At 61.6% G+C, this 181,699-nt stretch carries 163 protein-coding genes, 2 tRNA genes, 1 other RNA gene and 1 pseudogene; 75 read left to right on the top strand and 92 right to left on the bottom strand.

Annotated elements, in window-relative coordinates; genetic code table 11:
* Nucleotides 1-158: 158 nt before the first annotated feature.
* The 7 genes from ATY29_RS04645 to ATY29_RS04615 form a co-directional block, all read right to left on the bottom strand.
* A complete protein-coding gene (locus ATY29_RS04645; protein WP_097535344.1) occupies nucleotides 159-3,539 on the bottom strand; it encodes a DEAD/DEAH box helicase in 3,381 nt (1,126 codons plus the stop codon).
* A gap of 116 nt (nucleotides 3,540-3,655) precedes the next feature.
* Nucleotides 3,656-5,308, bottom strand: a complete 1,653-nt coding sequence (locus tag ATY29_RS04640) for a GNAT family N-acetyltransferase (protein ID WP_037092410.1) — start codon at nucleotides 5,306-5,308, stop codon at nucleotides 3,656-3,658.
* Between the two features lie 259 nt (nucleotides 5,309-5,567).
* A complete protein-coding gene (locus ATY29_RS04635; protein WP_003571334.1) occupies nucleotides 5,568-6,059 on the bottom strand; it encodes a hypothetical protein in 492 nt (163 codons plus the stop codon).
* A 124-nt stretch (nucleotides 6,060-6,183) separates the two neighbouring features.
* Nucleotides 6,184-7,533 (bottom strand): HlyD family type I secretion periplasmic adaptor subunit, encoded by a 1,350-nt coding sequence (locus tag ATY29_RS04630; protein ID WP_003571331.1) that lies wholly within the window; start codon nucleotides 7,531-7,533, stop codon nucleotides 6,184-6,186.
* Nucleotides 7,534-7,538: 5 nt separating this feature from the next.
* Nucleotides 7,539-9,836 (bottom strand): type I secretion system permease/ATPase, encoded by a 2,298-nt coding sequence (locus ATY29_RS04625; protein WP_097535342.1) that lies wholly within the window; start codon nucleotides 9,834-9,836, stop codon nucleotides 7,539-7,541.
* 14 nt (nucleotides 9,837-9,850) lie between these two features.
* Nucleotides 9,851-11,893 carry a hypothetical protein gene (locus tag ATY29_RS04620; RefSeq protein WP_097535340.1) on the bottom strand — a complete coding sequence of 681 codons (2,043 nt, stop codon included), beginning with the start codon at nucleotides 11,891-11,893 and terminating at the stop codon, nucleotides 9,851-9,853.
* Between the two features lie 143 nt (nucleotides 11,894-12,036).
* On the bottom strand, nucleotides 12,037-12,999 hold the full coding sequence (locus tag ATY29_RS04615; RefSeq protein WP_025417434.1) for a hypothetical protein: 963 nt from the start codon (nucleotides 12,997-12,999) through the stop codon (nucleotides 12,037-12,039).
* Between the two features lie 836 nt (nucleotides 13,000-13,835).
* Between ATY29_RS04615 and ATY29_RS04610 the strand changes: the two genes are divergently transcribed.
* The gene (locus ATY29_RS04610; protein WP_003571323.1) at nucleotides 13,836-14,618 is read left to right on the top strand and encodes a helix-turn-helix transcriptional regulator; all 783 of its coding nucleotides are present in this window, start codon (nucleotides 13,836-13,838) and stop codon (nucleotides 14,616-14,618) included.
* A 60-nt stretch (nucleotides 14,619-14,678) separates the two neighbouring features.
* Here the strand turns inward: ATY29_RS04610 and ATY29_RS04605 are convergent, their stop codons facing one another.
* The gene (locus tag ATY29_RS04605; protein WP_025417435.1) at nucleotides 14,679-14,999 is read right to left on the bottom strand and encodes a hypothetical protein; all 321 of its coding nucleotides are present in this window, start codon (nucleotides 14,997-14,999) and stop codon (nucleotides 14,679-14,681) included.
* Nucleotides 15,000-15,386: 387 nt separating this feature from the next.
* On the opposite strand from ATY29_RS04605, the gene ATY29_RS04600 reads away from it, so the two are divergent.
* The 5 genes from ATY29_RS04600 to ATY29_RS04580 are packed head-to-tail and all read left to right on the top strand — an operon-like array spanning nucleotide 15,387 to nucleotide 20,796.
* Complete coding sequence (locus tag ATY29_RS04600) at nucleotides 15,387-16,409, top strand: UDP-glucuronic acid decarboxylase family protein (protein ID WP_003571320.1); 1,023 nt, start codon at nucleotides 15,387-15,389, stop codon at nucleotides 16,407-16,409.
* Between the two features lies 1 nt (nucleotide 16,410).
* Entirely contained in the window at nucleotides 16,411-17,394 is a 984-nt protein-coding gene (galE, locus tag ATY29_RS04595; protein WP_097535337.1) for a UDP-glucose 4-epimerase GalE, read from the top strand.
* Nucleotides 17,391-19,259 (top strand): glycosyltransferase family 2 protein, encoded by a 1,869-nt coding sequence (locus ATY29_RS04590; protein WP_097535335.1) that lies wholly within the window; start codon nucleotides 17,391-17,393, stop codon nucleotides 19,257-19,259. Before galE ends, ATY29_RS04590 begins: the two co-directional genes overlap by 4 nt.
* A 37-nt stretch (nucleotides 19,260-19,296) precedes the next feature.
* Nucleotides 19,297-19,824, top strand: coding sequence for a DUF995 domain-containing protein (locus ATY29_RS04585; protein ID WP_097535333.1), 528 nt, complete (start codon nucleotides 19,297-19,299; stop codon nucleotides 19,822-19,824).
* Between the two features lie 3 nt (nucleotides 19,825-19,827).
* Entirely contained in the window at nucleotides 19,828-20,796 is a 969-nt protein-coding gene (locus ATY29_RS04580) for a glycoside hydrolase family 26 protein (RefSeq protein WP_003571312.1), read from the top strand.
* Nucleotides 20,797-20,865: 69 nt separating this feature from the next.
* On the opposite strand, the gene ATY29_RS04575 is transcribed toward ATY29_RS04580, so the two are convergent.
* On the bottom strand, nucleotides 20,866-22,152 hold the full coding sequence (locus ATY29_RS04575) for an ABC transporter substrate-binding protein (RefSeq protein ID WP_097535331.1): 1,287 nt from the start codon (nucleotides 22,150-22,152) through the stop codon (nucleotides 20,866-20,868).
* Nucleotides 22,153-22,296: 144 nt separating this feature from the next.
* Here ATY29_RS04575 and ATY29_RS04570 point away from each other — a divergent pair, with 144 nt between their 5' ends.
* Genes ATY29_RS04570 through ATY29_RS04560 form a run of 3 tightly spaced genes read left to right on the top strand, consistent with a single transcriptional unit; the run spans nucleotide 22,297 to nucleotide 26,197 of the window.
* On the top strand, nucleotides 22,297-23,328 hold the full coding sequence (locus tag ATY29_RS04570) for a LacI family DNA-binding transcriptional regulator (RefSeq protein WP_097535329.1): 1,032 nt from the start codon (nucleotides 22,297-22,299) through the stop codon (nucleotides 23,326-23,328).
* A 5-nt stretch (nucleotides 23,329-23,333) separates the two neighbouring features.
* On the top strand, nucleotides 23,334-25,190 hold the full coding sequence (locus ATY29_RS04565) for a DUF2264 domain-containing protein (protein WP_097535352.1): 1,857 nt from the start codon (nucleotides 23,334-23,336) through the stop codon (nucleotides 25,188-25,190).
* Nucleotides 25,187-26,197 (top strand): hydroxyacid dehydrogenase, encoded by a 1,011-nt coding sequence (locus tag ATY29_RS04560; protein ID WP_097535327.1) that lies wholly within the window; start codon nucleotides 25,187-25,189, stop codon nucleotides 26,195-26,197. Before ATY29_RS04565 ends, ATY29_RS04560 begins: the two co-directional genes overlap by 4 nt.
* Before the next feature lie 26 nt (nucleotides 26,198-26,223).
* Here ATY29_RS04560 and ATY29_RS04555 read toward each other — a convergent pair whose 3' ends face one another.
* The 5 genes from ATY29_RS04555 to ATY29_RS04535 all read right to left on the bottom strand — a co-directional run bounded on the left by ATY29_RS04555 (nucleotide 26,224) and on the right by ATY29_RS04535 (nucleotide 31,531).
* Nucleotides 26,224-27,501, bottom strand: a complete 1,278-nt coding sequence (locus ATY29_RS04555; protein WP_097535325.1) for a Gfo/Idh/MocA family protein — start codon at nucleotides 27,499-27,501, stop codon at nucleotides 26,224-26,226.
* 41 nt (nucleotides 27,502-27,542) lie between these two features.
* Nucleotides 27,543-28,373 (bottom strand): sugar phosphate isomerase/epimerase family protein, encoded by an 831-nt coding sequence (locus tag ATY29_RS04550; RefSeq protein ID WP_003571305.1) that lies wholly within the window; start codon nucleotides 28,371-28,373, stop codon nucleotides 27,543-27,545.
* A 29-nt stretch (nucleotides 28,374-28,402) separates the two neighbouring features.
* Nucleotides 28,403-29,566 carry a dihydrodipicolinate synthase family protein gene (locus ATY29_RS04545; RefSeq protein ID WP_003571304.1) on the bottom strand — a complete coding sequence of 388 codons (1,164 nt, stop codon included), beginning with the start codon at nucleotides 29,564-29,566 and terminating at the stop codon, nucleotides 28,403-28,405.
* A gap of 2 nt (nucleotides 29,567-29,568) precedes the next feature.
* The gene (locus ATY29_RS04540; protein ID WP_003571303.1) at nucleotides 29,569-30,717 is read right to left on the bottom strand and encodes a Gfo/Idh/MocA family protein; all 1,149 of its coding nucleotides are present in this window, start codon (nucleotides 30,715-30,717) and stop codon (nucleotides 29,569-29,571) included.
* 136 nt (nucleotides 30,718-30,853) lie between these two features.
* The gene (locus tag ATY29_RS04535) at nucleotides 30,854-31,531 is read right to left on the bottom strand and encodes a TetR/AcrR family transcriptional regulator (RefSeq protein ID WP_003571302.1); all 678 of its coding nucleotides are present in this window, start codon (nucleotides 31,529-31,531) and stop codon (nucleotides 30,854-30,856) included.
* Nucleotides 31,532-31,735: 204 nt separating this feature from the next.
* Between ATY29_RS04535 and ATY29_RS04530 the strand changes: the two genes are divergently transcribed.
* The 7 genes from ATY29_RS04530 to ATY29_RS04500 all read left to right on the top strand — a co-directional run bounded on the left by ATY29_RS04530 (nucleotide 31,736) and on the right by ATY29_RS04500 (nucleotide 40,515).
* On the top strand, nucleotides 31,736-33,022 hold the full coding sequence (locus tag ATY29_RS04530) for an ABC transporter substrate-binding protein (protein WP_025417442.1): 1,287 nt from the start codon (nucleotides 31,736-31,738) through the stop codon (nucleotides 33,020-33,022).
* A 6-nt stretch (nucleotides 33,023-33,028) separates the two neighbouring features.
* Nucleotides 33,029-33,988, top strand: coding sequence for a carbohydrate ABC transporter permease (locus ATY29_RS04525; protein WP_003571300.1), 960 nt, complete (start codon nucleotides 33,029-33,031; stop codon nucleotides 33,986-33,988).
* Nucleotides 33,981-34,868, top strand: coding sequence for a carbohydrate ABC transporter permease (locus tag ATY29_RS04520; RefSeq protein WP_097535323.1), 888 nt, complete (start codon nucleotides 33,981-33,983; stop codon nucleotides 34,866-34,868). Before ATY29_RS04525 ends, ATY29_RS04520 begins: the two co-directional genes overlap by 8 nt.
* Nucleotides 34,868-35,965 (top strand): Gfo/Idh/MocA family protein, encoded by a 1,098-nt coding sequence (locus ATY29_RS04515; protein ID WP_003571298.1) that lies wholly within the window; start codon nucleotides 34,868-34,870, stop codon nucleotides 35,963-35,965. The genes ATY29_RS04520 and ATY29_RS04515 overlap by 1 nt, the downstream gene beginning before the upstream one ends.
* Before the next feature lie 31 nt (nucleotides 35,966-35,996).
* A complete protein-coding gene (locus ATY29_RS04510) occupies nucleotides 35,997-37,073 on the top strand; it encodes an ABC transporter ATP-binding protein (protein WP_025417444.1) in 1,077 nt (358 codons plus the stop codon).
* 115 nt (nucleotides 37,074-37,188) lie between these two features.
* Nucleotides 37,189-38,064 carry a phosphotransferase gene (locus ATY29_RS04505; protein ID WP_097535319.1) on the top strand — a complete coding sequence of 292 codons (876 nt, stop codon included), beginning with the start codon at nucleotides 37,189-37,191 and terminating at the stop codon, nucleotides 38,062-38,064.
* A complete protein-coding gene (locus ATY29_RS04500; RefSeq protein ID WP_097535317.1) occupies nucleotides 38,065-40,515 on the top strand; it encodes a GcvT family protein in 2,451 nt (816 codons plus the stop codon).
* Nucleotides 40,516-40,589: 74 nt separating this feature from the next.
* On the opposite strand, the gene ATY29_RS04495 is transcribed toward ATY29_RS04500, so the two are convergent.
* Entirely contained in the window at nucleotides 40,590-42,047 is a 1,458-nt protein-coding gene (locus ATY29_RS04495; RefSeq protein ID WP_097535315.1) for a mannitol dehydrogenase family protein, read from the bottom strand.
* Nucleotides 42,044-43,459 carry a glucuronate isomerase gene (gene uxaC, locus ATY29_RS04490; RefSeq protein ID WP_097535313.1) on the bottom strand — a complete coding sequence of 472 codons (1,416 nt, stop codon included), beginning with the start codon at nucleotides 43,457-43,459 and terminating at the stop codon, nucleotides 42,044-42,046. Before uxaC ends, ATY29_RS04495 begins: the two co-directional genes overlap by 4 nt.
* Before the next feature lie 535 nt (nucleotides 43,460-43,994).
* Here uxaC and ATY29_RS04475 point away from each other — a divergent pair.
* On the top strand, nucleotides 43,995-44,204 hold the full coding sequence (locus ATY29_RS04475; RefSeq protein WP_025417449.1) for a SlyX family protein: 210 nt from the start codon (nucleotides 43,995-43,997) through the stop codon (nucleotides 44,202-44,204).
* A 45-nt stretch (nucleotides 44,205-44,249) separates the two neighbouring features.
* Here the strand turns inward: ATY29_RS04475 and ATY29_RS04470 are convergent, their stop codons facing one another.
* Together ATY29_RS04470 and ATY29_RS04465 are read right to left on the bottom strand one after the other, a co-directional pair.
* On the bottom strand, nucleotides 44,250-45,731 hold the full coding sequence (locus ATY29_RS04470) for an NAD-dependent succinate-semialdehyde dehydrogenase (RefSeq protein ID WP_097535311.1): 1,482 nt from the start codon (nucleotides 45,729-45,731) through the stop codon (nucleotides 44,250-44,252).
* A 64-nt stretch (nucleotides 45,732-45,795) separates the two neighbouring features.
* The gene (locus tag ATY29_RS04465) at nucleotides 45,796-47,076 is read right to left on the bottom strand and encodes a 4-aminobutyrate--2-oxoglutarate transaminase (RefSeq protein WP_097535309.1); all 1,281 of its coding nucleotides are present in this window, start codon (nucleotides 47,074-47,076) and stop codon (nucleotides 45,796-45,798) included.
* Nucleotides 47,077-47,242: 166 nt separating this feature from the next.
* Between ATY29_RS04465 and ATY29_RS04460 the strand changes: the two genes are divergently transcribed.
* The 3 genes from ATY29_RS04460 (at nucleotide 47,243) to ATY29_RS04450 (ending at nucleotide 50,662) form a co-directional block, all read left to right on the top strand.
* The gene (locus tag ATY29_RS04460) at nucleotides 47,243-48,055 is read left to right on the top strand and encodes a MerR family transcriptional regulator (protein WP_003571282.1); all 813 of its coding nucleotides are present in this window, start codon (nucleotides 47,243-47,245) and stop codon (nucleotides 48,053-48,055) included.
* 184 nt (nucleotides 48,056-48,239) lie between these two features.
* Nucleotides 48,240-48,866, top strand: a complete 627-nt coding sequence (locus tag ATY29_RS04455; RefSeq protein ID WP_003571281.1) for a ribonuclease D — start codon at nucleotides 48,240-48,242, stop codon at nucleotides 48,864-48,866.
* A 230-nt stretch (nucleotides 48,867-49,096) separates the two neighbouring features.
* Complete coding sequence (locus ATY29_RS04450; RefSeq protein ID WP_097535307.1) at nucleotides 49,097-50,662, top strand: hypothetical protein; 1,566 nt, start codon at nucleotides 49,097-49,099, stop codon at nucleotides 50,660-50,662.
* Nucleotides 50,663-50,730: 68 nt separating this feature from the next.
* Here ATY29_RS04450 and rpsA read toward each other — a convergent pair whose 3' ends face one another.
* Together rpsA and cmk are read right to left on the bottom strand one after the other, a co-directional pair.
* Entirely contained in the window at nucleotides 50,731-52,434 is a 1,704-nt protein-coding gene (rpsA, locus tag ATY29_RS04445; protein WP_003571265.1) for a 30S ribosomal protein S1, read from the bottom strand.
* A gap of 178 nt (nucleotides 52,435-52,612) precedes the next feature.
* Nucleotides 52,613-53,260: a (d)CMP kinase gene (gene cmk, locus ATY29_RS04440; RefSeq protein WP_025417452.1), complete on the bottom strand. Its 648-nt coding sequence runs from the start codon at nucleotides 53,258-53,260 to the stop codon at nucleotides 52,613-52,615.
* A gap of 327 nt (nucleotides 53,261-53,587) precedes the next feature.
* On the opposite strand from cmk, the gene ATY29_RS04430 reads away from it, so the two are divergent.
* The 5 genes and pseudogenes from ATY29_RS04430 to ATY29_RS04410 all read left to right on the top strand — a co-directional run bounded on the left by ATY29_RS04430 (nucleotide 53,588) and on the right by ATY29_RS04410 (nucleotide 56,328).
* Nucleotides 53,588-53,971 (top strand): TIGR02300 family protein, encoded by a 384-nt coding sequence (locus ATY29_RS04430; protein WP_003571261.1) that lies wholly within the window; start codon nucleotides 53,588-53,590, stop codon nucleotides 53,969-53,971.
* 152 nt (nucleotides 53,972-54,123) lie between these two features.
* A tRNA-Ala gene (locus ATY29_RS04425) sits at nucleotides 54,124-54,199 on the top strand.
* A 101-nt stretch (nucleotides 54,200-54,300) separates the two neighbouring features.
* A pseudogene (locus tag ATY29_RS04420) lies at nucleotides 54,301-54,547 on the top strand (GIY-YIG nuclease family protein); the annotation flags it as partial.
* 201 nt (nucleotides 54,548-54,748) lie between these two features.
* A complete protein-coding gene (locus ATY29_RS04415; RefSeq protein WP_097535305.1) occupies nucleotides 54,749-55,471 on the top strand; it encodes a YoaK family protein in 723 nt (240 codons plus the stop codon).
* Between the two features lie 68 nt (nucleotides 55,472-55,539).
* On the top strand, nucleotides 55,540-56,328 hold the full coding sequence (locus ATY29_RS04410) for a YdcF family protein (RefSeq protein WP_025417453.1): 789 nt from the start codon (nucleotides 55,540-55,542) through the stop codon (nucleotides 56,326-56,328).
* A 3-nt stretch (nucleotides 56,329-56,331) separates the two neighbouring features.
* Here the strand turns inward: ATY29_RS04410 and ATY29_RS04405 are convergent, their stop codons facing one another.
* Nucleotides 56,332-56,805, bottom strand: coding sequence for a hypothetical protein (locus ATY29_RS04405; protein ID WP_003571253.1), 474 nt, complete (start codon nucleotides 56,803-56,805; stop codon nucleotides 56,332-56,334).
* 111 nt (nucleotides 56,806-56,916) lie between these two features.
* Here ATY29_RS04405 and ATY29_RS04400 point away from each other — a divergent pair, with 111 nt between their 5' ends.
* Nucleotides 56,917-57,552, top strand: a complete 636-nt coding sequence (locus tag ATY29_RS04400) for a trimeric intracellular cation channel family protein (protein ID WP_003571250.1) — start codon at nucleotides 56,917-56,919, stop codon at nucleotides 57,550-57,552.
* Nucleotides 57,553-57,565: 13 nt separating this feature from the next.
* On the opposite strand, the gene irrA is transcribed toward ATY29_RS04400, so the two are convergent.
* Nucleotides 57,566-57,985, bottom strand: coding sequence for an iron response transcriptional regulator IrrA (irrA, locus tag ATY29_RS04395; RefSeq protein WP_003571248.1), 420 nt, complete (start codon nucleotides 57,983-57,985; stop codon nucleotides 57,566-57,568).
* 300 nt (nucleotides 57,986-58,285) lie between these two features.
* Here irrA and fabA point away from each other — a divergent pair, with 300 nt between their 5' ends.
* From fabA to fabI, 3 genes are read left to right on the top strand one after another with little or no spacing between them, the layout of a single operon-like run.
* On the top strand, nucleotides 58,286-58,801 hold the full coding sequence (gene fabA / locus ATY29_RS04390; protein ID WP_025417454.1) for a 3-hydroxyacyl-[acyl-carrier-protein] dehydratase FabA: 516 nt from the start codon (nucleotides 58,286-58,288) through the stop codon (nucleotides 58,799-58,801).
* A 44-nt stretch (nucleotides 58,802-58,845) separates the two neighbouring features.
* Nucleotides 58,846-60,078 (top strand): beta-ketoacyl-ACP synthase I, encoded by a 1,233-nt coding sequence (gene fabB, locus ATY29_RS04385; RefSeq protein WP_003571244.1) that lies wholly within the window; start codon nucleotides 58,846-58,848, stop codon nucleotides 60,076-60,078.
* Between the two features lie 4 nt (nucleotides 60,079-60,082).
* The gene (gene fabI, locus ATY29_RS04380; protein WP_003571243.1) at nucleotides 60,083-60,889 is read left to right on the top strand and encodes an enoyl-ACP reductase FabI; all 807 of its coding nucleotides are present in this window, start codon (nucleotides 60,083-60,085) and stop codon (nucleotides 60,887-60,889) included.
* A gap of 92 nt (nucleotides 60,890-60,981) precedes the next feature.
* On the opposite strand, the gene ATY29_RS04375 is transcribed toward fabI, so the two are convergent.
* The 10 genes from ATY29_RS04375 to rimP all read right to left on the bottom strand — a co-directional run bounded on the left by ATY29_RS04375 (nucleotide 60,982) and on the right by rimP (nucleotide 73,316).
* Nucleotides 60,982-61,998, bottom strand: a complete 1,017-nt coding sequence (locus tag ATY29_RS04375) for a class I SAM-dependent methyltransferase (RefSeq protein WP_097535303.1) — start codon at nucleotides 61,996-61,998, stop codon at nucleotides 60,982-60,984.
* Nucleotides 61,999-62,129: 131 nt separating this feature from the next.
* Nucleotides 62,130-64,268 (bottom strand): polyribonucleotide nucleotidyltransferase, encoded by a 2,139-nt coding sequence (pnp, locus tag ATY29_RS04370; protein ID WP_097535301.1) that lies wholly within the window; start codon nucleotides 64,266-64,268, stop codon nucleotides 62,130-62,132.
* 353 nt (nucleotides 64,269-64,621) lie between these two features.
* Nucleotides 64,622-64,891: a 30S ribosomal protein S15 gene (rpsO, locus tag ATY29_RS04365; RefSeq protein ID WP_003571238.1), complete on the bottom strand. Its 270-nt coding sequence runs from the start codon at nucleotides 64,889-64,891 to the stop codon at nucleotides 64,622-64,624.
* 151 nt (nucleotides 64,892-65,042) lie between these two features.
* The gene (locus ATY29_RS04360; RefSeq protein ID WP_097535298.1) at nucleotides 65,043-65,891 is read right to left on the bottom strand and encodes an alpha/beta fold hydrolase; all 849 of its coding nucleotides are present in this window, start codon (nucleotides 65,889-65,891) and stop codon (nucleotides 65,043-65,045) included.
* Nucleotides 65,892-65,987: 96 nt separating this feature from the next.
* The gene (gene truB, locus ATY29_RS04355) at nucleotides 65,988-66,920 is read right to left on the bottom strand and encodes a tRNA pseudouridine(55) synthase TruB (protein ID WP_097535296.1); all 933 of its coding nucleotides are present in this window, start codon (nucleotides 66,918-66,920) and stop codon (nucleotides 65,988-65,990) included.
* 13 nt (nucleotides 66,921-66,933) lie between these two features.
* Nucleotides 66,934-67,338, bottom strand: coding sequence for a 30S ribosome-binding factor RbfA (gene rbfA, locus ATY29_RS04350; protein WP_003571232.1), 405 nt, complete (start codon nucleotides 67,336-67,338; stop codon nucleotides 66,934-66,936).
* A 154-nt stretch (nucleotides 67,339-67,492) separates the two neighbouring features.
* The gene (gene infB, locus ATY29_RS04345; protein WP_097535294.1) at nucleotides 67,493-70,252 is read right to left on the bottom strand and encodes a translation initiation factor IF-2; all 2,760 of its coding nucleotides are present in this window, start codon (nucleotides 70,250-70,252) and stop codon (nucleotides 67,493-67,495) included.
* Between the two features lie 102 nt (nucleotides 70,253-70,354).
* Nucleotides 70,355-71,050, bottom strand: a complete 696-nt coding sequence (locus ATY29_RS04340; RefSeq protein ID WP_003571226.1) for an RNA-binding protein — start codon at nucleotides 71,048-71,050, stop codon at nucleotides 70,355-70,357.
* Nucleotides 71,047-72,651 (bottom strand): transcription termination factor NusA, encoded by a 1,605-nt coding sequence (gene nusA / locus ATY29_RS04335; protein ID WP_003571224.1) that lies wholly within the window; start codon nucleotides 72,649-72,651, stop codon nucleotides 71,047-71,049. The genes ATY29_RS04340 and nusA overlap by 4 nt, the downstream gene beginning before the upstream one ends.
* 59 nt (nucleotides 72,652-72,710) lie before the next feature.
* Nucleotides 72,711-73,316, bottom strand: coding sequence for a ribosome maturation factor RimP (gene rimP / locus ATY29_RS04330; protein ID WP_003571222.1), 606 nt, complete (start codon nucleotides 73,314-73,316; stop codon nucleotides 72,711-72,713).
* A 197-nt stretch (nucleotides 73,317-73,513) separates the two neighbouring features.
* Here rimP and ATY29_RS04325 point away from each other — a divergent pair, with 197 nt between their 5' ends.
* Complete coding sequence (locus tag ATY29_RS04325) at nucleotides 73,514-75,193, top strand: MFS transporter (RefSeq protein WP_025417460.1); 1,680 nt, start codon at nucleotides 73,514-73,516, stop codon at nucleotides 75,191-75,193.
* 22 nt (nucleotides 75,194-75,215) lie between these two features.
* Nucleotides 75,216-75,671: a GNAT family N-acetyltransferase gene (locus tag ATY29_RS04320; protein WP_097535350.1), complete on the top strand. Its 456-nt coding sequence runs from the start codon at nucleotides 75,216-75,218 to the stop codon at nucleotides 75,669-75,671.
* Nucleotides 75,672-75,677: 6 nt separating this feature from the next.
* Here the strand turns inward: ATY29_RS04320 and ATY29_RS04315 are convergent, their stop codons facing one another.
* Nucleotides 75,678-76,949: a lytic murein transglycosylase gene (locus tag ATY29_RS04315; RefSeq protein WP_097535348.1), complete on the bottom strand. Its 1,272-nt coding sequence runs from the start codon at nucleotides 76,947-76,949 to the stop codon at nucleotides 75,678-75,680.
* 185 nt (nucleotides 76,950-77,134) lie between these two features.
* Complete coding sequence (gene recR, locus ATY29_RS04305) at nucleotides 77,135-77,740, bottom strand: recombination mediator RecR (protein WP_097535292.1); 606 nt, start codon at nucleotides 77,738-77,740, stop codon at nucleotides 77,135-77,137.
* A gap of 57 nt (nucleotides 77,741-77,797) precedes the next feature.
* On the opposite strand from recR, the gene ATY29_RS04300 reads away from it, so the two are divergent.
* Entirely contained in the window at nucleotides 77,798-78,415 is a 618-nt protein-coding gene (locus tag ATY29_RS04300) for an MOSC domain-containing protein (protein WP_193550346.1), read from the top strand.
* 43 nt (nucleotides 78,416-78,458) lie between these two features.
* Here the strand turns inward: ATY29_RS04300 and ATY29_RS04295 are convergent, their stop codons facing one another.
* The 3 genes from ATY29_RS04295 to ffs all read right to left on the bottom strand — a co-directional run bounded on the left by ATY29_RS04295 (nucleotide 78,459) and on the right by ffs (nucleotide 80,823).
* The gene (locus ATY29_RS04295; protein WP_097535288.1) at nucleotides 78,459-78,782 is read right to left on the bottom strand and encodes a YbaB/EbfC family nucleoid-associated protein; all 324 of its coding nucleotides are present in this window, start codon (nucleotides 78,780-78,782) and stop codon (nucleotides 78,459-78,461) included.
* A gap of 20 nt (nucleotides 78,783-78,802) precedes the next feature.
* Nucleotides 78,803-80,680: a DNA polymerase III subunit gamma/tau gene (locus tag ATY29_RS04290; RefSeq protein ID WP_097535285.1), complete on the bottom strand. Its 1,878-nt coding sequence runs from the start codon at nucleotides 80,678-80,680 to the stop codon at nucleotides 78,803-78,805.
* A gap of 46 nt (nucleotides 80,681-80,726) precedes the next feature.
* Nucleotides 80,727-80,823, bottom strand: an RNA gene (gene ffs / locus ATY29_RS04285) — signal recognition particle sRNA small type.
* Nucleotides 80,824-80,912: 89 nt separating this feature from the next.
* On the opposite strand from ffs, the gene ATY29_RS04280 reads away from it, so the two are divergent.
* From ATY29_RS04280 to ATY29_RS04260, 5 genes are all read left to right on the top strand, one after another.
* On the top strand, nucleotides 80,913-81,323 hold the full coding sequence (locus ATY29_RS04280; protein ID WP_003571206.1) for an HIT domain-containing protein: 411 nt from the start codon (nucleotides 80,913-80,915) through the stop codon (nucleotides 81,321-81,323).
* On the top strand, nucleotides 81,320-82,279 hold the full coding sequence (nudC, locus tag ATY29_RS04275; RefSeq protein WP_097535283.1) for an NAD(+) diphosphatase: 960 nt from the start codon (nucleotides 81,320-81,322) through the stop codon (nucleotides 82,277-82,279). The genes ATY29_RS04280 and nudC overlap by 4 nt, the downstream gene beginning before the upstream one ends.
* A 4-nt stretch (nucleotides 82,280-82,283) precedes the next feature.
* Nucleotides 82,284-82,979, top strand: coding sequence for a helix-turn-helix transcriptional regulator (locus tag ATY29_RS04270; RefSeq protein WP_003571204.1), 696 nt, complete (start codon nucleotides 82,284-82,286; stop codon nucleotides 82,977-82,979).
* A gap of 142 nt (nucleotides 82,980-83,121) precedes the next feature.
* A complete protein-coding gene (locus ATY29_RS04265) occupies nucleotides 83,122-83,382 on the top strand; it encodes a hypothetical protein (RefSeq protein ID WP_003571203.1) in 261 nt (86 codons plus the stop codon).
* A 138-nt stretch (nucleotides 83,383-83,520) separates the two neighbouring features.
* The gene (locus tag ATY29_RS04260) at nucleotides 83,521-83,889 is read left to right on the top strand and encodes a VOC family protein (protein WP_003571202.1); all 369 of its coding nucleotides are present in this window, start codon (nucleotides 83,521-83,523) and stop codon (nucleotides 83,887-83,889) included.
* A 19-nt stretch (nucleotides 83,890-83,908) separates the two neighbouring features.
* Here ATY29_RS04260 and ATY29_RS04255 read toward each other — a convergent pair whose 3' ends face one another.
* Both ATY29_RS04255 and ATY29_RS04250 read right to left on the bottom strand, forming a co-directional pair.
* Entirely contained in the window at nucleotides 83,909-84,763 is an 855-nt protein-coding gene (locus ATY29_RS04255) for a prephenate dehydratase (RefSeq protein WP_097535281.1), read from the bottom strand.
* A gap of 10 nt (nucleotides 84,764-84,773) precedes the next feature.
* On the bottom strand, nucleotides 84,774-85,529 hold the full coding sequence (locus ATY29_RS04250; RefSeq protein WP_003571200.1) for a 3-deoxy-manno-octulosonate cytidylyltransferase: 756 nt from the start codon (nucleotides 85,527-85,529) through the stop codon (nucleotides 84,774-84,776).
* Nucleotides 85,530-85,683: 154 nt separating this feature from the next.
* Here ATY29_RS04250 and ATY29_RS04245 point away from each other — a divergent pair, with 154 nt between their 5' ends.
* On the top strand, nucleotides 85,684-86,250 hold the full coding sequence (locus ATY29_RS04245) for a c-type cytochrome (RefSeq protein WP_003571197.1): 567 nt from the start codon (nucleotides 85,684-85,686) through the stop codon (nucleotides 86,248-86,250).
* A gap of 71 nt (nucleotides 86,251-86,321) precedes the next feature.
* Here ATY29_RS04245 and ATY29_RS04240 read toward each other — a convergent pair whose 3' ends face one another.
* Nucleotides 86,322-87,269, bottom strand: a complete 948-nt coding sequence (locus tag ATY29_RS04240) for an AEC family transporter (protein ID WP_003571195.1) — start codon at nucleotides 87,267-87,269, stop codon at nucleotides 86,322-86,324.
* Nucleotides 87,270-87,685: 416 nt separating this feature from the next.
* Here ATY29_RS04240 and ATY29_RS04235 point away from each other — a divergent pair, with 416 nt between their 5' ends.
* Entirely contained in the window at nucleotides 87,686-88,678 is a 993-nt protein-coding gene (locus tag ATY29_RS04235; RefSeq protein WP_003571192.1) for an adenosine kinase, read from the top strand.
* Here ATY29_RS04235 and ATY29_RS04230 read toward each other — a convergent pair.
* Nucleotides 88,671-89,210 (bottom strand): SH3 domain-containing protein, encoded by a 540-nt coding sequence (locus tag ATY29_RS04230; protein ID WP_003571190.1) that lies wholly within the window; start codon nucleotides 89,208-89,210, stop codon nucleotides 88,671-88,673. The genes ATY29_RS04235 and ATY29_RS04230 overlap by 8 nt on opposite strands.
* A gap of 184 nt (nucleotides 89,211-89,394) precedes the next feature.
* Here ATY29_RS04230 and ATY29_RS04225 point away from each other — a divergent pair, with 184 nt between their 5' ends.
* The gene (locus tag ATY29_RS04225) at nucleotides 89,395-90,396 is read left to right on the top strand and encodes a 2-hydroxyacid dehydrogenase (protein WP_003571187.1); all 1,002 of its coding nucleotides are present in this window, start codon (nucleotides 89,395-89,397) and stop codon (nucleotides 90,394-90,396) included.
* A 12-nt stretch (nucleotides 90,397-90,408) separates the two neighbouring features.
* Here the strand turns inward: ATY29_RS04225 and ATY29_RS04220 are convergent, their stop codons facing one another.
* Genes ATY29_RS04220 through recF form a run of 3 tightly spaced genes read right to left on the bottom strand, consistent with a single transcriptional unit; the run spans nucleotide 90,409 to nucleotide 92,839 of the window.
* Nucleotides 90,409-90,897: a GNAT family N-acetyltransferase gene (locus ATY29_RS04220; protein ID WP_025417469.1), complete on the bottom strand. Its 489-nt coding sequence runs from the start codon at nucleotides 90,895-90,897 to the stop codon at nucleotides 90,409-90,411.
* Complete coding sequence (locus ATY29_RS04215; protein WP_003571183.1) at nucleotides 90,894-91,718, bottom strand: molybdopterin-synthase adenylyltransferase MoeB; 825 nt, start codon at nucleotides 91,716-91,718, stop codon at nucleotides 90,894-90,896. Before ATY29_RS04215 ends, ATY29_RS04220 begins: the two co-directional genes overlap by 4 nt.
* On the bottom strand, nucleotides 91,715-92,839 hold the full coding sequence (recF, locus tag ATY29_RS04210) for a DNA replication/repair protein RecF (RefSeq protein WP_003571181.1): 1,125 nt from the start codon (nucleotides 92,837-92,839) through the stop codon (nucleotides 91,715-91,717). The genes ATY29_RS04215 and recF overlap by 4 nt, the downstream gene beginning before the upstream one ends.
* 363 nt (nucleotides 92,840-93,202) lie before the next feature.
* On the opposite strand from recF, the gene ATY29_RS04205 reads away from it, so the two are divergent.
* Nucleotides 93,203-93,568, top strand: coding sequence for a helix-turn-helix domain-containing protein (locus tag ATY29_RS04205; protein WP_025417470.1), 366 nt, complete (start codon nucleotides 93,203-93,205; stop codon nucleotides 93,566-93,568).
* A gap of 45 nt (nucleotides 93,569-93,613) precedes the next feature.
* Here ATY29_RS04205 and ATY29_RS04200 read toward each other — a convergent pair whose 3' ends face one another.
* The 7 genes from ATY29_RS04200 to ATY29_RS04170 form a co-directional block, all read right to left on the bottom strand.
* The gene (locus ATY29_RS04200; protein WP_003544370.1) at nucleotides 93,614-93,814 is read right to left on the bottom strand and encodes a hypothetical protein; all 201 of its coding nucleotides are present in this window, start codon (nucleotides 93,812-93,814) and stop codon (nucleotides 93,614-93,616) included.
* 331 nt (nucleotides 93,815-94,145) lie between these two features.
* The gene (gene dnaJ / locus ATY29_RS04195; protein WP_003571177.1) at nucleotides 94,146-95,276 is read right to left on the bottom strand and encodes a molecular chaperone DnaJ; all 1,131 of its coding nucleotides are present in this window, start codon (nucleotides 95,274-95,276) and stop codon (nucleotides 94,146-94,148) included.
* An 85-nt stretch (nucleotides 95,277-95,361) separates the two neighbouring features.
* Nucleotides 95,362-97,281, bottom strand: a complete 1,920-nt coding sequence (dnaK, locus tag ATY29_RS04190) for a molecular chaperone DnaK (RefSeq protein WP_003571175.1) — start codon at nucleotides 97,279-97,281, stop codon at nucleotides 95,362-95,364.
* A gap of 281 nt (nucleotides 97,282-97,562) precedes the next feature.
* A complete protein-coding gene (locus ATY29_RS04185) occupies nucleotides 97,563-99,899 on the bottom strand; it encodes a transglycosylase domain-containing protein (protein ID WP_097535279.1) in 2,337 nt (778 codons plus the stop codon).
* Nucleotides 99,900-100,150: 251 nt separating this feature from the next.
* Entirely contained in the window at nucleotides 100,151-100,372 is a 222-nt protein-coding gene (locus ATY29_RS04180) for a hypothetical protein (protein WP_003571171.1), read from the bottom strand.
* 357 nt (nucleotides 100,373-100,729) lie between these two features.
* Nucleotides 100,730-101,437 (bottom strand): SH3 domain-containing protein, encoded by a 708-nt coding sequence (locus ATY29_RS04175; RefSeq protein ID WP_003571169.1) that lies wholly within the window; start codon nucleotides 101,435-101,437, stop codon nucleotides 100,730-100,732.
* 361 nt (nucleotides 101,438-101,798) lie between these two features.
* Nucleotides 101,799-103,187 carry a dipeptidase gene (locus ATY29_RS04170; RefSeq protein ID WP_097535277.1) on the bottom strand — a complete coding sequence of 463 codons (1,389 nt, stop codon included), beginning with the start codon at nucleotides 103,185-103,187 and terminating at the stop codon, nucleotides 101,799-101,801.
* Nucleotides 103,188-103,411: 224 nt separating this feature from the next.
* Here ATY29_RS04170 and ATY29_RS04165 point away from each other — a divergent pair, with 224 nt between their 5' ends.
* On the top strand, nucleotides 103,412-105,778 hold the full coding sequence (locus tag ATY29_RS04165) for a bifunctional diguanylate cyclase/phosphodiesterase (protein ID WP_097535275.1): 2,367 nt from the start codon (nucleotides 103,412-103,414) through the stop codon (nucleotides 105,776-105,778).
* 6 nt (nucleotides 105,779-105,784) lie between these two features.
* Here ATY29_RS04165 and ATY29_RS04160 read toward each other — a convergent pair whose 3' ends face one another.
* Nucleotides 105,785-106,201: a MarR family winged helix-turn-helix transcriptional regulator gene (locus tag ATY29_RS04160; protein ID WP_003571163.1), complete on the bottom strand. Its 417-nt coding sequence runs from the start codon at nucleotides 106,199-106,201 to the stop codon at nucleotides 105,785-105,787.
* A 426-nt stretch (nucleotides 106,202-106,627) separates the two neighbouring features.
* Between ATY29_RS04160 and polA the strand changes: the two genes are divergently transcribed.
* Nucleotides 106,628-109,627: a DNA polymerase I gene (gene polA, locus ATY29_RS04155; RefSeq protein ID WP_003571162.1), complete on the top strand. Its 3,000-nt coding sequence runs from the start codon at nucleotides 106,628-106,630 to the stop codon at nucleotides 109,625-109,627.
* A gap of 172 nt (nucleotides 109,628-109,799) precedes the next feature.
* Nucleotides 109,800-112,148: a DNA translocase FtsK gene (locus tag ATY29_RS04150; protein WP_003571160.1), complete on the top strand. Its 2,349-nt coding sequence runs from the start codon at nucleotides 109,800-109,802 to the stop codon at nucleotides 112,146-112,148.
* 30 nt (nucleotides 112,149-112,178) lie between these two features.
* On the opposite strand, the gene ATY29_RS04145 is transcribed toward ATY29_RS04150, so the two are convergent.
* From ATY29_RS04145 to phnG, 15 genes are all read right to left on the bottom strand, one after another.
* Nucleotides 112,179-112,682 (bottom strand): GrpB family protein, encoded by a 504-nt coding sequence (locus ATY29_RS04145; RefSeq protein ID WP_097535273.1) that lies wholly within the window; start codon nucleotides 112,680-112,682, stop codon nucleotides 112,179-112,181.
* A 20-nt stretch (nucleotides 112,683-112,702) separates the two neighbouring features.
* Nucleotides 112,703-113,296 carry a phosphonate metabolism protein/1,5-bisphosphokinase (PRPP-forming) PhnN gene (phnN, locus tag ATY29_RS04140; RefSeq protein WP_025417475.1) on the bottom strand — a complete coding sequence of 198 codons (594 nt, stop codon included), beginning with the start codon at nucleotides 113,294-113,296 and terminating at the stop codon, nucleotides 112,703-112,705.
* Entirely contained in the window at nucleotides 113,293-114,432 is a 1,140-nt protein-coding gene (locus tag ATY29_RS04135; protein WP_097535271.1) for an alpha-D-ribose 1-methylphosphonate 5-triphosphate diphosphatase, read from the bottom strand. Before ATY29_RS04135 ends, phnN begins: the two co-directional genes overlap by 4 nt.
* A 13-nt stretch (nucleotides 114,433-114,445) precedes the next feature.
* Entirely contained in the window at nucleotides 114,446-115,141 is a 696-nt protein-coding gene (locus ATY29_RS04130) for a DUF1045 domain-containing protein (protein WP_097535269.1), read from the bottom strand.
* A gap of 143 nt (nucleotides 115,142-115,284) precedes the next feature.
* A complete protein-coding gene (gene phnE, locus ATY29_RS04125) occupies nucleotides 115,285-116,628 on the bottom strand; it encodes a phosphonate ABC transporter, permease protein PhnE (RefSeq protein ID WP_025417478.1) in 1,344 nt (447 codons plus the stop codon).
* Between the two features lie 7 nt (nucleotides 116,629-116,635).
* Nucleotides 116,636-117,595, bottom strand: coding sequence for a phosphonate ABC transporter, permease protein PhnE (gene phnE / locus ATY29_RS04120; protein ID WP_097535267.1), 960 nt, complete (start codon nucleotides 117,593-117,595; stop codon nucleotides 116,636-116,638).
* A 67-nt stretch (nucleotides 117,596-117,662) separates the two neighbouring features.
* Nucleotides 117,663-118,568: a phosphonate ABC transporter substrate-binding protein gene (gene phnD / locus ATY29_RS04115; RefSeq protein WP_003571148.1), complete on the bottom strand. Its 906-nt coding sequence runs from the start codon at nucleotides 118,566-118,568 to the stop codon at nucleotides 117,663-117,665.
* Between the two features lie 85 nt (nucleotides 118,569-118,653).
* On the bottom strand, nucleotides 118,654-119,499 hold the full coding sequence (gene phnC, locus ATY29_RS04110; protein ID WP_193550345.1) for a phosphonate ABC transporter ATP-binding protein: 846 nt from the start codon (nucleotides 119,497-119,499) through the stop codon (nucleotides 118,654-118,656).
* A 117-nt stretch (nucleotides 119,500-119,616) separates the two neighbouring features.
* Complete coding sequence (locus tag ATY29_RS04105; protein ID WP_097535263.1) at nucleotides 119,617-120,234, bottom strand: DapH/DapD/GlmU-related protein; 618 nt, start codon at nucleotides 120,232-120,234, stop codon at nucleotides 119,617-119,619.
* Nucleotides 120,231-120,938, bottom strand: a complete 708-nt coding sequence (phnL, locus tag ATY29_RS04100) for a phosphonate C-P lyase system protein PhnL (protein ID WP_097535261.1) — start codon at nucleotides 120,936-120,938, stop codon at nucleotides 120,231-120,233. The genes ATY29_RS04105 and phnL overlap by 4 nt, the downstream gene beginning before the upstream one ends.
* A 31-nt stretch (nucleotides 120,939-120,969) precedes the next feature.
* Entirely contained in the window at nucleotides 120,970-121,746 is a 777-nt protein-coding gene (phnK, locus tag ATY29_RS04095) for a phosphonate C-P lyase system protein PhnK (protein ID WP_003571140.1), read from the bottom strand.
* The gene (locus tag ATY29_RS04090; RefSeq protein WP_097535259.1) at nucleotides 121,743-122,618 is read right to left on the bottom strand and encodes an alpha-D-ribose 1-methylphosphonate 5-phosphate C-P-lyase PhnJ; all 876 of its coding nucleotides are present in this window, start codon (nucleotides 122,616-122,618) and stop codon (nucleotides 121,743-121,745) included. Before ATY29_RS04090 ends, phnK begins: the two co-directional genes overlap by 4 nt.
* On the bottom strand, nucleotides 122,615-123,721 hold the full coding sequence (locus ATY29_RS04085; protein ID WP_097535257.1) for a carbon-phosphorus lyase complex subunit: 1,107 nt from the start codon (nucleotides 123,719-123,721) through the stop codon (nucleotides 122,615-122,617). The genes ATY29_RS04090 and ATY29_RS04085 overlap by 4 nt, the downstream gene beginning before the upstream one ends.
* A 4-nt stretch (nucleotides 123,722-123,725) precedes the next feature.
* Nucleotides 123,726-124,334, bottom strand: a complete 609-nt coding sequence (gene phnH, locus ATY29_RS04080) for a phosphonate C-P lyase system protein PhnH (protein WP_097535255.1) — start codon at nucleotides 124,332-124,334, stop codon at nucleotides 123,726-123,728.
* Nucleotides 124,334-124,810, bottom strand: a complete 477-nt coding sequence (gene phnG, locus ATY29_RS04075) for a phosphonate C-P lyase system protein PhnG (protein WP_097535253.1) — start codon at nucleotides 124,808-124,810, stop codon at nucleotides 124,334-124,336. The genes phnH and phnG overlap by 1 nt, the downstream gene beginning before the upstream one ends.
* 118 nt (nucleotides 124,811-124,928) lie before the next feature.
* On the opposite strand from phnG, the gene phnF reads away from it, so the two are divergent.
* A complete protein-coding gene (phnF, locus tag ATY29_RS04070; protein ID WP_003571130.1) occupies nucleotides 124,929-125,666 on the top strand; it encodes a phosphonate metabolism transcriptional regulator PhnF in 738 nt (245 codons plus the stop codon).
* A gap of 39 nt (nucleotides 125,667-125,705) precedes the next feature.
* Here phnF and ATY29_RS04065 read toward each other — a convergent pair whose 3' ends face one another.
* From ATY29_RS04065 to mepA, 6 genes are all read right to left on the bottom strand, one after another.
* On the bottom strand, nucleotides 125,706-126,341 hold the full coding sequence (locus ATY29_RS04065; protein WP_003571128.1) for a 2,3-bisphosphoglycerate-dependent phosphoglycerate mutase: 636 nt from the start codon (nucleotides 126,339-126,341) through the stop codon (nucleotides 125,706-125,708).
* A 21-nt stretch (nucleotides 126,342-126,362) separates the two neighbouring features.
* Nucleotides 126,363-127,187 (bottom strand): 4-hydroxy-tetrahydrodipicolinate reductase, encoded by an 825-nt coding sequence (gene dapB / locus ATY29_RS04060; RefSeq protein ID WP_097535251.1) that lies wholly within the window; start codon nucleotides 127,185-127,187, stop codon nucleotides 126,363-126,365.
* Nucleotides 127,188-127,203: 16 nt separating this feature from the next.
* A complete protein-coding gene (locus tag ATY29_RS04055; protein ID WP_097535249.1) occupies nucleotides 127,204-128,991 on the bottom strand; it encodes an ABC transporter ATP-binding protein in 1,788 nt (595 codons plus the stop codon).
* A 150-nt stretch (nucleotides 128,992-129,141) separates the two neighbouring features.
* The gene (locus tag ATY29_RS04050; protein WP_025417487.1) at nucleotides 129,142-130,167 is read right to left on the bottom strand and encodes a glucokinase; all 1,026 of its coding nucleotides are present in this window, start codon (nucleotides 130,165-130,167) and stop codon (nucleotides 129,142-129,144) included.
* 17 nt (nucleotides 130,168-130,184) lie between these two features.
* On the bottom strand, nucleotides 130,185-130,565 hold the full coding sequence (locus ATY29_RS04045; protein ID WP_003571120.1) for a methylglyoxal synthase: 381 nt from the start codon (nucleotides 130,563-130,565) through the stop codon (nucleotides 130,185-130,187).
* 85 nt (nucleotides 130,566-130,650) lie between these two features.
* Nucleotides 130,651-131,727 carry a penicillin-insensitive murein endopeptidase gene (mepA, locus tag ATY29_RS04040; RefSeq protein WP_003571119.1) on the bottom strand — a complete coding sequence of 359 codons (1,077 nt, stop codon included), beginning with the start codon at nucleotides 131,725-131,727 and terminating at the stop codon, nucleotides 130,651-130,653.
* A 273-nt stretch (nucleotides 131,728-132,000) separates the two neighbouring features.
* Between mepA and ATY29_RS04035 the strand changes: the two genes are divergently transcribed.
* The 7 genes from ATY29_RS04035 to pncB all read left to right on the top strand — a co-directional run bounded on the left by ATY29_RS04035 (nucleotide 132,001) and on the right by pncB (nucleotide 141,070).
* Nucleotides 132,001-133,833, top strand: a complete 1,833-nt coding sequence (locus ATY29_RS04035; protein ID WP_025417488.1) for an extracellular solute-binding protein — start codon at nucleotides 132,001-132,003, stop codon at nucleotides 133,831-133,833.
* Between the two features lie 150 nt (nucleotides 133,834-133,983).
* On the top strand, nucleotides 133,984-135,072 hold the full coding sequence (locus ATY29_RS04030; RefSeq protein WP_025417489.1) for a microcin C ABC transporter permease YejB: 1,089 nt from the start codon (nucleotides 133,984-133,986) through the stop codon (nucleotides 135,070-135,072).
* The gene (locus ATY29_RS04025; protein ID WP_003571113.1) at nucleotides 135,072-136,220 is read left to right on the top strand and encodes an ABC transporter permease; all 1,149 of its coding nucleotides are present in this window, start codon (nucleotides 135,072-135,074) and stop codon (nucleotides 136,218-136,220) included. Before ATY29_RS04030 ends, ATY29_RS04025 begins: the two co-directional genes overlap by 1 nt.
* Nucleotides 136,217-137,854 (top strand): ABC transporter ATP-binding protein, encoded by a 1,638-nt coding sequence (locus tag ATY29_RS04020; protein ID WP_025417490.1) that lies wholly within the window; start codon nucleotides 136,217-136,219, stop codon nucleotides 137,852-137,854. Before ATY29_RS04025 ends, ATY29_RS04020 begins: the two co-directional genes overlap by 4 nt.
* Before the next feature lie 8 nt (nucleotides 137,855-137,862).
* Nucleotides 137,863-138,822 carry a 2-hydroxyacid dehydrogenase gene (locus ATY29_RS04015; protein ID WP_097535346.1) on the top strand — a complete coding sequence of 320 codons (960 nt, stop codon included), beginning with the start codon at nucleotides 137,863-137,865 and terminating at the stop codon, nucleotides 138,820-138,822.
* 390 nt (nucleotides 138,823-139,212) lie between these two features.
* Nucleotides 139,213-139,578 carry a hypothetical protein gene (locus tag ATY29_RS04005; protein ID WP_172643043.1) on the top strand — a complete coding sequence of 122 codons (366 nt, stop codon included), beginning with the start codon at nucleotides 139,213-139,215 and terminating at the stop codon, nucleotides 139,576-139,578.
* Between the two features lie 187 nt (nucleotides 139,579-139,765).
* Complete coding sequence (gene pncB, locus ATY29_RS04000; protein WP_003571105.1) at nucleotides 139,766-141,070, top strand: nicotinate phosphoribosyltransferase; 1,305 nt, start codon at nucleotides 139,766-139,768, stop codon at nucleotides 141,068-141,070.
* On the opposite strand, the gene ATY29_RS03995 is transcribed toward pncB, so the two are convergent.
* Entirely contained in the window at nucleotides 141,052-141,294 is a 243-nt protein-coding gene (locus ATY29_RS03995; protein ID WP_003571104.1) for a CrpP-related protein, read from the bottom strand. The genes pncB and ATY29_RS03995 overlap by 19 nt on opposite strands.
* A 378-nt stretch (nucleotides 141,295-141,672) precedes the next feature.
* On the bottom strand, nucleotides 141,673-141,882 hold the full coding sequence (locus ATY29_RS03990) for a KTSC domain-containing protein (protein ID WP_003571103.1): 210 nt from the start codon (nucleotides 141,880-141,882) through the stop codon (nucleotides 141,673-141,675).
* A 261-nt stretch (nucleotides 141,883-142,143) separates the two neighbouring features.
* On the opposite strand from ATY29_RS03990, the gene ATY29_RS03985 reads away from it, so the two are divergent.
* Entirely contained in the window at nucleotides 142,144-142,902 is a 759-nt protein-coding gene (locus ATY29_RS03985; RefSeq protein ID WP_003571102.1) for a hypothetical protein, read from the top strand.
* Between the two features lie 234 nt (nucleotides 142,903-143,136).
* Here ATY29_RS03985 and ATY29_RS03980 read toward each other — a convergent pair.
* Nucleotides 143,137-143,226 (bottom strand) — tRNA-Ser (locus ATY29_RS03980).
* A gap of 230 nt (nucleotides 143,227-143,456) precedes the next feature.
* On the opposite strand from ATY29_RS03980, the gene ATY29_RS03975 reads away from it, so the two are divergent.
* The 9 genes from ATY29_RS03975 to deoA all read left to right on the top strand — a co-directional run bounded on the left by ATY29_RS03975 (nucleotide 143,457) and on the right by deoA (nucleotide 152,158).
* On the top strand, nucleotides 143,457-143,774 hold the full coding sequence (locus ATY29_RS03975; protein WP_003571101.1) for a hypothetical protein: 318 nt from the start codon (nucleotides 143,457-143,459) through the stop codon (nucleotides 143,772-143,774).
* Nucleotides 143,775-144,083: 309 nt separating this feature from the next.
* Entirely contained in the window at nucleotides 144,084-145,076 is a 993-nt protein-coding gene (locus ATY29_RS03970) for a BMP family lipoprotein (RefSeq protein ID WP_003571100.1), read from the top strand.
* Nucleotides 145,077-145,164: 88 nt separating this feature from the next.
* Complete coding sequence (locus tag ATY29_RS03965; RefSeq protein ID WP_003571099.1) at nucleotides 145,165-146,676, top strand: ABC transporter ATP-binding protein; 1,512 nt, start codon at nucleotides 145,165-145,167, stop codon at nucleotides 146,674-146,676.
* Nucleotides 146,677-146,683: 7 nt separating this feature from the next.
* The gene (locus tag ATY29_RS03960; protein ID WP_003571098.1) at nucleotides 146,684-147,787 is read left to right on the top strand and encodes an ABC transporter permease; all 1,104 of its coding nucleotides are present in this window, start codon (nucleotides 146,684-146,686) and stop codon (nucleotides 147,785-147,787) included.
* A 10-nt stretch (nucleotides 147,788-147,797) separates the two neighbouring features.
* A complete protein-coding gene (locus ATY29_RS03955) occupies nucleotides 147,798-148,769 on the top strand; it encodes an ABC transporter permease (RefSeq protein ID WP_025417494.1) in 972 nt (323 codons plus the stop codon).
* 2 nt (nucleotides 148,770-148,771) lie between these two features.
* Complete coding sequence (locus ATY29_RS03950) at nucleotides 148,772-149,161, top strand: cytidine deaminase (protein ID WP_025417495.1); 390 nt, start codon at nucleotides 148,772-148,774, stop codon at nucleotides 149,159-149,161.
* Nucleotides 149,158-149,958 (top strand): purine-nucleoside phosphorylase, encoded by an 801-nt coding sequence (locus ATY29_RS03945; protein WP_003571095.1) that lies wholly within the window; start codon nucleotides 149,158-149,160, stop codon nucleotides 149,956-149,958. The genes ATY29_RS03950 and ATY29_RS03945 overlap by 4 nt, the downstream gene beginning before the upstream one ends.
* Nucleotides 149,959-150,072: 114 nt before the next feature.
* On the top strand, nucleotides 150,073-150,849 hold the full coding sequence (gene deoC / locus ATY29_RS03940; protein WP_003571094.1) for a deoxyribose-phosphate aldolase: 777 nt from the start codon (nucleotides 150,073-150,075) through the stop codon (nucleotides 150,847-150,849).
* A gap of 1 nt (nucleotide 150,850) precedes the next feature.
* Nucleotides 150,851-152,158 carry a thymidine phosphorylase gene (deoA, locus tag ATY29_RS03935; protein WP_003571093.1) on the top strand — a complete coding sequence of 436 codons (1,308 nt, stop codon included), beginning with the start codon at nucleotides 150,851-150,853 and terminating at the stop codon, nucleotides 152,156-152,158.
* A gap of 6 nt (nucleotides 152,159-152,164) precedes the next feature.
* Here deoA and ATY29_RS03930 read toward each other — a convergent pair whose 3' ends face one another.
* The 7 genes from ATY29_RS03930 to ATY29_RS03900 all read right to left on the bottom strand — a co-directional run bounded on the left by ATY29_RS03930 (nucleotide 152,165) and on the right by ATY29_RS03900 (nucleotide 157,641).
* The gene (locus ATY29_RS03930) at nucleotides 152,165-152,734 is read right to left on the bottom strand and encodes a TIGR02281 family clan AA aspartic protease (protein ID WP_003571092.1); all 570 of its coding nucleotides are present in this window, start codon (nucleotides 152,732-152,734) and stop codon (nucleotides 152,165-152,167) included.
* 125 nt (nucleotides 152,735-152,859) lie between these two features.
* The gene (upp, locus tag ATY29_RS03925) at nucleotides 152,860-153,489 is read right to left on the bottom strand and encodes a uracil phosphoribosyltransferase (RefSeq protein ID WP_003571091.1); all 630 of its coding nucleotides are present in this window, start codon (nucleotides 153,487-153,489) and stop codon (nucleotides 152,860-152,862) included.
* Nucleotides 153,490-153,606: 117 nt separating this feature from the next.
* A complete protein-coding gene (locus ATY29_RS03920; protein WP_003571090.1) occupies nucleotides 153,607-154,575 on the bottom strand; it encodes an adenosine deaminase in 969 nt (322 codons plus the stop codon).
* Nucleotides 154,572-155,792, bottom strand: coding sequence for a phosphopentomutase (locus ATY29_RS03915; RefSeq protein ID WP_003571089.1), 1,221 nt, complete (start codon nucleotides 155,790-155,792; stop codon nucleotides 154,572-154,574). Before ATY29_RS03915 ends, ATY29_RS03920 begins: the two co-directional genes overlap by 4 nt.
* 107 nt (nucleotides 155,793-155,899) lie before the next feature.
* A complete protein-coding gene (locus ATY29_RS03910) occupies nucleotides 155,900-156,481 on the bottom strand; it encodes a TadE/TadG family type IV pilus assembly protein (protein ID WP_003571088.1) in 582 nt (193 codons plus the stop codon).
* A complete protein-coding gene (locus ATY29_RS03905) occupies nucleotides 156,481-157,116 on the bottom strand; it encodes a TadE/TadG family type IV pilus assembly protein (protein ID WP_025417497.1) in 636 nt (211 codons plus the stop codon). Before ATY29_RS03905 ends, ATY29_RS03910 begins: the two co-directional genes overlap by 1 nt.
* Nucleotides 157,117-157,230: 114 nt before the next feature.
* A complete protein-coding gene (locus ATY29_RS03900) occupies nucleotides 157,231-157,641 on the bottom strand; it encodes a pilus assembly protein N-terminal domain-containing protein (RefSeq protein ID WP_003571086.1) in 411 nt (136 codons plus the stop codon).
* 378 nt (nucleotides 157,642-158,019) lie between these two features.
* Here ATY29_RS03900 and ATY29_RS03895 point away from each other — a divergent pair, with 378 nt between their 5' ends.
* The 10 genes from ATY29_RS03895 (at nucleotide 158,020) to ATY29_RS03850 (ending at nucleotide 167,597) form a co-directional block, all read left to right on the top strand.
* On the top strand, nucleotides 158,020-158,208 hold the full coding sequence (locus tag ATY29_RS03895; protein WP_003571085.1) for a Flp family type IVb pilin: 189 nt from the start codon (nucleotides 158,020-158,022) through the stop codon (nucleotides 158,206-158,208).
* Between the two features lie 113 nt (nucleotides 158,209-158,321).
* Nucleotides 158,322-158,834, top strand: a complete 513-nt coding sequence (locus ATY29_RS03890) for an A24 family peptidase (RefSeq protein ID WP_003571084.1) — start codon at nucleotides 158,322-158,324, stop codon at nucleotides 158,832-158,834.
* A gap of 110 nt (nucleotides 158,835-158,944) precedes the next feature.
* Nucleotides 158,945-159,760: a Flp pilus assembly protein CpaB gene (cpaB, locus tag ATY29_RS03885; protein WP_003571083.1), complete on the top strand. Its 816-nt coding sequence runs from the start codon at nucleotides 158,945-158,947 to the stop codon at nucleotides 159,758-159,760.
* 12 nt (nucleotides 159,761-159,772) lie between these two features.
* Nucleotides 159,773-161,272 carry a type II and III secretion system protein family protein gene (locus ATY29_RS03880; protein ID WP_003571082.1) on the top strand — a complete coding sequence of 500 codons (1,500 nt, stop codon included), beginning with the start codon at nucleotides 159,773-159,775 and terminating at the stop codon, nucleotides 161,270-161,272.
* Entirely contained in the window at nucleotides 161,269-162,027 is a 759-nt protein-coding gene (locus ATY29_RS03875; RefSeq protein WP_025417499.1) for a CpaD family pilus assembly protein, read from the top strand. The genes ATY29_RS03880 and ATY29_RS03875 overlap by 4 nt, the downstream gene beginning before the upstream one ends.
* Nucleotides 162,028-162,041: 14 nt before the next feature.
* Nucleotides 162,042-163,319 (top strand): CpaE/TadZ family protein, encoded by a 1,278-nt coding sequence (locus ATY29_RS03870; protein ID WP_025417500.1) that lies wholly within the window; start codon nucleotides 162,042-162,044, stop codon nucleotides 163,317-163,319.
* Between the two features lie 77 nt (nucleotides 163,320-163,396).
* Nucleotides 163,397-164,872 (top strand): TadA family conjugal transfer-associated ATPase, encoded by a 1,476-nt coding sequence (locus ATY29_RS03865; RefSeq protein WP_003571079.1) that lies wholly within the window; start codon nucleotides 163,397-163,399, stop codon nucleotides 164,870-164,872.
* Between the two features lie 7 nt (nucleotides 164,873-164,879).
* A complete protein-coding gene (locus tag ATY29_RS03860; protein ID WP_003571078.1) occupies nucleotides 164,880-165,887 on the top strand; it encodes a type II secretion system F family protein in 1,008 nt (335 codons plus the stop codon).
* A gap of 15 nt (nucleotides 165,888-165,902) precedes the next feature.
* Nucleotides 165,903-166,889 carry a type II secretion system F family protein gene (locus ATY29_RS03855; RefSeq protein WP_003571077.1) on the top strand — a complete coding sequence of 329 codons (987 nt, stop codon included), beginning with the start codon at nucleotides 165,903-165,905 and terminating at the stop codon, nucleotides 166,887-166,889.
* A gap of 75 nt (nucleotides 166,890-166,964) precedes the next feature.
* Complete coding sequence (locus ATY29_RS03850) at nucleotides 166,965-167,597, top strand: LysE family translocator (RefSeq protein WP_025417501.1); 633 nt, start codon at nucleotides 166,965-166,967, stop codon at nucleotides 167,595-167,597.
* A gap of 20 nt (nucleotides 167,598-167,617) precedes the next feature.
* On the opposite strand, the gene ATY29_RS03845 is transcribed toward ATY29_RS03850, so the two are convergent.
* Complete coding sequence (locus ATY29_RS03845; protein ID WP_025417502.1) at nucleotides 167,618-168,448, bottom strand: tetratricopeptide repeat protein; 831 nt, start codon at nucleotides 168,446-168,448, stop codon at nucleotides 167,618-167,620.
* A gap of 145 nt (nucleotides 168,449-168,593) precedes the next feature.
* Between ATY29_RS03845 and ATY29_RS03840 the strand changes: the two genes are divergently transcribed.
* The 3 genes from ATY29_RS03840 (at nucleotide 168,594) to ATY29_RS03830 (ending at nucleotide 171,379) form a co-directional block, all read left to right on the top strand.
* A complete protein-coding gene (locus ATY29_RS03840; protein WP_025417503.1) occupies nucleotides 168,594-169,985 on the top strand; it encodes a leucyl aminopeptidase family protein in 1,392 nt (463 codons plus the stop codon).
* A 174-nt stretch (nucleotides 169,986-170,159) separates the two neighbouring features.
* Nucleotides 170,160-170,510: a MarR family transcriptional regulator gene (locus ATY29_RS03835; protein WP_003571073.1), complete on the top strand. Its 351-nt coding sequence runs from the start codon at nucleotides 170,160-170,162 to the stop codon at nucleotides 170,508-170,510.
* A gap of 11 nt (nucleotides 170,511-170,521) precedes the next feature.
* A complete protein-coding gene (locus ATY29_RS03830) occupies nucleotides 170,522-171,379 on the top strand; it encodes a C40 family peptidase (RefSeq protein ID WP_097535247.1) in 858 nt (285 codons plus the stop codon).
* Here ATY29_RS03830 and ATY29_RS03825 read toward each other — a convergent pair whose 3' ends face one another.
* The 8 genes from ATY29_RS03825 to ATY29_RS03790 form a co-directional block, all read right to left on the bottom strand.
* Nucleotides 171,380-172,243 (bottom strand): ABC transporter permease, encoded by an 864-nt coding sequence (locus ATY29_RS03825; protein WP_097535245.1) that lies wholly within the window; start codon nucleotides 172,241-172,243, stop codon nucleotides 171,380-171,382.
* Between the two features lie 3 nt (nucleotides 172,244-172,246).
* Nucleotides 172,247-173,194 (bottom strand): ABC transporter permease, encoded by a 948-nt coding sequence (locus ATY29_RS03820; RefSeq protein ID WP_097535243.1) that lies wholly within the window; start codon nucleotides 173,192-173,194, stop codon nucleotides 172,247-172,249.
* A 313-nt stretch (nucleotides 173,195-173,507) separates the two neighbouring features.
* Nucleotides 173,508-175,037 (bottom strand): ABC transporter substrate-binding protein, encoded by a 1,530-nt coding sequence (locus tag ATY29_RS03815; RefSeq protein WP_097535241.1) that lies wholly within the window; start codon nucleotides 175,035-175,037, stop codon nucleotides 173,508-173,510.
* Between the two features lie 132 nt (nucleotides 175,038-175,169).
* Nucleotides 175,170-176,090, bottom strand: a complete 921-nt coding sequence (locus ATY29_RS03810; protein WP_097535239.1) for a LysR family transcriptional regulator — start codon at nucleotides 176,088-176,090, stop codon at nucleotides 175,170-175,172.
* A gap of 108 nt (nucleotides 176,091-176,198) precedes the next feature.
* The gene (locus ATY29_RS03805; RefSeq protein WP_097535237.1) at nucleotides 176,199-177,194 is read right to left on the bottom strand and encodes a P1 family peptidase; all 996 of its coding nucleotides are present in this window, start codon (nucleotides 177,192-177,194) and stop codon (nucleotides 176,199-176,201) included.
* A gap of 128 nt (nucleotides 177,195-177,322) precedes the next feature.
* The gene (locus ATY29_RS03800) at nucleotides 177,323-177,517 is read right to left on the bottom strand and encodes a hypothetical protein (RefSeq protein WP_003544544.1); all 195 of its coding nucleotides are present in this window, start codon (nucleotides 177,515-177,517) and stop codon (nucleotides 177,323-177,325) included.
* A 520-nt stretch (nucleotides 177,518-178,037) separates the two neighbouring features.
* Nucleotides 178,038-180,959 carry an aminotransferase gene (locus tag ATY29_RS03795; protein WP_097535235.1) on the bottom strand — a complete coding sequence of 974 codons (2,922 nt, stop codon included), beginning with the start codon at nucleotides 180,957-180,959 and terminating at the stop codon, nucleotides 178,038-178,040.
* Nucleotides 180,960-181,082: 123 nt separating this feature from the next.
* Nucleotides 181,083-181,699 (bottom strand): formyltetrahydrofolate deformylase (locus ATY29_RS03790; protein WP_103671191.1); only part of this gene is annotated, 617 nt, incomplete at its 5' end.

Raw genomic sequence — 181,699 nt, 5'->3', positions numbered from 1 at the left:
GAGCAGCCCGGTAGCTCGTCAGGCTCATAACCTGAAGGCCGCAGGTTCAAATCCTGCCCCCGCAACCAACTTCCATACACACGCAAAAGCCCGCCTCATGGCGGGTTTTTGCGTTCCTGGGAGCGGTCGCGGGATTCAGCGCGCGGCCGCGGTATCCGTCAGTTCAACCCATTCCGCGCCAGGAATTCCGCCGCCTGCATTGTCTCCAAGGCGCTCGCTGTCTCCCTGAAGTACGGCAAGGCCTGCCAGAGAGTGCGGTCGCCGACGATATAGAAGCGGCGCTTGGCGCGCGTCAGCGCCACGTTCAGCAGGTTCGGCTTCGATGCCGCCCAAGCTGCTGCTCCGCTATGATCGGCATCGGTGCCGAGCACCATGAAAACAATATCTTCCTCCTTGCCCTGGAAGGTATGGACCGTGCCTATCCGCTCCCGCAGCCAACGCGACAGCCTCGGTGGGGGAGGTCGCATATTTCCGTGCCGATCGACCCAGGCTGCATGAGCCAGAGCCTGCCTCAAGCTGTTTTTGATCTCCTTGAAGGGCGAGATGATATAGAGGTTCGGCAATGCGCCATCGCGGCGATAGGTGGCAATGAGGACGTCGACGATGAAGTCCGTCTGTTCTGCAACCGCCTGTTTGCCCGATACCCTTCCCCTGACGTCGATCCAGGCGCTGTCGCCGTAAAAAGGCGGTGCGTCGCCGGCCGGCCGGCGCTTTTCCAGCCCGAATACCATCTTATTCTGATAGGCGATCCGGTTGGCGAGGCCGAACATCGGATCAATGCAACGCCGATGCACTCTGAGAGGGCAGCCGATCCAAAGCCCGTCCGCTGCCTCGCCGGGAACAGTCGTTCCATAGCGGTTGGCGGCATCGGCGAGCATCTGCACCGACGCCCTGTTCGGCGAATATTGTCCTGCCGCCGTGTGGGCCGAGAGGGCAGAAGCTGCGGTGATCAGCGCGCTCGGAAGGATAAAGACCGGTTCGATCTGCTGGGGATCGCCGATCGCCATGACGCGGCGCGCACGCAACAGGGCTCCGACGGCCGCTTGCGGCACCGCCTGACCGGCTTCGTCGATGAAGACCCAGCCGATCGAACCGGCTTCAAGCCCACGGAACTGCCGGGCGAAGGAGGCGAAGGTCGTCGAGACGATGGGAACGATCATGAAAAGGCTCTGCCAGATCGATGCAATGTGCTCGTCATCAACCGGACGGTTGTTGGAGAGCAGTTTGCTGATGGCGACGATGTTTCCGCCAAAACCTCCGCCCTTTCTGCCAACCTCCGCCAGCCATGCTTCGTGCAGCGCCAATGCTGCTTCCAACAATGCCGACCGCAGGCCCGCCAGTTCGTCCTGACGCCAGAGGCCATCGATCTGGAATCGGTCGGTCTCGAGATCGGCGAGACGCCCGGGCACGGCGGCATGACCGAAAATTTCCCCCAGACGCTCGAATTCCTCTCTTTTTCTCTCCCAGATTTTCTGTCGTGACCGCAGTGCCTGCTCGGCCCACTCATGTCCTCGCAAAGCCTGTTCCCGCTGAGGTCCGTGGGTTTTAGCAAGATGATGGTCACAGTCCGCCAATGCCTCGCGCAACTCCAGCTGCCGGCGCGCATTGACGCCGACATCCTGCCGGTGCTGCCGGGCGGGGCTGCTCGGCATCACCCGCTCCCACCAGGCAGGCGCGCTGCGGTCGAGCAGCTGTTCCACCTCCTTCAGATCCGACAATTCTTCCCTGATCTGGAGCATTTCCGCCGCCACCATATCGCAGCGCTCCTGCGCGCGCCGAAGTTCGGCGGCGGCTGCCGCCACCCGTTCAAGAGCGTCGCGGCAGAATGCATCCTGCGAAACCAGGGCGATGTCGTCTTGGAGATCGGCATAGCGTGCATATTGACCGATCCTGTCGCGAACCCGCTCATCGGCGGCACGAAAGGCCGCCGATGCCTCGGCGAAGCTCGGCCCCTCATAACCTTCTCGCCATTCCCAGATCGTCTGTGGCTTGGCCGCACCGGACCAGCCGGGGTTCGGCCTTTCGGGAATCTCCATGAAGGCGAAACGCTCCTTGAAGGCTCGCCGGTTCCTGGCGTTGCCGAGCGCGCAGGCAATTAGCCCCCAAGGGCGGTCGCCGTCGGAGAGCTTGACGGCGGCGCCATTGTCCTTTTGGCAAGCAATCTTGTGCGCGACGGTCTGCAGATATTGGAGTGAAGACGTCCTGGCAATCGAGCTTCGCTTGGGAAGGTCGCGCGAGATATTCTCCACGGCGGCATTGTTGGAGGAGGCGACGACCATTTCAAAACCGGCAAGGGCCGGGATCAGCGCCGATATCGAGGCGGTGCTGCGGTCTGCGAAGATGACGCGGCGCGGCGATCCGTCAAAAGCATCGCGCGCCGTCTTCAAGGAGGAGAGCACGCGGGCGCGCCGAACGATATTATCCGCGAACATGTCGCGAAGCAGGGTCGTCTTGCCCGTTCCCGGCGGGCCATTGACCGAGAAAAGTCCGGTATCCGAAAGCTCGCCGATCGCCGAGTTGATCGCGAACTGCTGCATGAGGCTCATCGCGTGATGTGGTTCGCCGAGCCAGCGTCCGCGGTTGATATTTCCTGGATGCAAGGCCCGAACGATCGCCCTCCGCCCGTCCTCCGAATAGAGGTCGATCCGCTTCTCCGGGGCAAGCGGGGTGAGATAGCGCCTGAGCGGCTCGGGAATATCGCCGTGTTTGACGCGCGTCATCGCCCGCTCGATATCCTCGATGAAGAAGCTGTTCAGGATACCGATCTCTTCCTCAACGCTTGCACTCTCATCCTCCTCATCGTCGGCATCGGGCGCATGGCTCTCCTGCTGCGGCGGCAGCGAAAGGACCTCAGGCCTTTCCGCCCGGTCTTTGTAGCGGATCTCAACGGCGGCGATGGGCTTCTCCTGACGCGAGGCAAAGCTCGCCCAATCGCAGAGCAATTCATGCAGCGTCAGGATTTCGCCGGCATCGAGTGGCTGACCGGCACCGTCGTCGAAGGATGAAGATCTCAGCTGTCGCTGCGCCCGAAAATTCTGAAGCAATTCCGTCAGTTGCCGCTTGCTGTCGGAAAATGCTTCGTGGCTGAGCGAGGAGAGGCCGGATTCGCGCAGGCGTCCCAAAGCCCATGGAAGCGTGGAAACGGAAAATGTTTCGAAGATCGGCTGTCCGAGGGGTGTCAGCTGCAGGCTGGCAAAGCAGGTATCGCCATCGAGATCGCCGCGTTCGACATCCTCATATTCGGCGATACCGGTCGCAACGCTATCGAAGTGCCTGCGGACAGCGGTCATTTCGGATTTGCTGAAAACGCCGAGGAACAGGGTAAAACCCGTGATTTGCTTCTCCTCGGGGATCGCTGGACGGCTGAGCGCGGCGCCGTCATCATCGAGCGTCCTTGCATGTAGCCAGAAGACGCTTCGTCCTTCACCTGCGACGATACGGCTGGAGAGATCATAGGGAATGAAGAACTCGATCTTGTGCCAGAAATCGAGAATGGCCAGAAGCCGTTCCCTTTCGGCGCCGTCCGCATGGGTCTGCATGAGGTTCCACTGAGGCGTTGCAATGAGGCTTGCGCCTCTTTTAACAATGATCGCAGCTCAAAATCAAAGACCACGTCCAGGAACTGCCCGAACGCATTGTCGCCGCCGGCGTTCCGTTAGTGCAGACGCGGCCGGCGCCGTTCGCTGAATTGTCGTGCCGGGTTCCAGCGGGCGATGGTCTCGGGCACGACACCCGTCTTCTGAGAGGCGGGCTCGGCACGCGCCTGGATCCTTTCGAGGGCGGCATTTGCCTTGACAACATAGTCGAGCGCGGCCGGATCGTCCGAATGCACCTCCCGGATCGCGGCGAAAGCCGCCTCCGCCTCGGCCAGCCGTTTGCTGGCTGCAAGAGCAACGCCGCGCTTATAATGCGCCTGGATCAGGTGCGGCCCGGCCTCGCCGACCCGGCGGAACGTCTCCGCGGCCTGGTCGTATTGACACAGGGCAAGCTGCGCGTCGCCAACCCGCATCTGGATAGGTGTCGGATCGGGCGCCTGCTCGGCGAGAACCTGATAGGCAGCCAGTGCCTCCGTCAGCTTGCCCCGGTCGAACAGCAGATTGGCGAGACCGAATCCCGCGCCGGTATGGTCTGGAGCCGATTGCAGGACCTGATTGAAGGCAATCTCCGCTTTGCCGCGGGCACCGTTGCGGTACATAGCGAGCGCCTGTTCGTAGACGAAACGAACGCTGCGCGGGTTGAGCGCGCCATGCAGGTTCTGGCCATTGCGGGTGCGGAACAGGGTGCAGCTGATCCGCTTTTCCTCGGCCCCGAACATATATTTATAGGGCTCGTTTCCGCGCAGGAAGTCATAGGTCTTGAAGCCGTGCTCGATCGCCCGCCGGATGCAGTAGCCATGCAGGATGAGACCGGGCGATGGCGTTTTCCAGGTCTCGTCGCGGCCGGTGACATAGAAGAGGATCGCCTTCTTCTGCCGGTCGACGATATTCGCCAGCGCGCCGAGCGGCTGATCGCCATGCCAGAAGACCGGTACCTCGAGATTGCCGCTGGTGAAGCAGTCCATCAGCATTTCGCGGGTGGTGATGATCAGCCGCTCGGTTCGCTCGGCGCCTTTGCGGGCGCTCCACTTGGTCCGCCAGAGATCGAAGAGAATGTCGAGGTCGCGATCAATGGTCACGGGGGTCGCCATCGTGATGCGGTAGATGTCGTCTCCTTCGACCTTGCGCAGGAACCTCCTGAGCTTCTGGCGCGTCTGGCTGCTCATGCGCTGTTCTAGATAATCGTCGAAGCTTGCCGGCAGGGGAACGATCGGGCAGATCGTATTGTCGATGTTCTCACTGTTTCTGGGCGAACTGTCGCGAAACATCACCTTCGGCCCCTTCAGCGCCTCGATCATCTTCTCGCGCCGCCCGGCGGGACCGCTGAAATATTCGAGCTTCAGATCGGTCCAGTTCTGATGTTTGAGAAACGAAGCAAAGCCGGCAATGGCATGATGCTCATAATCCGGCCTGACGATGAAGCCGGTATAATCGGCTGCAAAATTCCCGGCCATGATGATCTCGTCGTAGAAGAGCCCGGTCTTCTCGTTCAGGTGCGTAATGAGGCGCAAGGGAAAAAAAGCAACATAGGGTGCTTCGGGATCGCGTTCGCGGAGCGCCAGTATGAACCAGCGCCGCCGCCGCGAAAGATAATTCTTCAGCCATATCCAGGAGAGGAAATGCTGCGCATCGGGATCTTCCATGAAGACCTGATCCCAGTTGTCGCGCACCGCATCGAACCCGGCAATGGTGTCGATAATATCTATGCGCATGGCCGCCCCCCAATACCCCATACGTTACTCGGGAGCTTTCATTCTAATGGGAAACACTGATCTTCAAATAAACCGTCCGGATGATTTGCTGCGCTTAAATAGGATTAATTGTGAGCCGGCAAATAACCCACAATTGGAAACTGTTCCTGATGAAAATTCAAAGGCATGGATCTAACCGCGCTGCGTGGAGAGCGACGCTTCAATTCATGTCGCGTGAAAGTGTGCAACCGTTGGCAACACCCCATCCATACGGATTAGATCAGAGTTCGCCGGAAATCCGCGGGCTCGCATGGATGAAGGCCCAGAGCGCTCGGCTGATGTCGACGATTTCGGCAATCGACTTCTCCAGAAGGTCGATCTCGCGTGCATCCATCTGCTCGATCTTGCCGTAGCGGATCTCCTTGTCGTCCTCGACCAGCCGCATCAGCTGGGTGCTCGAGATCTCTCCCTTCTCGTCGAAGGAATAGATGCAGTGATTGTATTTGTTGCGGGTCTTCGATTCCTTCTTCAGCCGCGCCATGGCTGAAAGGATCGCCTTCCGGTCGGAAGCCGATGTCGAGGCGAGTTTTGCAAGCCGTTCGATCAGATCCATCCGTGCGCGGGTCGTGTTGAGTGTCAGGAAGACGACGATTGCCGCCTCCTTTTCGACCCGCAGGAGATGGGCAATGATGTAGATCAGCAGGCTTTCGGTGTTCGTCCAGACATAGTTCAAGCGCCCGACCCGCAGCAGAACATCGGACATCGCCGCCATGCTCACCCTCTTCTTCCCCTAAGGGGATGTTCCATCCCGAAGGAATGATAGATGCCGATATCATATCAGCATAACGCCCAAATATTTTCTCTCCAGCGGACCGCCGTCGTCTGCCGCGCTCCGATCAGCGTTCCTTGAAAGCCCGGGACATGCTGTCGGTGATCGGTTTGCTGATATATTCGAAGAAGGTGCGTTCCGACGTCTGGATCAGCACTTCGGCCGGCATGCCGGGAACGGGATGGAAATTATGCACCCGCGCAATTTCGGAATCCGGTATTTGGACGCGGACGATATAGACGTCCTTGACCGAAACCCCCGAACTTTCCTCGATCGAGTCGGCCGAAACGTAGAAGACCCTGCCCTGCAGGACCGGCGTCGTCCGCCGATTAAGCGCCGTCAGCCGGATCGATGCCGTTTCTCCCTCACGCAACTGGTCGATCGAGGTGCGCAGCACCTGCGCTTCGAGGATCAGTGGCACATGCGCCGGCAGGATTTCCATGATCGGCTTGCCTGTGGTGATGACGCCCCCGGCGGTATGAAAATAGGAGCGTACCACGGTGCCGCTCACCGGTGAGCGGATGGTGGTGCGTTCGAGCACGCCGGCCGCCTCGCGCATTTGTTGGCGCACGCTGTCCAGATCGGATTCGGCGGTCTCGAGCGCATCGAGCGCCGCCTGCTTATTGGAGTTGACGGCGATGATGGCTTCCTGGCGGAATTTGGCAACCTCTGCCTCGCTCTCATTGAGTTCGCCGTTCAGGCGAGAAATGTCGCCCATCGCATCGGCGATCGCCCGCTCGATCGCCAGCAGATCGGTTTTGCGCATATAGCCGACCTTGACCAGCCGGGCCTTGGAATCGCGTTCCTCGGTCAGCAGCGACAATTGCCTTTCAAAGGATTCTCGCTGGCCTTTATAGCCGGCGAAACGGTATTCCAGCGACTTGATGTTCTTCTCGATCAGATTGAGCTGCTCTTCGAGTTTGATCTGCTTGCTGTGGAAGACGACGTTCTGGCTCTGGATGATCGCGTTGATGTCTGGGTCACCTGCCTCTTTCGTCACGATGTCGGGAACGTGGAATTCGCGTAGGCCCTGCGCTTCGGCCCTGAGCCTTGCGACGACGGCTTCCAGGCGCAGGCGGCGAAGCTGCAGCATCCGTTCGTTCGAGCGGGATGCAGTGGGGTCGAGGGTCAGCAGGACATCGCCTTCCTTCACCGTGTCGCCTTCGCTGACGCGCATTTCCCTGATAATGCCGCCTTCCAGATGTTGGACGATCTTGTTGTTGCCCGTTGCAACGAAGCTTGCCTGGGCGATGACGGCGGAGGCAAGCGGTGCGGTCGCTGCCCAAAAACCGAAGCCTCCGAACGAGGTGAAGAGAACCGTCAGGCCGACGATGCTGTGCATCCGGATCGAGCGCGGCACGTCGCTATACCATTCGAGCTGCGCCGGAGCGGATGTCTCCTGATTTTTCCGTCCCATGTCGTTCACCCTTCGATGCGTGGTGCTTGTTGAGCACTATTGCCGTTGCTCTTGGAAAGCGCCTGCAGCACCTCGATCCTTTCTCCGAACATGGCGACAGTGCCGTCCTTGAGGACGAGGATCTTGTCGACGCATTGGAGGAGAGCCGGGCGCTGGGTGATGGTCACGGTGGTGATGCCCTGCTTCTTGGCGTGGATCAGCGCCTTGGCCAGCGCCGCCTCGCCCTGGGTATCGAGGTTCGAATTCGGCTCGTCGAGGACCACGAATTTGGGATTGCCGAAAAAGGCGCGGGCAAGCGCGATGCGTTGCTTCTGGCCGCCCGAAAGCGGAGCACCGTCGGCCGCGACGATGGTTTCGTAGCCCTGCGGGAAGCCCGCGATGAGTTCGTGCACGTCGGCCAGCACCGCGGCCTCGTAGATCTGGCGATCCTCGACGTCGTCGCGCATGCGGCAGATATTGGCCTTGATCGTGCCTGGAAAGAGCTGCACGTCCTGCGGCAGATAGCCGATGCTTTCGCCGAATTGGCGCTGGTCCCAATTGCGCAGATCCATCAGGTCGAGGCGCACATTTCCCGATGTGGGCACGATCGAGCCGACGAGCATCTTGCCGAGCGTCGTCTTGCCGGAGCCGGAATTGCCGATTATCGCCAGCGATTCTCCCTTCTTGAGCGAGAAGGAGATGCCGTTGAGAACGACCTTCTTCTGCGGCGGCGGGACGAAGAGAATGCGTTCGACATCAAGCCGGCCCTCGGGGTTGGGAAGGCGCAGGCGCGGGAAGTTCAACGGCGAGTTCAACAGCAGGCTCTTGATCCGGGAATAGGCGGCTGCCGACCGGTTGAACTGGTGCCAGCCTTCGATGGCGCCTTCGATCGGCGCCAGCGCCCGTCCCGAGATGATCGATGACGCGATCACCATGCCGCCGGTCAGCTCGCCGGAGAGCGAAAGATGCGCGCCCCAGCCGAGCAGAGTGACCTGAGTGATCATGCGGCAGGCTTTCGATATGCCGGAAAAGATGATGTTGCGGTCCTGCGCCTCGACCTGCGATTTTAGCGAACCCGCCGTCTCGCGGCCCCACATCTTCACCGCCTCGGGGATCATCGCCATTGCGTTGATGATCTGCGAATTGCGCGACATGGAATCGAGGTGGAAATTCGCCCGGCTGAGATAGCCGTTGGATTCGGCAAACTGTCGGGCGGTGAATTTCTGGTTGAGATAGGCGATGACGAAAAGCACCGCGCAGCAGGTCATGATGATGATGCCGAGATGCGGATGCACGAAATAGACGACGACGACGAAGAACGGCATCAGCGGCGCATCGAGAAACGCGATCAGCGTGCCTGACGTCAGGAAGCCGCGTAAGAGCTGCAGGTCCTGCAGCGTCTGATAGTCCTTGCCGCTGCCATGCAGCGAAGCCCGCGCCGCTGCGCTGAGGATCGGCGCGCCGAGCTGCACTTCGAGTTCCACCGCGGTGCGCATCAGGATGAAGCGCCGCACCGAATCCATGAAGGCCTGCAGCAGCACCGCGCCGAGCACGACGATCGACAGCATGACGAGCGTGTCGATCGAGCGGCTGGTCAGCACCCGGTCGGATATCTGGAAGAGATAGAGCGGGATCGCCAACAGCAGCACGTTGATGGCAATCGTGAACATCATGACGACCACCATGTTGCGTCGTACGGCCGCCATCCCGCGCGAGAGGCTGGCGGCGAAATTCACAGGCTCGCTGCGCTTGTGAAATCCGCCGCCGCTTCCGCCGCCCCCACCGCCCCCGCCGCCACGGGGATCGGAATCCTTGCCGTTTCCGCCGCCGCCGGTGCGCAGCCGCCGGTCGGTCTCGCTGATCGGGCCACTATCGCCTTCGATGGTCTTGCCGAAGGGTACCGTTGGGCTCGATTTGAGCTCGGTCGTCTCCTTCGGTAATTCGGGCACCGCCCGCGCTTCGGTCTGCGGCTGGGCCGCTGCGACCGGTTTTGCTTCTACCGCCGATGCAGGAGCCGCCGTTTCTGCCTTCAAGACGTTCGGCGAAGCTTCCGGCATCGCTGTCATTTGCGCGAGGGCCTGCACTGTGCCTGCGCGCGCCATCTCGGCAGCTGCAGCTTCGGTCGTCCCGCGGCGATCGGCAGAAGGCGATGCAGACGGAGCCGCGCCGCCGCTGAGCCGGCGAAGGTTCTCGACCGCCTCGTCGATCGCGGAGAGGCGCAGATCGGCCGTCTTTAGTTCCGAAGGAGCGGCGGCGGGAATATTGCCCGACTTGAGATCGAGGGCGCTGCCGGCTGCAAAGATCTGTTTGGATATCTGGTTCATCGTGATTCCTCCGGTCACGCGACCATGGCTTGCATGACGTCGGGATGCCCCGACGACCATGAAAAATCATGCCCGGCATTGATGATGCCATCAGCGGAATCGCCGCCCGCGAGATAGTCGTCATCGAGGAAGGCGATGATTTCGTTGGCAAGTCTGTCGCCGGCTGCTTGCGGTTGTGTCGTGTCGTGCTCCACCAGCCCGCCCTGAATGAGGATGGCGTCCGAATAGAGCTGGCCTGCCAGATAGGTCGTCGCGCCGAAACTGTCGTAGTCGACGATCTCGGCGATGTTGATGAGCGCATTGCTGCCGGAGTCGATCGTCACCGTTGCATTGGGATTGTTCTCGAGGAGCGTTGATGCCGCGAGGGTCACATCATCGGAATCACCGAGGATGCTCACCTGTTTAATAACAGTCATGTCGTAGAGATTGCCGGTGATGTAGAGCACGTTGAGACCGGCATATCCCTGGAAGTTCGCATCGAAGGACAGCCCTTCCGGCATATTGGGATCGCGGTCTTCGATCCCTTTCTGCGCTTCGACCATATAATCCGGCATCGCCTCGAACGGGCTGCCCGTCCCGACATTGTGGATCGAGGCGAAATTCCAGATCAGGTTGTTGCCGGTCTCGATATCGGCGGCGGGATCGGCGCCGTCTTCCGCCCGCACCCGGTCATTGTCGTAGAGCAGCGAGATCTGCGTGATGCTGTTGATGTCGAGCACATTGCCGCGGATGATCACCAGATCATACTGCATGCCCATGCCGAAAAAGGAGGAGAAGTTGATGGAGGTGTTGCCGCCTGTCAGAATCGTGGTTTCGGATCCCGAGGTGGTAACCGTCATCGTGTCGTTGTCGCTGACGAAGTGATACTGCTCGACCCATTGTACGAAGGAAACGTCGCCGTCGATGACGCTGACGCGCCAACTGGTGGGAAACGTCGGATCGGCCGCGTCAGGCTCGGCGTGGCTCGATGCTTCGAAGGTGCTTTGCTGGAAGACGGCGATATTCTTGGCGACTGTCCCGGCCTCCTCGGCCGAATAGCCGGAGGAGCGCAGCGCCGAGGCGATCTCGTCATTGTCGCTGTAGACAAAGGACTGGGAAACCGCGTCGACCTGGTGGTAATCGCCCATGACGGCGGTGACAGAGGCGATGACGCCGGTATTGATCACCGAGGCGACGTTGACGACGAAGTTCGCACCGGCGGTCACATCAAGGCTGTTGCCGCTCGGTTCGGTCTGCTCGACGGATGAACTGCTGTCGTCGGGCTCTTCCGGGATCTTGGCGAGACCGCGGTCGGGCAGCAAGTCATCGAGCACGGGGATATCGGCCTCGACCTTGCCGTTGATGTAGACGGCGCCGTTGACCTCGGGATCGATGCGGATGAAATTATGCGAAGCGTCGGAGCTAAGCGGCGTTGCCTCGGTAGCCCCGGTATCCTCTGTATTTTGAGCATTCCGGATATAGGTTTCGAGATCCTGGGCGATCTTCAGCGCGCCGTCATAGGTATCGGTTCGGTGGAGATCCGCAAAAGGCGTGAAGATCTCGGCCTTGGTGCTGAACTCCGCCAGTCGCTCGATGACGAAGCTCGTGTCCCGGGCAGCATGGATGCCGTCCGTCATGTCGAGATAGTCGTCGTCGTCAAGCACGTTGACCTGGAGGACATGACTGATTGCCGAGCCAGGCCCGGCAAAGACATCCAGTTCCGGCTCATCCGACAGCACGATATCCGTAGCTTCGCCGAAATGCGGTAGCGGGATATCCCTTGCGGCAATCGCCGCCAGCTTCTCCACGCTCTCTTCGAAGATGCGGCCCGAATGACGCGCCGGACCGCTGTCGATCTCGTAACTGCCGCTTTTGTAGGTGATCCCGGGATCGTAGTCCTTGAGCTGCAGATTGGAGGCGAAACCCGCGCTAGAGGCGTCCTGATCCGGCAGCACCGGTCGATCTTCGCCGGGCCCTGCGCCTTCGGTATATTTGGCGCGCGCCCTCATCTCTTCGGTGGTCATCTCGAAGAGACCGATGAAGTGCGCAATGATGTCCGAAATCTTCTCGATATGCATGGTTCGGCCTCCCATTCGAAATGACGATCGGCCTTGAAATCGGCCCCTCCGGGAGCCGTGGTGTGGTCGTCAGATCGTTTTCAAACAGTCAAACTGCACCAGCGCCAGCCGATGCAGTTCGTCTTGGTCGTTGGAGGTCAGTGTCAGGTGCCGGTATCCTCGCCGACGTCGGAGGCATGAGAATTGCCGCCGATGACGCTGGAGTCGACGGTATTGCTGAGCAGGTTCGCGCCCTGAACGAGCTCGAGGTGGAAGCCGGAATTGGCAAGGATCGCCGAAGCATCGGCTGTGCTCGAGCCGCTGGCATCGTCGCCGGCCTTGAGATCCCAGCCCCGGCCGTCCATCTCCATGCCTTCTGCGCTGTCGGCGGTGCCGGCATTGGCATTCAGGTAGTTCTGAGCGCCTTCGTTCTCCATCTTGATGTTCCAGGCGCTATCCTGGTCGGCCAGATGGTTCGCCTGAACGGCGCTGAAGCCGCTGTCGTTGCCCGCACCGCTCAGCGAATTGTTCAGAATGCTGTCGACGTCGAGTGTGAAGGAGAAATCGTCGCCGAGATTGAAGGTGAGGTCGCCGCCGGCAATGCCGAGATTGTCGAAGTCCTTGACGTCTTCGAGCACGGCGAAGTCGGTGTCCGTCTTGTTGAAGCTGTCAGCCGTGTTGTTGCTGTCGGAGACCGTCTTGGTGTCCGTATCGGTAACGGTCTTGATATCGGTGTCGGTGACGGTCTTCGTATCGGTGTCGGTGATCGTCTTGGTGTCGTTGTCGCTGTACGACTTGCTGTCATAGCTCCAGTCGTAATCGTTTCTGGTGTCGGTGATCGTCGTGGTCTTGGTGCTCGTGTCGTCGTCGGACTTGTAGCTCCAGTCGTAGTCGTTGTCGCGATTGTCGCCGTTGTTGGCGGAGAGTTCGGCCGTGATGTCGACGTCGACGCTGTTGTCGGTATTGCCACGATTGTCGCCATTGGCGACGCCGCCGACATAACCGGTCGAGCCGTCGTCGACTTCAGTTGAATTGATGGCGCTGTTGGCAAAGCCGTCGGCCAGTGCGCCGACCTTCGTGATATCGTCGCCCGAAGATTTCGGGTCGTGCTTGTAATCATCAGACATTCCGCGGAAACTCCAGAAAAAAACCGGAGCAGCTTTTCGAAATCCCTCTCATCTCAAATGGGATTTTGCTCGCGCATCGCTCCGATGCGGTTAACATCGGCAGATGTATTCGGTACCAGTCATCTGCGGTTACGTCGCGACTTGTTGGATCAAATCGTTAGTATTGGGAGCGCACGTACTCAGTACAAGGCCGCACATATCCAGCTCATCATCCTGGACGGGATAAGGAGTATTCAGGCGTTGTTTTTGTTGAGTTGCCATGAGTGGAGGCCGTGTATCAAAAACGCACGCCGATACCTGGCTTTTCCATGTCGCCACTTGGCCGACGATCAGAGATTGCTGTAAAAAATGTGGATCCGATAGATGCTAATTCGGGCTAAGGCGGACTGGCCCCGTTTGGGTAGCCCTATCGCTGGAGAGGCGAGACGCCTTGCCTGGGGCGTCGGTGAGCGCAAACAATCCAGAATTTCCAGCATTCTCGGCTAGGTTGAGGGGAGCCTTCCGTCGCTCGCCTGTCTCAAATCAGGCATTTCGCGCAGGCCGAAAATATAACAATCTGTACTTAAATATTACATTTGACTCTTATCTATAGTGAGAGCAAATATAACCTTGAAGTATTCATCCTGCCAAAAATACAACCAACGCTTTGTAACATATCGCTTTTTGCCCCCGAAAACTAATCACTTTGGGCCATTTCCTTCCTTCTCAATCCGTATTAACATTATTAAGAAATGTCTAAAAAATAAAAGCGGGACATCCGGGGCCGACATTTCATACTATCCAATACCCGCTATCGCTCCACGTTTGAGTAAAGTGTAACGCAAGGGGAGGCGTATATGTTCATGGCAGGCTCAGGAATTGAGAATACCGACCAAGGTACCAAGTTGGGTTCGTCAGGAAATACTATACTGGTAGTGGCCAAACCGGATCTGTTTTCGGAATGCATGGTGGAAGCACTGGCCAAGAAATTTCCGAATTGTGATGTAGCAAGCATAACGAGCACAAAGCCAATGCTGGAAAAAGATACCAGCGATATAAAACTCGTTTTATTCTATCATATACCTGCGCCCGAGCTTCATGAGGCGCTGCAGGCTGCCCGCGAAAACCACCCGGAGACCTCTGTCGGGCTTGTCGTCGAAGCGATCGACATGCTCGAACCCTATGTCAGCCGCCTGGTGGAGGCAAGGATCATCGATGGTGTCCTGCCGCTCAACCTGCGGCTCGATGTCTTCATGGCCGCAGTGGATCTGCTGATGAAGGGCGGCGAGCATTTTCCGTCAGCCCTTCTCAATCGTCTCACCAACAAGAACACCCAGCTGGAGCCTTCGCTCTATCAGACAAAATCGGTCGATGCGGCGCGCACCAATGCGCTGAAGCTGAGACGCGACAGCATCTCCTCTTTGACCACGCGCGAGGTTCAGATCCTGGATCTCATATGCAAGGGCACGCAAAACAAGATCATCGCCGACAAGCTGCATCTGTCCGAAAACACCGTGAAGGTTCACGTCCGCAACATCTACAAGAAGATGAACGTCCGAAACCGCACGGAAGCTGCATCCCGTTTCTTCAACGAGCATCCCGCCGGCGAAGACGACATGTCCGGCCGGTGGCGCAACTGAGCTAGTGCGCCGCGCGTCTATTCAGATGCGCAAACAACGCCGTAGCGGTTGATTGCTCCGTCAGATGGGCGGACGTGCAAAGCAGCGCGACTTCTGGCCGAAGCCGCTCGGAGAACAGATATAAGGCGCTGAGCCGTGATAGGCGACGCGAACCGTTGGCGCAGCCGGGCGTTCGGGCCGATTTGCCGGATAGGCAAAGGCTTTCGAGACACGCGGCGCCTCGACCACGACGACGTTCTTTTTCGCGACCAGGGCTAAGTCGTCGTTAACGACGGTACAGGCCGTCGTTCCGATCGCAAGAAACGTCGCCCCCCCGGCAAGCATCGCAAAATGAAATCGACGCCAGCCCTTCGGCCGCGCTCCAGCTTGTTTTTTCAACATGGCCAAAACCCCTCGCATATGGCGCTCCCGGATGCAAGGCCGGTCGCCCAGTCCAGCGCGGCCGATCTTCCCCATTACTTCTAGACCAGCTTCATTGAGTGAAGCTTGAGCAATATCCGGATACTCGTTCTAAGGGAAAAATAGATAGAAAATGATTAATCATTTGTTACTTTAAAGAATAATTGCGTAGTTATTTTGGATAGTTGCAATTTTTAAAGTTGACCTTGGCTGTTATCACCTTATCATTTAAATATTAATTCTCTTATCCAAAGAATAACTCAAAAGTTGTTCGTGATGTAATGGTCGGAAGACGAATATCAGCAACGATAAGAAAGGCATGCAGTGCATCAATAAATTAAAAGACTAAAACATGGGAAGGGGTTTGTAATGCGTAGTTTCGTTCCCAGCGAAGGCTATTCTGAAGTATCGGGCAAACCGGTGCCCCAGGGGTTACGCACCGTCCTGGTAAACGGTGGGGCCGGGTTTCTCGGCTCGCATCTCTGCGAAAGGCTGCTACAGCGCGGCGACAGAGTCATCTGCCTCGATAATTTTTCGACCGGCCGGCGCGTCAATGTCGATCACCTTGCATCGAACGCCCGTTTTCACCTCGTCGAGCACGATGTTCGCCAGCCCTTCGATATCGAAGCCTCGCTCATCTTCAACTTCGCCTCGCCCGCCTCTCCGCCCGACTATCAGCGGGATCCTGTGGGAACGCTGCTTACCAACGTGCTTGGCGCCGTCAATACCTTGGATTGCGCCTGCAAGACCGCTGCGGTCGTCGTTCAGTCGTCGACATCGGAAGTCTATGGCGACCCGAACCAGAGCCCGCAGCCCGAATCCTATTGCGGCAATGTCAATCCGATCGGACCGCGCGCCTGTTACGACGAAGGCAAGCGCAGCGCCGAAACCTTGTTCTTCGACTATCACCGGACTTACGGCGTCGACATCAAGGTCGGCCGCATCTTCAACACCTATGGGCCGCGCATGCGTCTGGATGACGGCCGGGTGGTCTCCAATTTCATCGTGCAGGCCTTGCGCAATGCAGATCTGACGATCTATGGCGACGGTCATCAGACCCGCTCCTTCTGCTATGTCGACGATCTCGTCGAGGGCTTCCTGCGTTTCTCGGCCGCCGGCAGTGCCTGCCACGGCCCGATCAACCTCGGCAATCCGGCCGAGATCACCGTTCGCCGCCTGGCGGAGATCGTTCGCGACCTCACCAATTCGCGCTCACGCATCGTTCATCTGCCGGCGGTTATCGATGATCCCCGCCAGCGGCGGCCGGATATCTCCAGGGCCATGGCCGAACTGGGCTGGCAGCCCCGCATCGGCCTTGAAGCCGGTCTGGCGCGCACCGTCGGTTATTTCGACAGCTTGCTTGCCGGCGCCGAGAAGGCGGAGGCCGTATGAGATGCCCCGCTACATTTTGGTTACCGGCGGCGCCGGTTTCATAGGCAGTCATATCTGCAAAACGCTGTCGCGCGCCGGCATGGTCCCGGTCACCTACGACAATCTCTCGACGGGGCATGCCGACAGCGTCCGCTGGGGACCGCTCATCCGGGCGGACCTCGCCGATGCAGCCACACTGCGCCGGACCCTCGCAGAGTTTTCGCCCGATTGCGTCATCCATTGCGGCGCCAATGCCTATGTCGGCGAATCCGTCGAGATGCCCAGGAAATATTACCGCAACAACGTCGTCGGCAGCCTGACGCTGCTCGAGGCCTGCCTCGACCAGGAGATCGACCGGATCGTCTTCTCGAGCAGCTGCGCCACTTACGGCGTCCCCGCCTCGTTGCCGATACGCGAGGAAACACCACAGCACCCGGTCAATCCGTACGGCCGCACCAAGCTGATCTTCGAGATGGCGCTCGAGGATTTTGCCGCCGCCTATGGCATCCGCTTCGCCGCGCTACGTTATTTCAACGCGGCCGGCGCCGATCCGGATGGCGAGCTTGCCGAACGCCACCAGCCGGAAACCCATCTTATCCCCCGCGCCCTTCTCGCCGCCGCAGGCAGGCTGGAGAGGCTCGATATCTTCGGCACCGATTATCGCACCGAAGACGGAACCTGCGTGCGTGACTATATTCACGTCAGCGATCTCGCGCAGGCGCATCTTGCCGCCGTCAATCATCTGATCGCCGATGGCGGCTCGCTCAGCGTCAATCTCGGCTCCGGCCGCGGCACCTCGGTGCGCGAGATCCTCGAAGCCATCCATCGGGCGACCGGCCGTGAAGTCCCCGTCCGCTATCGCCCCCGCCGGGCCGGCGATCCGCCGATCCTCGTTGCCGACACGGCAAGAGCGAAGGCGGAACTCGGCTTTGTGCCCGCTCTCTCGGATATCGATACGATCATCCGCACCGCCGGTCCCACTTTCGGGCTCGAGGTAAAGGCATGAGCATTGGTTCGCAAATCGGTCAGCGTGCCAGGACGGCGAAAGCCGCCTCCGCGGAGGCATTCGATCCTGTCTTCGCCGGCTGGAACCGCGTCGTTTACGGCTTCGGCATCCTCTGCTGGCTGGCGACACTCGGCAATTTCTGGATCTGGTGGTGCCAGTCGGCGCACATCATTTCCTGGACCGCCTTCGTGCTCATCACCCTCGTGCTGGGCTGGATCACCCTTGTGCCGGCCTATTTCATCCTGATTTTCCTCAACGCTCGGACCGTCAGCCCTCATGTGCGGCTGCCGGAAGGGCGGGTGGCGATGGTGGTCACCAAGGCGCCGTCCGAGCCATTTGCCGTTGTCCGCGCCACGCTGCAGGCGATGCTCGACCAGATCGGCGTCGATTTCGATGTCTGGCTGGCCGACGAAGATCCTTCGCAGGAGACCCGGCGCTGGTGCGCGGAGCACGGCGTGCTGATCTCCACCCGAAAGGGGGTGGCGGATTACCATCGCGCGACCTGGCCGCGCCGGACGCGCTGCAAGGAAGGCAATCTTGCCTATTTCTACGACCATTTCGGCTATGCGCGTTACGATTTCGTCGCCCAGTTCGATGCCGATCACGTGCCGACGCCGACCTATCTCCGCGAGGTCCTGCGTCCCTTCGCTGACCCTGGCATCGGTTATGTCTCCGCGCCCAGCATTTGTGATGCGAATGCCGCGACGAGCTGGGCGGCGCGCGGCAGGCTCTATGCCGAGGCCAGCCTGCACGGTTCGCTGCAGACGGGTTACAACAATGGCTGGGCGCCGCTTTGCATCGGCTCGCATTATTCGGTTCGCACATCGGCGCTTCGCGAGATCGGCGGCCTCGGTCCGGAACTCGCCGAAGACCATTCGACGACGTTGATGATGAATGCCGGCGGCTGGCGTGGCGTGCATGCCGTCGATGCGATCGCCCACGGCGACGGCCCGGCGAATTTTGCCGATCTCGTCGTCCAGGAATTCCAATGGTCGCGCAGCCTCGTCACTATTCTGCTGCAGCATTCCAGCCGTTACATCGCGCATCTGCCGTGGCGGCTGAAATTTCAATTCGTATTCTCGCAGCTGTGGTATCCGCTGTTTTCCGCCTTCATGGCGGTGATGTTCCTGCTGCCGGTCGCCGCCTTGCTGACGGGCCATGTCTTTATCAACGTCACCTATCCGGATTTCCTGCTGCATTTCTCGCCGATATCGATCGTGCTGACACTGTTTGCCCTCTTCTGGCGGGCAACGGGAACTTTCAGGCCGCATAATGCGAAACTGTTCGGCTGGGAGGGGCTGGCCTTCATCTTCCTGCGCTGGCCGTGGTCGCTCGCCGGAACCCTGGCAGCCTTGCGCGATCATATCTCCGGCTCCTTCGTCGATTTCCGGATCACGCCGAAAGGAAGGCAGCAGCAGCAGTCTCTGCCGCTGCGCGTGGTCGCGCCCTATATCGCGCTCGCCGGGCTTTGCGCCGTCGCCATGGCGCTGGCCAGCGAGGCCGCTGCCGCCCAGGGCTTTTATATTTTCACCGCGATGAACCTCTCGATCTATCTGTCGGTGACGGTGCTGATCGTCGTTCGCCATGCAATCGAGAACGGTCTGCCGATGCTGCCGCAATCGCACGGGCTGCGGCTCGCGACCGCCATGGGGCTAGCGATCTGGGTTACCGGCGGCATGCAGCTCGGCAGCCATGGTCTCCGCAGCCTCGAAGCGCTTTCCCATGGCCAGCCATTCGTCAGCTTCACCGAAACGCAATTCGCCGTGGCCGGCGCCGGCCTCGGCGGCGGCAAGACCAAGATTACGAAATTCCGTCTCAAATGGAATGGGTTCGGCAACATGGGACGGGACCAACAGGGTGTCTGAGCCGGCGCAACCGGCAAGTGTCGAACAGGAGGATGTAATGCGTATCGGACCGAAACGTTATGGAGCGGCGCTTGCTCTCAGCCTGTGTCTGCCAATGGCGGCACATGGCGCCGAGGCAGCCGGCAAGAAAGCGCCGGCGCCGACGCCGCTGAGCGCCTATGAGCTCTATCGCCTCTACGGCGACAAGACCTGGATCTGGAACACCGGCGGCGGCCGTTTCTCGGATGACGGCCGGCGCTTCGTCGCCTGGGTGAACGACAACGGCAAGCAGTCTTTCGCCGAAGGCAGATGGGTGGTCGACGATCTCGGCCAGCTCTGCATGCGTGCCACCTGGACCAATGCCGAGGGCGCGGCCCGCGCCAGCACCTGTTTCGGCCACCGCAAGATCGGCAGCACGATCTATCAGCGGCGCCAGCCGGACGGCAAATGGTACGTCTTCCGCCATGGATCGGGACGCGAGGATGACGAGGTCAGCAAGCTCGTTCCCATGGATACGGTCAGTGCCAAGGCGCATGACCTGAAACAGATCCTGCTCGGTCAGGAAGTAACCCGAAAAGGAGGGTGAGCCATGAAGAAGCTGGTGAAAAACAAACTCTCGACCGCTGCGATGGCGCTGCTTTTCTTATGCGTCGCGGATCTGCCGGGCCGCAGCGAAGTGCAATATGCCGGCATTGCCCCGAACCCGGCGGCGGGCGTGCGGTCGATCATCGATAAACGCCCGGTCCTTCATGCCGACGGCATCAAGTTCGGCGCCTACGATCCGCATGGCGATTTCGGCGCGCAGGCGAATGTCTCGACCGAAGCCCTGTTTCTGCCCTGGGAGGACGTCGACCTCGAAACCCTGCGTGTTGCCGACGCCTATGCGCTGGCCCGAGGCCGCAACCTGTTGATCTCAGTGGAACCCTGGTCCTGGGACGTCGACTGGCGACTGACCGCCGCCCAGCTTCGCGCAAAGGTTCTGCGCGGCGACTACGATGTCAACATGCGTGCGATCGCACAGATGATATCGCAGCTGAAAAGCCCGGTGATCGTCCGCTGGGGACAGGAGATGGAGGACAAATCGGGGCGGTTTTCCTGGTCCGGCTGGAACCCGCAGGATTATATCACCGCCTATAAGCGGATGATGGACATCATCCGTCAGGAGGCGCCCGGCGCCGAACTCATGTGGTCGCCGAAGGGAGAACCGGGCTTGCAGAACTACTATCCCGGCGACGATTATGTCGACCTAGTCGGGCTCTCAGTCTTCGGCCTACAGCGCTACGACGAACTTGCCTACAATGGGCACCGGACATTCTCGGAAGCATTGAAGCAGGGCTATGATCTCGTCGCCGGCTACGGGAAGCCCATCTGGGTGGCGGAGCTCGGTTATGAAGGCGGCGACGCCTATATCAGGCCGTGGATCGAAACTGCGACGCTGAAACAGGGCGCCTTCCCCAATCTGCAGGAGGTGGTTTATTTCAACGACCGGGATGTGCACGCCTGGCCCTTCGATCTCGGCCGGCCGGACTGGCGCGTGGCCCGGAACCTGGGCAACTGACAGCCTGAAAACGAGAAGGGCCCGCCGGGGTTTGCGGGCCTCTCCTCTCCTCTGCTGTCAGGCGATCGATCATCCCTTGATCGTCGCCTTACCCTCTTCGATGAGCCGGGTCGCCGCATCAGCGGGCGAAATCCGTTCGAAGGCGAGTTCGTCGCAGATCGGGCGCAGCACGCGCTGGTCGAACTGGGTCGCGCCCATCGGCACCGGCGGCGGATACTCGCCGACCTGATCCTTGAGAAGGTTGACGTATTTGACCGTTTCCTGCTCCGTCGGGTTGAGCTGCGGCAGGATGGCCGCGCGCACCGTCGGCGACATCGGCACGCCGCGCTCGACGCCGAGGATTTTGCCGGCCTCGATATCGTTGACGAAAAAGTCGATGAATTTCGCGGCCGCTTCGCCGTTCTTCGTCGTGGCGCCGAGACTCCAGATCAGCGCCGGACGGTAGTAGTGGCCCGACGGCCCGCCTTTATTTTCGCGCGGCAGCATGGTGATGCCGAGCTTGTTCTTGATGATCAGCTGATAGCCGATCATCTGGTTGGAATAGGCCATGCCGATCACCGATTTGCCGAGACCGAGGCAATTGGTGTCGATGGTGTTCTGATCGAGCGTCTGCACGTCGGCGGCAACGGTGCCGCCGGCCTTGCGCAGCTTCTCCCAATAGTCGAACCATTCGGTGGCGTCGTCGGCCGTGAAGCCAAGCCCGACGCTTTCCTTTGCAAAAAGGCTCTTGCCGCGCTGGCGCAGCCAGGCGTCGAACACATAGGCGTAGCGGGCCGCATAGGGGCCGCCGCTCTTGCCGGAAGATTTTGTGAGTTCCACGGCGAGCTTGGCGTACTCCTCCCAGGTTAGGTCGGGTGTCGGCAGCGGGATGCCGGCCATTTCGAATTCGACCGTGTCGAAAAACATCGAGAAGGAGTTGAGGCCGAGGCCGACACCATAGAGTTTGCCGTCGATGGTGGTCAGCTTCAGCATGTCGGGGCCGAAGGACTGGACCTTCAGTGCCGAGGGGACGAATTCGTCGAGCGGAAGGCAGGCGCCACGCTTGGAATAGTCGGAGATCGTTCCCGGTTCGAGTTGGAAGACGTCGGCGATCGAGCGGCCGGCCATCTGGGTTGCGAGCTTCGTCCAGTAGCCGTCGCCGGACAGCGATTCACCGACGATCGTGACGCCGGGTGTCTTCGATTGATAGAGTTTGGCGACGTCGAGTGTACGCTTGGCGCGGTCGTTCGACCCCCACCACATGGCACGCAGCGAGGCGTCCTCGGCAAAAGCCGGAATAGCGCTTCCCGCGCCAAGGGCAAGGCCGGCGGCTGCTCCGGCTGATCCCATCAGAAATGAACGGCGGTTGACCTGCATAATATCCTCCTTGTCCCAATATGCCTGCTGCCATCCTCCAACGGCGTTTGCGAGCATTTCGTCACAAAGAGTACGCAAAAAAAAATTTATTGCAAGAAATAAAGATTATCTTGCAAATTTGCATAAATTGCATAAACTTTACATATGAACGAACAAAAAAGCAGACGGCCGCGCCAGGCCGATATCGCCACATTGGCCGGCGTCTCCGTTTCCACGGTGTCGCGCGTGCTCGCCAACGAACCCGGCATCAGCGAAACCGTGCGCCGCCAGATCTTGAAGGTGGCTGCCGAGCACGGCTATCCCGTCAAGGCTGCGACTGAAGCCGTTGCTGGCGGGCTGGCGCTGATCGCCAGCGACGGCGTCACCGGCGGCCTCAGTGTCTTCTACGAAGCGATCGTCGAGGGACTGCGCGCCGGCGCTGCCGAAGCGGGCATGCCCTTTGAAATCCGTATGGTTCGCGAGGATCGCACTACGCCGGATGCTGTGCGCGACTATATGCAGGCCGCGGGCGCCGAAGGGCTCTTTCTTGTCGGCCTTGATCCGAACGAGATGCTGCGCGGTTGGCTGCGCGACACTCTGACGCCGGCGGTTCTCGTCAATGGTACCGATCCCATGATGCAGTTCGATGGCGTTTCGCCGGCCAATTTCTTCGGTGCTTATCAGGCCACCAACCGGCTGATGCAGGCTGGCCATCGTCGAATTCTGCATATGAGCGGTTCCCATCGCCAGACGATCCGGGAGCGCATCCGTGGTTTCGAGGCGGCGATTGCTGCCGTTCCCGGCGCCGAGGGCCGTTTCGTCTCGATGACGCTGAAGGGCAGCGCCAGCGGCGAGGCCCACGAACGCACGGCCGCGATCCTTGCCGAGAATGCCGGTTTTACCGCCGCCTTCTGCATGAATGATTTCATCGCGGTCGGTGTGCTCGAGGCGGTCACCGAGGCCGGTCTGCGTGTGCCGGAGGATTTTGCGATCGTCGGCTTCGATGATCTGCCCTGTGCGCTGATGACCAATCCGCAGCTTTCCACCATGCGTGTCGACCGCGCCGCCCTCGGGCGCGAGGCCGTTTCGCTGATGCTGTCCCGTTTCCGCAACAGGACGGCGCCGGCGCGCCACATCTGCCAGGCCGTCGTTCCCGTTCCGGGAGGGACCGTTCCGAATGCTGAAACCCGTGAGTGATGCCGATGACCTATGATCCCGCCAGCGCCAACCCGCTTGCAGGCAATCCGCTGGAAACCCGTGCGGATATGAGCCGTGCCCTGCTTGATCTCTTCGATCCGCTGCTTGCCTGTTTCTCAAAAGGCAATGCCCGCGTCAGGCTGAGCGGCGCCGCCGCCCATTTCGACCGGGCGGCGGCCGATCTCGAGGGCTTTGCCCGCCCGCTCTGGGGCTTGGCGCCGCTTGGCGCCGGCAAGGGCGACTTCGCCCATTGGCATCGCTTCGCCGAGGGCCTTGCAAACGGCACCGATCCCGCCCATCCGGAATATTGGGGTACGGTCAACGGTCGCGATCAGCGCATGGTCGAGCTTGCCGCTGTCGGTTTTGCTCTGGCGCTCGTGCCGGAAAAGATCTGGGAACCGCTTGATACGCGCGCCCGCAGCAATGTCGTCGCCTATCTCAAACATGCCAGGCAATTCGACTATGCCGACAACAACTGGAAATTCTTCCGCATCTTCGTCGACATCGGGCTCGACCGTCTCGGCGCCGATTTCGATCGCAGCCTGACCCGGCAATATCTGCAGGAGCTCGAAGGCTTCTATATCGGCGACGGCTGGTATCGCGATGGAAACGTCCGCCGCATCGACCACTACATTCCCTTCGCCATGCATTTCTATGGCCTGATCTATTCCAAGCTCGTCGACGACGACTACGCCAAACGCTACCGCGAGCGCGCGGTCCTCTTTGCCCAGGATTTCCGCCACTGGTTTGCCGCTGACGGCGCGACCATCCCCTTCGGCCGCAGCCTGACCTATCGTTTCGCCTGCGCCGGCTTCTGGTCGGCGCTTGCCTTTGCCGATCTCGAGGCTTTGCCCTGGGGCGAGGTCAAGCATCTCTGCCTGCAGCACCTGCGCTGGTGGAAGGACAAGCCGATTGCCGATCGCGACGGCGTGCTGTCGATCGGTTTCGGCTATCCGAACCTGCTGATGTCGGAAAGTTACAATTCCGCCGGCTCGCCCTACTGGGCGCTCAAGGCCTTCCTGCCGCTGGCAGTCGCCGAGGATCATCCGTTCTGGACCGCTGAGGAAAAGGCGCCGGAACCGGCGCCCTCTGTCATCCCCCAGCGTCATCCCGGCATGGTGATCATGCGGGCGGGCGGCGATGTCGTGGCGCTGTCATCAGGCCAGGAAAACCTGCAGATGCGTTTTGGCACCGAAAAATATGCGAAATTCGCTTATTCCACCCGCTACGGTTTCAGCGTCGAATCCGACGAACGCGGTTTTGCGCTGGCCGCCTTCGATTCGATGCTGGCCTTCAGCGATGACGGCCTGCACTACCGCGTGCGCGAAACGAATGAGGAAGCCCGGCTCGCGGGCGACGTGCTTCATGCGAGATGGTCGCCCTTCCCCGATGTCGACGTCGAAACTTGGCTCGTGCCCGCTGCCCCCTGGCATATCCGCCTCCACCGGATCACGTCGGGCCGGCCGCTGCGGATTGCCGAAGGCGGCTTTGCTATCGGCCGCCGCGACTTCGAGCAGGATAGGCTGTCGGCCTCGGAGGGGGCAGCCTATGCGATTGGCGAAGGTGATTTTACCGGGATTCTCGATCTCGGCTCTTCGGTCAAACGCGTCGGACTGACCCAGAAGGCACAGCCCAACACCAATGTGATCGTCGCCAAGACTATCGTGCCGCAGCTGCGCGGTCAGATTCCGGTTGGCGAGACGATTCTGGTGACGGCGGTGCTGGCGCTGGATGATCCGGCTGCCGCCTCGTCTGCCTGGACGCGTCCGCCGAAAGCGCCTGATATTGCGGCGCTGCAGGCCTTGGTGCGGGAAAAGGGCGTCACCGTCAGCGCCATCGAAGCGCCGGGACAGATGCCATGAGCCGTCCGGCCATCGTGCTTGCCATGGAGCCGTCGCGTACCGAGCATGTTCTGCCCGATGAGATCCTGGGCCGCCTCGACACGATCGGCCGCCTGCTGGATCCCGAGCCGCTGCAGCGGTTGGACGATGCGCGCGCAAGACGCCTGCTTTCAGAAGCGGAAATCCTGATCACCGGCTGGGGTGCGCCCTATGTCGGACCGGAGATTCCCGCTGCCGCGCCGCGGCTGCGCCTCGTCGTCCATGCGGCGGGCACGGTCAAGGGCATCATCGACGATGCCATTTTCGCAGCGGGGATAGCGGTCAGCCATTCGGCCGAGGCCAATGCCGTGCCGGTTGGCGAATTCACGCTCGCTGCGATCCTCTTCGCCGGCAAACGCGCCTTCCGTTTCCGCGATCTCTACGTCGGCGACCGCAACCGCGATCGGACCTATCCGATGCAGCGGGAAGCGATCGGCAACTATGGACGAACCCTCGGCATCGTCGGCGCCTCGCGCATCGGCAGGCGGGTAATCGAACTCTTGAAACCCTTCGACTACAGGCTGCTGCTGTTCGATCCCATGCTCGATGCCACTGATGCCGCCGGACTCGGAGCGGAAAAGGTCGATCTCGACGAGTTGATGCGGCGAGCCGATATCGTTTCACTGCATGCGCCATCGCTGCCGTCGACACAGCATATGATCGATGCGCGAAGACTATCGCTGATGAAGGACGGGGCGACGCTGATCAACACCGCGCGCGGCATCCTCATCGATGAGGCAGCCCTGCTTTCGGAGCTGAAGACCGGCCGCTTCGACGCGATCATCGACGTGACCGAGCCGGAGATCCCCGAGCCGGACTCTCCGTTTTACGATCTCCCGAATGTCTTTCTGACCCCGCATATCGCCGGCGCGATCGGGCTGGAACGGGCGCGTCTCGGTGCGATGGTGGCCGATGAAGTCGAGCGTTTTGCGGCCGGTCGGCCGCTGCTCTACCAGATCCGCCGGGAGAATCTTGAAAACATTGCCTGACGCGTGCCGCGTCGAGCTGCCGTTTGTCAGCGTGGTGTTCTCAACGAATTGGGCGAACCGTCATTGGCAAGTTCGGGCATCAGATCGGCGATGTCGACGACCTTGCCGGTGCGCGAACTCGTCAGCGCGGCAATGCCGCAAAGCACGGACATGGCGCCCGCCCGCGTGCCGGCGCGCTGGCCAAGCCGGTCTTCCATATCGGGTTTGAAGATCATGTTGCGCATCCGATCGTCGCCGCCGTAATGGCCGCCGGTGAAATGCGGAACGGTGATGCGTTCGACAGCTTCCTTGCCGTTCGGGAAATTGCGGATCAGCAGGATCGTGTCCTGTTTCGGCTCTTCCCAGGGCTGCGCCTCATATTGGCGAAGCTCGATGCGTCCCTTGGTGCCGTTGAAAGCAAGGTGATGGCCTTCGATCGGCTGGAAGGTATTCAGCGAATAGGAGACATGGACATTGTTGCGGTAGCGGAGACTGACCACCATCGTATCGGGAATGTCGATATCCTCGCGGAAGACGCAGCCGTCGCGGAAATAGCCGTCAATCTTCGAAGGGTCTTCGTAGAGCTGATCGAGGAAGGGATCTTTTTCCAGATCGAGATAATAGTCGCATTCCTGCGCATGCGGACAGAGCTTGCAACGCGGCCCGCGGAACGGGCCCTTGCGGCCGTAGTTCTGCAGGTCGGCGAAGGAGGTGACGGCCTCGGGATCGCTGTCGAGATACCAGTTCAGCAGATCGAAATGGTGGGTGGCCTTGTGGACGAACAGGCTGCCCGAATTTTCGGTATAGGCATGCCAGCGGCGGAAATAGTCGGCGCCGTGCTTGGTGTTGAGATACCAGTGAAAATCGACCGAGGTGACCCGGCCGATCTCGCCGGCATTCAGCAATTCCTTGATCTTCGCCGCCGTCGGCGCGTAGCGATAGTTGAAGGAGACGTCGACCCGGCGGCCGGTTCGCTTTTCGGCGTCGAGAATCCGGCGAATTTTCTCGATCGAGGTGGTCATCGGCTTTTCAGTGATGACATCGATGCCGGACTCCAAGGCCCGCACGATGATATCGTCATGCGTATGGTCGGGCGTGCAGACGATGGCGAGATCCGGCTTCTGCTCGGCAAGCATGGAATCGATATTTTCGTAGAGCGGCGCGTTGCTGCCGATCATGTTGCGGGCGCGCTCGCCGCGCAGCGAATTCTTCTCGACGATGGCGGTGAGGTCGACATGTTCGCGCCAGCCGGAAAGCAGATCCTTGCCCCACATGGTGGTGCCGCGGTTTCCGGTGCCGATCAGGGCAAAACGGCGTTTCTCCATCGAAAGATCCTCCTGCATGCGAGATGAAAAAATATTGAAAATCAGATCTGGCAGCAGCTCCGGAAGCGCTCGACGCAGGTGGCGATCACCTCGTCGGCCGGGCGTTTCCACCAGTTTTCGGCCGAAAAGATCTCCACTTCCTGTGCGCCGAAGAAACCGGCAGCCTCGATCATTCGTCTTATGCGTTTGAGGTCGATGACGCCATCGCCCATCATGCCGCGGTCGAGCAGCATGTCCCTGGTCGGCGCCAGCCAGTCGCAGATGTGATGGGCGAAGATGCGGTTCATCCGGCCGGCGCGGGCGATCTGGTTGGCAAGATCGGGGTCCCACCAGACATGATAGACATCGATCGCCACGCCGACATCCTCGCCGAGCGGCTCGCACATGTCGAGCGCCTGGCCGAGCGTGTTCACGCAGGCCCGGTCGGCGGCATACATCGGATGCAGCGGCTCGATAGCAAGCTTCACGCCGGCAGCCTGCGCATGCGGCAGCACGGCGGCAATGCCGTCGAACACCATCTGGCGCGCGGCGACGATATCCTTCGAAGCGCCCGGCAGGCCGCCGACGACGAGCACCAAGCAATCGGCGGAAAACGCCGCCGCCTCGTCGATAGCACGCCGGTTGTCGTCGAGGTTCTTCTGCCAGTCTGCATCGTTTGCCGCCGGAAAGAAGCCGCCGCGGCAAAGACCGGTCAGCTTGATGCCGTTCGATTTGACGATCCGCACCGCCTCGTCGAGGCCGACCTTCGCGACCTGGTCGCGCCAGGGCGCGATCGAGGTGATGCCATGCTTCAGGCAGATATCGACGGCTTCGGCAAAGCCGCATTGTTCGCGGATCGTCGCCAGATTGATCGAAAGTCCTTCGACCTGCATGTCATTCTCCTCCCAAGCCGAGTCGACGCTTAGTGAACGCCGTGGACGGCAAGCACCTGTTTCATCCGCGCTGTTGCGAGTTCCGGATCGGCCAGAACCCGCGCCTTGTCGGCCAGCCGGAAGAGCTCTGCCAGATGCGTCAGCGAGCGGGTGCTCTGCTGGCCGCCGACCATGGTGAAATGGTCCTGCAGGCCGTTGAGATAAGCGAGGAAGACGACGCCGGTCTTGTAGAAGCGGGTCGGCGCTCTGAAGATGTGCCGCGACAGCGGCACGGTCGGCTCGAGCAGATCGAAGAATTCATGGTTGCTCTTGCGGCCGAGCGCGTCGAGGGCCGCCGAAGCTGCCGGCGCGATGGCATCGAAGATGCCGAGCAGCGCGTCGGAATGGCCCTGTTCGTCGCCCGCAATCAGTTCGGCATAGTTGAAGTCGTCGCCGGTATACATGCGCACGGATTTCGGCAGTTTCCGGCGCATGGTCACTTCCTTCTCCTTGGAGAGAAGCGAGATCTTGATGCCGTCGACCTTGCCGGCATTGGCTTCGATCACCTCAAGGCAGGTTTCCATGGCCTTCAGATGGTCGCCATTGCCCCAATATCCCTCGAGCGCCGGGTCGAACATTTCGCCGAGCCAGTGGATGATGACGGGTTCCTTGACCTGACGGAGGATGCGGTCATAGACCCTGACATAGTCGTCAGGTCCTTTGGCAGCGACGGCAAGCGCCCGGCTCGCCATCAGAATGATGCGGCCGCCGGCCGCCTCCACCGTTTCGATCTGCTCTTCATAGGCCCTGAGGATGGTGTCGATCGTCACATCGGGTCCGGGCGTCAGATGGTCGGTGCCGGCGCCGCAGGCGATCAGCGCATCCTTGCGGCTGGACGCCTCAGTGAGCGCCCGGCGGATCAGGTCGCGAGCTTCCGGCCAGCCGAGGCCCATGCCGCGCTGCGCCGTATCCATGGCTTCGGCAACGCCGAGGCCAAGATCCCAGAGCCGGTGGCGGAAGGCGAGCGTCCGCTCCCAGTCGATCGCCGGCGTCAGCCAGGGATCGTTATCGGCGAGCGGATCGGCAACCACATGCGCGGCGGCAAAGGCGATACGCGGGAAGCTTTTAGCCTCGCGCTTCTTCAGCTCGATCGGCGTGCCGGTCAGCATGTAGGGAACGATCTTGCCGTCGAGGGGGAGATTGATCGTCGTCACGGCTAGAACTCCAATGCGGGAACGTCGAGCCAGCGGCGTTCGGCCCAGGATTTCAGGCCGAGTTCGGCAAGCTGCACGCCCTTGGCGCCGGCTTCCAGGCCATAGGGCCACGGCGCATCTTCGACGACATGGCGGATGAACATTTCCCACTGCGCCTTGAAGCCGTTGTCGAAGGCCTGCGTATCGGGAACCTCGTCCCAGGTCTTGTAGAAGTCGATCGTCTGCGGTTGGTCGGGGTTCCAGACCGGCTTCGGCGTATTGACGCGGTGCTGGCTCCAGCATTTCGTCAGGCCGGCGACGGCCGAGCCATGGGTGCCGTCGACCTGGAAAGTGACGAGGTCGTCGCGGCGGACACGAACGGCCCAAGAGGAATTGATCTGCGCGATCGCGCCGCCTTCGAGCTCGAAAGTCGCATAGGCCGCATCGTCAGTGTCGCAATCATAAGGCTTGCCCTGCTCGTCGATGCGCCGCGGAATATGCGTGGCGCCAAGGCAGGAGACGGCCTTCACCTCGCCGAACAGGTTGTCGAGCACATAGCGCCAGTGGCAGAGCATATCGAGGATGATACCGCCGCCGTCGCCCTTGCGGTAATTCCAGGAGGGGCGCTGGGCCGGCACGCCCCAATCGCCCTCGAAAACCCAGTAGCCGAATTCGCCGCGCACCGAGAGGATCTTGCCGAAGAAGCCGGAATCCCTGAGCAGCGCCAGCTTGCGCAGGCCGGGAAGGAAGAGCTTGTCCTGCACGACCCCGTGCTTAAGGCCGGAGCGGCGCGCCTTGCGGGCAAGGTCGAGTGCCACCTGCAGGTCGTCGGAGATCGGCTTTTCGCAATAGACATGTTTGCCGGCATCGAGCGCCTTGGACAGAAGCTCGGCCCGCATCAGCGTCGTGCCGGCATCGAAGAAGATCGTGTCGTCGGGATTGGCGAGAGCGGCGTCGAGATCGGTCGACCAGCGTTTGATGCCATGCTTCTTCGCCAGCTCTTCCATCTTGGCGCCGTTGCGGCCGACGATGATCGGATCGATCTCGAGTTTTTCGCCCGATTTCAGCGTGATGCCGCCCTGGTCGCGGAAGGCGAGGATCGAACGCACCAGGTGCTGATTGTAACCCATGCGGCCGGTAACGCCGTGCAAGATGATCCCCAAGCGTGCCATATTTTCCTCCCTGGAATCTTTTGCGGCGGGGGAGCGGGCATCCGGCCCGGCCCTCCCAAGCCGGTAACTAAACGGTTACTTGATGACAGAAGAGCGGCGAGCCTGTCAAGAGTCAAATCCTGCTTTCAGGATTAGTCTAACGCTTGATCGAAGCGAGCGTGACGTGGACGATATGCTTTTCCCAGGCATTGAGATGGGCCGGCTCGATCAGGTCGCGGCCGAAGATCGTCGAAAGCGTGTATTGGTTGGAAAGATAGAAATAGCCGAGCGAGGCGATCGTCAGGTAGACGTGCAGCGGATCGACCGTCTCGATGAAGACGCCCTGCTTCTTTCCCCGCTCGAGCACATCGGTAAGCTCGCCGATCAGATGCGAATGCAGTTCCTTGAGCCGGACGGACTGGCGCAGCCACCGGGCGCGATGCAGGTTTTCCGTCCCGAGCAGGCTGAGGAATTCCGGGTGCTGAAGAAAATAGCGCCAGGTGAAGAGCGCGAGTTCCCCAATGCCTTCCTCCGGGCTTCGGTCACCGATATGCAGCGCGCGCTCGGCGGTGCGGATGCCGACATAGGCTTCTTCGAGCACGCGGAGATAGAGCTGCTCCTTGTCGCCGAAATAATGGTAGAGCATGCGCTTGTTGGTGCCGGCGCGCGCGGCAATGGCGTCGACGCGGGCTCCACCCATGCCGTTTTCGGCAAACTCCCGGGTGGCCGCTTCCAGGATTGCGGCGCGTGTCCGCTCCGGATCGCGCTGCGCCGTGCGTTCCTGAGATGGGCGCCGGGATTTTTTCTGCTCCCCGTTTTCCTCGCTGTCGTTCATCGTTCCCCTCCGTCTCGCATGTTGCGCTCATAAGCCTTCAGTGCGAAATTGTAAAAACCGGAATTTAGAAGGGCGGTCAGCAAGAACCGATACCCCGCTTGACACGCTTGCCGCTTTGCTCGTAGCTTGTAACCAATTAGTTATTTATGCAAGTGTGACTGGTTCGGAAGCGTGTGGAGGCGCTTCCCTTTGGAGGAGGAAAAAATGAGCCTACGTGTAAGCAGACGTAATTTCGTTGCGGGAGGAGCCACGCTCCTTTCGCTCGCGGCGCTGGGAACCAGCGCTTTTGCACAGGAAGCGCGCCTGCGTCTCCTGTGGTGGGGCTCGCAGCCGCGCGCCGACCGCACCAACAAGGTCTCGCAACTCTATCAGACGAAGAATCCGGGCACGACGATTACCGGCGAATTCCTCGGCTGGGGCGATTATTGGCCGCGCCTTGCGACACAGGTCGCCGGCCGCAATGCGCCCGACGTCATCCAGATGGACTATCGCTATATCGTTCAATATGCGCGGCGCGGCGCACTCGCCCCGCTCGAATCCTATATGCCGGCAAAGCTCAATCTCGATGATTTCGACAAGGCGCAGATCGAAGGCGGCAGTGTCGACGGCCATCTCTATGGCGTCAGCCTCGGGGCGAATTCGGCAGCGACAGTCCTGAACACCACCGCCTTCAAGGAGGCCGGCGTCGATCTTCCGACCCAGGCGACCACCTGGGACGAATTCTCCCGTATGGGTGCGGAGATCACCAAGGCCGGCAAGCGCAAGGGCATGTTCGGCCTCGCCGACGGCAGCGGCGCTGAACCGCTGTTCGAGAACTGGCTGCGTCAGCGCGGCAAAGCGCTTTATACCGCCGACGGCAAGATTGGCTTCGCGGTGGAGGACGCCTCGGAATGGTACGACATGTGGGCGAAGTTCCGTGAGGCCGGCGCTTGCGTTCCCGCCGATATCCAGGCTCTCGATAAGAACGATATCGAAACCAACACCGTCTCGCTCGGCAAGTCGGCCGCCGGTTTTGCCCATTCCAACCAGTTCGTCGCCTATCAGGCCATGAACAAGGACAAGCTGGCGCTCACCAACTACATGCGCGTCAAGCCGGATTCCAAGGGTGGCCACTATCGCAAGCCTTCGATGTTCTTCTCGGTTTCGGCCCAGTCGAAATCGGTGGATCAGGCGGTTGATTACATCAACTTCTTCGTCAAGAACCCTGAGGCGGTGCTGCTCCTGGATGTCGAACGCGGCATTCCGGAATCGGCTGCCATGCGCGAGGTCGTTGCGGCAAAACTCGATGAAAACGGCAAGGTCGCGCTCGCCTATGTCAGCGGCCTTGGCGACCTCGCCGGCAAATTGCCGCCGCCGCCGCCGGCTGGCGCCGGTGAAGGCGAGCTGATGCTGCGCAACATCGCCGAACAGGTCGGCTTCGGACAGCTATCTCCTTCCGATGGCGGCAAACAGCTTGTCACGGAAATCACGCAGATTCTCGCAAGAGGCTGATCCCGTATGAGCAATGCGATGCGCACGCCCGCAGGGGCCATATCCGTGGAAAGCTATCAGGGGGCCGTGGCCGAAGGACGCTTCAAACGTCTCTGGAACGCCAATGCTCCCGGCTATCTCTTCCTGCTGCCATGGCTCGTCGGCTTTTTCGGGCTGACGCTCGGGCCGGCCCTCATTTCGCTCTATCTCTCCTTCACCGACTTCGACATGCTCCAGTCGCCGCGGTGGGTGGGTCTCGCGAACTACGTGCGCATCGCCACGGCGGATCCGAAATTCTCGGCCGCCATGCACGTTACCCTGACCTACGTGGTCCTCTCGGTGCCGTTCAAACTGGCATTCGCCTTGCTGGTCGCCATGGCGCTGAACCGCGGCCTGCGTGGGCTGCCGATCTATCGCGCCATATTCTATCTGCCGTCACTGCTGGGCGGCAGCGTGGCGATCGCCGTGCTCTGGCGTCAGCTTTTCGCCAGTGATGGCCTCGTCAACGCGGCGCTCTCGCATTTCGGCATCGAAGGTCCGAGCTGGATCTCGCATCCGAACTACTCGATTTACACGCTTGTGGCGCTGTCCGTCTGGCAGTTCGGCTCGCCGATGATTATTTTCCTGGCCGGTCTGCGCCAGATCCCGCAGGATATGTATGAGGCCGCAAGCCTCGATGGCGCCTCGAAATTCCGGCAATTCTACAAGATCACCCTGCCGCTGCTCACACCTGTCATCTTCTTCAACGCCGTCGTCCAGACGATCGATGCCTTCAAGGCTTTCACGCCGGCCTTCATCATATCAGGCGGCACCGGCGGGCCGATCAATTCGACGTTGTTTTACACGCTCTACCTCTATCAGGAAGCCTTCGGCAATTTCCGCATGGGTTATGCCTCGGCGCTCGCCTGGATCCTGGTGCTGATCATCGCCGTTTTCACCGCTTTCTCCTTCCTGACCTCGCGTTACTGGGTGCACTACGATGACTGAGATGACCGCTTCCGTCACCGCGGCCAGGCCGCCATCCGATATCACCAAACGCAGCCTGCCGGCGTCGCTCGTCATCCACGTCTTGCTGATCGCCGCTTCGCTGCTCATGCTCTATCCGCTGCTATGGATGGTTTCGGCATCGGTGAGGCCGGAAACCGAGATCTTCTCGTCGACCTCGCTCATCCCGTCGTCGATCGATTTCTCTTCCTATGCGCGCGGCTGGGTCGGCCTCGATGTCAGCTTCGGCCGGTTCTTCTGGAATTCGCTGGTCATCTCGCTGCTGGTGGTGGCCGGCAATGTCATCGCCTGTTCGCTGACGGCCTTCGCCTTTGCGCGGCTGCGTTTTGCCGGCCGGAACTTTTGGTTCGCGATCATGCTCGGGACGCTGATGATCCCCTACCATGTGACGCTGATCCCGCAATATGTGCTCTTCCTCGATCTCGGCTGGGTGAACACCATCCTGCCGCTTGTCGTGCCGAAGTTCCTGGCAAGCGATGCCTTCTTCATCTTCCTCATGGTGCAATTCTTCCGCGGCATCCCGCGCGAACTCGACGAGGCGGCGATGATGGATGGCTGCAGCGCCTGGCGCATCTACTGGAAGATCATGTTGCCGCTGTCGCTGCCGGTTCTGGCGACGGCCGCCATCTTTTCCTTCATCTGGACCTGGGACGATTTCTTCGGTCCGCTGATCTACCTCAACGACATGAACACCTATACGATCCAGCTCGGCCTGCGGACCTTCGTGGATTCCACCAGCGCATCGGATTGGGGCGGCCTGTTCGCCATGTCGACCCTAACGCTCGTGCCGGTCTTCTTCTTCTTCCTCTTCTTCCAGCGCTTGCTGATCGAGGGCATCGCCACGACGGGCATGAAGCGTTGATGGCGGCAATGGGAAAGAATGACATGAGCATCAAGACGGTCGCGATCGTCGGCTGCGGTATCGGCCGCTCGCATATCGTCGAGGGTTACCTGCCGCATTCCGACAAGTTCAAGGTCGTGGCGATCTGCGACCTGAACGAGCAGCGCCTGGCTGCAGTCGGCGAGGAGTTCGGCATCGAACGGCGCACCACCTCCTTTGCGGAGTTGCTGGGTGACGATACGATCGACATCATCGATATCTGCACGCCGCCCGGCATTCATCTGGAACAGGTGGTTGCAGCGCTCGCTGCCGGTAAACATGTCGTTTGCGAGAAGCCGCTGACCGGCTCGCTAGCCGCCGTCGATACCATCATGGAAGCGGAAAAAGCCGCTCCTGGCGTGCTGATGCCGATCTTCCAATATCGCTACGGCGACGGTATCCAGAAGGCGAAGCGGATCATCGACGCCGGTATTGCCGGCAAAGCCTATACGGCGTCGGTCGAAACCTTCTGGCTGCGCAAGCCGGAATATTACGCCGTGCCCTGGCGCGGCAAATGGGCCACCGAACTCGGCGGCGTGCTCGTCACCCATGCGCTGCATCTGCACGATATGATGATGCATCTGATGGGGCCGGCGGCAAGGGTGTTTGGCCGTGTCGCCACCCGCGTCAACGATATCGAAGTCGAGGATTGCGCCTCCGCCAGCCTGCTGATGGAAAACGGCGCCTTTGTCTCGCTGTCCTGCACGTTGGGTTCGCAGGAACAATTGAGCCGGCTGAGGTTGCATTTCGAGAATGTCACCTTCGAAAGCAGTCACGAGCCCTACACGCCCGGCAAGGATCCCTGGAAGATCATCGCTGCCAATGACGACGTGCGAGAGGAGATCGACCGGGTGATTGCCGACTGGCAGCCGGTCGCGCCGCGTTTCACCACCCAGATGGGCCAGTTCCACGCCTTCCTCAGCGGCCATGGGCCGCTGCCGGTGACGACGGTGGATGCCCGCCGGGCGCTGGAACTGGTGACCGCCATCTACCAGTCTTCCGACAGCGGCGCCGACGTGCCGCTGCCGGTCGGTCCCGACAGTCCGAAATACGCCGATTGGCGCGCAAGAACCAAGTAACCGATAAATAAAACGAGAGGGTTTTGGGAAGATGGCAACCAGTGTCGTTCTTCAGAAGGTCGAGAAGCGCTACGGCGCGATGGATGTAATCCATGGCATCGACCTGACGATCGATCCCGGCGAATTCGTCGTTTTCGTCGGTCCCTCGGGCTGCGGAAAATCAACCCTGCTGCGGATGATCGCCGGCCTCGAGGAGATCTCTGGCGGCGCGCTGCTGCTCGACAGCGAGCGCATGAACGAGGTGGCGCCGGCCAAGCGCGGCATCGCCATGGTTTTCCAGTCCTATGCGCTCTATCCGCATATGTCGGTCTACAAGAACCTCGCCTTCGGCCTGGAGACGGCCGGTTACAAGAAGGCCGATATCCAGCCAAAGGTGAAGCGCGCCGCCGAGATCCTGCAGATCGAGAAGCTGCTGGAACGCAAACCGAAGGCGCTCTCCGGCGGCCAGCGCCAGCGTGTCGCCATCGGCCGCGCCATCGTGCGCGAGCCGCGCATCTTCCTGTTCGACGAGCCGCTGTCGAACCTCGATGCCGAACTGCGCGTGCAGATGCGCGTCGAGATCTCCCGCCTGCACCGCAGCCTCGGCAATACGATGATCTATGTCACTCATGACCAGGTCGAAGCCATGACGATGGCCGACAAGATCGTCGTGTTGAACTCCGGCCGTATCGAGCAGGTCGGCGCGCCGCTCGATCTCTATAACAATCCGGCCAACCGTTTCGTCGCCGGCTTCATCGGCAGCCCGAAGATGAATTTCCTGAAGGCCCGCATCGAGCAGGTCGGCGAGACTGAGACCAGCATCCATGTCTGCGGCAATTCCGTCCACCTGCCGCGCCGGCTGAAAGGCGAAGCCGGCCAGGAGGTCACCTTCGGCATCCGTCCCGAGCATCTTTCGCTGGCCGAAGGCGCGATCACGCTCTCGACCGTCAACGTCGACCTTGTCGAAAATCTCGGCGGCGCCACCATGCTCTATACCACGACGCCGGATAACCAGCTCCTGACCGTTGCGCTCGACGGCCAGCAGAAGGTCGAGCGCGGCACCAACGTCACCACTTTCTTCGATCCGGTCCGCTGCCACGTCTTCGATGGCTCGGGCAAGACGATCTAAACAATTCAAAGTCCTACAGCGTCCTTTGCGCGTCTGGAAAAGACGCGCGGCGCTGTAGCTGCTTGACAGCCGATCCTCCTCTGCCCCATCATTTTGAGAAGGCGAGGGGGATAGCATGACGCCTGAAGATAGGATTCATGCGCTCGGCATCTGGCAGGGGTCGATCGAAATTTCGCCGATCTCAGGCGGCATCACCAATCGGAACTATCTGGTCAGCGATGCCGTGGCGCGTTGCGTGGTGAGACTCGGCACCGATATCCCGATCCATCACATCAGCCGGCAGAACGAGCTTGCCGCAAGTCATGCGGCGCATGCCGCCGGAATATCCCCCGCCGTCATCCACCATTCGCCCGGCGTGCTCGTGCTCGACTATATCGAGGCGAGGGCGCTTTCGCCGGAGGATATCAGGGCGCCGGAGACGCTCGCCCGTGTCATCCCGCTGGTGCGCGCCTGCCACCATGATATCGCAAGGCATTTCCGCGGCCAGGCGATGATCTTCTGGGTGTTCCATGTCATCCGCGATTACGCCGCCAGTCTGAAGGAGTCCGCCAGCCCCTATCTGCCGCTGCTGCCGGCGCTGATCGCCAGGGCCGAAACGCTGGAACAAGCGGCAGGGCCGTTCGAGATCGCCTTCGGCCACAACGACCTGCTGGCCGCCAATTTTCTCGACGACGGCAAACGACTGTGGCTGATCGACTGGGACTATGCCGGCTTCAACACCCCGCTTTTTGATCTCGGCGGACTGGCCTCCAACAACGAGTTCCCGGACGCGGCTGAGCGCAGCATGCTCGAGAGCTATTTCGACCGGCCGCTGACCGATGATCTCAGCAGACGCTACGCCGCGATGAAATGCGCCTCGCTGCTGCGCGAGACGCTGTGGAGCATGATTTCGGAGATCCATTCCACTATCGATTTCGATTACGCCGCCTATACGGCCGAAAATCTCGCGCGGTTCGAACGCGCCTATCAAGCCTTTGAACAGGATCGATAAATGACGAGACAATTACCGAAGACGGCGAAAGCCGTGGTCATCGGTGGCGGCATCATCGGCTGCTCGACAGCCTATCATCTCGGCAAGCTCGGCTGGACCGATACCGTCCTCTTGGAGCGCAAGAAACTGACCTCGGGTACCACCTTCCACGCCGCGGGCCTGGTCGGCCAGCTGCGCACCAGCGCTAATATCACCCAGCTGCTCGGTTATTCCGTCGATCTCTACAAGCGGCTGGAAGAGGAAACCGGCCTCGGCACCGGCTGGAAGATGAATGGCGGCCTGCGCCTTGCCTGCAACGAGGAGCGCTGGACGGAGGTCAAACGCCAGGCGACCACCGCCCAATCCTTCGGCCTTGAAATGCAGCTGCTGACGCCGCAGGAGGCTTTCGATCTCTGGCCGCTGATGACAACAGACGATCTCGTCGGCGCGGCGTTCCTTCCGACAGACGGCCAGGCCAACCCCTCTGATATCACCCAGGCGCTCGCCAAGGGCGCCCGTTTGTCCGGCGTTTGGATTTTCGAGGACACCGAGGTTCTCGATCTCGAAATCGACAAGGGGGAGATCCGCGCCGTCGTTACGGCGCAAGGCCGCATCGAATGCGAGCGGGTCGTCGTCTGCGCCGGTCAGTGGACGCGCGCCTTTGCCGCCCGCTTCGGCGTCAACGTGCCGTTGGTCTCGGTCGAGCATCAATACATCATTACCGAATCCTTCGGCGTTCCTTCCAACCTGCCGACGCTGCGCGATCCCGATCGCCTGACCTATTATAAGGAAGAGGTCGGCGGCATCGTCATGGGTGGTTATGAGCCGAACCCGATTGCCTGGGCGGAGAAAGGCATTCCCGAAGGTTTCCACTACACGCTGCTCGACAGCAATTTCGACCATTTCGAGCAGATCATGGAGCAGGCGCTCGGCCGCGTTCCGGCTTTGGAAAATGTCGGCGTCAAGCAACTGCTGAACGGCCCGGAAAGTTTCACGCCAGACGGCAACTTTATTCTCGGCGAGGCGCCGGAGCTGAAGAATTTCTTCGTCGGCGCCGGCTTCAACGCCTTCGGCATCGCGTCTGCCGGCGGCGCCGGCATGGCGCTTGCCGAATGGGTGACGAAGGGAGAGCCGCCCTATGATCTCTGGCCGGTCGACATCCGCCGCTTCGGCCGTCCGCATTTCGATACCGACTGGGTGCGCACCCGCACGCTGGAAGCCTACGGCAAACACTACACGCTGGCCTTCCCCTTCGAGGAATATGCGAGCGGTCGCCCCTGCCGCAAGTCGCCGCTCTATGACCGGCTGAAGGCGCAGGGCGCCTGTTTCGGCGAAAAACTCGGCTGGGAGCGGCCGAACTGGTTTGCCGATCTCTTCGCCAATGAGGAGCCGAGGGATATTTACAGCTATACCAGGCAGAACTGGTTCGAGGCCGTCGGCCGCGAACACAAGGCCGTGCGTGAGGCGGCGGCCATCTTCGACCAGACCTCCTTTGCCAAATTCGTGCTGAAGGGCAGGGATGCCGAGGCGGCGCTCTCCTGGATCGCTTCCAACGATGTCGCAAAGCCGGTGGGATCGCTCATCTACACCCAGATGCTGAGCGACAAGGGTGGCATCGAATGCGACCTGACGGTCGCCCGTATCGCCGAGGACGAATTTTATATCGTCACCGGCACCGGCTTCGCCACCCATGACTTCAACTGGATCGCACGCAATATTCCGGCAGACAGGCATGCCGAACTGGTCGACGTTACCTCAGCCTATTGCGTGCTGTCACTCATGGGGCCGAATGCGCGCACCGTGCTGGAAAAGGTGACCGGCAGCGACGTCTCGAATGCGGCCTTTCCCTTCAACCAGGTCAGAACCATCGGCATAGCGGGCTGCCCGGTGCGGGCGCTGCGCATCACCTATGTCGGCGAGCTTGGTTACGAACTGCATATCCCCATCGAATATGCGACCACGGTCTATGACCTGCTGATGGCCGCTGGCGGCGAGCTCGGCCTCGTCAATGCCGGCTACCGCGCCATCGAAAGCTGCCGCCTGGAAAAGGGGTATCGCGCCTGGGGTTCCGATATCGGTCCCGACCATACACCTATTGAAGCCGGCCTCGGCTGGGCGGTGAAAATCAAGAAGAACATTTCCTTCCGCGGCCGCGAGGCGATCGAGCGGCAGCTGGCGGGCGGTGTGAAGAAGCGCCTCGCCTGCTTCGTTCCCGACGATCCCGATGCCGTGCTGCTCGGCCGCGAAACCATCTATCGCGACGGTAAACGCGTCGGCTGGCTATCGAGCGGCGGCTTCGGCTACACGCTGGGCAAGCCGATCGGCTACGGCTACGTCCGCAATCCCGATGGCGTGACGGAGGATTTCATCCTCTCCGGCATCTATGAGCTCGATGTCGCCAGGGAGCGCATCCCCTGCAAGGTGTCGCTGGCGCCGCTCTATGATCCCGATATGGCGCGGGTGAAGGGCTGAGCACACAAAGTGACGCAAAGAGAGGGCGTGCCGTGTGGCACCCCCTCTCTTCTACTGAAAAGACCTCACGCTTCTTAAAACAACGGCAACCGATCGTCCTGAATCAAAATCTCCAGCTTGTCCGACACATCCTGCGTCCAAGCCCGATGTCTGGTCAAAGCCGCCGGGAAAAGGCCGGGGAGGGCAAACAGCGCCGCCGAAATCGCCGGGCCGGTGCGCGGCACATCGGCGATCAGCGCGGCGATCTCCGCCGCACGCGGATCGCGCAGTTCGTAGCGTTCGCCATTGCCGTGTTCGCCTAGCGCATAACGCATCCATGCCGCAACGGCGATCGCATAGGTTTCTGCCCGGTCGCCATGCGCCAGCGCCTCGCAGGCCGGCTCGAGCAGCCGCTGCGGCAGTTTCTGCGTGCCGTCCATGGCGATCTGATAGGTGCGATGGGCGATCGCCTTGTTTGCAAAGCGCGCTATCAATTCACTGGCGTAGGCGTCGAGATCGATGCCGGGGACCGCATCGAGCGTTCTTGCGGCCGCATGCATGTGCCGGTAGGCAAGGGCTGCCAAGGCTTCATCATCCATCACGTCGCGAATGAATTCATAGCCGCCGATATAACCGAGATAGGCGAGAAGCGAATGGGCGCCGTTCAGCATCCGCAGCTTCATCTTTTCATAAGCCGAGACGTCTTCGACCATCAACGCGCCGCGCACCTTTTCCCAGGCCGGCCGTCCATTGGCGAAATGGTCTTCGATGACCCATTGGGTAAAAGGCTCGGTCTCGATCGCCGCCAGATCGGTGCGGCCGGTCAGCCGTTCGGCATCGGCATAGGTCGCGTCGGTGCTGGCCGGCGTGATGCGGTCGACCATCGTCGACGGGAAGGGCACATTCGCTTCGATCCAGCGATGCAGCTCGGCATCGATGCGGGAGGTGAATTCCAGCACGAGACGCTTCAGCACGGCGCCGTTGCTCGGCAGGTTGTCGCAGCTCAGCGGCGTAAAGGGCGCAATGCCCTTCTGCCGGCGGCGCGCTAGGCCTTCGACGAGATAGCCGATGACGCCGCGCGGCGCATGCCGGTTGGCGAGATCGGCGACAATATCGGGATGTTTGAGGTCGAGGCCGCCGGTCGCCGGATCGAAACCATAGGCCTTTTCCGTCACCGTCATGCTGACGATGCGGATATCCGGATCTTCGAGCCGCGCCAGCAGGCCGGCGGGATCGCGCGGCGCCACATGCGCCTTCAGGATCGAGCCGATCACCTCAGCCTTGGTGCCTGAAGTGTCGCGGATCAACGTCGTATAAAGCCCGTTCTGGGCAGTCAGATTGTCGGCAACATCGGCAGTGCGCAGACTTGCCACCTCGATCCCCCAGTCGCCGCCTGCGGCTGCGAGCGCGCCATCCGTAAATGGCGCGAAGTGCGCGCGAAAGAAGGCGCCGGGACCCAGATGCAGGATGCCGCTCTTCAGCCGGCTGCGGTCATAGGCGGGAAGCTTCGCCGTCGGGGCGAGGCCGGAAAGGGTCTGCAGTCGTTCGGTCACAGCTTGTAGGCCTTCTTTGCATTGCCATAGGAGAGTTCGCCCGCCACGATCTCGGCTTCCCTTTTGGAAATCCGGTGCTCGGCGGCGAGCCCGGCGAGGAAGCGGCAGACTTCGCGTCGCCAGACGTCATGGCGTGCCGGGATCGAAAGCAGCGCCCGCGTATCGTCGTTGAAACCGGCCATATTGGCGAAGCCCGCGGTTTCCACCACCTGGTCGAGATAACGGCGAATGCCGAGCGGGCTGTCGTGGAACCACCAGGGCGGGCCGATCATCAGGCAGGGCCAATGGCCGGCCATCGGCGCGAGTTCCCGAGCATAGGTCGTCTCGTCGAGCGTGAACAGCAGGATACGCAGACCCGGCGCATGGCCGTACCGGGACAGCAGCGCATTGAGGCCGCCGACCCAGTCCGTGCGCGTCGGGATATCGGCGCCCATATTCGGGCCGCGGGTCGCAAACAGACCGCTGTCGGTATTGCGCCTCGAGCCGGCATGGATCTGCATCACCATGCCGTCCTCGGCCGAAAGCCCGGCCATCTCGGTCATCATCTGACCGCGGAAAAGCTCCGCGTCGGCAGCCGAGAGCGGTCCCTTCAGCGCCTTGTCGAGCAGCGCCTGTTTTTCCGCAAGCGGCAGATCTGATGTAAAGGCAGTCGGCACGCCGTGATCGGTCGCGGTGGCGCCGAACTGGCGGAAATAGGCGCGCCGGCGCCGATGCGCCTCGATCAGCCCGTCCCAGCGCGTCACATCGGCACCGGTGATCTCACCAAACTTGACGAGATTGTCGCGGAAGCCGACGGCGTCCGGATCGGTGACGCTATCCGGCCGGTAGGTGGTCCGCACCTTGCCGATCCAACCGTCGGCCGCCAGCTTCTGGTGATGCGCCAGCGGGTCGAGTGCGCCCTCCGTCGTCGCGATCGTTTCGATGCCGAATCGCTGATGCAGTGCCCGCGGCCGGAATTCTGGAAGGGCGAGCTGGGCATTGATATGGTCGTAGAGCGCATCGGCATTGTCTGCTGTCAGCGGCTCGGTGCAGCCGAGCACGGCCGACATCGCATGGTCGACCCAAAGGCTTGAAGGCGTTCCGCGGAAGAGGTGGTAATGTTTGGCAAAGGTTCGCCAGATCGCGCGGCCCGCCGCCACCGGCTTGCCATCCAGCTTGGGAACGCCGAGTTCGTCCAGCGTCACGCCGACGCTGTGCAGCATCCGGAAGAGATAATGATCGGGAATGACCAGCAGCGAGGCCGCGTCTTCGAAGGGCTTGTCGTCGGCAAACCAGGACGGTTCGGTATGCCCGTGCGGGCTGACGATCGGAAGATTGCGCACCGTCTCGTAGAGGTCTCGCGCGATCGTCCGAGTTGCCGGATCGGCCGGAAAGAGCCGGTCCGGATGAAGAAAGCCGTTGCCTGCATCCATCAGTATTCCTCCCTGATGGATAAGGGCCTACCCCACAACATCAGGCGCGGCAAGGTCTTTCAGTAACCAAACGGTTCAGTTTTGCGCGTGGGTGCCTCTGCCCTCGAAAGCATTGACGCGGTGGCCTATTTCCGCTTTGGGAGAAGCATCTGTTCTGCCGGTTTCGGCATAGGAGGATCTAGAGCTTTTCCGGGTTAGATTGTAGCATTCTGTTGGCTCAAGCGGAGTCGGATGGTCGACCGGCCGGCGCGCGTCGTAGCCAAGCTCTACGGCCAAGCCGGCCGGTCGATCAGGCGGCCCGTTTCAGCCAACCCTCCCGCAGATTTGCCTGGCAAATCTGCAAGACTTAAAAGTTGCCGGACGCACTTATCGCTTCGCCATGGCGAAGCGGTGCGGCCTGTGGGCCGGGCATCTCTAGCCAGGATCAAAGGCGATCGGCTCGGACGTACCTTGGGATATGCCCTTCGCCAATCGCCTCCGCCCTGACGAAAACCTGCTCCGGCAGAATGCTGCAATCTAACCCGGAAAGGCTCTAATGTCCGACGAGACGAACCGCATCACCCGGCTGGAGGAAATGCTGGCCCATCAGGCGAAGACGATCGAAGAGCTTTCCGATCAGCTTACCGAACAATGGAAGAGCGTGGAGCAGATGCGCACCAAGCTCGACCGGCTGACCGAACGCTTCCTGTCGCTCGAGGAACAGTCGCTGGACGCGCCGGCGATTACCCGCCCGCCGCATTATTGACGGCACGCGGCTGATGCCGCGTGCTTGTCCGGTTAAGGCGACGGATCAGACGCCACCGATGCAGAGATATTTCATTTCCAGATAATCGTCGGCGCCGTGGCGCGAGCCCTCGCGGCCGAGGCCGGATTGCTTGATGCCGCCGAAGGGTGCGGTCTCCGACGACATCAGGCCGGTATTGATGCCGATCATGCCGTATTCAAGCGCTTCCGCCACCCGCCAGACCTTCTTCAGGTCGCCGGCATAGAAATAGGCGGCCAGGCCGAATTCCGTGTCGTTGGCTTGAGCAATGACATCCTCGGCCGTCTCGAAGCGGAAGAGCGGCGCCACCGGCCCGAAGGTCTCCTCGCGCGCCACCGTCATGCCGCGGGTCACGCCGGTCAGCACCGTCGGCGCAAAGAAAGTGCCGGCGCCGTCGATACGTTTGCCGCCGGTCAGCACTTTGGCGCCCTTGGCAAGCGCGTCGCCGACATGGTCTTCGACCTTGGCAAGGCCCTGCTCGTCGATCAGCGGCCCGATCTCGACACCCGCCGTGAAGCCGTCGCCGACCGACATTGCGGCGACCCTGGCGGCAAGCTTGGCCGCGAAGGCGTCGTAGACGCTCGACTGGATGTAGAGGCGGTTGGCGCAAACGCAGGTCTGGCCGGCATTGCGGTATTTGGAGGCGATGGCGCCTTCGACGGCGGCGTCGAGATCGGCATCGTCAAAGACAATGAAGGGTGCGTTGCCGCCGAGCTCCAGGCTGACCTTCTTGATCTGGTCGGCGCATTGCCGCATCAGGATGCGGCCGACTTCGGTCGAGCCGGTGAAGCTGATCTTGCGCACCTTTTCATTGCCGCAGAGCTCGCGGCCGATCGCCGGGCCGTCGATGCCGACGATGACGTTGAAGACGCCGGCGGGAATGCCGGCCTGTTCGGCGAGAACGGCAAGGGCGATCGCCGTCAGCGGCGTCTGTTCGGCGGGCTTCGACACGACGGTGCAGCCGACGGCAAGCGCCGGAGCGATCTTTCGGGCAATCATCGCGGCCGGGAAATTCCACGGCGTGATCGTGCCGACGACGCCGACCGGCTGCTTGATGACGATCATGCGTTTATCGTTGGAAGGTGCGGGGATCGTCTCGCCGTAAATACGCTTGGCCTCTTCCGCATACCATTCGATATAGGCGGCGGCATAAAGGATCTCGCCGCGCGCTTCCGCGAACGGCTTGCCCATTTCGGCCGTCAGGATCGCCGCGAGTTCGTCGGCATTGGCGACCATCAGGTCGAACCATTTGCGCAGGATGACGCTGCGCTCCTTGGCCGGGCGGGCAGCCCAGGCCGGCTGGGCGGTATGGGCTGCATCGATCGCCGTCCGCGTCTCGGCAGCACCCATATCGGGCAGCGAGGCGAGCGGCTCTTGGGTTGCCGGGTTGAGCACGTCGAAAGTCCCGGCGGCATCACCTGATGTCCAGACGCCGTTGATGTAGCCGGCGTCGCGCAGCAAGGGAGAAGAGAAGGGAACGTGTTTCGTCAGTGCGCTGGTGAAAGCCATGTCATATCCTCATTGGGAATGCGGCTGCCGGTGCCGGCAGCCGTGGAATGCGGTTTCGATGCGGTCACTTGGACGCGCTCGCCTCCTGCATCGAGGCCTCGAGGATATCGAGCGCTTCGCCGAGCACCTCGTCCTGGATCGTGATCGGCGCGAGGAAACGGATGACGTTGCCGTGGACACCGCAGGTGAGCAGGATCAGGCCCTTGTCGAGCGCGATCAGCCGCACCCGGTTGGCGAAGTCGGCACTCGGCAATCCCGTCTTCCGGTCGTTGAATTCGACGGCGTTCATGAAGCCCGGTCCGCGGATATCGACGATTTCCGGCACCGCCTCGCGCAACGATTCCAGCCGCTGCTTCAGCCGCCCGCCGAGCTGGTTGGCGCGGTTGCAGAGATCCTCATCGGCGATGACGTCGAGGACGGCGTGGGCGGCCGCGATCCCGAGCGGATTGCCGCCATAGGTGCCGCCGAGCCCGCCCGGTCCCGGTGCGTCCATGATGTCGGCGCGGCCGGTGACGGCGGCGAGCGGAAAGCCGCCGGCAAGGCTCTTGGCCATCGTCGTCAGGTCGGCCGCCACCTCGTGATGATCCATCGCGAACATCTTGCCGGTGCGGGCAAACCCGGTCTGCACCTCGTCGGCGATCAGCAGGATACCGTGCTGGTCGCAGAGTTCGCGTAGCGCCTTCATGAAGGCGGCAGGCGCCTGGTAGAAGCCGCCTTCGCCCTGCACCGGCTCGATGATGATCGCCGCGACCCGCTGCGGATCGACATCGGCGGCAAAGAGCTTCTTCAGCGCTGCAAGCGACTGATCGGCGGTGATGCCGTGCAACTCGATCGGGAAAGGGACATGGAAAACATCGCCCGGCATCGCGCCGAAGCCGACCTTGTAGGGGACGACCTTGCCGGTTAGCGCCATGCCCATGAAGGTACGGCCATGGAAACCGCCGCCAAAGGCGATGACGGCCGAGCGGCCGGTTGCGGCCCGCGCGATCTTGACGGCGTTCTCGACCGCTTCGGCGCCTGTCGTTACGAAGATCGTCTTCTTCTCGAAGTCACCCGGCAGCAGCGCGTTCAGTCGTTCGGCAAGACTGACATAGTTCTCATAGGGGACCACCTGGTGGCAGGTGTGGGTGAAGCGGTCGAGTTGATCCTTGACCGCGGCGATCACCCGGGGATGGCGGTGGCCGGTGTTGAGAACGGCGATGCCGGCGGCGAAATCGATGTAACGGCGGCCTTCCTTGTCCCAAATCTCCGCATTCTCTGCGCGATCGGCATAAATCTGGGTCGTCATGCCGACGCCGCGTGAAATAGCGGCGTTCTTCCGGTCTGTAAGGCTTGTCATGGTCATCGATCCGCTCCTGCGTTGAAGGGTTTAGAATTATCTTGCATAAATTCTGCAAGGCATTTACAAAACTCCTACATTTTTCCTGCAAGAAAACAAGCGGGATTTTTTGCTTCAGACATCACGCGTTTTGATAAATGCTCGCGGCAATTGGAATCGGGGATATCTTCGGATGAACGACGAGAACGGGCCGGTACGCTACAAGGTGGCGGAGGCCGCACGGCTGGCGGGTGTTTCGGCCTCGACGCTGCGGCTCTGGGAAAGCCAGGGTCTGCTCGTTCCCGGCCGTTCGCAAACCGGTCACCGGCAATATAGCGCCGATGATGTGGCGCGCCTGAAGCGCATTTCCTGGTATCGGGTAGAGCGCGGCCTCAATCCGGCGGCCATCCGCGAAGCGCTGGAGGGCGAGGAGCCTTCCGCCGACGGCGCCGAGGCAGGCCAGGGCACCGGCCTCGGCCGCAAGCTGCGCAGCCTGCGCCATGCGAGCGGCAAGACGCTCGATCAGGTGGCCGGCGATATTGGCATCACCGCTTCGACGCTGTCGACGCTGGAGCGCACCTCGCAGGGCGTCAGCTTCAAGACGCTGCACGACCTCGCCGAATATTACGGCACCACCGTCTCCCGCCTTTCCGGCGATGAAAGCGATGAGGTGCCGGCGCTGGTGCGCGCCGGCGAGTGGCGCAGCTGGCCGGAAACGACGCCGGGGGTGACGGTGCAGCTTCTCGCTGAAGGCCGCAGAATGATGGACTGCCATCGTTTCGTGCTGGCGCCGGGTGCAGCCAGTGAGGGCGCCTATCGCCACGAGGGCGAGGAATTCATGCATGTCCTCTCCGGCCGGCTCGAACTGGTGCTCGACAGCGATCAGTTCTTCGATCTCGGCCCAGGCGATTCACTCTATTTCGAAAGCCGCCGTTATCATTCCTGGCGCAACCGTCACGATGGCGAAACCATGCTTTTGTGGATTAACACGCCGCCGACATTCTGACGGCCCGCATCGGCCCGAAAATCGGAATCGATTTTCCGAAAGCACGATACGGAGATTAAAAGAGGTAGAGCGTCCTTTGTGCGTCCGAGAGGACGCAAGGCGCTCTAGCAGCAGGAAGCGGTTTCGCGCTTTGCGCCTTTGCGCTATAGCGCAAGTGGACAGTATCCGAACGAAAGACAATCCGATGGCTGCCACCATACGTTATCACGAAGGCGATATTTCCGCAGCCGATGCCGCGCGCTACACTGGCGCGGTCGCCATCGACACCGAAACGCTCGGCCTGGTGCCGCGCCGGGATCGGCTCTGCCTCGTCCAGCTTTCACCTGGTGACGGCACCGCCGACATCATCCGCATCGCCGCCGGCCAGAAAGAGGCCCCCAATCTGGTTGCTCTGCTCGAAGATCCCACCCATCAGAAAATCTTCCATTATGGTCGCTTCGATATTGCCGTGCTCTTTCACACCTTCGGCGTCACGACCAACCCGGTCTTCTGCACCAAGATCGCCTCGCGCCTGATCCGCACCTATACGGATCGCCACGGGCTCAAGGACAATCTCAAGGAGATGCTCGACGTTGATATCTCCAAGGCGCAGCAATCTTCCGATTGGGCGGCCGAAACGCTGTCTCCGGCCCAGCTCGAATATGCCGCTTCCGATGTGCTTTATCTGCATGCGCTGCGCGACAAGCTGACGGAACGCCTGCTTCGCGACGGCCGCTTCGACCATGCGACGGCCTGCTTCGCATTCCTGCCGACCCGCGCCAAACTCGACCTGCTCGGCTGGGAAGAGGCCGATATTTTCGCCCATAGCTGAGGAAATCGCCCGCGACTTGCGGGGAACAACGGCCGTGGACAGGCTTGGTCGCGGCCGTTAGCGATTCGTTAACGCCTCTTTCCTAAAATTCCCATTAATATTTATGCATTTCGATGACGCCGGTATTGCGTCATGCGGACAGGAGGATCTGCTGGGATGCGAGGGGGCCGGATGAGCGCGGTCCTTTAATAGAGCCTGCTTTCATCGTCACTTTACGAAAGGAGCATGCCATGTTGACTCCCGTTCGTGCAGCGTCCAATGCAAGCTTTTCGTCTCAAGGCCAGACTGCGGCGATCGTCGCCGGCGGCCTCGGCCATTCTGTCATTGCCCCCGCGCCCGTCAACGCCGTCGAGGCCGCTGACCTGAATTCCGCCATTGCCGGCAAGCTCAATATCCTGCTGCTTGCCGCACGCGAGCGCATGGTCGAAGCCCTTTTGGATGCTATCAATTCCGCCGGCGCCGTGATCTCGCTGGATCGCGGCGAGGACGAGACCAATCTTGCCTTCGCCTTCCGGCTTGCCGATGCTATCCAGCGGCTGCCGGCAGCCAGGATCGACGAGTCCGAGCGCCAACTGACGGAGCAAGGCCACAGCCTGCCGCTTCGGATGATCGCCGCAGCCCTGAAGAACCCCGCAGGCCCGGAAGCAGCCCGCATCGTCGCTTATCTGGAAATCGTCCGCTACAAGGATCGCGATCTCGCCGCCCGCGCCGTCGTGCGCTCCTATGGCCAGAACGACGCTTCGCCGATGCGCGCTGAGGTCCGGCCGGAGATCCAGCTGCATGAGGATCATGCGTCTGCCGCCCTGCGCCCGCCGGCAGACAAGCAGTCCGCGCAGGCCAGTCCGCCGATCGAGGCCGCGGCTCTGGCGACCGCCGAGGAAGCCGCGATCGCCGAAACCGTGGACGCTGCCGATCCGGAAACGCCGCAATCTGAAAACCGGGCTCAGGCCGCGTCGGTAACGGCAAGCAAGGTCGCCCCGGAAGAATATGCGCCGCAGGAAATCGACGCCGCGCAGACCCTGCCGGCCAAAGCCACAGCCGCCGAAGACGCGCCGGAAACGCCGGCGATCCAGCCACGCGCTGTGTCGGAAAGGGGCGATCCCGTCATTCCCCGGAACTGGACAGGAATTGTCGCTTCGATGACCGAAGAGGTCTCCGAGATGATCGTCACCATCATCCGCGAGCAGGATATCGAAACCGTGCCGGAGGATGGCCCCGTCGAAGCGGCCGTGGAGATCGATGCGATCCTCGACGATGCCGTCATCAGCGATGCGGCCGAAACCTTGACTCGGCAGCCACCGGAGTTCGCCGCACCCGATGCGCGCCCGGCCGCTGCACCTCGCTCATCGCCGATGGAAACGGACATCGCGGCTGCGGCTGCCCGCCAGCCGAAAGAAACCGCCGCGCCGCCGCCAATGATGCCGATCTCCGAGGTGACGGAGGCTGCCTATGTACCGCTCGCGGCAAGGATGCCGGACGGGCTTGCCTATACCCAGCTGCCTTATCAGTTTGCCAAGGATGTCCCGTCGAACGAGACGGCGGGCGAAACCAGCCACCAGCATCAGCACCACCACGATGGCGCGCCGCCGGATCAACAGCAAGAGGATCAGCAGCAGCAAGATCAGCAGCATGCGCAGTCCGGCGCTGGGGATGCTGCGGCCGGCGCCGAAGCAGCCAATGCGGCGCCTGAGCGCAGGACGCCGAGAATGATCGATTCCGAGCCGACGCCATATCAGCCGGGTGCGGCCGCCGACCCGGTTTATGCGCTTTATCAGCGCATGGTCGGCTGGGAATAAATAAGCTGAAAATGAAGAACCCGCCGGATCGCTCCGGCGGGTTCTTCAATTCAAAGCGGATGCGAAGCTTATTCGCCGCCGCGGTTCTTCAGGGCTGCGCCCAGGATGTCGCCGAGCGAAGCGCCCGAGTCGGACGAACCGAACTGAGCAACGGCTTCCTTCTCTTCCGCAATCTCCAGAGCCTTGATGGACAGCATGATCTTGCGGTCCTTCTTGGAGAAGTTGGTGACGCGGGCGTCGAACACCTGGCCGACCGAGAAGCGCTCGGGGCGCTGCTCGTCGCGGTCGCGGGCGAGATCGGCGCGACGGATGAAGGAAGTGATGTCCTCGTGGTTGACGAGCTTCACTTCGACACCGCCGTCGTTGACTGCGATGACTTCGCAGGAAACGACTGCATTCTTGCGCAGGTCGCCGGAAGCGGCAGCATCGCCGACCGCATCCTTGCCGAGCTGCTTGATGCCGAGCGAGATGCGTTCCTTCTCGACATCGACGTCGAGAACGACGGCCTTGACGACGTCACCCTTGTTGAACTCCTCGATGACCTGTTCGCCCGGACGGTTCCAGTCGAGGTCGGAGAGGTGAACCATGCCGTCGACATCGCCATCGAGGCCGATGAACAGGCCGAATTCGGTCTTGTTCTTGACTTCGCCTTCGACTTCAGTGCCGGCCGGATGGCTGCGGGCAAATGCTGCCCACGGGTTTTCCAGCGTCTGCTTAAGGCCGAGCGAGATACGGCGCTTGGACGGATCGACTTCAAGAACGACGACTTCGACTTCCTGGCTCGTGGACAGGATCTTGCCGGGGTGAACGTTCTTCTTGGTCCAGGACATTTCCGAGATGTGGATCAGGCCTTCGATGCCCGGTTCCAGCTCGACGAACGCACCGTAGTCGGTGATGTTCGTGACGGTACCGGAAATCTTCTTGCCTTCCGGATACTTGGCCTGGATGCCATCCCACGGATCGCTCTCGAGCTGCTTCATGCCGAGCGAGATGCGGTGGGTTTCCTGGTTGATGCGGATGATCTGAACCTTGACCTGCTGGCCGATGTTCAGGATTTCCGACGGATGGTTCACACGGCGCCATGCCATGTCGGTGACGTGCAGCAGACCGTCGATACCGCCGAGGTCGACGAACGCACCGTAATCGGTGATGTTCTTGACGACGCCGTCGACAACCTGGCCTTCTTCGAGGTTCTGAACGATTTCAGAACGCTGCTCGGCACGGGATTCTTCCAGAACCGTACGGCGCGAAACCACGATGTTGCCGCGGCGCTTGTCCATCTTGAGGATTTCGAAGGGCTGCGGGTTGTGCATGAGGGGGGTAACGTCGCGGATCGGGCGGATATCGACCTGCGAACGCGGCAGGAAGGCGATCGCGCCGTCGAGATCGACCGTGAAGCCGCCCTTGACCTGGTTGAAGATCACACCTTCGACACGCTCGCCGGCTTCGAACTTGGCTTCGAGCTTGACCCAGCTCTCTTCGCGGCGAGCCTTCTCGCGCGACAGAACTGCTTCGCCGAGCGCGTTTTCGATACGCTCAACGTAAACTTCGACTTCATCGCCAACCTTGAGCTGGCCATCCTTGGCGCGGGCGCCGAATTCCTTGAGCGCGATGCGGCCTTCGACCTTCAGGCCGACGTCGACAACGGCGACATCCTTTTCGATGCCCGTGACGATACCCTTGGTAACATAGCCTTCGGCCAGATCGTTCTTGGCAAAGGACTCTTCCAGAAGGGCCGCGAAATCCTCGCGAGAGGGAGTAGCTACTGACATAAAATCTCCTGCGTGTCCTGGATAGGGAAGCGGACACGTATGCGCCGGTTGGTTTGCGTTGAACGGGCCTGAACCCAGTCCGCCCTCTTTCACGAAGGCAATCCGGCGCTTGGACGGAATTTCAGGCTGCTGTATTAAGAAGCGATCCATGCGTCAGCGCATGTAAAATCGCTTGAATTTAGGCATTTCGGCTCAAGGCCGCATCGATGATCGATTGTGCGGCTTGAAACGCGGCTTCTATACTCATTTCCGACGTATCTAGCAAGTGCGCATCATCAGCTGGTTTCAAAGGGCTGTCGGCCCGTCCCATGTCGCGTTCGTCACGCCGCTTGACGTCTTCGAAAATCGCATCGAAATCCGCCGTCGCCTCCTTGCCGAGGATCTCGTCGTAACGCCGTCTTGCGCGCACCTCTGCCGACGCCGTCACATAGAGTTTGACCGGCGCATCCGGGCAGACGACCGTGCCGATATCGCGCCCGTCGAGTACCGTTCCCGGCGTCTTTGCCGCGAATCTGCGCTGCGCCTCGACCAGCGCCCGGCGCACCGTCGGCATGACCGCTATTTTCGAAGCGGCTTCGCCGATCTCATGCTTGGAAAGTATATCGCGATCCAATCCGGCGAGTTCAACCTCCCGCGCGATCTTTTCGGCCACCACCTCGTCGTTCAGCGGCAGGCCGGCGTCGAGCAGCGCCTTGGCGGTGGCGCGGTACGTCAGGCCGGTGTCAAGATGATGGAAGCCGTATTGCTCGGCGATGCGGCGGGAAAGCGTGCCCTTGCCGGCAGCAGCCGGGCCATCGATGGCGATGGTGAATGTCTTGGTGGTCATGCGTTCATCCTGGATCTGCGGGCTTAAAGGCCCCCCGGCGAAGCCGTGCATCGCGTAATCCTTTGTAAAGGCGAAGCATTTGCTTCGCAAGGCCGTCCTTTCCGGCGACGGTCTTCGCTCGGTTCTGCGGCTGCCGCGGCTCGGTATCATAAACCCACCGGCCGGTCATCCGGCGGCGCCGGAAATACACGGCGCTCCGATCGTAAAGTTTGGCTTTGACATGGGAAGCCACAGCGATTAAGGGGACCGGCTTATAAATTCCGATGGAACGCCGGCTTGAACGGCATTTGCCGAATCTTGCATTCGGCCATTCTCACGAGGCTTATAGTGGCGAAAGCGGAACTTGGAACCAAGCGTACCGATCCGGAAACCGGGAAGAAGTTTTATGATCTGAACCGGGATCCGATCGTTTCTCCTTATACCGGCAAGTCTTACCCCCTGTCCTTCTTCGAGGAAACTTCGGCAATCGCTGATGTTGCCGAGGAAGACGAGGTTGCGGAAGTCGATACCGAAAACACCGAAGTCGAACTGGTTTCGCTTGAGGATGCCGACGAAGCTGCTTCCGGCGACGACATCCCCGATATGGGCGATGACGATGTCGAAATCGAAGGCGATGACGACGACGATACCTTCCTCACGCCTGACGAAGACGATGACGACGACGACATGAGCGACATCATCGGCGTCACCGGCGACGAAGACGACGTCTGACGACTGCATTTCGGCCCGGTGAGGAAAAAATTCTCCGGGCCGGATTTTTTAGGCTTGCTATCTCCGAAAACCGGAAGTAATAAGCCGCCACTCCGAAGGGCGCACGCCTTGAGGAGCATCCCAGGACCGGCCCTGAGCCGGACCACCTTGATGGGGCTATAGCTCAGCTGGGAGAGCGCTTGCATGGCATGCAAGAGGTCAGCGGTTCGATCCCGCTTAGCTCCACCACGCTTCGCCCTTACGGGCTTCGCGTGGCGCAGCCGCGAGAAACCGTTAGGCCGAAGCAGTGCCCGGCATAGCCCGAAGGGCGACGACGGGCTGAAACGCTGATGTGGTACGTCTATAATTCTCCGCAGCATCGATTTTCCCGATCAGGAATACACCGGCTCTACTGCCGATCTGAAACAGCGGCTTGCCGCTCACAACGCCGGAAAATCCATCCATACTTCCAAATTCGCACCATGGACCCTGCTCTGGTATTGCGCTTTTCCCGACAAGCAAAAAGCGTTTGAATTCGAAAAATACCTGAAATCGCATTCCGGCCGAGCTTTTGCCAGCAAGAGACTGGTCCAGCCGAATCTGGATCCCGGTGGCCGCGCCAGCCGGATTCCGAATAAGCGCCGGTGCGTAGGAACCCGAACTGCTGGATCGCGGCGAAAATGCCTTGCCATTCAAGGCCAGCTTCATCCCCTTCCGATCGCCTTTGCCAATTCCTCAATGAAGCGGATGTATCCTTGCCGCCGCAATCCCAGTGATTCGGCTCCAGGACCTCGACCCATGACCAGAGCAAGACGCCGCCGCCTCATCCGCACCCGACGAACCCTGATGGGGGTCGCCCTCGTCGGTTCGATCGCGTTTCTGGCCGGCATGACCGACGCGACGGGCTTGCTGCTGACCGGCGATTTCGTTTCCTTCATGACGGGGAATACGACGCGAGCCGCACTCGCCCTGAGCGAGGGCAACCTTTATCACGCGGCGGTGCTGATCTCGGCCATCATGGTTTTCGTGCTCGGCAATGCTGCCGGCATCGTCGTTGCCCATATTTCGCAACGTCGCATTTTCGTCGTGCTCGGCTGCGTCGGCCTCGTCCTGGCGCTCGCCTCGGTGATGACGGTGCAGGACATGCTATTTGCCCGGTTTTATTTGATCGTTTTTTCGATGGGCATGGTGAACGCCGCCGTCGAGCATATCGAGGGCCTGCCGATCGGGCTGACTTATGTCACCGGCGCCCTGTCGCGCTTCGGCCGCGGCATCGGCCGCTGGATCATCGGCGACCGCCGCATCGAATGGACGATCCAGATCGTGCCATGGGGCGGCATGCTGCTCGGCGCCATCGTCGGCGCCGTGCTGACGCGACTGACCGGAGCCTATGCAGTGTGGCTGGTCTCCCTCTTTGCCATGGCACTGGCGCTTGCCGCCATGTTCATCCCCCGGCCGCTTCAGCGGCGCTTCAACCAGAAGATCGCGCCGCATCGATCCTCGCTATCGAGGGCGAAATAGAACCGTCGCATTCCTGTCACCGTCGAATCGGATAGGAAGGACCGCCGCCAATCCCCAAGGAGCAGGTCTTGTTCGTCATTTCGAAGCTTGTCTGGATTTTCGCTCAGCCGCTGTCGCTGGCCTTCTTCCTCGTCTTCCTTGCTCTGCTTGCTGGCCTGCTACGCTGGCGTATCTTGAGCGTTCTTGGCGCTGCGGCTGGGGCTCTCATCCTCTTCGTCACGCTCTACACTACGGCCGGCAACCTGATGATGCAGGGTCTCGAGCAGCGTTTCGCAAGGCCGGCCGCCGATCCGCAGAACCTGCAATGCATGATCGTGCTCGGCGGCGCCTTCGAAAACGAGGTGAACACGGCGCGCCATGGCATAGAATTCAACGCCGCGGCGGACCGCTTCGTCGAAGCCCTGCGGCTCGCGCAGAAATTTCCGCAGTCGCGCATTCTTGTCTCGGGCGGCGACGGTTCCCTCTCGGGCATCTATGAAGGCGATGCGGCGGCCTCCGAGCGTTTCTTCCCGCTCTTCGGCGTCGGCAAGGATCGCCTGATCGAGGAGAGGCAATCGCGCACCACCTTCGAAAACGCCGTCAACACCAAGGAATTCCTGGCAAGCCAAGGGCTTTCCAATTGCCTGCTGATCACCTCGGGTTTCCACATGCCGCGTTCCGTCGGCATCTTCCGCAAGCTCGGCATCGATATCGTGCCCTGGCCGACCGATTATCGCACCGATGGCGAGGTGAGGCCGGGTTTGGATTTCACCCAGCCGAACCTCAATGCGCAGAACATGGCGACGGCGATCCGCGAATGGTACGGGCTGGCCGGCTATTATCTCGCCGGCCGCACGTCGGAACTTTATCCGCGGTAAGAGCTATTTCTTTGAGATGGTGACGAATTTCGTGCCGCGCACGCGCGCGGTCACGATGCAGGGATCACCTTCGGTGCGGTCGCAGAAACGCGGATGCATCTTCATCGCCAGCACCATGTTGCCGAAGCGCTGGACGAAGTCGTAGCCGTAGATCTGCGCCGTCGCGATCATGAAATAACCGCCTTCGGCCACCTGCAGATAGAAATTATAGGTGCAGCCGTCGTCATTGCATTGCGGCCCCTTCTGCCCGTCGCAGGTCAGCAGGCCCTCGTTGACCACCGCATCAATCAGCCCGTCATTGTTGATGTCCTGCCGGGTGACGAAGCCGTCGGCGAATTCGGCCGCCTTACACTGCTGCTGGAAATGTTTCTTCTCGTAGATCTCCGGATCGGAGATCAGCGATTGCTGGCCGAAGGCCACAGCCGGCATGATCACCAGCAGGAGAATATTCAGAACGGCGAGCACCAGCGTTTTCACGGCTTTCCTCTTTTGGATAAAGCTCTATCGGCTGGCTTTATGGCCGCACCGCCTTGCGCCGCCCTTGCCGCCGTGGTTTTTGGTGAAATATTCCGCGGTTCCGGGGCTCGCATGTCTCTGCTCGTCTATCTCGATTATGCCGGCATTGCACTGTTTGCCGCAACAGGCGCGCTCGCCGCCTCGCGCAAGCAGCTGGACCTGATCGGTTTTCTGTTTTTCGCCATGGTGACGGGAACGGGCGGCGGCACCATGCGCGATATCGTGCTCGGCCGCGTGCCGGTCTTCTGGGTGCTGAACCCCGCCTATATCCTCGTCTGCTGCATCATGGGCGTCGTTGTTTTCTTCACCGCTCACCTGCTGGAATCGCGTTATCGTCTGCTGATCTGGCTGGATGCGATCGGCCTTGCCGCCTATTGCGTCATCGGCGCTGCCAAAGGACTTGCCGCCACCGGCTCACCAACCATCGCGATCGTCACCGGTACGCTCACGGCGACCTTCGGCGGCATCCTGCGCGATCTGATGGCAAACGAGCCGTCGGTGCTGTTGCGCCCGGAAATCTACGTGACCGCAGCGCTTATCGGCGCCGGTGTGTTCACGCTCGCCAATGGTCTGGGAATGCCGCTCTATCTGGCCTCTGCCTGCGGCGTCGTGGCGGCCTTTGCGGTGCGCGGCGGCGCCCTGTGGTTCGGCTGGACCTTCCCGACCTACCGGCACAAGCCCGGCCGGCACCCGGACGACGTCATGTGAAAGAGCGCTGTCGTCAGCCCTGCTTCGCCCGCAGGCGGATCACCACGTCGACATGGGCAATCTCCATGCCTTCGGGCGGCTCCGGCAGATTGGCGATCGTCAGGTTGCTGACGGGAATGTCGAGCACCTCGTTGTCGCCTTCGATGAAGAAATGGTGATGGTCGGAAACATTGGTGTCGAAATAGGTCTTGGCGCTCTCGACAGCGAGAACGCGGATGAGGCCGGCTTCGGTGAACTGGTGCAGCGTGTTGTAGACGGTTGCCAGTGACACCGGCACACCGGCGGCAACCGCCTCCTCATGCAATTCCTCAACCGTCAGATGCCGGTCGCCTTTGGCAAACAGGAGGTCGCCGAGCGCGACACGCTGGCGGGTAGGGCGCAGGCCCGCGCCGCGCAGCCTGACCTCTATGGCGATCGGGAGTATACCCGTCATCAACACCAACTCCGGTTATTCCTGCATAAAGCAATCATGTTTCTTCAAGCGGTATAACTTTTGCATCGGAGCCTTTCAATAGTTCAATGGGGACAAGAGCCTGATAAACGCGGCAAAAACGGGCTTTTGGCGTAAATAGGTCTGGTCGCGGCCCTGGCCTTCCTGTATTCGACCACCAAATAATGGCGTAAGCCTGGTCCGGGACGATGAATGGAGCTGCCTTGCTCGTGCTTCATTTTCTGAGGAACTTGGACTAAACGTTGACATCCATCGGCTTCTCGCGGGGGGAAAAGAAACTTTATGACGACCAGACAGTCCAGCTTCTCGTATGACGAACTCATTGCCTGCGCACATGGCGAGCTGTTCGGCCCCGGCAATGCGCAGCTTCCCCTGCCGCCCATGCTGATGGTCCACCGTATCACCGATATTTCCGAAACCGGCGGCACCTTTGACAAGGGCTACCTCAGGGCCGAATACGACGTACGTCCCGACGACTGGTATTTTCCCTGCCATTTCGAAGGCAATCCGATCATGCCGGGCTGCCTTGGCCTCGACGGCATGTGGCAGCTGACCGGCTTCTTCCTCGGCTGGCTCGGCGAGGAAGGCCGCGGCATGGCGCTTTCGACAGGCGAAGTGAAATTCAAGGGCATGGTCAAGCCGCATACCAAGCTGATCGAATATGGCATCGACTTCAAGCGGGTCATGCGCGGCCGTCTGGTCCTCGGCACGGCCGACGGCTGGCTGAAGGCGGACGGCGAGACCATATACCAGGCGGCCGACCTCCGCGTCGGTCTCTCGAAAGACAAGACGGCCTGAAACCGCATCTCAAGCGGTTCACGAAACAAAAAGGGTTTGATCAGATGAGACGGGTAGTTGTCACGGGTCTGGGTGTCGTGTCCTCGATCGGGAACGACGCCGCCGAAGTCACCGAATCATTGCGGCAGGCAAAGTCGGGTATTTCCTTCTCCAACGATTTCGCCGAGCACGGCTTCAAGTGCCAGGTTTGGGGCAGCCCCAAGCTCGGTGCTGCGGAGCTGGCCGAACTGGTGGATCGCCGCGCCATGCGCTTCCTGTCTCAGGGCGGTGCCTGGAACCATGTCGCCATGAAGCAGGCGCTTGCCGATTCCGGCCTGGAAGAGAAGGACTATGCGCAGAATGAGCGCGCCGGTATCATCATGGGGTCCGGCGGCCCGTCCACCCGCACGCTGATCGAGGCGGCTGACATCACCGTGAAGAACAACAGCCCGAAGCGCATCGGCCCTTTTGCCGTACCGAAGGCGATGTCTTCGACCGCATCGGCCACGCTTGCCACCTGGTTCAAGATCCACGGCGTCAATTACTCGATCTCATCGGCCTGCTCGACATCGGCTCATTGCATCGGCAACGCCGCCGAAATGATCCAGTGGGGCAAGCAGGACGTGATGTTTGCCGGCGGCCACGAAGATCTCGATTGGACGATGTCCAACCTCTTCGACGCCATGGGCGCCATGTCCTCCAAGTATAACGACACGCCGGACAGCGCCTCGCGCGCCTATGATGTCAACCGCGACGGTTTCGTCATCGCCGGCGGCGCAGGCGTGTTGGTGCTCGAGGAACTGGAGCGCGCCAAGGCCCGCGGCGCCAAGATCTACGCCGAAATCGTCGGCTACGGCGCGACCTCGGACGGTTACGATATGGTCGCTCCCTCGGGCGAGGGCGCCATCCGCTGCATGCGCCAGGCGCTCGCCACCGTCAAAGGCGATGTCGACTACGTCAACACCCACGGCACCTCGACGCCGGTCGGCGACAGTAAGGAAATCGGCGCCATCCGCGAGGTATTCGGATCAAAAATCCCGCATATCCAGTCGACCAAGTCGCTGACCGGCCATTCGCTCGGTGCGGCCGGCGTGCAGGAATCGATCTATTCCCTGCTGATGATGCAGCAAGGCTTCATCGGCGAAAGCGCCCACATCACCGAGCTCGATCCCGAATTCGAAGGCGTGCCGATCGTGCGCAAGCGCATCGACAATGCGAAGATCGATATCGCCCTCTCCAACTCCTTCGGCTTCGGCGGGACGAATGCCACGCTCGTCTTCCAGCGCTATAACGGATAATAATATGACTGGAATTATGCAGGGTAAGCGCGGCCTCATCATGGGCGTCGCAAACAACCACTCGATCGCCTGGGGAATTTCAAAAGCTCTTGCCGCACAGGGTGCGGAACTGGCCTTCACCTACCAGGGCGATGCGCTGGGCAAGCGCGTCAAGCCGCTTGCCGCCGAAGTCGGCTCGGATTTCGTGCTGCCCTGCGACGTCGAGGATATCGCATCGGTCGATGCCTTGGTCGATGCGATCGAGCAGCGCTGGGGCAAGCTCGATTTCATCGTCCACGCCATCGGTTTCTCCGACAAGAACGAGCTGAAGGGTCTCTACGCCGATACGACGCGTGAGAATTTCAGCCGTACCATGGTCATTTCCTGTTTCTCCTTCACCGAGATTGCCAAGCGTTGCGCGCCGTTGATGGAAGACGGCGGTGCGATGCTGACGCTGACCTATAATGGTTCGACCCGCGTCATCCCGAATTACAACGTCATGGGCGTCGCCAAGGCGGCGCTCGAGGCTTCGGTGCGTTATCTCGCCGCCGATTACGGTCCGCGCGGCATCCGCGTCAACGCCATCTCGGCCGGCCCGATCCGCACGCTTGCCGGCGCCGGCATCTCGGATGCGCGCGCCATCCTCTCCTGGAACCAGCGCAATGCGCCGCTGCGCAAGACCGTGACCATCGATCAGGTCGGCAACTCGGCGCTCTACCTGCTCTCCGACCTGTCCGCCGGCGTCACCGGCGAAATCCACTTCGTCGACGCCGGCTTCAACATCACCTCGATGCCGACGTTGGACACGCTGCGCAGAGCGGACGTGGAATAAAGGCTGTTCCCATCAAAATAAAAGGCCGTGCGCAGATGATGCGCACGGCCTTTTTATTTTGATCCACGAGAGGGAACGGTTCGAGCCGAACCTTATTTCTTCGCCCACAGCACCTTGAAGCGGGCGTTGCGGCAGGTTTCGCCGCTTTCCCGGAAATTCGCGACCAGGACCGGCTCGTAGGGCAGGCCGCGATTGGCGACCAGCATCAGGCGGCCGCCGCCGCGGAGCGCGGATGCGGCTGTCTTGATCATCGCCTGGCCGAGTGCCGGCTCGGCTGCGTGTCCTTCATGGAAGGGCGGGTTCATGATGACGAGATCGTATTTGTCCTTGACCGGCTCGCCAGCCAGATCGTGCCAGAAGAAGCGCGCAGGCGCGCTCGGGCAGTTTTCCGCCAGATTGTCCCTGGCGGCCTCCAGAGCCGCGTGATCGGCCTCGTAGAGGTCGAGACGGGTCAGTGCACGCGATCTCTGGGCCAGTTCAACGGAGAGATAACCCCATCCGGCGCCGAAATCCGCAACGTCGCCGGCAAAATCCTGCGGCAGGCGCGAGGCGAGCAATTCCGATCCGGCATCGATCCGATCATGCGAGAACATGCCGGCGGTGGCATTGAAGCGGCCGTCGACGCGGACCGGCGTCTTTGCCAGCTTGGAAATGATGTCGCCGGCATCGGCCGGCCGGCCGAACCAGAAGGCGACGCCGTGATATTTCGGCATGTGGTCGATCGCGAGACCGAACCCTTCGAGGCGCTTGCGCAGCGGCTGGATGCCGTCTTCCTTGGCGCCGGCAACGACGATCAGGCCGCCGATCTCTGTGCGCGCGATAGCCGCGGCGAGATTGGCCTCGTTCTCGCCCTTGTGCTTGGTGCAAAGCACCAGGGCGGCATCGTAGTCCTCACCGTCGATCTCCGGCTTTGCTTCGATTCGCTGCGCCAGCAGCTGCCGGTAGAGCGGCCGGAAGCCCTGGACGGCGCTGAGCGAGGCGGCAAAACCATCAGGCAGCGCAAAGCCTGCCTCGGCGCCGAGGAAGAGCACGCGCTCGCCCTCACCGGGCGCCTGGACTGTGCCGCTGGCAAAGGGATGGAACAGGGTCTTCAGCGTCTCACGGCTCATGGGTCTCGTCTCGTTAAAGCATGTCGCGCAAAAGTGTGTGAGCGGTTTTGCGGCCACGACATGCGCAAAACCAGGATACAAAAAGGGCGCGGAAGATTCCCGCGCCCGGAATGAAATCTGAAAGACGCGGCTTATTCTGCCGCTTCTTCCTTCTTCTTCTCGTTCGGGATTTCCTGGCCGGTGGCCTGGTCGACGACCTTCATCGACAGGCGAACCTTGCCGCGTTCGTCGAAGCCGAGCAGCTTGACCCAAACCTTGTCGCCTTCCTTGACGACGTCCTGGGTCTTGGCGACACGCTCGGAAGCAAGCTGCGAGATGTGGACGAGGCCGTCGCGGGCGCCGAAGAAGTTGACGAAGGCGCCGAAGTCGGCGGTCTTGACAACCGTGCCTTCGTAGATCTGGCCGATTTCAGGCTCGGCGACGATCGAGTGGATCCACTTGCGGGCCGCTTCGATCTCCTTGCCGGAAGAGGAGGCGATCTTGACGGTGCCGTCGTCCTCGATGTTGATCTTGGCGCCGGTCTTTTCGACGATTTCGCGAATGACCTTGCCGCCGGAGCCGATGACTTCACGGATCTTGTCGACCGGGATGTTCATGACTTCGATGCGCGGAGCGAATTCGCCGAGCTGGCCGCGGCTCTCGGTGATGGCCTTGGCCATTTCGCCGAGAATGTGGGCGCGACCGCCCTGGGCCTGGCCGAGCGCGACCTTCATGATCTCTTCGGTGATGCCGGCGATCTTGATGTCCATCTGCAGCGAGGTGATGCCGTCGGCGGTGCCTGCAACCTTGAAGTCCATGTCGCCGAGGTGATCTTCGTCACCGAGAATGTCGGAGAGGACGGCGAAACGATCGCCTTCGAGGATCAGACCCATGGCGATACCGGCAACCGGCTTTGCCAGCGGAACGCCGGCATCCATCAGAGCAAGCGACGTGCCGCAGACGGTCGCCATCGAGGACGAGCCGTTCGACTCGGTGATCTCGGAGACGACGCGCAGCGTGTAGGGAAACTGCTCTACGGTCGGCAGCATCGGACGGATCGCGCGCCAGGCGAGCTTGCCGTGGCCGATTTCGCGACGGCCCGGGGAGCCCATACGGCCGGTCTCGCCAACCGAGTAGGGAGGGAAGTTGTAATGGAGCAGGAAGCGCTCCTTGTACATGCCCGTCAGGCTGTCGACATACTGCTCGTCTTCGCCGGTGCCGAGCGTGGCAACGACGATCGCCTGGGTTTCACCGCGGGTGAAGAGCGCCGAACCATGGGTGCGCGGCAGAAGGCCGACTTCCGAAACGATCGGACGGACGGTTTCCAGGTCGCGGCCGTCGATGCGGCTCTTGGTGTCGAGGATGTTCCAGCGAACGATCTTCGCCTGCAGGTGCTTGAAGACAGCGCCGATGACTTCGGCGGTGTACTTCGGTTCAACACCTTCAGGGAAGAAGTGAGCCTTGACCTTTGCCTTGACGGCGTCGACGGCGGCGTAGCGATCGGCCTTCTGGGTGATCTTGTAGCCTTCGCGCAGTTCAGCTTCGAAATGCTTCAACATTTCCGCTTCGAGCTCGGAGTAATCCTCCGGCTGAAAATCGCGCGGCTCCTTGGCGGCAACTTCGGCGAGCTTGATGATTGCGTCGAGAACCGGCTGGAAGCCCTTGTGGCCGAACATGACGGCGCCGAGCATGATCTCTTCGTTGAGTTCCTTGGCTTCCGATTCAACCATCAGCACGGCGTCGTAGGTGCCGGCGACGACGAGGTCGAGGCTCGATTCGTCCATCTCGTCGAGATGCGGGTTGAGAACATATTCGCCGTTGATGTAGCCGACGCGCGCACCGCCGACCGGGCCCATGAAGGGAACGCCGGAGAGCGTCAGCGCTGCCGAGGTGGCAACCATCGACAGGATATCGGGGTTGTTTTCAAGGTCGTGCTGGATGACGGTAACGACGACCTGGGTGTCGTTCTTGTAGCCTTCCGGGAAGAGCGGGCGGATCGGGCGGTCGATCAGGCGGGAAACGAGGGTCTCGTTCTCGCTCGGACGTCCCTCGCGCTTGAAATAACCGCCGGGGATCTTGCCGGCTGCGTAGGTCTTTTCCTGGTAGTTGACGGTGAGCGGGAAGAAGTCCTGGCCGGGCTTCGGCGCCTTGGCGGAAACGACGGTAGCGAGAACCACGGTTTCGCCGTAGGTAGCGAGAACGGCGCCGTCGGCCTGACGGGCAATCTTGCCGGTTTCGAGCTTCAGCGGGCGGCCGGCCCACTCGATTTCGACGGTGTGTGTATCAAACATGACTTGTCCTTCAGTGCGGGAGCACGCGCCATCGCCGATATCAGGGCGCAGCGCACAGTCGACCGCAAACAATGTGACGTATCACGGGCAAGACAACGAGAGGCTTTTATCTCAATTTCCTCCAGGGAACCCAGTTCCCGGGAAACTGGGCCAAAGCCTCAAGAAGCCTTGGCCGAAAGCATCCGGCAATCCTGCCCCATGACAGGTCAACGGTTGGTTTGGCAGAACCGGCCCATCCGGGTCCGCCGATCTTTCCACCGCTTGGAGAATAGGGCGCGGCTGGAACATTTCATCGGGAACCGTGTCCCGAAACAGGATCCGGCGGGCGCTCGGAAAGCGCCCGCCGGACAATCTTAGCGGCGGATACCCAGGCTGGAGATCAGCTTGGAATAGCGGCCTTCATCCTTCTTCTTGAGATAATCAAGAAGCGAGCGGCGGCTCGAAACCATCGTCAACAGGCCACGGCGGGAATGGTTATCCTTCTTGTGGTCCTTGAAGTGTTCGGTCAGGTTGTTGATGCGTTCGGTCAGGATCGCGACCTGGACTTCCGGAGAACCGGTATCGCCTTCAACGGTTGCGTATTCCTTGATCAGCGCAGACTTGCGCTCAGCAGTGATCGACATCGGGTGATCCTTTCTAAGAGAGGAAATAAAGGTCGCCAAAAGCCGGGATGCCGTCCAGCTTTGGCCGTGAATGCAAACGGGCGTACCCGATGCTGGCGCTGCCTATAAACCAAATATGGGTCGATGGAAAGAGGGGTCGTCCCTGGCGACTTCAACGACCCGCCATGGCACCCCGGATCATCCCGTCATAGGCTGCAGGATCCTGCAACATGGCGAAATGGCTGACATCTTTCAGGATGACGAGTTTGGCGCCCGGAATCTGCTTTGCCATCATTTCGGTATGGTCGAGCTTGACGGCTTCATCATGATCGCCGATGGCAAGCGTGACCGGCACCGAGATCTTGGTAAGATCGGCGGCCGTCCAGGCCGGCTGGGTCGCCCACATCGCGGAGACCTGCTTGACGAAGGTCTCGTATTCATTCGGCGTCGGCGAAAGCTTGCGATACTGCTCGCCGGAGACGTTGATGTAGTCGTTGAAGGTCTTGTTGTGCGTGATATCTTTGACGCCGTCGGTCGTGACGTTGGCCGCCTGGGCAATGACGCGGGTCAATTTTTCCGGGTGCTTCATCGCCATGTCGATGCCGATGATGCCGCCGTCCGACCATCCCACAAGCGTCACCTTGTCGATCTTCAGATAGTCGAGAAGGGCGACATAATCCGATGTCATCAGGTCATAGCCGAAGGGTTGCTGGCTGCGCGTCGAACGCCCATGGCCGCGGCTGTCGGCAACAATGACCAGGTGGTCTTTGGCGAAATCGGCGACCTGATGACCCCAGACGTCGGCATTTCCAAGCCCGCCATGGATGAAGAGGATCGGTTCGCCTTGACCATATTCGGCGTAATACATCTTGATGTCGTTGACATCGGCCATGCCGCTGGTCTTGGCCGCCGGCATCGGAGGAAAGGCGGGAAGCTCGGCCCAGCGCTCGGCGGATTGAGCGCCGGCAACGGTCAGCAACAGTGCAAAGAACGTCAGGATTCCGATAGCGGTTGTGCGCATATTCTTCCTCTCGGGCGGCACTCGCCCCTCGGGCGGTAATCGCCCGAAAGGAAGATATCGCATCGTTACCGTCTGACAATCGTCAGCTGTACAGACTCAGCCGAAAACCCGCTTCGGGCGAAATTCGCCCTCGCCGATCTCGCCGATCGCGATCAGCCGGCCGCGAGCCGTCGCATAGGCTTCGCTTTCGGCAACCGGCGCATCGCGCCCCCGCACGAGGATCGGGTTGCCCATCTTCAGCCGGTGCGCCTGGTCGTCATTGATGACGAGATGGGGCAGGGCCGTTAGCGCCTCGCAGGTATCGATCAGCAGCGCGTCGAGGGCGGCAAGCCGCTCGTCCATATCTTCGAGCGCCTCCAGCGCCACGAGGTTGGCGAGCGGCACCATGGCCTCTTCCGCAAAGGGCGCGACGAAGGTGCGCCGCAACCCGGACACGTGGCCGTAGCAGCCGAGCTCCCGGCCAAAATCGCGCGCCAGCGCCCTGACATAAGTGCCCTTGCCGCATTCCACTTCGAAATGCGCGGTATTGGCATCCGGGCAGGCGAGCAATGTCAGCCGGAAGATTTCGACTTCGCGCGAGGGGATTTCGACGGTTTCGCCTTCACGCGCCAGATCATAGGCGCGTTCACCCGATATTTTGATCGCCGAAAACTGCGGCGGCACCTGGCTGATGGTGCCGATATATCCAGGCAGGATATCGCGGATCTGCTGTTCGCTCGGGCGCTTGTCCGAGCTTTCGGTCACTTCGCCCTCGAGATCGTCCGTGGCGCGCTCCTCGCCCCAGCTGACGGTGAATTCATAGATCTTGCGGCCGTCCATCACATAGGGAACGGTCTTCGTCGCATCGCCGAGCGCGATCGGCAGCATGCCGGAGGCGAGCGGGTCGAGCGTGCCGGCATGGCCGGCCTTTTGCGCCTTGTAGAGCCACTTGATCTTGGAAACGGCTTCCGTCGAGCCGAAATCCACCGGCTTGTCGAGGATCAGCCAGCCGGAAATCGGCCGGCCCTTGGGTTTGCGTGGTTTGGACATGCGTCTCTTCTGGTTATTGGTCGTCATTATCGCCGTCGAGGTCGCGGCTCACCTCGGGCGAACGCAGCAGCTCGTCGATTTTCTTGTAGTTGTCGAAGCTGGTATCATCGCGGAAGCGCACCTCCGGCATGTATTTCATCTGCCGAAGCTGCTGCCCGAGCCTGCCGCGGATATACCGCGCATGACGGTTCAACGCCTCGATGACGATGCTGTGGTCGGAAACGCCGAGCGGCGTCACGTAAGCCGTGGCGATCTTGAGGTCGGGCGACATACGCACTTCCGAGATCGAGATCACGGTCGCCTCGATGACGTCGTCGCGCACTTCGCCGCGCTGCAGGACCTGGGTGATCGCGGCGCGAACCTGTTCGCCAACGCGCAGCATGCGCTGCGAAGGCGCGGAAGAAGTTGCTCTGGTCATAGTTATCTCTATTTGCCGATGCGGCTGGGAATCGAACCCGTCAAAGGAGAGCGTCCATGACTCTTTTGGTCGAAAAGGTCAAGTCGGCAGATACCCGAAAGCCATCCGCCGGCTGGCGAATGGCTTTTGGAACGTCATGCTCAGACGCAGCAGATTAGAGCGTGCGCGTGATATGCTCGACGCGGAAGCACTCGATGACGTCGCCGGCGCGCATATCCTCGTAATTTTCGAAGGCCATGCCGCATTCCTGGCCCATCGGCACTTCGGACACTTCGTCCTTGAAGCGCTTGAGGGTCTTGAGCTTGCCTTCGTGAACGACAACGTCGTTGCGGATGAGGCGGACGCCCGCACCGCGCTCGACCTTGCCTTCGACGACACGGCAGCCTGCGACCTTGCCTACCTTGGTGATGTTGAACACCTCGAGGATTTCGGCATTGCCGATAAAGGTTTCGCGCCGTTCCGGAGACAACAGGCCCGACATCGCTGCCTTCACGTCATCCACCAGGTCGTAGATGATGTTGTAGTAGCGGATTTCGATACCTTCGCGCTCGGCGAACTGGCGTGCTTGCGTATTGGCGCGAACGTTGAAGCCGATGATGGCGGCGTTCGAAGCTTCGGCCAGCGAGATATCCGACTCGGTGATGCCGCCGGCGCCCGAATGGACAATGCGGGCGCGGACTTCGTCGGTGCCGAGCTTTTCCAGTGCGCCGGCAATCGCTTCGATCGAGCCCTGCACGTCGCCCTTGATAACAAGCGGGAACTCCTTGATGCCGGCGCTCTGGCGCTGCATCATCATCTGTTCCAGCGAGCCGCGCTGTCCCGACTGGCGGGCAGCCGCCTTGTCGCGGGCAAGACGCTGACGATATTCCGAGATTTCGCGCGCGCGGCTTTCGCTTTCGACGACGGCGAATTTGTCGCCCGCCTGCGGCGTGCCGGAAAGACCGAGAACCTCGACCGGGGTGGCGGGACCCGCTTCCTTCACATGGTCGCCCTTGTCGGTGACCAGGGCGCGCACGCGGCCCCAGACGTCGCCGGCGACAATGATCTGGCCCGGACGCAGCGTGCCCTTCTGGACGAGCACGGTCGCGACCGAACCGCGGCCACGATCGAGCTGGGCTTCGATGACGGTACCTTCGGCCGTCCGGTTCGGATTGGCCTTGAGGTCGAGAATTTCCGCCTGCAGCAGGATCGCCTCGAGCAGCTTGTCGAGGTTCTTGCCTGTTTTGGCCGAAACTTCGACGTCGAGCACTTCACCGCCCATGGATTCCACGAAGACTTCGTGCTGCAGCAGCTGGTTGCGGACCTTCTGCGGATCGGCCTCGTGCTTGTCGACCTTGTTGATCGCCACGATGATCGGAACACCGGCCGCCTTGGCGTGGTTGATCGATTCGATCGTCTGCGGCATCACGCTGTCGTCGGCTGCGACGACCAGGATCGCGATGTCGGTCGCTTGCGCGCCGCGGGCACGCATGGCCGTGAAGGCGGCGTGGCCGGGCGTGTCGATGAAGGTGATCTTCTGACCGCTCTGCTCCACCTGATAGGCGCCGATATGCTGCGTGATGCCACCGGCTTCGCCGGAGACCACGTTGGCATGGCGGATGGCGTCAAGCAGCGAGGTCTTGCCGTGGTCGACGTGGCCCATGATGGTGACGACAGGCGGACGCGAAACCAGTTCGCCATCCTCGTCGGACACGTTGAAGATGCCAAGCTCGACGTCGGATTCCGAAACACGTCTGACCGTATGGCCGAATTCGCCGGCGATGAGTTCGGCAAGGTCGGCGTCGATGACATCGCCCGGCTTCATCATCTGGCCTTCCTTCATCAGGTACTTGATGACGTCGACGGCGCGTTCTGACATGCGCTGCGACAGTTCCTGAATGGTGATGGTCTCGGGCAGAATCACCTCACGCGAGATCTTCTCACGGGTTTCCTGCATCTGGCCGCGGCGGAACTTCTCCTGCCGGCGGCGCATCGCCGAGAGCGAACGTCCGCGAGCATTGTCCTCGCCGTCGACATTGGCGGTGGAGATCGTCAGCTTGCCGCGACGACGTTCTTCATCGGTCTTCGGACGTGTCGTGACCGGCTTGGCTGGTTCCGGGCGAACGACGCGGCCACGGACAGGACCGCCGCGCGCTGCGGCGCCGCCACGATCATCCTCTTCCTTTTCGTCGCGACGACCGCGAACGGCGCCGGGGGCAGCAGCGCCCGCTGCCGGGCGGGCACCAGCCGGTGCTCCGGCGGCATCGGGCCGGCGGGCGGCCGGTGCAGACGATGCAGGTTGCTGCGGCCGCGGGGCGTCGGAGCGCGCTTCGGCCGGAGCCGGTGCTGCGGCTGGTTCAGCAACAGCGGCGGGTGCCTCAGCCTGCCGGATAGCCTCTTCAGCGGCCCTGCGGGCAGCTTCTTCGGCTTCGGCTGCCTTACGGACAATCTCTTCGGCGGCGCGGCGCTTATCTTCCTCGGCGCGGCGGATCGCATCCTGGGCATCACGCGCCTGGGCGTCGGCCAGCGCGCGGCGGCGGGCGTCCATTTCCTCAGGCGACAGATGGTTCAGCACCACCGGGCGCGGACGATCATTCTGGCGCGGGGCCTGATGGGACTGCTGCGGACGCTGGTTCATCTGGCCGTTGTTGCTCTGCTGAACCCGCGGTGCCGGCGTCGGCTGCTGCGGGCGCGCCGGCACGGGTGCGGGCGCCGGCTCGGCTGCACGGATAGGGGCCACCGGAGCGGCTGGCGTGATCGGCTTTTCGTCTTCCGGGCGCATGGGGCGCCGCTTACGGGTCTCGACGACGACCGCTTTGGTGCGACCTCGACCCATATCCTGGCGAACGGTGCCCTGGCTCATCCCCGATGGTTTCAGGGTAAGCGTCTTTTTGCCCGTCACGCTGATTGTCTTGTCGTCGTTACTATCGGTCATTCGTTCCCGTTCCTTCGGACAGGGAGCGATGACTAGATCAGACCCTGTCGTTCAATACTTGTCGATCAATGAGGATGCGACCGGCCGATGCCGGTGACCACCTCATTGTTTTTGCCGGCCAGCGCCGCCCGCTGCCCGGGACTGACCGCCAATACGGTACTGTTCGAGCATCTTTGCGCGCTTCACTACACCCTCACCCGCCTGCCCTGCAAGCACTGCGGCATGGATAAAAGCATTCTGGCCCATCAGGCCTTCCATTTCGCTCTCCGAGAAGAGACGGAAGGAAGGTATCTCCTCCTCGGTCTCCATTCCGAGGTGCCAGGCCTTGCGGGCCTGGTCGATTTTCCGGACACCGTCGTCCGCTGCATCAGTCGCATGGAACACCGCAATGGCTGCTCCGCTTCTGACTGCGGCATCCACTTTCGAGGACCCGCTGACGAACTGGCCGGCTTTCCGCGCCATGTTCATCATCTGCATCAATTGTGCCGAAAGCAGCCGGTCGACGCTCGCGCCGAGATCGTCCGCCGCCTTCACATCCATTTTCAGCGCGCGGGCGAAGAGTTTCTTCGCCACTGCCCTGTCGACCAGCGACCGGTCGATCTTCACCCAGCATCCGCGTCCCGGAAGCTCACGCTTCAGGTCGGCGACGATAGTTCCATCGGGAGCGGCAACGAAGCGGATCAGCTCTTCCGGCGATCCGCTTTCGCGCGTCACGATGCACATGCGTCCGTTCACGTCATAACCTGCAAGATCGTCGTCCTCATCAGGAAGAGCGTCCGGCTCATGCGCGGTCATCATGCTTCTTGTTCGGCTTCGGCTTCAGTGACCTCTTCGGTCCCCTTTGCCAGGTCCTCTTCAGTGATCCAGCCAGCCGAGAGGCGGGCCTGGACGATCATCTGTTCGGCCTCGACGCGCGAGACGTCGAACTTCGAGAACAGGCCTTCGAACTTCTTGGTTTCGCCGTTCTTGCGTTCGCTCCAGCCGACGAGATCGTCGGCGGCGCAACCGGCAAAGTCCTCGATCGTCTTGATGCCGTCTTCGCCGAGCGCCACCATCATCTGGGCGGTCATGCCGTCGATTTCGCGTAGCTCATCCTGAACACCGAGCGCCTTGCGCTTCTCGTCCATCTCGGCTTCGAGACGCTCGAGGAACTCGCGGGCGCGCTGCTGGATTTCCTGCGCCGTCTCTTCGTCGAAACCGTCGATCGAGGAGATCTCGTCGAGATCGACATAGGCCAGTTCTTCGACGGCGGCAAAGCCTTCGGAGGCCAGAACCTGGCCGACCATTTCGTCGACATCGAGCGAATCCATGAACAGGTTGGTGCGCTCGTTGAATTCCTTCTGACGGCGTTCCGATTCCTCGGCCTCCGTCATGATGTCGATGTCCCAGCCGGTCAGCTGCGAGGCGAGGCGGACGTTCTGGCCGCGGCGGCCGATCGCCAGCGACAGCTGCTCGTCGGGAACGACGACTTCGATACGCTCGGCATCCTCGTCGAGAACGACCTTGGCGACTTCGGCCGGCTGCAGGGCGTTGACGACGAAGGTCGCCGGGTCTTGGCTCCACGGAATGATGTCGATCTTCTCGCCCTGGAGTTCGCCGACGACGGCCTGGACGCGTGAGCCGCGCATACCGACGCAGGCGCCGACCGGATCAATCGAACTATCGTTCGAGATCACGGCGATCTTGGCGCGCGAGCCCGGATCGCGGGCGACCGACTTCACCTGGATGATGCCGTCGTAGATTTCAGGCACTTCCATGGTGAACAGCTTCACCATGAACTGCGGATGCGTGCGCGACAGGAAGATCTGCGGGCCGCGCTGCTCGCGACGGACGTCATAGACGTAGGCGCGGACTCGATCGCCATAACGCACATTTTCGCGCGGGATCATTTCGTCGCGGCGGATGATGCCTTCGCCACGGCCGAGATCGACGATGACATTGCCGTATTCGACGCGCTTGACGGTGCCGTTGACGATTTCGCCGGTGCGATCCTTGAATTCGTCGAACTGGCGGTCGCGCTCGGCTTCACGCACCTTCTGCACGATCACCTGCTTGGCGGACTGTGCGGCAATGCGGCCGAAATCCATCGGCGGCAGCGGATCGGCGATGAAATCGCCGAGTGCGGCGTCCGGGTTGCGGTCGCGGGCCAGCTCCAGCGGGATCTGCGTCGAATAATCCTCGGCCTTGTCGACGACTTCGAGCAGGCGCTGCAGACGGATTTCGCCGGTCTTCGGATTGATGTCGGCCCGGATGTTGGACTCGGTGCCGTAACGGGAGCGTGCCGCCTTCTGGATGGCGTCGGCCATTGCGGCCAGCACGATCTCGCGGTCGATGACCTTTTCGCGCGCCACTGCATCTGCGATCTGCAGAAGTTCGAGCCGGTTCGCACTGACTGCCATTGTCTTGTTTCTCCGTCTTAACCCCGGGGTTCCCGTCCCTGGAGCGGTCTGTTGATCGGTTATTCCTGGTCGTCCGCTTCGTTCTGGTTGGCGGCCTGGGCTTTCGCCAGCTTGTCGGCGCGCAACGCGTCGCGGATCAGGTCGTCGGTCAGAATGAGCTTCGCATCGCTAAGCGCCGTGAAGGGAATGGTGACCTTTTGCTCTTCCCCGTAAGCGACCTGGTCACGCTCGAGCGTGAAACCATCTACGCCTGCTTCGACGATCTTGCCGCGGAAGCGCTTGCGATTGTCGATCAGGATCGACGTCTCGCATTTCACAAGGTGGCCCTGCCAGCGGACGAAATCGGATTTCCGAACCATCGGACGGTCGATGCCGGGCGAAGACACTTCGAGATGATACTCTTTATCGATCGGATCTTCCACATCGAGGACTGGAGAAATCGCCATCGAGACTTCTTCGCAGTCCTGAACCGTCATCGTCCCGTCGTTGCGCTCGGCCATGACCTGCATCGTTGCGCCGTTCTGGTTCATCATACGGACGCGGATCAGCCGGAAGCCCAGGCCGACGAGAACGGGTTCGATGATATCGGCAAGACGCTGGTCGAGCCCGGTTTCGGTAATCAGCCGCGGCTCAACTTCGTTGCCTGCGTTTGTCATGTCCGACAAGCGGTGCGCTCCTCGCAATTTCATGCTTTTTAGCGATCGCGCTAATAAAAAAGAGCGGGTCCTTGCGGCCCACTCTTCATCAAGCGATCAAGAATTTGAGAGCCATATAGTCGGGTTTTTCTGAAATTGCAAGGTCTGCGACCGATTCGGTCAATTCGCGCCGGGCGACGTCGGCGGGCCTATGGCCAGCGCCTCTCTTGCGCATATATTGCCGTTCGGGCGCAATAACAAAAGCGGGAGAAATCGTGGCCTACACTTCGTCGACCTTGGCGCCTTTGCGGCACGATACTTACCGTACCATCTGGTTCGCCAGCCTGTCATCGAATTTCGGCGGACTGATCCAAGCGGTCGGTGCTGCCTGGATGATGACGACGATCACCGCCTCGGAGGATATGGTGGCGCTGGTGCAGACCTCGACGGCGCTGCCGATCATGCTGTTTTCCTTGATATCGGGCGCCTTGGCCGACAATTATGACCGCCGCCGGGTCATGCTGACGGCACAATGCATGATGCTGACCGTCTCGGCCCTGCTGACGGCCACAGCCCTACTCGGCTGGATCACCCCCTGGCTGCTGCTCTTCTTCACCTTCCTGATCGGCTGCGGCACCGCGCTCAACAATCCCTCCTGGCAGGCCTCGGTCGGCGACATGGTGCCGCGCGCCGATCTGCCGGGCGCCGTCACCTTAAACAGCATGGGTTTCAACATCACCCGCAGCGTCGGCCCGGCGATCGGCGGCGTCATCGTCGCAGCCGCAGGTGCTGCAGCAGCTTTCGCGGTAAACACCGTGAGCTACTTCGCCCTGATCTATGCCCTCATGCGCTGGCGCCCGAGCACGCCCGTCTCAACGCTGCCGCGGGAAGCGCTGGGCAGCGCCATCTTCGCCGGCCTGCGGTATGTCTCGATGTCGCCCAATCTCGAAAAGGTTCTCGTCAGGGGACTGCTCTTCGGCATCGGCGCCAGTTCCATCTTGGCGCTGCTGCCGGTCGTCGCGCTCGATCTCGTCGGTGGCGGTCCGCTGACCTATGGTTTCATGCTCGGTGCTTTCGGCATCGGCGCGATCGGCGGCGCCGTGCTGAATGCGCGGCTGCGCCAGATGCTCTCAAGCGAGATGATCATCCGCCTATCCTTTACCGGCTTTGCGCTGAGCGCCGTCATCGCCGCCTTCAGCCCAAGCGCCGTCCTCACCTCTGCCGGGCTGCTCGTCTCCGGCGCCTGCTGGGTTTCGGCACTTTCGCTCTTCAACACCATCGTCCAGCTGTCGACGCCGCGCTGGGTGGTCGGCCGGGCGCTGTCGCTCTACCAGACCGTCACCTTCGGCGGCATCGCCGGCGGCAGCTGGTTGTGGGGTATTGCCGCCGATCGTTATGGCGTCGCCGATGCGCTGCTGATGTCATCCGTCGTCATGCTGCTCGGCATCGCCATTGGCCTGCGTTTTTCCATGCCGGCCTTTGCCTCGCTCAACCTCGATCCGCTGAACCGCTTCACCGCGCCGGCCTTGAGCCTCGACATCACGCCGCGCAGCGGCCCGATTGTCATACAGGTCGATTACGACATCGCCGATGCCGACCTTGCCGAGTTCATGGCGCTGATGGTCGAGCGCCGTCGCATCCGCATCCGGGACGGCGCCCGTCACTGGGCGTTGATGCGCGATCTCGAAAACCCCGGCCTGTGGACGGAAAGCTATCATACGCCGACCTGGGTCGAATATATCAGACACAATCAGCGCCGCACGCAGGCCGACGCCGAAAACATCGACAGGCTCCGCGCGCTGCACCGCGGCGAGGGTCCCCCGCATGTCCATCGCATGATCGAGCGCCAGGCCATTCCGCCGGATGACGACGTCTTTCACAAGGCGCCGATCGATCTGCATCATTGAGACGACTATGCATAGATCAGCCATCTATCGCTTCAGGCGCGCCCGCCGATCCGATCTCGCCGCAATCGTCCGGCTGCTCGCCGACGACGATCTCGGCGTTACCAGGGAGATCGTTTCAGACCTCGTCGATGCGCGTTATCTCTCGGCCTTCACTGCGATCGAGGCGGACGTCAATCAGCTGCTGGCCGTCGCAAGCGACGCTTCCGATCGGGTCGTCGGCTGTCTGCAGCTGAGTTTTCTGCCCGGTCTGTCGAGAACGGGCATGTGGCGCGGCCAGATCGAAAGCGTGCGTGTCGCTGGAGATGTTCGCGGCTCGGGCCTCGGCTCCCAGTTTATCGAATGGGCGGTCGCCCAATGCGCCGCGCGCGGCTGCGGCCTCGTGCAGCTGACAACGGACAAGACACGGAAGGACTCGATCCACTTCTATGAGAAGCTCGGTTTCGTGGCGAGCCACGAGGGGATGAAGCGCGCACTCTGAAGCCGCCTACTTCAGCTTGCCCTTCATCGTCGCTTCGGGAAAACAGGTCGGCTTCATGCCGTTCTTGGCCTGCCACTGGCCGATCGAACGCCGCGTCTTGTAGCCGGGCAATCCGTCGGAGCCGCCGACATCGTAGCCCTGCCGTTCCAGTGCCTTTTGCATGGCGGCGACATCCGAGCGCAGCATTTTGCCGACATCGCCCCATCGGCCCTCAAAGGCGCCGCCATTGGCGGCGATCCGGTCGGCGAGATTGCCGATATAGAGCGCGTAGAGGTCGGAGTTGTTGTACTCTTTGATGACGTAGAAATTCGGCGTGACGATAAACTCCGGTCCGTCGCGGCCGGCCGGAACCAGCATCATCCCTTGAGCCTTCATCTCTGCTGACGGAAAGTCCTTGCCCGAGATGCGCTCGATGCCGAGCGAGGCCCAATGCGAAAGCGGTTTCGCCAGATCGGGTCCCTCCTGGGCGCAGGAGACCGCCTGAGGTATCGACACCTCGAAGCCCCAGTCGCGATCGCGCTGCCAGCCTTTCTTGACCAGATAATTGGCGATCGAGGCGAGCGTATCCGGCACCGAGGTCCAGATATTGCGGTGGCCGTCGCCGTCGAAATCGACGGCATATTTCAGATAACTCGTCGGCATGAATTGCGGCTGGCCGAGCGCGCCGGCCCAAGAGCCCTTGAATTCGGCGGGCGTCACATCGCCGCCGTCGAGAATATGCAGGGCCGCCACCAGTTCGGTGCGGAACATCTCCTTGCGCGTCGACATGAACGCCTTGGTCGCCAGCACCTCGACCGCCGAATTCGGGATCTTCGCGGCACCGAAGCCGGTCTCACGACCCCAGATGGCCAGCACGATCGAGCCCGGCACGCCATAGGTCTTTTCGATCCGTTTCAGCGTCGAGCCATATTGCGCGGCAAAACCACGCCCCGTTGCGGCAAGCCGCTTCAGCTGGTCCTCGTTGAAATAGGGACCGGGCGAGGAAAATTCTGCCTGCGTCTGCCTCTGCTCCTTCGGCGGCGGGAAGCCGGGCGGGGCGAGATCGGGCAGGTTCCAGTTCAGCGTGACGCCGGAGAATGCGGCCTGGAAGGTTTTTTCGGAAATACCGCCCGCCTTTGCTTCGGGCCAAAGGTCCTTCTGCACCCAGCTTTCGAACTGCGCCTCGACATCGGCTTTCGATGGGGCTGCGTAGGCGGAGAGCGGGAGGAGACTGGCCATCAAAGCAAGTGTGAAGAGTCGGAGCCGTCGTGGAACACCCCCCTCTGTCCTGTCGGACATTTCCCCCACAAGGGGGGAGATCGGCAAGACGCGCCAGCTTCGCGAATTCTTGATTGTGTGCCAAACGGCTCCGAACATCTGCGGCGTTTGACCGGGGCAAGAGGGCGCCCCCAGCTGATCTCCCCCCTTGTGGGGGAGATGCCCGGTAGGGCAGAGGGGGGAATCTTCCGGCATACGCAAACCTCTCATATCACCGTCCGCGCCCGCAATGCCGCGGCAAGTGTGCCCTCGTCGAGATAGTCGAGTTCGCCGCCAACCGGCACACCATGCGCCAGCCGGGTGATCTTCACGTCGAGCCCCTGCAACTGATCAGTAATGTAATGCGCCGTCGTCTGACCCTCGACGGTGGCATTGACGGCGATGATCAGTTCCCGGATGCCGCCTTCGCCGATCCGGTCGATCAGCCCGCGAATATTGAGATCGTCAGGCCCGATCCCGTCGAGCGGCGACAGCGTGCCGCCGAGCACGTGATAGGCGGCGTTCATCGCGCCCGCCCGCTCCAGCGCCCAAAGGTCCGAGACGTCCTCGACGACGATGATGATGGATTGGTCGCGCTGGGTGTCGGTGCAGACGGTGCAGGGGTCGACCGTATCGACATTGCCGCAGTGCGAGCAGATCTTCACCTTGTCATAGGCCTCGCCCATCGCATTCGACAGCGGGCCGAGCAATTGATCCTTCTTCTTGATCAGATGCAGTGCCGCCCGGCGCGCCGAGCGCGGCCCGAGGCCCGGCACCTTTGCCAGTAGCTGGATGAGTTTTTCGATTTCGGGGCCGGTGACTCGTTTTGCCATGCGCCGTTCTTAACTGATATGGAACGAAAACGGAATCGCGGAAGGATCGGCAATCCCATGAAAATCCTGGCGCTCTGCACCGGCAATCCGGAAAGACTGCCCGGCAAGAGCTACAAGACCGGCATCTTCAAACATGCCGTCAACGGCGCGATGATGATCGATGCCGAAGGCCTCGTCGGTGATGCCATCTGCAACCGAAAGCATCATGGCGGCATCGATCAGGCAGTCTATGTCGAGGGATCGCTGACACTCGACTGGTGGAGCGGCGAGCTCGGCCGGCCCTACGAGCCCGGCACCTTCGGCGAAAACATGGTGATCTCGGATCTCGACAATCGCGACGTCTCCGTCGGTGACCGCTTCATCTCAGGCGATCTCATCCTCGAAGCCACATCGTGCCGCATCCCTTGCGCCACCTTTGCCGCCAGGATGAACGATCCGAAGTTCGCCAAACGCTACACCGCCGCCGCCCGCCCCGGCATCTATTGCCGGGTCATCAAAGCCGGCGTGGCCGAGGCCGGAATGCTGGTGGCGCATCGGCCGTTTTCCGGAGTGAAGGTGACGATGTCGGAACTGATGGAAACATTTGGCCGACGGCTTCCGGAGCCGGACCGGGCGCGATACCTTGCCGCCCCTATTCACTACAAGCTGCGTGCCATGCTGGAATCCCAGTACTGAGCGCTGCGCCTATGCGCGGTGCATTGACCAGCTTGCGTCTAACTCAGAACGGCAGCTTGAAGCCGGGCGGGATCGGCAGGCCGGCGGTGAGCGCCTTGGTCTTTTCGGCGGCGAGCGCTTCGGCCTTGTCCTTGGCGTCCTTGTGGGCGGCGACGATCAGGTCCTCGAGGATCTCGACATCGTCTTCCTTGAACAGCGACGGGTCGATTTTCAGGCTCTTCAGTTCGCCTTTGCCGGAGATGATGACGGTGACGAGGCCGCCGCCTGCCTTGCCTTCGGCGGCGAGCTCGGCGATCTCCGCCTGCATCTGCTCCATCTTGGCCTGCATTTCCTTGACTTTGCCCATCATGCCCATGATGTCGCGCATCGTCTCACTCCTTCTTGAGATCAGAATTCTATGTCGTCGCCGGGCAGGATATCACCGTCTTCCGATTCGGCGGCGGCTGGCGGTGTCGCCTCTTCCGCTTCCTCCTCCGGCGTCGGCGCCCTGACGCGCACGTCAATGATCTTGGCGCCTGGGAACTGCGCAAGGATCGCCGCGACATCAGGGTCCTGGCGTGCATCGCTGACGCGCTGTTGCTGAGCCTTGGTTTCCGCCTCCACCATCGTCGGCCGGCCTTCTTCGCGGCTGGTGCTGACGATCCAGTGGATGCCCGTCCATTCCTTGAGCTTGACGGCAAGTTCATTCAGCAGCGTGCCTGGCGCGCCCTCGGTGAGGTTCACATCAAGCCGGCCGGGTTCGATGCGCACGGGCCGCACGAAGTTGCGCACCAGCGCCTTCAGCTTGACGTCCCGCTTCTCGGCGGCAAGATCGACGATATCGCCGATCGAATTGACCGATACGAGCGGCTTCGGTGCTTCGGCCGGCTTCGTCTCGATCCGCCCGACAGGCATCGTCTCGGGCTGGCTGCTCGGCACGGCGCGCAGCATCGTTACGGGCGCCGAAGGCTGCGGCTTGCTCGGCGCGATTTCAGGCGCGCGCGCCGCGACACTGCTTTGATAGGGAACACGCGTGCCGCCGCCGCCATTGCCGGAAGGCGGCGAGGAGGGCCGCGAGCCGGCATTGTCGCCGGAAAATTCGGCAAGCCGCCGTGCCGCGTCCTCAGGCGCCGGCAGATGCGCCGCATGCGCAAGCCGGATCAGCACCATTTCGGCAGCACCCGCCGTCCGCGACGAGCCTTCCGTTTCCGGAATGCCCTTCAGCAGCATCTGCCAGATGCGCGACAGCGTCGTGACCGCGACGCCCTTGGCGAATTCCGCCGCCTTGGTGCGCTCGACTTCGCTGAGCGAAGGGTCGCTTGCCGCATCCGGCACATATTTCAGCCGTGTCACCAGATGGGTGAAATCGGCGAGATCGGTCAGCACCACCACCGGATTGGCGCCGGCCTCGTACTGGTTCTGGAATTCGCCGAGGGCAGCGGCGACATCGCCCTTGATGACATGCTGGAAGAGATCGACGATCCGGGCGCGGTCGGCCAGGCCGAGCATGCCTCGCACGGCCTCAGCCTGCACGGCGCCTGCGCCATGGGCGATCGCCTGGTCGAGCAGCGACAGGCCGTCGCGTGCCGATCCTTCGGCGGCGCGCGCGATCATCGCCAGCGCGTCGCCTTCCGCCTCGATGCCTTCCTTGGCGGCGATCGTCGAAAACAGCCCGACGAGATCCGACGCGCTGATGCGGCGCAGATCGAAGCGCTGGCAGCGCGACAGCACGGTGATCGGCACCTTGCGAATTTCGGTGGTGGCGAAGATGAACTTCACATGCTCCGGCGGCTCTTCCAGCGTCTTCAGCAGGCCGTTGAAGGCCTGCGTCGACAGCATGTGCACTTCGTCGATGATATAGACCTTGTAGCGCGCCGAAACCGGGCGGTAGCGCACCTGCTCGATGATCTCCCTTATATCGTCGATGCCGGTATGGGAGGCGGCATCCATCTCGATCACGTCGACATGGCGGCCTTCCATGATCGCCTGGCAGTGCTCGCCGGGCACGCGCAGATCGATCGTCGGCTTGTCGATATCTGATGTCTTGTAGTTCAGTGCCCGCGCCAGGATGCGCGCCGTCGTCGTCTTGCCGACGCCGCGTACACCGGTCAGCATATAGGCCTGGGCGATGCGGCCGGTCTCGAAGGCGTTGGTGAGGGTGCGGACCATCGGCTCCTGGCCGACCATCAGGTCCGTGAAATCCTTGGGGCGGTATTTGCGAGCCAGCACCCGGTATCCGGTGCCCGTCGAGGCGGCATCTTTTGACTGTCGCTCGGTGTCGCTCATCGCCCTGCTTGTCGCCCGGGATCGTCGGGCATTTCGTGGAGAGAAGGTGGGAGGCTGGCACGATGACCCGTGCCGGGCTCGTTAGGGCTGCTTCCTTCCGGACCTGACCCGGTTGGCGAGTGGCTCGTCCACCACCAACCTCCCGAATGCACATATCGGCAATATCGTCATCAAAAGCAAGCCAACATCCAAAAAAACTGCTAGTCGTAGGAAAAGACAGGAGGAATGCCCTTTGAAAGGTTTCGCGCTCGATCCCCGGCTGGAAAACGACAGCACCAGCATCATGGTCACGGGTCTCTGCGATCTGAGATTGTCGAAGGATGCCCGCTGGCCCTGGCTCATTCTCGTGCCGCGCCGGGCTGAAATTACCGAAATCTTCGAGCTGACGCCGCTCGACCAGGTGCTGCTTGCCTTCGAGACGGAGCTCGTCGCCAATGCATTGAAGAAGATCACCGACGCGACAAAAATCAATATCGGGGCTCTTGGCAATATCGTCCGCCAGCTTCATGTTCATGTCATTGCCCGCTTCGAAGGCGATGCCAACTGGCCGGGTCCCGTCTGGGGCTTCGGGCGCGCGGAGCCATACGAAGACGGAAAGAGAGACGAATTCATAGCGAAGCTGCGGGAAGCCCTTTCATCATGAGTCATTCGCTTTTCTATTCGGACGTGCCGCATCCCGAACCCAGCAATCTCACGGCCTTTGCCGCCAACGATCTCAATCGCGATTCCGAGCATCGCGACGAACACTCCGTCGAAAAGGCGCTGGCGAGGGAAGGCACCCATATCTTCGCCTTCGCCAGAGACAAGCTGGTGTTGAAGCATGACGGCCAGGTGCTCGATCCGCTTTTTGCCCGCTACGAGCTCAAGGAGTTGCAGCCGGATTGGGACGAGACCGTGCTTCTCGGCTACCGCAAATCAGGCGAACCGCGCCTTGCCGTTCCCGTCGCCATCGACGTCGATGATCTGACCAGCCACTACAAGCCCGCCGACGGTCGTACGCTGTTTCGTGAAATGCTGATCGACGAGGTGCTGCTCGGCGAATTCGCCCAGGCCGCAAGCCTCATTCGCTGGAATGGCGACAACCGCTTCTGCGGCCGCTGCGGCTCAGCGATGGAGATCCACATCGGCGGCTACAAACGTGTCTGCACCGCCTGCGAACACATGATCTTTCCCCGCACCGATCCGGTTGTCATTATGTTGACGATCGATGAACAGCGCGACCTCTGCCTCCTCGGCCGCAGCCCGCATTTCGCGCCCGGCATGTATTCCTGCCTTGCCGGCTTCGTCGAACCCGGCGAGACCATCGAGAATGCCGTGCGCCGCGAAACGCTGGAGGAATCCGGCATCCGCACCGGCCGCATCCGCTATCACGCCTCACAGCCCTGGCCGATGCCGCATTCGCTGATGATCGGCTGTTATGCCGAGGCCAAATCCACCGAAATTACCCGCGACGAGACCGAGTTGGAGGATTGCCGCTGGTTCACCCGCGAGGAAACCATCGAAATGCTGGAACGCCCGAGCGCGACAGGCAAGGCCTCGCCGCCGAAAGGGGCGATCGCCCACCGCCTGATGCGCGACTGGGTGGAGTGGAAGCGGTAACGCCATGCCGGTCGCGCGCTCGGAACGGCTGCTGACGCTGCTCCAGACGCTCCGGCGCTACCGGCGCCCGGTGACAGGCATCGTGCTTGCAGAGGAAACCGGCGTCAGCCTGCGCACGCTCTATCGCGATATTGCCAGCCTGCAGGCCCAGGGGGCGATGATCGAGGGCGAAGCCGGCATCGGCTACGTGTTGAAGCCGGGCTTCATGCTGCCGCCGATGATGTTTTCCGAAGAGGAACTGGAGGCACTGGTGCTCGGCTCGCGCTGGGTCGCCCGCGCCGCCGAACCGCGTCTTGCCGGCGCCGGCGCCGATGCGCTGGCCAAGATTGCCGCCGTGCTGCCGGCCGATATGCGCGAGATGATCGATTCAGCCGCCCTCTTCGTCGGCCCCAAACGCCGGGACGAGGACAGCGCAGATGTCTCGGCCATCCGCAGGGCGATCCGCCTCGAGCGTATCCTCGAACTGCACTACGGCGACGAGCAGGGCCGAATCTCGCGCCGCCGCGTCTGGCCTTTCGCGCTCGGTTATTTCGAACATGTGCGGGTCGTCATGGCCTGGTGCGAACTGCGCCAGGATTTCCGCCATTTCCGCACCGACCGCATCATCGACATGGCGCTGCACGAAGTGCGTTATCCGCGCCGCCGCACCGTGCTCCTCAAGGAATGGCGCGAAACGCAGGACGTGCCCGTCGAGAGCTAATGCTGCTGCCATAAATTGTCAGCAGGTGGGGTTATTATCAGTACCAATCCACTACAGCGCCGCGCGTCTTTGGACGCGCAAAGGACGCTGTAGCACTAAGTTTCGCGCATCGTGCCGATGCGCTGGGAAAGGAGTACTGATCATGGCAACGTCTCTAGTCTTCCATCAAGACAGCGACCGTTTTGCAGTTGACACCTTTGCCGATGTAATTTCGGCCGAAACTTTTGCCGATGTCGGGCAGTCCGGGCACCGCGGTCTTCTGCGCCGGGTCATGGGCGTCTTTCGGATTCGCAGTGCAAACCACACCAGCCTCGATATCGAGGCGGCACCAGATTGCCGGAAGCGCGACCTCGGCTTCATGGATGGGCGCGGCCCGCGCCGCGAAGACCGTTTCCCACTCTAATCCACTTCATCACCATCGACATTCCGCCAGACGAAACAGGGGCGTTGCTTTGCTAACGCCCGCTGCATCCTGCTGCCATGAATTGGCAGCAGATGATCACTCGTCCCGGCTTCATTGACAGCAAAAGGGAGAGCCGAAATGACCAGCCCCAATCTGATAATTCTCTACGTCAAGGACCCGGCAGAAAGCGCCAGCTTCTATCGGAACCTGCTAAATCGCGAGCCGGCCGTGGAGGCGCCGAATTTCGTCGCCTTCCCACTCGAGGGCGGCTTCACCCTCGGCCTCTGGCGGCGCAGCAAGGTCGAGCCGCAGCCTTCCGCCATCGGCAATCGCGGCGAAGTAGCCTTCATGGTCGCCGGTGAAAATGCCGTCGCACGGCACTATGACGATTGGCGCGGCCGCGGCCTGCCGATCGCCCAGGAGCTGACCGAACTGGACTTCGGCCCGACCTTCGTCGTGCTCGATCCGGACGGCCATCGCCTGCGGGTTTGTGAACCGGACAAATAATGCCGGAGGGCGAGGCCTGTTATAGCAGGCCTCGCATCGCATGCCCTTTGTAGACGCCGAGGATGCGGACTTTCTCCGAGAAGAACCGTAGTTCCTCCAATGCCCGGCGCACATTCGGATCGTTCGGATGGCCTTCGATATCGGCATAGAACTGCGTCGCCACGAATTTTCCGCCGAGCTGGTAGCTTTCCAGCTTCGTCATGTTGATGTTGTTGGTGGCAAAGCCGCCGAGCGCCTTGTAGAGCGCGGCCGGAATGTTGCGGACGTTGAAGACGAAGGTGGTAACGACTTTTTCCTCAGCCGAATTGCGTTGCGCCCATTCCTCGTCGCGGGAGAGGATGACGAAACGGGTGACGTTGTTTTCGGTATCCTCGACATTTTCGGCGATGATCTCGAGCCCGTAGAGATCGGCGGCAAGGCGTGGCGCCAAGGCGGCCATCGAGCGGTTGCCGGTTTCCTTCACGAGCTTGGCCGCGCCTGCCGTATCGCCGGCAATCACAGGCTTCCAACCATTGGCGCGAACGATCTTGCGGCACTGGCCGAGCGCGTGGATATGGCTGTGCACCGTGCGGATTTCGTCCTTGGTCACCCCCGGCAGAACCATCAGCTGGAAGCGGATCGGCATGAAATACTCGCCGATGATGTGGAGACGCGATTCCGGCAGCAGATGGTGGATATCGGCGACGCGCCCGGCGATCGTATTCTCGATCGGGATCATCGCGATATCGGCGTCGCCGTTGTCGACCGCCGTGAATGCATCCTCGAAAGTCTGGCAGGGCAGCGGCTCCATGGTCGGGAACATGTCCCGGCTGGCCATGTCGGAATTGGCGCCGAATTCGCCCTGAAAGGCGATCCTGTTGGTCTTGATGTTCATGATGGTTCCGTCAGTTCGACTTTGCGGAGAGGATGCGCCGCGCTATTTCGAGATCGGCGGGAGTATCGACACCGAGCGGAACCGTGTCAACGATCTCAGCGTCGATGCGCATGCCGGCCTCCAGTGCCCTCAGCTGCTCCAGCGATTCGCGCCTTTCGAGCGTCGATGGCCCGAGCGAGACGAACCGTTCGAGCGCGGCGCGCCGATAGGCGTAAAGGCCGATATGATGATAGAGCGGACCCTTGCCGTAAGGCGCGGTGGCACGGGTGAAATAGAGCCCGCGCAGTCGGGTGTCGGAAACGGGCGAACCGACGACCTTGACGATGTGCGGCGCTGTTTTGTCTGCCTCATTGTCGATTTCGGTTGTCAGCGTGCCGATATCGACCGCCTCGTTCTCCAGAGGGCGCAAAGCCGCGCGCACGGTTTCCGGATCGATCGTTGGCAGATCGCCCTGGACGTTGACGATGAATTTCGCCTTCCCGTCCGGATCGACCTTGGTCAGCGCTTCGAAGATCCGATCGGAACCCGATTGATGATCGCTGCTGGTCATGACGACTTCAAAGCCGGCGGCAGAAACCGCATCGAACACCCGGTCGTCGTCGACGGCGACGACGACGCGGCCGATGGCTGCCTCTTTGGCGCGCAACGCCACCTGGACGATCATCGGCAGCCCGCAAATATCGGCGAGCGGCTTGCCCGGCAGCCGGGTGGAGGCCATCCGCGCCGGGATCAATACGAGCACGCCGTCTAAATTTGAATCACTCATGGGTCGGGCCTTCTATTCCGGGCTGAAAAGTGTCAAAAAGTCTCACGCTCAAGACCATTTAGACAGTTGCAACGATCAGCCAAAAGACATAGGTTCCGCGCGATTTCAAGATGGTCCGGTTTATGGTCTGCCGGCTGCAAGGGGAGCATTGCAGATGAATTCATACGTCAATACGGCCGTGGGGGCACTGCTCGGGACGATTTTCGTTCTGATGTCGGTCTCCATCGCGTCCGAGGGGATCTTCCATTCCGAAGCACCGGAAAAGGAAGGTTTCGCGATCGTTGCCGAAGAGGCGCCCGCCGCTGGTGGCGAAGCTGCGCCTGCCGCTGCTGCCGTTCCGATCGCGCAATTGCTCGCTTCTGCCGATGCCAAGGCCGGTGAAACGGTCTTCAAGAAGTGTCAGGCCTGTCATGACGGCACCAAAGGGGGACCGAACAAGGTCGGTCCCAACCTCTTTGGTGTCGTAGATCGCCCGATCGCCTCGCATGAGGGCTTTGCCTATTCCGCTGCCATGAAGGATTTCTCCAAGGGCAGCAGCGAGAAGTGGACCTTCGAATTTCTGAACAAGTTCCTGCTGGCGCCGAAGAAGGACGTTCCCGGCACCGCCATGGGCTTCGCCGGTCTGGCGAAGGATCAGGACCGCGCCAACGTCATCCTCTACCTGCACACACTGTCTGATTCGCCGGTGCCGCTGCCGGATCCGAAGACGGCGACGCAGTAACGCGGACGGAATAATCGCATCTCATGAAAGCCCGGCCCGCGAAGCCGGGCTTTTTGCTATGCGGAGTCTGTTCAGGCACCCAGGAAATAGGCCCAGAGCGAGACCGTGATGGCGCCGAGCGCCGTCGTCACGGTGATCGTCGAGGCGGCAATGCTATGGCCGACGCCGAATCGGTTGGCGATCAGCCAGGCGTTGACGCCCGTGGGGACCGAGGACGTCAGCACGATTGCCGCCGTCCATTCCGGACTGAGGCCGAGGAGATGGCTCGCCGCCCATACGCAGCCGGGCAGCAATAGCAGCTTCAGGCTCGAGGTGACGCTGGCGATGCCGAGATTGCCTGAGATGCCGTATTTCTCCAGTGCCATTCCGAGCGAGATCAGCGCCGCCGGGCCGGCAATGCCGGCGATCTGCTTGACGACGGTTGCCAGGGTTACCGGCATGGTGAGGCCGGAAAGGTGCATGGCCATACCGGCCGCAAGCCCGATCACCAGCGGATTGCGCACGAGATTGACGGCGATCTGGCGAAGCACGAGCACCATGCTGCGATCGCTTTTGCCGGCGATCTTGCGCTCGGCATGCTCCATCAGCACCGTGCCGGCGACCATCATGACAGGCAGATGCACGGCAAGCAGGATCGACAGCGCCACCAGCCCCTCGTCGCCGACGGTGCGCTCGACGAGCGGCAGGCCGATGAAGATATTATTGGCGAAAGCCGAGGAAACGCCGGCCAGCACGCCGATCCGCTCGTCGCGGCCGAAGAGGCGTGTCGCGGCGATATGGCCGGTCGCCCAGGTAATGGCAACGCCTGAGAAATAGACGATCCACAGTCGGAAGGGCGAGGCGCCGTGAAAATCCGCCTCGGCGATGGTGCGGAAGAGCAGCAGCGGCACGGCGATCTTGAAGACGAATTCGCTGAGCGCTTCGCCGACATTCGATGCCATCAAGCCGCTGCGGACGATCACCCAGCCGATGAGGATCAGGATGAAGATGGGAAGAACGTCGAGAATGATGGCTGACATGAGGAGGGCTGCTCTGCGCGGGGGAGTATCCGACCTCTAACAGCAAACCGTCTGGATTGAAAAGGCAAACCAGCCTGATCCGGCAGCCGTGGTATCCGAGAAACAAAAAAAGCGGGCATCGCCCGCTTTTCCGCTCCGGCCTTGCCGGAGCAATCGCGAAGCTGCCAGTTCATCCGTGGTCAGCATCGCGCCGTCAAGATCGAGGGGATCATCCCTCGTACGCCCGGCTGCAACTGAAAGCTGCTCATGCCGGTCTTCTTGCGACTATTTCTAGATTTCGAAAATGACAGGGGCATGACGAAGAGACGGCAGTTTTGCGAAGAAATAGAGGTGCCATCCACCATTTATCCTTCCAAACCGCGGAAATTTCGCTAAGACCGAACCCCGGCTATCACTAATCCGGGACTCCCCTTTTCATGACAAGATTCGACGTTCTGACAGTCGGCAACGCAATCGTGGACATCATTGCCCGTTGCGACGACCAGTTCCTCATTGATAACAAGATCACCAAGGCGGCGATGAACCTCATCGATGCCGAGCGTGCCGAACTCTTGTATTCGCGCATGGGGCCGGCGCTCGAAGCCTCCGGCGGCAGCGCCGGCAACACGGCGGCCGGCGTTGCCAGCCTCGGCGGCAAGGCCGCCTATTTCGGCAACGTCGCCACCGATCAGCTGGGCGACATCTTCACCCACGACATCCGCGCCCAGGGTGTGCACTACCAGACAAAGCCCAAGGGCACCTTCCCGCCGACGGCGCGCTCGATGATTTTCGTCACCGAGGACGGCGAGCGTTCGATGAACACCTATCTCGGCGCCTGCGTCGAGCTCGGCCCTGAAGACGTCGAACCCGACGTCGTAGCCGACGCCAAGGTCACCTATTTCGAGGGTTATCTCTGGGATCCGCCGCGCGCCAAGGAAGCCATCCTCGATTGCGCCCGCATCGCCCATGAAAACGGCCGCGAAATGTCGATGACGCTGTCCGACAGCTTCTGCGTCGGCCGCTATCGCGGCGAGTTCCTCGATCTGATGCGCTCCGGCAAGGTCGATATCGTGTTCGCCAATCGCCAGGAAGCGCTGTCGCTCTACGAAACCGACGATTTCGAAGAGGCGCTGAACAGGATCGCCGCCGATTGCAAGATCGCCGCCGTGACCATGAGCGAGGATGGCGCCGTCATCCTGAAGGGCCGTGAGCGTTATTACGTCGATGCGATCAGGATCAGGGAAGTCGTCGACACGACGGGCGCCGGCGATCTCTTCGCCTCCGGCTTCCTCTACGGCTATACGCAGGGACGCTCTCTGGAGGATTGCGGCAAGCTGGGCTGCCTGGCTGCCGGCATCGTTATCCAGCAGATCGGCCCGCGTCCGATGACCTCGCTTTCCGAGGCCGCCAAACAGGCTGGGCTTATTTGAAGGCTTCGCCGGGATAGGCGCCCCAGATCTCCGACTGCGCCACCCAACCGGCGGCGCCGTCGGTTTCGGCGCGGCACCAGTCGCCGTTGCATTCGCCGATCGTCAGCATCACGCCGGGTTCCAGCTTGGCAACGACCGACGCGGAGGGCTGCGCCTCGCGGCGCAGATTGACGAAGACGCCCTTGGCCTTCGTCTTCATCCACGGAGCGGCGATCGCCGCGCGCTGGCCTGAGAGCAGCGACTGGTTGACCCAGCCTTCGGTGCCGTCGGCATCGCGGATGCGGCGCCAGTTGTCATATTCCTGGATGATCTCCACCGGCAGGCCGGATTTCAGATACATCCATGACACCGCATAATCCGTTCCCGGGCCGATGCGCAGGTTGACGCGCTTGGATTTCAGCGTGACAAAACGCGGCAATGGCAGTCCGCTTGGTCCCTTGGCAGCCTGCGCATGGGCAAATTCGACGGTTCCCAGGGATGCGGCCAGAGCGATGGCAAGGGCAAGGCAGGACTTCAGGACTTTGCTGCGCATGGAAGTTTCCGTTTGCTCGAATTCGCGGGCAGGCCCGGCCTGTTCGCGGTCCGGGCTCTGACATTCCCCACCTGCAGCGCGAGTTTTGTTTGTCTTCGCGTGCGGGTCTGGTAGAAAATGCCCGGATGGGAAAATTATCACCCCTCTTGGTTAAAGACCTCTGAACAAGGCACCACAGCCAGCCATGACAGCGAAGAAAAAACCGAAGGTCTATATCACCCGCAAGCTGCCCGATGCCGTCGAAACTCGCATGCGCGAGCTGTTCGACGCCGAGCTCAACATCGACGACGCGCCGCGTTCCGTTCCCGAGCTTGTCGCCGCGGTCAGGACCGCCGACGTGCTGGTCCCGACCGTCACCGATCGAATCGACGCGGCGCTGATCGATCAGGCCGGGCCGCAGATGAAGCTGATCGCCAGCTTCTCCAACGGCACCGACCATATCGATGTCGAGGCGGCGGCGCGCAGGGGCATCACCGTCACCAATACGCCGAACGTCCTGACCGAGGATACGGCCGATATGACGATGGCGCTCATTCTCGCGGTTCCGAGACGGCTCGGCGAGGGTGCCCGCGTGCTGACCGACAATCCCGGCGAATGGGCCGGCTGGTCTCCGACCTGGATGCTCGGCCGGCGCATACACGGCAAGCGCATCGGTATCGTCGGCATGGGCCGCATCGGCACGGCGGTCGCCCGCCGCGCCAAGGCTTTCGGCCTGTCTATCCACTACCACAACCGCAAGCGCGTCAATCCCGCTGTCGAAGACGAACTGGAAGCGACCTATTGGGAAAGCCTCGACCAGATGCTCGCCCGCGTCGACATCGTTTCAGTCAATTGCCCGTCGACGCCGGCGACCTTCCACCTGATCTCGGCACGCCGGCTGGCGCTGCTGCAGCCGACCGCCTATCTCGTCAACACCGCGCGCGGCGACGTGGTCGATGAAGCTGCGCTGATCAAGGCTCTGAGGGAGGGCCGGATCGCCGGCGCCGGCCTCGACGTCTTCGAAAACGAGCCTGCCGTCAACCCGAAGCTCGTCAAGCTCGCCAATGATGGTAAGGTCGTTCTGCTGCCGCATATGAGTTCGGCGACGATCGAAGGCCGCATCGACATGGGTGACAAGGTCATCATCAATATTCGCGCCTTCATCGACGGCCACAGGCCGCCGAACCGGGTGCTGCCGGGGCGCTGAAGCCGGGCTGGTTCAGACGACCGGGATCTGAGGCGGAAGGGCCTTGCGCATCTCGACGAAGGTCGTCCTGGAAAAGCCGGGATGCGCCTTTTCGGCGGTTATCGAAAAACCCCATGCGGCGAAGACGGCGTGATTGTCGGTGAGCTCGATGCGTGTTTCCAGCCGCAAAACCGGAAGTCCGAGCCTTGCTGCCGTCTGTTCGGCAATCGCCAGCAGCCGTTTGCCGAGGCCCTTGCCCTGCAGCTCCGGCAGAACGGCAAGCTTGCCGACATAGAGACAATCGGCCTCCGGCCGCAGGAAGAGGCAGCCGATCAACCTTTCGCCGTCGAGGGCGACATGGCCGATCTCCGCCCTGGCCTTTTCGGCCAGCGACTCCGCCGTCAGCTTGAGCGCCGAGGAGGGCGGATCGATCCGGCCGTTCATCGAAGCGAAGGAGGCGAGGATCAGTGCGAGCAGTTCGTCCCAGCGCGTGAAACTATGATCGAGAGGAATAATCGTCATCCGGCCTGTCTTTGTGTTGTGCGGCTTCGTCTGTAGCGGACCGTGTCGAAGCGGGCCTTCAGTGCGTCGTAGAGCAGCAGCCGTCCGACCAGCGGTTCGCCGGTGCCGGTGACGAGTTTGATCGCCTCCATCGCCATCATTGTGCCGATGACGCCGGTGAGCGCGCCGATGACGCCGGCCTCGGCGCAGGCGGGAATGAGCCCCGCCGGCGGCGCTTCCGGAAACAGATCGCGATATCTGGGGTTGGGCGTCCCGTCCGCGGCACTTTCATAGGGTTTGAGAACCGTCAGCGAGCCGTCGAACCGCCCGACAGCGCCGGTGACGAGCGGAATGCGCGCTTCCTCCGCCGCATCGGCGGCGGTATAACGCGTGTCGAAATTGTCGGAACCGTCGATCAAGAGATCGAAGCCGGACAGTTGCCGGCGGGCGCTCTCCTGGGAAAAGCGTTCCTCGAAGCGGATCAGCCGGACATGCGGATTGAGCCTGGCGATGGCGGACGCGGCACTTTCCGTCTTCAACTCGCCGATCGTGCCGGAATCATGGATCACCTGACGCTGCAGGTTCGACAGCGACACCCGGTCGTCGTCGACGATACCGAGCGTGCCGATACCGGCTGCGGCGAGATACTGCAGGATCGGCGCACCGAGGCCGCCGGCGCCGATCACCAGCACCCGGGCGGCCTTCAACCTCTGCTGGCCGGCGCCGCCGATCTCGGGAAGCAGGATGTGGCGGTGATAACGGGCGATTTCGTCGGGGCTGAGCGGTTCCATGGCGCCGATCTTATCATGGCGCCCGACATCGGGAAAAGCCGCCTCCGTCATTCGAACACCCTTCCGTCGGCCACCGTGAAGAACTGCGCCCTGTCGCCGAGCGCCGAAAACATCACGCGATCCGTGCCGGTCATGAAGGCCTGGCCGCCGAGCCCGTCGATCAGGTCGAACAGCGCGGCGCGTCTGTTCTCGTCTAGATGCGCCGCGATCTCGTCGAGCAGCAGGATCGGTGCATGGCCGGTGAGATTGCCGACGAGGCGTGCATGCGCAAGCACCAGGCCCACAAGCAGCGCTTTCTGCTCGCCGGTGGAGCAGCGCTCCGCCTCCATCGCCTTTTCCCGGTGATGGACGATCAGATCGGCCCGGTGCGGCCCTTCGAGCGTACGCCCGGCACCCGCGTCGCGGTAGCGGCTCTCGGCCAGCATCGCCGCATAATCGTCCTCGAGGTCGACCGAGGGGCGCGAAAACTGACCGTCCATGAAGCCCGAGAGCTGCAGCGACGCTGAAGGAAAAGGCGAGTTCTCGCGAGTTTCCTCGATCAGCCGGGTCAGCAGGCCGAGCATTTCCTGCCGGGCGAGCGCCATGGCGATGCCGAGGCTGGCCATCTGTTGCTCGATGCCGGCAAGCCAGGAGGGGTCGAAGCGACCTTCATCCAGCAATTTGTTACGGCTGCGCATGGCACGCTCGAAATCGCTGGCGCGGCGCCCATGGGCGGGATCGAGCGACAGCACCAGCCGGTCAAGAAAGCGACGCCGGTCGGAGGAGGCGCCGGTAAACAGGCCGTCCATCGCCGGTGTCAGCCAGAGGAGGCGCAGATGGTCGGTGAGTTCGTCGGCTGTTTTGGCCGGGGTACCGTTGATCCGCAGCCTGCGGGCGGTGGCTTCCTCGCTTGTTTCGATACCGGTGCCGATTTCGACTTCGCCTTCCATGCCGTCGAGCGCGGCGAAGATCGAAAAACCGCCGGCTGCACCGACGCGGGTGATGTCGCCATAGGCGGCGCGGCGCAGCCCTCGGCCCGGCGAAAGCAGTGACACCGCCTCCATGAGATTGGTCTTGCCGGCGCCGTTGTCGCCCGTCAGCACGGCGTGCCGGCCGTCTAGGGCAAGGGCCGCCGCCGCATAGTTGCGGAAGTCTGTCAGCCTCAAACGGGAAAGAGAAACCTTGTGCGGCATCGAATGTCCGGATTCGTGAAGCGTGACAGCTAAGCCTAAGCGGCGTTGATGGCAAGGCTCGCAGCTTCGCGGGCGTGGATGGCTGCTGCTGCCGGTCGCGCATCAGGCACGATGCCGCAAGGAACAGAATGTTCAGTAAAAATACAACCTGAAGACGGATGTCGCGACGTCATCGGCGCGCGATGGACACCAGCATGTTCAGTGACTGCGAGGCCATACAATCGGCTTATTGCGACAATATTTCACGCCGCTGACGTAACGTAAGGCCCAAAAAAAGTCGGTTGAATTTTGCAACTGTAGGGTTGAGTTATCTGATGAAATCGATATGGTTAACGCACTGTTTATGTATCAGAGAGTGATGAAGTGCCAGATCCGGTTGATATTATCGTTGGTCGCAACGTAAGACAGTTTCGCGCCCTTCGCCGTGTTTCCCAGCTCGAGCTTGGCGAAGCACTCGGACTGACATTCCAGCAGATTCAGAAATACGAAAAAGGCGCGAACCGCGTTTCCGCCAGCAAGCTGCATCAGATCGCAGTTTTTCTCGATGTCGATATCGCTGCTCTTTTCGAGGGAGCCGGCATTTCGCAATTCGGCGGCCGTATCGAACTCAGCCCCGACGCCTATGCGCTTGCATTGAGCTACGACAGACTGAATTCACCGGCAGGCAAGGAAGCGGTCAAAACCATCGTTACGATCATGAGTGGCGAAACGACCGAAAGCGCCGCCTGATCTCGCCGGGATAGCGTGCTTGCTCGTGGTCTCAACGCTGACATTTTAGTGGATCTCGCATTCGTGCAGTGCCATCAGCAGATCATCCTGCGTCTGGTGGCCGGCGTGATAGAGGTCGATCGCGATACTGGCGATGGAAAGCCCCTGCTGACTGCGAAGCTTGATGTTGCGTTCAGCGCACCATGTATAGATGGCGCCGGCGAGAACGTCGACGTCTTCGGACTGAGAGGAAAAGGCTGGCGCCATGGCAGATACCCTTGGTTTGGTTGTCCCGCGCGTCTGAGGACGCTCTATCATTTTGAATCCGCATAGTCCTTGCCGGATATCGGTTCCGATTTCGGGTTATGCGCTGACGGCAGAGACTGAATTCATTTCGAAAACTTGCAAGCGCCATCATCTGGCGGCGTTAACGCAAGTCTTGTTCCGCCTGGGCGACGTGCCAAATCCGGACATGTCGCCCAGCATGAACGGCCGATGTTGCAGATCGGGACAATTCCAGAAGCGTCGGGCGCGCGGAAACAAAAAAGCCGGAGACGTTTCCGCCCCCGGCTTTCGAGATGGACCTGTCGAACGCGGCTCAGCCTTCGAAGAATTCCTTCATCCGGGCAAAGAAGCCCGTCGATTCGGGATTGTTCTCCTTGGAGGACAGCTGTTCGAATTCCTGCAGCAACTCGCGCTGGCGCTTGGTGAGCTTTTGCGGCGTCTCGATCTGGATCTGGATGTAGAGGTCGCCCGTCTGCGCCGAACGCAGCACCGGCATGCCCTTGCTCTTGAGGCGGAACTGTTTGCCGGCCTGCGTGCCCTCGGGCACGCTGACGCGCGATTTGGTGCCGTCGAGCGTCGCCACGTCGAAAGTGCCGCCCAGGGCGGCCGTCGTCATTGAGATCGGCACGGCGCAATAGAGATCGGCCCCGTCGCGCTGATAGAATTCATGCGGCTTCACCGACAGGAAGATATAGAGGTCGCCTGCCGGCCCGCCACGGGCGCCGGCTTCGCCTTCGCCCTGCAGGCGGATGCGTGTGCCGTCCTCGATGCCAGCGGGGATATTGACCGAGAGCGAACGCTCTTCCGTTACCCGGCCCTGGCCGTGGCACTTCGGGCAGGGATCGGGAATGATCTGGCCGCGGCCGTGGCAGGTCGGGCAGGTCCGCTCGATCGAGAAGAAGCCCTGTGCCGCGCGCACGCGCCCCGATCCCTGGCAGGTGCCGCAATTCTTCGGCTGGGTGCCGGGCTTGGCGCCCGAACCCGAACAGACATCGCAAGTGATCGAAGTGGGAACGCGGATCTGCGCCGTCTTGCCGGAGAACGCCTCTTCCAGCGTAATTTCCATATTGTAGCGAAGATCGGCGCCGCGTTCGCGGCCGCCCGACGAGCGCTGGCGCGCCCGCCCGCCACCCATCATCTCACCGAAGATATCCTCGAAGATGTCGGAGAAGCCGCCGCCGGCAAAGCCGCCGCCGCCACCGCCGCCCATGCCGCCATGCTCGAAGGCCGCATGGCCGTAGCGATCATAGGCCGCCCGTTTCTGCGGGTCCTTGAGCATCTCGTAGGCTTCGTTGATTTCCTTGAACTTGCGTTCGGCGTCCTTGTCATCCGGGTTCTTGTCCGGATGGTATTTCATTGCCAGTTTGCGGAAGGCGCTTTTCAGCTCTTTCTCGTCCGCCGTCTTGGCTACACCCAGAGTTTCGTAAAAGTCCGCTTTTGCCATTAAGGATTAAACCCCGGAAATGGATTTCCGGCTGCCATGGTGAGCAGCCGGATCAGATGTTGAAGCATAACCACGCCGTCGCGGATTACGCGGACTTTTTGCGGTCGTCGTCCTTGATTTCCTCGTAGTCGGCATCGACGACATTGTCGCCGCCTTCCGCGGAGGCATCGCCGGCCGCAGCGCCGCCTTCGGCTTGCTGCGCTTCATAGATCGCCTGGCCGAGCTTCATCGACACTTCCATCAGGGTCTGGGTCTTGGCCTTGATGTCTTCGGCATCGGCTTCAGTTGCCTCGGTCGCCGACTTCAGCGCGGCAATCGCATCGGAAATCGCGGTACGGTCGGCTTCGGAAACCTTGTCGCCATAATCCTTGAGCGACTTTTCCGTGGAGTGGATCAGGCTTTCGGCCTGGTTCTTGGCCTCCACGCCTTCGCGGCGCTTCTTGTCCTCGGTGGCATGGGCTTCGGCATCCTTGACCATCTTTTCGATGTCGGCGTCGGAAAGACCGCCGGAAGCCTGGATGCGGATCTGCTGCTCCTTGCCGGTGCCCTTGTCCTTGGCCGAAACCTGCACGATGCCGTTGGCGTCGATGTCGAAGGTGACTTCGATCTGCGGCATGCCGCGCGGCGACGGCGGCAGGCCGACGAGATCGAACTGGCCGAGCAGCTTGTTGTCGGCAGCCATTTCACGCTCGCCCTGCGAAACGCGGATGGTGACGGCCTGCTGGTTGTCTTCGGCAGTCGAGAAGGTCTGGCTCTTCTTCGTCGGGATCGTCGTGTTGCGTTCGATCAGGCGGGTGAAGACGCCACCGAGCGTCTCGATGCCGAGCGACAGCGGCGTCACGTCGAGCAGCAGCACGTCCTTGACGTCGCCCTGCAGAACGCCGGCCTGGATAGCGGCGCCGAGTGCAACGACTTCATCCGGGTTGACGCCCTTGTGCGGCTCCTTGCCGAACAACTGCTTGACGACTTCCTGGACCTTCGGCATGCGGCTCATGCCGCCGACGAGAACGACTTCGTCGATTTCGGCCGCGGTAACGCCGGCATCCTTGAGAGCGGCCTTGCAGGGTGCGATCGTACGCTGGACGAGATCGTCGACCAGGCTCTCGAGCTTGGCGCGGGTCAGCTTCAGCGTCAGATGCTTCGGGCCGGAGGCATCGGCGGTGATGAACGGCAGGTTGATTTCGGTCTGCTGCGAGGAGGAAAGTTCGATCTTCGCCTTCTCCGCAGCTTCCTTGAGGCGCTGCAGGGCAAGCTTGTCGTTCTTCAGGTCGATGCCGTTGTCGCGCTTGAATTCGCCGACGAGATATTCGACGAGACGCATGTCGAAGTCTTCACCGCCGAGGAAAGTATCGCCGTTGGTGGACTTCACTTCGAAGACGCCGTCGCCGATCTCGAGGATCGAGATATCGAAGGTACCGCCGCCAAGGTCGTAGACGGCAATCGTCTTGCCTTCTTTTTTGTCGAGGCCGTAGGCCAGTGCGGCCGCGGTCGGCTCGTTGATGATGCGCAGAACTTCAAGGCCGGCGATGCGGCCGGCATCCTTGGTTGCCTGGCGCTGCGCGTCGTTAAAGTAGGCGGGAACGGTAATGACGGCCTTCTCGACCTTTTCGCCGAGATAGGATTCGGCGGTTTCCTTCATCTTCTGAAGGATCATCGCGGAAATCTGAGCGGGCGAATAGCCCTTGCCATTGGCTTCGACCCAGGCGTCGCCATTGTCGCCCTTGACGATGGTGAAGGGAACGAGGTGCTTGTCCTTCTCGACGGTCGGATCTTCATAGCGGCGGCCGATCAGGCGCTTGACTGCAAAGAGCGTATTCGTCGGGTTAGTGACCGCCTGGCGCTTGGCCGGCTGGCCGACGAGGCGTTCGCCATCATCGGAAAAAGCCACCATGGAAGGGGTGGTGCGTGCACCTTCCGCATTCTCGATAACCTTCGCGTCCTTGCCGTCCATGACTGCGACGCAGGAATTCGTCGTTCCAAGGTCGATACCAATTACTTTTGCCATGTCATTCTCTCCTTGAAGCAAGCTGTCTGAACCCCGGGAAGGCATTCCGTGACAGCCCCTTACGGGATGGGTCTACTTAAGATTACGCAATCGTGATTGCGGTGATGCGGCGTATATAAGGAGCGGTTTTCTGGACTGCAAGGCGAGAAATGGCCCGGAATCCAGCAAAACGAATGTGTTGCATTCAATTTTTGCAGTCATCACGAAAGCTGCCGCCCGCCGTCCGCAAAGCGTCCGATTTCTAAGCCCTCCGGCTTGTGCCGGCCATGCAGCAAAAGATCTCACTGGCCCATGATCAGATCGAGCAGGGTGGTGCGCCGCGGCTGGACTGAGGACGTCGACTGTGGCGCCCCGACATCGCCGGGCGGCACCATGCCGTCGTAGCCGGAGCCACCGCCTTCGGCAACGTCGGCGGGAGGAACCGGCCCGTTGCCGGAGCTCACATTCTGTTGCCGAACGGGCGCCTGCGGATAGCGGTTGGCACTGTCGTCGCCGCCGAAGACGCCGGAAATGATGCCGCCGATCGTCGAAGGCGGCGCCTCGGCCGTCATCGGTTGCCCGCTGCTCGCTTGTCCATTACCAGAAGCTGTCTGCGCCATCGGCTGACCATTGTTCGGATCGCCGATCAACTGGCCGTTGCCGAACAGCGGCGCCGGCGAAAGACCCTTGTGGGCGGCGATCATGAATTCTTTCCAGGCTTTGGCCGGAAGGCCGCCGCCGGTGACCTTCTTCATCGGCTTGCCGTCGTCATTGCCGAACCAGACGCCGGTGGTGAGGTTGCTGGTGAAACCGACGAACAGCGCGTCGCGGGAATTCTGCGTCGTGCCGGTCTTTCCGGCCGCCTGCCAGCCGGGGAGCTTGGCGCTCTTGCCGGTGCCGTTGTCGATGACGCCCATCATCATAGTGTCCATCTCGGCGGCGATCTGCTCGGACAGCACGCGTGGCGGGCTGTCATAGGTATTTTCGTAGAGAACCTTGCCTTCGGCGGTCGTCACCCGCCGAATGACGTGCGGCGTCGCCTTATAGCCGCCATTCATGAAGGCGGCATAGGAGGCGGTGAGTTCCATCAGCGACACTTCCGAAGTGCCGAGCGCAATCGAGGCGTTCGGCTGCAGCTCGCTTTCGATGCCGAGCCGGTGGGCAAGTTTGATCACCTGATCCGGCCCGTCATACATCACCAACTGGGCGGCCACCGTGTTCAGCGATTTGGCAAGCGCGGTCGCCAGCGTCACTTCGCCATTGTATTTCTTCTCGTAATTTTCGGGCGTCCAGTCGCCGATCCGGATCGGCGCGTCATTGAACACCGAAAAAGGCGTCAGCCCCCTTTCGAGGGCTGCCGCATAGACAAAGGGCTTGAAAGAGGAGCCTGGCTGGCGTTTGGCCTTGACGGCGCGGTTGAACTGGCTCGTCGCATAATCCCTGCCGCCGACGAGCGCCCGGATCGCACCGGTACCGTCGATCGAGACGAGGGCGGCCTGCGAGGCATCGAGCTTTCCGCCCTCCTTGTCGAGCACGTCGACCAGCGATTGCTCGGCCTTCTTTTCCAGCGATTTGTCGATGGTCGTATCGACGATGACGTCTTCCTTGACATCACCGATCAGGCCCGGCAGCTCGTCCATCACCATGTCGGCGACATAGTGCCCGGCGCCGGACCAATAGCTCTTGGCCGAAGCCGGGGTCTGCGACATCGCGGTCTTGACCTCGGAATCGGTGATGAAGCCCTGCTCGCGCATAGCCGCAAGCACGAGCTGGGCGCGCGCATTGGCGGCGTCGGCGTCGCGGGCCGGCGAAAGCCGCGACGGCGCCTTGAGCAGGCCGGCCAGCACCGCGGCTTCGCCAAGGTTCACGTCACGCGCCGATTTGTTGAAATAGCGACGTGACGCCGCCTCGACGCCATAGGCGTTCGACCCGAAGAACACCCGGTTGAGGTACATCGCAAGGATCTGGTCCTTGGTGTATTTCTGCTCCAGCCACAGCGAGAGCAGCACCTCCTGCACCTTGCGTTCCAGCGTTCGTTCGGGAGAGAGAAAGAGGTTCTTGGCAAGCTGCTGCGTCAATGTCGAGCCACCTTGCACCATGTGGCCAGCCGTGAAGTTGGTCACCACAGCCCGGCCGAGGCCGAGCGGATCGACGCCGAAATGCGAATAGAAACGCCGATCCTCGATGGCGATGACGGCTTCCGGAATATAGGGCGACATATTTTCGAGCGACAACGCCTCGCCGCCGGTGGCGCCGCGATTGGCAATGACGCTGCCGTCGACGGCGGTGATCTTGACGTTCGGCGGCCGTTCCGGGATTGCCCATGTGCTGGCGCTTGGCATGCGTGAGCCATAATAGACCACGAGCCCGGCAATGCCGATGCCGGCCCAGATGAACAGTACGACGCACCAGTAGATCACGCGGCGGAGAAAACCGAAAAGGCCGCCGCCTTCGCGCTCTCGCGGCTCGCGCCGCCGCCGGGGGGCGGGGCGCGGCGGCGGTTTTGAGCCGCCGCGCAGCGTGGATCGGCTTCCGGCAATGCGGTCATCGGCATCGAGGAAAAACGCGCCATCGTCGCGCGCCGGGCGGCCGCTGAAGGACGGTTCGATTCTGTCGCCTGATCTGCCTCTGCCTGCCATCGCCGACCGGTCACACCCCATGTTCGATCGCGAAGCCCGGCTTCGCCCAACTGCGCTTCTACAGTGTCGCGCTTCTTTAAGACGCGCAAAGGACGCTGTAGCTCATTGGACTGCTGCACAATTTCATCCTTAAACCGATTCCGGTCTAGGGAATTGTGCAGCAGGCGCGCCGTGATCACCCGACTGAACTGTAAATGCGGCGATTTAACGGGGTGTTAACAATGGAAAGCATAGCGGCGCGCCGGGTGCGCTCAGAACTGGCGGGCCTCGTAATCGTCGAGCGTTTCCGGGTCCTGCTTATATTCCCACTCGCCCAGATGAAAGCGGCGCCAGATCTGGCCGGAAGGATTGAGGCGCGCCCCATCGGTAAGCCGCACGGGAAGGAATGAATTGTGTTTATGCCAGACGGTAACATCGATAGTGACTGACCGAGCGCCGAAAAGCCTTGGGAAAGCCAGGTAGTCTTGCGTCATTTGGGGTCCAGCCTCGAACGGATAAAATCGATCCGCAACGTCACGAAAGTGCAATAAAGAATCCCGCAGCACAAGGGCATCACGATGCTTTCACATCAAATTGTCGAGGATCGCATTTTAGGGCGGAAACCGGCGCCGCGCATCTTCTATCCGACCGACGGAACCAATAAGCTTCACGATTGTTTATAATGAAGCGGGACAACCCCTCACGTCTCGCGCAAGATCGGCCGTCTCCCCTCAACACGCGCCGATCGACATCAGGCCCGGTGCATCCCTCATGGGAGCGCCGGGCTTTTTCTTGGCTGTCCGCCGGTGGCAGTCAGGCCCCGGAAGGGGAAGGCGCCGCCACCTTATAGCTCATTGGTTGCAGGAGGGATCGCCGGGCCGGCAATCGAAATCCCTTCGATCAGGCCTGCGATCCCCATCTCTCCGGTCGTCTCGTCGATTGTCGTTGCGCCCGTCCTGGTCGCGATCTCGATCGCGCCCGTCGCGATCCCGATTGCGCCAGTCGCGATCCCGATTGCGCGAATCTCTGTCGCCGTCCCGGTTGCGATCCCTGTCGCGCCAGTTCCGATCGAGGTCCCGGCCGTCTTGATCGCGATCCCGCCAATCCCGATCGCGATTGTCACGGTCCCGATTGTCGCGGTCGCGATAATAGTAGTCCGGGCCGCGGCTCCAGCGATCGCGCTCGCGATAGAAATCGCGGTTGCGGTAGTAACGATCCCAGTAATTGTCGACGCTGAAGCGAATGACCGGAATGCCGAGCGGACGGTAATATTGCGGACCGACATAGATGCGGCGCTGCTGATAGAGGACCTGCACATATTGGCCGGAGACCCAGCCGCGGCCACCGTAGAACTCTACGTCGCACCAATTGAGGTCGGAAAGGCACCCGCGGATCTCGACGGAAGAGCCTGCAGGTATGACCGCGACGGCGGGATATCGGGTGCTTGGGCCGGCGCGCATGTTGACGTTCGCCGTCGAATAGCCTTCGGCAGCCTGCGCGATCACAGGCGCCAGCATGAAGAGGCCGGCGGCGGCGATTTTAGCAAACAGATTTTTCACGCTTTCTCACTCCTCGTAGGCGCATTTCGAGGCAGCGCCAGGCTGCACTTGCCCGGCATCTGCGGTCTGAAAGGAAAGGTGAAACGACCGCCCGCCCTCGCGAGAGCGTTATCATTCACCTTGTCTTTCAACGGCTTATACGCAGCCCGCCATGAACGTAGCTTGAACGGGGAAATTTCTGCCGAAGTGGTGCTACGCTTTGGATATCAGGTAAGCCCGTGCGCTCCGAGTGCCGTTAACGATTCGTTAACCTTTCGGAGGCAGTCTGACTGCAATATCCGCTTCTCCTTGACCACGGATGAACTGGCACTGAGCGAGCGGATGACGAAAGGCCGGTTTCAACCGGCCTTTTTGTTGCACTTCAGCCGGCAAGCGCCTGCAGAATCCGCACCCAGGAGCGGATACCCTTGTGATAGGAGACAAGCTCGTATTTCTCGTTCGGCGAATGGATGCGGTCGTCGGCGAGGCCGAAGCCGACGAGCAGCGATTCCATGCCGAGCATCTTCTGGAAATCGCCGACGATCGGGATCGAGCCACCCATGCCGATGACGATCGCGGGTTTCGGCCACTCGTCGGAAAGCGCGGTCTTCGCCTTGGTCAGAACCGGCGAATCATAGTAGAGGTGGATCGCCGGCGAGCCGCCATGCGGATGGAACTCGACCGAGCAATCGGCAGGAATTCTCGCGCTGATATAGCTGCGGAAAGCCTCGCGAATGGCGGCCGGATCCTGGGTGCCGACAAGCCGGAACGAAACCTTCGCCGAAGCCTTGGCGGCGATCACCGTCTTGAAGCCTTCGCCGGTATATCCGCCCCAGATGCCGTTGACCTCGGCGGTCGGCCGCGCCCAGGTGAGTTCCAGCACCGAGCGGCCCTTTTCGCCGGAGGGAATGGACAGGCCGACGTCGCCGAGGAAACTCTCGGCGGTCTTCCCCAACGTCTCCCATGACGCCTTGATATTGTCGGGAGTTTCCTCAACGCCGTTGTAGAAGCCGTCGAGCGTGACGCGGCCGGTCTCGTCATGCAGGCCGGCGAGAGCCTCGACGAGGATGTGGATCGGATTGGCCGCAGCTCCTCCGAAGAGGCCGGAATGCAGGTCGCGGTCGGCGGCGGTCACGGTGACTTCTTCACCGACGAGGCCGCGCAGCGCTGCGGCGATCGCTGGCGTGTCGCGGTCCCACATGCCGGTATCGCAGACCAGCGCATAATCGGCCTTGAGCTCGGCGGCATTGGCTTCGAGGAAGGGCTTCAGCGACGGCGAGCCGGATTCCTCCTCGCCCTCGAAAAGGATGGTGATCCGGCAGGGAAGCGCGCCATTGATTTCCTTATAGGCGCGGCAGGCTTCGACGAAGGTCATCAACTGGCCCTTATCGTCGGAGGTGCCGCGGCCGGTCAGGATCTTGCGGCCGTCGCCGACATCCTTGATCGACGGCTCGAAGGGGTCGTTTTCCCAAAGCTCGATCGGGTCGACCGGCTGGACGTCGTAATGGCCATAGAACAGAACGTGCGGCGCTTCAACGGACGCGCCGGCATGGTGGGCGACGACCATCGGATGGCCTGGCGTGTCGCGAACGGAGGCTTCGAAGCCGAGCGTCTGGAGATAGGCGACGAGCCATTCGGCGGCCTTGCGGCATTCGGCTTTGTAGGCGGGATCGGTGGAAATCGACTGGATGCGCAGCAGTTCGAACAGTTTTTCGAGGCTCGATGAAAGATTCTCGTCCGCACGCGAAAGAACCGGTTGTATGTCGGCCATTTTCGACTCCTTTTCGAAATTTTGCGGGACGATAGACCAAACCGGGAAAGCAGGCGAGGCGGAAAAAGTAAAAATCGCCGGCGCGCAAGCATGCTGAAACAACGCAATTCGGTTTTTGTGTAAGGGCGTGTCGCGATAATAAAGAAAGACCTAATTCAATTTACCGTTAATTAGCATAACCTAAATAGCATCGGCCGAAAATAAGCTGTTCGGGGGGCGCGCAGATGTTTTCGGTCATTGCATGTATTCGCGACAATCACGATTGGCGCCTGATTATCGTGGCGGCCGCAGTCTGCCTGGTTGGCGCCATGGCGGCGATGCTGCTGCTTTCCCGTGCCCAGGAGTGCGACGCCGGGCAGCGCAAGGTCTGGATCGGCGCGTCGGGCTTTGCTTTCGGCACCGGCGTATGGGCAACGCATTTCATCGCGATGCTTGCTTATGACGGTGGCACGCCGATCACTTACGCGCTCGACCTGACGCTGCTTTCCTTTCTCCTGTCGGTCGCAGGCTCGTGGCTGGCGATGCTCGCCGGTTCGCAACGTGACGGAAGGTTTTCCAATATCCGCGGCGGCGTCCTGATGGCGATCGGCATCGCTTCCATGCACCTGACCGGCATGCAGGCAATCGAGACACAGGCGGTCATCCTCTACGATCCCGCAATGACACTGACGGCAGTCGTTGCCGGAATGCTTCTGTCGAGCGCCGCCTTCCATATTTTTTTCAATCTGAAGGGCATGAGGCGTCTCCTCAGCTCATCGCTGGTCTTCGTTCTCGCCATCTGCACCCTTCACTTCATTTCGATGGGCAGCATTACGCTCGTGCCGGACCCCGGCAAGGCGGTTCCCACATTGGTGCTCGACACCCGGGTTCTAGCCGCGATCGTCGTGGTCGCGGCAACGGCTCTTATCCTGGTCGCACTTGCCGTGGTCTTCGTCCAAAGCCACTTGACGGATTTGCGCGGGCTTGCCAATGCCTCGCAGGAGGGATTGCTGATCCTGCGCGAAGGCCGGATCATCGATGTCAACGAGCGGTTCCAGGCCTTGTCCGGCTGGAAGCTCGCCGATCTCTCGGGCAAGGCGCCCACCGATGTGCTGACGGTCGTTCAGGCGCCCCGGGAGAACAGGCCCGGAGAGACGCTGCTGAATACCCGCACCGGCAGTGAGATTGCCGTAGAAGCAAACTCCAGCAAGATTGTTTATCGTGGCCGCAATTGCGAGGTGCTGGCGGTGCGCGATCTCACCGAGCGCAAGCAGGCCGAGGAGATGATCGAGCATCTCGCCCACCATGACGTGCTCACCGATCTGCCGAACAGGTCGCTGTTCGACACCCGCATCCGGCAGGCGCTGCAAGTGGCGGAACGCAAGAACACGGAGATCGCGCTGTTCTGTCTCGATCTCGATCGATTCAAGGCCGTCAATGACATCTTCGGCCACGCCGAAGGCGACCGGATCCTCCGCAAGGTTGCCGCTATCCTGCGCCGCGTGGCCGGTGAAAACGATACGATCGCCCGGCTCGGCGGCGACGAATTCGCCATCATCCAATCCGCTGGGCAGCAGCCGGCGTCGGCGCAAAAACTTGCGGCTGATATCATCGACGAATTTGCCGCCGAGATGGACACCGCCCGTGACCCCACCGCCGTCGGCGTCAGCCTCGGCATCGCGCTCTATCCAAGAGATGGGCGCTCGGCCGAAGAACTCTGCAACAACGCCGATACCGCGCTCTACCGCGTCAAGCATGATGGCCGCGGCAGGGCCTGTTTCTTCGACGCGGAAATGGACGAAGCGGCGCGGAACCGCCGCCAGATCGAAAGCGACCTGCGCCACGCGATCATCCGCAACCAACTCCATGTCAGCTATCAGCCGATCCTCAACGCGCAGAACGGCGAGATCAGCGGCTACGAGGCCTTGATGCGCTGGCACCGGCCGGGCCACGGCATGACCGAGCCCGAGATTTTCATCCCGATCGCCGAGGAAAGCGGTTCGATTGTTCCGCTCGGCGAATGGATATTGCGGCAGGCCTGCATGGAGGCGGCGCGCTGGCCGCAGCCGCTGACGATTGCCGTCAATGTGTCGCCGGTGCAGTTCATGCTGCCCAACCTGTGTGAGCGGGTCGAGGCGATCCTCACTGAGACGGGGCTTGCAGCCGATCGGCTGGAACTTGAGATCACCGAGTCAGCCCTGATCCGCGATCGCGACCGGGTGCTGGCAACGCTGCAGCGCCTGTGCAAGCTAGGGGTGCACATCGTCATGGACGATTTTGGCACCGGCTACTCCTCACTCTCGAATCTGCGCTCGTTTCCCTTCGACAAGATCAAGGTCGATCGCAGTTTCACTGGCGTGCTGGAGCATGACGCAGCGGCGCGATCGATCGTGCGCGCTATTATCGGTCTCGGCCACAGCCTCGGCATGCCAGTGGTCACCGAGGGGGTGGAAACGGAGATGCAGCGCCGGATCGTCGTCGAGGAAGGCTGCGCGCAGGTGCAGGGCCTGCTGCTTGGCAAGCCGGATATCGAGCCGAGCTTGAAGCCGGCTGCGCTTGAAAACGTCCTTTCGGGGCCGCCGCGACGGCGCACACGCCTTGCCAGCGAATGATCCCGGTCAGAGCGCCTTGGCGTTTTCCACAAGCCGGCGGATATATTCGAGCGTCAGTTCGCGCTCGAAAACCCGAAACCCTTTAAACAGCGCAAGGTCGGCCTCGCGTGCCGTCTCGATCGCCTCGGCCTCCATGGCCCGGGCCTTCGGCGTCAGGAAGAGCAGTTGCGCCCGCTTGTCGGATGGATGCGGGCGGCGTTCGATCAGCCCGTCGCGAACCATGCGCGACAGCGTATTGGCCATGGTCGCCTGCTCGATATCGACCCGCTCGAGAAGCTGTTTCTGGGTCAGCCCGTCCTCGGCCCAGAGTTCCAGCAGAATGGGGAACTGGCCCGGAGAAAAACCGAGCCCGACCGCGCGCTGGTGCAGCGAGCGGGCAAAACCCTTCGCCAACTGGCTGGCTAGGTAGGCTCCCGAATCCATGCGGTTAAATCCCATGATTGCAAGTTAGGCTCAAAACCATGCCGGAGACAATGCAGCAAATCGCATGCGATGCTTCAAAATATGCGAGCAGCAATGATAATTTCGAGTGCCCTGGAAAAACAAAAGTCGCCATGGCCTGGAGGTTGGCCACGGCGACCTTAAAGTGGGGACAAAGGCCCGGAGAGGGGGATAAGGCCTTTGTCCAAGCCTGACGCGGCGGGGGACAAGCCGGTGATCAGACCCGCGGCGCGATCAAGCGCCGGTGACATCGATTTGTGTCTGCAAATGTGGTTTTTCAAGGGAGGATGATCGTTACAAATCGGTAACAGTTTGGTGAGCGGACTGCTGAACGCCGCAGGCCAGAATCGGTTTGGCGCGCTGAACTTTATATGGACCTCGTCCCGAGCCCGCGCTATCCATGCAGCCATGAAAAAAGGCGATCACCTCTTCCTAGTCGACGGTTCCGGATTCATCTTCCGGGCGTTTCATGCACTGCCACCGCTGACCCGCAAGACCGACGGCCTGCCGATCGGCGCTGTTTCCGGTTTCTGCAACATGCTGTGGAAATTGTTGCGGGATGCGCGCAATACCGATGTCGGCGTGACGCCGACACACCTTGCCGTCATCTTCGACTATTCCGCCAAGACTTTCCGCAAGGATCTCTATGACGCCTATAAGGCGAACCGCTCCGCCCCGCCGGAAGAGCTCATTCCGCAATTCGGCCTGATCCGCGAGGCGACCCGCGCCTTCAATCTGCCCTGCATCGAGACCGAAGGCTTCGAGGCCGACGATATCATCGCCACCTACGCCCGCCAGGCCGAGGCGACGGGCGCCGATGTCACCATCGTCTCTTCCGACAAGGACCTGATGCAGCTCGTCAGCCCGAATGTCCATATGTATGACAGCATGAAGGACAAGCAGATCGGCATTCCCGATGTCATCGAGAAATGGGGCGTGCCGCCGGAAAAGATGATCGACCTGCAGGCGATGACCGGCGATTCCGTCGACAATGTTCCCGGCATTCCCGGCATCGGCCCGAAAACCGCCGCCCAGCTGCTCGAAGAATATGGCGATCTCGACACGCTGCTCGAACGCGCCACCGAGATCAAGCAGGTCAAGCGCCGCGAAACGATCCTCGCCAATATCGATATGGCAAAACTCTCGCGCGACCTCGTTCGGCTGCGCACCGACGTGCCGCTCGATCTCGATCTCGACGCACTGGTGCTGGAGCCGCAGAACGGCCCGAAGCTGATCGGCTTCTTGAAGACGATGGAATTCACGTCGCTGACCCGCCGTGTCGCCGAAGTCTGCGATTGCGATGCAAACGCCATCGAACCGGCGATCGTCCAGATCGAATGGGGCAAGAGTGCCCACGGCCCTGATCTCGATGCGGCCGAGCCGGCCCCGGTTGCCGGCGGCATCCCCGAGGTCTCTGGCGCCTCGGTGCCGGTGCCGCAGCGTGCGAAGGCCAAGGCCGCCGTCGAAGGCGCCTTTTCTCCCGCCGATCTGGCCAAGGCGCGAGCTGAGGCCTTTGCGGCGCTGCCCTTCGATCATTCGGCCTATGTAACGATCCGCGATCTGGCCACACTCGACCGCTGGATCGCCGATGCGCGCGCTACCGGCCTCGTTGCTTTCGACACCGAAACCACATCACTGGATGCGATGCAGGCCGAGCTTGTCGGCTTCTCGATGGCGATCGCCGACAATACGGCCGACCCGACAGGCACGAAAATCCGCGCCGCCTATATACCGCTCGCGCACAAGAACGGCGTCGGCGATCTGCTCGGCGGCGGCCTTGCCGACAACCAGATCCCGATGCGCGATGCCTTGCCGCGGCTGAAGGCCTTGCTGGAGGACGCGGCTGTTCTCAAGGTCGCCCAGAACCTCAAATACGACTACCTGCTGATGAAGCGCTACGGCGTCGAAACCAGGAGTTTCGACGACACGATGCTGATTTCCTACGTGCTCGACGCCGGCACTGGCGCCCACGGCATGGACCCGCTCTCGGAAAAATTCCTCGGCCATACGCCGATCCCCTACAAGGAGGTGGCGGGCAGCGGCAAGGCGAACGTCACCTTCGATCTGGTCGATATCGACCGCGCCACCCATTATGCCGCCGAAGATGCCGACGTGACGCTGCGGCTGTGGCTGGTCCTGAAACCGCGGCTGGCGGCGGCAGGGCTGACCAGCGTCTATGAACGGCTGGAGCGGCCGCTGCTGCCGGTGCTGGCGCGAATGGAAGCGCGCGGCATCACCGTCGACCGGCAGATCCTGTCGCGCCTGTCGGGCGAGCTGGCCCAGGGCGCCGCCAGGCTGGAAGACGAGATCTATGTGCTCGCCGGCGAACGGTTCAATATCGGCTCACCGAAGCAGCTCGGCGATATCCTGTTCGGCAAGATGGGCCTTGCCGGCGGCAGCAAGACGAAAACCGGGCAATGGTCGACCTCCGCGCAGGTGCTTGAGGATCTGGCCGCCGCCGGTTTCGAGCTGCCCCGCAAGATCGTCGACTGGCGCCAGCTCACCAAACTGAAATCCACCTATACCGACGCGCTTCCCGGCTATGTCCATGCGGAGACCAAGCGGGTCCATACCTCCTATTCTCTGGCATCGACGACGACGGGGCGCCTGTCCTCCTCCGAGCCGAACCTGCAGAACATTCCGGTGCGCACCGCCGAAGGCCGCAAGATCCGCACCGCCTTCATCTCGACGCCTGGCCATAAGCTGATTTCTGCAGATTACAGCCAGATCGAATTGCGCGTGCTTGCCCATGTGGCCGAGATCCCGCAACTGACCAAGGCCTTCGAGGATGGTGTCGACATTCACGCCATGACAGCGTCGGAAATGTTCGGCGTGCCTGTCGAAGGCATGCCGGGCGAAGTGCGCCGCCGCGCCAAGGCGATCAATTTCGGCATCATCTACGGCATCTCGGCCTTCGGCCTTGCCAACCAGCTGTCGATCGAGCGTTCGGAAGCCGGTGACTACATCAAGAAGTATTTCGAGCGTTTTCCGGGCATCCGCGACTATATGGAAAGCCGCAAGGCCATGGCGCGCGACAAGGGTTATGTCGAGACGATCTTCGGACGGCGAATCAACTATCCGGAAATCCGCTCGTCCAACCCATCCGTGCGCGCCTTCAACGAGCGTGCGGCGATCAACGCGCCGATCCAGGGCTCGGCCGCCGACGTCATTCGGCGGGCGATGATCAAGATGGAGCCGGCACTGGCTGAAGTCGGTCTTGGCGATCGCGTCCGCATGCTGCTGCAGGTGCATGACGAACTCATCTTCGAAGTCGAGGACGAGGATGTCGAGAAGGCAATGCCGGTTATCGTTTCGGTCATGGAAAACGCCACCATGCCGGCGCTCGAAATGCGCGTGCCGCTCAGGGTCGACGCGCGCGCCGCCAGCAATTGGGACGAGGCGCATTAACGGCTTCCCCGAAAAATGAGAAAGATTTTTCCGCCGAACACAACTCATTGAAATAGCGGCAACTTACGTCCGGGAGCCGTATCGGAACGGTACGGCGGGAAGGAACTTATTAACCTTCCTTTTCTATCCCGATAGGGTCGTAATTTGTTAGGCATGAGTGAGTAGCGGACGCATGCGTTTTCCCAGAACCAATTTGACGGACGCCGGGGACTTTTCCAGCGGGATTGAAACGGACCTTCCGGAGGTACATCCAGGAGAAAAGCCGGCGGCGCCGATCTGGCAGAGCAATTTTTCCCTCGCGCCGAATGTCCGTTTCACCCGCACGCCGGAAACGCTGATCAGCAAGCGGCGGGCGCCGGATGAGCCCGCGCGCGATGATTCGCAGATTGGGCAGCAGGCGATACGGATCGAGCCGGTCGCCGTCGACGTGCCCTTCGATATCTATCTGCCGGAGCCGGACGAACTTGCCGCAGCACAGCAGATCGAACTGCAGCCGTCACTCGTTCCGGACGAGCCGGCCTTCCGCGCCACCGCCGAGCTTGCTTCCATTTCGGATTTCGCCTTCTGGGAAGTCATGGCCTTCGAAGAGGCCGTGCCGGTTCGTGCGCCGGCCCTGATCTCGTTCCCGAAGGCCGAGATCGCGCCCGAATCGATCACGTCGCTGTTCCGCATCATGGAATGGCGCCCCGGCCGGCCGGCCGCAGCTCCCGTCGCCTCCCGCCCGGTTTCGCCGGCCGCCACGATCTCCGCAAAGCCCGCCGTGCGCCCTCCCGCGGCCATATCTCTGGAACGGCCCCGGCGCATTGCCGTCCAGGCGGCGGTCGCACCAGCCCCCCAGGCTGCGCCGGCCCCTCAGATTGCGCCCGCGCCTCACGTGGCGCCAGCTCCCGCAGCATCAGTCACTCAGGCCGCGCCGGAGCCTCAGCGCACGCCGCCTGTCGCCGCGGTCCTGCCGTCGCCGCGCCGCGTCGCAAAGCCCGAAAGGATCGACGCCTCCGGCTATGAATTCCCGCCGCGTGCCCTGCTGCAGGAGCCGCCGGAACGCCTGGGCGAGATCATGTCGCAGGAGACGCTGGAGCAGAATGCCGGCCTTCTGGAAAGTGTGCTCGAGGATTTCGGCATCAAGGGCGAGATCATCCATGTCCGCCCTGGCCCGGTCGTCACCCTTTATGAATTCGAGCCGGCACCGGGCGTGAAATCGTCGCGCGTCATCGGCCTTGCCGACGATATCGCCCGCTCGATGTCGGCGCTTTCGGCCCGCGTCGCCGTGGTGCCCGGCCGCAACGTCATCGGCATCGAATTGCCGAATGTCACCCGGGAAACCGTCTATTTCCGCGAGATGATCGAGAGCCAGGATTTCGAGAAGAGCGGTTACAAGCTGGCGCTCGGTCTCGGCAAAACGATCGGCGGCGAGCCCGTCATTGCCGAACTCGCCAAGATGCCGCATCTGCTCGTTGCCGGCACCACCGGCTCAGGCAAGTCGGTTGCCATCAACACGATGATCCTGTCGCTGCTCTACCGCATGACGCCGGAACAGTGCCGTCTGATCATGGTCGACCCGAAGATGCTCGAGCTCTCCGTCTATGACGGTATCCCGCATCTGCTGACGCCCGTCGTCACCGACCCGAAGAAGGCGGTGATGGCGCTGAAATGGGCCGTGCGCGAGATGGAGGAGCGTTACCGCAAGATGTCGCGCCTCGGCGTGCGCAATATCGACGGCTACAATGGCCGCGTCAGCGAGGCCCGCGAAAAGGGCGAGACCATCCACATCATGGTCCAGGTTGGCTTCGACCGGCAGACCGGTGCGCCGATCGAGGAGAGCCAGGAGCTGGATCTTGCGCCGATGCCTTACATCGTCGTCATCGTCGATGAGATGGCCGACCTGATGATGGTCGCCGGCAAGGAAATCGAAGGCGCGATCCAGCGTCTCGCCCAGATGGCCCGCGCCGCCGGCATCCATTTGATCATGGCGACACAACGCCCGTCGGTCGACGTCATCACCGGCACGATCAAGGCGAATTTCCCGACCCGCATCTCCTTCCAGGTGACCTCGAAGATCGACAGCCGCACGATTCTCGGCGAACAGGGTGCCGAGCAGCTGCTCGGCCAGGGCGACATGCTGCATATGCAGGGCGGCGGTCGGATTTCCCGCGTCCACGGCCCCTTCGTCTCGGATGCCGAGGTCGAAAAGGTCGTTGCCCATCTGAAAACGCAAGGGCGCCCCGAATATCTCGACACCGTCACCGCCGACGAGGAGGAAGAGACGGAAGAGGAAGAAGCCGGCGCCGTCTTCGACAAGAGCGCGATGGCCTCCGAGGATGGCAACGAGCTCTACGAACAGGCGGTCAAGGTCGTCATGCGCGACAAGAAATGCTCGACCTCCTACATCCAGCGCCGCCTCGGCATCGGTTACAACAGGGCCGCGTCCCTCGTCGAGCGCATGGAGAAGGAAGGCCTCGTCGGCCCGGCCAACCACGTCGGCAAGCGCGAGATCGTCTCCGGGCGGGGCGACGGCGATTGATTGGGCACGGCGTGCGCTACGCACTCCGATTCATGTCCTCAAGCTTGCCAGCCGCACCGTCTCGCTGACGAACCCGGTCTTTCCGCCGGTGTAGAAATCCCAATCGCCGCCTGCCTCCACAGCCAGGCGGCGTTTCAGCTCAGCATAGGCCTGGGCTCTTGCCGGGTGATTTCGGAGATAGTCGCGAAACAGGATGCGCTCGCGATGCGCATGATTGTCGGGTCCGCAGAGATAGAGCTTGAATCCGTAAACCTGGTGATCCCGGGTGAAGGCCCAGCGTTTCACTCCCCGATCGCCGTGGAAGACGAAATCGGCAGAGCGCACCGCATCGATCGCCGTCGGCAGAACGTCGTCGGAGATCGTGACGATATCGAGGTCGATCTTCGGCTTTGCGGCCAGGCCGGGCACCGACGTACTGCCGATATGATCGATGGACAGCACGAGGTCGCCGAGCAGGGTCCAGAGCTCGGCGCTGATTTCGGCAAAGAGCCGCAGCCAGGAGGGATCGTAGTCGACCACTTTGATGGCGCGCATGCCCTTCCTCTCGATTGCGCTCAGCGCGCCTCGGCCAGCAACCCCTCGAGGATCGCGATCATCTTCTGTTCGGCCTCTTCGAGCGAGCCGCTATTGTCGAGTTCAGTCACGTCATAGTCGCCGCGCACCGTCAGCGGTCCGCGGGCGAGCCGTGCCATGATATCCTCATGCGTTTCGCGTCCGCGCGCCTCCAGCCGGCCGGCAAGCACTTCGGCGCTGGCGGTGACGTTGATGACCTTCAGCCGTGGGAAGGCGGCCTGGAAACGGTAAAGCGCCGAGCGCGAGCCGTTGGCGACGACGACATGGCCCTTGGAAAGGGCGACGGAGACCTCGGCCGGAATGCCGTATTTCAAGCCGTGCGCTTCCCACCAGACCGCGAAGGAGCCTGACTGCTCCATGGCCGCAAAGCCTTCGAGAGAGACCGAAAGATGATTTTCGCCACCGGCATCGCGGTGGCGGGTAATGACGCGGCGGATGAAATGCACGTTGTCACGCCCGGAAAAACGCCGGGCAGCGAGATTCATCAGCGTGTCCTTGCCGGCGCCGCTCGGTCCGACGACGACGACCATGATTCCGCGCTCGGCGCCAGCTCCCGGATGAGGTTCATGCGTCATGCGACACGGCGTCCCTGGCGCCAGACGGAGCGTGTCACCGGCACGCCATGCGAACGGTGGACGCGGACGAGATCAGCGCGCAGCCCGGTGGCGATCCGGCCGCGATCGTCGAGGCTGACGGTTCGGGCGGGCGTCGACGTCACCATGGCGATCGCCTTCGGCAGTGTAATGCTTTCGACTTCATCGGCAAGGATGAAGGGCGCATGCAGCAGGCTGAGCGGCACGTAATCGGAGGACAGCACGTCGAGCACGCCCATCTCGGCAAGGTCGCGGGCGGCGATATTGCCGGAGTGGGATTTGCCGCGCACGATGTTCGGTGCACCCATCAGCACGCTCATCCCATGTCCGTGCGAGGCCCGCGCTGCGTCGAAGCTGGTCGGGAATTCGGCGAGCCGCACGCCGTTGTCGATCGCCTCGTCGACATGAGAGAGCGTCGCATCGTCATGGCTCGCCACCGTGATGCCGCGCTCGGCGCAGACCTTGGCGATGGCGTTGCGATGCGGCGTCGAATTGCGCGCCGATTCTGCCTGGCGCTTGGCGACGAAACGGGCGAAGACCTCGTCGCTCAGACCGCGCTTCTTCTGATAGTAGAAGATATATTGATCCATCGTTTGGAACTGCCGCTGGCCGGGCGCATGATCCATCAGCGAGACCAGCCGCACATGCCGGTCGTGTTCGAAATCGGCGAAATGTTCGAGCACATTGTCGGCCGAGACCTCGCAGCGCAGATGCAGCAGGTGTTCGGCGCGCAGCCGGCCTTCATTCTCGGCCGACTGGATGGCGTCGGCCATGTCGCGCATCTCGCCATGCTCGAAGCCGCCGTCTTCATCCGCACCCATGCGCAGGCAGTCGAACACCGTGGTGATGCCCGAGGTAACGATCTGGGCATCATGCGCCTGGACTGCGGCGGTCTTGTTCCAGCGAATGCCGGGGCGCGGCTGATAATGGCCTTCGAGATGATCGGTATGCAGCTCGACGAGGCCGGGAATGACATAGTCGCCTTCGAAATCTTCACCGGCTACCGAATTGCCCTCGGAAATATCGGCGATCTTGCCGTCGCGAATGAGGATCGAGCCGGAGAGGATATCATCCTCGAGAACGATGCGGGCGTTGGAAAACACGGTCTCTTTGCTCATGTCGTCAGGTCTTTCAGCTTTTGGCGCCGGTAAGCGGCAGCCAGGAATGAACTTTGAACGGGGCGCCGCGCGTCTCCTCGGTGAAGACCGCAAGGCCGGTAATCGAAAGCGGCCGGCCGATGAAATCGGCAAAACGCTCGGTCAGAATGGCTTTCATCATCTCGGCGCGTGTCTCGGGCACCTGCCCGGTGAGCGTCATGTGGAAGCCGAAATCCTCCATCACATAGGGATAACCCCAGCGCTGCAGATTGGCGCGCTGGCCGTCGCTGAGCTTCTCCGGGTTGCGCCGCGCCATATCGGCCGGAGAAAGCGCTGCGCGGAACGGCTCGAATGACTTTACCACCTTCGCGGCAAAATCCTGAAGCGGTTGATGAAGAGATCCGGGAACGAGAGCAAAAAAACGGCCGAGCTGGCCGAGCACCAGCTCGGGGATCTCGAAGGCTGGCGTGCGCGCGGCAAAATCCTCGACGACGGTCATGAAATCCTTTTCGGTGACGGAGGCGGCGAGCGAAAACGGCGCCTTGATCGTCGCGTGAAAGCCGTAGCGGCGCGGATCGGCGGTCAGCTCGAACTGCTCTGCCGCGCCGAGCATCTCATGCTCTGGTGCCGGATAGGTTTCGCCGGAAAACGCATCGCGGCCGAGCCAGAGCGAGGCCGCGCCGGTCAGGGGATGATCCTTCGACGGCGTGAAATAGAGAGCGTAGCGCAAGGCTTTTATCCTGGGGATCGTCGAAACAGGGAGCGCAATGTGCAGTGATTTGGCGGCGAACCGCAAGCAGGTTCCCGGCTAAAAGATTTCCGTGACAGAATGATGATGGCGGCAGCGCCGCCATCGCATTTCGAGCGGCGGGATCAATGCGCCTTCGTGCCCATCAGCCGGTGGCGCAGCGCGTTCGAGGCGGCGTCGAACAGGAAGACGACGATCAGGATCAGAATGACCATGTAGGCGACGTTTTCCCAGTTGGCATTTGTGCGCATCGCCTCCCACAATTTGAGGCCGATGCCGCCGGCGCCGACGGCGCCGATGATGGTCGCGCCGCGCACGTTCGATTCCCATTGGTAGAGCGTCTGGCTGACGATGACGGGAACGATCTGCGGCATAATGCCGTAACGATGGACAAGCACGGTCTCAGCGCCGGTCGATTTGATGCCTTCGCGCGGCTTGTTGTCGATATTCTCCAGCCCTTCGGAATAGAGCTTGCCGAGCGTGCCGGTCTCGGTGAGGAAGATTGCGCCGCTGCCGGCAAGCGGGCCGGGGCCGAAGGCGCGGGTCAGGAACAGCGCCCAGATCAGCATGTCGACCGAGCGCAGGAAATCGAAGAAGCGCTTGAGGATCTGGTTCAGGAGGCGGTTCGGTGTGATGTTGCGCGCCGCCAGGAAGGCCAGCGGGAAAGCGGCGAGCGAGCCGAGCAGCGTTCCGAGGAACGCCATGACGATCGTCTGGAAAAGCTTGGTCCAGACGTCGCCATGCTGCCATTCGCTGTTGTTCCATATGTCGTCGAAGGCGAGCGACAGGTTGGACTGCTCGGGCTTGATGCGCGAGCCGGAGACGATGAGGCCGATGACCTCGCCGACCGGCTTGTCGAAGAAGGAGGATTGCGTGTCGAAGATGAAATTCGCCCAGCCGATGAAACGCTTGCGGATTTTCACCCGGTCGACGGAAATGCTGACATTGCCGGCAGAGCCGAGATCGGCAAGCACATTGTCGTCATAAACGGTCATCCAGCCGGGCACCGGTCCGACCACCTTGGGCGCACCGCTCGAAACCTCGACGGGCACGCTGATGCCGTACGCAGTCACGATCGTCTCGCTTTTCGAGACGGTGACGCTCCGGCTCGTGCCGCTGATCGAAACGGTGATGCTGCCGTCGGGATTGTTGACCAGCCAGTCCGGATGCGGATTGTCGCCGAGCGGCGAGAAACGCGGATAGCGGATGTCGATCGAACCGTCGTCTTCGATGCGCAATTCCGGCTGAACCTCGTAGCTCACCCATTGGCTGAGATAGATGCCGACACGTTCCCAATGGGCCTCGGCGAAGAGCTTCGGCAGGTCGAAGAACCATACGGCATAGAGGCTGTAGAGCAGCGTTGCGATCAGGATCATCAGCCCGCCGAAACGCTGGCGGAACGACCGGTGGAAATATTCCGGATAGCGCGCTTCTATCTCACGCATGCGGTTTGCGTCGATCACCGTCATGGCGGCCTCAATGTTGCAGGAGGAAGGCGTGCTCGCCGACGAGACGGCGGCGCAGCCATGCGGAGAACTGGTCGACGGCGACGATCGTCACGAACAGCAGCAGAACGAGCGCCATCGTCTTGGCGCCGAAGCCGCGCGAGATCGATAGCTTCAGCTCCTCGCCGATGCCGCCGCCGCCGACGGCGCCAATGATGGTCGAGGCGCGCACGTTGATCTCGAGGCGTAAGAGCGCATAGGAGGTAAAATTCGGCAGCACCTGCGGCAGGGCGGCGAAGCGCACGCGCTCCCACCAGTTGGCGCCGACGGCCTTCATGCCCTCATGCGGCTTCATGTCGATATTCTCGGCCACTTCGTAGAAGAGTTTGCCGAGCGCGCCGATCGTGTGCAGGGTGATGGCAATGATGGCGGCGACCGGCCCGATCGACAGGATCGCCGAAAACAGGCCGGCAATGACGATTTCGGGGAAGGCGCGCAGGAATTCCATCAGGCGCTTGGTGAAGATGCGCAGCGGCCATGAACTCGTCAGGTTTCGTGCGGCAAATAAGCTCAAGGGAACGGCAAAGACGAAGGCGATGATGGTCGAAATCAACGCCACGTTGATGGTGACGATCATCAGCTCGAAATATTCGGGAATATAGAAGGCGCCCCAGATATAGACGCGGCCTTTGTCGAAATTGAATTCCTCGCCGCCTCTGTCGTTGACGCTCGTTATGTCGAACAGTGCGCGCCAGACATCGTTCCAATCCTTGGGGATGAGCCAGCTCAGGAAGTCGAAGAGATGCGGCAGCCGGTCGAAGAAATGGCCGGCATTGCTCTCGTCGGCGAAGCGGACGGAGCTGACGAAAGCCGCAATCAGGATCACCAGGCCAAGCACGGTGTAGAAGTGGCGCCTGGCGACCATCCGGCCCCAGGCGGTGCCGATCTCCTGGGTGCTCTGCATGTGCGGCTGTGTATCGGCAATAGTCATGGACCCCCCCGCCGGTTACAAAAGAAGGGACGGCCGTTGCCGGCCGCCCCAGCATTCACGAGGCCGATCAGCCGCCGATGGCAGCCTTGCGGACTTCGACGACGGCCTTGTAGAAGTCGTGCTTGACCGGGGCGTAGCCCTTGTAATCGCCGCCTTCGACAGCTGCGAAGCACTTGTGATCCTTTTCCGGCAGAGCCGTGAAGAAGGCTGCAAGCTTCGTCTGCCAGTCTTCGCCAAGCGCGTTGCGCACGACGAGCGGGCCGTTCGGGATCAGCGGCGAACGCCAGACTTCAACCAGCTTGTTCGGATCGACGGCGCCCTTGTCGACTTCCTTGCGGAAGGTGCCGGAGGTGTAGCCGTCCTTGAAATCGCCGATGCCGGAGCTGTCGTCGACGGCAACGTCGACCTTGCCGTCATAAGCGGCGAGCAGGTTGTTCTCGTGGCCGCCGTTGAACTGCGTCGAGGCGAAGAACTTGTCGTTCGGCATGCCCGTGTCCTTCGGGATCTGGGTCAGCGGAACGAGGTAGCCGGAGGTGGAGTCCGGGTCGGCATAGCCGAGCTTCTTGCCCTTGGCGTCCTTGATGTTCTTGATGCCGGAGGACTTCAGCGCCAGGCCGATCGAGTAATAGCCCGTCGAACCATCCTTCTGCTGCGTCGTCAGGATCGGTGTAACGGCCTTCGGGTCCTTGAGGTAGACGGAAGCATAACCTGAGGCGCCGAGTTCGGCGAAATCGAGCGTGCCGCCGAGCAGGCCCTGGATGACGCCGTCATAATCGGCGGCCGGGAACAGCGAGACCTTCTCTAAGCCGAATTCCTGCTTCAGATGGTCGGCAAGGCAGGCATAGTTGCGCAGGCGGTCGGTTTCGTTTTCGCCGCCGAGGATCCCGATGCGGAATTCCTTGAGGTCTGCAGCATGGGCGCCGCCGGCGAGCGCGAAGAGCGCCGTTGCCGCAAAGAGTGCTTTCTTCAACATGTGTCTCTCCTATTGACCGGTGTCCCCGGCCTCCCGTTACGAAGAAGTTGCCCTTGACGCGGGCGCTCGATCGCGGCCGCCTCTCTCAGAGACCGGCCAGCGCCAGCGGTTGGGTGCCGGCGGATTGATTGTCTGCCCGCTCGGGAGCGATCGTGATGGAGGTCGAGGTCATCGTTTCGTCGATGCCGGCGCCATCCTTGTCCGTCCCGTAGATTTCCTTCACCGCCTCGGCGGTCAGTTCCGTCGGCTTGCCGTCGAAGACGATGCGGCCGCCGGCCATGCCGACGATGCGCTCACAATAGTTGCGGGCGGTGTCGAGCGTGTGCAGGTTGGTGATGACGGTAATGCCCTCGCGCTCGTTGATATCGCGCAGCGCATCCATGACGATCTTGGCGTTGAGGGGATCGAGCGAGGCGATCGGCTCGTCGGCGAGAACCATTTTCGGGTTCTGCATCAGCGCACGGGCGATCGCCACGCGCTGCTGCTGGCCGCCGGAAAGCGTGCCGGCCGGCTGCAGCGCCGTCTGCTCGATGCCGAGGCGTTCCAGCGCTGCGATCGCATGCACACGTTCCTCGCGGGTGAAGATATTGAGCAGGCTCATCAGCGTCGAGCGGTGGTTGAGACGGCCGAGCATGACATTGGTGAGAACATCGAGGCGCGGCACCAGGTTGAACTGCTGGAAGATCATCGCGCAATCGCGCTGCCAGTTGCGCAGCGCCTGGCCGCGAAGCCCGGAGACCTCGATGCCGGCGAAATGAATGGAGCCGGAGCTCGGCTCCTGCAGCCGGTTGATCATGCGCAGCAGCGTTGACTTGCCGGCGCCGGACCGGCCGATGATGCCGACCATCTGGCCCTGCGGAATGTCGAGCGTGACGGAATCGACGGCGAGCTTTTTTCCGAAGCGACGTGTGACATTCTTCAGCTCGAACATCATGCTTTCCCCCTGCACTCCAGGCCTTGGTCAGCATCGCATTAGTCCCGCTTGATGAACCTCAAATGTCATATTTGTGTAAGTCGTGTCACAATTCTCCGAGCCTATATCGGAGGTTTAATCGTCGTAGCGGGCCAAGAAGTCTTCCGCGCTCAGGTTGCGAAAATCCTGCAGCGCCAGGCGCAGCCGGTCGTGTTCCCAGTCCCACCAGGCGAGCCTATCCATGCGTTCGCCGACCGCTTTCGAAAACCGCTCGCGGATGAGCTTGGCCGGCACCCCGCCGACGATCGAATAAGCAGCGACGTCCTTCGACACCACGGCGCCGGCGCCGATGACCGCGCCGTTGCCGACGTTGACGCCGGGCAGGATGGTGGCCCCGTGACCGATCCAGACGTCGTTGCCGATCGTCACGCGGTTTGCGCGCCGCCAGGCGAAGAAATCCGTCTCCATGTCGCCGTCCGGCCAGTAGTCGGCGGCGCGATAGGTGAAATGATGCAGAGTCGCCCGCCAGGTCGGATGGTTGGTGGCGTTGATGCGCACGGCGGCAGCGATGTTGACGAACTTGCCGATCGTCGCGCACCAGACGGAGCCATCCTGCATGATATAGGAATAGTCGCCGAAAGTGGCTTCGCTGATGCGGCAGCGTTCGGAGACCTCGGTATAGCGCCCGAAGCTGGAGTCGCTGATATCAGCCGTCTCATGGATATAGGGCTCGATATCAAGCTTGCGGCTCATGCGGCGATCTTTCGAGGAGAAAACTGCTGGACGTCGAGGATGCGGTCGGCGGCCGCCTCGCGCACTTCCTCGTCGTGGAAGATGCCGAGAAGGGCAACGCCGGCCTTCTTCTTCTCGGCAATCATGGCGACGACGACGGCGCGATTCCTGGCGTCGAGCGAGGCCGTTGGTTCGTCGAGAAGCAGGATCGTGTGCTCGGTGATGAAGCCGCGGGCAATGTTGACGCGCTGCTGCTCGCCGCCCGAGAAGGTGGCGGGCGGAAGCTGCCACAGCGCTTCCGGCAGATTGAGCTTGGCGAGCAGCGCGCCTGCCTTTTCCCGTGCGGCGCCGGCGTCTTCGCCGCGCGCCGTGAGCGGTTCGGCGACCACGTCGATCGCCGCCACACGCGGCACGGTGCGCAGGAACTGGCTGACATAGCCGAGCGTATTGCGCCGCACATTGAGCACGGTGCGCGGGTCGGCAGAGGCGAGATCGACGACGCGGCCGTCGTGGCGCATGAGGATCTGGCCGGTGTCGACGGCATAATTGCCGTAAATCATCTTGAGCAGCGAGCTTTTGCCGATGCCCGAGGGGCCGCCGAGCACGACGCATTCGCCTGATGCGACCGAAAAGGCGACATCGGAGACGACGGGCAGCTTGATGCCGTCGCGCAGGTGCATGGTGAAGCTCTTCGAGACTTCGGAAACGACGAGGGGCGTTGGCATGATGTCTTCTTTCTTGGTTCCGAACCCGTTGTCAGACCTGCAGGATCGAGGAGACGAGCAGCTGCGTGTAGGGTTCTCTGGGATCGTCGAGCACCCGGTCGGTGAGCCCGTGTTCGATGACGTAGCCATCCTTCATCACCATCATCCGGTGCGACAGAAGGCGGGCGACGGCGAGATCATGGGTGACGATGATGGCGGACAGGCCGAGATCATTGACGAGGCCGCGCACCAGATCGAGCAGGCGCGCCTGCACCGAAACGTCGAGACCGCCCGTGGGTTCGTCCATGAAGACCAGGCGCGGGCCGGTGACGAGGTTGCGGGCGATCTGTAGGCGCTGGCGCATGCCGCCGGAAAAGGCGCGCGGCTGGTCGTCGATGCGGTCGGCGTCGATCTCGACGCGTTCCAGCCAGTCGATCGCCGAGGCGCGGATCTTGCCGTAATGCCGGTCGCCGATCGCCATCAGCCTTTCGCCGACATTGGCGCCGGCCGAGACCGCCATACGCAGGCCGTCGGCCGGGTTCTGGTGCACGAAGCCCCAGTCGGTGCGCATCAGGAAGCGCCGCTCGGCCTCGTTCATGCGGTAAAGGTCGCGGTAAGTGCCGTCGCGCATGTGATATTCGACGCTGCCGGTGCTCGGCAGCAGCCGGGTGGAAAGGCAGTTCAGCAGCGTCGTCTTGCCGGAGCCGGATTCGCCGACGACGGCGAGCACTTCGCCGGGCCAGAGCTCGAAGGAAACGTCGCGGCAGCCGATACGGTTGCCATAGAATTTCGAAACGTCATGGACTTTGAGAAGCGGGATATCGCTCATTCTGCAGCCTCCCGGGCCAGCATCTCGCCGGCATGCCCCTGCGCGCGGCGGTCTTCGCAATGATCGGTGTCGGAGCAGACGAACATGCGCCCGCCCTTGTCGTCGAGGATCACCTCATCGAGGTAGACCTCCCCTGCGCCGCAGAGCGCGCAGGGCTTGCCGAAGCGCTGGATCTCGAAGGGATGGTCTTCAAAATCCAGGCTGACGACGTCGGTATAGGGCGGCACCGCATAGATGCGCTTCTCGCGTCCGGCGCCGAAGAGCTGCAGCGCATCCGACATGTGCATCTTCGGATTGTCGAATTTCGGCGTCGGCGACGGATCCATGACATAGCGGCCATGCACCTTGACCGGGTAGGCATAGGTCGTGGCGATGCGGCCATTGCGGGCGATATCCTCGTAGAGCTTGACATGCATGAGGCCGTATTCCTCGAGCGCATGCATCTTGCGCGTCTCGGTTTCGCGCGGTTCGAGAAACCGCAGCGGCTCGGGGATCGGCACTTGGTAGACGAGTACCTGGCCCGGTCCGAGCTTTTCCTCGGGGATGCGGTGGCGGGTCTGGATGATCGTCGCCTCGCTGGTATGCGTCGTCACCGCCACATTGGCGACCTTCTGGAAGAAGGCGCGAATCGAAACCGCATTGGTCGTGTCGTCGGCGCCCTGGTCGATCACCTTCAGCACGTCATCAGATCCGATGATCGAGGCCGTCACCTGCACGCCGCCGGTGCCCCAACCATAGGGCATCGGCATTTCTCTGCTGGCGAAGGGCACCTGGTAGCCCGGAATGGCGATCGCCTTCAGGATGGCGCGGCGGATCATCCGCTTGGTCTGTTCGTCGAGATAGGCGAAGTTGTAGCTGGCCAGATCGCTCATTCGGCGGCTTCCTTCATGTCTTCGCCACCGTTGCGGGCGGCTTCGAATTCGCGGCGCATGCGGCGGACGAGATCGAGTTCGGCTTGGAAGTCCACATAATGCGGAAGCTTCAAGTGCTCGACGAAACCGGTCGCCTGGACGTTGTCGGAGTGCGAGATGACGAATTCCTCGTCCTGGGCCGGCGCGGTAATGTCCTCGCCGAGCTCGTCAGCACGTAATGCGCGATCCACCAGCGACATCGCCATTGCCTTGCGCTCGCTCTGGCCGAAGACCAGGCCGTAGCCGCGGGTAAATTGCGGCGGCGCCTTGGCGGACCCCTTGAACTGGTTGACCATCTGGCACTCGGTGATCTGGATCGTGCCGAGCGAGACGGCGAAGCCGAGTTCCGGCACCTCGAATTCCACCTCGACTTCGCCGATGCGGATCTCGCCGGTGAAGGGATGGTTGCGGCCATACCCGCGCTGGGTGGAATAACCGAGCGCCAGCAGGAAGCCTTCGTCGGCGCGGGCGAGCGCCTGCAGGCGCAGATCGCGGGTCATAGGAAATTCCATCGGCTCGCGGGTCAGGTCGCCGATCTGGTGATCTTCGGGCATGTCGCCGTCGGCCTCGATCAGCCCCTCCTCGCCGAGAATCTCGGAGACGCGCATGACGCGGCCGGTCTCGGCCTCGCGCTGGGCGGGTTCCTCGACCGCCTCGTCGGATAGCAGCGAGGGATCGAGCAGCCGATGGGTATAGTCAAAGGTGGGCCCAAGCAGCTGGCCGCCCGGCAGATCCTTGTAGGTCGCCGAGATGCGGCGTTCGATCGTCATGTCAGCCGTATCAAGCGGCTTGGAATAACCGAAGCGCGGCAGCGTCGTACGATAGGCGCGCAACAGGAAGATCGCCTCGATCATGTCGCCGCGCGATTGGCGCACGGCCAGCGCTGCGAGCCTGCGGTCGAAAAGCGAGGCCTCGGCCATGACGCGGTCGACGGCGAGGGCAAGTTGTTCGACGATCTGCTCGATGCCGATCGCCGGCAGCGAACGGTCGCCGCGGCGGCGGTCGGCAAGCAGCCGGTGGGCATTGGCGATGGCGGCCTCGCCACCTTTGACGGCAACATACATGAGCTCAGATCTCCGTTGCTGTGATCTTGGTGGTGCGCGGCAGGCAGATGAAGCGTCTGCCCGAGGTCAGCACGATGTCGATGCCGCGCGGAAAGAGAGCGCGGTTCTCGGTCCAGAGCCTGAGGAAGGTCTCCGGCAAGCCGACAGGCGCGATCTCCGCGACGGTCTGGATACCGGGACCCATCAGCGCCAGCCTGCGCCCGCCCTCCAGTTCGGCAAGCTCGACGATCAAGGTCGTCGAACGGTCGGGATATTCCTGCGTGCCCGATGCAAACAGCCCGAAGGGGCAAAGTGCGGTGCCGGCTTCCGTAAAGGCGAAACGCGCCTCGGCCTTTTCGGTGGTCAGCGGCGCGCCGGTGTGGAAGCCGAGCCATTCCGGCACGGCGGATTTCGCCAGCCCCTGGGAAAGCCAGACTGATGTGTCGTGGTCGCAAAGCGTCAGCGCGATCGCGCCGGCGGCGATGCCGAGCGGTGCCGGCGGCGCGGCATCGGGCTGAACCGTCTGGATCGTGCCGGGCCGGGCCATGCCGTCCATCAGCATTTTGAAGACACTCTGGGCGTGGAAGACCGGTTCGGCAAAGCCGCCGGTCAGAGCTTCCGTCTTCAGAACCATCAGTTGTCTCCCCGCACCATGGTGAAGAAATCGACGCGGGTGGCGGCCGTCTCGTCGGCCTTGCGGCGCTCAGTAGCGGCGATCCGCTCGGCGATCGGCAAAAGCAGCGCCTGCTCGACGAAATCCTGCGTCGCCTCCTCTTGCCAAAGGGCGTCGAAGATCGCCGCAAGCCGGGCCTTCTCGCGGTCGGTGCCGAGCGCCTGCGCATGGCCGATCGAGCCGGAGTCGAGCCGGACGGTCGCCCGTGTCACCGTCACCTCGCCGAGATTGAAGGACGCTCCGCCGCCGCCGATGCGGCCGCGGACCATCACCAGCCCTGTCTCCGGTACGCGCACCGCATGCGCCGCAGGCTTTTGCGGCAATGCATCCCAGACCGCCTGGAGTTCGCTGCGTTCCGCGCGCGCCAGCAGATCGGCGGCGCGTTTGCGCCCGGATGCCGTCTGTGACGCAGCGTTTTTCCTGTCCACTGAGATCATCGCCGCTTTCCTTTAAATGTCTATTGATATAGACAACCATACAAGCTATGTTTAGTCCTAAATCGATGTCATGACAAGCGTGTGACGCCGTCGGTTGAAATGACGGGGCAGGGGTGGAATGGCAGGATTGAAGCAGGTGCAAAGACAGACCGGCGTGGCGCTCTGGCGCCAGATCGCCGACCGGATTCGCGAGGCGATCAGCACCGGAACCTATGACGAGGCGGGAATGGTGCCGCCGGAAACGATCCTGGCGCAGCAATTCGGCGTCAACCGGCATACGGTGCGCAGCGCTTTGGCGGCCTTGGCGCAGGAGGGAATCGTGCGTGCGGTACAAGGTCGCGGCACGCTGATCGAGCGTAAGGAGCGGCTGAATTTTCCGATCACCAAGCGCACGCGCTTCACCGCCGGCATCGGCGATCAAGCGCGCGAAATGCGCGGCCTTCTGCTTGATGATGTCACGGAGGAGGCGAGCGCCGAGATCGCCCGCTGGCTCGGCCTGAAGCAGGGAGCGCAAGTCATCCGCCTGGAAACATTGCGCCAGGCAGACAAGCGCCCGGTTTCAAAGGCGACGAGCTGGTTTCCTGCCGCACGCTTCGCCGGCATCGGTGAGGCCTACCGCAAGCACGAATCGATCACCAAGGCCTTTGCCGACCTTGGCCTGCCGGACTATGTGAGGGCGACGACAGAAGTGACGGCCGCCCATGCGAATACATCAGACTTGGCCGACCTGGAGCTCACCCCCGGTGCGATCCTGCTGATCGCCAAGGCGATGAACACCGATCTCGACGGTGTGCCGGTGCAGTATTCGATCAGCCGCTTCGCAGCCGACCGGGTTCAGTTCACCATCGAGAATTGAGGGCAGCCTTCCCCGTCGGGACAGGGAAGGCCACTGGATTCAATGTGCGCCGGACATATCGCCGAGCACTTCCTTGGAAGCCACGGTGGAATCAGCCTTCAGCTTGTAAACCATCGGGACGCCGGTCGCGAGGTTGAGGGCGAGCACGCCTTCCTTGGTCAGCTTGTCGAGCACCATGACCAGCGAGCGCAGCGAATTGCCGTGTGCGGCAACCAGAACCTTCTCGCCGCGCAGCACGCGCGGCAGAATCTCGGTGAGGTAATAGGGCCAGACGCGGGCGCCGGTGTCGCGCAGGCTTTCGCCACCCGGAGGCGGCACGTCGTAGGAGCGGCGCCAGATATGCACCTGCTCCTCGCCCCATTTGGCGCGCGCATCGTCCTTGTTGAGGCCGGAGAGATCGCCATAGTCGCGCTCGTTCAGCGCCTGGTCGCAAATCGTCTCGAGATCGGGCTGACCGACCTTGTCGAGGATGAGCTTCAGCGTGTGCTGGGCCCGCACCAGAGCCGAAGTATAGGCGACGTCGAATTTGATCCCGTATTCGGCCAGCGCCTTACCACCGGCATTGGCTTCCTCGATGCCGAGCTCGGTCAGATCGGGATCCTTCCAGCCGGTGAAGAGATTCTTCAGGTTCCAGTCGCTCTGGCCGTGGCGAACGAGGACGAGGGTACCGCTCATGAATTAGCCTCCGTGATATCGTTATGAAGAAGAGAGCCCGAGCACGTCGAGCATGGAATAGAGACCCGGCTTCTTGTCGCGCGCCCAGAGTGCGGCCTTGATGGCGCCGCGCGCAAAGATCGAGCGGTCGGCCGCGCTGTGCGACAGCGTGACGATTTCGCCTTCGCCGGCGAAAAGCACCGAATGCTCGCCGATGACGGAGCCGCCGCGCAGCGTCGCAAAACCGATCGTGCCGGCCTCGCGGGCGCCGGTATGGCCGTCGCGCACTCGGACCGATTTCGAGGCAAGATCAATATCGCGGCCCTTGGCCGCCGCTTCGCCGAGAAGAAGGGCGGTGCCGGAAGGCGCATCCACCTTGTGCTTGTGGTGCATTTCCAGGATCTCGATATCCCAGTCGGCGGGCTCGAGCGCCCGTGCGGCCTGCGCGGCGAGCACGCCGAGCAGATTGACCCCGAGGCTCATATTGCCCGACTTGACGATGCGGGCATGGCGGGCGGCCGCCGCGATCCTGGCATCGTCGTCGGCCGAACACCCGGTCGTGCCGACGACATGGACGATGCGGGCCTGGGCGGCGAGCCCCGAGAATTCCACGGTCGCGGCGGGCGAGGTGAAGTCGAGCACGCCTTCGGCATGCAGAAAGGCGTTGAGCGGATCGTCGCCAATGATGACGCCACTGGGGCCGAGGCCGGCAATCTCGCCGGCATCCTTGCCGATAAAGGGCGAGCCGGCGCGCTCGACTGCGGCATGCAGTGTGGCGCCCTCGATGGAATCGATGAGGCGGATCAGCGTTTGGCCCATGCGCCCGGCTGCGCCAACCACCACCAGTTTCATCGCAGCATCGCTCATCTCAGGTCTCACCAGGTCAGTTTGAATCGGAGGCTGAAGGCCTCTGCAGATTGTTGAGGCGAGCGTAAAGACCGTCGCTGACCTTCGCAAGCGTCTCGTGATTGCCTTGCTCGACGACGCGGCCCTGCTGCATGACGACGATCTTGTCGGCGCGCACCACGGTCGAAAGCCGGTGGGCGATGACGACGACGGTGCGGCCGGTCATCGCCTCGTCGAGCGCCTTCTGCACCGCCGCCTCGGATTCGGTGTCGAGGGCCGACGTCGCCTCGTCGAGCAGCAGGATCGGCGCATTGCGCACCAAGGCGCGCGCAATCGACAGTCGTTGGCGCTGACCGCCCGACAGCGTCACGCCGTTTTCGCCGACTGCCGTCTCGTAACCCTGCGGCTGTGCCGAGATGAAGTCATGCGCATAGGCAAGCCGCGCCGCTTCTTCCACCTCGGCGTCCGTCGCTTCCGGCCGGCCGTAGCGGATATTGTCGCGGATCGTGCCCTCGAACAGGTAGGGCTGTTGCGAGACATAGGCGAGCTGCTGGCGCAGCGACTTCTTGGTGATGTGGGCGATATCCTGTCCGTCGATCAGGATTTCGCCTTCACGTGGATCGTAGAAGCGCGGAATGAGGCTGATGACGGTGGATTTGCCGGCGCCGGAAGGACCGACCAGCGCGGTGGTGGCGCCGCCGTCGGCGATGAAGCTCACGCCGCTCAGCACGCTCTCATTGCCGTAGCCGAAGGAAACATTGCGGAATTCGATTCTTGCTTGCGTCACCGTCAGCGGCTTTGCATCCGGCAGGTCGCGCTGGCGCGGTTCCATGTCGAGCAATTCGTAGATCATCCGCGCATTGACGACGGCACGCTCCATCTGGACCTGCAGGCGGGCAAGCCGGCGGGCCGGGTCATAGGCCAGCAGCAGCGCCGTGACGAAGGAGAAGAAGGCGCCCGGCGGCACATTGAAGTAGATCGAGCGGTAGGCGGCATAGGCGAGCACGCTGGCGACCGCAAAACCTGCAAAACTCTCTGTCAGCGGGGAGGTGCGTTCGGAAAGCCGGGCAATCCGGTTCGCCCGGCTTTCGGCGCCGGTGATGAGTTTGTTGACCTTGCGCTCCAGTTCGTCTTCCATCGTGAAGGCTTTGACGATGGCGATGCCCTGGATCGTCTCTTGCATGGCGCCGAGCACGTGGCTGTTCAAATGCACCGCCTCGCGGGTCGCCGAGCGCAGCCGCTTGGAAACATAGCGCAGCGCATAGAGCAGCGGCGGCGCCATGATGAACACCGCAAGGCTGAGCAATGGATCCTGGAGGATCATCACGCCGAGCAGCGAGATGAAGGTCAGAAGGTCGCGTACCGTCGAAGTGATCGTCAGGTTGAGCACGTCGCGGATGCCGCTGACGTTCTGGCTCACCTGCGCGGCGATATGGGCGGAGCGCGCCTCGCTGAAGAAGCCGACCGAAAGCGTCATCAGATGCGAATAGAGCCGGCGCTGGTAACGCGCGACGATATTGTTGCCGACCTTGGAAAGCGCCACCGCCTGGCCGTAGCTCGCAAAACCGCGCAGCACGAAAGCGATGAAGATCGAAAGGCAGATGATCCAGACGACGTCGGCGCGGCGGTTGGCGAAGGCCTCGTCGATGATCGCCCGCATGATCCAGGCGGTAAACGCCGTCGAAAGCGCCACCACAATGAGACAGACAATCGCAAAGACATAGCCCCAGAGATGGTCGCGGCCGTTTTCAGCGATGATGCGCTTCAGGATGCCGGTTACGGTATCGCTGCTGACGCTCTGCGTTCTGCTTTCCGCCGCTTCCAAAAATGAGGTTTCCTGTCTCGGACCAGCGTCCCGCGAAGGCGAGGCGCACTTTTGCCGGGGTCTATAAAGAGTTGGGACCGGTTTGGCTAGAGCGCCGCGCGTCCGGACAGGACGCGCTTAGGGACGCTCTGTTTGCCGTGCGCGCCGCGCCTAACGCCGCCAGCGGCGCCCCTCCGTCGAGACGCCGAAATTGGCGGGCATGCGGGCATAGGAGGAAAGCCCGGCAAGCGCCGCCAAAGGATGCGTCACCACATAGGTCGGGATGGTGCGAAGGAGGCCGGTATGCGGCGCCTTGTCCTCGAAGGCCGTGCGGAATTCCGGTCTCTTCAGCGCCGGCAGGATCTTCTGGGAGATGCCGCCGGAGAGATAGACGCCGCCGCGCGCCATGAACACCATCGCCATGTCGCCCGCCACGCGGCCGAGATAGGTGGCAAACAGCGCGACGGTCTCGACGGCCGCCTTGTCGCTGCCGGCTAGCGCGTGCGAGGTGATGTCGGCCGGATCCTTCATCGTCGGCTGGATGCCGTCGACGACGCAGATGGCGTTATAAAGATTGACGATACCGCGTCCGCAAAGGATCTGCTCGGCCGAAACACGGCCTTCGATCGTTTCGATATGCGGGAAGAGCTGATAGTCGCGTTTGCTGCGCGGTCCGAGATCGATATGGCCGCCTTCGCCGGGGACCGGGATCCAGCTGTGCTGGGCATGCACCAGCCCGCCGACACCGAGTCCGGTGCCTGGTCCGAGCACGACGCGGGAAGCGATCATGTCGCCGGTGGCCTCGCCGATGCGTTCGCGGTGCTCGTCCGAAAGGGCGGCGACTGCCAGCGCCTGTGCCTCGAAATCATTGACGACGAGCACGTCCTCCATGCCGAGGCCCTCGATCATCGTCTTTGGCCGCACCACCCAGTCGCAATTGGTTAGCGGGATCTCGTCGTCGTTGATCGGGCCGGCGACAGCAAGGATCGCCGAGCGCGGCTGCACGGCGGTCTTGTCGAGCACGCCCTTTTGGATCGCTTCGTCGATCGTGGCAAAATCCGCCGTGCGCACGTTCGGAAACTGCTTCGGCTCGGCATAGGCATCGGTCAGGATGGAGAAGCGGGCATTGGTGCCGCCGATATCGCCGATCAGGATCGGGAAAGGCAGCGGAGCGGTGCTGTGGTTCGGTTTTGGCATGGCCGGTTCCGTGCTGATCAGGCTTCGAGTGTGGGAAGAAGTTTTATAGCGGTCGCGTGGTTGAGCGCCATCGGAATATCGTAAACGATCGCCAGCCGCATCAGCGCCTTGACGTCGACATCGTGCGGCATCGGCGTCAGGGGGTCGACGAAGAAGATCAGGGCGCCGACCTCACCGGTCGAAATCAGCGCGCCGATCTGCTGGTCACCGCCGAGCGGTCCGCTTTTCAATCTGGTGACGTCGAGATCCGGGGCCGCGTCAAGGACGCGCCCGCCAGTGGTGCCGGTGGCGACGATCTTCCAGCGGGAGAGCAGGTCCCTGTTGGCGCGGGCGAAGTCCGCCATGTCGTCTTTTTTCTGGTCATGCGCAATCAATGCTAGGCATTTGCCGCCGGCCATCAAGCCCTCCGCCCGAACAATTCAATCGATTTGACCGCTTCTATACCAACAGTTTGCGATTTGAAAGACAAGGCACCGGCGCTCCTTACTGGATCGCCGGCTTGTCGTTCGGGACTGGGCCGACATCGGGCAGTTCTCCGTCGGCATCGGCGGCGGGTTCCGCAGCTGGAGCTGCGGTGAGCGCGCTTGCAGCGGAAGGCCCACCATAGGTGGCGGCTTGCATCGAGGCGACGGAAGCGGCATCGAGCACGGCGGCGCAGGCCTTCGGCAGGTCGGAGACCATCATCTCGCGCGGCGGCTTCGGCGGCTTGGCGCCGGGCTTAGGCGGCTTCGGTGGCGCCCAAGGGGCCGGCGTAAACCAATAGGCAAGCGACTTGTCGCAGCCGTCTCCTGAGGCGACAGGCGCTTGCGGCGTGCATCCGGCAGCACCGGGCGGACATTTGATGCGGATATGGAAATGCGAGTCGTGGCCGTATATCGGCCGGAGCTTACCAAGGTTGGTGCGGTCGCCGGTCCAGGTGTCGCACATCTTCTTCTTGATCGCCGGATTGACGAAGATGCGCTCCACTTCAGGATAGCTCGCCGCCAGCATCAGGAGCCGCGCCCGCGATTGCGTCCACACCTTGGGATCGACGGTCAGGAACTTGTCCTTCTGCAGCATGCTGGTGAAGGGCATGTCCTCGCGCTCCTGGGCCGTCATGCGGCGCGCCGGCATCGGCGTGAACCAGATATCTGCGTCGAGGCCGATCTGATGTGAGGAATGGCCGTTAAGCATCGGGCCGCCGCGCGGCTGCGCGATATCGCCGACGAGGATGCCCGGCCAGCCGGCATATTTGACCGCATCCTGCGAAAACCGTTCCAGGAGCGCGATCATCGCCGGGTTGCCCCAGCGACGATTGCGCGAAAGCCGCATCGCCTCCCAGGTCGGCCCGTCGGCCGGTAATGCCACCGCGCCGGTCATGCAGCCCTTAGCATAAAAGCCGATCGGCTGCGCCGGTCCCTGCGTCGGCAGCCCGACGGCGCCGAACTGGCCCTTTGCACTGCCGGGGCTCGGCGTCTTCTGCTCGGCGCCGACATCGCCGGCGGCAAGGCTTGCACCGATTGCGCCGGCAAGCGTCAATTTGCCGAATGTCCTGAAAGCCTGAGCGAAGCCGAAAGCCATACTGTTTCCTTGAAGCGCTGCCGAAGTGATTTGCCGCGAATCTACCGTGAAAAGCAATTTTGGTGAATCGATGTTTTGGCTGGCGGCGATAGGCGGCGGCGGTGACGGATCGCCGCAGCGTTGCGGCCGCCTGCAATTCCGATGAGGTCTTCAACCTTGGCGCGGCCCAGCAAGGTCAAAATTTCGCGAGCCCGGCAAAAACCAAACTCTCTCCTGTTTTTCGCCCGTATTTTTCGTATTGTCGAACCCACCAATAATTAGGGGAAAGCGTGAATGACGGCTTTGTGGTCGAAGATCGGTTTGGTTCTGACGCTTGCGGGAGCCTTAGCGCCCATGACGGCAACAGCTCAGGACCAGCCCTTTCAGATTGGCAGCTCGGTCATCAGCGAGATGAAGTACAAGCCGGGCTTTGCGCATTTCGACTACGTCAATCCCGATGCTCCAAAAGGTGGAGATCTGCGTCTTTCCGCAAGCGGCGCCTTCGACACCTTCAACCCTCTACTGGCAAAAGGCCAAACGGCGATAGGCCTGTCTCTTGCTTACGACACGCTGATGAAGCCGGCCGATGACGAACTTCTCGTCTCCTACGGCCTGCTTGCCGAGGGGCTATCCTATCCCAATGACGTCTCCAGCGCGACCTTTCGCCTGCGCAAGGAAGCAAAATGGGCGGACGGTCAGCCGGTAACTCCGGAAGACGTCATTTTCAGCCTGGACAAGACGAAGGAATTGAACCCCGTCGCCGGGAACTATTACCATCACGTCGTCAAAGCGGAAAAGACCGGCGATCGGGATGTCACCTTCACCTTTGATGAGAAGAACAATCGCGAATTGCCCAACATTCTCGGCCAGTTGATGATTGTGCCGAAACATTGGTGGGAAGCGCCCGGAGCGGATGGCAAGCCGCGTGACATTACCAAAACAACGCTGGAGCCCGTAATGGGCTCCGGGCCTTACAAGATTGCTTCCTTCTCGCCTGGCGCAACCATCCGTTATGAACTGCGCGACGACTACTGGGGCAAGAATCTCAATGTGAATGTCGGCCAGAACAATTTCCGCAATGTCATCTACACCTATTTCGGTGACCGCGATGTTGAGTTCGAAGCCTTTCGCGCCGGCAATAGCGACTATTGGCAGGAGACAACGGCTGCCCGCTGGGCAACTGGATATGATTTTCCTGCAGTGAAGGAAGGACGCGTCAAGAAGGAAGAGGTTGCAAATCCCCTGCGCTCCACTGGCATTCTGCAGGCTCTTGTCCCGAATATGCGGCGTGACCTCTTCAAGGATATCAGGGTCCGCGAGGCGCTGAACTACGGCCTCGATTTCGAGGAGTTGAACCGCACCGTTGCCTTTAACAGTTACAAGCGCATCGACAGCTATTTCTGGAATACCGAGCTCGCCTCCTCCGGTCTGCCGCAGGGGCGGGAGCTGGAAATACTGCAAGACCTGAAGGACAAGATTCCACCGGAGGTCTTCACAACGCCTTACACCAATCCCGTCGGCGGCGATCCGCAGAAGAGCCGGGACAACCTCCGAAAGGCGATTGCGCTTCTGAAAGAAGCCGGTTGGGAGCTGAAGGGCAATCGCATGGTCAATACCAAGACCGGCCAGCCGATGAGTTTCGAGATATTATTGTCGAGCCCCATGTTGGAGCGCTGGGCAGTGCCTTATGCCAGCAATCTCAAGAAAATCGGCATCGATGCGCGAGTTCGGACAGTCGACGCTTCCCAAGCTGTCAACCGCGAACGCAGCTTCGACTTCGATATGATCTGGAATGTCTGGGCGGAGACAATGAATCCGGGCAACGAGCAAGCCGACTATTGGGGATCCGGCTCGGTCAACCAGCAGGGTTCTCGCAACTACGCCGGCATTGCCAACCCAGCCGTCGATGAGCTCATCCGCATGATTATCTTCGCGCCGAACCGCGATGAACAGGTCGCTGCGATCAGGGCAATGGACCGGGTATTGCTGGCAAATCACTACGTCATCCCGCTATTCTACCGCGATACCGTTAATCTCGCCTATTGGAACACTGTCACGCATCCTGCCGAGTTTCCGGCCTACAGCCTGGGCTTCCCCGATGCCTGGTGGTCGACCTCGGCAAAATGAGCGGGCTTGCAATACAGGGGCCCTCGGCTCCAAATGGCACGGGCGAATCACGACAAGCCGGCAGCGCCGGCAAGGAAAGGCTGGCGGATTGAGCGGCATTGGACTGGACGGCAGGCAGGCAAGAAGAAGATTTCCGGAGGCTGAGGGCTGATGGGTGCTTATGTCCTTCGCCGGCTGCTTTTAATGATCCCGACCATCATCGGCATCATGGCGATTTCCTTCACGGTCATTCAGTTCGCGCCCGGCGGCCCGGTCGAACAGGTGATCGCCCAATTGACCGGCCAGGCCGATAGCGCCGATCAGCGCCTGTCCGGCGGCGGCGATCTCCTCGGCGGCGGCGGCAGCGACGAAGGCTCTAAATATCGCGGCGCCCAGGGGCTCGATCCGGAACTGATCGCCAAGCTGGAAAAGCAATTCGGCTTCGACAAGCCGCCACTGACCCGTTTCGGCGAGATGATGTGGAATTACATCCGTTTCGATTTCGGCGAGAGCTTCTTCCGCAACACCTCGGTGCTTGAACTCATCAAGGAGAAGCTGCCGGTGTCGATCTCGCTCGGCATCTGGATCCTGATCTTCTCCTATGCCATCTCCATCCCACTCGGCATCCGCAAGGCGGTCAAGGATGGATCGACCTTCGATGTCTGGACATCGGGCGTCATCGTCGTCGGCTACGCCGTGCCGAGCTTCCTCTTCGGCATTCTTTTGATCGTGCTGTTCGCCGGTGGCTCATTCTATGACTGGTTTCCGCTGCGCGGCCTCGTTTCCGACAATTTCGACCAGCTGGCCTGGTGGCAGAAGCCGCTCGATTATTTCTGGCACCTGACCTTGCCGTTGATTTCTCTGTCGCTCGCCGCCTTCGCCACGACGACCCTGCTCACCAAGAATTCCTTCATCGAGGAGATCAAGAAGCAATATGTCGTCACCGCTCGCGCCAAGGGGCTGAACCAGCGGCAGGTGCTCTACGGCCATGTCTTCCGCAACGCCATGCTGATCATCATCGCCGGTTTTCCCGGCGCCTTCATTTCCGCTTTCTTCACCGGCTCGCTGCTCATCGAGAACATTTTCTCGCTGGATGGCCTCGGCCGCCTTGGTTACCTCTCGGTCGTCAACCGGGATTATCCGATCGTCTTCGCGACCCTCTACATCTTCTCGCTGCTCGGCCTCGCCGTCAGCCTGATCTCTGATCTGATCTACACCTGGATCGATCCGCGCATCGATTTCGAGCGGAGGGATGTCTGATGGACGCCGCCGCAAATCCTGCCGTCGCAACTCCCGTCAAGCCGCCGCGCAAGGGGCTGTTGTCGCCGACCAACATCCGCCGCTGGCAGAATTTCCGGGCAAATGGCCGTGGTTACTGGTCGTTGTGGCTGTTCCTGCTGCTTTTCGTGCTCAGCCTGTTTGCCGAATTGCTCGCTAACGACCGACCGATCATCGCCTCCTACAAGGGCGAAATCCTTTTTCCCGTGTTGATCAATTATCCCGAGGAGAAGTTCGGCGGCTTCCTTGCCGAAACCGACTATCGCTCCTCGGTGATATCGGACGAGATCAACGCCAATGGCTGGATGATCTGGCCGCCGGTGCGCTATTCCTACCGTTCGGTCAATTCAAATATTCCGCATTCGGCGCCGACCGCTCCCTTCTGGCTGATGACCAAGGAGGAGCGCTGCTCCGGTTATCCGCAAGGGGTGAACGATCCCGGCTGCACCTTCGGTAATCTCAACTGGCTCGGCACCGACGACCAGGCCCGCGACGTGCTGGCGCGCGTCATCTACGGCTTCCGCATATCGGTGCTCTTCGGCCTGGCGCTGACCATCTGCTCGGCGGTCATCGGCGTGACGGCAGGGGCCGTGCAGGGTTATTTCGGCGGCTTGACCGATCTGCTGCTGCAGCGCTTCATCGAGATCTGGTCGTCGATGCCGGTGCTTTACATCCTGCTGATCATTGCCGCCATCCTGCCGCCCGGCTTTTTCGTGCTGCTCGGCATCATGCTGCTCTTCTCCTGGGTCAGCTTCGTCGGCGTCGTACGCGCCGAATTCCTGCGCGCCCGCAATTTCGAATATGTTCGCGCCGCCCGCGCCCTCGGCGTCAACAACCGCACCATCATGTGGCGCCACCTGCTGCCGAACGCCATGGTCGCGACGCTGACCTTCCTGCCCTTCATCCTCTCCGGCTCGATCACGACGCTGACCTCGCTCGATTTCCTCGGCTTCGGCATGCCGCCGGGCTCCCCCTCGCTCGGCGAGATGATCGCCCAGGGCAAGTCCAACCTGCAGGCGCCATGGCTTGGGCTGACCGCCTTCTTTGCCATGTCGATCATGCTGTCCCTGCTGATCTTCATCGGCGAAGCCGTGCGCGATGCCTTCGATCCGAGGAAGACGTTTCAATGAGTGACACGACAGCACCGCTCCTTTCCGTCCGCGATCTCTCCGTTGCCTTTCATCAGGGCGGCGAGACGTCGCTTGCCGTCGATCATATCTCCTTCGATATCGCCAAGGGCGAAGTCGTGGCGCTGGTCGGCGAATCCGGCTCCGGCAAGTCGGTGTCGGCGAATTCGATCCTGCGGCTTTTGCCCTATCCCTCGGCAAGCCATCCTTCCGGCGAGATCCTATTCAAGGGCGAGGACCTCTTGAAGGCATCGGAGCGGGCGCTGCGCGAGGTCCGCGGCAACGACATCACCATGATCTTCCAGGAGCCGATGACCTCGCTCAATCCGCTTCATACGATCGAGAAGCAGATCGCCGAGATCCTGGCGCTGCATCAGGGTCTCAGCGGCCAGGCGGCGCGTGAGCGGGTACTGGAATTGTTGAACCAGGTCGGCATCCGCGAGCCGGAAAAGCGATTGAAGGCCTATCCGCACGAACTGTCAGGTGGCCAGCGCCAGCGCGTCATGATCGCCATGGCGCTTGCCAACCGGCCCGAACTGCTGATTGCCGACGAGCCGACCACCGCGCTCGACGTCACCGTGCAGGCGCAGATCCTCGAATTGCTGCGGCAGCTGAAGACCGTGCACGGCATGTCGATGCTGTTCATCACCCATGATCTCGGCATTGTCCGCAAATTCGCCGATCGCGTCTGCGTCATGACCAAGGGCAGGATCGTCGAAACCGGAACGGTTGACGAGGTCTTCGCCAATCCCAAGCACGAATATACCCGCCATCTCCTTGCTTCCGAACCGCGCGGCGAGCCGCCGCTTGCCGATCCGTCGAAACCGGTGGTGATGGAAGGTTCGGACATTCGCGTCTGGTTCCCGATCAAATCAGGGCTGATGCGCCGCGTCGTCGACCACGTGAAGGCGGTCGACGGCATCGACCTTTCGCTGCGCGCCGGCCAGACCCTCGGCGTCGTCGGCGAGTCCGGTTCCGGCAAGACCACGCTCGGGCTGGCGCTCACCCGGCTGATCTCCTCGCAAGGCCGGATTGCCTTTGTCGGCAAGGATATAGCCGGCTATTCGTTCAATGAAATGCGGCCGCTGCGCAATCAGCTGCAAATCGTCTTCCAGGATCCCTACGGCTCGCTCAGCCCCCGCATGTCGGTCGGCGATATCATTGCTGAAGGCCTGAAGGTGCATGAGCGCTCGTTGACCTCGGAAGAACGCGACCAGCGCGTCTGCTGGGCGCTGGAGGAAGTCGGTCTTGATCCGCTGACCCGCTGGCGATATCCGCATGAATTCTCCGGCGGCCAGCGCCAGCGTATCGCCATTGCCCGCGCCATGGTGCTGAAGCCGCGTTTCGTCATGCTCGACGAGCCGACCTCGGCGCTCGACATGAGCGTGCAGGCCCAGGTGGTCGATCTGCTGCGCGATCTGCAGCAGAAGCACGATCTCGCCTACCTCTTCATCAGCCATGACTTGAAAGTGGTGAAGGCACTGGCCAACGACGTCATCGTCATGCGTTTCGGCAAGGTGGTGGAGCAGGGGCCGTCAGCGGAAATCTTCCGCGCGCCGAAGGACGATTATACCAAGGCGCTGTTGGCGGCCGCCTTCAACATCGAGGCGGTGCCGACGCCCGCCGTGCAGCAGTGAAGATGATCATGCCCAAACCTCCTCCCGTTCTCGTCGATATCAAGTTCAATCCCGAAGGCGTCGCCCGGGTGCTGAAGACGGCCTTTGCCGATCGCGGCAGCATCAATCTCGCCGATCCGACCGATCGGACGCGCGATCTCCGCGAGGCCGAATATGCGCTGCTCTGGAAGCCGGACGCCGACCTCTTTACGCGGGCGCCGAACCTCAAGGTAATCTTCTCTGGCGGCGCCGGCGTCGACCATATTATCGGGATGGATGGCCTGCCGGAGATCCCGATCGTCCGTTTCGTCGACCGCAGTCTGACGACCCGCATGAGCGAATGGGTGGTCATGCAATGCCTGATGCATCTGCGGGGGCAATATGCCCATGACATCCACCAGCGGCAGCGCCAATGGGCCAAGCTGATCGCGCCTGAAGCGGCGGAGGTAACGGTCGGCGTCATGGGCCTCGGCATTCTCGGGCTGGATGCGGTCGCCAAGCTGAAGGTCATGGGTTTTAACGTCATCGGCTGGTCGCGCACCCGCAAAGAGATCGCCGGCGTCGAAACCTTCGATGCCGGCGAGATGGACAGCTTCCTCGGAAAGACCGACATCCTCGTCGGCCTGCTGCCGCTGACGCCGGAGACGACAGGGTTCTATGATAGCGGGCTATTCAAAAAGCTTCGCAGCAACGGCGCGCTCGGGCGGCCGGTCTTCATCAATGCCGGCCGCGGCAAGAGTCAGGTCGAGGCCGATATCGCTTCCGCCATCCTGAACGGCATCCTCGGCGGTGCTTCCCTCGACGTCTTCGAGGTGGAGCCGCTTGGCCCCGACAACCCGTTGTGGGAATTGGAGAATGTCTTCATCACGCCGCACGACGCGGCGGTCTCCGAAGAAAACGCCCTGTTTCGCCACGTCGAGATGCAGATTGCCCGTTTCGAGCGCGGCGAACCGCTGCAATTCGTGGTCGACCGCGCTGTCGGCTATTAGAGCCTTTCCGGGTTAGATTGAAGCATTCTGTTGGCTCAAACGGAGTCGGCCGGTCGATCAGCCGGCCCGTTTCAGCCAACCCTCCCGCAGATTTGCCTGGCAAATCTGCAAAACTTAAAAATCGCCGGACGCAGTTATCGCTTCGCCATGGCGAAGCGGTGCAGCCGGTGGGCCGGGCATCTCTAGCCAGGATCAAAGGCGATCGGCTCGGACTTACCAAAGGGTATGCCCGTCGCCAATCGCCTTTGCCCTGACGAAAACCTGCTCCGGCAGAATGCTGCAATCTAACCCGGAAAGGCTCTAAGCCTCCCGGAACCTTCCAGACGGCCACCCGTTTCCTCTGCTGAGTTCTTCATGGCTGGATGGCCGTCAAGACGGCGGAAGGAGACGATGATGGCGCATCAGACGGAAACACGCTGGGAAAAGTCCGACGGCAAGCTTCACAAGGAAGAGCAAATCGCGCCGGTGAAGGCAAGACAGGGTCGCACGGGTTATCGTATCCTGCTGGTGCTGCTGGCCGCACTGGTGCTCGCTTTCGTGGTCTGGATCCCGGTCGAGATCTGGGGCAAACGCGAAGCGGATCAGGTGGCTCCACAGCAGCCCGGTCAGCAGCTTCAGTCGCAGCAGCCTGGCGCCGCACCTGCGCCGACGCTTGAGAACGGCAAAGCCATTCCGACCGAGACTGAGAATACGACGCCGGCCGCTCCGAACGTCGCTCCTGCAGCACCGGCCCAACCCGCAGCGCCAGCGCAATAAGTGTTAGGCAGGTGACTTTCGCATCTCGCCGCCGTGCGACGGCGGGGTGCCTATTGTTTTGTCTGGACTTTCTCTGCCGATTTTTCGATAAGAAGGCGCACGAGCCGGTTTCGTGCGCCGGCCCCGCACTTGGCAGCACTCGGGAACTGGGCAGCACCTGACCGGAGTGGACAGGGGCGGGAATTTCATGGCCAGGACCGATATCGCAAGACGCGTCTACAATCACGCTTGGAAGCTCGATCCGATCGTCCGCAGCCTGATCGATACCGACTTCTACAAGCTGCTGATGCTGCAGATGATCTGGAAGCTCTATCCCGAGGTGAACGCGTCCTTTACCCTCATCAACCGCACCAAGCGCGTGCGCCTCGCCGATGAGATCGACGAAGGCGAATTGCGCGAGCAGCTCGATCATGCCCGCACGCTGAAACTCTCCAAGAAGGAGATGATCTGGCTGGCGGGTAACAGCTTCTACGGCCGCGCCCAGATCTTCGAGCCGGAATTCCTCGCCTGGCTCTCCAACTTCCAGCTCCCCGAATACGAGCTGTCGAAAAAGGACGGGCAATATGTGCTGGATTTCCATGGGTCCTGGAAGGAAACCACCATGTGGGAGATCCCGGCGCTCGCCATCGTCAACGAGCTGCGGTCGCGCTCGGCGATGAAGGCGCTCGGCCCCTTCACCCTCGACGTGCTCTATGCCCGCGCCAAGGCGAAGATGTGGTCGAAGGTCGAACGGTTGAAGGAACTGCCGGGTCTGCGCATCTCCGATTTCGGCACCCGCCGCCGCCATAGTTTCCTCTGGCAGCGCTGGTGCGTCGAGGCGCTGAAGGAAGGCATCGGCCCGGCCTTTACCGGCACCAGCAACGTCTTGCTGGCGATGGATTCCGATCTCGAAGCCGTCGGCACCAATGCCCACGAATTGCCGATGGTGGCTGCCGCCCTTGCGCAGACCGACGAGCAGTTGCGCAATGCGCCCTACAAGATCCTGCGCGACTGGAACAAGCTCTATGGCGGCAATCTTCTGATCGTCCTGCCGGATGCCTTCGGCACCGCCGCTTTCCTGCGCGACGCGCCGGAATGGGTCGCCGACTGGACCGGCTTTCGCCCGGACAGCGCGCCCCCGATCGAAGGCGGTGAAAAGATCATCGAATGGTGGAAGAAGATGGGCCGCGATCCGCGCCAGAAGCTCTTGATCTTCTCCGACGGTCTCGATGTCGACGCCATCATCGACACCTACCGGCATTTCGAAGGCCGTGTGCGCATGAGTTTTGGCTGGGGCACCAATCTGACCAACGATTTTTCCGGTTGCGCGCCGACCGAAATCTCCGGCCTCAACCCGATCTCGGTCGTCTGCAAGGTCAGCGACGCCAACGGCCGCCCGGCGGTAAAACTCTCCGACAATCCGCAGAAGGCGACCGGCGAACCGGCGGAGGTCGAGCGCTACCTGAAATTCTTCGGCGCAGAAGACAGGATCGATCAGACCGTTCTGGTGTAGCTCCGCGACAAGGCAGCGCCGCCATCGCGTGGCGCATTGCCATGGCCGGCCATTGCATCCTCGATCGACCAACCGAAGCGCCAGGCGTCGAACATCGAATACCATTCCTGGAAATCGGTGATCGGCAGGATATCCGGCTTCGACATCGGATTGTCGGCCAGGCTGCGGCCGCGTGCACGATCCCGTACACCACGCTCCTGCATCTCAAGCAGAGTCTCGAACATCATCACCCTCCGATCCTATTCGAATACTTTATGCAAGCATCCTAATAAAGCATTGTCGAGTCCGGATGTGATGATTCCGGTTTTTCACAGGATTAGCCCCAATGCGCTAGTACAGGAAATAATGAAGACCGGAATGGCTAGGTATCATGCGATTACGATTAACAACAGCGTGACGGGGAGGCTCGGCTTCCTGGCTGGGGTCCGCCGCCAAGCCTCCCGGCTGGCCGACCTTGAACAAGCCGGTAGCGTCGACACGTTGCCGCCTTCCGGCCGTTGCGATCCAACCAAGATGATAGCGAAGGTTAAAGGACCGTTAATATCCACCGGACCCGTCCCGATCCCGCACACTACCGTGGGCCGGCGGCATTCTCCGGCTGGTCAGGCAGCCAGTCTCCGAAACCGGGTTCTGATCCGGTCGAGGTAATAATGGCCGGGAGACGGCGCCACTGTCATCGCATGGGCTTCCGAGGACGGCACGCCGTCGAACAGACGTTCCTCGCCATTCTTGAAACAAATCCTGAGCCGCCCGTCTTCCTGGCTGAAATAGACGGATTTGATGATCTTCGACTTCACCGAAAGTTCTTCCACCTGTTTAGTCTCCGTTTTTTACTTTGGGCAGAAGATAAACCAAAACGTGCAAAGACGCGGTGAAGCGGCATGGTAAAAATTCTGGAATCCTGCCCAGGTTATGGGGACGTCAATCGCCACCGTCGCCACACTCGACACTACCGATTGCCGGCTTCTGCGGGGGTTCGGTGGGAACTTGCTGAAAAAGAAAGATCGACGTTTGACAGCACCATGTTTTAATGACGATATCTTCCATCCAGAGGTGAGGTATGGCAGGGTGCAATGTTAGGTGAAGCGATTTCCTTTGTAAGACGTAATCTGTCGTTTGTGTGTGTTGTTGTTGCAGCCAATTGCGCACTGGTTGCTTTTGATGACTACAGCGGTGGAAACAAAAGTAATTCAGCGCAATTTTTCGTTGCTTTGTCTTTTGGATTCTTCATTCAGAAAGCAATATTAAATGGAGATGAGAAAGTTTCAAACCTGACCGACAAGCGTGGGTTTGGCGGCTACATCTGGAAGAACTTGCTTATCATGCTGGTCGTCATTGGAATCGGGATTGGTGCCCCTGTCGCATTCGGCGCCGCTTCCCTGTCAAAGAACGTATTTCTACTCTTATGCCTTGCGGTGATCGCAATCATCCTTCCGCTGCTGCTTGCGCTTGTCGGAACCTGGCCTATTGCCGGAATTGCGGGCTCTAATAGCGGACTTTCAGCCGCCTTCAGCCGAGGGAAACGCGGTTTGGCTCCCACCTTTTTGCGGCTGTTTGCCGGACTTTTTCTTCCCTTCATCGGTGCTTTGATATTGATGACGGCAGCAACATCGATGTCATACGAAGCCGATAGCATCTTCTCGGACGGAAAACTGAACCTCATCGCTTTGGCAATACTGGTGATTTGTCAATGGGCGTCGATATTCGGTCTGTGCTACGTTTCGATCGTCTTGGCTCGCAAACTGCTGAGTTCCGAGGCTCCGCGGCCTCCATTCGGAGGACGTCAAGGGAATGCGATCGCAGCGACGAGCGTCTCGGAAATTTTCGAATAGGACCTACAGCGCCGCACGTCTTTTTAGACGCGCAAAGGACGTTGTAACACTCTGAATCTACGCGTCGGCCCGAATCGATTCCGATTTTTGGGCCGACTCGCTGGTCGCGATTATGCTGAGCCGCTGACAGGCGTCCAATATCTGCAAGAATCAGGGGCGTTGAGCTGCTGCCACACGCAATGGATAAGGCTGGCACGGCCCTGCGAAGGAAAGAAGCGGAGGTTTTAACGAATATGGCGGACAGGGTGGGATTCGAACCCACGGTACGCTTTCACGTACACACGCGTTCCAGGCGTGCGCCTTAAACCACTCGGCCACCTGTCCTTCTTGGGCGTTCGCGCCTGGATAGGAGCAAATCGTCGGAACGGCGCGATATATACCGATGAATTTTTGTCGATCAACCGAAATCTAACAGTTTTTTGACTTCTTCAGATAAAACTCGCCTCCGCCCGTCCATTGTGCTTCACATCATCGACGACTATGTAATTCTCAAGGTGAGGAATGGCGCGGGTTCGCCGGAATTGTCCCGGCATATCGAAGCGTCGGAGGAATTGATGCGTTTCCTGTTGCGTCTGGCCAGCCTTGTCGCGCTTGCGGCGGCCGTTATTGCCGGGACCATCGATTCGATCCAATCGGTTGCGGCGTCAGCAGTGGTGGTGACGCCCATTTCCGATGCCTGGCAGGATGTCAGCCCGACAACCCTGACGTCGCTGCAAACCTCCCTTTCCTATTATATTCACCCACGTTTCTACGCCTTCATCTTCCAGTGGCTGATGCTGCAGCCGGCCTTTGCCGTTTTCCTGGTGATCGCGCTGCTTCTCTGGATGATCGGCTACAAGAAGCCGCCGATAGCCGGTCGCTTCACCGCATAGGCAAGCGGGTCCCGCCGCCACGGCCCGGCCGGGATCTGGCCGGCCGCCGTATGGCCTCGACACGACTGTCGGATTGCCGTGAAATTTTGCATCCCGGCAGCGGAAATGTCTAAAAATCAGCCCCAGGGAATGGATTTTCAGCAATCGCTGCAAATCTTTACCGCCTGAAAAATTTCTGGTGAATTTTTCCGTGAGCCATGCAAGGATGCGCGCAGCCAGGCCTCCGGGGGGAGGTCGGTGGTTCCGCAGACATGTCCGAAAAGGGCTTGCGGGAGGACCCCTAACGAATAGCAACAACAGGGCTGCACAATGAAAAAATCCCTTCTCACTCTCCTTGCCGTGGCTGCCATGTCGACGACGGCGCTTGCCGCCGATGTCAAGCCGGCGCTGGTTTACGGCACCGGCGGGAAGTTCGATAAGTCTTTCAACGAAGCGGCCTATAACGGCGCTGAGAAGTTCAAGGCCGAGACCGGCATCGCCTATCGCGACTTCGAGCCGACCGGCGACACCCAGGGCGAACAGGCCATCCGCAACTTCGCAAGCCGCGGTTTCAATCCGGTGGTTGCCGTTTCCTTCGCCTGGACCTCGGCGATCGAGAAGGTTGCAGCCGAATTCCCTGATACCAAGTTCATCATCGTCGACTCCGTCGTCGACAAGCCGAACGTCCGCTCGGTGGTCTACAAGGAAGAAGAAGGCTCCTACCTCGTCGGCATTCTCGCTGGCATGGCATCGAAAACAGGCAAGGTCGGCTTCGTCGGCGGCATGGATATTCCGCTGATCCGCAAGTTCGAATGCGGTTACGAACAGGGTGCGCGCGCCGCCAAGGCCGATGTCGAAGTTTTCCAGAACATGACCGGCACCACGGGTGCAGCCTGGAATGACCCGGTTCGTGGCGGCGAGCTCACCAAGAACCAGATCGATCAGGGCGCCGACGTTATTTACGCGGCAGCCGGCGCCACCGGCCTCGGCGTTCTGCAGACCGCTGCCGACAACAAGAAGCTGTCGATCGGCGTCGATTCCAACCAGAACCATCTGCATCCGGGCTCGGTGCTGACCTCGATGGTCAAGCGCGTCGACCTCGCCGTCTACAACGCCTATAGCGACACCAAGAACGACAAGTTCACCGGTGGCGTCCAGGCGCTCGGCGTCAAGGAAGATGGTGTTGGCGCCGCGATCGACGACAACAACAAGTCGCTGATCACGCCGGAAATGCAGGCGGCCGTCGACAAGGCAAAGGCCGATATCATTGCGGGGACCATCAAGGTTCACGATTATACCTCGGACAATGCTTGCCCGAAGTGATCCGCGCCCTGATGTAATCGACGATTGAGATCGGGCGTATGGCGGAGGGGATTTTCGCCATACGCCCTTATCTTATTTGGAGCCTGCCGTGACAGATAAGCCCGCTATCGAGCTTGTCGGCATCGATAAGAAATTCGGTGCCGTCCATGCCAACAAGGACATCAACCTCACCGTTGCCAAGGGGACGATCCACGGCATCATCGGCGAAAATGGCGCCGGCAAATCGACGCTGATGTCGATCATCTATGGTTTTTACCACGCCGACAGCGGTGAGATCCGCGTCAACGGCAATCCCGTCACCATCCGCGACAGCCAGGCAGCGATCGCCACCGGCATCGGCATGGTGCACCAGCATTTCATGCTGGTCGACAATTTTACGGTGCTCGAGAATATCATGCTCGGCGCCGAAGGCGGCATGCTGCTGGCGAGAGGCGTTGCATCGGCCCGCGCCGAACTCAAGCGGCTGGAAACGGAATACGGCCTCGAGGTCGATCCGGACGCGCTGATCGAAGAACTCCCGGTCGGTCTGCAACAGCGCGTCGAAATCCTGAAAGCCATGTATCGCGGCGCCGAGATCCTGATTCTCGATGAGCCGACGGGCGTGTTGACGCCGGCTGAAGCCGATCACCTTTTCCGTATCCTCAAGGTGCTGCGCGACCAGGGCAAGACGATCATCCTCATCACCCACAAGCTGCGCGAGATCATGGCGATCACCGATACGGTCTCGGTCATGCGCCGCGGCGAGATGGTCGCCACCCGCAAGACAGCGGAAACGACGGTGGAAGAGCTTGCCGAACTGATGGTCGGCCGCCGCGTGCTGTTGCGCGTGCAAAAGGGCGAGGCGAATCCAGGCGCCGCCGTGCTCTCCGTCCGCAATCTCTCGGTCAAGGACAATCGCGGCGTCACCATGGTCGATAACGTCTCCTTCGAGGTGCGCGCCGGCGAAATCGTCGGCATTGCCGGTGTCGCCGGCAATGGCCAGTCCGAATTGCTGGAGGCAATTGCCGGCATTCGCAAGCCCGCCTCCGGCGAAATCCTTCTCGACGGCCAGACGATCGACAAGGCCGATCCCGCCCGGCTGCGCGAACTCGGCCTCGCCCATATTCCCGAGGACCGCCATCATATGGGCCTGGTCCTGAAATTCGAGGAATACGAAAATTCCGTGCTCGGCTATCACCGCCGCCCGGGCTACAGCCGCGGCCCGCTGCTCGATCTCGAAGCGATCCGCAGGGATGCGATGGAGAAGATCGAGAAATACGACATCCGCCCGCCGAACCCGCGGCTGAAGACGGCGAATTTCTCCGGCGGCAACCAGCAGAAGATCGTCGTCGCCCGCGAGATCGAACGTGATCCGAAGATGCTGATCATCGGCCAGCCGACGCGCGGCGTCGATATCGGCGCCATCGAATTCATTCACCGCCGGATCATCGAAATGCGCGATGCGGGTAAGGCGATCCTGCTCGTCTCCGTCGAACTCGATGAAATCCGCTCCCTTTCAGACCGTATCCTTGTCATGTTTGCCGGCCATGTCGTCGGCGAGAAGACGCCCGATGCCGGTGAACAGACCCTCGGCCTGATGATGGCCGGCATTGCCGCGTGAGGCCTTTATGAGCACTGCTTCCGTTCCGCTGCCAAACTGGATCAATTACGGTCTGATCCCACTCTTGAACCTCATTGTCGCCTTCCTGATCTCAGGCTTCGTCGTCTGGCTAATCGGCGAGAGTCCGCTCGGTGCGCTGTCGCTGCTGATCGAAGGCGCCTTCGGCAGCGGTGAGGGCATCGGCTTCACGCTGTACTACGCAACGAGTTTCATTTTCACCGGCCTCTCCGTGGCTGTCGCCATCCATGCTGGCCTGTTCAACATCGGCTCGGAAGGCCAGGCCTATGTCGGTGGGCTGGGCTGCGCACTGGTGGCACTGGCGCTCGATCGTTACGTGCCGTGGTATGTGACGATGCCGATCGCCGTTGTCGGAGCCGGCCTCTTTGGCGCCGCCTGGGCCTTTATCCCTGCTTTCCTGCAGGCCAAGCGCGGCAGCCATATCGTCATCACCACGATCATGTTCAACTATATCGCCGCCGCCCTGATGGTGTATCTGCTGGTGCACGTGCTGATCGTGCCGGGTAAGATGGCGCCGGAAACCCGCACTTTTCTCGAAGGCGGGCAATTGCCGAAGCTTGGTTGGATCATGCAGATGTTCGGCGCCAAGCTGGGTGCTGCGCCGTTCAATGTTTCCTTCATCATCGCCCTTCTTGCCGCCTGGTTTGTCTGGGTACTCATCTGGCGCACCAAGCTTGGATTCGAGATGCGCACGCTGGGCGTGAGTTCGACGGCGGCAGCCTATGCCGGCATTCCCTATGCGCGTATCGTTATCATTGCCATGCTCATTTCCGGCGCGCTCGCCGGCATGATGGCGCTCAATCCCGTCATGGGTTCTTCTGCCCGCTTGCAGGTGGAGTTCGTCGGCGGCGCCGGCTTCGTCGGTATCGCGGTCTCGCTGATGGGCCGCAACCATCCGCTCGGCATCATCTTCTCCGCCATCCTTTTCGGCATTCTTTATCAGGGCGGCGACTGGATCTCCTTCGAGATGCCGAACATCACCCGTGAGATGATCCTGGTCATCCAGGGTCTGGTGATCCTGTTTGCCGGCGCTCTGGAATACATGTTCCGGCCAGCCATGGTGCGCATCTATCAACAGTTCAAGCGAGCCTGAGGAGCGGACGATGGATTATTATGACATCTTCATCAGCGTTCTGAGCTCGACGATCCGCCTGTCGATCCCGCTGATCTTCACCGCCCTTGCCGGCCTGTTTTCAGAACGCGCCGGCATCTTCGACATCGGTCTCGAGGGCAAGATGCTGGGCTCGGCCTTCGCCGCCGCCTGTATTGCCTATCTCACCGATTCGGCCTGGCTGGGTCTCGGCGCCGGCATCGTCTGCTCGGTGGCCCTCAGCCTGGTGCATGGCTTCGCCTCGATCACCAACCGCGGCAACCAGATCGTCTCGGGCGTGGCCATCAACTTCTTCATCGCCGGCATCACCATCGTCCTTGGCCAGGCCTGGTTCGGCCAGGGCGGGCGCACGCCGCAGCTCTCGCCGGATGCTCGCTTCGCGCCGATCATTCTGCCGGGAGCCGATGCCATCCGCGACATACCGATCCTCGGCCCGCTCTATGCCAATGTCATTTCAGGCAACAATATCCTCACCTATCTCGCTTTCCTCGCCGTGCCCTTCTCCTGGTGGGTGCTTTACCGCACGCGCTTCGGCCTCAGGCTGCGCGCCGTCGGCGAAAATCCGGGCGCTGTCGATACGGCTGGCATCTCGGTCGCCTGGCTGCGTTATCGAGCCGTCATGTGCGCCGGCATCCTCTGCGGTTTCTCCGGCACGTATCTAGCGATCGCTCAGTCCGCTGCCTTCATCAAGGACATGTCGGCCGGCAAGGGCTATATCGCGCTCGCCGCCCTCGTCTTCGCCAAGTGGAAGCCGGTGCCGGTGATGTTTGCCTGCCTGCTCTTCGGCTTCCTCGATGCGCTGGCGAATTTCATGCAGGGCAAACAGGTGCCGCTGATCGGCGAGGTGCCGGTTCAGGTCTTCCAGGCGCTGCCCTATATTCTGACCTGTATCCTGCTTGCCGGCTTCATCGGCGTCGCCATCCCGCCGAAGGCCGGCGGCGTGCCCTACACGAAGGAACGTTGATCATGTCCCACGACCTGTTCGAAGCCGCCCGCGGCGCCATGGCTTTTGCCCATGCGCCCTATTCGAAATTTCCCGTCGGTGCCGCGATCCGCGCCGAGGATGGCAAGGTCTATAGCGGCGCCAACATCGAAAACCTCTCCTTTCCGCAAGGATGGTGCGCCGAACCGACGGCAATCAGCGCCATGATCATGGGCGGCGCCAGGAAGATCGTCGAGATGGCCGTTATCGCCGAGAAGCTGCCGCTCTGCCCGCCCTGCGGCGGCTGCCGCCAGAAGATCTCGGAATTCGCCTCGAAGGACACGAAGATCTATCTCTGCGATGAGGCGGGCGTGAAGAAGACCATGACGATGGAAGAGCTGCTTCCCTTCAGCTTCGAGACCGAACTCGGATGAAGGCGACGGTCAGCCTGCTCGCCGCATTGCTCGGCGGCATCAAGCCGCGCCATGGCATCGTGCTCGGCTCTGGTCTCGGCTCGCTCGTCGGAGCGGTGGACGGTGCCGTCCGCGTTCCCTATCGCGACCTGCCGGGCTTTCCCGTCAGCGCCGTCTCTGGCCATGCGGGCGAAGTCGTCGCCGGCCGTCTCGGCGGCGAACCCGTGATCATGCTCTCCGGCCGGGTGCATTATTACGAGAAGGGCGATGCCAATGCCATGCGACTGCCGCTCGAGGTACTGAAGGCGCTCGGTGTCGAAGCGTTGATCCTGACCAACTCGGCCGGATCGCTGCGCGACGACATACCGCCCGGTTCGGTGATGCAGATTACCGATCACATCAATTATTCCGGTATGAATCCGCTGATCGGCGAGGAAAGCGATCATCGTTTCGTCGGCATGACCAATGCCTATGATGCCGGCCTGGCCGCGGCAATGCAGAAGGCAGCGGCAAAGCTCAAGATCGAGCTGGCGCAAGGGGTCTATATGTGGTTTTCCGGTCCGAGCTTCGAAACGCCGGCCGAAATCCGCATGGCGCGCATCCTCGGCGCCGATGCCGTCGGCATGTCGACGGTGCCGGAGGTCATCATTGCAAGAATGCTGGGTCTGAGGGTTGCCGCCGCTTCCGTTATCACCAACTATGGGGCGGGCATGACCGGCAACGAACTCAGCCATGAAGAAACCAAGGACATGGCGCCCGTCGGCGGCGCCCGTCTCGCCGCCATATTGAAAGAGATGATTGCGGCCAGTACAGGATGATTTTAGGCCGGGTCGGCCTAAAATCTGAATCCTGTTCTACATCAAACAGCGAGAGCATGATGTCGTGAGAAAACCGCCCACACTTTTCGGCATGATGCTCTAGAGGAAGTGAAGATGAATAGCCATTCCATCCGGGAAACGGCGGCGGTCGCCCTTTCCCTACTCGATCTCACCAATTTGAAAGATGATTGCACTGCGGCGCAGATCGACGTGCTTTGCGCCCGCGCGCAGACCCCCTATGGCAATAGTGCGGCGATCTGCATCTGGCCGCGCTTCGTCGCTCAAGCCCGCAACATCCTCGGCACCGACCATGCCGTGCGGATCGCCACCGTCGTCAACTTCCCCTCGGGTGACATGGAAGTGGCCGATGTCGCCGCCGAAACCCGCGAGGCGATTGCCGACGGCGCCGACGAGATCGATCTGGTTATCCCCTACCGCAAGCTCATAGCCGGCAATGAAAAGGCCGTGACCGATATGGTCAAGGCGGTGCGCGCCGAATGCGCCGGACCCGTCCTGCTGAAAGTCATCATCGAGACCGGCGAGTTGAAGGAGGCGGCATTGATCCGCCGCGCCTCCGAGCTTGCCATCGACGCCGGCGCCGATTTCATCAAGACCTCCACCGGCAAGGTCGCCGTCAACGCGACGCTCGAAGCCGCCGACATCATGATCCGCGCCATTCGCGAAAGCGGACGCAAGGTCGGCTTCAAGCCGGCCGGCGGTATCGGCTCGGTGGCCGATGCCGCCCTCTATCTGAGCTTGGCCGAAACCATCATGGCGCCGGACTGGGCGATGCCGTCGACCTTTCGCTTCGGCGCGTCCGGCCTGCTTGACGATATCCTGGCGGTTCTGAGCGGAGCACAGTCTGCATCAGCCGTGGCGTCGAGCTATTGAGATGATTCCGCAGGAAATCATCCGGCGTAAACGCGATGGCGAGGAATTAGGTCTCGCCGATATCAACACCTTCATCGCGGCGCTCGCTGCCGGCCATCTGTCGGAAGGCCAGATCGGCGCATTCGCCATGGCCGTCTGGTTCAAGGGCATGTCGCGGGCCGAAACCGTCGCCCTGACGCTGGCGATGGCCAATTCCGGCGATCGGCTGAAATGGGCTGACATCGACCGCCCGATCGCCGACAAACATTCGACCGGCGGTGTCGGCGACAATGTTTCGCTGATGCTGGCCCCGATCACTGCCGCCTGCGGCCTTGCCGTACCGATGATATCGGGGCGCGGCCTCGGCCATACCGGCGGCACGCTGGATAAGCTCGAATCCATTCCAGGCTATAGGATCACCCCGGATGCGGACCTGTTCCACAAAGTCGTGAAGCAGGCGGGATGCGCCATCATCGGCCAGACCGGGACCCTGGCGCCAGCCGACGGCAGGCTTTATGCCGTGCGCGATGTGACCGCCACCGTTGATTCCATTCCCCTCATCACCGCCTCGATCCTCTCGAAGAAGCTTGCTGCCGGGCTTCAGACGCTGGTGCTCGACGTCAAGGTCGGCAACGGCGCCATCATGGCCGACCGCGCCCAGGCCGAGAGCCTGGCGCGATCGCTGGTCGAGGTTGCCAATGGCGCCGGCATCAAGACCTCGGCGCTGATCACCGACATGAACCAGCCGCTCGCCGATAGCGCCGGCAATGCCGTTGAAATGCGCAACTGCCTGGATTTCCTGGCGGGTGGGAAGGCGGACACCCGGCTTCAGACCGTCGTACTTGCCTTCGCCGCCGAAATGCTGGTGAAATCAGGCATTGCCACTTCACCTGACGAAGCTCAAGGGATGGCGCGTCGGGCCCTGTCATCGGGAAAGGCGGCGGAGGTCTTCGGGCGCATGGTCTCCATGCTCGGCGGTCCGGCCGATCTCGTCGAAAATCCCGACAAATATCTGGCCAGAGCGCCGGTGGAAAAACCTGTCCTGGCCGGCCGGCCCGGCTGGCTTTCCGCCTGCGATGCCCGCGGTATCGGCGTCAGTGTCATCGATCTCGGCGGCGGAAGGCGTCATCCCCAGGACCGGATTGATCACCGCGTCGGCTTCTCCGGATTGCTGCCGCTTGGCACCCGCGTAGAGGCCGGCGAGCCGATCGCGGTGGTTCACGCCGCCGATGAAGCGGCGGCGGAAAAGGCAGCAGCCGCGATTGCAGCGCACTACCGCATTACCGAGGACAAGCCGCAGCAGTCGCCGGTAATTTCGGCCAGGATCTGATGTGGTTTACTGCTTGAGGCTGAGCGAACCGTCGGCGACGGAATAGGAGGCGAGTTTCCGCAGGAAGCTCATGCCGACCAGCGTCGTCGTCAGCGCATCGTCCTTGAGGACAAAGGCCTCGACCTCGCGCACGCGGATGCCGCCGATTTCGACCCGGTCGAGCATCACATGCGCCGCCTTCGTCTGGCCGTTGGCGGTGTTCACCCCATAGTGGAAATCGAGCTGGTTGCCAGTGTAGCCGAGCCGGCGGGCAAGCGTCTCGTTGAGTGCGACATACGTGGCGCCGGTATCGATCAGGCCCTGCACCGGCTTGCCGTTGATCTTGAAGCTGCCGGTATAGTGACCCTGCGCATCTGCCTGCAGACGGATGGCATTGCTGGCGGAGACCGGCGCGGTGGCGGCGGGCTTGTCGCTTTCGGTCGATAGGTAATTGGCGGAGAGGGCGTCGGCAGGCTGCTGGCCGGTGTTCTCGAAGAAGGAAGGCGCCTGTGTGGCCAGCACCGCGGCGATGCTGGCGAATATGACGGTACGCACGAGCATGAAACAGAAATCCTTCCTGTATAAACCCGGCTTCATGCAGGCCTCATGCTTCCAGCTTGCTAAGCCTCAAATCGTGATAAGTCGCTAACATCGATAGAAAAAAGGCCCGGACGAACGATCCGGGCCCTAAACTCTTTCGATTTGGTAAAGGAAGGCTGAAACTATTTGGTGCCGTACATGCGGTCGCCGGCATCGCCGAGGCCGGGCATGATATAACCCTTCTCGTTGAGGTGGCTGTCGATCGAGGCGGTGAAGACCGGAACATCGGGATGCGCGGCGCGGAAGTTGCGGATCCCTTCCGGGGCGGCGAGCAGGCAAAGGAAGCGGATATTGTGAGCGCCGCGCTCCTTGAGTTTGTCGATCGCCGCAATCGACGAATTTCCGGTTGCCAGCATCGGGTCGACGACGATGATCAGGCGCTCGGCCACATCCTCCGGCGCCTTGAAGTAATATTCGACCGGCTGCAGTGTCTCGTGGTCGCGATAGACGCCGATATGCGAGACCCGGGCGGAGGGCACGAGATCGAGCATGCCTTCGAGCAGTCCGTTGCCGGCGCGCAAGATCGAGGCGAAGACCAGCTTTTTGCCCTCGAGGATCGGCGATTCCATCGTCTGCAGCGGCGTCTCGATCGTTGCCATCGTCAGTTCGAGATCGCGGGTCACCTCGTAACAGAGCAGCGTCGAGATTTCGCGCAGCAATCGCCGGAAACTTCCCGTCGATGTCTCCTTGCGCCGCATGATGGTGAGTTTGTGCTGCACCAGCGGGTGATCGATGACTGTAACGCCGTCCATGGGGAAGCCTTTCATTCTTTCTATCGAATGTTTCTCCACGGAAATCGGCCCGACTGCAAGAGTGGAGGCCAATTTGCGTCGATCATCCCCAGCCTCTTAGGGCCCCACATTTAGCCCTTAAAGCCGGGCGAGCAGGGCCTTGCGCGTGTCTTCGTCGACGAAGGCCGCCTCGATCGCCGTGCGCGTCATGGCATCGATCTCGGTGTTGCTGAAGCCGAAGGCCCCCGCGGCGAGTTCATATTCCCGCGCGAGCGAGGTGTGGAAGAATGGCGGGTCGTCCGAGCTGATCGTCACCCGGACGCCTGATTCCTTCAGCCGGCGCAGCGGATGCGAAACGAAATCGGGAAAGACCTTAAGCGCAATATTGGAGCCCGGGCAGACCTCGAGCACGGTGCCGAGATCGGCAAGCCGCTTCACCAGATCCAAATCCTCGATGGCGCGCACGCCATGACCGATACGCTGGGGGCGCACGGCATCGAGCGCGTCGGCGACACTGAAAGCCCCGCAGACCTCGCCCGCATGGATGGTGAGCCCCAGGCCGGCATCCCGGGCGATATCGAAGGCCCTGATATAGTCGGCGACACGCCCCATGCGCTCCTCGCCGGCAAGGTTGAAGCCGGTTATCAAAGGATTGCCGGCCTTGGCCGCGTATTCGGCCGCACCGATGACACTCTCCGGACCAAAGTGCCGCTCGCCGGTGACGATCAGCCGGGCCTCGATGCCGCTCTTTTCCCTGGCTCGCCGGATACCTTCGCAGATGCCTGAGATATAGGCATCGGCACCGAGCCCGATGCGTTTGCCATGGTCGGGGGAAACGATGAGTTCACTGTAGATCGTATTGATGCCGGCAAGTTCGTCGAGATAGGTTTCGGTCAGAAGCGCATAATCCTCCTCGGTCCTGTAGACCTCGGAAACCTTGTCGTAACATTCGAGGAAGCTCGCGAAATCATGCCAGACATAGGCGCCATCGCGAAGCTCGCCGCTGATGTCGACGCCGTATTTGCGTGCCTGGGCGTCGGTCAGAGCTGGAGGAGCCGCACCCTCCAGATGGCAGTGCAGCTCGACCTTCTTCAAATGCGATGTCACAGAAAACTCCTTCCATGCGGTCCGGCCGGAATGCCGAGATGACGCGCGATGCTCTCGCCGATATCGGCATAGCTGCGGCGCACGCCGATCGACCGCGACCGGATGCCGGGGCCATAGGCGATGACCGGTACGCGCTCGCGCGTATGGTCCGTGCCGCGCCAGGTCGGGTCGCAGCCGTGGTCGGCGGTGAGCACGACGAGATCGCCCGGCTTGAGTTTCTTGTGGACTTCGCCCAGGCGTGCATCGAAGGCTTCGAGTGCCGCGGCATAACCCGGCACATCGCGACGATGGCCGTAAATCATGTCGAAATCGACGAAATTGGTGAAGACGAGATCGCCGTCCTCGGCCTCGTCGATGGTGGAAAGCGTCGCATCCATCAGCGCCTCGTTGCCGGTCGCCTTGATGACCCTGGAGATGCCCTGATGCGCGAAGATGTCGCTGATTTTTCCCACAGCATGCACGTGCCGGCCGCGCTCGATCAGCCGATCGAGCAAGGTCGGTTCCGGCGGCAGCACGGAAAAGTCGCGCCGGTTTCCGGTGCGGTGGAAGGTCGAGCTGGACAGACCGACGAAGGGCCGGGCGATTACGCGGCCGATATTGTAGCGATCGAGCATCCCGCGAGCCAAACGGCAGAAGGCGAGCAGGCGATCGAGGCCGAAATGCAGCTCATGCGCCGCCACCTGGAAGACCGAATCCGAGGAGGTGTAGCAGATGGGCTTGCCGGTGCGGATATGCTCCTCGCCGAGCCGGGCGATGATCTCCGTTCCCGAGGCATGGCAGTTTCCGAGAATGCCTGGCACGCCGGCCTCTTTACACAAAGCCTCCAGCAGCTCCGGCGGAAAGGCGTCGCCCTCCGTCGGGAAATAACCCCAATCGAAACTGACGGGTGTTCCCGCGATTTCCCAATGGCCTGACGGCGTATCCTTGCCGCGGGAGATTTCGCTGGCGGCGCCATAAATGCCGTAGATCTTCTCGGGAACGGGCATGCCGGCCGGGAACCGGCCCGAGGCGGAGCGCGCGATCTGCATCAGCCCGAGTTCCGACAGGTTGGGCAGGCAAAGCGGCCCGCTGCGCAATCCAGCGCGATCTCCCGCCCCGGCCGCGCAGAACTCGGCGATATGGCCGAGTGTATCGGCACCCTCGTCGCCATAGGCCGCCGCATCCGGGGCTCCGCCAACGCCGAAAGAATCCAGAACGAAAAGAAAGGCACGCGCCATTTTGCACCCGAAAAGCCAGTCGCCAGCCTCTGGAATGTCAGAGGTGATGAAGATTCAGCCATATAATGCTGCGGCCGGCTTGGCAAATTCGAGTTGGGGAACAGGTGTCAGCAGTCGCCGCAGGCTATCGATTCGCCTTGCCGCTGGCGGTAGAAGAAACTGCGGCTGATGGTAATCGTGCGCATGCCATCCGGCATGAAGTTCGGCGCAAACAGGAACATCGTATAGGGGATGCTGAGCTCGGTGCGAACGAGGAAGCTGTCCGCCGTCTTCATATCAGCCGGCACATTGCTCACGACGGTGTTTTTGGCGTAGGGCACCGTCCCGTCCTGCGCCCAGGACCACAGCACCTTGGCATTAGTGCCGGCGTCGATGGTAATGCCGGTGATCTTCAATGTCAGCGATGTCGTGTTATAGGGCACGAAAATCGAGTTTGCGACCGACGGCATCTGCGCGAGCACGCTCTTCGTGACGGATTGCTGCTGGGTGACGAGGTCGGCGATCGAACCTGCGGCGCGTGTCACCCGCTTGCTGACGCTGAGGCCGACCGTGATCTCGAAAGCGCCGATATAGAGCATGACGAGCACGGGAAAGAGGATGGCGAATTCGATCGCGCCGGCGCCCTTGCGCTCTCGGATGAGCCGCCGCGCCGTCAATACCAGCCTGGTGAACGGGTTGAGAAGCGCCATTATGGATACTGCTCGTTCTGGAAGGCCGCGGTGGCGACGATCAGATAATCCTTCGGCATCGAACCGTCGGAGGGCCGTATCGTCGTAATATAGGGCCGGACCAGATCGGTGATGATTTCCCAGCGGTAGTAGGCGCGGACCATGTTGATGGTGCCGGCGCCGCCCGGTGCGTATTTGAACGCCGCCGTATTGAGGTCAGCATATCTGGCGGTGGAAAGCTTGGGGATCGTCGTCGGAATGGCCGAGAAGGTACTGAACGTCTGCACGTCGACGTAGAGCTTGCTCGGCGTAGCCACTTCGCTCGTCGAGCAGCGGACCAGTATCGAGATCTCATTGCAGAAAGCCTGGCGGAACTGCGTCTGGGTCATATCGGTCGTGCGGCCGAGATTATAGGTAATCTGCCCGGTGCGCATCTTGCGGCTCATCGTATCGACGGCGTTGGAGACGAGTTCCTCGGCAGCAAAGGCGACGAAGGTTTCGAGGATTGCGAAAATCACCAGGAAATAGGGAATGGCGAGTAAGGCGAATTCGATCGCCGCAGCCCCCTCACGTGAGCGGGCGAGAGCGCGAAACCGCAAGAAACGGAACGGCGCTGCGGAGTGCGCCTTTTCCGTTTTCTGATCAATTACCGTCATTGCCTGGACCCGAGCGACATTCTCTGTCCGCCACACTAGGATCCGTTCGTTGATTTTCCGTTTCAGTCTGACGCGACGATTTTAACGAATGGCCCAAGAAGTGCGAGAATCCGATCAGGGCGAGGTGGTGCCGGTCGCCGCCTGCTGCGCATGCTGCTCGCAGTTCGGCGTGCAGGACAGCACGGAGCGTTCGGTCTGCCGGTAGACGCGCACCGTATTGCCCTCATCGATCGACACCAGGATACGCTCGTCGAGGATCGCATTGCCGTCGGCATCGAGCAGCACCAGATTGGTGGTGCCGAAGCTGCGCCCTGTGAGGACGATGGTCTTGGCATCGGCGACGGTCGCATCGGCGACCTTGGCATTGCCGACGATGACCTTGCTGACGGGGCGGTCGAGCTTCAATACGCGCGCGTGATCCATATAGACGCGCAGCATGTCATCGTCTGCGGCCGCGGAAATTCCCGATATACCGAAAACGGCGATCATGCCGGCAAAGAAAATTGTTTTGCCGCTCGATGACATTTGGTCCTCTTTCACGATCACAGCGCAATATCGCCATAGAATGGAAAAAAATGGTGAACGAAGCCTTAAGCCAGCAACTTTGTTCCGGAATGAAGCGCGATGATCCGATTTGGTACGACCTTTGGAAGTGCGCGCGACGGTTGGAGGTCAGGCCTGTGCTATTTCTAGATGAATGCAGCTGATATAGCAGGAATATTGTTAAATATTGAGGTAAGCCCGTAAGAAAATACTTACTCTACAGAGGCATGTTGTCTCGTTCAAATCTCGTTAACTCTTTTCCTTAAGTAGATGGAAACGCCCATTCGCTAGGTTGCAGTCATCCGATCAACGGCAACAGTTGGCGGACGTGCTGAACATCAACTGGAGTTAGGAGTAACCATGACCAAGCTTTTTAGCCGTTTTCTGAAGGACGAATCCGGCGCGACCGCCATCGAATACGGCCTGATCGCCGCTCTCATTTCCGTAGCGCTCATCACCGGCGCAACGGCGCTCGGCGGCAAGATCGGCAACACGTTTAACGGCTTGAGCACCAAGATGGATGGCGCTCAGACCGCAAGTGGCGGCTAATAAGCTGCCCTGTAACGGGATACTGACCGGATTTGCTTCGGTCGTATATCGAGCGGGCTCACAGGCTGAACGGCCGTGAGCCTTTTCGTATCTTACTATGATCGGGTATGCTCATGATCGCAGCTGCAGTCTTCGTGATACTGCCACTCTGCCTAGCCATGGCCGCCTTCTCGGATCTGTTCACCATGACGATCCCGAATCGGGTTTCCCTGATCCTAGCCGTCTCCTTTCTCGTCCTCGCGCCGCTGTCCGGTCTTGCAATTCAAACGATCGGCATGCATCTCGCCGCCGCTGCCATCGTCTTTTCCGCCTGTTTCGCTCTTTTTGCCTTAAATGTGATGGGCGGCGGTGACGCCAAGCTGTTGAGCGCCACCGCACTCTGGTTCGGCCTGAACCAGTCCCTTCTTTTCCTGATGACCGACGTCGCCATGATCGGCGGCCTGATCACCTTGCTGATCCTGATGGCGAGGGCGCAATCGGATACCATCCTCGCCTTTGGCTTGCCGGTGCCGAACTCGATCCTCATCGCCAAGAAGATTCCCTACGGCATTGCGATCGCGATCGGCGGTTTCATGGCCTTCCCTTCCTCGCCGCTGTTCATCGCGGCGCTGGAAAGCCTGAAATAACGGCATTTTAAATGCCCGTTAACTTAAAATGTAAGCGTTCCATTAACCATAATTATACCAATTGCTGAGCATTCTGCAGGGCGAACATATCGTGCCCTGAGGAATGATCGATGAAACCGGCCCGCCTTATAATCCTAGCTGTCGCCCTGGTGGCAGCCGGCCTCGCCGGCTTCCTGGCGATGCAAATGGCGGGCAGTGGCGGTGTCGTCACCCAGGTTCAGTCGGTCATCGAGAAGGAACCGACCGTCAACATCCTCGTCTCCAGCACCAACCTGGCTGTTGGCGAGAGGCTGAGCGACCAGTCGGTTCATTGGATAGCCTGGCCGCAGGGCGGCGTCGTCGCCGGCCTGATCACCGAAGCCGACAAGCCGGATGCGATCAAGGATCTGCAGGGTGCCGTCGTGCGTCTGCCGATCTTCGAAGGTGAACCGATCCGGCCGGAAAAGATCGCCGATTCCAACAGCCGCATCCTTTCCTCGCTATTGCCGGCGGGCAAGCGCGCCGTCGCGACCGAGATATCGGTGGCAACCGGTGCCGGCGGTTTCATCCTGCCGAACGACCGCGTCGACGTCATCATGGTCCGCAAGGGCACCGAGGCCAATAAGCTCATCACCGAAACCGTGCTGAGCAACGTCCGTGTCCTCGCTATCGACCAGCAGATCCAGGAAAAGGACGATGGCTCGAAGTCGGTGGTCGGCACGACCGCCACGCTCGAACTCACGCCCGATCAGACGAAGGTGCTCGCTGTCGCCCAGCAGATGGCGGACCGGCTGTCGCTGGCGCTGCGCTCGGTTGCCGATGCGCAGGAGCAGGATACCAGCGCCGCCGACTATCTGCTGAGCGGTGATAACGGCAGTGCGATCATCCAGGTCATCAAATCCGGCGCCATCGTTACCGATGCCGGCGTAGCGCCGAAGGCGGAGTAAGAGGACGTGCACATGGGCAATTCAAAGCGGCGCGCCGGGCTTCTCCTGACAGGTTGCCTCTCACTGGCCGTCGGCGTCTCGGGTATTGCGCCGGCCTCTTTCGCGCCGCTTTTAGGATCAGGCGAGGCGCGTGCCGATTCCGACAATCTCATCCGCATCTCACAGACCGGCCGTGATGCCCACCGCCGGCTGAAGCTCGGGCTGAACAAGGCCGTTGTCGTCGATCTGCCGGAGGATGCGCATGATATCCTCGTCTCCGATCCGACCATGGCCGATGCCGTCACCCGCACCTCGCGGCGCATTTACCTGTTCGGCAAGAAGGTCGGACAGACGAACATCTTTGTCTTCGGCGCCGGTGGGCAGGAGATCGTCAATCTCGACATCGAGATCGAGCGCGACGTTTCCGGCCTCGAAGTCAATCTCCGCCGTTTCATTCCAGACTCCAACATCAACGTCGAAATCGTCTCCGACAACATCGTGCTGACCGGCACCGTGCGCACCCCGCAGGATGCCACCCAGGCGGCCGATCTGGCGCAGGTCTTCCTGAAGGGCGGCGAGGCGACGACCAGAACCGAGACCGCGTCAGGTACCGGCGGCGACAGCTCGGTGGCGCTCTTTGCCGAAGGCCGACAGGCCTCGCAGGTCGTCAACCTGCTGCAGATCGAGGGTGAGGACCAGGTCACCCTCAAGGTGACGATCGCCGAGGTCCGCCGCGAGGTGCTGAAGCAGCTCGGCTTCGACAATCTGGTGTCCAATTCTTCCGGCATGACGGTTGCCCAGCTCGGCAGTCCCAATGCCGACAGCGCCACAGCGACGGTCGGCGGCGGCCTGGCGGCGCTCTTCAAGAGCTCGATCGGCAAATACGACATTTCCACCTACCTCAACGCGCTGGAGCAAGCCAAGGTGGTCAAGACGCTGGCCGAGCCGACGCTGACGGCAATATCGGGCCAGGCCGCGACCTTTAATTCCGGCGGCCAGCAGCTATATTCGACGACCGATAATAACGGCAACGTCACCGTCGTGCCGTTCAATTACGGCATCAACCTCGCCTTCAAGCCGGTGGTACTGTCATCGGGACGCATCAGCCTGGAGATCAAGACCAACGTCTCCGAACCAGTGGCCGGCAGCGGCAACGCCACTTATCAGCGCCGCTCGGCGGAGACTTCGGTGGAACTGCCCTCGGGCGGCTCGATCGCGCTGGCCGGTCTGATCCGCGATAACGTCTCGCAGACGATGGGCGGCACGCCCGGTGTTTCCAAAATCCCGCTGCTCGGTACCCTCTTCCGTCAGAAGGGTTTCGAACGTCAGGAAACCGAGCTTGTCATCATCGCGACGCCCTATCTGGTGCGCCCGGTTGCGCGCAATCAGCTCAATCGGCCGGACGATAATTTCAGCCCCGAGAACGACGGTGCGACCTTCTTCCTCAACCGTGTCAACAAGGTCTACGGCCGCCGCGAGGCGCCGGTCGCCGATGCGCAGTTCCACGGCTCGATCGGGTTCATCTACAAATGAGCGGAGCAGGATCGGCAGCAATGGACGAGAACAGAGATCAGGCGATGGCCCATATGAAATCGACGACACCCCGCCGCGGAATCTCGAAGGCCTTCCTGGCCGCCGCCGGCGTTTCGGCGGTGATCCTTTCGGGATGCGCCGGCCCGCACGACCAGCTGACAACAGGCGGTATTCCGGACGACTATCGCGCCCGCCACCCGATCATCGTCACCGAAGCGGAACAGACGGTCGATATACCCGTGGCTTCCACCGATCGCCGCCTCACCAGCGCCCAGCGCGACCTCATCCGCGGTTTTGCCGCAAACTACATGGCCCGCGCCTCGGGTCCGGTTTACGTGCTGTCGCCGCAAGGCTCGCCGAATTCGGCGGCGGCCTATCAGCTGCGCAATCAGGTCCGTGCCGAGCTGGCGTCAAGGGGAATCGCGAGCTCGAAAATCGTCAACACCTCCTATGCCGCGGTAGGCCCCGGCGATGCGGCGCCGATCCGGCTGAGCTTTACCGGCACCACCGCAATCACCACCCAATGCGGTCAGTGGCCGAAAGACATCTCGAACGATTTCACCAACCAGAATTATTATAATTTCGGCTGTGCCTCGCAGAACAACCTCGCCGCCCAGATCGCCAATCCGGAGGATCTGGTGGCGCCCCGCGGCATGACGCCGATCGACGCGCAGCGGCGCAACAACGCGATCCAGGAATACCGGACGACGACATCGACGATCGAGGGTGTCGGCGGCACCGACAGCAGCTTCTGAGACGGAACGGGACGATGAGCGCCATCGAATACGAAATCAAAAATCCGAGCGAGCTTCGCCACGCCGAGGAGGCGGTGCGCATGGCCGATCTGGAGAACATGCGGCCGCTGCCACGCATTTCCGTGCATGCCTTCTGCGAGAGCGAAGCGCTGCAGCAGGTCATGGAACGTTGCGCCAATGATCGGCGGATGGCCAAGGTCAGCTTGCGCATTACCAGCGGTGGCATCGCCGCCGCCGCCAATATGTTTTCGGGCGCCCCGACGCCGAACCTGATCATCTTGGAGACCAAAGCGAATTCCGGGAGCCTCCTCGGTGAACTGGCGCCGCTGGCCGCCGTCTGCGACCCGACGACCAAGGTCGTCATCGTCGGCTATTACAATGATATCGGGCTCTATCGCGAACTCATCCGTAACGGCATTTCCGAATATATGGTCCAACCGATCGCCATGCCCGATGTTCTGACGGCAATGGCTTCGATCTTCGTCGATCCGGAAGCAGAACCGCTCGGCCGCAGCGTCGCCTTTATCGGCTCGAAAGGCGGCACCGGCGCTTCGACCATCGCGCATAACTGCGCCTTCGGAATTTCCAATCTCTTCTCCACCGAGACGATCCTGGCCGATCTCGACCTGCCCTATGGCACGGCGAACATCGATTTCGACCAGGACCCGGCCATGGGCATCGCCGAAGCGGTCTTCGCGCCCGATCGTCTCGACGAGGTTTTTCTCGACCGCCTGCTGACGAAATGCTCCGAGCATCTTTCCCTGCTTGCTGCACCCTCGCTACTCGACCGCGCCTACGACTTCGACGGCCAGGCTTTCCAGCCGGTGCTCGATGTCCTGCAGCGCAGCGCGCCCGTTACCGTGCTCGACGTTCCGCATGCATGGTCGGAATGGACGCGCTCGGTGCTGTCGAGCGTCGACGAAGTGGTCATCACCGCGGTTCCCGATCTCGCCAACCTGCGCAATGCCAAGAACATGCTGGACGCGCTGCGCAAGATGCGACCGAACGACAAGCCGCCGCATCTGATCCTCAATCAGGTCGGCATGCCGAAACGCCCGGAGATTTCACCGTCGGATTTCTGTCAGCCGCTGGAGATCGATCCGATCGCGATCATCCCCTTCGACATCAACCTTTTCGGCAACGCTGCCAATAGCGGCCGGATGATCTCGGAAGTCGACCCGAAATCGCCGACGGCGGAGACCTTTTCGCAGATATCGCACATCGTCACCGGCCGTGTTGCGATCAGGAAGGCGAAGAAGGGCGGCCTGCTGGGCCTCCTGAAGCGCAAGTAGACGATGAGCAATTCCAGCACGTTTTACGTCCGGAATTGCGTGAAAACAAAAGAATAGACCAGATTGGATTAGGCGGCATGTTTGGAAAACGCGGAAATGAAGGATCCGGAAAGGTCGGAGGTGCGATTGCTCCCCCGCCGCCGGCTCCTGCTGCCGCCCCTGCGGCCTCTTCTCCCTCCATTCTGGTCGAACCCTCTCGCGAGCCCGCACGCCAGCAGGTGACGCCGCCGCCGATGCAGACGCCGCAGCGCAAGCGCCCTGTTCGCACCGATGAATATTACGACACCAAGGCGCAGGTCTTTTCCGCGCTGATCGATACGATCGATCTCTCGCAGCTTTCCAAGCTCGACGGCGAAAGCGCGCGCGAGGAAATCCGCGACATCGTCAACGACATCATCACCATTAAGAACTTTGCGATGTCGATCTCCGAGCAGGAAGAACTGCTCGAGGATATCTGCAACGATGTCCTCGGCTACGGTCCGCTGGAGCCGTTGCTGGCGCGTGACGATATCGCCGACATCATGGTCAATGGTGCCGGCCAGACCTTCATCGAAGTCGGCGGCAAGACGATCGAATCGGAGATCCGCTTCCGCGACAATGCGCAGCTTCTCTCGATCTGCCAGCGAATCGTCAGCCAGGTCGGCCGCCGCGTCGACGAATCGAGCCCGATCTGCGACGCCCGCCTGCCTGATGGCTCGCGCGTCAACGTTATCGCGCCGCCGCTGTCGATCGACGGGCCGGCGCTCACCATCCGCAAATTCAAAAAGGACAAGCTGACGCTCGATCAGCTCGTCCGTTTCGGTGCAATCACGGCGGAAGGCGCGACCGTGCTGCAGGTCATCGGCCGGGTGCGCTGCAATGTCGTCATTTCGGGTGGTACCGGCTCGGGCAAGACGACGCTGCTGAACTGCCTGACCAACTATATCGACAGGGATGAACGCGTCATCACCTGTGAGGATACGGCTGAACTGCAGCTGCAGCAGCCGCATGTCGTGCGTTTGGAAACGCGCCCGCCCAATATCGAAGGCGAGGGCGAGATCACCATGCGCGATCTCGTCAAGAACTGCCTGCGTATGCGTCCCGAGCGCATCATCGTCGGCGAAGTGCGCGGACCCGAAGTATTCGATCTGCTGCAGGCGATGAACACCGGTCACGACGGCTCGATGGGCACCATCCACGCCAACACGCCGCGCGAATGCCTGAGCCGTATTGAATCGATGATCGCCATGGGTGGCTTCACCCTGCCGGCAAAAACGGTGCGTGAGATCATCTCAAGCTCGGTGGACGTGATCATACAGGCGGCGCGCCTTCGCGACGGTTCGCGACGCATCACCCAGATCACCGAGGTGATCGGCATGGAAGGCGACGTCATCATCACCCAGGACCTGATGCGTTACGAGATCGAAGGCGAGGATGCCGGCGGCCGCCTGATCGGCCGGCATATGTCGACCGGCGTCGGCAAGCCGCATTTCTGGGATCGTGCCCGCTACTTCAACGAGGAAAAGCGTCTTGCCGCCGCCCTCGACGCCATGGAAGCGAAAACGAAGGACTAGGCGATAGATGTTCGGGTTTGATCCGATAGTGCTGGCAATCGTCGTCCTCGCCTCCGTCTCGGCGGCGGCGGTCGCCTATGCCTTGATGTATTCCCGGATCGAAGCCGACAAGAAATCGGCAAGCCGCATCGACCGCGTCAAATCGGCCGAAAGCGACCGGGTCAAAGTCAAGGCTGCCCGCGACCGGGTGCAGGAAATGTCGAAGCGCCGGAAATCGGTGCAGGACAATCTCAAGGATCTGGAAAAGCGCCAGCACGAAAAGACCAAGAAGACCCTGTCGATGAAATCCCGGCTGGTGCAGGCCGGCCTGCCGATCACGATCGGGAGATTCTATTTGGTCAGCGCCATCTTCGCCTGCGTGCTGCTGCTCATGGCTTTCATCGTCGGCGTATCGTTGATGGTGATGATCGGTATCGCCGTCGTCGCCGGTCTCGGCCTGCCGCGCTGGGTCGTGGGCTTCCTGATCAAACGCCGTCAGAGCAAGTTTCTCAACGAGCTTCCGAATGCGCTTGATGTGATCACGCGGTCGATCAAATCGGGCCTGCCGCTCAACGATGCGATCCGTCTGATCGCCACCGAAGGCACCGAGCCTGTGAAGAGCGAGTTCCGGCGGGTGATCGAGGCGCAGCAGGTGGGCCTCAGCATCCCCGACGCCTGCGCCCGCATGACCCTCCATATGCCGCTCCAGGAAGTCAACTTCTTCGCCATCGTCATCGCTATCCAATCGCAGGCCGGCGGCAATTTGTCGGAAGCGATCGGCAACCTCTCCAAGGTATTGCGCGAGCGCAGGAAGATGAAGGCCAAGGTCCAGGCGCTGTCGATGGAGGCCAAGGCGTCGGCGGTCATTATCGGTGCGCTGCCCTTCATTGTCGCGACCCTCGTCTATCTCACCTCGCCGAACTACATGATGATCCTCTTCACCGATCCGCGCGGCCATTTCATCATGGGTGTTTCGGCGATCTGGATGTCGATCGGCATCTTCGTCATGCGCAACATGGTCAATTTTGACATTTAGCCGGAAGGACGCCCCATGTCGCAGGACCTTGCCGCCACCCTGACCAATCCGAGCATGTTGATCGCGCTCCTTGTCGCGATCGCGGTCTTCGCTACGTTTTATACGATCGCCGTCCCCTTCTTCGAACGCGGCGATCTCAACAAGCGCATGAAGGCCGTTTCGACCGAGCGCGAGCAGATCCGCGCGCGCGAACGCGCCCGCATGAACGCTGAACCCGGCGCCGGCAAGGCCTCGCTCAGGAACCAGAATAATCGTTCGGTCCGCCAGATCGTCGAGCGCTTCAACCTGCGCAAGGCGCTCGTCGACGAGAATACCGTCAACAAGCTGCGTGCCGCCGGTTTTCGCTCGGAGAATGCGCTGAATACCTTCCTCGTCGCGCGTTTCCTGCTGCCGTTCCTCTTCCTGGCGCTTGCCGCCGTCTGGGTCTTCGGCCTCGGCAATCTCGCCGAGAGGGGCATGCCCATCCGCCTGTTTGCCGTCATCGGCATCGGCTATCTCGGCTTCTACGCACCGAACATCTATATTTCGAACCGCATGGGCAAGCGTCAGCATTCGATCAAGCGTGCCTGGCCGGATGCGCTCGATCTGATGCTGATCTGCGTCGAATCCGGCATCTCGATCGAAGCGGCGATGCGTCGTGTGTCGGAAGAACTCGGCGAGCAGTCGCCGCCGCTGGCCGAGGAGATGGTGCTGACCACGGCCGAGCTCTCCTTTCTGCCTGATCGCCGGGTGGCGCTGGACAATCTTGCCACGCGCACGCAGATCGAGCTGGTACGCTCGGTCACGCAAGCGCTGATCCAGGCCGACCGCTATGGCACGCCGGTGGCGCAGGCGTTGCGCGTCCTCGCTCAGGAAGGACGCGACGAGCGTATGAACGAAGCGGAAAAGAAGGCGGCCGCCCTGCCGCCGAAACTGACGGTGCCGATGATCCTGTTCTTCCTGCCGGTGCTGATCGCCGTCATTCTCGGCCCGGCCGGCATCCAGGTGTCCGACAAGTTCTGATTCTTGCCGCCGTCTAAATCGGTTCCGATTTCAGGAATAATCCAGTAACCTTCGATCTCAAACGAGGGTTCTTGAATGTCTTCCGCGGGCGTTTTCATCAGCATCATGGCAGCCCTGGCGGTCGGCGCGATGAGCCCGGGCCCGAGCTTCGTCGTCGTCTCCAGGATTGCCATTTCGCGGTCACGGCTGGACGGTCTTGCGGCCGCACTCGGCATGGGCGCCGGCGGTGTGATTTTTGCCGTGCTGGCGCTCGCCGGTCTGACGGCGCTGCTGTCGCAGTTCGAATGGCTCTATATCCTGCTCAAAGTCGCAGGCGGCGCCTATCTCCTCTATATCGCCGTCAATATCTGGAGAGGTGCTGCGCAGCCGCTGGAGGTTTCCGACGCCGGCGATAGCCACCGCGCGCCGAGGCGCAGCTTCATGACCGCGCTGCTGACCCAGCTCAGCAACCCGAAGACCATCATCGTCTATGCCAGCCTCTTTGCCGCGCTTCTGCCAAGGTCGGTGCCGCTCGATCTCATGATCGCGCTGCCGCTCGGCGTCTTTGCGGTGGAAGCGGGGTGGTATTCGATCGTGGCGCTGGCCTTTTCGGCCCGCCATCCGCGGCGGCTTTATCTCGCGGCGAAGAGCTGGATCGACCGGGCCGCCGGTGCCGTCATGGGCAGCCTTGGACTTCGCCTCATTCTTTCAGGCCTGAGCGCCCGCTAAGACCCCCGTTAAGACTATTGTCAGTTGGTGTTGCCGCCGCCAGCGGCACCCTTGTCCTTGGCGGCAAGCTTCTGCCAGGAATTCTGCTGCGAGAGCATGCCGCGGAGATAGGCGACATTGGCGTCGGCCTGCTGCGGCGAGAGTTCGCGCCGCGCGATCTGCTCGGCTTCCGGGAAACGTCCCTGCAGGCCGACGACCAGGGCAAGGTTCTGCCTGACGCGGCTGTCGGCGGTCGGCTGGCCGGCGGCGGAGCGCAGATAGGTTTCGGCCGTGCGCAGATCGCCGGTCAGCACATAGGACATTCCGAGGTTGGAAAGGATGGAGGGCTCGTTCGGCTGAATGTCGAGCGCGTCGCGGTAGCGCTGCCGGGCGTCGCTTGCCCGGCCCATCTGATCGAGGATCGCGCCTTCCGCCGAGATCAGCTTCCAGTCCGGACGATCAGGTGTCTGAGCGCGGCCGATCGTGTCGAGCGCCTGCTGGAACTGGCCGGCCGCTGCCTGCGCCTTGCCGTAGGCGGCCAGCACGTTGCGGTCGGCGGGGTTGCTGATCGCCACCTGCTGCATGACGGCGAGCGCCTGCGCGTCACGGCCGTTCATCCGCAGCAGATTGGCATAGCTGACGCCGGTGACCGGATCGCGCGGGTTCTTTTCATAGGCCTGACCGAGCCGGTCGGTTGCCGAGCGCAGCTCGGTCGCGTCCATCTCCTCAACCGGCTTGGTGAGCTTCGGCACCGAGCCTGTCGTCATCCGATCCTTGGTCGTCGAGCAGCCGGCGAGTGCCAGGACGATCAGCGATGCGGCAGCGCCCTGCAGGATACGGTTGGTGAATGTGGTGGTGAGCGAGGCCGGCATGACGCGTTTCCCTGGATTCCGAAATCGGCGCCTGACCTCGAAGCGGAACAGGGAAAGGTTTGACGCAATCTTCGCTCCAGCAATAGTCTGTTAACCCTAACAGACCGTTAAGGAACGATCCCCTGACGACCGCCGAAGGACAATCATGGCCCCCTATCAGTTTATCGAGAGACCGACCCCTTTCAACACGAAGGGCGGCTCGACGCTGCCGATCTTTGCCGTCACTCCTGCCCATATCGAGACCGGCACGATCGATCCGATCGCGCTCGATTGGGCGCGCAGGGCTGGCTACAAGGCCGAAAGCGGGTCGCTGCTGCTGATCCCGACGGCCGAAGGCCATCTCGGCGGCGCGCTTTTTGGCCTCGGCACCAATCCGTCCGAACAGCCTTATATCACTGGCAGGCTCGCCCGGGCGCTGCCAGCCGGCGATTGGCACATCGAGACCGCGCCGCTGACGGCAAACCGCCTGGCGCTCGGCTTTGGTCTTGGCAGCTATCGTTTCGATCGCTACAAATCTGAAAAATCGCCGGCGGCGACGCTGATGATCCCCCGCGATGCCGACAGCGCCGACATCAAGCGCCAGCTCGCCGGCGTCTTCCTCGCCCGCGACCTCATCAATACGCCGACGAACGACATGGGGCCGAACCAGCTCGAAACCGTTTTTCGCGGCCTGGCCGCGCATTACAAGGCGGACGTATCGGTTATTACGGGCGACGAACTGCTCGAGCAGAATTTCCCACTGGTCCATACTGTCGGCCGCGCCAGCGCGGATGCGCCGCGCCTTCTCGAGCTGCGCTGGGGCAAGAAGGGCCATCGCAAGGTGACGCTCGTCGGCAAGGGCGTCTGCTTCGATACCGGCGGTCTCGATATCAAGCCCGCCGCCTCCATGCTGCTGATGAAGAAGGACATGGGTGGTGCTGCGAATGTCATGGGGCTTGCCCTGATGATCATGGACGCCAAGCTGAAGGTCGATCTGCGTGTTATCGTCCCGGTCGTCGAAAACGCCATCTCGTCCAATGCCTTCCGCCCCGGCGATATCTATCAGAGCCGCAAGGGCCTGACCGTCCAGATCGACAATACCGACGCCGAGGGCCGTCTGATTCTTGCCGATGCGCTTGCCTATGCCGACGAGGAAGAGCCCGATCTCCTGATCGACATGGCGACGCTGACGGGTGCCGCGCGTGTCGCTCTCGGTCCGGACCTCCCGCCCTTCTTCACCGATGACGCCAATCTGGCGCATGACCTGACCGAGGCGAGCCTGGAAACGGACGATCCGATCTGGCGCTTGCCGCTCTATTCCGGTTACGAGAAGGATATCCGCGCCAAATTTGCCGACCTGACAAATGCGCCGGCCGGCGGCATGGCGGGGGCGATCACCGCGGCCCTCTTCCTCAAGCGTTTCGTCGGCAAGGCGAAGAGCTGGGCGCATTTCGACATTTACGGCTGGGCTCAATCCGAGCGGCCGCATTCGCCGGGCGGCGGCGAGGCACAGACGATCCGCGCGCTCTTTCATCATATCCGCGAGAGCCTGCGCTGAACGCTGCACCAGGGCATGAGGGACGATCGCATGATCCCGGTTCAGGCATTGCCCCTCGCTGCCGATCGTTAAAATTTTATTCACCCTGCCGGGCGGCAATTCCTGCCGCCTCTTGCATGTCAATGCCAACTGCCGGAAAATGAAACGTTAGCGTAACGATTTTCCGGAGGGGCCGTGCCGATCGAACTGACCGCCTCGCAGGCGCTGGGGCTCTGGCACGGCGTGGCGCTCGATCAGGTCCGCCACGATGACCGCGATTTGACGTTGCGCCAAATGGCGATCCTGCTGCATATTTATCTGGTGCCGCCGCCGCATACGGTGCGCGGGCTTGCCGCGACACTCGATGTCACCAAGCCGGTCATTACCCGCGCCTTGGACACGATGGGCGAGATGGGCCTGGTCGATCGTGTGCGCGACGATACCGACCGGCGCAGCGTGATCATCAAGCGGACCGTCGGCGGCGCGCTGTACCTGGAAAAGCTCGGCGACCTCGTCCGTGATCAGGCCCGCCGGCTACCGCTCTGAAAGGAATCCCAATGACGATGCTCGACCGCCGCCTGCATGCCTATCGGCCCGATCTCGCCGAAGCGGGACTCGAAGGCAAGGTAGAGGCGTCGCGCTTCGTCGAGGGCGCCCCGGCCCGCATTGCCGTTCCGGTCGCCGGCTTGCGCCCAGAACCGAACCTTGCGCGCGGCATCGATACCGAACTGCTTCTTGGCGAGGATGTGACGGTGTTCGATCGCGCCGACGGCTGGTGTTGGGTGAAAGCCGCTTCGGACGGCTATGTCGGTTATCTCCCCGCAGAAGCGCTTTCGCAAGGCGGGCCGGCGCCGACTCATATCGTCGCCGTGCAGCGGACCTTCCTTTATCCGGAACCGGAGCTGCGCAAACCCCACCAGGCCATCCTGTCGATGGGAAGCCGCATCCATGTGGCCGGCGAGGCGGAAGCGCGCGGCAATCGCTATGTCATGCTGGAGGATGGAACCGCGATCTTCGCCAGGCATGTCCAGCCCATCGGCGGGCTTGACGGCGCCGATTACGTCGAGATCGCCGCCCGTTTCCTGGAGACGCCCTATCTCTGGGGTGGACGGTCCGGCCTTGGCATCGATTGTTCCGGCCTCGTCCAGCTGGCGATGCTAATGACCGGCAGAGCTGCGCCACGTGATACCGACATGCAGGCAGCCGGCCTTGGCCGGCCGATCGACCGCTCTGAAATCTGCCGCGGCGACCTGGTGTTCTGGAAGGGCCATGTTGCCGTGTTCGAGGATCCGGAAACCATCCTGAACGCCAACGGCCACAGCATGACGGTGGCGCGCGAGAATTTCGAGGCCGCCGTCAAACGTATCGGCTGGCTCTACGAGCAGCCGACCGGCTACCGCCGCCCGACCGGCTGATCAGCGTCGCATCTCGCGCGGGTCCAGAAGATCGCGCAAACCGTCGCCGAGCATGTTGAAACCGAAGACGGTGAGCGCGATGGCAAGGCCGGGCAGGATCGCCAGCCAGGGGGCGAACGCCAGATAGGTTTGCGCATCGGCCAGCATCCGCCCCCAGCTCGGCGCCGGCGGCGCCAAGCCGAGCCCGAGGAAGCTGAGACCAGCTTCGGTCAGGATCGCCAGCCCCAGCTGAATGGCGCCGTGCACGATGATCTGGCTGATGATATTCGGCAGCACATGGCGCAGCGAAATCGTCAGGCGTGTATTGCCGATCGCGCGCGCCGCCATAACATAGTCGCGGCTCCAAGCCTGCAGCGAAGTGGCAAGCGTCACTCGGGCAAAGACCGGGATCATGAAGACGGCGATCGCGGTGATTGCGGTAAAGCGGCCGGGCCCGAGAAAGGCGCCGAGCACCATGGCGGATAGGATCGGCGGCAGCGCGAAAATGACGTCGCAGATGCGCATCAGGAGCGTTTCGAAAAGGCCGCGGATCGCCGCGGCCGAAATGCCGGCGATCGAGCCGAGCGTCCCGCCGATCGCAACCGCGGTGATGGCCACCGACAGCGAATTCCAGCATCCCGCCATCAGCATCGACAGCACGTCTCGGCCGAATTGATCGGTGCCGAGCAGGCCGAAGGCGAGCGGCGGCTGCAGCTTGTGGATGATCTGCATTTTTGCCGGCGGCAGCGGCGTCCAGACGAGCGACAGCAGCGCCACGGCAACCAGCAGGCCGACAACCACCGCTCCGAAAACCAGGTTCATTCGCCGGCTAAGTTTGAAGACACGGCGGCGGCTTGCAAATGAGGCGGATACCAGGGGTGCCATGCTTCAGGCCACCTTTCTCATCCGCGGATCGATCGCCAGATAGGAGAGGTCGACGATGAAATTCACCACGATGACCATGGCTGCGAAGAACAGCACGACATCCTGCATGACGACGATGTCGCGCTGGGAAAGTGCCTGGAGCGCGAGCCGCCCGAGGCCGGGTAGGTTGAAGACGTTTTCCACCAGCACCGCGCCGGCGACCAGAAAGGTGAATTGCAGGCCGACCATGGTGAGGATCGGGATCAGCGCATTCGGCACCACATGCCGCCACAGCACCGCGTTGCGTGAGAGACCTTTGGCGACGGCGGTACGGGCAAAATCCTCATGCAGCGTCTCCAGCACCGCTGACCGCGTCACCCGCGTCAACACCCCCGCCTGCGGCATCGCCAGCGCGACGGCCGGCATGAGCAGCGCCTGCAATGCCGGCAACAGACCGGCGCTCCAGCCGGGGAAACCACCGGCCGGCATCAGTCCGAGCATTGTCGAAAACAGGATGATCAACAGCAGTGCCACCCAGAAGGCGGGCACGGCAATGCTGATCTGCGAAAACAGCGTCGCGATGATGTCGAAGACACCGCCGCGGCGTGCGGCGGCCAGCACCCCGAGCGGCAGGGCCATCGCCACCGAAAGCACGACCGCCATCAATGCCAGCGGCAGCGTCACCGCCAGCCGCTCGACGATCAATCCCGCGACCGGGACGCCATAGGTCAGGGAATTGCCGAGATCGCCGGAGAGTACCCCGGCCAGCCATTGGCCGTAACGCAGGATGAGTGGCTGATCGAGCCCGAGATCGTGACGTAGCGCCGCTATGGTCTCCGGGCTTGCCGAGGTGCCGAGCATGATCGAGGCGGCATCGCCCGGCAGGAGATCCATGACGGTGAAGATCAGCAGCGAGACGATGAAAAGGGTGAGCAGGAGACCGGCGAAGCGGCGGGCGAGGAGGTTGATCATGGGCGACGGCCTTTCGACGCCGTATCGCAGTCCTCCCGTTCGCTGGCGAGGGGGTTGGCTAGAAAGCCAACCCCGCTCTCCGTCATCCTCGGCCTTGCTGTAGATAGGTGCGGCGTGGATGCTCGACTCAAGGCCGAGCATGACGGAGGGTGGGGCGGGCAGAAAGAGTCATTCAAGGCGCCCGCGTCAGGCACCAAGTAATGTCGGCCGAGGCTGAACCGACTTGACGAGGCTTGAAGCGGGATGCGCACTAAATCGGCCAAATTCATGTCAGGTCTCACAAGGCCATCACGTCATAGCATCCAGGCCCGCCTCAATCCCCCCAAGAAACCCCAGACAGCACATTCGACGGAATCGGCTCGCTCTCCCACAGCCCCTTCAGCTTCTTGTCCCAGACGCCGAGTTTCGGCATGACGAAGAGGTAGAGCGCCGGCACGTCCTCGGCGAGAATCTTCTGCGCCTCGCCATAGATCGCGTTCTGCGCGGCGGGGTCGGCAGTTTCCTGGACCTTCTTCATCAGTGCGTTGAAGGTCGGGTTCTTGTAGTTGAAATAATAGGGATCCCTGGCGTAGATGTCGATGTCGAGCGGCTCGGCATGGGCGACGACCGTCATGTCGAAGTTGCGGTCCTTCATGATGTCCTGAACCCATTTGGCCGGAAACTCGGTCGGTTCGATATTCATCGTCACGCCGATCTCGGCAAACATCGCCTGCATGACCTCAGCACTGCGCGGAGCATAGGCCATTTGCGGTGATTTAATCGTGAAGGTGAAGCCGTTGGGATAGCCGGCTTCGGCAAGCAGCGCCTTCGCCTTCTCGACGTCATAGGGCAGCACATCAGTCATATCCTGATAGCCCGGATCGTTCGGCGTGTAATGGCTGCCGATCGGCGTGCCGAGGCCGGACCATGCGCCGTCGATCACCGTCTTGCGGTCGATCGCCATCATCAGCGCCTGGCGCACGCGTTTGTCGTCGAACGGCTTCCTGGCATTATTCATGCCGGCGACGACCTTGAGCTCGGTATTGCCGATCCTGGTGACGAGCCTTGCATCGCCGTCGAAAGAATTCATCAGCTCCGGTGCGGCAAATTCCGGAAAGGCATCGAGATCGCCGGATTTCAGCGCCGCCGCCTGCGCCTGCGGATCGGCGATGAAGCGGAAGGTCACCTTGTCGAGCTTGGCGGCCGCAGCCTTGTTCCAATAATCGGCATTCTTTTCCAGTTCGACCTTGGTACCCTTCGACCAGCCGGCAAATTTGAACGGGCCGGTGCCGATCGGCGTCACCTTGTCGTCGGCGGCTGTCTTGGGCGCGACCATAACCGACGCCGGCCAGCCGAGCCAATAGATCAGGCTGCCGGTCGGCGCCGAAAGATGCAGCACCAGCGTTTCGGCGTCGGGCGTGTCGATCGAGGCGATCGAGGCGAAGAAGCGTTTCTGCGGATTGACCGAATCGGCTCCGCGGGCCCGGTCGAGCGAATATTTGGCGCTGGCGGCATCGAAAGCCTCGCCGTCGTGGAACGTGACGCCGGCCTGCAGCTTGAACGTATAGGTGAGGCCATCGGGCGAAATTTCCCAGCTCTTCGCAAGCTGCGGCCGGATCTTGCCGGCCTGGTCGATCGTCACCAGTCCCTCGAACACGTTCTGCCAGGTCACCTGGCCGATCGCCACCGGTGCCGCGATCGTCGGATCGAGGCCGGTGGGCTCGACGCTCATGCCGAGAACGAGGGTAGTCTTCGCTGCCTCGGCCGGCACCATCGCCGCCATGATGAGTCCTCCCGCAAGCGCAGCCGTGAGAGAGAGCTGCCGGGCGAAGCGCGCCGAAGGCACAAAGGAAACCTTGATCATCCTGTCCCTGTCTGGCCGCGCTTTAAAGCGAAGGCCTCTGTGAATAGGGCTGCACACATTTTAGCGATTTTTCGCGCTAGGTGTAGCCGAAATAGATACACAGCAAATCCGTTGCAAATTCAAGCGCCGGCGTTAGCCTATGGCCTCCGGCCGGCGGCCCGTTCTTTCGCGCATGAAGTTCTCGATGAAATCGACCAATGTCGCCGCAGCAAAAGACAGCTGTCGGTCCGGCGAGACGCAGAGGTCGACATGGGTGCGGATGCCGGTCTTGCCGGCAAGCGGGATGGCTCGCAACTGGTCTGCTTCGATCTCGCGGCGAACGGCAAGCGCCGGCAGCAACGTGGCCGCAGCCCCGCTGAGAACGAGCTCCTTCAGCATCTCGATCGAACTGGTGACGAAAACGGGATCGAGATCCAGCCCCTCTTTTTCGATCAGCGCGTCGAAGGCCTGACGGAAGCCAAAGGAATGCTCCGGCAATGCCAATGGGTAGTCGGCAAGGTTCCTCAAGGAAATATCAGTCTGCGCGGCGGCCGGATGCTGCGGCGTGACGATGAGATCATAAGCGATCTCGGAGCGCAGCCGTATCTTCGTACCCGAGATCGGCGGTGAAAACAGCGTCACGGCGATATCCGCTGCGGCGCTGCTGACGGCGTCGACTGCCTGCCGCGCGCTGCTGATCGTCACCGTAAAGCGCAGCTTTGGATATTTCAGGCTGAATTCTGCAAGCACCGGCGCCAGCAGACTGGTTAGTGTGGCGCCATTGGCATAGATGCTGACATGGCCGTGTTGCAGACCCTTGAGGTCGTCGATGAGTTGCTGCACGTGATCGAGTTCGCGCAGCGTACGGCCGGCGCGGGCGGCAAGCAGCTCGCCTGCGGCCGTCAGCCTGACGCCTCGGGAGCTGCGCTCGACGAGCGATGCGCCGAAATGAGATTCGAGGTTTTCGATCTGCCGGCTGATCGCCGTCGGTGCGACATTGAGGTTCTCGGCCGCCTGGCGCATCGAATTGGTCTTGACCAACTCGTCGAAATACATCAGCGCCCGGATCTGCATTCACGTCTCTCCGCCATTCGGCATGTTCGATCTGTCCATCCATGTCGCCCGGTTGCGGGATAACGACATGCATGAAAACAACGAGCTTCAGGTTGCGACCCTATTCAATCAATGACCATTGGGATAGCGGTCGCGCCATGCCATTTGCGCCCCCTCGACCGGAAGGGCGCTCGCCATGTAGACGCCGCGGGCGATCGCCCGCGCCATGACGATGGTGGCAAGGTGGCAAAGCTCCATCAGGCTCGCCATGTCGTCACGTCGATGCCTGGCCGTCGAAGCGGCAAAGATCGTGTCGCCGTCGAGCGGCAGGTGCGCCGGCAGCAGCGCTCGGGCCAGACCGTCATGGCCGGCGAGCGAAAGTCGGTGCGCCTCGGCCTTGGTCAGCTGCGCGTCGGTCACCACCGCGCCGATCGTCGTCGCCGGCGTGTCCATCCCTTTCAGCCGCATCCGGTGGTCGGCCACCGCAGGCATGCCGAGCCCGCCGAATTCTGCGTCTTGTTCGAAGGGTGCCGCCCAGAAATGCGGCCCGTCAGCGATCGTTGCCGAGCCGAGCGCATTGACGGCGACGATGGCCGCGACACGATGGCCGGCGCTGCTGACGGCGCTGGCTGAGCCGAGCCCGCCCTTGGAAGTGGCCGTCGTCGCCCCGGTCCCGGCGCCGGCGGTGCCGAGTTCAAATGCGCCCTTGGCGGCCGCCTTCACAGCCGCATAACCCATGTCGCGATAGGGCGAGTGCAGGCCCCAATCCTTGTCGCCGCCGTTCAGCAGATCCATCAGGATCGCCTGCGGCACGATCGGTATGCGCACCGGCCCGACGGCGAAGCCACGGCCGAGTTCGCGCAATCCCGCCTGCACGCCGCCGGCGGCATCGAGCCCGAAAGCCGAGCCGCCGGAGAGCACGAAGGCATCGACGGCGTTGACGGTCATCGACGGGTCGAGCAGGCCGGTGTCTCGCCCGCCCGGCGCACCGCCGAGCACCGTGCCGGACGCAACGGCCGGTTCGTCGAAGACGATGACCGTGACGCCGGAACCAAGCACGAGGTCGGTCGCGTGCCCGACGGAAACGCCGTCGATATCGGTGAGCAGATTGAGAAGGTCGGGCAAGGGCGGATCCTTATGCGGAAAGGCCGCCGATAGGACTGCAATTGCCCTCAAAAAACAAGACCGGCCCCAAATGGCGGGACCGGTCGGACAGCGGGAAAGGCCGTGAATGCGATGCCGGCCGCATGCCGTCAGGCATGAAGCGGCTTCGGATGACGGCGGGTCATCAGATCGTGGATGGCCAGCCGCACCTCATCGGGCGAGCCGAAACGCTGCTCGTCGAGGTCGTGGACATGAAATTTCACGGCGATGAATTTCAGCCGGTCTTCATCGGGAATGACGATCCCGACGGGAACGCCTGCATATTCGATAACTTGCTTCTTCATAGATAGAACTCCTGCCGCGCGAGATGCACAGCCATGGCGAATTGACTTGTCTGGTACCGTTGAAAGGAGGACGAACGTCACATTCGACAGTTCGGGCGGGAGAGGGCGCCCGGACGGTCATTGCCAAGCGCTGATCGCCCAAGGAGATCGGCGAGAATATCGATGTCTATCATGCTCGTTCCTTGCGTTGGCGTTGCGCTTGAGTGGTCCCGGAAGAGCCCGGGGCCGGTGATGGCTGTCTTTGATAATCTACTAACTTGATAGAGATTACCCGATAGCCTGCCAGAAACATATTCCGAAACGTGTCAAAATATCGGCGATCCGAAAAAATTCATTCCGCCGAAGTTTGAACTTACAGAAAGAAACATATCAGCTCTTCGTAAAATTCACATGACAGAATCAGAGTTTCATCGATCACCGCGGCAGACATAGGAAGCCTTGCTGTCTCCGGCAATGGGCCATTTCGTTAAAATCGAAATGCCTCGAAATGACCGATTTGGTTAATGCCGAAAGACCCATGTCACCAGCCCTCGTCGAGCACCTTTTCCAGCATGTCCGCGAAGAAATCGGCGCTTTCGATACTGAGGCAGAGCGGCGGCTTGATCTTCAGCACATTTTGGTGATCGCCGGTCGGCTGCATGATGACGCCGAGATCGAGCAGCCGGTCGCAGATGGCAGCCGTCTCTTCCGTCGCCGGCTCCAGCGTCGTTCTGTCGCGGACGAATTCGAGGCCGAGATAAAGGCCCATGCCGTGCACGGCGCCGGCGATCGGATAACGGTCGATCAGCGCCGCAAGCCGCGCCTTGAGATGATCGCCGACCGTCCGGGCATTTTCCTGCAGCGCCTCCTCGGCCATGATGTCGAGCACCGTCATGCCGGCGATGCAGCTGACCGGGCTGCCGCCGGTGGAGGAAAAGAAAGTGCCTTCCTTCTCCAGCGACTGCGCGATCTCCCGCCTGGTGATGACGGCGCCGAGCGGATGGCCGTTGCCCATGCCCTTGGCGACGGTGATGATATCGGGCACCACCCTTTGCTGCTCGAAACCCCAGAAATAATGGCCGAGCCTGGAATAACCGACCTGCACCTCATCGGCGATGCAGAGGCCGCCGCGGGCGCGCACCTCTGAATAGACCTGGCTTAGATAATTGTCCGGCAGCGGAATGCCGCCAGCATTGCCGTAGACCGATTCGCAGATGAAGCCGGCAAGGCCCTCGCCGCGGGCATCGATCGCCTCCAGCACGGGCGTTATGGCGCCGAGATAGCTGGCCGCCGTATCGGGACCGCGGAATGCGCCGCGATAGGTATTCGGCGACAACACCGCATGCACCCAGTCCGGTCGGGTGGTCAGCGCCTGCGGATTGTCGGCGATCGAAGTGGAGACGGCGTCGCTCGCCGCCGACCAGCCATGATAGGCTTCGAGCAGGCAGAGCATGTTGCGCGCGCCGCTGTGAGCCTGCGCCAGCCGGATCGCCAGATCATTCGCCTCCGAGCCGCTATTGACCAGGAAGACCGTATCGAGCCCATCCGGGGCCAGTGCGGCAAGGCGTTCGGAAAATTCCGCGATCGCGGCATAATGGAAGCGCGAATTGGTATTGAGCCGCAGCCATTGGGCGCTGATCGCCGCCGCGACCTTTGGATGGCCGTGGCCGAGAATGGAGACGTTGTTGACCATATCGAGATAGGCCCGGCCCTCGACGTCGAACAAATGCTCCCGCCAGCCGCGCTCGATTTGCGGCGGCGCCGCGTAATAGTTCTTCTGCGCTCCTGCAAGATGCGCCTGCCGCCTGGCGAGCAGCTCGGCGGCTTCCGGTCTCGGCGCATCGGCTTGCCTGTCGAGAAGCAGCGCGGCAGAAGGGCAGAGCACCGACCAGGCTGGCGCCTCGCGCGGTGTGGCAAAGAGCGGCGGCTCGAGCCCGGCGAAGCGGCAAAGCTGCACGCGCAGCCCGCCGAGCGACGACGCCTCGCCGACAACCGTGCCGAGCGGGTCGCCGGCGGCGATCTCGGCCTCATCCTCGACCGAGAGGTCGAGCCCGTCGAGGTGAAGGGTCATGCTGTCGCTGGTCAGCGTCAGATGCTGGTCCTTCCAGCCGACGCGGCCGGCAAAGGGCGCGGCGATCGCGCTGCCTGCGGCAAGGCAGATGTCGACATGCAGGGCACAGGTCGCCTGTCTCCTGGCGGTTCCCGCCCGAGAAAGCCGATATTCGCCATAGCGCGTCGCTGCCGTCCCGTTTTCGGTCGCAGCGCGAGCAAGCAGCCGCCAGTCCATGTCGGAATTCAGCCAGTTGCCGGCAGAAAAATACGGGCTGCGCACCCCAAGGTCGACATAGGCGATCCCGGCAGGATCGATGTCGGGCAGCAACGGCAGCCATTCCGACGTTTCCGGGGCGGCAATGTTAGCGCCGGCCGCCTTGAGGATCGCCGCTTCCATCAGCTCGAAGGGAACGGACATCGCCGTATCGAAGATCGCCCATTCGCGGTCGAGATTGCCGCGGACATAGTCATTATCCGGATCGACCGAAATCTGCTGCTCGCCGCTGGCGACAAGAATAACCGCGCGCGCCACCACCAATGGCCAGAGCGCCTTCAGCTCCTCTTCGGTCAGCGGATAGATCGCCTGATAGGCGGTGACGGCAGGCAGGATATGAAAAGGGTCGCCCTCTGCCTGATGCAGCAATGAAGCGCAGGTGACGGCGAGGTCGCCGACCAGCCAGCCGCGGATGATGTCGCCGAAATCGATCACCCCGTCGGGGATGGTGTGGCCATGGACATTGCGGTGACCGACGACATTGTCACCGGTGACGTCGTGATGCACCGCCTGCAGCCGGAGCGACGGCGCCAGCGGCTGGATGCGGCGAACGGCCATCACCATGGTCTTGGCGATCCGGTCGCGCGCGGCGCTGTCGGTGATGGCGGTAAGCAGCTGCACCGCGACCGGCCCGGCCCGCCTCAAATCCCATTGCAGGCTGCGGTCGAGGCCGGGATGATTGAAATCGGCAAGCGCCTGCGCCAGTCTTGCGCAGAGGGCGCCGAGTGCGGCGACGGAAGCCGGCGCCACATAATTCAGCTCCGTCAGCCCCTGGCCTTCCAGATATTCCAGCAGCCGGACCTGGTAGCCCTGTCCGCGCACGGTCAGCACGACGATCTCCCGCCCGTCATCGGTGGCGATCACGTTGGGAACGCGTGGCGCATCCTGCCTGCTCTTGAGGTGATGGATCGCGGCATTCTGCGCCTCGAGTTCGCGGGTCTCGTAGGCGACATGGCAGATCTTCAGGACGTAGCGACCGCGATCGCTATCGACGCGGTAGTTCCGATCCTGCTGGCTGCCGAGTTCGGCAAGGGTGCCGGACAGGCTGTAATGGGCGAGAAGAATCTCTTCCGCGTCGGCAACGGTCACGTCCGGACGCGGCAGCGCCATGCGATCAACAAGCGCCTCGTCGGTCATGACACCCACCCCTCCCGCAGCATGATTCGATTACCTATTGAAAGCGATAATCAAATACTTGCTGCTGGCAGGCAACGGGAGATTGTCGTTTGCCAGCAAAAGAGGTGTGGGTCTCGGCCGCGCTCAACCCATGCGTTCGGAAGCGTAGCTGCCGGGGCTGGCCGGGAAGACCACGGTTCGATTGCCGTTGATGAAGGTGCGGTGGTGGATATGGGCGTGGATGGCGCGCGCCAGCACCTGGCTTTCGACATCGCGGCCGATCGAGACATAATCATCCGGCGACTGCGCATGGGTGATGCGCGCCGTGTCCTGCTCGATGATCGGGCCTTCGTCGAGATCGGCGGTGACGTAATGGGCGGTCGCGCCGATCAGCTTGACGCCGCGGCCGTAGGCCTGCTTGTAAGGATTGGCGCCCTTGAAGCTTGGCAGGAAGGAGTGGTGGATGTTGATGATCTTGCCCGACATCTTCTGGCACATCTCATCCGACAGGATCTGCATGTAGCGGGCAAGCACGATCAGTTCGGTGCCGGTCTGCTCGGCCACATCCATGATACGGGCTTCGGCCTGCACCTTGTTGGCCTTGGTGACCGGGATATGGTGGAAGGGGATGTCGTGATTGACCACGACCTTCTGGTAGTCGAAATGGTTGGAGACGACGCCGACGATATCGATCGGCAGGGCGCCGATCTTCCAGCGGTAGAGCAGGTCGTTGAGGCAGTGGCCGAAGCGCGACACCATCA

Source organism: Rhizobium hidalgonense (assembly GCF_002914525.1).
GTDB lineage: Bacteria > Pseudomonadota > Alphaproteobacteria > Rhizobiales > Rhizobiaceae > Rhizobium > Rhizobium hidalgonense.
The sequence above is the reverse complement of the archived record's forward strand: the minus strand, read 5'-3'. Positions and strand labels throughout refer to the sequence as shown.

Bases quoted from the DNA above. Each gene is read 5' to 3' on its own strand.
- ATY29_RS04645 (WP_097535344.1), bottom strand. From the start codon at position 3,539: ATGCAGACCCATGCGGACGGCGCCGAAAGGGAACGGCTTCTGGCCATT.
- ATY29_RS04640 (WP_037092410.1), bottom strand. From the start codon at position 5,308: ATGCGCATAGATATTATCGACACCATTGCCGGGTTCGATGCGGTGCGC.
- ATY29_RS04635 (WP_003571334.1), bottom strand. From the start codon at position 6,059: ATGGCGGCGATGTCCGATGTTCTGCTGCGGGTCGGGCGCTTGAACTAT.
- ATY29_RS04630 (WP_003571331.1), bottom strand. From the start codon at position 7,533: ATGGGACGGAAAAATCAGGAGACATCCGCTCCGGCGCAGCTCGAATGG.
- ATY29_RS04625 (WP_097535342.1), bottom strand. From the start codon at position 9,836: ATGAACCAGATATCCAAACAGATCTTTGCAGCCGGCAGCGCCCTCGAT.
- ATY29_RS04620 (WP_097535340.1), bottom strand. From the start codon at position 11,893: ATGCATATCGAGAAGATTTCGGACATCATTGCGCACTTCATCGGTCTC.
- ATY29_RS04615 (WP_025417434.1), bottom strand. From the start codon at position 12,999: ATGTCTGATGATTACAAGCACGACCCGAAATCTTCGGGCGACGATATC.
- ATY29_RS04610 (WP_003571323.1), top strand. From the start codon at position 13,836: ATGTTCATGGCAGGCTCAGGAATTGAGAATACCGACCAAGGTACCAAG.
- ATY29_RS04605 (WP_025417435.1), bottom strand. From the start codon at position 14,999: ATGTTGAAAAAACAAGCTGGAGCGCGGCCGAAGGGCTGGCGTCGATTT.
- ATY29_RS04600 (WP_003571320.1), top strand. From the start codon at position 15,387: ATGCGTAGTTTCGTTCCCAGCGAAGGCTATTCTGAAGTATCGGGCAAA.
- galE (WP_097535337.1), top strand. From the start codon at position 16,411: ATGCCCCGCTACATTTTGGTTACCGGCGGCGCCGGTTTCATAGGCAGT.
- ATY29_RS04590 (WP_097535335.1), top strand. From the start codon at position 17,391: ATGAGCATTGGTTCGCAAATCGGTCAGCGTGCCAGGACGGCGAAAGCC.
- ATY29_RS04585 (WP_097535333.1), top strand. From the start codon at position 19,297: ATGCGTATCGGACCGAAACGTTATGGAGCGGCGCTTGCTCTCAGCCTG.
- ATY29_RS04580 (WP_003571312.1), top strand. From the start codon at position 19,828: ATGAAGAAGCTGGTGAAAAACAAACTCTCGACCGCTGCGATGGCGCTG.
- ATY29_RS04575 (WP_097535331.1), bottom strand. From the start codon at position 22,152: ATGCAGGTCAACCGCCGTTCATTTCTGATGGGATCAGCCGGAGCAGCC.
- ATY29_RS04570 (WP_097535329.1), top strand. From the start codon at position 22,297: ATGAACGAACAAAAAAGCAGACGGCCGCGCCAGGCCGATATCGCCACA.
- ATY29_RS04565 (WP_097535352.1), top strand. From the start codon at position 23,334: ATGACCTATGATCCCGCCAGCGCCAACCCGCTTGCAGGCAATCCGCTG.
- ATY29_RS04560 (WP_097535327.1), top strand. From the start codon at position 25,187: ATGAGCCGTCCGGCCATCGTGCTTGCCATGGAGCCGTCGCGTACCGAG.
- ATY29_RS04555 (WP_097535325.1), bottom strand. From the start codon at position 27,501: ATGGAGAAACGCCGTTTTGCCCTGATCGGCACCGGAAACCGCGGCACC.
- ATY29_RS04550 (WP_003571305.1), bottom strand. From the start codon at position 28,373: ATGCAGGTCGAAGGACTTTCGATCAATCTGGCGACGATCCGCGAACAA.
- ATY29_RS04540 (WP_003571303.1), bottom strand. From the start codon at position 30,717: ATGGCACGCTTGGGGATCATCTTGCACGGCGTTACCGGCCGCATGGGT.
- ATY29_RS04535 (WP_003571302.1), bottom strand. From the start codon at position 31,531: ATGAACGACAGCGAGGAAAACGGGGAGCAGAAAAAATCCCGGCGCCCA.
- ATY29_RS04530 (WP_025417442.1), top strand. From the start codon at position 31,736: ATGAGCCTACGTGTAAGCAGACGTAATTTCGTTGCGGGAGGAGCCACG.
- ATY29_RS04525 (WP_003571300.1), top strand. From the start codon at position 33,029: ATGAGCAATGCGATGCGCACGCCCGCAGGGGCCATATCCGTGGAAAGC.
- ATY29_RS04520 (WP_097535323.1), top strand. From the start codon at position 33,981: ATGACTGAGATGACCGCTTCCGTCACCGCGGCCAGGCCGCCATCCGAT.
- ATY29_RS04515 (WP_003571298.1), top strand. From the start codon at position 34,868: ATGGCGGCAATGGGAAAGAATGACATGAGCATCAAGACGGTCGCGATC.
- ATY29_RS04510 (WP_025417444.1), top strand. From the start codon at position 35,997: ATGGCAACCAGTGTCGTTCTTCAGAAGGTCGAGAAGCGCTACGGCGCG.
- ATY29_RS04505 (WP_097535319.1), top strand. From the start codon at position 37,189: ATGACGCCTGAAGATAGGATTCATGCGCTCGGCATCTGGCAGGGGTCG.
- ATY29_RS04500 (WP_097535317.1), top strand. From the start codon at position 38,065: ATGACGAGACAATTACCGAAGACGGCGAAAGCCGTGGTCATCGGTGGC.
- uxaC (WP_097535313.1), bottom strand. From the start codon at position 43,459: ATGGATGCAGGCAACGGCTTTCTTCATCCGGACCGGCTCTTTCCGGCC.
- ATY29_RS04475 (WP_025417449.1), top strand. From the start codon at position 43,995: ATGTCCGACGAGACGAACCGCATCACCCGGCTGGAGGAAATGCTGGCC.
- ATY29_RS04470 (WP_097535311.1), bottom strand. From the start codon at position 45,731: ATGGCTTTCACCAGCGCACTGACGAAACACGTTCCCTTCTCTTCTCCC.
- ATY29_RS04465 (WP_097535309.1), bottom strand. From the start codon at position 47,076: ATGACCATGACAAGCCTTACAGACCGGAAGAACGCCGCTATTTCACGC.
- ATY29_RS04460 (WP_003571282.1), top strand. From the start codon at position 47,243: ATGAACGACGAGAACGGGCCGGTACGCTACAAGGTGGCGGAGGCCGCA.
- ATY29_RS04455 (WP_003571281.1), top strand. From the start codon at position 48,240: ATGGCTGCCACCATACGTTATCACGAAGGCGATATTTCCGCAGCCGAT.
- ATY29_RS04450 (WP_097535307.1), top strand. From the start codon at position 49,097: ATGTTGACTCCCGTTCGTGCAGCGTCCAATGCAAGCTTTTCGTCTCAA.
- rpsA (WP_003571265.1), bottom strand. From the start codon at position 52,434: ATGTCAGTAGCTACTCCCTCTCGCGAGGATTTCGCGGCCCTTCTGGAA.
- cmk (WP_025417452.1), bottom strand. From the start codon at position 53,260: ATGACCACCAAGACATTCACCATCGCCATCGATGGCCCGGCTGCTGCC.
- ATY29_RS04415 (WP_097535305.1), top strand. From the start codon at position 54,749: ATGACCAGAGCAAGACGCCGCCGCCTCATCCGCACCCGACGAACCCTG.
- ATY29_RS04400 (WP_003571250.1), top strand. From the start codon at position 56,917: ATGTCTCTGCTCGTCTATCTCGATTATGCCGGCATTGCACTGTTTGCC.
- irrA (WP_003571248.1), bottom strand. From the start codon at position 57,985: ATGACGGGTATACTCCCGATCGCCATAGAGGTCAGGCTGCGCGGCGCG.
- fabA (WP_025417454.1), top strand. From the start codon at position 58,286: ATGACGACCAGACAGTCCAGCTTCTCGTATGACGAACTCATTGCCTGC.
- fabB (WP_003571244.1), top strand. From the start codon at position 58,846: ATGAGACGGGTAGTTGTCACGGGTCTGGGTGTCGTGTCCTCGATCGGG.
- fabI (WP_003571243.1), top strand. From the start codon at position 60,083: ATGACTGGAATTATGCAGGGTAAGCGCGGCCTCATCATGGGCGTCGCA.
- ATY29_RS04375 (WP_097535303.1), bottom strand. From the start codon at position 61,998: ATGAGCCGTGAGACGCTGAAGACCCTGTTCCATCCCTTTGCCAGCGGC.
- pnp (WP_097535301.1), bottom strand. From the start codon at position 64,268: ATGTTTGATACACACACCGTCGAAATCGAGTGGGCCGGCCGCCCGCTG.
- rpsO (WP_003571238.1), bottom strand. From the start codon at position 64,891: ATGTCGATCACTGCTGAGCGCAAGTCTGCGCTGATCAAGGAATACGCA.
- ATY29_RS04360 (WP_097535298.1), bottom strand. From the start codon at position 65,891: ATGCGCACAACCGCTATCGGAATCCTGACGTTCTTTGCACTGTTGCTG.
- truB (WP_097535296.1), bottom strand. From the start codon at position 66,920: ATGTCCAAACCACGCAAACCCAAGGGCCGGCCGATTTCCGGCTGGCTG.
- rbfA (WP_003571232.1), bottom strand. From the start codon at position 67,338: ATGACCAGAGCAACTTCTTCCGCGCCTTCGCAGCGCATGCTGCGCGTT.
- infB (WP_097535294.1), bottom strand. From the start codon at position 70,252: ATGACCGATAGTAACGACGACAAGACAATCAGCGTGACGGGCAAAAAG.
- ATY29_RS04340 (WP_003571226.1), bottom strand. From the start codon at position 71,050: ATGATGACCGCGCATGAGCCGGACGCTCTTCCTGATGAGGACGACGAT.
- nusA (WP_003571224.1), bottom strand. From the start codon at position 72,651: ATGGCAGTCAGTGCGAACCGGCTCGAACTTCTGCAGATCGCAGATGCA.
- ATY29_RS04315 (WP_097535348.1), bottom strand. From the start codon at position 76,949: ATGTCCGACAGGACAGAGGGGGGTGTTCCACGACGGCTCCGACTCTTC.
- recR (WP_097535292.1), bottom strand. From the start codon at position 77,740: ATGGCAAAACGAGTCACCGGCCCCGAAATCGAAAAACTCATCCAGCTA.
- ATY29_RS04300 (WP_193550346.1), top strand. From the start codon at position 77,798: ATGAAAATCCTGGCGCTCTGCACCGGCAATCCGGAAAGACTGCCCGGC.
- ATY29_RS04295 (WP_097535288.1), bottom strand. From the start codon at position 78,782: ATGCGCGACATCATGGGCATGATGGGCAAAGTCAAGGAAATGCAGGCC.
- ATY29_RS04290 (WP_097535285.1), bottom strand. From the start codon at position 80,680: ATGAGCGACACCGAGCGACAGTCAAAAGATGCCGCCTCGACGGGCACC.
- nudC (WP_097535283.1), top strand. From the start codon at position 81,320: ATGAGTCATTCGCTTTTCTATTCGGACGTGCCGCATCCCGAACCCAGC.
- ATY29_RS04270 (WP_003571204.1), top strand. From the start codon at position 82,284: ATGCCGGTCGCGCGCTCGGAACGGCTGCTGACGCTGCTCCAGACGCTC.
- ATY29_RS04265 (WP_003571203.1), top strand. From the start codon at position 83,122: ATGGCAACGTCTCTAGTCTTCCATCAAGACAGCGACCGTTTTGCAGTT.
- ATY29_RS04260 (WP_003571202.1), top strand. From the start codon at position 83,521: ATGACCAGCCCCAATCTGATAATTCTCTACGTCAAGGACCCGGCAGAA.
- ATY29_RS04255 (WP_097535281.1), bottom strand. From the start codon at position 84,763: ATGAACATCAAGACCAACAGGATCGCCTTTCAGGGCGAATTCGGCGCC.
- ATY29_RS04250 (WP_003571200.1), bottom strand. From the start codon at position 85,529: ATGAGTGATTCAAATTTAGACGGCGTGCTCGTATTGATCCCGGCGCGG.
- ATY29_RS04245 (WP_003571197.1), top strand. From the start codon at position 85,684: ATGAATTCATACGTCAATACGGCCGTGGGGGCACTGCTCGGGACGATT.
- ATY29_RS04240 (WP_003571195.1), bottom strand. From the start codon at position 87,269: ATGTCAGCCATCATTCTCGACGTTCTTCCCATCTTCATCCTGATCCTC.
- ATY29_RS04235 (WP_003571192.1), top strand. From the start codon at position 87,686: ATGACAAGATTCGACGTTCTGACAGTCGGCAACGCAATCGTGGACATC.
- ATY29_RS04230 (WP_003571190.1), bottom strand. From the start codon at position 89,210: ATGCGCAGCAAAGTCCTGAAGTCCTGCCTTGCCCTTGCCATCGCTCTG.
- ATY29_RS04225 (WP_003571187.1), top strand. From the start codon at position 89,395: ATGACAGCGAAGAAAAAACCGAAGGTCTATATCACCCGCAAGCTGCCC.
- ATY29_RS04220 (WP_025417469.1), bottom strand. From the start codon at position 90,897: ATGACGATTATTCCTCTCGATCATAGTTTCACGCGCTGGGACGAACTG.
- ATY29_RS04215 (WP_003571183.1), bottom strand. From the start codon at position 91,718: ATGACGGAGGCGGCTTTTCCCGATGTCGGGCGCCATGATAAGATCGGC.
- recF (WP_003571181.1), bottom strand. From the start codon at position 92,839: ATGCCGCACAAGGTTTCTCTTTCCCGTTTGAGGCTGACAGACTTCCGC.
- ATY29_RS04200 (WP_003544370.1), bottom strand. From the start codon at position 93,814: ATGGCGCCAGCCTTTTCCTCTCAGTCCGAAGACGTCGACGTTCTCGCC.
- dnaJ (WP_003571177.1), bottom strand. From the start codon at position 95,276: ATGGCAAAAGCGGACTTTTACGAAACTCTGGGTGTAGCCAAGACGGCG.
- dnaK (WP_003571175.1), bottom strand. From the start codon at position 97,281: ATGGCAAAAGTAATTGGTATCGACCTTGGAACGACGAATTCCTGCGTC.
- ATY29_RS04185 (WP_097535279.1), bottom strand. From the start codon at position 99,899: ATGGCAGGCAGAGGCAGATCAGGCGACAGAATCGAACCGTCCTTCAGC.
- ATY29_RS04180 (WP_003571171.1), bottom strand. From the start codon at position 100,372: ATGACGCAAGACTACCTGGCTTTCCCAAGGCTTTTCGGCGCTCGGTCA.
- ATY29_RS04170 (WP_097535277.1), bottom strand. From the start codon at position 103,187: ATGGCCGACATACAACCGGTTCTTTCGCGTGCGGACGAGAATCTTTCA.
- ATY29_RS04165 (WP_097535275.1), top strand. From the start codon at position 103,412: ATGTTTTCGGTCATTGCATGTATTCGCGACAATCACGATTGGCGCCTG.
- ATY29_RS04160 (WP_003571163.1), bottom strand. From the start codon at position 106,201: ATGGATTCGGGAGCCTACCTAGCCAGCCAGTTGGCGAAGGGTTTTGCC.
- polA (WP_003571162.1), top strand. From the start codon at position 106,628: ATGAAAAAAGGCGATCACCTCTTCCTAGTCGACGGTTCCGGATTCATC.
- ATY29_RS04150 (WP_003571160.1), top strand. From the start codon at position 109,800: ATGCGTTTTCCCAGAACCAATTTGACGGACGCCGGGGACTTTTCCAGC.
- ATY29_RS04145 (WP_097535273.1), bottom strand. From the start codon at position 112,682: ATGCGCGCCATCAAAGTGGTCGACTACGATCCCTCCTGGCTGCGGCTC.
- phnN (WP_025417475.1), bottom strand. From the start codon at position 113,296: ATGACGCATGAACCTCATCCGGGAGCTGGCGCCGAGCGCGGAATCATG.
- ATY29_RS04135 (WP_097535271.1), bottom strand. From the start codon at position 114,432: ATGAGCAAAGAGACCGTGTTTTCCAACGCCCGCATCGTTCTCGAGGAT.
- phnE (WP_025417478.1), bottom strand. From the start codon at position 116,628: ATGACGGTGATCGACGCAAACCGCATGCGTGAGATAGAAGCGCGCTAT.
- phnE (WP_097535267.1), bottom strand. From the start codon at position 117,595: ATGACTATTGCCGATACACAGCCGCACATGCAGAGCACCCAGGAGATC.
- phnD (WP_003571148.1), bottom strand. From the start codon at position 118,568: ATGTTGAAGAAAGCACTCTTTGCGGCAACGGCGCTCTTCGCGCTCGCC.
- phnC (WP_193550345.1), bottom strand. From the start codon at position 119,499: ATGTTCGAGCTGAAGAATGTCACACGTCGCTTCGGAAAAAAGCTCGCC.
- ATY29_RS04105 (WP_097535263.1), bottom strand. From the start codon at position 120,234: ATGAGCCGCAAGCTTGATATCGAGCCCTATATCCATGAGACGGCTGAT.
- phnL (WP_097535261.1), bottom strand. From the start codon at position 120,938: ATGCCAACGCCCCTCGTCGTTTCCGAAGTCTCGAAGAGCTTCACCATG.
- phnK (WP_003571140.1), bottom strand. From the start codon at position 121,746: ATGAGCGATATCCCGCTTCTCAAAGTCCATGACGTTTCGAAATTCTAT.
- ATY29_RS04090 (WP_097535259.1), bottom strand. From the start codon at position 122,618: ATGAGCGATCTGGCCAGCTACAACTTCGCCTATCTCGACGAACAGACC.
- ATY29_RS04085 (WP_097535257.1), bottom strand. From the start codon at position 123,721: ATGTATGTTGCCGTCAAAGGTGGCGAGGCCGCCATCGCCAATGCCCAC.
- phnH (WP_097535255.1), bottom strand. From the start codon at position 124,334: ATGGTTCTGAAGACGGAAGCTCTGACCGGCGGCTTTGCCGAACCGGTC.
- phnG (WP_097535253.1), bottom strand. From the start codon at position 124,810: ATGATCTCAGTGGACAGGAAAAACGCTGCGTCACAGACGGCATCCGGG.
- phnF (WP_003571130.1), top strand. From the start codon at position 124,929: ATGGCAGGATTGAAGCAGGTGCAAAGACAGACCGGCGTGGCGCTCTGG.
- ATY29_RS04065 (WP_003571128.1), bottom strand. From the start codon at position 126,341: ATGAGCGGTACCCTCGTCCTCGTTCGCCACGGCCAGAGCGACTGGAAC.
- dapB (WP_097535251.1), bottom strand. From the start codon at position 127,187: ATGAGCGATGCTGCGATGAAACTGGTGGTGGTTGGCGCAGCCGGGCGC.
- ATY29_RS04050 (WP_025417487.1), bottom strand. From the start codon at position 130,167: ATGCCAAAACCGAACCACAGCACCGCTCCGCTGCCTTTCCCGATCCTG.
- ATY29_RS04045 (WP_003571120.1), bottom strand. From the start codon at position 130,565: ATGGCCGGCGGCAAATGCCTAGCATTGATTGCGCATGACCAGAAAAAA.
- mepA (WP_003571119.1), bottom strand. From the start codon at position 131,727: ATGGCTTTCGGCTTCGCTCAGGCTTTCAGGACATTCGGCAAATTGACG.
- ATY29_RS04035 (WP_025417488.1), top strand. From the start codon at position 132,001: ATGACGGCTTTGTGGTCGAAGATCGGTTTGGTTCTGACGCTTGCGGGA.
- ATY29_RS04030 (WP_025417489.1), top strand. From the start codon at position 133,984: ATGGGTGCTTATGTCCTTCGCCGGCTGCTTTTAATGATCCCGACCATC.
- ATY29_RS04025 (WP_003571113.1), top strand. From the start codon at position 135,072: ATGGACGCCGCCGCAAATCCTGCCGTCGCAACTCCCGTCAAGCCGCCG.
- ATY29_RS04020 (WP_025417490.1), top strand. From the start codon at position 136,217: ATGAGTGACACGACAGCACCGCTCCTTTCCGTCCGCGATCTCTCCGTT.
- ATY29_RS04015 (WP_097535346.1), top strand. From the start codon at position 137,863: ATGCCCAAACCTCCTCCCGTTCTCGTCGATATCAAGTTCAATCCCGAA.
- ATY29_RS04005 (WP_172643043.1), top strand. From the start codon at position 139,213: ATGATGGCGCATCAGACGGAAACACGCTGGGAAAAGTCCGACGGCAAG.
- pncB (WP_003571105.1), top strand. From the start codon at position 139,766: ATGGCCAGGACCGATATCGCAAGACGCGTCTACAATCACGCTTGGAAG.
- ATY29_RS03995 (WP_003571104.1), bottom strand. From the start codon at position 141,294: ATGTTCGAGACTCTGCTTGAGATGCAGGAGCGTGGTGTACGGGATCGT.
- ATY29_RS03985 (WP_003571102.1), top strand. From the start codon at position 142,144: ATGTTAGGTGAAGCGATTTCCTTTGTAAGACGTAATCTGTCGTTTGTG.
- ATY29_RS03975 (WP_003571101.1), top strand. From the start codon at position 143,457: ATGCGTTTCCTGTTGCGTCTGGCCAGCCTTGTCGCGCTTGCGGCGGCC.
- ATY29_RS03970 (WP_003571100.1), top strand. From the start codon at position 144,084: ATGAAAAAATCCCTTCTCACTCTCCTTGCCGTGGCTGCCATGTCGACG.
- ATY29_RS03960 (WP_003571098.1), top strand. From the start codon at position 146,684: ATGAGCACTGCTTCCGTTCCGCTGCCAAACTGGATCAATTACGGTCTG.
- ATY29_RS03955 (WP_025417494.1), top strand. From the start codon at position 147,798: ATGGATTATTATGACATCTTCATCAGCGTTCTGAGCTCGACGATCCGC.
- ATY29_RS03950 (WP_025417495.1), top strand. From the start codon at position 148,772: ATGTCCCACGACCTGTTCGAAGCCGCCCGCGGCGCCATGGCTTTTGCC.
- ATY29_RS03945 (WP_003571095.1), top strand. From the start codon at position 149,158: ATGAAGGCGACGGTCAGCCTGCTCGCCGCATTGCTCGGCGGCATCAAG.
- deoC (WP_003571094.1), top strand. From the start codon at position 150,073: ATGAATAGCCATTCCATCCGGGAAACGGCGGCGGTCGCCCTTTCCCTA.
- deoA (WP_003571093.1), top strand. From the start codon at position 150,851: ATGATTCCGCAGGAAATCATCCGGCGTAAACGCGATGGCGAGGAATTA.
- ATY29_RS03930 (WP_003571092.1), bottom strand. From the start codon at position 152,734: ATGAAGCCGGGTTTATACAGGAAGGATTTCTGTTTCATGCTCGTGCGT.
- upp (WP_003571091.1), bottom strand. From the start codon at position 153,489: ATGGACGGCGTTACAGTCATCGATCACCCGCTGGTGCAGCACAAACTC.
- ATY29_RS03915 (WP_003571089.1), bottom strand. From the start codon at position 155,792: ATGGCGCGTGCCTTTCTTTTCGTTCTGGATTCTTTCGGCGTTGGCGGA.
- ATY29_RS03910 (WP_003571088.1), bottom strand. From the start codon at position 156,481: ATGGCGCTTCTCAACCCGTTCACCAGGCTGGTATTGACGGCGCGGCGG.
- ATY29_RS03905 (WP_025417497.1), bottom strand. From the start codon at position 157,116: ATGACGGTAATTGATCAGAAAACGGAAAAGGCGCACTCCGCAGCGCCG.
- ATY29_RS03900 (WP_003571086.1), bottom strand. From the start codon at position 157,641: ATGTCATCGAGCGGCAAAACAATTTTCTTTGCCGGCATGATCGCCGTT.
- ATY29_RS03895 (WP_003571085.1), top strand. From the start codon at position 158,020: ATGACCAAGCTTTTTAGCCGTTTTCTGAAGGACGAATCCGGCGCGACC.
- ATY29_RS03890 (WP_003571084.1), top strand. From the start codon at position 158,322: ATGATCGCAGCTGCAGTCTTCGTGATACTGCCACTCTGCCTAGCCATG.
- cpaB (WP_003571083.1), top strand. From the start codon at position 158,945: ATGAAACCGGCCCGCCTTATAATCCTAGCTGTCGCCCTGGTGGCAGCC.
- ATY29_RS03880 (WP_003571082.1), top strand. From the start codon at position 159,773: ATGGGCAATTCAAAGCGGCGCGCCGGGCTTCTCCTGACAGGTTGCCTC.
- ATY29_RS03875 (WP_025417499.1), top strand. From the start codon at position 161,269: ATGAGCGGAGCAGGATCGGCAGCAATGGACGAGAACAGAGATCAGGCG.
- ATY29_RS03870 (WP_025417500.1), top strand. From the start codon at position 162,042: ATGAGCGCCATCGAATACGAAATCAAAAATCCGAGCGAGCTTCGCCAC.
- ATY29_RS03865 (WP_003571079.1), top strand. From the start codon at position 163,397: ATGTTTGGAAAACGCGGAAATGAAGGATCCGGAAAGGTCGGAGGTGCG.
- ATY29_RS03860 (WP_003571078.1), top strand. From the start codon at position 164,880: ATGTTCGGGTTTGATCCGATAGTGCTGGCAATCGTCGTCCTCGCCTCC.
- ATY29_RS03855 (WP_003571077.1), top strand. From the start codon at position 165,903: ATGTCGCAGGACCTTGCCGCCACCCTGACCAATCCGAGCATGTTGATC.
- ATY29_RS03850 (WP_025417501.1), top strand. From the start codon at position 166,965: ATGTCTTCCGCGGGCGTTTTCATCAGCATCATGGCAGCCCTGGCGGTC.
- ATY29_RS03845 (WP_025417502.1), bottom strand. From the start codon at position 168,448: ATGCCGGCCTCGCTCACCACCACATTCACCAACCGTATCCTGCAGGGC.
- ATY29_RS03840 (WP_025417503.1), top strand. From the start codon at position 168,594: ATGGCCCCCTATCAGTTTATCGAGAGACCGACCCCTTTCAACACGAAG.
- ATY29_RS03830 (WP_097535247.1), top strand. From the start codon at position 170,522: ATGACGATGCTCGACCGCCGCCTGCATGCCTATCGGCCCGATCTCGCC.
- ATY29_RS03825 (WP_097535245.1), bottom strand. From the start codon at position 172,243: ATGGCACCCCTGGTATCCGCCTCATTTGCAAGCCGCCGCCGTGTCTTC.
- ATY29_RS03820 (WP_097535243.1), bottom strand. From the start codon at position 173,194: ATGATCAACCTCCTCGCCCGCCGCTTCGCCGGTCTCCTGCTCACCCTT.
- ATY29_RS03815 (WP_097535241.1), bottom strand. From the start codon at position 175,037: ATGATCAAGGTTTCCTTTGTGCCTTCGGCGCGCTTCGCCCGGCAGCTC.
- ATY29_RS03810 (WP_097535239.1), bottom strand. From the start codon at position 176,090: ATGCAGATCCGGGCGCTGATGTATTTCGACGAGTTGGTCAAGACCAAT.
- ATY29_RS03800 (WP_003544544.1), bottom strand. From the start codon at position 177,517: ATGAAGAAGCAAGTTATCGAATATGCAGGCGTTCCCGTCGGGATCGTC.
- ATY29_RS03795 (WP_097535235.1), bottom strand. From the start codon at position 180,959: ATGACCGACGAGGCGCTTGTTGATCGCATGGCGCTGCCGCGTCCGGAC.